213 protein-coding genes, 1 tRNA gene and 7 pseudogenes (2 of these 221 only partly in view) are annotated in these 229,013 nt (G+C 67.6%); 125 read left to right on the plus strand and 96 right to left on the minus strand.

Translation table 11 applies throughout. The annotated features are described in order from the left end of the window. The 12 genes from MWM45_RS07780 to MWM45_RS17735 all read right to left on the minus strand — a co-directional run. Positions 1 to 1,027 carry the beginning of an eCIS core domain-containing protein gene (locus MWM45_RS07780; protein WP_247828958.1) on the minus strand. It extends 2,984 nt beyond the left edge of the window, so the window shows 1,027 of its 4,011 coding nt (coding positions 1-1,027); the start codon lies at positions 1,025 to 1,027; its stop codon lies beyond the left edge, outside the window. After that, positions 1,024 to 1,278 (minus strand): hypothetical protein, encoded by a 255-nt coding sequence (locus MWM45_RS07785; protein ID WP_247828959.1) that lies wholly within the window; start codon positions 1,276 to 1,278, stop codon positions 1,024 to 1,026. Before MWM45_RS07785 ends, MWM45_RS07780 begins: the two co-directional genes overlap by 4 nt. Beyond that, on the minus strand, positions 1,275 to 3,461 hold the full coding sequence (locus MWM45_RS07790; protein ID WP_418909749.1) for an ATP-binding protein: 2,187 nt from the start codon (positions 3,459 to 3,461) through the stop codon (positions 1,275 to 1,277). The genes MWM45_RS07785 and MWM45_RS07790 overlap by 4 nt, the downstream gene beginning before the upstream one ends. Beyond that, complete coding sequence (locus MWM45_RS07795; protein WP_247828961.1) at positions 3,458 to 5,344, minus strand: Pvc16 family protein; 1,887 nt, start codon at positions 5,342 to 5,344, stop codon at positions 3,458 to 3,460. Before MWM45_RS07795 ends, MWM45_RS07790 begins: the two co-directional genes overlap by 4 nt. Further along, positions 5,341 to 5,499, minus strand: a complete 159-nt coding sequence (locus MWM45_RS07800; RefSeq protein WP_247828962.1) for a hypothetical protein — start codon at positions 5,497 to 5,499, stop codon at positions 5,341 to 5,343. The genes MWM45_RS07795 and MWM45_RS07800 overlap by 4 nt, the downstream gene beginning before the upstream one ends. A gap of 1,091 nt (positions 5,500 to 6,590) precedes the next feature. Next, positions 6,591 to 7,484: a T4 family baseplate hub assembly chaperone gene (locus MWM45_RS07805; RefSeq protein ID WP_247828963.1), complete on the minus strand. Its 894-nt coding sequence runs from the start codon at positions 7,482 to 7,484 to the stop codon at positions 6,591 to 6,593. A 9-nt stretch (positions 7,485 to 7,493) separates the two neighbouring features. Next, positions 7,494 to 8,006 (minus strand): phage tail protein, encoded by a 513-nt coding sequence (locus MWM45_RS07810; RefSeq protein ID WP_247828964.1) that lies wholly within the window; start codon positions 8,004 to 8,006, stop codon positions 7,494 to 7,496. A 14-nt stretch (positions 8,007 to 8,020) separates the two neighbouring features. Next, entirely contained in the window at positions 8,021 to 9,592 is a 1,572-nt protein-coding gene (locus MWM45_RS07815) for a phage tail sheath family protein (RefSeq protein WP_247828965.1), read from the minus strand. A 17-nt stretch (positions 9,593 to 9,609) separates the two neighbouring features. Beyond that, positions 9,610 to 10,008, minus strand: a complete 399-nt coding sequence (locus MWM45_RS07820; protein WP_247828966.1) for a hypothetical protein — start codon at positions 10,006 to 10,008, stop codon at positions 9,610 to 9,612. A gap of 218 nt (positions 10,009 to 10,226) precedes the next feature. Further along, complete coding sequence (locus MWM45_RS07825) at positions 10,227 to 11,255, minus strand: hypothetical protein (protein ID WP_247828967.1); 1,029 nt, start codon at positions 11,253 to 11,255, stop codon at positions 10,227 to 10,229. A 1-nt stretch (position 11,256) separates the two neighbouring features. Beyond that, positions 11,257 to 13,551 (minus strand): C1 family peptidase, encoded by a 2,295-nt coding sequence (locus tag MWM45_RS07830; RefSeq protein WP_247828968.1) that lies wholly within the window; start codon positions 13,549 to 13,551, stop codon positions 11,257 to 11,259. Positions 13,552 to 13,620: 69 nt separating this feature from the next. Next, positions 13,621 to 14,103 (minus strand): bacterial transcriptional activator domain-containing protein, encoded by a 483-nt coding sequence (locus MWM45_RS17735; RefSeq protein WP_418909750.1) that lies wholly within the window; start codon positions 14,101 to 14,103, stop codon positions 13,621 to 13,623. 20 nt (positions 14,104 to 14,123) lie between these two features. Between MWM45_RS17735 and MWM45_RS07835 the strand changes: the two are divergent. Next, positions 14,124 to 14,946: pseudogene (locus MWM45_RS07835) on the plus strand (IS481 family transposase); the annotation flags it as partial. Positions 14,947 to 15,820: 874 nt separating this feature from the next. Here the strand turns inward: MWM45_RS07835 and MWM45_RS07840 are convergent. Beyond that, positions 15,821 to 16,612 (minus strand): AfsR/SARP family transcriptional regulator, encoded by a 792-nt coding sequence (locus MWM45_RS07840; protein ID WP_247828969.1) that lies wholly within the window; start codon positions 16,610 to 16,612, stop codon positions 15,821 to 15,823. A gap of 652 nt (positions 16,613 to 17,264) precedes the next feature. Here MWM45_RS07840 and MWM45_RS07845 point away from each other — a divergent pair. The 4 genes from MWM45_RS07845 to MWM45_RS07860 all read left to right on the plus strand — a co-directional run bounded on the left by MWM45_RS07845 (position 17,265) and on the right by MWM45_RS07860 (position 21,245). Then, on the plus strand, positions 17,265 to 18,953 hold the full coding sequence (locus MWM45_RS07845; protein ID WP_247828970.1) for a hypothetical protein: 1,689 nt from the start codon (positions 17,265 to 17,267) through the stop codon (positions 18,951 to 18,953). 250 nt (positions 18,954 to 19,203) lie between these two features. Beyond that, a complete protein-coding gene (locus MWM45_RS07850; protein WP_247828971.1) occupies positions 19,204 to 19,683 on the plus strand; it encodes a hypothetical protein in 480 nt (159 codons plus the stop codon). A gap of 73 nt (positions 19,684 to 19,756) precedes the next feature. Next, positions 19,757 to 20,779: a non-homologous end-joining DNA ligase gene (gene ligD / locus MWM45_RS07855; protein WP_247828972.1), complete on the plus strand. Its 1,023-nt coding sequence runs from the start codon at positions 19,757 to 19,759 to the stop codon at positions 20,777 to 20,779. A gap of 82 nt (positions 20,780 to 20,861) precedes the next feature. Continuing rightward, complete coding sequence (locus tag MWM45_RS07860; RefSeq protein ID WP_336296696.1) at positions 20,862 to 21,245, plus strand: response regulator transcription factor; 384 nt, start codon at positions 20,862 to 20,864, stop codon at positions 21,243 to 21,245. 16 nt (positions 21,246 to 21,261) lie between these two features. Here the strand turns inward: MWM45_RS07860 and MWM45_RS07865 are convergent, their stop codons facing one another. Then, positions 21,262 to 21,753: a hypothetical protein gene (locus MWM45_RS07865; protein WP_247828973.1), complete on the minus strand. Its 492-nt coding sequence runs from the start codon at positions 21,751 to 21,753 to the stop codon at positions 21,262 to 21,264. Between the two features lie 265 nt (positions 21,754 to 22,018). Then, positions 22,019 to 22,507, minus strand: coding sequence for a hotdog fold thioesterase (locus tag MWM45_RS07870; protein WP_247828974.1), 489 nt, complete (start codon positions 22,505 to 22,507; stop codon positions 22,019 to 22,021). Between the two features lie 169 nt (positions 22,508 to 22,676). On the opposite strand from MWM45_RS07870, the gene polA reads away from it, so the two are divergent. From polA to rpsA, 3 genes are all read left to right on the plus strand, one after another. Continuing rightward, positions 22,677 to 25,325, plus strand: a complete 2,649-nt coding sequence (gene polA, locus MWM45_RS07875) for a DNA polymerase I (RefSeq protein WP_247829175.1) — start codon at positions 22,677 to 22,679, stop codon at positions 25,323 to 25,325. A gap of 85 nt (positions 25,326 to 25,410) precedes the next feature. Beyond that, complete coding sequence (locus tag MWM45_RS07880) at positions 25,411 to 26,724, plus strand: GNAT family N-acetyltransferase (protein ID WP_247828975.1); 1,314 nt, start codon at positions 25,411 to 25,413, stop codon at positions 26,722 to 26,724. A gap of 285 nt (positions 26,725 to 27,009) precedes the next feature. Beyond that, positions 27,010 to 28,488: a 30S ribosomal protein S1 gene (rpsA, locus tag MWM45_RS07885; RefSeq protein WP_247828976.1), complete on the plus strand. Its 1,479-nt coding sequence runs from the start codon at positions 27,010 to 27,012 to the stop codon at positions 28,486 to 28,488. A 180-nt stretch (positions 28,489 to 28,668) separates the two neighbouring features. Here rpsA and MWM45_RS07890 read toward each other — a convergent pair whose 3' ends face one another. Next, positions 28,669 to 29,814, minus strand: coding sequence for a class I SAM-dependent methyltransferase (locus MWM45_RS07890; protein WP_247828977.1), 1,146 nt, complete (start codon positions 29,812 to 29,814; stop codon positions 28,669 to 28,671). 130 nt (positions 29,815 to 29,944) lie between these two features. Here MWM45_RS07890 and MWM45_RS07895 point away from each other — a divergent pair, with 130 nt between their 5' ends. After that, positions 29,945 to 30,442 (plus strand): hypothetical protein, encoded by a 498-nt coding sequence (locus MWM45_RS07895; RefSeq protein ID WP_247828978.1) that lies wholly within the window; start codon positions 29,945 to 29,947, stop codon positions 30,440 to 30,442. A 58-nt stretch (positions 30,443 to 30,500) separates the two neighbouring features. Here the strand turns inward: MWM45_RS07895 and MWM45_RS07900 are convergent, their stop codons facing one another. The 5 genes from MWM45_RS07900 to MWM45_RS07920 all read right to left on the minus strand — a co-directional run bounded on the left by MWM45_RS07900 (position 30,501) and on the right by MWM45_RS07920 (position 34,295). Next, a complete protein-coding gene (locus MWM45_RS07900) occupies positions 30,501 to 30,761 on the minus strand; it encodes a hypothetical protein (protein ID WP_247828979.1) in 261 nt (86 codons plus the stop codon). An 849-nt stretch (positions 30,762 to 31,610) separates the two neighbouring features. Further along, positions 31,611 to 32,366, minus strand: coding sequence for a MerR family transcriptional regulator (locus MWM45_RS07905; protein ID WP_247828980.1), 756 nt, complete (start codon positions 32,364 to 32,366; stop codon positions 31,611 to 31,613). 141 nt (positions 32,367 to 32,507) lie between these two features. Next, the gene (locus MWM45_RS07910) at positions 32,508 to 33,032 is read right to left on the minus strand and encodes a small multidrug efflux protein (protein WP_247828981.1); all 525 of its coding nucleotides are present in this window, start codon (positions 33,030 to 33,032) and stop codon (positions 32,508 to 32,510) included. Between the two features lie 534 nt (positions 33,033 to 33,566). Next, a complete protein-coding gene (locus MWM45_RS07915) occupies positions 33,567 to 33,794 on the minus strand; it encodes an alpha/beta-hydrolase N-terminal domain-containing protein (protein WP_247828982.1) in 228 nt (75 codons plus the stop codon). Positions 33,795 to 33,857: 63 nt separating this feature from the next. Beyond that, positions 33,858 to 34,295 (minus strand): hypothetical protein, encoded by a 438-nt coding sequence (locus tag MWM45_RS07920; RefSeq protein ID WP_247828983.1) that lies wholly within the window; start codon positions 34,293 to 34,295, stop codon positions 33,858 to 33,860. Between the two features lie 40 nt (positions 34,296 to 34,335). Between MWM45_RS07920 and coaE the strand changes: the two genes are divergently transcribed. From coaE to MWM45_RS07940, 4 genes are all read left to right on the plus strand, one after another. Further along, a complete protein-coding gene (gene coaE, locus MWM45_RS07925; protein ID WP_247828984.1) occupies positions 34,336 to 35,349 on the plus strand; it encodes a dephospho-CoA kinase in 1,014 nt (337 codons plus the stop codon). A gap of 83 nt (positions 35,350 to 35,432) precedes the next feature. Further along, the gene (gene uvrB / locus MWM45_RS07930; RefSeq protein ID WP_247828985.1) at positions 35,433 to 37,508 is read left to right on the plus strand and encodes an excinuclease ABC subunit UvrB; all 2,076 of its coding nucleotides are present in this window, start codon (positions 35,433 to 35,435) and stop codon (positions 37,506 to 37,508) included. A 246-nt stretch (positions 37,509 to 37,754) separates the two neighbouring features. Continuing rightward, positions 37,755 to 38,831 carry a TerC family protein gene (locus MWM45_RS07935; protein WP_247828986.1) on the plus strand — a complete coding sequence of 359 codons (1,077 nt, stop codon included), beginning with the start codon at positions 37,755 to 37,757 and terminating at the stop codon, positions 38,829 to 38,831. 372 nt (positions 38,832 to 39,203) lie between these two features. Beyond that, entirely contained in the window at positions 39,204 to 40,073 is an 870-nt protein-coding gene (locus tag MWM45_RS07940; protein WP_247828987.1) for a YhjD/YihY/BrkB family envelope integrity protein, read from the plus strand. Between the two features lie 287 nt (positions 40,074 to 40,360). Here MWM45_RS07940 and MWM45_RS07945 read toward each other — a convergent pair whose 3' ends face one another. From MWM45_RS07945 to MWM45_RS07955, 3 genes are all read right to left on the minus strand, one after another. Further along, complete coding sequence (locus MWM45_RS07945) at positions 40,361 to 41,626, minus strand: alpha/beta fold hydrolase (RefSeq protein WP_247829176.1); 1,266 nt, start codon at positions 41,624 to 41,626, stop codon at positions 40,361 to 40,363. 86 nt (positions 41,627 to 41,712) lie between these two features. Beyond that, entirely contained in the window at positions 41,713 to 42,189 is a 477-nt protein-coding gene (locus MWM45_RS07950) for a GNAT family N-acetyltransferase (protein ID WP_043445153.1), read from the minus strand. Between the two features lie 24 nt (positions 42,190 to 42,213). Next, positions 42,214 to 44,757, minus strand: coding sequence for a DEAD/DEAH box helicase (locus tag MWM45_RS07955; RefSeq protein WP_247828988.1), 2,544 nt, complete (start codon positions 44,755 to 44,757; stop codon positions 42,214 to 42,216). Between the two features lie 47 nt (positions 44,758 to 44,804). Here MWM45_RS07955 and MWM45_RS07960 point away from each other — a divergent pair, with 47 nt between their 5' ends. After that, positions 44,805 to 45,578 carry a trans-aconitate 2-methyltransferase gene (locus MWM45_RS07960; RefSeq protein ID WP_247828989.1) on the plus strand — a complete coding sequence of 258 codons (774 nt, stop codon included), beginning with the start codon at positions 44,805 to 44,807 and terminating at the stop codon, positions 45,576 to 45,578. Positions 45,579 to 45,614: 36 nt separating this feature from the next. On the opposite strand, the gene MWM45_RS07965 is transcribed toward MWM45_RS07960, so the two are convergent. Further along, on the minus strand, positions 45,615 to 46,265 hold the full coding sequence (locus MWM45_RS07965; RefSeq protein ID WP_247828990.1) for an MBL fold metallo-hydrolase: 651 nt from the start codon (positions 46,263 to 46,265) through the stop codon (positions 45,615 to 45,617). A 127-nt stretch (positions 46,266 to 46,392) separates the two neighbouring features. Between MWM45_RS07965 and MWM45_RS07970 the strand changes: the two genes are divergently transcribed. From MWM45_RS07970 to secG, 13 genes are all read left to right on the plus strand, one after another. Then, positions 46,393 to 46,770, plus strand: a complete 378-nt coding sequence (locus tag MWM45_RS07970) for a GntR family transcriptional regulator (protein ID WP_247828991.1) — start codon at positions 46,393 to 46,395, stop codon at positions 46,768 to 46,770. Positions 46,771 to 46,855: 85 nt separating this feature from the next. Further along, positions 46,856 to 49,768 carry an excinuclease ABC subunit UvrA gene (gene uvrA, locus MWM45_RS07975; RefSeq protein WP_247828992.1) on the plus strand — a complete coding sequence of 971 codons (2,913 nt, stop codon included), beginning with the start codon at positions 46,856 to 46,858 and terminating at the stop codon, positions 49,766 to 49,768. A 75-nt stretch (positions 49,769 to 49,843) separates the two neighbouring features. Beyond that, on the plus strand, positions 49,844 to 50,518 hold the full coding sequence (locus tag MWM45_RS07980; protein ID WP_247828993.1) for an HAD hydrolase-like protein: 675 nt from the start codon (positions 49,844 to 49,846) through the stop codon (positions 50,516 to 50,518). Continuing rightward, positions 50,505 to 51,173, plus strand: a complete 669-nt coding sequence (locus tag MWM45_RS07985; RefSeq protein ID WP_247828994.1) for a lysophospholipid acyltransferase family protein — start codon at positions 50,505 to 50,507, stop codon at positions 51,171 to 51,173. Before MWM45_RS07980 ends, MWM45_RS07985 begins: the two co-directional genes overlap by 14 nt. Positions 51,174 to 51,272: 99 nt before the next feature. Beyond that, positions 51,273 to 53,315, plus strand: coding sequence for an excinuclease ABC subunit UvrC (gene uvrC / locus MWM45_RS07990; protein WP_247828995.1), 2,043 nt, complete (start codon positions 51,273 to 51,275; stop codon positions 53,313 to 53,315). A gap of 114 nt (positions 53,316 to 53,429) precedes the next feature. Then, the gene (gene rapZ, locus MWM45_RS07995; protein ID WP_247828996.1) at positions 53,430 to 54,329 is read left to right on the plus strand and encodes an RNase adapter RapZ; all 900 of its coding nucleotides are present in this window, start codon (positions 53,430 to 53,432) and stop codon (positions 54,327 to 54,329) included. Beyond that, the gene (locus MWM45_RS08000; protein WP_197060660.1) at positions 54,329 to 55,354 is read left to right on the plus strand and encodes a gluconeogenesis factor YvcK family protein; all 1,026 of its coding nucleotides are present in this window, start codon (positions 54,329 to 54,331) and stop codon (positions 55,352 to 55,354) included. Before rapZ ends, MWM45_RS08000 begins: the two co-directional genes overlap by 1 nt. A gap of 10 nt (positions 55,355 to 55,364) precedes the next feature. After that, positions 55,365 to 56,345 (plus strand): DNA-binding protein WhiA, encoded by a 981-nt coding sequence (gene whiA / locus MWM45_RS08005; protein WP_247828997.1) that lies wholly within the window; start codon positions 55,365 to 55,367, stop codon positions 56,343 to 56,345. A 113-nt stretch (positions 56,346 to 56,458) separates the two neighbouring features. Beyond that, on the plus strand, positions 56,459 to 57,088 hold the full coding sequence (locus MWM45_RS08010) for a superoxide dismutase (protein WP_104120802.1): 630 nt from the start codon (positions 56,459 to 56,461) through the stop codon (positions 57,086 to 57,088). Positions 57,089 to 57,354: 266 nt separating this feature from the next. Then, entirely contained in the window at positions 57,355 to 58,365 is a 1,011-nt protein-coding gene (gene gap / locus MWM45_RS08015) for a type I glyceraldehyde-3-phosphate dehydrogenase (RefSeq protein ID WP_247828998.1), read from the plus strand. A 12-nt stretch (positions 58,366 to 58,377) separates the two neighbouring features. Further along, positions 58,378 to 59,628 carry a phosphoglycerate kinase gene (locus MWM45_RS08020; RefSeq protein WP_247828999.1) on the plus strand — a complete coding sequence of 417 codons (1,251 nt, stop codon included), beginning with the start codon at positions 58,378 to 58,380 and terminating at the stop codon, positions 59,626 to 59,628. 131 nt (positions 59,629 to 59,759) lie between these two features. Next, positions 59,760 to 60,575 (plus strand): triose-phosphate isomerase, encoded by an 816-nt coding sequence (tpiA, locus tag MWM45_RS08025; protein WP_247829000.1) that lies wholly within the window; start codon positions 59,760 to 59,762, stop codon positions 60,573 to 60,575. A gap of 53 nt (positions 60,576 to 60,628) precedes the next feature. Beyond that, the gene (secG, locus tag MWM45_RS08030; RefSeq protein WP_043445180.1) at positions 60,629 to 60,880 is read left to right on the plus strand and encodes a preprotein translocase subunit SecG; all 252 of its coding nucleotides are present in this window, start codon (positions 60,629 to 60,631) and stop codon (positions 60,878 to 60,880) included. 81 nt (positions 60,881 to 60,961) lie between these two features. On the opposite strand, the gene pgl is transcribed toward secG, so the two are convergent. The 6 genes from pgl to tkt form a co-directional block, all read right to left on the minus strand. Then, a complete protein-coding gene (gene pgl, locus MWM45_RS08035) occupies positions 60,962 to 61,780 on the minus strand; it encodes a 6-phosphogluconolactonase (RefSeq protein ID WP_247829001.1) in 819 nt (272 codons plus the stop codon). Continuing rightward, the gene (locus tag MWM45_RS08040; RefSeq protein WP_043445184.1) at positions 61,770 to 62,714 is read right to left on the minus strand and encodes a glucose-6-phosphate dehydrogenase assembly protein OpcA; all 945 of its coding nucleotides are present in this window, start codon (positions 62,712 to 62,714) and stop codon (positions 61,770 to 61,772) included. The genes pgl and MWM45_RS08040 overlap by 11 nt, the downstream gene beginning before the upstream one ends. Further along, positions 62,711 to 64,255, minus strand: a complete 1,545-nt coding sequence (gene zwf / locus MWM45_RS08045; RefSeq protein ID WP_247829002.1) for a glucose-6-phosphate dehydrogenase — start codon at positions 64,253 to 64,255, stop codon at positions 62,711 to 62,713. Before zwf ends, MWM45_RS08040 begins: the two co-directional genes overlap by 4 nt. 2 nt (positions 64,256 to 64,257) lie before the next feature. Further along, entirely contained in the window at positions 64,258 to 65,907 is a 1,650-nt protein-coding gene (locus MWM45_RS08050) for a glucose-6-phosphate isomerase (RefSeq protein ID WP_247829003.1), read from the minus strand. A 5-nt stretch (positions 65,908 to 65,912) separates the two neighbouring features. Next, positions 65,913 to 67,022 (minus strand): transaldolase, encoded by a 1,110-nt coding sequence (gene tal, locus MWM45_RS08055; protein WP_247829004.1) that lies wholly within the window; start codon positions 67,020 to 67,022, stop codon positions 65,913 to 65,915. Between the two features lie 64 nt (positions 67,023 to 67,086). Beyond that, the gene (gene tkt, locus MWM45_RS08060) at positions 67,087 to 69,273 is read right to left on the minus strand and encodes a transketolase (protein ID WP_247829005.1); all 2,187 of its coding nucleotides are present in this window, start codon (positions 69,271 to 69,273) and stop codon (positions 67,087 to 67,089) included. 343 nt (positions 69,274 to 69,616) lie between these two features. On the opposite strand from tkt, the gene MWM45_RS08065 reads away from it, so the two are divergent. Both MWM45_RS08065 and MWM45_RS08070 read left to right on the plus strand, forming a co-directional pair. After that, entirely contained in the window at positions 69,617 to 70,561 is a 945-nt protein-coding gene (locus MWM45_RS08065) for a heme o synthase (protein ID WP_247829006.1), read from the plus strand. 108 nt (positions 70,562 to 70,669) lie between these two features. Further along, positions 70,670 to 71,569, plus strand: a complete 900-nt coding sequence (locus MWM45_RS08070; protein WP_247829007.1) for a dihydrodipicolinate synthase family protein — start codon at positions 70,670 to 70,672, stop codon at positions 71,567 to 71,569. 27 nt (positions 71,570 to 71,596) lie between these two features. On the opposite strand, the gene MWM45_RS08075 is transcribed toward MWM45_RS08070, so the two are convergent. Genes MWM45_RS08075 through MWM45_RS08085 form a run of 3 tightly spaced genes read right to left on the minus strand, consistent with a single transcriptional unit; the run spans position 71,597 to position 74,314 of the window. Continuing rightward, positions 71,597 to 72,568, minus strand: a complete 972-nt coding sequence (locus MWM45_RS08075; RefSeq protein ID WP_247829008.1) for a COX15/CtaA family protein — start codon at positions 72,566 to 72,568, stop codon at positions 71,597 to 71,599. Between the two features lie 4 nt (positions 72,569 to 72,572). Further along, the gene (locus MWM45_RS08080) at positions 72,573 to 73,367 is read right to left on the minus strand and encodes an ABC transporter permease (protein ID WP_247829009.1); all 795 of its coding nucleotides are present in this window, start codon (positions 73,365 to 73,367) and stop codon (positions 72,573 to 72,575) included. Beyond that, positions 73,364 to 74,314 (minus strand): ABC transporter ATP-binding protein, encoded by a 951-nt coding sequence (locus tag MWM45_RS08085; RefSeq protein ID WP_247829010.1) that lies wholly within the window; start codon positions 74,312 to 74,314, stop codon positions 73,364 to 73,366. The genes MWM45_RS08080 and MWM45_RS08085 overlap by 4 nt, the downstream gene beginning before the upstream one ends. A gap of 128 nt (positions 74,315 to 74,442) precedes the next feature. Between MWM45_RS08085 and MWM45_RS08090 the strand changes: the two genes are divergently transcribed. The 9 genes from MWM45_RS08090 (at position 74,443) to MWM45_RS08130 (ending at position 85,020) form a co-directional block, all read left to right on the plus strand. Continuing rightward, entirely contained in the window at positions 74,443 to 75,336 is an 894-nt protein-coding gene (locus MWM45_RS08090; RefSeq protein WP_418909751.1) for a helix-turn-helix transcriptional regulator, read from the plus strand. Then, on the plus strand, positions 75,336 to 76,808 hold the full coding sequence (gene sufB / locus MWM45_RS08095) for a Fe-S cluster assembly protein SufB (RefSeq protein WP_043445197.1): 1,473 nt from the start codon (positions 75,336 to 75,338) through the stop codon (positions 76,806 to 76,808). The genes MWM45_RS08090 and sufB overlap by 1 nt, the downstream gene beginning before the upstream one ends. A 2-nt stretch (positions 76,809 to 76,810) precedes the next feature. Next, a complete protein-coding gene (sufD, locus tag MWM45_RS08100; protein ID WP_418909752.1) occupies positions 76,811 to 78,154 on the plus strand; it encodes a Fe-S cluster assembly protein SufD in 1,344 nt (447 codons plus the stop codon). Beyond that, on the plus strand, positions 78,154 to 78,513 hold the full coding sequence (locus MWM45_RS08105; RefSeq protein ID WP_043445199.1) for a non-heme iron oxygenase ferredoxin subunit: 360 nt from the start codon (positions 78,154 to 78,156) through the stop codon (positions 78,511 to 78,513). The genes sufD and MWM45_RS08105 overlap by 1 nt, the downstream gene beginning before the upstream one ends. A gap of 68 nt (positions 78,514 to 78,581) precedes the next feature. Then, on the plus strand, positions 78,582 to 79,349 hold the full coding sequence (sufC, locus tag MWM45_RS08110) for a Fe-S cluster assembly ATPase SufC (protein WP_247829011.1): 768 nt from the start codon (positions 78,582 to 78,584) through the stop codon (positions 79,347 to 79,349). A gap of 67 nt (positions 79,350 to 79,416) precedes the next feature. Continuing rightward, on the plus strand, positions 79,417 to 79,746 hold the full coding sequence (locus tag MWM45_RS08115; protein WP_104120512.1) for a metal-sulfur cluster assembly factor: 330 nt from the start codon (positions 79,417 to 79,419) through the stop codon (positions 79,744 to 79,746). Positions 79,747 to 79,901: 155 nt separating this feature from the next. Then, positions 79,902 to 80,840 (plus strand): ABC transporter ATP-binding protein, encoded by a 939-nt coding sequence (locus MWM45_RS08120; protein WP_247829012.1) that lies wholly within the window; start codon positions 79,902 to 79,904, stop codon positions 80,838 to 80,840. Beyond that, positions 80,840 to 82,522 (plus strand): ABC transporter permease, encoded by a 1,683-nt coding sequence (locus MWM45_RS08125; protein ID WP_247829013.1) that lies wholly within the window; start codon positions 80,840 to 80,842, stop codon positions 82,520 to 82,522. Before MWM45_RS08120 ends, MWM45_RS08125 begins: the two co-directional genes overlap by 1 nt. Positions 82,523 to 82,563: 41 nt before the next feature. Next, positions 82,564 to 85,020, plus strand: coding sequence for an HAD-IC family P-type ATPase (locus tag MWM45_RS08130; RefSeq protein WP_247829014.1), 2,457 nt, complete (start codon positions 82,564 to 82,566; stop codon positions 85,018 to 85,020). 22 nt (positions 85,021 to 85,042) lie between these two features. Here the strand turns inward: MWM45_RS08130 and MWM45_RS08135 are convergent, their stop codons facing one another. Genes MWM45_RS08135 through MWM45_RS08145 form a run of 3 tightly spaced genes read right to left on the minus strand, consistent with a single transcriptional unit; the run spans position 85,043 to position 87,031 of the window. Beyond that, positions 85,043 to 85,708, minus strand: coding sequence for an energy-coupling factor transporter transmembrane component T family protein (locus MWM45_RS08135; RefSeq protein WP_247829015.1), 666 nt, complete (start codon positions 85,706 to 85,708; stop codon positions 85,043 to 85,045). Next, on the minus strand, positions 85,705 to 86,397 hold the full coding sequence (locus tag MWM45_RS08140) for an energy-coupling factor ABC transporter ATP-binding protein (protein WP_247829016.1): 693 nt from the start codon (positions 86,395 to 86,397) through the stop codon (positions 85,705 to 85,707). Before MWM45_RS08140 ends, MWM45_RS08135 begins: the two co-directional genes overlap by 4 nt. Then, complete coding sequence (locus MWM45_RS08145) at positions 86,390 to 87,031, minus strand: biotin transporter BioY (RefSeq protein ID WP_247829017.1); 642 nt, start codon at positions 87,029 to 87,031, stop codon at positions 86,390 to 86,392. The genes MWM45_RS08140 and MWM45_RS08145 overlap by 8 nt, the downstream gene beginning before the upstream one ends. A 166-nt stretch (positions 87,032 to 87,197) precedes the next feature. Here MWM45_RS08145 and MWM45_RS08150 point away from each other — a divergent pair, with 166 nt between their 5' ends. The 6 genes from MWM45_RS08150 to MWM45_RS08175 all read left to right on the plus strand — a co-directional run bounded on the left by MWM45_RS08150 (position 87,198) and on the right by MWM45_RS08175 (position 96,793). Next, entirely contained in the window at positions 87,198 to 88,796 is a 1,599-nt protein-coding gene (locus MWM45_RS08150; protein ID WP_247829018.1) for an ABC-F family ATP-binding cassette domain-containing protein, read from the plus strand. A 723-nt stretch (positions 88,797 to 89,519) separates the two neighbouring features. Then, positions 89,520 to 90,068 carry a hypothetical protein gene (locus MWM45_RS08155; RefSeq protein WP_247829019.1) on the plus strand — a complete coding sequence of 183 codons (549 nt, stop codon included), beginning with the start codon at positions 89,520 to 89,522 and terminating at the stop codon, positions 90,066 to 90,068. 3 nt (positions 90,069 to 90,071) lie between these two features. Continuing rightward, positions 90,072 to 91,412, plus strand: a complete 1,341-nt coding sequence (locus MWM45_RS08160; RefSeq protein ID WP_247829020.1) for a glycosyltransferase family 2 protein — start codon at positions 90,072 to 90,074, stop codon at positions 91,410 to 91,412. After that, positions 91,402 to 93,258, plus strand: coding sequence for a polysaccharide deacetylase family protein (locus MWM45_RS08165; RefSeq protein ID WP_247829021.1), 1,857 nt, complete (start codon positions 91,402 to 91,404; stop codon positions 93,256 to 93,258). The genes MWM45_RS08160 and MWM45_RS08165 overlap by 11 nt, the downstream gene beginning before the upstream one ends. Positions 93,259 to 93,371: 113 nt before the next feature. After that, positions 93,372 to 95,102, plus strand: coding sequence for a polysaccharide deacetylase family protein (locus MWM45_RS08170; protein WP_247829022.1), 1,731 nt, complete (start codon positions 93,372 to 93,374; stop codon positions 95,100 to 95,102). Beyond that, positions 95,090 to 96,793, plus strand: coding sequence for an endo-1,4-beta-xylanase (locus MWM45_RS08175; protein WP_247829023.1), 1,704 nt, complete (start codon positions 95,090 to 95,092; stop codon positions 96,791 to 96,793). Before MWM45_RS08170 ends, MWM45_RS08175 begins: the two co-directional genes overlap by 13 nt. A gap of 68 nt (positions 96,794 to 96,861) precedes the next feature. On the opposite strand, the gene MWM45_RS08180 is transcribed toward MWM45_RS08175, so the two are convergent. The 4 genes from MWM45_RS08180 to MWM45_RS08195 form a co-directional block, all read right to left on the minus strand. Next, positions 96,862 to 97,872 (minus strand): NAD-dependent epimerase/dehydratase family protein, encoded by a 1,011-nt coding sequence (locus tag MWM45_RS08180; protein WP_247829024.1) that lies wholly within the window; start codon positions 97,870 to 97,872, stop codon positions 96,862 to 96,864. A gap of 320 nt (positions 97,873 to 98,192) precedes the next feature. Next, positions 98,193 to 99,020: an SURF1 family cytochrome oxidase biogenesis protein gene (locus MWM45_RS08185; protein ID WP_247829025.1), complete on the minus strand. Its 828-nt coding sequence runs from the start codon at positions 99,018 to 99,020 to the stop codon at positions 98,193 to 98,195. Then, entirely contained in the window at positions 99,021 to 99,290 is a 270-nt protein-coding gene (locus MWM45_RS08190) for a hypothetical protein (protein ID WP_418909762.1), read from the minus strand. Between the two features lie 22 nt (positions 99,291 to 99,312). Further along, positions 99,313 to 99,738 (minus strand): DUF3099 domain-containing protein, encoded by a 426-nt coding sequence (locus MWM45_RS08195; protein ID WP_247829026.1) that lies wholly within the window; start codon positions 99,736 to 99,738, stop codon positions 99,313 to 99,315. Between the two features lie 207 nt (positions 99,739 to 99,945). Between MWM45_RS08195 and fabG the strand changes: the two genes are divergently transcribed. Both fabG and MWM45_RS08205 read left to right on the plus strand, forming a co-directional pair. Beyond that, on the plus strand, positions 99,946 to 100,683 hold the full coding sequence (fabG, locus tag MWM45_RS08200; protein WP_247829027.1) for a beta-ketoacyl-ACP reductase: 738 nt from the start codon (positions 99,946 to 99,948) through the stop codon (positions 100,681 to 100,683). Between the two features lie 42 nt (positions 100,684 to 100,725). Next, on the plus strand, positions 100,726 to 101,475 hold the full coding sequence (locus MWM45_RS08205) for an SDR family oxidoreductase (protein WP_043445224.1): 750 nt from the start codon (positions 100,726 to 100,728) through the stop codon (positions 101,473 to 101,475). A 37-nt stretch (positions 101,476 to 101,512) separates the two neighbouring features. Here MWM45_RS08205 and serB read toward each other — a convergent pair whose 3' ends face one another. Next, positions 101,513 to 102,397: a phosphoserine phosphatase SerB gene (gene serB / locus MWM45_RS08210; protein ID WP_247829028.1), complete on the minus strand. Its 885-nt coding sequence runs from the start codon at positions 102,395 to 102,397 to the stop codon at positions 101,513 to 101,515. 192 nt (positions 102,398 to 102,589) lie between these two features. Here serB and MWM45_RS08215 point away from each other — a divergent pair, with 192 nt between their 5' ends. The 4 genes from MWM45_RS08215 (at position 102,590) to MWM45_RS08230 (ending at position 105,772) form a co-directional block, all read left to right on the plus strand. Further along, on the plus strand, positions 102,590 to 103,375 hold the full coding sequence (locus tag MWM45_RS08215) for an ABC transporter ATP-binding protein (RefSeq protein ID WP_247829029.1): 786 nt from the start codon (positions 102,590 to 102,592) through the stop codon (positions 103,373 to 103,375). A gap of 43 nt (positions 103,376 to 103,418) precedes the next feature. After that, positions 103,419 to 104,243: a TrmH family RNA methyltransferase gene (locus tag MWM45_RS08220; protein ID WP_247829030.1), complete on the plus strand. Its 825-nt coding sequence runs from the start codon at positions 103,419 to 103,421 to the stop codon at positions 104,241 to 104,243. A gap of 101 nt (positions 104,244 to 104,344) precedes the next feature. Then, a complete protein-coding gene (locus MWM45_RS08225; RefSeq protein ID WP_043445237.1) occupies positions 104,345 to 104,602 on the plus strand; it encodes a type B 50S ribosomal protein L31 in 258 nt (85 codons plus the stop codon). Positions 104,603 to 104,695: 93 nt separating this feature from the next. After that, positions 104,696 to 105,772: a lipoate-protein ligase LplAB gene (locus MWM45_RS08230; protein ID WP_247829031.1), complete on the plus strand. Its 1,077-nt coding sequence runs from the start codon at positions 104,696 to 104,698 to the stop codon at positions 105,770 to 105,772. Here MWM45_RS08230 and pepN read toward each other — a convergent pair. Beyond that, positions 105,757 to 108,369, minus strand: a complete 2,613-nt coding sequence (pepN, locus tag MWM45_RS08235) for an aminopeptidase N (RefSeq protein WP_247829032.1) — start codon at positions 108,367 to 108,369, stop codon at positions 105,757 to 105,759. The genes MWM45_RS08230 and pepN overlap by 16 nt on opposite strands. 154 nt (positions 108,370 to 108,523) lie before the next feature. Then, the gene (glgC, locus tag MWM45_RS08240) at positions 108,524 to 109,768 is read right to left on the minus strand and encodes a glucose-1-phosphate adenylyltransferase (protein ID WP_269076578.1); all 1,245 of its coding nucleotides are present in this window, start codon (positions 109,766 to 109,768) and stop codon (positions 108,524 to 108,526) included. 134 nt (positions 109,769 to 109,902) lie between these two features. Here glgC and glgA point away from each other — a divergent pair, with 134 nt between their 5' ends. Further along, a complete protein-coding gene (gene glgA / locus MWM45_RS08245; RefSeq protein ID WP_247829033.1) occupies positions 109,903 to 111,096 on the plus strand; it encodes a glycogen synthase in 1,194 nt (397 codons plus the stop codon). Positions 111,097 to 111,131: 35 nt separating this feature from the next. Here the strand turns inward: glgA and MWM45_RS08250 are convergent, their stop codons facing one another. The 9 genes from MWM45_RS08250 to MWM45_RS08290 all read right to left on the minus strand — a co-directional run bounded on the left by MWM45_RS08250 (position 111,132) and on the right by MWM45_RS08290 (position 119,681). Then, complete coding sequence (locus MWM45_RS08250; protein ID WP_247829034.1) at positions 111,132 to 111,278, minus strand: hypothetical protein; 147 nt, start codon at positions 111,276 to 111,278, stop codon at positions 111,132 to 111,134. Next, positions 111,275 to 111,430: a hypothetical protein gene (locus MWM45_RS08255; protein WP_247829035.1), complete on the minus strand. Its 156-nt coding sequence runs from the start codon at positions 111,428 to 111,430 to the stop codon at positions 111,275 to 111,277. The genes MWM45_RS08250 and MWM45_RS08255 overlap by 4 nt, the downstream gene beginning before the upstream one ends. Positions 111,431 to 111,510: 80 nt before the next feature. Beyond that, positions 111,511 to 113,361, minus strand: coding sequence for an ABC transporter permease (locus MWM45_RS08260; protein ID WP_247829036.1), 1,851 nt, complete (start codon positions 113,359 to 113,361; stop codon positions 111,511 to 111,513). Then, positions 113,358 to 114,413, minus strand: coding sequence for an ABC transporter ATP-binding protein (locus tag MWM45_RS08265; RefSeq protein WP_247829037.1), 1,056 nt, complete (start codon positions 114,411 to 114,413; stop codon positions 113,358 to 113,360). The genes MWM45_RS08260 and MWM45_RS08265 overlap by 4 nt, the downstream gene beginning before the upstream one ends. 110 nt (positions 114,414 to 114,523) lie before the next feature. Further along, the gene (locus tag MWM45_RS08270) at positions 114,524 to 115,594 is read right to left on the minus strand and encodes an extracellular solute-binding protein (RefSeq protein ID WP_247829038.1); all 1,071 of its coding nucleotides are present in this window, start codon (positions 115,592 to 115,594) and stop codon (positions 114,524 to 114,526) included. A 205-nt stretch (positions 115,595 to 115,799) separates the two neighbouring features. Then, positions 115,800 to 116,564 (minus strand): SDR family NAD(P)-dependent oxidoreductase, encoded by a 765-nt coding sequence (locus MWM45_RS08275; protein ID WP_247829039.1) that lies wholly within the window; start codon positions 116,562 to 116,564, stop codon positions 115,800 to 115,802. Next, a complete protein-coding gene (locus tag MWM45_RS08280) occupies positions 116,548 to 117,282 on the minus strand; it encodes a FadR/GntR family transcriptional regulator (protein WP_247829040.1) in 735 nt (244 codons plus the stop codon). The genes MWM45_RS08275 and MWM45_RS08280 overlap by 17 nt, the downstream gene beginning before the upstream one ends. Beyond that, a complete protein-coding gene (locus tag MWM45_RS08285; protein ID WP_247829181.1) occupies positions 117,260 to 118,210 on the minus strand; it encodes an NAD(P)-dependent oxidoreductase in 951 nt (316 codons plus the stop codon). The genes MWM45_RS08280 and MWM45_RS08285 overlap by 23 nt, the downstream gene beginning before the upstream one ends. Next, positions 118,203 to 119,681, minus strand: a complete 1,479-nt coding sequence (locus MWM45_RS08290) for a four-carbon acid sugar kinase family protein (RefSeq protein WP_247829041.1) — start codon at positions 119,679 to 119,681, stop codon at positions 118,203 to 118,205. Before MWM45_RS08290 ends, MWM45_RS08285 begins: the two co-directional genes overlap by 8 nt. Before the next feature lie 165 nt (positions 119,682 to 119,846). Between MWM45_RS08290 and MWM45_RS08295 the strand changes: the two genes are divergently transcribed. From MWM45_RS08295 to MWM45_RS08310, 4 genes are all read left to right on the plus strand, one after another. Further along, positions 119,847 to 121,334, plus strand: coding sequence for a GntP family permease (locus tag MWM45_RS08295; protein ID WP_418909763.1), 1,488 nt, complete (start codon positions 119,847 to 119,849; stop codon positions 121,332 to 121,334). Positions 121,335 to 121,521: 187 nt separating this feature from the next. Next, positions 121,522 to 121,932: an ArsR/SmtB family transcription factor gene (locus MWM45_RS08300; RefSeq protein WP_247829043.1), complete on the plus strand. Its 411-nt coding sequence runs from the start codon at positions 121,522 to 121,524 to the stop codon at positions 121,930 to 121,932. Then, a complete protein-coding gene (locus MWM45_RS08305) occupies positions 121,929 to 123,626 on the plus strand; it encodes a SulP family inorganic anion transporter (protein ID WP_247829044.1) in 1,698 nt (565 codons plus the stop codon). Before MWM45_RS08300 ends, MWM45_RS08305 begins: the two co-directional genes overlap by 4 nt. Continuing rightward, entirely contained in the window at positions 123,623 to 124,309 is a 687-nt protein-coding gene (locus MWM45_RS08310; RefSeq protein WP_247829045.1) for a class I SAM-dependent methyltransferase, read from the plus strand. Before MWM45_RS08305 ends, MWM45_RS08310 begins: the two co-directional genes overlap by 4 nt. A 251-nt stretch (positions 124,310 to 124,560) precedes the next feature. On the opposite strand, the gene MWM45_RS08315 is transcribed toward MWM45_RS08310, so the two are convergent. After that, positions 124,561 to 125,010: a pyridoxamine 5'-phosphate oxidase family protein gene (locus MWM45_RS08315; RefSeq protein ID WP_247829046.1), complete on the minus strand. Its 450-nt coding sequence runs from the start codon at positions 125,008 to 125,010 to the stop codon at positions 124,561 to 124,563. Between the two features lie 601 nt (positions 125,011 to 125,611). On the opposite strand from MWM45_RS08315, the gene MWM45_RS08320 reads away from it, so the two are divergent. Both MWM45_RS08320 and MWM45_RS08325 read left to right on the plus strand, forming a co-directional pair. After that, the gene (locus MWM45_RS08320) at positions 125,612 to 126,571 is read left to right on the plus strand and encodes a universal stress protein (protein ID WP_247829047.1); all 960 of its coding nucleotides are present in this window, start codon (positions 125,612 to 125,614) and stop codon (positions 126,569 to 126,571) included. A gap of 657 nt (positions 126,572 to 127,228) precedes the next feature. Next, on the plus strand, positions 127,229 to 128,890 hold the full coding sequence (locus MWM45_RS08325) for a GAF domain-containing sensor histidine kinase (protein WP_247829048.1): 1,662 nt from the start codon (positions 127,229 to 127,231) through the stop codon (positions 128,888 to 128,890). Here the strand turns inward: MWM45_RS08325 and MWM45_RS08330 are convergent. Beyond that, positions 128,887 to 129,561, minus strand: a complete 675-nt coding sequence (locus MWM45_RS08330) for a response regulator (RefSeq protein ID WP_247829049.1) — start codon at positions 129,559 to 129,561, stop codon at positions 128,887 to 128,889. The genes MWM45_RS08325 and MWM45_RS08330 overlap by 4 nt on opposite strands. 182 nt (positions 129,562 to 129,743) lie before the next feature. Between MWM45_RS08330 and MWM45_RS08335 the strand changes: the two genes are divergently transcribed. The 6 genes from MWM45_RS08335 to MWM45_RS08360 all read left to right on the plus strand — a co-directional run bounded on the left by MWM45_RS08335 (position 129,744) and on the right by MWM45_RS08360 (position 136,165). Next, positions 129,744 to 130,235 (plus strand): universal stress protein, encoded by a 492-nt coding sequence (locus MWM45_RS08335; protein WP_247829050.1) that lies wholly within the window; start codon positions 129,744 to 129,746, stop codon positions 130,233 to 130,235. Continuing rightward, positions 130,232 to 131,074 carry a universal stress protein gene (locus MWM45_RS08340; RefSeq protein WP_247829051.1) on the plus strand — a complete coding sequence of 281 codons (843 nt, stop codon included), beginning with the start codon at positions 130,232 to 130,234 and terminating at the stop codon, positions 131,072 to 131,074. Before MWM45_RS08335 ends, MWM45_RS08340 begins: the two co-directional genes overlap by 4 nt. A gap of 56 nt (positions 131,075 to 131,130) precedes the next feature. After that, entirely contained in the window at positions 131,131 to 131,463 is a 333-nt protein-coding gene (locus tag MWM45_RS08345; protein ID WP_247829052.1) for a cupin domain-containing protein, read from the plus strand. A gap of 107 nt (positions 131,464 to 131,570) precedes the next feature. Further along, on the plus strand, positions 131,571 to 132,851 hold the full coding sequence (locus MWM45_RS08350) for a globin domain-containing protein (RefSeq protein ID WP_247829053.1): 1,281 nt from the start codon (positions 131,571 to 131,573) through the stop codon (positions 132,849 to 132,851). A gap of 411 nt (positions 132,852 to 133,262) precedes the next feature. Then, positions 133,263 to 133,514 carry a hypothetical protein gene (locus MWM45_RS08355; protein WP_247829054.1) on the plus strand — a complete coding sequence of 84 codons (252 nt, stop codon included), beginning with the start codon at positions 133,263 to 133,265 and terminating at the stop codon, positions 133,512 to 133,514. A gap of 1,190 nt (positions 133,515 to 134,704) precedes the next feature. After that, entirely contained in the window at positions 134,705 to 136,165 is a 1,461-nt protein-coding gene (locus MWM45_RS08360) for an MGDG synthase family glycosyltransferase (RefSeq protein WP_247829055.1), read from the plus strand. 24 nt (positions 136,166 to 136,189) lie between these two features. On the opposite strand, the gene MWM45_RS08365 is transcribed toward MWM45_RS08360, so the two are convergent. Further along, complete coding sequence (locus MWM45_RS08365) at positions 136,190 to 138,451, minus strand: beta-glucosidase family protein (RefSeq protein ID WP_247829056.1); 2,262 nt, start codon at positions 138,449 to 138,451, stop codon at positions 136,190 to 136,192. A 111-nt stretch (positions 138,452 to 138,562) separates the two neighbouring features. Between MWM45_RS08365 and MWM45_RS08370 the strand changes: the two are divergent. The 3 genes and pseudogenes from MWM45_RS08370 to MWM45_RS08380 form a co-directional block, all read left to right on the plus strand. Then, positions 138,563 to 138,817 (plus strand): annotated as a pseudogene (locus MWM45_RS08370) (NADP-dependent isocitrate dehydrogenase); the annotation flags it as partial. Positions 138,818 to 139,023: 206 nt separating this feature from the next. Beyond that, positions 139,024 to 139,542 carry a nucleoside/nucleotide kinase family protein gene (locus tag MWM45_RS08375; RefSeq protein WP_247829057.1) on the plus strand — a complete coding sequence of 173 codons (519 nt, stop codon included), beginning with the start codon at positions 139,024 to 139,026 and terminating at the stop codon, positions 139,540 to 139,542. Between the two features lie 36 nt (positions 139,543 to 139,578). Further along, on the plus strand, positions 139,579 to 140,043 hold the full coding sequence (locus MWM45_RS08380) for a DUF2975 domain-containing protein (protein WP_247829058.1): 465 nt from the start codon (positions 139,579 to 139,581) through the stop codon (positions 140,041 to 140,043). 120 nt (positions 140,044 to 140,163) lie between these two features. Here the strand turns inward: MWM45_RS08380 and MWM45_RS08385 are convergent, their stop codons facing one another. Beyond that, positions 140,164 to 142,287, minus strand: a complete 2,124-nt coding sequence (locus tag MWM45_RS08385; protein WP_247829059.1) for an acyl-CoA dehydrogenase family protein — start codon at positions 142,285 to 142,287, stop codon at positions 140,164 to 140,166. After that, on the minus strand, positions 142,284 to 143,081 hold the full coding sequence (locus tag MWM45_RS08390; protein ID WP_247829060.1) for a TetR/AcrR family transcriptional regulator: 798 nt from the start codon (positions 143,079 to 143,081) through the stop codon (positions 142,284 to 142,286). The genes MWM45_RS08385 and MWM45_RS08390 overlap by 4 nt, the downstream gene beginning before the upstream one ends. Before the next feature lie 64 nt (positions 143,082 to 143,145). On the opposite strand from MWM45_RS08390, the gene MWM45_RS08395 reads away from it, so the two are divergent. The 6 genes from MWM45_RS08395 to MWM45_RS08420 all read left to right on the plus strand — a co-directional run bounded on the left by MWM45_RS08395 (position 143,146) and on the right by MWM45_RS08420 (position 150,015). Then, positions 143,146 to 144,459, plus strand: coding sequence for an acetyl-CoA C-acetyltransferase (locus tag MWM45_RS08395; RefSeq protein ID WP_247829061.1), 1,314 nt, complete (start codon positions 143,146 to 143,148; stop codon positions 144,457 to 144,459). Between the two features lie 2 nt (positions 144,460 to 144,461). Further along, complete coding sequence (locus MWM45_RS08400) at positions 144,462 to 145,838, plus strand: 3-oxoacyl-ACP reductase (RefSeq protein ID WP_247829062.1); 1,377 nt, start codon at positions 144,462 to 144,464, stop codon at positions 145,836 to 145,838. Beyond that, positions 145,835 to 146,743: a MaoC family dehydratase gene (locus MWM45_RS08405; RefSeq protein ID WP_247829063.1), complete on the plus strand. Its 909-nt coding sequence runs from the start codon at positions 145,835 to 145,837 to the stop codon at positions 146,741 to 146,743. The genes MWM45_RS08400 and MWM45_RS08405 overlap by 4 nt, the downstream gene beginning before the upstream one ends. 152 nt (positions 146,744 to 146,895) lie before the next feature. Then, entirely contained in the window at positions 146,896 to 147,855 is a 960-nt protein-coding gene (locus MWM45_RS08410; protein ID WP_247829064.1) for a trypsin-like serine peptidase, read from the plus strand. A gap of 125 nt (positions 147,856 to 147,980) precedes the next feature. Further along, positions 147,981 to 149,261 carry a kynureninase gene (locus MWM45_RS08415; protein ID WP_247829065.1) on the plus strand — a complete coding sequence of 427 codons (1,281 nt, stop codon included), beginning with the start codon at positions 147,981 to 147,983 and terminating at the stop codon, positions 149,259 to 149,261. A 10-nt stretch (positions 149,262 to 149,271) separates the two neighbouring features. After that, positions 149,272 to 150,015: a M50 family metallopeptidase gene (locus tag MWM45_RS08420; RefSeq protein WP_247829066.1), complete on the plus strand. Its 744-nt coding sequence runs from the start codon at positions 149,272 to 149,274 to the stop codon at positions 150,013 to 150,015. Positions 150,016 to 150,017: 2 nt separating this feature from the next. On the opposite strand, the gene MWM45_RS08425 is transcribed toward MWM45_RS08420, so the two are convergent. Then, entirely contained in the window at positions 150,018 to 150,338 is a 321-nt protein-coding gene (locus MWM45_RS08425) for a hypothetical protein (RefSeq protein WP_247829067.1), read from the minus strand. Between the two features lie 258 nt (positions 150,339 to 150,596). Here MWM45_RS08425 and MWM45_RS08430 point away from each other — a divergent pair. Then, positions 150,597 to 150,680 (plus strand) — tRNA-Leu (locus MWM45_RS08430). Between the two features lie 270 nt (positions 150,681 to 150,950). Beyond that, on the plus strand, positions 150,951 to 151,448 hold the full coding sequence (locus MWM45_RS08435) for a hotdog fold thioesterase (RefSeq protein ID WP_247829068.1): 498 nt from the start codon (positions 150,951 to 150,953) through the stop codon (positions 151,446 to 151,448). A 159-nt stretch (positions 151,449 to 151,607) separates the two neighbouring features. Here MWM45_RS08435 and MWM45_RS17740 read toward each other — a convergent pair. From MWM45_RS17740 to MWM45_RS08445, 3 genes and pseudogenes are all read right to left on the minus strand, one after another. Beyond that, positions 151,608 to 151,685, minus strand: a pseudogene (locus MWM45_RS17740) (sugar O-acetyltransferase); the annotation flags it as partial. A gap of 317 nt (positions 151,686 to 152,002) precedes the next feature. Continuing rightward, the gene (locus tag MWM45_RS08440) at positions 152,003 to 152,257 is read right to left on the minus strand and encodes a hypothetical protein (protein ID WP_247829069.1); all 255 of its coding nucleotides are present in this window, start codon (positions 152,255 to 152,257) and stop codon (positions 152,003 to 152,005) included. Between the two features lie 334 nt (positions 152,258 to 152,591). Beyond that, positions 152,592 to 153,647, minus strand: coding sequence for a zinc-dependent alcohol dehydrogenase family protein (locus MWM45_RS08445; protein ID WP_247829070.1), 1,056 nt, complete (start codon positions 153,645 to 153,647; stop codon positions 152,592 to 152,594). A gap of 679 nt (positions 153,648 to 154,326) precedes the next feature. Here MWM45_RS08445 and MWM45_RS08450 point away from each other — a divergent pair. Continuing rightward, a complete protein-coding gene (locus MWM45_RS08450) occupies positions 154,327 to 154,602 on the plus strand; it encodes a hypothetical protein (RefSeq protein WP_247829071.1) in 276 nt (91 codons plus the stop codon). 503 nt (positions 154,603 to 155,105) lie between these two features. Here MWM45_RS08450 and MWM45_RS08455 read toward each other — a convergent pair. Next, positions 155,106 to 155,780, minus strand: a complete 675-nt coding sequence (locus MWM45_RS08455) for a TetR/AcrR family transcriptional regulator (RefSeq protein ID WP_247829072.1) — start codon at positions 155,778 to 155,780, stop codon at positions 155,106 to 155,108. Between the two features lie 163 nt (positions 155,781 to 155,943). On the opposite strand from MWM45_RS08455, the gene MWM45_RS08460 reads away from it, so the two are divergent. From MWM45_RS08460 to MWM45_RS08475, 4 genes are all read left to right on the plus strand, one after another. Next, positions 155,944 to 156,945, plus strand: coding sequence for an NAD(P)-dependent alcohol dehydrogenase (locus tag MWM45_RS08460; protein WP_247829073.1), 1,002 nt, complete (start codon positions 155,944 to 155,946; stop codon positions 156,943 to 156,945). A gap of 96 nt (positions 156,946 to 157,041) precedes the next feature. Continuing rightward, entirely contained in the window at positions 157,042 to 157,530 is a 489-nt protein-coding gene (locus MWM45_RS08465; protein WP_247829074.1) for a DUF6326 family protein, read from the plus strand. Positions 157,531 to 158,437: 907 nt separating this feature from the next. Further along, complete coding sequence (locus tag MWM45_RS08470) at positions 158,438 to 159,166, plus strand: ABC transporter ATP-binding protein (RefSeq protein WP_247829075.1); 729 nt, start codon at positions 158,438 to 158,440, stop codon at positions 159,164 to 159,166. Continuing rightward, positions 159,163 to 159,924 (plus strand): ABC transporter permease, encoded by a 762-nt coding sequence (locus MWM45_RS08475; protein WP_247829076.1) that lies wholly within the window; start codon positions 159,163 to 159,165, stop codon positions 159,922 to 159,924. The genes MWM45_RS08470 and MWM45_RS08475 overlap by 4 nt, the downstream gene beginning before the upstream one ends. Positions 159,925 to 160,709: 785 nt before the next feature. On the opposite strand, the gene MWM45_RS08480 is transcribed toward MWM45_RS08475, so the two are convergent. The 4 genes from MWM45_RS08480 to MWM45_RS08495 all read right to left on the minus strand — a co-directional run bounded on the left by MWM45_RS08480 (position 160,710) and on the right by MWM45_RS08495 (position 164,484). Continuing rightward, the gene (locus tag MWM45_RS08480) at positions 160,710 to 161,669 is read right to left on the minus strand and encodes an alpha/beta fold hydrolase (protein WP_247829077.1); all 960 of its coding nucleotides are present in this window, start codon (positions 161,667 to 161,669) and stop codon (positions 160,710 to 160,712) included. Between the two features lie 349 nt (positions 161,670 to 162,018). After that, entirely contained in the window at positions 162,019 to 162,819 is an 801-nt protein-coding gene (locus MWM45_RS08485; protein ID WP_247829078.1) for an ABC transporter permease subunit, read from the minus strand. Then, the gene (locus tag MWM45_RS08490; RefSeq protein WP_247829079.1) at positions 162,812 to 163,747 is read right to left on the minus strand and encodes an ABC transporter ATP-binding protein; all 936 of its coding nucleotides are present in this window, start codon (positions 163,745 to 163,747) and stop codon (positions 162,812 to 162,814) included. The genes MWM45_RS08485 and MWM45_RS08490 overlap by 8 nt, the downstream gene beginning before the upstream one ends. A 38-nt stretch (positions 163,748 to 163,785) precedes the next feature. Then, positions 163,786 to 164,484, minus strand: coding sequence for a TetR/AcrR family transcriptional regulator (locus MWM45_RS08495; protein ID WP_247829080.1), 699 nt, complete (start codon positions 164,482 to 164,484; stop codon positions 163,786 to 163,788). Between the two features lie 545 nt (positions 164,485 to 165,029). Here MWM45_RS08495 and MWM45_RS08500 point away from each other — a divergent pair. The 3 genes from MWM45_RS08500 to MWM45_RS08510 all read left to right on the plus strand — a co-directional run bounded on the left by MWM45_RS08500 (position 165,030) and on the right by MWM45_RS08510 (position 168,105). After that, positions 165,030 to 166,250, plus strand: a complete 1,221-nt coding sequence (locus MWM45_RS08500; protein ID WP_418909753.1) for a beta-ketoacyl-[acyl-carrier-protein] synthase family protein — start codon at positions 165,030 to 165,032, stop codon at positions 166,248 to 166,250. A gap of 507 nt (positions 166,251 to 166,757) precedes the next feature. After that, entirely contained in the window at positions 166,758 to 167,630 is an 873-nt protein-coding gene (locus MWM45_RS08505; RefSeq protein WP_247829081.1) for a CPBP family intramembrane glutamic endopeptidase, read from the plus strand. Further along, positions 167,620 to 168,105: a hypothetical protein gene (locus MWM45_RS08510; RefSeq protein WP_247829082.1), complete on the plus strand. Its 486-nt coding sequence runs from the start codon at positions 167,620 to 167,622 to the stop codon at positions 168,103 to 168,105. The genes MWM45_RS08505 and MWM45_RS08510 overlap by 11 nt, the downstream gene beginning before the upstream one ends. 109 nt (positions 168,106 to 168,214) lie before the next feature. Here the strand turns inward: MWM45_RS08510 and MWM45_RS08515 are convergent, their stop codons facing one another. The 6 genes from MWM45_RS08515 to MWM45_RS08540 all read right to left on the minus strand — a co-directional run bounded on the left by MWM45_RS08515 (position 168,215) and on the right by MWM45_RS08540 (position 174,069). Next, positions 168,215 to 170,572, minus strand: coding sequence for a M28 family peptidase (locus MWM45_RS08515; protein WP_247829083.1), 2,358 nt, complete (start codon positions 170,570 to 170,572; stop codon positions 168,215 to 168,217). An 11-nt stretch (positions 170,573 to 170,583) separates the two neighbouring features. Further along, positions 170,584 to 170,811 (minus strand): hypothetical protein, encoded by a 228-nt coding sequence (locus tag MWM45_RS08520; protein WP_247829084.1) that lies wholly within the window; start codon positions 170,809 to 170,811, stop codon positions 170,584 to 170,586. Positions 170,812 to 170,904: 93 nt separating this feature from the next. Then, complete coding sequence (locus tag MWM45_RS08525) at positions 170,905 to 173,178, minus strand: helix-turn-helix transcriptional regulator (RefSeq protein WP_247829085.1); 2,274 nt, start codon at positions 173,176 to 173,178, stop codon at positions 170,905 to 170,907. A 260-nt stretch (positions 173,179 to 173,438) separates the two neighbouring features. Continuing rightward, a complete protein-coding gene (locus MWM45_RS08530) occupies positions 173,439 to 173,630 on the minus strand; it encodes a hypothetical protein (protein ID WP_247829086.1) in 192 nt (63 codons plus the stop codon). Between the two features lie 27 nt (positions 173,631 to 173,657). Next, positions 173,658 to 173,774 (minus strand): hypothetical protein, encoded by a 117-nt coding sequence (locus MWM45_RS08535; protein ID WP_336296700.1) that lies wholly within the window; start codon positions 173,772 to 173,774, stop codon positions 173,658 to 173,660. Positions 173,775 to 173,787: 13 nt separating this feature from the next. After that, complete coding sequence (locus MWM45_RS08540; RefSeq protein ID WP_247829087.1) at positions 173,788 to 174,069, minus strand: hypothetical protein; 282 nt, start codon at positions 174,067 to 174,069, stop codon at positions 173,788 to 173,790. Between the two features lie 172 nt (positions 174,070 to 174,241). On the opposite strand from MWM45_RS08540, the gene arr reads away from it, so the two are divergent. The 3 genes and pseudogenes from arr to MWM45_RS08555 form a co-directional block, all read left to right on the plus strand. Beyond that, positions 174,242 to 174,667, plus strand: coding sequence for an NAD(+)--rifampin ADP-ribosyltransferase (arr, locus tag MWM45_RS08545; protein WP_247829088.1), 426 nt, complete (start codon positions 174,242 to 174,244; stop codon positions 174,665 to 174,667). A gap of 419 nt (positions 174,668 to 175,086) precedes the next feature. Beyond that, complete coding sequence (locus MWM45_RS08550) at positions 175,087 to 175,833, plus strand: hypothetical protein (protein ID WP_247829089.1); 747 nt, start codon at positions 175,087 to 175,089, stop codon at positions 175,831 to 175,833. 61 nt (positions 175,834 to 175,894) lie between these two features. Next, positions 175,895 to 176,532, plus strand: a pseudogene (locus MWM45_RS08555) (IS21 family transposase); the annotation flags it as partial. 238 nt (positions 176,533 to 176,770) lie between these two features. Here MWM45_RS08555 and MWM45_RS08560 read toward each other — a convergent pair. Next, positions 176,771 to 177,769, minus strand: a complete 999-nt coding sequence (locus tag MWM45_RS08560) for a phosphotransferase family protein (RefSeq protein ID WP_336296697.1) — start codon at positions 177,767 to 177,769, stop codon at positions 176,771 to 176,773. A 49-nt stretch (positions 177,770 to 177,818) separates the two neighbouring features. After that, on the minus strand, positions 177,819 to 178,376 hold the full coding sequence (locus MWM45_RS08565; RefSeq protein WP_247829091.1) for a GNAT family N-acetyltransferase: 558 nt from the start codon (positions 178,374 to 178,376) through the stop codon (positions 177,819 to 177,821). A 144-nt stretch (positions 178,377 to 178,520) separates the two neighbouring features. On the opposite strand from MWM45_RS08565, the gene MWM45_RS08570 reads away from it, so the two are divergent. Beyond that, positions 178,521 to 179,081 (plus strand): GNAT family N-acetyltransferase, encoded by a 561-nt coding sequence (locus MWM45_RS08570; RefSeq protein ID WP_247829092.1) that lies wholly within the window; start codon positions 178,521 to 178,523, stop codon positions 179,079 to 179,081. An 85-nt stretch (positions 179,082 to 179,166) separates the two neighbouring features. Then, entirely contained in the window at positions 179,167 to 179,772 is a 606-nt protein-coding gene (locus MWM45_RS08575) for a class I SAM-dependent methyltransferase (protein WP_247829093.1), read from the plus strand. 129 nt (positions 179,773 to 179,901) lie between these two features. Here MWM45_RS08575 and MWM45_RS17745 read toward each other — a convergent pair whose 3' ends face one another. Further along, positions 179,902 to 180,183: a TetR family transcriptional regulator C-terminal domain-containing protein gene (locus MWM45_RS17745; RefSeq protein WP_418909754.1), complete on the minus strand. Its 282-nt coding sequence runs from the start codon at positions 180,181 to 180,183 to the stop codon at positions 179,902 to 179,904. Between the two features lie 144 nt (positions 180,184 to 180,327). Beyond that, positions 180,328 to 180,567 (minus strand): annotated as a pseudogene (locus MWM45_RS08580) (ATP-binding protein); the annotation flags it as partial. Between the two features lie 56 nt (positions 180,568 to 180,623). Between MWM45_RS08580 and MWM45_RS08585 the strand changes: the two are divergent. Further along, the gene (locus MWM45_RS08585) at positions 180,624 to 181,496 is read left to right on the plus strand and encodes a GNAT family N-acetyltransferase (protein WP_247829094.1); all 873 of its coding nucleotides are present in this window, start codon (positions 180,624 to 180,626) and stop codon (positions 181,494 to 181,496) included. A 92-nt stretch (positions 181,497 to 181,588) separates the two neighbouring features. Here MWM45_RS08585 and MWM45_RS08590 read toward each other — a convergent pair whose 3' ends face one another. After that, entirely contained in the window at positions 181,589 to 181,999 is a 411-nt protein-coding gene (locus tag MWM45_RS08590; protein WP_247829095.1) for a nucleoside/nucleotide kinase family protein, read from the minus strand. Between the two features lie 14 nt (positions 182,000 to 182,013). After that, positions 182,014 to 182,475 carry an AAA family ATPase gene (locus tag MWM45_RS08595; protein WP_247829096.1) on the minus strand — a complete coding sequence of 154 codons (462 nt, stop codon included), beginning with the start codon at positions 182,473 to 182,475 and terminating at the stop codon, positions 182,014 to 182,016. Positions 182,476 to 182,555: 80 nt separating this feature from the next. Between MWM45_RS08595 and MWM45_RS17750 the strand changes: the two genes are divergently transcribed. The 4 genes from MWM45_RS17750 (at position 182,556) to MWM45_RS08610 (ending at position 185,153) form a co-directional block, all read left to right on the plus strand. Then, positions 182,556 to 182,858, plus strand: a complete 303-nt coding sequence (locus MWM45_RS17750) for an NUDIX hydrolase (RefSeq protein ID WP_418909764.1) — start codon at positions 182,556 to 182,558, stop codon at positions 182,856 to 182,858. A gap of 107 nt (positions 182,859 to 182,965) precedes the next feature. Beyond that, positions 182,966 to 183,397, plus strand: coding sequence for a VOC family protein (locus MWM45_RS08600; RefSeq protein ID WP_247829097.1), 432 nt, complete (start codon positions 182,966 to 182,968; stop codon positions 183,395 to 183,397). 380 nt (positions 183,398 to 183,777) lie between these two features. Next, positions 183,778 to 184,128 carry a MerR family transcriptional regulator gene (locus tag MWM45_RS08605; RefSeq protein ID WP_247829098.1) on the plus strand — a complete coding sequence of 117 codons (351 nt, stop codon included), beginning with the start codon at positions 183,778 to 183,780 and terminating at the stop codon, positions 184,126 to 184,128. 179 nt (positions 184,129 to 184,307) lie between these two features. Next, positions 184,308 to 185,153, plus strand: a complete 846-nt coding sequence (locus MWM45_RS08610) for an alpha/beta fold hydrolase (RefSeq protein WP_269076579.1) — start codon at positions 184,308 to 184,310, stop codon at positions 185,151 to 185,153. Positions 185,154 to 185,309: 156 nt separating this feature from the next. Here MWM45_RS08610 and MWM45_RS08615 read toward each other — a convergent pair whose 3' ends face one another. Then, entirely contained in the window at positions 185,310 to 186,560 is a 1,251-nt protein-coding gene (locus tag MWM45_RS08615; protein WP_247829100.1) for an MFS transporter, read from the minus strand. 74 nt (positions 186,561 to 186,634) lie between these two features. Here MWM45_RS08615 and MWM45_RS08620 point away from each other — a divergent pair, with 74 nt between their 5' ends. Continuing rightward, positions 186,635 to 187,192: an ArsR/SmtB family transcription factor gene (locus MWM45_RS08620; RefSeq protein WP_247826101.1), complete on the plus strand. Its 558-nt coding sequence runs from the start codon at positions 186,635 to 186,637 to the stop codon at positions 187,190 to 187,192. Positions 187,193 to 188,398: 1,206 nt separating this feature from the next. After that, complete coding sequence (locus MWM45_RS08625; RefSeq protein ID WP_247829184.1) at positions 188,399 to 189,319, plus strand: tyrosine-type recombinase/integrase; 921 nt, start codon at positions 188,399 to 188,401, stop codon at positions 189,317 to 189,319. A gap of 115 nt (positions 189,320 to 189,434) precedes the next feature. Here the strand turns inward: MWM45_RS08625 and MWM45_RS17755 are convergent, their stop codons facing one another. Continuing rightward, positions 189,435 to 189,614: an ANTAR domain-containing protein gene (locus tag MWM45_RS17755; protein ID WP_418909765.1), complete on the minus strand. Its 180-nt coding sequence runs from the start codon at positions 189,612 to 189,614 to the stop codon at positions 189,435 to 189,437. A gap of 446 nt (positions 189,615 to 190,060) precedes the next feature. On the opposite strand from MWM45_RS17755, the gene MWM45_RS08630 reads away from it, so the two are divergent. Beyond that, the gene (locus tag MWM45_RS08630; protein WP_247826102.1) at positions 190,061 to 190,324 is read left to right on the plus strand and encodes a YegP family protein; all 264 of its coding nucleotides are present in this window, start codon (positions 190,061 to 190,063) and stop codon (positions 190,322 to 190,324) included. A 334-nt stretch (positions 190,325 to 190,658) separates the two neighbouring features. Here MWM45_RS08630 and MWM45_RS17760 read toward each other — a convergent pair whose 3' ends face one another. Both MWM45_RS17760 and MWM45_RS17650 read right to left on the minus strand, forming a co-directional pair. Beyond that, the gene (locus MWM45_RS17760; RefSeq protein WP_418909670.1) at positions 190,659 to 191,375 is read right to left on the minus strand and encodes a GAF domain-containing protein; all 717 of its coding nucleotides are present in this window, start codon (positions 191,373 to 191,375) and stop codon (positions 190,659 to 190,661) included. Between the two features lie 234 nt (positions 191,376 to 191,609). Beyond that, a complete protein-coding gene (locus MWM45_RS17650; RefSeq protein WP_269076589.1) occupies positions 191,610 to 191,846 on the minus strand; it encodes an ANTAR domain-containing protein in 237 nt (78 codons plus the stop codon). A gap of 225 nt (positions 191,847 to 192,071) precedes the next feature. Between MWM45_RS17650 and MWM45_RS08640 the strand changes: the two genes are divergently transcribed. After that, complete coding sequence (locus MWM45_RS08640) at positions 192,072 to 193,316, plus strand: glutamate--cysteine ligase (protein WP_247826104.1); 1,245 nt, start codon at positions 192,072 to 192,074, stop codon at positions 193,314 to 193,316. Positions 193,317 to 193,336: 20 nt separating this feature from the next. After that, a complete protein-coding gene (locus MWM45_RS08645; protein ID WP_247826105.1) occupies positions 193,337 to 194,725 on the plus strand; it encodes a M20/M25/M40 family metallo-hydrolase in 1,389 nt (462 codons plus the stop codon). A 157-nt stretch (positions 194,726 to 194,882) separates the two neighbouring features. On the opposite strand, the gene MWM45_RS08650 is transcribed toward MWM45_RS08645, so the two are convergent. The 3 genes and pseudogenes from MWM45_RS08650 to MWM45_RS08660 all read right to left on the minus strand — a co-directional run. Next, complete coding sequence (locus MWM45_RS08650) at positions 194,883 to 195,491, minus strand: DNA/RNA non-specific endonuclease (RefSeq protein WP_247826106.1); 609 nt, start codon at positions 195,489 to 195,491, stop codon at positions 194,883 to 194,885. A gap of 12 nt (positions 195,492 to 195,503) precedes the next feature. Beyond that, complete coding sequence (locus MWM45_RS08655; RefSeq protein WP_247826107.1) at positions 195,504 to 195,782, minus strand: hypothetical protein; 279 nt, start codon at positions 195,780 to 195,782, stop codon at positions 195,504 to 195,506. 66 nt (positions 195,783 to 195,848) lie between these two features. After that, a pseudogene (locus MWM45_RS08660) lies at positions 195,849 to 196,073 on the minus strand (integrase core domain-containing protein); the annotation flags it as partial. 286 nt (positions 196,074 to 196,359) lie between these two features. On the opposite strand from MWM45_RS08660, the gene MWM45_RS08665 reads away from it, so the two are divergent. Further along, positions 196,360 to 197,112 carry a DUF72 domain-containing protein gene (locus MWM45_RS08665; RefSeq protein ID WP_247826108.1) on the plus strand — a complete coding sequence of 251 codons (753 nt, stop codon included), beginning with the start codon at positions 196,360 to 196,362 and terminating at the stop codon, positions 197,110 to 197,112. Positions 197,113 to 197,451: 339 nt separating this feature from the next. Here the strand turns inward: MWM45_RS08665 and MWM45_RS08670 are convergent, their stop codons facing one another. Beyond that, positions 197,452 to 198,036, minus strand: a complete 585-nt coding sequence (locus MWM45_RS08670) for a dihydrofolate reductase family protein (protein WP_247826109.1) — start codon at positions 198,034 to 198,036, stop codon at positions 197,452 to 197,454. 488 nt (positions 198,037 to 198,524) lie between these two features. On the opposite strand from MWM45_RS08670, the gene MWM45_RS08675 reads away from it, so the two are divergent. From MWM45_RS08675 to MWM45_RS08690, 4 genes are all read left to right on the plus strand, one after another. Continuing rightward, positions 198,525 to 199,244: a GAF and ANTAR domain-containing protein gene (locus MWM45_RS08675; RefSeq protein ID WP_247826110.1), complete on the plus strand. Its 720-nt coding sequence runs from the start codon at positions 198,525 to 198,527 to the stop codon at positions 199,242 to 199,244. Continuing rightward, the gene (locus MWM45_RS08680) at positions 199,225 to 199,587 is read left to right on the plus strand and encodes a hypothetical protein (RefSeq protein ID WP_247826111.1); all 363 of its coding nucleotides are present in this window, start codon (positions 199,225 to 199,227) and stop codon (positions 199,585 to 199,587) included. The genes MWM45_RS08675 and MWM45_RS08680 overlap by 20 nt, the downstream gene beginning before the upstream one ends. A 376-nt stretch (positions 199,588 to 199,963) precedes the next feature. Next, the gene (locus tag MWM45_RS08685; protein WP_247826112.1) at positions 199,964 to 200,689 is read left to right on the plus strand and encodes an ANTAR domain-containing protein; all 726 of its coding nucleotides are present in this window, start codon (positions 199,964 to 199,966) and stop codon (positions 200,687 to 200,689) included. A 150-nt stretch (positions 200,690 to 200,839) separates the two neighbouring features. Further along, positions 200,840 to 201,202, plus strand: a complete 363-nt coding sequence (locus MWM45_RS08690; protein WP_247826113.1) for a VOC family protein — start codon at positions 200,840 to 200,842, stop codon at positions 201,200 to 201,202. Positions 201,203 to 201,738: 536 nt separating this feature from the next. Here MWM45_RS08690 and MWM45_RS08695 read toward each other — a convergent pair. Beyond that, a complete protein-coding gene (locus tag MWM45_RS08695; protein ID WP_247826114.1) occupies positions 201,739 to 201,927 on the minus strand; it encodes a hypothetical protein in 189 nt (62 codons plus the stop codon). A gap of 108 nt (positions 201,928 to 202,035) precedes the next feature. Between MWM45_RS08695 and MWM45_RS08700 the strand changes: the two genes are divergently transcribed. Then, the gene (locus MWM45_RS08700) at positions 202,036 to 202,428 is read left to right on the plus strand and encodes a hypothetical protein (RefSeq protein ID WP_247826115.1); all 393 of its coding nucleotides are present in this window, start codon (positions 202,036 to 202,038) and stop codon (positions 202,426 to 202,428) included. Positions 202,429 to 202,551: 123 nt separating this feature from the next. Here MWM45_RS08700 and MWM45_RS08705 read toward each other — a convergent pair whose 3' ends face one another. Beyond that, positions 202,552 to 202,767, minus strand: coding sequence for an amphi-Trp domain-containing protein (locus MWM45_RS08705; RefSeq protein ID WP_247826116.1), 216 nt, complete (start codon positions 202,765 to 202,767; stop codon positions 202,552 to 202,554). Between the two features lie 365 nt (positions 202,768 to 203,132). Here MWM45_RS08705 and MWM45_RS08710 point away from each other — a divergent pair, with 365 nt between their 5' ends. Beyond that, positions 203,133 to 203,759, plus strand: coding sequence for a nuclear transport factor 2 family protein (locus MWM45_RS08710; protein ID WP_247826117.1), 627 nt, complete (start codon positions 203,133 to 203,135; stop codon positions 203,757 to 203,759). Then, on the plus strand, positions 203,756 to 203,938 hold the full coding sequence (locus MWM45_RS08715) for a hypothetical protein (protein WP_247826118.1): 183 nt from the start codon (positions 203,756 to 203,758) through the stop codon (positions 203,936 to 203,938). The genes MWM45_RS08710 and MWM45_RS08715 overlap by 4 nt, the downstream gene beginning before the upstream one ends. Positions 203,939 to 203,991: 53 nt before the next feature. On the opposite strand, the gene MWM45_RS08720 is transcribed toward MWM45_RS08715, so the two are convergent. From MWM45_RS08720 to MWM45_RS08730, 3 genes are all read right to left on the minus strand, one after another. Next, a complete protein-coding gene (locus MWM45_RS08720; RefSeq protein WP_247826119.1) occupies positions 203,992 to 204,378 on the minus strand; it encodes a hypothetical protein in 387 nt (128 codons plus the stop codon). Positions 204,379 to 204,769: 391 nt separating this feature from the next. Then, complete coding sequence (locus MWM45_RS08725; protein ID WP_247826120.1) at positions 204,770 to 205,198, minus strand: hypothetical protein; 429 nt, start codon at positions 205,196 to 205,198, stop codon at positions 204,770 to 204,772. Between the two features lie 393 nt (positions 205,199 to 205,591). Further along, positions 205,592 to 206,209 (minus strand): hypothetical protein, encoded by a 618-nt coding sequence (locus MWM45_RS08730; protein WP_247826121.1) that lies wholly within the window; start codon positions 206,207 to 206,209, stop codon positions 205,592 to 205,594. A 245-nt stretch (positions 206,210 to 206,454) separates the two neighbouring features. Here MWM45_RS08730 and MWM45_RS08735 point away from each other — a divergent pair, with 245 nt between their 5' ends. Continuing rightward, the gene (locus MWM45_RS08735) at positions 206,455 to 206,685 is read left to right on the plus strand and encodes a hypothetical protein (RefSeq protein WP_247826122.1); all 231 of its coding nucleotides are present in this window, start codon (positions 206,455 to 206,457) and stop codon (positions 206,683 to 206,685) included. Between the two features lie 60 nt (positions 206,686 to 206,745). On the opposite strand, the gene MWM45_RS08740 is transcribed toward MWM45_RS08735, so the two are convergent. After that, complete coding sequence (locus MWM45_RS08740; protein WP_247826123.1) at positions 206,746 to 207,078, minus strand: YciI family protein; 333 nt, start codon at positions 207,076 to 207,078, stop codon at positions 206,746 to 206,748. A gap of 611 nt (positions 207,079 to 207,689) precedes the next feature. Here MWM45_RS08740 and MWM45_RS08745 point away from each other — a divergent pair. From MWM45_RS08745 to MWM45_RS08780, 9 genes and pseudogenes are all read left to right on the plus strand, one after another. Then, on the plus strand, positions 207,690 to 208,571 hold the full coding sequence (locus tag MWM45_RS08745; RefSeq protein WP_247826124.1) for a DUF427 domain-containing protein: 882 nt from the start codon (positions 207,690 to 207,692) through the stop codon (positions 208,569 to 208,571). Positions 208,572 to 208,889: 318 nt separating this feature from the next. Continuing rightward, complete coding sequence (locus MWM45_RS08750) at positions 208,890 to 209,339, plus strand: recombinase family protein (protein WP_336296658.1); 450 nt, start codon at positions 208,890 to 208,892, stop codon at positions 209,337 to 209,339. A gap of 294 nt (positions 209,340 to 209,633) precedes the next feature. Continuing rightward, on the plus strand, positions 209,634 to 209,768 hold the full coding sequence (locus tag MWM45_RS17655; RefSeq protein ID WP_269076539.1) for a hypothetical protein: 135 nt from the start codon (positions 209,634 to 209,636) through the stop codon (positions 209,766 to 209,768). Positions 209,769 to 209,905: 137 nt separating this feature from the next. Then, entirely contained in the window at positions 209,906 to 210,127 is a 222-nt protein-coding gene (locus tag MWM45_RS08755; protein ID WP_247826126.1) for a hypothetical protein, read from the plus strand. Further along, on the plus strand, positions 210,121 to 211,767 hold the full coding sequence (locus tag MWM45_RS08760) for an MFS transporter (RefSeq protein WP_247826127.1): 1,647 nt from the start codon (positions 210,121 to 210,123) through the stop codon (positions 211,765 to 211,767). Before MWM45_RS08755 ends, MWM45_RS08760 begins: the two co-directional genes overlap by 7 nt. 487 nt (positions 211,768 to 212,254) lie before the next feature. Next, positions 212,255 to 212,936 (plus strand): annotated as a pseudogene (locus MWM45_RS17765) (response regulator). Between the two features lie 745 nt (positions 212,937 to 213,681). Then, complete coding sequence (locus MWM45_RS08770) at positions 213,682 to 214,044, plus strand: cupin domain-containing protein (protein WP_247826128.1); 363 nt, start codon at positions 213,682 to 213,684, stop codon at positions 214,042 to 214,044. A gap of 160 nt (positions 214,045 to 214,204) precedes the next feature. Further along, the gene (locus MWM45_RS08775) at positions 214,205 to 215,506 is read left to right on the plus strand and encodes a M20/M25/M40 family metallo-hydrolase (protein ID WP_247826129.1); all 1,302 of its coding nucleotides are present in this window, start codon (positions 214,205 to 214,207) and stop codon (positions 215,504 to 215,506) included. Positions 215,507 to 215,534: 28 nt separating this feature from the next. After that, positions 215,535 to 216,710 (plus strand): acyl-CoA dehydrogenase family protein, encoded by a 1,176-nt coding sequence (locus MWM45_RS08780; protein WP_247826130.1) that lies wholly within the window; start codon positions 215,535 to 215,537, stop codon positions 216,708 to 216,710. 33 nt (positions 216,711 to 216,743) lie between these two features. On the opposite strand, the gene MWM45_RS08785 is transcribed toward MWM45_RS08780, so the two are convergent. Then, positions 216,744 to 216,977 (minus strand): DUF5703 family protein, encoded by a 234-nt coding sequence (locus tag MWM45_RS08785; RefSeq protein ID WP_247826131.1) that lies wholly within the window; start codon positions 216,975 to 216,977, stop codon positions 216,744 to 216,746. A gap of 40 nt (positions 216,978 to 217,017) precedes the next feature. Here MWM45_RS08785 and MWM45_RS08790 point away from each other — a divergent pair, with 40 nt between their 5' ends. Then, positions 217,018 to 217,296, plus strand: coding sequence for a hypothetical protein (locus MWM45_RS08790; protein WP_247826132.1), 279 nt, complete (start codon positions 217,018 to 217,020; stop codon positions 217,294 to 217,296). A 19-nt stretch (positions 217,297 to 217,315) separates the two neighbouring features. Here the strand turns inward: MWM45_RS08790 and MWM45_RS08795 are convergent, their stop codons facing one another. Further along, the gene (locus tag MWM45_RS08795; RefSeq protein WP_247826133.1) at positions 217,316 to 218,242 is read right to left on the minus strand and encodes an aldo/keto reductase; all 927 of its coding nucleotides are present in this window, start codon (positions 218,240 to 218,242) and stop codon (positions 217,316 to 217,318) included. Positions 218,243 to 218,292: 50 nt separating this feature from the next. Between MWM45_RS08795 and MWM45_RS08800 the strand changes: the two genes are divergently transcribed. Both MWM45_RS08800 and mshC read left to right on the plus strand, forming a co-directional pair. After that, positions 218,293 to 219,117: an undecaprenyl-diphosphate phosphatase gene (locus MWM45_RS08800; protein WP_247826134.1), complete on the plus strand. Its 825-nt coding sequence runs from the start codon at positions 218,293 to 218,295 to the stop codon at positions 219,115 to 219,117. Positions 219,118 to 219,140: 23 nt separating this feature from the next. Continuing rightward, complete coding sequence (gene mshC / locus MWM45_RS08805) at positions 219,141 to 220,424, plus strand: cysteine--1-D-myo-inosityl 2-amino-2-deoxy-alpha-D-glucopyranoside ligase (protein WP_247826135.1); 1,284 nt, start codon at positions 219,141 to 219,143, stop codon at positions 220,422 to 220,424. A gap of 13 nt (positions 220,425 to 220,437) precedes the next feature. Here mshC and MWM45_RS08810 read toward each other — a convergent pair whose 3' ends face one another. Further along, positions 220,438 to 221,328 (minus strand): PAC2 family protein, encoded by an 891-nt coding sequence (locus tag MWM45_RS08810; RefSeq protein ID WP_043445357.1) that lies wholly within the window; start codon positions 221,326 to 221,328, stop codon positions 220,438 to 220,440. A 104-nt stretch (positions 221,329 to 221,432) separates the two neighbouring features. On the opposite strand from MWM45_RS08810, the gene MWM45_RS08815 reads away from it, so the two are divergent. The 7 genes from MWM45_RS08815 to prcB all read left to right on the plus strand — a co-directional run. Further along, positions 221,433 to 222,245: an HAD family hydrolase gene (locus tag MWM45_RS08815; protein WP_269076540.1), complete on the plus strand. Its 813-nt coding sequence runs from the start codon at positions 221,433 to 221,435 to the stop codon at positions 222,243 to 222,245. After that, the gene (locus tag MWM45_RS08820; protein WP_247826136.1) at positions 222,242 to 223,420 is read left to right on the plus strand and encodes a site-2 protease family protein; all 1,179 of its coding nucleotides are present in this window, start codon (positions 222,242 to 222,244) and stop codon (positions 223,418 to 223,420) included. The genes MWM45_RS08815 and MWM45_RS08820 overlap by 4 nt, the downstream gene beginning before the upstream one ends. A 106-nt stretch (positions 223,421 to 223,526) precedes the next feature. After that, on the plus strand, positions 223,527 to 224,597 hold the full coding sequence (locus MWM45_RS08825) for a tRNA (adenine-N1)-methyltransferase (protein ID WP_247826137.1): 1,071 nt from the start codon (positions 223,527 to 223,529) through the stop codon (positions 224,595 to 224,597). Between the two features lie 131 nt (positions 224,598 to 224,728). After that, positions 224,729 to 226,486: a proteasome ATPase gene (gene arc, locus MWM45_RS08830; RefSeq protein WP_043445361.1), complete on the plus strand. Its 1,758-nt coding sequence runs from the start codon at positions 224,729 to 224,731 to the stop codon at positions 226,484 to 226,486. 77 nt (positions 226,487 to 226,563) lie between these two features. Then, a complete protein-coding gene (dop, locus tag MWM45_RS08835; RefSeq protein WP_247829186.1) occupies positions 226,564 to 228,129 on the plus strand; it encodes a depupylase/deamidase Dop in 1,566 nt (521 codons plus the stop codon). Positions 228,130 to 228,175: 46 nt separating this feature from the next. Then, positions 228,176 to 228,382, plus strand: a complete 207-nt coding sequence (locus MWM45_RS08840; RefSeq protein ID WP_247826138.1) for a ubiquitin-like protein Pup — start codon at positions 228,176 to 228,178, stop codon at positions 228,380 to 228,382. A 3-nt stretch (positions 228,383 to 228,385) separates the two neighbouring features. Next, positions 228,386 to 229,013: the 5' portion of a proteasome subunit beta gene (gene prcB / locus MWM45_RS08845; RefSeq protein ID WP_247826139.1), read on the plus strand. 200 nt of this gene lie beyond the right edge of the window; only the first 628 of its 828 coding nucleotides appear in the window; it begins with the start codon at positions 228,386 to 228,388; its stop codon lies off the right edge, out of view.

Genomic DNA, 229,013 nt, shown 5'->3' on the forward strand with positions numbered 1-229,013 from the left:
CCCCGAACATCCTGATTCGCGGCACGATGTCCACCGGAACCCAAGGAGGGGAAGTAAGAACGAGCTTGTTTTCCTCATTCTGTCGTTGGACGGTCGGGACGGCGTCGGCGGATCGTTGAGGTGCTGCTACTGGAGATCCTGCGGCCCTTTCCTGCCGGGCCGGGGCAGCAACTGGAGTGGCACCCTGCTGGATGACGTGGGTCAGCTCGTGCGCGAGCAGGCGGCGGCCCGAGGTGCCCGCGGGAGCGTAGCGTCCGGAGTTGAAGAAGATGTGCCGGCCCTGGGTGAACGCCTCGGCGTTGACGGACGAGGCCACTTGTGCGGCGTCGGCGTCGTCATGGATTCTCACGGTGCCGAAGTCCGCGCCGAACCGCGACTCGAAGTAAGCCCTGGTCGCCGGATCAAGCGGACGCCCGCCGTGCTCCATCCGGGTGATGTCCTCTTCCACCCCGGGCGCGGCTTCGCCGGCGCCCCCCTTCTTCTGCACCGGTTTGTGCACGGCATCATCCTCGTCACCGAGCTGCGGGGCGTTTTTCCGTGTGGTCTGGGCTTTCTTCGCCGGCGCGTCGTCGTCCTTCTTCCACGCCTCCTTCGAGCGTCGCCTCGCATGCTTCGTCTCCTGTGCGGGTTCCTTGGGCTCTTTCGGCTGCTTGGCGGCCGGTTTGGCCGGCGGGACCGCCGGGACGGCAGGCTTCTTCTTTTCGCGAGCCGGTTTCGCCGCCCGCTGGACCAGCGGAGTCACCTGTCCGGCCAGCGGTTTGAACTGGAGCGGGACGGTAGACCCTGAACCGCCCGTTTCCGACTGTGGCTGCGGCATCTGCTCAGCGACTACCCGGCCGGCCAGGCGGTCCGCTTCCTGTTCGTAGGCATCGCCGGGCGCGTTGACGGTCATTTTGGGCTGGACGGTTCGCATGAACTGGTTGCCGAGGGCCTGCGCGGGAGAGAGCGCGGCCTCCTTCGGTGCAGGAACGGGCCGGCTGGTGGACTGGCGGCTGGGCGCGCGCAGCAGCGCGCGTTCGCGGGTCACGGCTGATCGCCTCCTGCTCGGCGGGCGGTACCATCGGCGGCCCGACGGACGACATCGGTCACCAGGTCGCGCAGGGCCTCTTCGGATTCGGGGATGGGCAGGATGCCGGCCTGGGCCCCGAGTTGGCCGAACCGGCCGGCCAGCGCGTTGCGCAGGCGGTCTTCGAGTTCGACGGCGAGAGCGGGCTGCTGGTCGCCGGGAACCCCGGTCAGCCGCAGGTGCTCGACGGTGAGGCGGAATCGCTGGCTCATTGTGTGTACTCCCCGAATTCAGCGTCGCTTTGGAGCTTCTCGATCTTGGTGTATTCGCTCCTCGCGGCCTGCATGAGCAAGTCCATGCCCACCGGTTCCTTCCGGGCTGCGGCCAGGAATGCGGCGTTGAGCGCGATATTGCGGATGTTGCCGCCAGGTATCTCCAGCCGTGCCAGCCGGTCCAGGTCCAGCGGCGAGAGCGGGACGTCCTGTGGAAAGGCGCGCTGCCAGATCCGCCGACGGCTGACCGCGTCGGGGAAAACGAACTCCACCACGAAACGCAGCCGCCGCAGGAAGGCCCGGTCCAGAGCGTTGCTGCGGTTCGTGGCTAGGATGGAGAGCCCGGCGTAGGACTCCATCTGCTGCAGCAGATAGTTGATCTCGATGTTCGCGAACCGGTCGTGGCTGTCCTTGACGTCGGTGCGCTTGCCGAACAGGGCATCCGCCTCGTCGAAGAAGAGCACGGCGCCGCGCCGCCGTGCCGCGTCGAACACGCGGCGCATGTTCTTCTCCGTTTCGCCCACGTACTTGCTGATCAGGCCGGCCAGATCAATCCGGTAGAGGGCCAGTTCCAGCTGGTCCGCGACAACTTCGGCGGCCATCGTCTTACCGGTACCGCTGGGTCCTGCGAACAGCGCCGAGATACCGCGTCCTCGGGGGGTGCCGAGTCCCCACCGGACGTAGACCGTGTGCCGGTTGCGCACCTGGTCCACCATCTCGTCCAGTTGCTGCTGGGCCTGTGGCGGCAACACCAGGTCGTTTCGGTGGAAGCTCGGTTCCACCCGCTGAGCCAGCTCGCCCAGATTCCCGCCGACGGCGTCCCGGCTGCTGGCCCACAGGTGGGCGGCGTGCAGCGGCTGGTGCTCCAGTTCCGCCCGCAGCCGGGCGGCCTGGGCGGTTCGTCGGATGGTGCCGGGGCCGAACTCGTACTGTTCCACCAGCGCCGGCAGCAGTCCGTTCACCGCGGCGGCATCCGACCCTAGTTCCTCTTCCCACCATTCCAGCCGGTCCACCGCTGCGGCGGCCGCGGGCCGCAGGATCAGTGCCGAGGGATCATCAGGCGGAGCTTCTCCGGAGGCGGTGAACACTGGCGCAGCCGGACGGGGCCCGGGGGAGGCGCCGGTATGGTCCGGTTCACAGTAGTACGCAGTCTGGAGCAGCAGCGCTTCGCGCTCCAGCAGCCCGAACTGCCGAGGGTCTGCCGGCCAGTGCGGGGCGTCGAGGGAGTAGAGGCTGATACCCAGTTCGGTGCAGACGGCGTGGGCCATTTCCGCCTGGCCGCTGTCCGGCGGCCCCGGCAGGCTCACCGGTTTCCACTCACCGGTGCGGGCGTGGTGCGCGGCCAGGTGCGCCGCCCCCCGACGTGCCTGCTCCCGTTGTGCCGCGGTCAGCGGACCCGCCGGCACGGGGCGCAGGTATGGTTCCAGCTGCCGGTCCGGCCGGTTGACGCCCAGCAGATAGTCCCGTATCCGTTCGTCCAGGAAGAGCGCAGCCGCGGCGGCCGGCTGTGGGGGCACTGCGTGAACCTGCACCAGTTGGTAGCGGCGCAGCGGTGCGGTTTCGGCCAGCAGACCGGTGACGGCCGGCGGCAGCGCCAGCAGTGCCACGGCTAGATGGGCGGTGGGGAATTGGCGGGACATGTCGTCCTGCAAATAGGCGTACAGCGGGCCGAAGGACGGGTCGATTTCCGGGGCCAGTGCCAGCAGCAACACGTCCCGTCCCGCCTCGCCCAGCCTGAACAGCCTCCGCAGCACCTCCAGCGCCGGCGGTCTGATGCCGGCGTCCGCGGCCACGGCCCCTGCATGCACCGCCTCGCGGCTGGCGGCCTCCGCCTCCGACCGGAGTCGGAGCGCCTCCGGTGCCGTGGCGTAGAAACGGTCCCGGCCTCGAACATCCTCGCCGCGCAACAGCCAGTCCGCGTGGTCTTCGGTGATCACCCGGTCGGAGAATTCGCGCCGCGGATCATGGCTCCACTGCCCGCGCAGCCACACGGCGCGCAGTTCCAGCAGGGCCCGCAGCCGCACCAGGTGTAGCTCCAAATACCGCCTGTTCGCTGCCTGCCACGCCGCCGTGGATCCGGGAACTGAAGCCGGATCAGTCCCGCCGGGGCCTGTCCCGCCGGGGTACGGGGCCGAGGGTGCCGCGCCGGACGCGGCTACGCCGTCCAACCGCGCGGGGGTCATAGCGGCAGCTCCATCCGGTTGACCCCGCCGATCGCCTCGGCGCCATTGACGCGGACCCTGACTGGGTAATGCGCACGCAGGCCCAGCTGGGCGACCGTGGTCTGGTCTCCGCCGGGCACGGCGGTGAAGTCCAGCTGCGCGTCGGTTCCGGTGTCGAAGATGAGCAGCTGTCCGTCCACGGCAGCCACGGACAGTGCCGCGAAATCCGGCCCTGCCACATGCAGGGCCTCCTGAAGCACTCGGGCGGTTCCGGCGGCGGACGGAGGTGGTTCAACAGCCAAGGTGATCACCGCCGTCGTCGGCCCGCGGCTGGCGGACACCGCTCCCGGGTGCGTGCGAAGCCCGCCGGCGATATCGACGGCGCCTGACAGGTAACCCGTCCGCATGCTCCCGGCGTGCAGCCCCAGCAGCGCCGCGTCCGCACCGGCGATGGTGATGGGTCCAAGCAGTCCTCCGGCCAGCAGAACCAGCCGGTCCCCGGCCAGCGCGGCGCGGAGTCCGTGGAAGCCGGGCTTCGGGATGGCCCGGAGGGCGGACTGCAGGGCGGCGGCCAGTTCGGCAAAGCTCGCGGGCACCGCTCTCAGCTGGGCGGTGGCCGCGAGCCCGCCGAGGGTGACGTCGAACTGCGGCAGGTCTGCCGGCGCGGCAAAGACCGGCAGCGGGTCGGTGACATAGGCGTCCGCGGACCGGTGCGGCAGGGAATCCGGCAGGTGGAGCTCAATGCCGGTGCCAGACGCCGTGCCATAGGATGCGGCGGAGAAGAGCACCGGCCCCACGAGCGTTTCACCGCGTAGATCGGGGTCGAAGAGGCGCGTGCCGGAGATGGTCAGCGACGAGGGCGGAGCCGCGGCGATGCCGGTGACGTGAGGGGTCAGCATCAGTACGGCGCGGTTGGATCGTGCCGAAGCATTAGGCAGCTCGGGTGGGGTAATGGTCACCTCGACGGTCTGCACGCCCGGCTGCAGCCGGGCATCCGCGGCGAGGGCAATGGTGTCACCGTCGAATTCGTAGGTTCGGTCCGGAACAAGCAGTTCGATTCGCCGTGCTGAGTCCGGTGCCACGCGGATCTCGGTGCTGCCGATCCGCACCATAACCGCGCCGCCGGCGAAATTCTGGCCCTCGATGATCAGCGTGTCCCCGATTCGCACGTAGGGCGCGTTGCGCGAGCTTGCGGCAGGGTCATCCGGCCGACGCACGCCCAGCGAGGCGATGCTGGGAGCGCTGAGGGGCAGGATCGTAATCCTAGGTCCGGCGTGGACCGGTTCACCCACCAGTTGGGGAAACTGACGCCGCCGCTGGCTTTCCAGCTCCACGGCACTGATGGAGTAGGCAGCGGACGCCCGGAAGGGTATGGTCAAGGCCGTCCAGATCTTGGTCAAGTCCTCCATGGAGAGTGGATCCAGTGCGATTTTCAGCCGCTCCAGATCCCCGCGCAGGCTTGAGTGCAGGATGGTGTGTCCCTCCGGCTCGCGCACCGTCACCAGTGCTTCGGTAATCAGCGGGAAGTCGTGCAGTACGCGCATGGCGCTGCCCAGCATCTGCTGGGCGGTGGACTCGTCCACCGAGTTGCCGTTTTCACCGGCTGCCCCGTAGGCCGTGACGAGATAGTGCAGGTTCAGCCCCAACGGTGGATTGCCGTAGGCGCCGGTGTGGCTTAGTGCGTCCTGGTTCTTCAGGAAGCCGTTTTCGCTCACCTGATACAGGAAGAGGTTGATGCGTGCGAGCTCGTTGACGGCTGCGCCGGCCGCGTTCGCGTCCCCGCGGGGGGTACCGACGGTCACCGCCAGGGATCCGGCCGCGACGCCGGCCGGCGGGTCCATCCGGTCCCGCAGCAAGGTTCTCAGCGTGGCGCTGACTCCGGCCAGGCCCCGGAAGTCGCTCACGGCTCCAATCCTCCGTAGCTGCGCCGCTCGACGTAGGCGGCGAAGTCCGCAGCCGCCCGCACCGGGGCCGTTGCGGGGGCACCGTAGCCGACCTCAAGCGTGCCGATCCGTACCTCGATGTCCGGCACCGCGGGCGCAGGGACAGACTGCAGCACGGACCGCGCCGCCCGACCGGATGGGTTTCCAGACTCGTGCGGCGCCGGGAACAGGTGTTTCGCTGCGGGCAGGTTTCCCTGCGGGTGAACGACGACGGCGGGGGCCGGGCCGGGCGTTCCAGCCGGCCCACCGGGATACTGGCTGGTCTCCACCGGCTGAACAACGGCCGGGGAGACGGGAACCGCAGCACGGCGGAGACCTGCATCTGGCGCCGCGGCACTTTGCGCCACCGCTCCAGGTGTTGCCGAACCAGGTGTAGCTGAACCGTGCGGCAGCAGCCTGGCCGGCGACCGGGGCGGGCCTGATGTGTGCCCGGTATCGCGCTGCTGCGCCCGCCCCGCACCCCGCCCAAGCGGTTGTCCGCCCGACCGCACGGGAGAGCCGAGCTCCTGGAACGCATCCCCATCTCCGCCAACGGTGTTGTCCAGCCCGACGACACCGTTTCCGTCGGCGTGCATGACCTTGGAGTCATCCGGTGCCGGCGGTTGCAGGTGAGGTGGCGACGTCGACAATGCGCCACCCAGCGGCCTGAATGACCCTTCGAAGTCGGCGGCCGATTGTGCGGCAGCCAGGTAGCTTCCGGCCACCCTGGCTGCCGACCGGTGGGGGGTGGCGGCCCGACTGTCCGTATCCTGGCGGACGGCCGGGCCGCTGTCCGCTTCCCTTCCGCCCCCGGTGCCCGGACCGTCCGGCACGCGCTGGTCCCGGCTTGGCGCCGGTTCCGTAGGCGGCGTTGTGCCGGTTCCTCCGGCCAGGGGAGCAACCTGGGCGCCGGACGCAGAGTCCGGGTTCCCACCGGACCGGCCGGAAGGCGCCGCGCCCGCAGAGTAGATCTCCGCCGTCGCGCCCGGAATAGCTCCCGAAGCCGAATCCTCAATGGCTCCTGACGCCGGGTCCGGTGTCAGGGGACGCCTATCACCGGGGCCGTTCCCCATTCCCGGCGAGCTGCCTTGAGCGGGCGTCGTCCCGATGCTGGGCGGCAGAGGTCGGCCGCCCAGCCCGGACAGGGGCAGTTTCGGGACCGGACGCGCGGACACTGGCGGGAGGGTGCCGCCGCGTCCCCGCTGCACCAGCCGCTGCAGATACGTGCTCACAGCGGCACCCCCGCGGTATGGGGCTGATCCAGCAGTTGCAGGTAGCGCGACCGGCGGACATGGGGCAGGTTCAGGATCTCCGCCTCGCTCCAGTGGTATAGCAGGGCCAGCGTGTGCACCTGTGCGAACAGAGAGCCTGCCCGGTCTGCTATCTCGCGCAGCAGATAGTCGGCGGTGTCCAGTACGGTGGAGAAGTCCCGGGCGCAGTCCGGGCAGGTCAACTGCAGCATCAGTTCGGACTGGGGGTCCTGCCGCTGCATGGCCGCGCTGACATCGTGAGCGAGCTCCGGCGGCAGGGTGGCCGGTGCACTGCCGGCACGGTCGACCTCCGGTTCGGTGCCGCCGGGACTGGCCTCCGATTGGTTGTCGGCTCGGCTGACCTCCACTACGCAGCGGCGCAGCAGTTCGGCCTCGCCTTCGTTGTCGTTCAGCCCGGCCGTGGCGAGCTGGTCCGCGCCGGTGGGTAGCCGGAACACCACGCTGTATTTCCCGAGCTCTACGCGGTGGTGCAGCTGCGGGTGGGCATATGGTCTCAGCCGCAGCTGTTCCGTTGTCAACTCCAGGTCCAGTCGCCCCTTGCAGTGCGGGCAGTGGGCGAGGGCATCTATCCGGGTGCCGTAGGTCAGCCCGCGCAGGGCCAGCAGTAGAGCCTCGCGGTCGCCGAGAGTCAGGGCGGCAATTACATGCTCCGGCGGATCCGGCACAGAACCCAACGCGGTAGTGCAGCCGGCCAGCAGCGAATCGATCCGGGCCGCGTACGGTCGACCCTCAAGCGCGGCGGCGGCGAGCTCGTCCCGGCCGGTGAGCGGACGCAGCCAGGCCACTCTCTGGTGCGTGCCGTCCACCCAGACGCCGGAGGGCAGGACCACCCGGGCTGCTGACTCCTGCATGTGCCCCCCCTAGAGTGTCGGCTCAGTTGGTTCCTGAACTGCCTCATCGCGTTCCCAGCCCTCGTTCTCCACCTTGATGGTCTGGATGGCCACCGCGTTGGCGCTGGCGTCGAGCTCGGGGACGGCCTGGAACTCCGAGACCCAGCACCGGTAGAGCCGGTAGGACAGCACGGTCTGGCCGGCCTCGTTGAAGACATCAATGATGATGTCCTTGCGGAAGTCCGCCAGCGAGGATTCCGCGCCGGGGCCGGCCCCGAAGTTCCAGACCTTGTCGGCCCATGCCTCGAAATCCGGATCGTGGGTTACTCCGCGTTCCAGTGTGACGGCCTCGAACTTGCTTTGGCCGGGGGATTTTCTTTTGGAACTCGGGTCCCCGCCCTCGCGGTGCTCCACGATTTCCGTGGTCCGCTTCAGGGCGCTGACCTTGCTGACCCCGGCCACGTAGTGCCCGTCCCACTTCACCTTGAACTTGAAGTTCTTGTAGGGGTCGAAGCGGTTGGTATTCACGCTGAATTGTGCCACGTCAGTGCTCCTGGTTAGCTTTCGTCCTGGCCGGCCAGCTGGGTGATCTTGATAATTACGAATTCCGCCGGCTTCAGCGGGGCAAATCCGACAACAATGTTGACGATGCCGCGGTCAATGTCCCCCTGGGTGGTGGTTTCACCGTCGCACTTGACCAGATAGGCGCTGCGCGGAGTGTTCCCCTGGAAGGCACCCTTGCGGAACAGGTCGTGCATGAAGCTGGTGATGTTGAGCCGCAACTGCGCCCACAGCGGCTCGTCATTGGGCTCGAAAACCGCCCACTGCGTGCCGCGGTACAGACTTTCCTCGATGTACAGCGCCAGTCTGCGCACAGAAATGTACTTCCACTCGGATCCGAACTGGTCCGCGCCGCGAGTGGTCCGGGCGCCCCACGCGACGCGCCCGATCACGTTGAACGTGCGCAGGCAGTTGACGCCCAGCGGGTTCAACCGGCCGTTTTCGCCGTCAGTCATGTTGTAAGCGAGGTCCTGGACGCCCACGAGGGTGGCTTCCGTCCCTGCTGGGGCTTTCCACACGCCGCGCGTCGCGTCTGTGCGGGCGATGACTCCTGCCATCACGCCCGACGGCGCAAAGACCGAGAGCCGGTTCTCTTTGAGCGGGTCGGCCAGTTTGACCCGGGGGAAGTAGATCACGGTGTTCGGATCTTTCTCGAAGGCCCCGCTCTGGGCTCCGGCTTCGGCGTCTTCAACGGTGTCCCAACCGAGCGGCGGATCGATCAGCAGCATGGCCCGGCGTTTGCGGCAATAGACCAGCGCGGCACTTTGGACCGCCTTGATGGAAGCTCCGGAGATGGCATCCTCGTTCTCCGGATCGAACGGTGGAATAGCGAGGAGATTGAACAGGTCGGCCTTGTCCAAGGCATAGAGGCCTTCGCGGGCACTGGCCAGGCCGTCCTTCGTGGCTATCTCTTCGGCCGTCACCGGCAATCCGTCCATCCCGCCCGTGAGCGGTGTGTAGACAAGGTTGCCGTCGTCGTCGGTATCCGAGGCCGGAGGAACGGCTCCCAGCGTGGAAATGTTCAGCAGGCGTGATTCCTGTGCCAGTACGGTGGTGGCGTGGCGTGCGGACAGGGGATCGATGGAGAGGTTGCGGTAGATTTCCGTTCCGACGACCACCGTCGTGCCTGGTCGATCCCCGGGGCCGGTTTCCCGGACGAAGAGGTTGAACTCGTCGCCGTCGGCCTCGTCCGCGGTCTGGTAGTCCACGGCGACTTGAAGCAGGTTCCCCCATTCACCCGGGCTGTCCGCCTCCAATACCATTCCGCCGTCGTCTGTCAGATCGACGATGGCGGCCTGGGCATCACGGGTGACCCGGACGATTACAGCGTCAGCGCCTCCGTTGAGGAAGTACTGCTGGACCGCATAACTGACGGAGCTCTTCTGCCACAATCCACCCATGCGGCGTTCGAAGTCGGCGTAGCTCTGGATACGCACCGGCTCGTTCTCGGGACCGCGTCGGGTGCGCCCGATGAAAGCTGTAATGGAAGTGGCGACTCCCACCAGCGTTCGGACGTTGCTGGGTACTTCCTCGATGTATACACCGGGATACGTCGGTGATACGGGCATGCCGGTACTCCTTCCCGCTATGGCTCGGTCGTGGAATCTCTGGCGGTCAGGATGTCGATGACAACGTCCTGCGCTAGGGTGCTGGTGAATGAGAATTCCGTCAGGCCGCCGCCGGAGAAACGGTCGAGCGCCGGTTTTCCGATCAGGACCAGCGGGGTGTCGAATTCCAGAGGGTCACCCGCGCTGTTGATCTTCAGTGTGATCCTCAGCGTCTGGTCTCCTTGAGACCTATAACTGCTGGCACTGACTAGAAGCAGGGTGGGGATGGGTGCCAGCTTGACTATCACATCAGTGTCTCCCGATGTGAGACGGATTTTCATCCGTTCGTACGCTGACATGGCGTGCAGTCCTGCGACCGAAATATCGTGGTCGCCTGCTATGCGTGCGGTCAGGTTCCAGTGGATCTTGCCTTCCATAAATACCACCCGTTGAAGCTGGAAATGGCTTACACCCGCAGGTGATGGATTCAGTCACCAAGCTACGGACGCAGGCGTTACCGGGGTGTTACTAGCGTGTTACTGGCAGCGATCGGCGAACTGCACCCCACGACCAGCCCTTGCAGGGCCATACCTTGATCCTTTCCGGTTCCGGAACCTTTCCGAAGGCCTCGGGCAGGTGCCCTCCAACGGGTTTGTCACGCGTTGGCGTCGGTGGTGCTCCCGGTTTTGCCACCGATGTCGTCGAGCACGGTTTGCGCCTGACGGTCCACCAGCCCGGTGAAGAGCTGCTGCGCGGCTCCGAAGGTGATAGCCCAGGCGACGATCTGTGCCGGATTGTCGAGGTCGCTCAGGCCGGGTACGAACCCGCCCCGCATCAGCTGCAGGCCGAGCACGGCCGTCAGCGCGCCTGCCGGCAGTTTCAGGATTGCCAACGCCAGCGGCAACCCATACGGCGTGGAGGTGCCCCGCACGTGCCGCAAAGACGCAGCTCCGGAAACCGCTGCCGCGATAAGGCCGAAAGATTCGATGAACAGCACATCCCAGGGCCGGGGAAGGTCTCCGGTGGGGCAGGCTCGTCCCTCGGTCGGATCGAAACACAATTGCATCTCATTGGGCCGGATCCAGCCGGCGACGGCGAGTGCAGCAGCCAGCACGGTCAGTACCAGCGCGGTCATGATCAGGACATTCCGGAAGCTGCGGACGCGCGAGAACTCCTCGCGTGATTCGATGCAGGCCGCACGGAAGGCCGATACCACCGTCAGTCGGGCGGCGTCGTCGAGCGGGGTGGTCGATGCCGCCTTGGCGGCTTTCTCGATGGCCACCCGCTGCGGGTCGGTCCGTGGCAGGTGCAGGCGCACGTGGGCCTGGATGTTGGGGAGTTGCGACTGTACGAAGCCGACCGGCGCCCGCAGGAGGAGTGCTACCTGCGCGGCGTCTAGGTGGCTCAGTACGCGTTCGACCACTGCGCCGTTGTACGAGGTCTGGACGGTAGGCGATTTATGGGCGGCGACGCTGACGGCTTCGTTGAGATGCCAGGTAATGGCATTCTCCAGCACGGCCTTGCCCGCATCGGTTCCGGGATCGGTTCCGGACGGCGGGTCGGTCAGGGCGAGCCACGCCGAAAGGGTGCGCAGCTGCGCCGCAGTGGTGAGGGCCTGTTCCCGCCAGGTCCGGTTGGTCGGCGAACCGAGGGGAAGCGGGTCCGGCAGCTCGGGGGACGCCACCCTAGGCCTTCGGCGCAGAAGCGGTAGCTGCCCGGGGTTCGACCGTCCATCCGTGACGGGCCAGCGCATCCATCACCGGGCTGCTGGTTTCCGGCGCCAGCTGTTCCTCCGGGAGGGGACCCGCGGTGGCGGGAACCTGCACCTCACTGGCCTGCGGCGCGGCCATGACAGTCACAGGGGCCGTCCCCGCTTGTTCGACGTCGGCAACACGGGACGGCACCGGTGCACTTCCGGCGGGTTCGCCGGTGGCCCCGGGCCCAGCATCGAGCAGGGGGGAGTGTGGTTGGAAACGGGTACGTTCAGTTGCTTCGTCGAGCCGAAGGATCCGTACCATGACCGATGTCATCGTCGCTGTATCGTCGTCGAACCCTCCATGGGTGGTGGCACTGGAGCGGCTTGCCGGCGGTCCCTGGCTGGGAGAGAACACCAAATCGGCGGAAGTGGCGTCCAACACTCTGGCTACGGTCGATCCGTCGAACGGGCTGTCGACGAACCGTTCCATCCCCAGCAGCGGGACCTCCCCGCCTCCCCGCGCTTCCGCTCCATGCTCTAGGGCATGCGAGACCAGATAGAGCAGTGACTTTTGGTAGATGTTGAACTCCCCGGTCCCGACGACGTCGTTCAATTCCTGCGGGTCGGAGAGACTGAAGGAGGCGAACTTCTTCACCTGACCCGATCTGAGGTGCGGCAGTACCAACCGTTGGAAGTCGTCGATCCGGATCGCCGGTGCAAGCCAGGCCATCGAGGTGACGGGAACACCTTCATCCTGCAGCCGCGACAGCAGATGCGCGGTGAAAATGGATCCGGCGCTGTGCCCCACGATGTGAACTTCGAGGGATTCCTTACCAAGTGTTTCCGCATAGAGGGCCAGCCGCCGTGCCAGCAGGGACGCACCAGGAAGACTCCCCAAACCATCAGTGCCTGCTCCGTTCCGTGGCCATTCCACTGTTCGGTCGAGGGGCTTCGAGGCCGCCGCCGCATTCTCCTTCATCTCGGCCCACATCCACCGAAGGTTGGCCCGGGCGAATTTTTCGACAAACCGGTCGGCCTGTTCCACCAGATCGAACCCGATGCTGCCGAACGGCAGTTTGCCGCGGATCATGTCGCCGAGGTGATTGATCATCGTTTCCACGGGGCCGCTCTGCCAGGCGAAGCTGATCGGGTACACCTGGTTGTTCAACCACCAGTTCAACTGGGCCTGTGCAACTGACAGCCCGGATTTTTCGTCCACGAGACCACCGTGGGCGTAGAGGACCACGCGGCGGACTGCTTCTTTGGATCCGGCGGAGCTTCCCTGCCAGAAACGGTGATACTCCTCCATCCGCTGGAACATGCGTTCGAGTTGCGCCGGGCTGCTGGTGAAGCGGCCGGTGGTACAGAGCCTTCCCTCATTGCCGAGGTTCACCACATGGCGTGAGAGCCGGACCAGGTCCGGGCCGGGCCCCTCAGCGAGCACGCCCGCCGTCGCATTGACCACCTTTGCACGGTCCCGGGTGCGCACGATGGCGGGAACGCCGGGTCGCGCAACCCAGGCGTCATAGGCGGACGTGAGCCAGTCGTCGTAAGGAAGCGTTGCAAAGCCGCCGGAACCCCAATCCGTGCCCCAGCTGTTCTGCACCAGGAACCCGACATCGTTATAGCCGACGATCGTGAAGGCGTGGCCACCGAGCTGACCCGCGCCCGGGGGCCGCTCGATGACGTGCATGTGGGTGCGGTGTGACTTTACAACCCTGGTCGGCTCGATCCAGCCCGTATGGACGAGCGCGGATGCCACAATGACGTTCAATTCGTTGATCGCGGACTGCATGTCGTCGAGACGGTGGGCATTGACGCGGTAGAAGGCGCCCAACGGACGCAGGAAGGCCTTCTCGGCGAGCGCTGAATCGCCGTCGAGATCGGGATCGTCTGTAAGGGAAGGCCAGTCCTCGGTGGGGAGGGCTCCGTGGTAGAACCATCCTTTCAGGGCTCCGCGGAGCGAGGACCCTTCATCCTCCTCTCCCGCGAATTCGTCGTAGCGGCGCGCCATCCGGTAAAGCATGTAGGGGCTTACCCTCACCGGATTGTTCTCCGAGGAAAGCACGGTATCGATCATCGCCGCCACTGCGTGGCCGGTGCAGGAGTTGCCCTCCTGAGTATGAATGAGTGTGTCGCCGGGACGGCGATCCAGAACCGCCGGCAGCGGCGCAAGCCGGGGACGGTACTCGAGGTCCCGAGTGTCAAAGACGTCAGGCATGACGTTCGCCTGGAAAGTACCCCCTTTGAGTTCGATCACTCCCGGCGGCAGTGTCTTCGGCATGGCAGTCCCCTCCTTTCGTCCGGTGGGTGATTCGTCTCCCCGGTAAGGGTAGGGATATCACCCAGCGCGTTACTGCCGCGTTACTATCCACTCCGCGAACAGCGGACCTATCCGAAGGACGGACGCAAGCTGACACCGAGGTGAGGAACGGGGTTGGGGGCGGCGATTGTTCCTGGGAAACCTGAAGCAGAGGCTCGATAAGTCTGGTGATGGCAACGGATGGGCGGACGCCGCATTCCTGCAGAAGAATTGCTTGATAGCTTCGGTAACAGCGCCTGGCGGACCCATTGTGTTACCGGCCGTCAGGTGGATGCGGAGCAGCATCCGTTGTGCGCTCTCGCGCAGGGGATCCAGTTCGGCCGCTGTCGTGGCCGCATCGAGCGCGGCTTCAAGCGGACCGCTCACCAGAAGGCTTCCGGCCAGGGTTTCCAGCGTCGATATCCGTAGACGGTTGAGGCGTGCCTCGTTGTATTGCACAGGGACGTTGGTTGTTGTGTGATGTCTTGAAATGACGAATACCTCCGGTGGAGGGTGGTGGTGTCTAGGTCCCATTCCTCAACCCGGAGGTCTTCGTGTCTCACGCTAATGCTGCTCTCACCCCGGTTCAACGGCTGCGGATCGGGAGGCTGATCGTCGATGACGGTTGGCCGGTCGCCCACGCGGCGGTGTACTTCCACGTGTCGTGGCCGACCGCGAAACGGTGGCCCCACCGGTACGCGGCCATGGGCCGCGACGGGATGGTCGACCGGTCCTCGCGACCGCACCATAGCCCGACGAAGACCCGCCTGGAGCTCGTGCGGAAGGTCGTGCATCTGCGCTGGAAGAAGCGCCTCGGGCCGGTCGGGATCGGCACCCGCCTGGAGATGCCGGCCTCGACTGTTCACGCGGTGTTGATCCGCTGCCGACTCAACCGGCTGAGCCACGTCGATGTTCGGACGGGAGAACCGGTTCGGCGCTACGAGCACAAGAAACCCGGCGATCTGGTCCATGTCGACGTGAAAAAGATCGGGAACATCCCCGACGGCGGCGGCTGGCGATACGTCGGCAAGCACCAGGGCCACCGGAACCGGGCCGACACCGCGGGGAAATCCGGCAGCGCGCGCCACCATCCGCTGATGGGGACCGCGTTCGTGCACACCGTCATCGACGATCACTCCCGGATCGCCGTACGCCGAGATCCACGACGACGAAACCGCTGCCACCGCGGTCGGTGTCCTGCAACGGGCCGTGTCGTGGTTCGCCGAACGCGGCATCACCGTCGAGGGGGTCCTCTCCGACAACGGGCCGGCCTACACGTCGCACCTTTGGCGTGACACCTGCGCCGAGCACGGCATCAAGGCCAAGAAGACCCGCCCCTACCGGCCGCAGACCAACGGGAAGATCGAGCGCTTCCACCTAGGCAGTTGAATGCTTCCGAGCGGCAGCCGTCCCGCTGAGCAATCCCTTCGTCCTTGTCCCGTCACCTGACTGTGGCCGTTCCTCAAGCGTTGCCGGCCAGGCTCGTCCATGATCTGAGTGCCGCGGAAATCTCGGACCGTGGACCCTGTTGAACTGGGGGTCCACCGAAAGTAGACATCAGCATGACCGCATCTCGCAGACGATTCACGCAGGAGTTCAAGAATGAGCTGTGCCGGGAGGTGATTAACACGTCCAAGTCCAGGAGCTGAAACCTGAGGCGGCGTTCTTCAATAAATCTACGGCTTACTTCGCGCGGGAGCGGCGGTAGTGAGCGAGTATGAGTTCATCGATTCCTAAAAGGCTGAGCCCGGCAACTTGAACTCGGTCGTGAGCATGTGCCGATGATCGGTCGTCTCGAGGTCCGGTTTCGCACCTCAATTATAAGGAGCCAGAAAAGTCTGCGGCAACGACACCACACGACGCGCGCCAGCCTGGGACGACGGCGCCGGAATTCCTGGTACGCCGGCAGTGAAGCAGTAGTAACGACGCTTCGCTGTACTGGGCTGGAGCGAAACCATTAAGCAGGGGTCCGACGTGGATTCGGGAAATATTCTTGGAAGTCCGAGAATGCCTCTACCCGATAGTTTCAGCGCGGAAGTGGAAACAGGTGATTGCTCCCATGACCGCATATCATTAGTTAGGATCAGCTGATGGGCCCGGAGTATCTCCAGAGGTTCCGATCGTGAACACTTTGGTCATCCCCAAATGGCAGGAGTCCTGTCATCCGCACGGCTTCCGGGCAAGGATAAGCTTTCACAAAGCATCTGGACGCGGCGTGAATACGATTACTACCTCTGATCCATCTATAGTGCTACAGGCGGTGCGTGAGTGGCTTTCTGCGCTGCCCGGCGCCATTTATTGGGACTGAAGGCGCTTCCCGTGCGATCAATTGTCCGTCAAGCGCTCGGGATACGAGCAGAGTAAGTGATTCGGAGGGTCGAAGGCCCATATCCTCATCAAGTTGCGTCTGATATCTCTGATAGGCGCGAACAGCGGCGGCGGGGTTGCCATGCTGCAGCTCGGCTGTGATGAGAAGTCGGACGGCCTCCTCATAGAGCGGTTCGATTTCCAAGGCAGCTTCTGCCGCCGCGCCCGCGGTTTCGCAACTGCGCTGGTCTAGATGCGTCTTCGCGATGATGGTGCAAGCGCGGAGGCAATCCTGTTGAAGTCGGTTCTGTTCAAGCATTACCCAGTCGTCGTACCAGCCTGATAGTAGCCGTGCGTCACGGAGATCGCGCAAGAGGTCCGCCGCCTTTACCTCTGGTCTCGGCTGCTCCAGGTCAGCGATCTGGGCTTGAACCCTATGCAGGTCTACGTCCACTTGATCACTCAGGGACAGCATGGGACCGTCATTGACGAGCAGTCCCGGAATCTGTCGAGTGACGACGTGCACGCTGACCCGTAGGCTTTCCAAGGCCCTGGCGTCCGGACACTCCGGCCATAGCAGTCCCGCAAGGTAACTTCGCAGGCATGGGCCCTTGATGGCAAGAGCTGCGATAAGGCGCTGTTGCCGTGTTGCAACATGAACAAGGACGCCGTGGCGGTGAAGCCGCCACGCCCGCAGCAGTTCGAGCCGCAGGACCTTACAATTGGTGTAGTTCATGGGAACCTGATTTCGGTTCATAAGAACAAAGGACCGTGCGGTGATAACCTTCCTCAACCTGACGGTTCATGTCAATAGAAGCGGTTCTATTTCACCCAGCTCTTGTCATCACACTTCTACCACTGTTGCTCGAGAATCACTTTGCAAAAATAGATGATACGACCCGATTCAGGCGTGTCAACAGTAGTCGTGAATGTTTAGGGGATCTTGTCTAAGGGTATTCCTCAGGACATCCTTTTTGGGTATCATTCGCGTCGTCCGTAACCTCGGCCATGAGCGACATCAAACTGCTCATCGAACCCGATCGCACCGGGCGGTAGTGGAGGCGCGACAGTCTGCCGGGCGTCGTCCGATTGATCGATAACGCAGCTGTAACGGCAAGTCGTTAGTCTGCGGGGAGCTGAGGCGTCAAGAGTGGGTATCACTGTACATAGCCACGGAGGTCGTGATGTTGGACGTACGGAAGCTGACTGGAAGGCGGCGACGGGACGCCGACAGCTTCGGGTGGGCCCTTGATCCCACGGATCAAGCACTCGTCGTCAGTCGAAGACGCGCCAATGACCAGGAGTGGTTGCCCGACGCTCTCTGCGGCGAGGTCGGTCGAAGACTCCTCCTCGCCGAACTGCAGTTCAGTCGCTGGATGGTTCGACGCGTGGAGAAGGTCAGTTTCGATCAGGACCGTAATGTCACGCGGCGGCTCACAATCGACTTCAACGTGCCGGACTACGCGCCGCTCTTCGTCGACAAGGTGGGTAACCGGTTCTGGCTCGTACCCCTGTCGCTCATGCGACGGCGCACGCTGGTGAACATGCGGATCACGGACGAGAACGATCATGTCCTGCCGACGCCGGGGATTCGTCTCGCGCAGCAACTCGACGAGTCGATTCTCGTCGCAGCGACCGCCACCGTTGCGCCCGAACCCGCCGAGCCGGACAAGGTCCGCGCCTTCACCCGTGAGCTCGTCGCAGGCTCACGTCGGCAGACGAAGGAGGCAATGGAGCTTTTCGAGGGCACGAAGGAAGGCTCGGAGGGTGAAGTCCCCTTACACCTGGTGCCACTCGTGGAAAGTCCGATCGTCCGAGCTGTCGTTCACCTTATCCGGCGGAACTTCTCCCTGTACGTATTCCTTCCCGCAGGCAAACGTCATCGGCTGATCAACCTCGAGTTCAGCGAACCGACCGGATGGACCCGGATGACGCCGTGCATGACCCCCGACGGCGAGGTGAGGGAGTATGTTCACGACGACCGACCGGCCGCAGGCACAGAGGCCATGCGCGCATGGCGGGTTCAGCAGGCGAGGCGGAAACTGTCGACGGGTCTTCCTGCGGCCCTGGGGCTACTGCCCACAAGAATTCGTGTCCAGGTACCGGGCGCTGAGAACGCGGCGAGCTATCACCTCGAGCTGACCGCTCCTGAAGGAGTGGAGGTCGTCGAGGCGCGCCTGCTGGCGGGTCGACCAAATAGGGGACAACAGAATGATGGTCAGGTGCGCTACACCTCCGACCACGTCGTGGGGCACACGGCCACCGTGGGCCTCCACGGGGTCGAGGTTCCCAACGGTTCACTCTGCCAGGCGCAGGTGGATTTCAGAGTCACGTCGCGAGGTTGGCTCACCAATGCCGTCTTCTCGTGTGGGTTGGTTGCGGTGGTGTTGGCCTCCCTCGTGCTGAAGGTGACATACGGCGGGGCGTCGTGGTCCACCGGCCAGGTCACGAACATCATCGCACTGCTCATCACGACGTCTGCGGCGGTCGGTGCGATGATCGCCCATTCGACCTTCACGGGCGTCGCGGCTCGGATGGTGGCTCGCCTCCGCGGCCTGGCCGCCGTTGCAGTAGCCCAACCCATCGTGGCGGCAGGGGCACTGGCGTTCGCGGAAGAAGTCGATGGTACATCGACGGTCCGGCTTGACGGCGGCACGCGCGCTGTTCTGTGGATGGCCACCTGTGCGGCACTCGTTGTCTTCGGTTTGATTGCCGCGGCCCTCGTCTTGAGCCTGAGATGCGAGCGCCGGGGCCACAAAGCGGCATCACCGTGGGACATGACGGACGACGACAAAGAGGAAGAGACCAAGCCGAAGACCTTCGCGGCTGCACTCGAGAAGTACGAATTCGATAGGTCTGCCATCGGGATTCTCTCCGCGGAGGGGTGGCATGAGAGGTATGAATGGACCGATGACAAACAGGACGCGGTGGTCAAGGCGCTCGAGGACCTGGCGCCGAAGTCACGGTGGGTGACTTCGACACCTGCGTCGGATCGGCAGGATTCGGTGGGCGATGTCGGCGATGCGTGCCACCACAGGGCATTCCCTCGACAGCCAAGCGCCATGAGACGTGGATGATTCGACTCAATTCACTGTTGTACTCCATCAATTCGCCCGATGCGGTAGGAATGCCTATGAATTTCTCGCTGGTAACACGTCAGTAACGCCACCGGTGCTCTGATGATCTCGGTCTCAGACGCCGATGCCGATGGTGCTCGACAGATGTCGCCACTCGCTTCCGACATGTCGGTGCTACTCGCGAGTATTCAGCGGTCGCCCTCCTGCAGCAGGGTGATCGCACGATGGACACCGGATCGGGGAGAAGATCGTGAACGAAGAAGAGGCTCGTCAAAAACTGGTTGAGAACATCAAGCACCGACGGTCATGCATCAAGCTGTTCCTCCGACAGGAACGACCTCGTCGGAACAGGCTGACCATGGCAAGCATCGTCGGTAGCGCACTGGCTGCGACCCTTACAGCGGGCCCAGCCCTCGGCGGGACCGAGTTCGCTACAGGCGTTCAAGGAGCCCTGGCCTTGGAACAGAGCTCCATAGTCTGGCAGGTGCTCTGTCTGGGCGCGATGCTGGCCTCGATCGTAGCTGCGGTATCGACCAATCTGGCCAATTCGCACTCAGTGGCTGACAAGATCAGCGCAGCAGAGGCGTGTTATGTCCAACTCGAGGGACTGCAAACGGCATTGGACCTCGGACGACTGCCCGTTGAGGATGCTATTCAGCTGTACCAGCAGTACACGGCTCAAGTGGCATTCGTCGATGATGTGGAGGACACAGCGAAGTCCACGCGGTGACCTCGAACCCTCCGGCACCGGCCGGAGGGTGGCACCGCGTTGCGGCCACGGGAGCCGGGGGTACATTGAGGCCATGGCTAGCGAAGCGATGATCCTCGACGTCGACGGACCCCACGGCGTGCGGGCCGTGCGGGTGTCGAGCCCCTCCCGTGTCCTCTGGCCCCAGGCCGGGCTCACCAAGCTCGACCTCGCGCGGTACCTCGTGGACGTGGCGCCCGCGTTCCTCCGCGCGAACGGCGACCGGCCGGTGTCCCTGCAGCGCTTCGGCGGCGACGTGGACGGCGACTACTTCTTCAGCAAGAACCCGCCCAAGGGTGCCCCCGACTACGTCCGCAGTGTGGCGGTCACCTATCCCAGCGGACGCTCGCACCCGCAGCTCGTCCTCGACGAGCCCGCGTCCGCGGTCTGGGCCGCCCAGATGAACACCGTCGTCTTCCACCCGTGGGCCTCGCGGGCCGAGGCCCCGGACCTGCCCGACGAACTGCGCATCGACCTCGACCCGCAGCCGGGCACCACCTTCGCCGACGTCGTCGCCGCCGCCCACGCCCTGCGTGCCGTCCTCGGCGAGGCGGGCCTGACCTCCTTCGTGAAGACCTCGGGCAACCGCGGCCTGCACGTCTTCGCGCCGATCGAACCGGTCCACGAGTTCCTCGAGGTGCGTCACGCCGTCATCGCCGCGGGTCGCGAGCTCGAGCGCCGCATGCCGGAGAAGGTGACCACGGCCTGGTGGAAGGAGGAGCGCGGGGCGCGCATCTTCGTGGACTACAACCAGGCGAACCGCGACCGCACCATGGCCGGCGCCTACAGCCCGCGGGCGCTGCCGCACGCCCCGGTGTCCTGCCCGGTGACCTGGGACGAACTGGACGGCATAGACCCGGCGTCCTTCACGATCGCGACGGTACCGGACCGCCTGAGGACGGTCGGCGACCCGTGGGAGGACCTGCACGCCGAGCCGGGCAGCATCGATGCACTCCGCGGCTGGTGGGACCGCGACGTCGGGGACGGCCTCGGCGAGCTCCCGTTCCCGCCCGACTTCCCGAAGATGCCCGGCGAGCCCATGAGGGTGCAGCCGAGCCGCGCGCGCACCCGCGACTGACCACTGCCGTCGCCCGTGTCGAGGCCTAGCCCACGAGGTGCTCATGGGTCGGGCCGGGGCCTCTCCGGAGTAAACTTGGCGCATGACCACCACTGATTCCCCCCGCACCGCCGTGGTCATCGAGGACGACGACGACGTCCGGGATCTTCTGCACACCGTCCTGACGGGATCGGGCTTCCGCGTGCACACCGCGCCCGCAGGACTGGCCGGCGTGGAGATGGTCCGCCGGCTCCGCCCCGACGTCGTCACCCTCGACGTCGGTCTGCCGGACATCGACGGCTTCGAGGTGGCGGGACGGATCCGGCGCTTCTCGACGACGTTCATCGTCATGCTGACCGCGCGCGCCGATCCGTCCGACGAGAAGCGCGGCTACGACGCCGGCGCCGACCGCTACCTGCGCAAACCCTTCCGCCCGGCCGAGTTGCGCCGGCACATCCAGGAAGGCCTCGCCGCGCGAAGCCACTGAGCCCACCGGCGGTCGCTCAGTGGCTTCGCGCCCCCGCCGTGCTCATCAGCTCCGGCGGGTTCAGCGCATCGGAGGCGAGTCCCGTCACGGTGGCGAAGACGGCCTTGTGCAGGTTGTCCACGACCTTCTCGCCGAAGGGCCACAGCGACGGCGCGGCCCCGGCCCCCGTCGCGTTCTCGAGCGTCTGGTCGAAGGCGAGCCGCACCACCGTGTGTGCTGCCGTCGCGGGCGCACCCCGGATGCCCGTGACGGACCAGACGCCGCGCAGCGCGCCCAGTGTGGCGCCGGTCAGCCAGTGCATGGCATGGTTCCAGACCGGGTATTGGGCGGTGTTGCTCGTCGGGCGGCCGCAGAGGATCCGCAGGGTGCGCGCCGGGATATGGGAGTCGGGGCGGCCCGTGACGCGCTGCTCCACGAGTTCACCGGCGGTCATGGCGGCCGTGCCCAGGAGACCGGCGGCCGCGCCGCGGAGGGCGGCCCGGGCGAGGGCGGGTCGGCGGCCGCCCACTAGTCGTCGCCCCCTCGGGCGTCGTCGCCGAGGTCGCAGCCGCCGAGGAAGAGGCTGCCGGCGGCGAGAAGGGCGGCGACGGTCTTCAGCTTCGTGTCGGCCATGGGGCCTCCGTTCAGTCGAGCTGATCATCGGGCGGCTCGTTCGGTCGCCCACGCACCACGGTAGGGAGGGCCCCGAGGCACGGCAATGGACGGGTCGGGTCTGCGTGGGGGTTGCGCACGGCGCGCAGGCCCTGTCCGGGGAGGACGCCGGCAGGCTCCGCTCAGTCGCGGTCGTCGCGGATCATGTTGGTGATGCGGGCCGTGGAGAGCCTCCTGCCCTGCTCGTCGGTCATCACCACGTCGTGCGTCGTCAGGGTCCTCCCGAGGTGGATGGCCGTGGCGGTGCCGGTGACGAGGCCGGACGCCGTGCTGCGGTGGTGGGTCGCGCCGACCTCGATGCCGACGGCGTGGCGGCCCGGGCCGGCATGGAGTCCGGCCGCGAAGGAGCCGAGGGTCTCCGCGAGCACCACATGGGCGCCGCCGTGCAGGATGCCGGCCACCTGCTGGTTGCCCTCCACCGGCATGGTCGCGACCATGCGCTCGGCACTCATCTCGGAGAACACGATGCCCATCTTCACGGTGAGGGCACCCACCCCGTAGCGGCCCAGCCAGCCGTGCATCCCGGCCGGGATCCCGGCGGCGACCAGTTCGGCCAGGCGCTCCTCGGAGAGTGGCTGGAGGGCGTCGGGCCGGGTGCGGTTGTCTGTCATGGGAACTAGGCTGGCACCTGTGAGTGAAACGACCAAACCTGCTGCCACCCTGACCATCGCCCCTCCCGTCGACGACGCCGCGGAGGCCTCCCCGGCGGCCGGCGCGCAGGATGCGGGGCGCCGCAGCGACGGCTCGCGCAACAGGCTCCTCGTCATCGACGGCCACTCCATGGCGTTCCGCGCCTTCTACGCCCTGCCGCCGGAGAACTTCTCGACCGACACCGGCCAGCACACCAACGCGGTGTACGGGTTCACGGCGATGCTCATCAACCTCATCAAGGACCAGCAGCCCAGCCACGTCGCGGTGGCCTTCGACCTCGACACCCCCACGTTCCGGTCCGAGGAGTACACGGAGTACAAGGGCGGCCGCTCGAAGACGCCCGAGGAGTTCCACGGGCAGGTGGACCTGATCATCAAGGTCATGGAGGCCATGCGCATCCCCACCATCTCGATGGACGGCTACGAGGCGGACGACATCCTCGCCACGCTTGCCAGCCAGGCGGCGGCCGCCGACTGGGACGTCCAGGTGGTCAGCGGTGACCGCGACGCCTTCCAGCTCGTCAACGACCGCGTCACCGTGCTGTACCCGAAGCAGGGCGTCACGAACATCCCGCAGATGGACGCGCAGGCCATCGAGGAGAAGTACTTCGTCCCGCCGCACCAGTACTCGGACCTCGCCGCGCTGGTGGGGGAGAGCGCCGACAACCTGCCCGGCGTGCCCGGCGTGGGCCCGAAGACGGCGGCCAAGTGGATCAAGCTGTACGGCGGGCTCGAGGGCATCCTCGAGAACCTTGACAAGATCGGCGGCAAGGTCGGGGACTCGCTGCGGGCCAACATCGAGGAGGTCAAGAGGAACCGGCGCCTGAACCGCCTCCTCACGGACCTCGACCTGCCCGTGGACCTGGCGGCCATGGTCTCGCAGCACCCGGACCGCTCCGCAGTCGAGGACCTCTTCGACTCGCTGCAGTTCAACACGCTGCGCAAGCGCCTGTTCGACCTCTTCGGCGAGGAGGAGAGCGAGGACGAGGCGGACGAGCAGCACGCCCCCGCCCACGAGGTCCTCCAGGACGCCGCCGGCCTGACGCACTGGTTCAACGCCACCAACCAGGCGCAGGCATCCCTCGCGCTGGCGACGGAGACGACGGCAGGCGCCACCGACGTCGTCGGGATCGCCGTCGTCACCAGCCTCCACGCCGCCTTCATCCCGCTCGAACCGCTGGACGCCGACGCGGAGAGGGTGCTCGGGGCCTGGCTGGCGGACCGGGACGCGCCCAAGATCGTCCACGACTTCAAGACCGTGTTCAAGCTGCTCTCCGCCCGCGGCTTCCTGCTGGCCGGGGAGGTCGACGACACCGCGATCTCCGGGTACCTCATCCAGCCGGATCGCCGCAGCTACGACCTCGCGGACCTCGCCCAGTACCACCTGCGCCTGTCCATCACGGCGGCCGCCGCCGACCCGTCAGGGCAGCAGGCCCTCGACCTCGGCGCCGACGACGTCGCGTCGCCTGCCGTGATCGCGGCCTACGCCGCCCTGCAGCTCAGCGAGCACTTCGCCGGGCAGCTCGTCGAACGTGGCGCGAACCAGCTCCTCGGCGGGCTGGAACTGCCGCTCGCCGAAGTGCTGGCCCGCATGGAACTCACAGGCGTCGCCGTCTCGGTCGAGGGCCTGGACCGGTTGTACGACGACTTCTCGACGACGATCGGCGCCGCGGGGGCGGAGGCCTACCGGATCATCGGCAAGGAGATCAACCTCGGCTCGCCCAAGCAGCTGCAGGCAGTCCTGTTCGACGAGCTCGGGCTGCCGAAGACCAAGAAGATCAAGACCGGGTTCTCCACCGACGCCGACGCCCTGACCGATCTCATCACCAAGACCGGCCACCCGTTCCTCGAGCAGCTCCTCGCCTACCGCGACGCCATGAAGCTGCGCCAGACCGTCGAAGGCCTGCGGAAGGCGGTGGGGGATGACGGCCGCATCCACACCACCTACCTGCAGACCATCGCAGCGACCGGCCGGTTGTCCTCGACGAACCCGAACCTGCAGAACATCCCGGTCCGTTCGGACGAGGGGCGCCGCATCCGTGAGGTGTTCGTCGTCGGGCGGGGCCGGGACGGCGAGAAGTACGAGAGCCTGATGACGGCCGACTACTCCCAGATCGAGATGCGCATCATGGCGCACCTCTCCGGCGACGAGGGGCTCATCTCGGCTTTCCAGGAGGGCGAGGACCTGCACCGGTTCGTCGGCTCCTACATCTTCGGCGTCGCGCCGGAGGAGGTCACGAATGCCATGCGCTCGAAGGTCAAGGCCATGTCCTACGGGCTGGTGTACGGGCTGAGCTCGTTCGGGCTCTCCAAGCAGCTCAACATCTCCGTGGACGAGGCGCGCACGCTCATGCGCGACTACTTCGAGCGCTTCGGCGCCGTGCGCGACTACCTGCGGGGGATCGTCGAGCAGGCCCGCAAGGACGGCTTCACCTCCACGATCGAGGGGCGGCGCCGCTACCTGCCGGACCTCTCCAGCGACAACCGGCAGCTGCGGGAGATGGCCGAACGCGCCGCGCTCAACGCTCCCATCCAGGGGTCGGCCGCGGACATCATCAAGAAGGCGATGCTCGGGGTCGACGACGCGCTGACCAAGCGCGGCCTGGCGTCCCGCATGCTGTTGCAGGTGCATGACGAACTCGTCCTGGAGATCGCCGAAGGCGAGCGGGAAGAGGTCGAGGCGCTGGTCCGCCAGGAGATGGGCGCCGCCGCGGACCTCTCCGTCCCGCTCGACGTCTCGGTGGGGACCGGGGCGAGCTGGCACGACGCTGCGCACTGATCACCGGACGCGGGACGGGCGCCCCTCCGGCTCGCCGGGCGTCGTGCTGGTGCAGGCCGGAGGCGTCCGTCTAGGCTGGTGGACTGTGAGCCAGTACACAGCAACCGCCCATCAGCCGGACCTCCGGACCGAGATCTTCACGCCAGGCGCCGACGAGGACGCCTCGACGGACGGCCGTTTCGCGAAGTGGCTCGACGGCGAGAGCATCGGCTTCCACGAGGGGACGCTCGATCCCGAGGACGTCCCGCAGTACCTCGCGGCGTACCAGGCGGACCAGCGCGTGCTGTGGGGTGTGCATGACAGCGCCCAGCCCGCCGAGGCGCTCGGCGCCGGCCATCCGGTCGCCACCTACGGCACCATGGTGCACCCGCTGAACGTCGGCGCCACGCAGCTCGACGCGCACCAGATCACCGCCGTCACGGTCCGTCCCAGCCACCGGCGCAACGGCATCCTCCGCTCCATGATGATGCGCGACCTGCGCGAGGCGAAGGAGCGCGGACTGCCGCTGGCGATCCTGACCGCCTCCGAGGCCACCATCTACGGGCGCTTCGGCTTCGGCTGCGCCACGTTCACGCAGACCGTCGAGGTGGACGTGCGCGAGCGTTTCGAGGTGACGGCGCCGAGGACCGGGACGACGGCGCTCGTCGCCCGGGAACACGCTGTGAACCTCGCCGAGAGGATCTTCGACGACTTCCAGGCGGTGACCTTCGGCTCGGTCGGCCGGCAGTACGCCGTCGCCCGGCGCATCGCCGGCGTGTGGGGTCGTGAGCGGCCCGTCGAGGACCGGGCGGTGCGCATGGCCGTGCACTACGACGCCGCGGGCGAACCCGTGGGGTTCGTGAGCTACCGCTTCGCGGGCTGGGAGACCACGCCGTACACGATGAAGATCGTGGACCTCGTGGCGTCCACGCCGTCGGCCTATCTCGAGCTGTGGCGCTACCTCGGATCGCTCGACCTCGTGGAGCGCATCACCTGGGACGGCGCACGACGCGACGACGCCCTGCCCTGGGCGCTGCGGGACCGGCGCTGCTACCAGGTCAAGGGCACCGACGACGTGCTGTGGGTCCGCCTGCTCGACGTGCCGGTGGCGCTCGGGAAGCGGTCCTACCGGGGCAGCGGCAAGGTGGTGCTGGAGGTGCTGGACGACCACGGGATCGCCGACGGCTCGTACAGGCTGACCGTCGTCGACGGCGTCGGGACGGTCGAGCGGGCCGAGCCTGCCGCCGCCCCGGATGTCACGGTGACCGTCAACGCGCTGGGATCCCTCTACCTCGGCGGGGTACAGGCTTCCACGCTCGCGGCGGCCGGGGGACTGACCGCGCGGACGGACGGCGCCGTGGACGTGCTCGACACCCTGTTCGGGCGCGCCCACGAGCCCTACTGCATCACGTATTTCTAGGGTTCGCCGCACCTCCGCGCACCGCACGGCCCGCGACTCCAGGGGCCCCGCGCTGCTTTGACGGTGTTGGACCCCGAGGCTAGACTAGACAGGCGCGTGGTGCGCTCTGATGGTTCCCGGTGTCGAACCGGCGATCCATGGGCGTGCATCACCATTCCTGAGCCTCACCGAGGTTCTTTCCATTTCGTCCACATCCGGACACAGGAACCCGCAGTCGGCGTAGCCGGCACCGCGGGGGCCGGCGTGACCGGAGCAAGTAATCTTCCACAACGGAGCCCCAACTACATGACCATCACCACCACCGAGAAGCAAGGTGCCCCCGTAGTCGCGATCAACGACATCGGCACCGCTGAGGACTTCCTCGCAGCGATCGACGCGACCATCAAGTACTTCAACGACGGAGATCTCGTCGAGGGTACCGTCGTCAAGGTCGACCGCGACGAGGTCCTGCTCGACATCGGTTACAAGACCGAGGGTGTCATTCCTTCCCGCGAGCTTTCCATCAAGCACGACGTCGATCCCGGGGACGTCGTCTCCGTGGGCGATCAGGTCGAGGCTCTGGTTCTCACCAAGGAAGACAAAGAAGGCCGCCTGATCCTCTCCAAGAAGCGCGCTCAGTACGAGCGTGCCTGGGGCGACATCGAGAAGGTCAAGGAAGAGGACGGCGTCGTCACCGGCACCGTCATCGAGGTCGTCAAGGGTGGCCTCATCCTGGACATCGGCCTGCGTGGCTTCCTGCCCGCCTCCCTCGTCGAGATGCGTCGTGTCCGCGACCTGGCTCCGTACATCGGCCAGCAGATCGAAGCGAAGATCATCGAGCTCGACAAGAACCGCAACAACGTCGTGCTGTCGCGTCGTGCGTGGCTCGAGCAGACCCAGTCCGAGGTGCGCTCCACGTTCCTCAACAAGCTCGAGAAGGGCCAGGTCCGTCCGGGCGTCGTCTCCTCGATCGTCAACTTCGGTGCGTTCGTGGACCTCGGCGGCGTCGACGGTCTCGTGCACGTCTCGGAGCTGTCCTGGAAGCACATCGACCACCCCTCCGAGGTTGTCGAGGTGGGCCAGGAAGTCACAGTGGAGGTCCTCGAGGTCGATCTCGATCGCGAGCGCGTCTCCCTGTCGCTGAAGGCCACGCAGGAAGATCCCTGGCAGACCTTCGCCCGCACGCACGCCCTGGGCCAGGTTGTTCCCGGCAAGGTCACGAAGCTCGTTCCCTTCGGCGCGTTCGTCCGCGTCGAGGACGGCATCGAGGGCCTCGTGCACATCTCGGAGCTCGCGGTCCGCCACGTCGAGCTGGCCGAGCAGGTCGTCTCCGTGGGTGACGAGCTCTTCGTCAAGGTCATCGACATCGACCTGGAGCGCCGTCGCATCTCCCTCAGCCTCAAGCAGGCCAACGAGGGCGTCGACGCCGACAGCACCGAGTTCGATCCCGCGCTCTACGGCATGGCCGCCGAGTACGACGAAGAGGGCAACTACAAGTACCCCGAGGGCTTCGACCCCGAGTCGAACGAATGGCTCGAGGGCTACGAGAACCAGCGCGCTGCCTGGGAAGCCCAGTACGCCGAGGCGCAGTCCCGCTGGGAGTCGCACAAGAAGCAGGTCGTCCAGCACGCCTCGGACGACGCCGCCGCGGCGAACGAGCCCGCCGAGTCGACCTCGACGAGCTACTCGTCCGAGCCCGTCGTCGCCGATGCCGGGTCCGGTTCGGGAACGCTCGCTTCCGACGAGGCGCTTGCCGCTCTCCGCGAGAAGCTGACCGGAGCGTAAGCTCCCGCGTCCACGCAGTACCGTTGAAGGCCCCCGTCCACCGGACGGGGGCCTTCTCCGTGTGGGGTCCCCACGTGGTCGAGCGCGCACGTGGGGTGGGTGCTGGGCGAGAGGACCCACCGGAGCTGCGCACTCGGGGCGGCCTTCGAACTTGATCCACTCGATCCGAGCGCGCGTGGCCTACCGGCGCGTCGAGGCCGTGACGGTGAAGCGGGGTGAGCGGTCGAGCTGCCGCGTGGCGCCGATGATCCGCTCGAGGACCGGCCGATAGCGGAGGTGGCTGTTCCACACCGTGATCAGCTCCCCGCCGGGCGCCAGGACGCGCGCGCAGGCATCGAAGAGCCGGTGGGCCACGCCGGCATGCACCGTGCTGCCGAGATGGAAGGGCGGGTTGAGGATGATGAGTCCCACCGAGGCGTCGGGCAGCGCCGAGAGGGCGTCGTCCCTGCACACGGCGATGCGGTCTGCCACCCCGTTGGCCGCCGCCGTCGCTGCCGCTGACGCGATCGCCGACGCGGACTGGTCCGTGGCGAGGATCCTGAGGTCCGGGTGCGCCAGCGCCACGAACGCGGCGATGGCCCCGTTCCCGCAGCCCAGATCGACGACGTCGGCGGCCCCCGACGCACCCGCCAGGGGCTCCGGGAGGCGTCGCAGGTGGGGGAGCAGCAATCGCGTGCCGGGATCGAGCGCCGGCCCGCCGAACGTGGCCCCGTAGGCGAGGAGCTCGAGCGGACGGGCGAGGCCGACGTCGTGCCGTGCGCTGCGTGGGAAGGAGGACCCGCCCACCGGCAGGGGGCCCGACGCCGTGAGGACGCGCGCCTTCTGCCGCGCGAGTCCTGCCGTGACGTCGCCGAAGTAGCGGCCGAGGATCGCATTCATGGACACGGACATGTGCTTGACCCGTCCCGCCGCCAGGATCACGACGTCCGGCCGCGCATGGGCGGCGATGGTCCAGGCGAGCTCGTCGAGCTCGTCGAGTGAACGCGGCAGGCGCAGGAGGACGATCGACACGCCGTCGAGCAGTTCCGCACCGAGGGGGAGGGGCCGGTAGGCGCTGCGGAGCCCCTGGTCGGCCGCATTCAGCGCGAGTGCCCGCTCATGGACCACGCCGTCCTGGAAGACGCGGATGTCGCTCCGGCCGGAGAGATGCGCGGCACCGAGCGTGAGCGCGCCGTAGGCGTCGTTGATCGTCGCGATGTCACCGGGGCGGCGGAGCCGGTCCGCGGCGGTGTCGAGGAGCAGGCGGTCCGCGGCATCCACGGCCACCAGTTCGGTGGCTTCCAGGTCGGGGCGGCGGCGCAGGCGGTCGAGGCTGAACGGGGTCACCGGATCAATCCTAGGTGCCGGGCGGCCGGGGCCCCGAGCCATGACATCGCGTCTGCACAGTGAAGCCACGTCAGGTCCGAACGGGCGCCGGCCTCTACCGCTTCCGGCCGGACCGTGGGACTCTGCAGCGATGGACCAGTACCTGTGGGTGTTGAAGCGGAATGAACGCGCGCTGATCCGCGAACTGGAACCGGAGCGACTGGCACTACTGGACGAGGACGGGCTCCTGGCGCTGCATAAGCGTGTGCGGAGGGCCCGCAACAAGCACACCACGAGCTATCGGCGTAAAGCAGCGGGGAAAGTGCCGGAGGCCGGTGGACGCGGCGCCGCTGCACGGGCCTCGGACAAGTCCCGCGGCAGAGCCTATGTGTTCGAGGAGGCCCTCTCGATCGTCAGCGCCGAGCTGGCCCGCGTGGCGCACGACGCCGCTGAGGCACTGAAGGACGAGCGGCTCGAGCGCGCGCGTGCGGGACGGTCGACGGGACCGACGCCCGACACTGACGGGTCGATGCTGGAATCGTCCACTGGCCGCACCCGATCCCACACGAAGACCACGGGGGGCGTGAAGCGGGATGCGTCGAGCCGATCCAAGGGCGCCCGCCGACAGGCCACACGCGACAGCAGGTAGCGAGGTCTTCTCCGCGCTGCCGAGCCGGTGACCCTTTCCCGTGCCCGGCGATCGGTGTTCAGTGAGCGCTGGACCGGTCCTTGCTTCGGACCTGGACGGTTCCCTTGCGGAGCCGTTCCACTTTGCGCAGCTCGGTGCGCAGCGGCCATCGCTCGAACAGGAGAAGGTCGATCGGATGCCACAGAGCGATCCAGCCCACGATGATCAAGCCTTCCACAATGAACTGGTTCAACCAGGCAGGGCCGACCACAAGGGCTGCAACGCTACTACTGAGAACCAAGCAGAGAGCCAGGAACAGCAACCCAAAGATGAGTTCCACGCGTCCACGGCGCTCGAGTCGTCGTTTCTCGCGCAGAATGCCGGCTTCTCTTTGTCGGCAGTACCCCGAAACCCCTGCTGATACATCCGCCGCCGACAACCGCTGCGCTTCAGCGCCGGGCAGAACCACCGTGAATCCCGTGAAAACGTCGGTGCGTCGAACCGATATCCGGTCAAGGATCTGGTCGATCCCGGACCGCCTTCCGCACTGTGCTCGGGGCGACCGCAGGCCCGTTGGGAGGCCCCGGGAGAGCATGCCGGATCTACAGTGCGATGACGAGTCGGGGGCGGCATCACCCGAAACTGGTGATTTCCGCCTCTCCACCGTCCGCCCGTGCTCAAGACCTGATGCGAGCCGCGGCTCCCTCCCCAGAGACCAGCAACGACGTCTACGTCGCCTGAACACACATGAGCAGAAATTCAGGTGGGTTTGGGACCAACTGCCGCCGTGTCGTCCCATAGGTAAGGGAAGTCGACGACTGAAGCAATGAGGGACGTGCCTCTGCTTGCGCCAAACGCCCGGTAACTCACCTTTCTCGGGTGATGCGGATCATCAGTCAAGACGGGCCGACTACCGGCAACGGGCATCAAACCTCGACGCGACGCAGCACCATTTCCCTCGAAGGAGCGTGAGCAACAGCATCGTGATCAAGGAACCTCGACGACGAGTAGCGGCCCGCGTCAACTTAGGTTGACACAACGTCGGCTATCGGAGTAATGCTGGAGGCAGGGCAGGAATCGACCCAATCTTCGGGCCCGCATGCACCGGAGCTGCGTCAGTTGGAAGCGTCCATTGTTCTTGTCATGACGCCGATGGCAGCCCGCTAGTTTCTGGGCGCCGCGACCCGCGTCATGGCGTGTTCTCGTCCTTCGTGCCCCGTTCCTTCTTGAGGAGGCCGCCGGCGATGACGCTCGCCCGGGCAAGGACATCGAGCTGTGCCGGGTTGTACAGAGCCGTGAGCGATTCGACGACCGTGTTCTGGGTGACCTCCAGGCTCTTCGACAGGTGCTCTTTCGGGTCCAGGAGCCACGGGTAATCCCTGAGGGCGTGGGCAATGGTGGGTGCGTAGCGTTCTGCGAGGTCGGCGCGTGCGGTCTCGTCGGCGTCAGGGGGCAACTCGTCGAATTCCTTGGTCACATAGTCAGGCTCCGCCCTGACCATGTCCCGCAGATCCTGCATCGCGGCGTCGTCGTACAGCTGGGAGTAGATCAACATCAGCGACTGATCCGGCTTGGACATCTGAGGTGCCACGTCCTCGAATCCTGCCGGGACGCCCGTCACCGAGGACCCCTGGAGGATCGCCTGGATCTCCGCCCTGGCCCGCTGCAACCTCTCGATGCTCACGGCGAGGTCCGCGTCGATCGCCCGTAGCGCCTCGAACGATGAATCGCCGTCGAGGGTCACCTCGTCGATCTGGTCGAGCGGGACGCCGAGATCCCGTAGACGGCGTATCTTCAGGAGACGGACGAGGTGCCTGACCTGGTACTGCTTGTAGCCGTTGGACATCCTGTCCGGCTGCTCGAGAAGTCCGACACGGTGATAATGGCGAACGGTGTTCACCGTCGTCCCGGCCAGCTCGGCGATTCCTTGGGTGCTCCAGGTCATGCTCATCGGTCCTTCGTCATTTCTCGTCACCGGCTCAGTCGTGACGCACCTGCTATGTGTCGGTCGATCCTTCAGAAGGAGACTCCATGGTCCCACCACACGGTCAAGTTGTAGCGGGAACCAGCGATCCGAAAGCCACCGCTACCAGCCGAGAACTCCGACCAGCCCGGTCGCGAGCACCGAGATGACAACGGTCCACACCACGATGGCAATCGCCTGCCAGAACAGGACCCGCTCCGTCCTGACGCCGGACGCCGCGAAGAACAGGGCGGTCAGTTGCGTGGGAAGAGCAAGAGGGGCCAGGAGGCTCGCGCCCGGCACACCGAACCGGGAGAGCCAGCCCTGCAGGCGCCGCTGCCCCTTCGCGCGCCTGGCCGACGGCGCTGCGGCTGCAGAGTTTGCCGACTCACCGCCGCCTCCTCGACCGGCTACGACCTTCTCGCGGACACGTGAACTGATGGTGACGACGGCGAGCACGCTCAGGAAGTTGCCGATCATGGCAGCGACGGCCGCCATGACAGGGTTGATTCCGAGGAGGATACCGATACCGGCGGCACCCTCGCCTTCGATGTAGGGGATCATGCCGGCGACGGCAACGCCTAATGGCTGCACGATCTCGGGTAACTCCTGCACCCACTCCTGCATTCCCTCATAGGGGTTGTTCATTTTGCTCTGTTCTCCTTCGTGGTCCCGGCGGGGAGCGCGGGTTGCTTCACGGTCCTTCATCACGCTTCTGCGGCGGCGCCGGTTGCGCTCTGTCACGGGCGTGATTCCGCGTGCAGGAACCATTCAAGAGCCTGTTCCGAGAACAGAGTCAAGACCTTATGACGAGGCGTTCGTCACACCGGCGGCGGGGATGTTTCCACCACGTCGTCTCGTCTGACCGCACAGCCTCCGACATCAATCCCGCAGTGAGGGCATGGTGGATCCTGCTGCCGGTGCCCAGCGGATCCCTCGAGCAAAGGGTCCCGCACTTGATCAACTCGCTCGAGCGCCGGATGTGGCGTCGGTTGATGCGTCGTCTACACGTACGGGAACGTGCCGGCCGCAGAGCAGCGTGCCCTGCCAGCCGCTGACAACCTCACCGCGGCGCTCGACCAGATGGGCGCGAGCAGTGACGAGTAGGGGCGTTCGTCAACTCAAGTTGACATATGGTCGATTATCGGTGATGCGGGGTGTGATGGGCTTGCCGTCGTGCTGTCACTCCCTGCTGGGGTCGTGCGTATCGATCGTCTCGATGACCGACGGGCCGGACTGAAAGCCGATCATGAACCAGAGACCGGCCAGGAACCCCTGGAACACCGTGGGGCGTGGCACCAGTGAGGGGGTCAACGCCAGTGACGCCAGCCCGAGTGCGCAGACCAGATTGACGAGGTGCGCCTGGAAGTAAGCGGTGCTGCGTCGGAAGATCGCCACGGTCTTCATCATTTCCCGCAATTTGGTTCAGTGGATAGGGATTGCAGGCGGCGGAGCGCGTAGATCGGCTCCCATTCAACCGGCTGAAAGGGGGACAGGAGCGGCCTGGCCGGAAGCGAAGCTGCGGGCGATTTCGATCAGGATCCGTATGCCAGAACCGGTAGCGCCCTTCGATCGCCAGAGGTCGTCGGTGTCCGTGTGCATGGTGCCGGCGATGTCCAGGTGGGCCCAGGGGGTGCTACCCACGAAATCGGCGAGAAAGAGTGCGGCAGTGGTCGCCCCTGCGTACTTCCCGCCAAGGTTTGAAATGTCCGCGATGTCCGAGTCCAGTTGCTTGCGATGCTGGGGCTCCGGCGGCAGTTGCCAGACCTGCTCGTCGGTGAGCGCGGCCGCGGCGCGCACCCTGTCCACCAGAGGTTGGTCGTTGCCGGAGAGGGCGGCGGTCAGTTGCCCGAGGGGCATCAACGAGGCTCCGGTGAGCGTGGCGATGTCGACGATGGCGTCCGAGCCCAAGCCCGGCCCTCCTGGGTGCGGCGCGGACTAGGGTTGGTTCATGCTGCGTATCGGACTCACAGGGGGCATCGCTGCCGGGAAGTCGGTCGTGGCCCGCCGGCTCGCCGAGCGGGGGGCGGTGCTGGTGGACGCCGACGTCCTGGCCCGTGCCGCGGTCGAGCCGGGGTCGGAGGGGCTCGACGCCGTCGTCGCCGCCTTCGGACCGGAGATCCTCGGAGCCGACGGCGGGCTCGACCGGCCCGCGCTCGGGCGCCTCGTCTTCGCCGACGCGACCGCCCGCGAGCGACTCAACGCCATCGTGCATCCGCGCGTCAGGGCCGCGGCTGCGGCGCTCATCGAGGGGTCGCCGGAGGATGCCGTCGTCGTCGAGGACATCCCGCTCCTGGTCGAGACCGGCCAGGCCGCACGGTTCCACCTGGTCGTCGTCGTCGATGCCCCCGACGCTCTGCGGATCGAACGCATGGTGGACCATCGGGGCATGGAGCGCGGCGATGCCGCACGGCGCATCGCCGCGCAGGTCTCCCGTGGGGACCGGCTGCGCGCGGCGGACGCCGTGCTCGTCAACGATCGCGGGGTCGACGAGCTCCTCGCCGCGACGGAGGGCCTGTGGCGGACGCGCATCGTGCCGTTCCGCGACAACCTGGCAGCCGGAAGGCCTGCAGACGAACGGCCGGCGGTCGGAGGCGCCGCGCGTCCGACCGCGGGCCTCGCGGGAACGAGCCGACTCGCGGACCGCATCCGAGGGAAACTGGACGCCGCCCTCCCTCTGGGCTGTTCCGTGGCACCTGACGATGCACCGGACGGCGCGCCCGACGGGGCACCGGACCAGACGCGAACCGGGCTGCCCGCCGACGTCGTGCGTGCGGCCCTCCGCGTCGTCGTCCCGCCTGGCGGGGCCATCGACGCGGCGTCGGACGCCGTGGCGGGGGCGGGATTCCCGAGGGACGAGCGCACCTCGGGTCACGGACGGACACCACCGACGGCGCCCCACCGGGCGGCCGACCCGGCGATTGACGTGACGGTGACGGTCGGCCCGGCGCTCGGTGCCGTCTGAGGTCTCCCGGAGGGCGCGGGTCGGCTTTCAGCCGCCAGCAGATCGGCGGGGGAAGTGTCGGTGGCAGGGACTACCGTTGAGACATGAGTCTTGCGCAGGAAATCAAGCGTGTGGTCGCCCCGTTCGAGGTCATCAGCGAGTACACGCCGGCCGGCGACCAGCCTACGGCCATCAAGGAACTGGCGGAGCGCATCAATGCGGGGGAGAAGGACGTCGTCCTGCTCGGCGCCACCGGTACCGGCAAGAGCGCCACGACCGCCTGGCTGATCGAGCAGGTGCAGCGCCCCACCCTGGTCATGGTGCAGAACAAGACCCTCGCCGCGCAGCTCGCCAACGAGTTCCGGGAGCTGCTGCCCAACAACGCCGTCGAGTACTTCGTCTCGTACTACGACTACTACCAGCCCGAGGCCTACGTCCCGCAGACGGACACCTTCATCGAGAAGGACTCCTCCATCAACGAGGAGGTCGAGCGCCTCCGGCACTCCGCGACCAACGCCCTGCTGACGCGCCGCGACGTCATCGTCGTCGCCACCGTCTCCTGCATCTACGGCCTCGGGACGCCCGAGGAGTACATCAACAAGATGGTCACCCTGCGCCGCGGCGACCAGATGAACCGGGATGCGCTGCTGCGGCAGTTCGTGGGCATGCAGTACACGCGCAACGACATGGACTTCCACCGCGGCACGTTCCGGGTGCGCGGCGACACCGTCGAGATCATCCCCATGTACGAGGAGCACGCCCTGCGGATCGAGTTCTTCGGGGACGAGGTGGAGAACATCTACACCCTCGACCCGCTGACCGGGAACGTGATCCGCGAGGAGGAGGAGATGTACGTCTTCCCCGCCTCGCACTACGTCGCCGGTGAGGACCGCATGACGCGGGCGATCAAGGACATCGAGGACGAACTGCAGCAGCGGCTGGCGGAACTCGAATCGCAGAACAAGCTCGTGGAGGCGCAGCGCCTCCGCATGCGCGTGACGTACGACCTCGAGATGATGCAGCAGATGGGCTTCTGCAACGGCATCGAGAACTACTCGCGGCACATCGACGGCCGCGATCCGGCCTCGGCGCCGCACTGCCTGCTCGACTACTTCCCCGACGACTTCCTGCTGGTCGTCGACGAATCGCACGTGACCATCCCGCAGATCGGCGCCATGTACGAGGGTGACTCCTCGCGGAAGCGGACCCTCGTGGACCACGGATTCCGCTTGCCGTCGGCCATGGACAACCGCCCGCTGAAGTGGGACGAATTCCAGGACCGCATCGGGCAGACGGTCTACCTGTCCGCCACCCCGGGCAAGTACGAACTGGGCAAGGCCGACGGCTTCGTGCAGCAGATCATCCGGCCCACCGGGCTCATCGATCCCGAGGTGGTCGTCAAGCCGACCAAGGGCCAGATCGACGACCTGCTGGACGAGATCCGGAAGCGCGTGGCGATCAACGAGCGCGTCCTGGTCACCACCCTCACCAAGCGCATGGCGGAGGACCTCACCGGCTACCTGCTCGAGCACGGGGTGAAGGTCGAGTACCTCCACTCCGACGTCGACACGCTGCGCCGCGTGGAACTGCTGCGGGAACTGCGGATGGGCACGTTCGACGTCCTGGTGGGCATCAACCTGCTGCGCGAGGGGCTCGACCTGCCCGAGGTGTCGCTCGTCAGCATCCTCGACGCGGACAAGGAGGGCTTCCTCCGGAGCGCGACCTCCCTCATCCAGACGATCGGCCGTGCGGCACGCAACGTGTCCGGTGAGGTGCACATGTACGCGGACCGCATCACGGACTCGATGGAGCGGGCGATCGACGAGACCAACCGGCGCCGGGAGATCCAGGTGGCCCACAACCTGAAGCACGGCATCGACCCCACGCCGCTCAGGAAGCGGATCGCGGACATCACGGACACCATCAACCGGGAGGACGCCGACACCCGCGCCCTGCTCGAGGAAGCCGGCAAGTCCCGGAAGCCGAAGAAGGGGGCCGGGCGGCACGAAGGCCTGGCGTCGGTCCCCGCCGAGGACCTCACCGACCTGATCCAGCAGCTCACGGACCAGATGCACGCGGCCGCCGCGGAGCTGCAGTTCGAGCTGGCCGGGCGCCTGCGCGACGAGGTGGGGGACCTGAAGAAGGAACTGCGCCAGATGCAGTCCGCCGGGCACGCCTGAGCGCGGGCGGGCGACGTCCCGCCGGACGGCACCGTGTCAAGGAGGCCGGCGGACGAACGCCCGAGGGGCGCGTTCGTCGGCCCTCCTGCCCGCCGGGTAGCATTATCCCGACGTGAGGGAGTATCCCTAAGCGCTACGGACGTCAGCACGCGAGGCACAGTTGCCCCGCCGGGCGTAGCGGTCGGTCGGTTCGAAGCCGCGACGGAGAGACTCACGGCGATCCACAGCACCCTCGGAAGGTACTTCATGCCCGCATTACCCGTAGCGTTCGAGGTCGGCACGTTCATCGTGCTCGGCCTGATCCTGCTGTTCGACCTGCTGCTCGTGGTCAAGCGGCCGCACGAACCATCCATGAAGGAAGCGGGACTCTGGGTCGCATTCTATGTGGGCCTGGCGCTGGTGTTCGCGGCCCTGATGTTCGTCTTCACTGGGCCGGAGTACGGCGGCCAGTTCGTGGCCGGCTGGATCACCGAGTACAGCCTCAGCATCGACAACCTCTTCGTGTTCATCATCATCATGGCGCGCTTCTCGGTACCCCGGAAGTACCAGCAGGAAGTGCTCATGGTGGGCATCATCATCGCCCTGGTGCTGCGCGGGATCTTCATCGCCCTCGGTGCCGCCGTGATCGAGAACTTCAGCTGGATCTTCTTCATCTTCGGGGCCTTCCTCCTCTACACCGCCTACAAGCAGGCCACGGACTCCGGCGAGGACGAGGAGCAGGCCGGCGACAACAAGCTCATCGCGAAGCTCCGCTCGGTCCTGCCGATGTCGGACCACTACGACGGCAACAAGATCCGCACGGTGGTCGACGGCAAGAAGGTCTTCACGCCGATGCTCATCGTCTTCGTGACGATCGGCCTGACCGACCTCCTGTTCGCCGTCGACTCCATCCCCGCGATCTTCGGCCTGACGCAGAGCGCCTTCATCGTGTTCACGGCGAACATCTTCGCGCTCATGGGCCTGCGCCAGCTCTACTTCCTGCTCGGCGGCCTGATGACGCGCCTCATCTACCTCAAGCACGCGCTGTCGGTGATCCTCGCGTTCATCGGCATCAAGCTCATCCTGCACGCGATGCACGTCAACGAACTGCCCTTCATCAACGGCGGCGAGCACATCGCGTGGGCGCCCGAGATCCCCACCTTCGTGTCGCTGGCCGTGATCGTGGCCACCATCGTCGTCGCCGTGATCGCCAGCCTGATCCGCTCCCGGGTCACCGGAACGGCCCCGGAGAAGGCCGGGACCGAGACCACCGACGAGCCCGCGGTCGACGACGGACTCGCCCAGGCTGCCGAGGAGGCCGAGGTGCAGGGGCCCCGCCGCTAGGCTCCACAGGCACCCATCGCGCGACGAAGGGACCCCGCACACCGCGTGCGGGGTCCCTTCTGTGTACCGGCCATCCCGCGAGGAAACGGCGGTGGTCCCGCCCGCCCAACGGCCTTTTCACCCTGTTTACGTGATGCGGTGGCCTCCGTAGGGTCGTCCACTGGTGATGATCCCGGAGTTGCTCCGCTCCCGCCGCTCGATGGCGGGACCGGAACCACCCGCCCCACGGACGATGCGGAGGATGATGTGACCTCGAACTACAGGGAGCAGATCGCAGCACCCATGGCCGTCGGCCCATCCGCTCCGCCCCTCGGCGAGCATGACCTGGCCCCCGGGTCCGACGTCGATGACCTCGTGCAGTGAGGCCGGACCGTGCCGATCCAGTTGCAGACGCACCGACTCGTCCGGGCCGGCGTGCGCTCGACGGCGGGGCGCGTCGTGGTGCGTTCCCTCCGCGACCTCCGCGACCTCGAGCTCTTCGATCGGGCGATGACGCTCGCGGCCCAGGCGTTCACGTCCATCCTGCCGATCCTCATCGTGACCGGGTCGCTGCGGGGAAGCGTGAACCCTGAGGCGGATTCGCTCTTCGCCGAGAGTCTCAGCCTCGACCAGGACACGGCAGAACTCGTGCAGCAGTCCATGCCGGACCCTGCCGAGGGAGTCACCTTCACGCAGGTCGCCAGTGTGTTGCTGCTGCTCATCGCCGCAACCGCCTTCACCCGGGCACTCGAGCGTTGCTTCCGCAAGATCTGGAAAACCCCGAAGGTGGGCCTCCGCTTCGCCTGGCGCTGGGTCGCTGCAATCATCGCCATCGTCATCGGGCTCCTGCTGATCATCACCACCCGCAGCGTCGTGCGTGGCACGGGCGCCATCTCGGTGCTCGGGTTCACCCTGGAGGCGGCGATCTGGTGCCTGCTGTGGTGGATCGCCCTATGGCTCGTGGTCAACCGCACCGTCAGCCTGCAGGCACTCCTGCCGGGATCGATCCTCGCCGGACTGGGAATCGCCGGGGCCACGGCAGTGGGCCGCGTCTACCTTCCCCGGATCTTTGCGGCCTCGGCCGACGAGTTCGGTGTCCTCGGCCTGGCCTTCTCGTACATCGGATGGCTGTTCGTGCTGATGGCAGTGCTCCTCGCCTCGCTGACCGTCGGGCGCGTCGTCCACCTCGCCATGATCGGGCGACTGTGGAGCCACTCGGGTGAGGCAGCTGCACCTCCCACGGCAGCGAACGGCCGCCACTGACATGGCTTGCGGTGGAGGGAATCGGCGGGCGAGACTGCGGAGGGGCTCCGCGATCACCACGTCGCCCGGAACGGCGTCTCCGCCGTGACTGATCCCGACCCGCGAGCATTGTCGCCGGCGAAGCCGACACCGAGCCGGAATCCAGGTTCTCCTCGGAGCAGTGCGGCGAGGACAGGAGGGCCGAGCACCCGGTTCGGACCCTGACTCCTAGTCCCTGCCGGACGTCCGCGCGAACGGATCCGGGCGAGCTCGGACGGTGGCCCGAGCGCGGGCGACGAGGTTCCCCGCTAGCTGCGCGCCATACCGAGCAGCCGCTCGAAGATCGCCTCGCCGTCGTCGGCGATGCCGTCGTGGTGGAACTCGTCCGTCTCCCAGATTTCCAGGTTCCGTACCGACGCCGCCGTCGCCAATGACAGGTCCCTGTCGACGTAGATGTCGTGGCGGTACACGGCAGCCGCGGCCGGGACGGTGTTGGTCGCCAGGACGTCCTCGTCGTACAGGGGTCCCCAGTCGTTCTTCTCCGCGAGGACGTCGGCGACCGCCCGCAGCGGACGGAGCGCCGGGTCCTCCTCGAAGTACCACGGATACACCATCTCCCCGGTGAGGAGGACCTCGTCGGCGTCGTCCCTGAACCGGGGGTACTCCTCGAGGATCCGCGCGGCGGACCACGACGAGGCCGGCCCCTGGCAGTAGATCGACTCGTGCAGCAGCGCGTACAGCGGCTGCGCTGCGCGGCTCACGACGGCGTGGACCTGCTCGAGGAACGACGCCGACAGGCGGGGACCGTCCGCCGTCGTCGTGAACGCGTCCTCCAGCAGGTAGTGGAGGCCGTGGACGCGCGTGTTGCCCCCCAGGAAGGAACCGACCATCTGGAACCGCCGCACCGTGAGCCGCTCACCGCTCGGGAGGAACTCCTCCACACGGGCGAGGTGGCGGGCGATGCGCGTGACGCGGTCACGGTCCTCCGGATACCAGGCGAAGTACTCGGCGTTGCGCTCCTCGACGCGCGCGAACGTGGCCCGGTACACCTGGTCGGGCGAGCCGGCCAGGGGCGCGAGCCCGCCGGTGATCAGTGCGCGCTCGATGCCCTGCGGTGCCCGGGAGAGATACGTGAGGGTGCAGAAGCCGCCGTAGCTCTGTCCGAAGACCGTCCAGGGTCCGCTGTCCAGCCGGTGGCGGATGAGTTCGGCGTCGGCGACGATCGAGTCGGCGCGGAAGTGCGCGAGGTAGTCGGCCTGGGCCTGCGGGGACCCCAGGGCGCCGAGTGTGTCGGCGTCGGCCGGCGTCGAGAGCCCGGTGCCGCGCTGGTCGAGCATGAGGATCCGGAAGTCACGGGCCGCGGCCTTCATCCAGCCCGAGAGCCGGGTGGTCCGTACGCCCCGGCCGCCCGGGCCGCCCTGCAGGAACAGGAGCCAGGGGAGCCGTGCCACCTCGTCGTCGCGATGCTCGGTGGAGGAGTACTCGCGGGCGAACACCTCGATGCGGGGAGAGCCGGGGTCGGCGTGGTCGAGCGGGACCCTGAACACGTGGCCGGTGGCGCGCAGGCCGCGCATGACGGCGGTCGTGCCGACGGTGTGCTCGGCAGGATGATCGGAAGCGCTGGGACCGTCGGGGGCGCCCTGCCCGGGAGTCGGCCCGCTCACAGGGCAGCGACGCCGGCGAGCGCGTCGCCCGTCAGCCGGAACGTGCTCCACTCGGACTGCGCCGCCGCACCGAGGCTCTCGTAGAAGCGGATGGACGGCTCGTTCCAGTTCAGTACCGACCACTCCACGCGGGCGTAGCCGCGTTCGGTGGCGATCCGGGCGAGGTTCGCGAGGAGCGCCTTGCCGTGTCCCGCTCCGCGCGCTTCGGGCCGCACGTAGAGGTCCTCGAGGTAGATGCCGTTGACGCCCTCCCAGGTGGAGTAGTTGAGGAACCAGAGCGCGAATCCCTGGACCTCCCCCCGGGCCTCCGCCACGTGGGCGTAGATGGTGGGCCGCTCACCGAACAGGGCCGCCTCGAGCGACGCGGCGGTGTTCCGGACGGCGTCCGGCTCCCGCTCGTAGTGGGCCAGGTCGTGGATGAGCTGGAGGATGACCGGAACGTCCGCCGGCCGTGCTTCCCGAATGGTAGTCATTCCTCCAGCCTAGCCAAGGGTGGGTCAGCCGGCCGCCGGACCGCCGACGCCGAGGATTTTCACCACCGGGCTGCCGGCCTCGTCGGATGCCGCGAGGTCGATCTCGGCGTTGATGCCCCAGTCGTTGTTGCCCTCCGGGTCCTTCAGGATCTGCCGCACCTTCCACGCCGCGGGGGTCTTCGTGATGAGCAGGAGGTTCGGCCCGCGGGCGTCCGGGCCGTCGTCGATGTCCTCGTAGTCACCGAAGTAGCCGTCCAGGGCCTCGGCCCAACGGTCGGCGGTCCAGCCGGACTCGGCGTCGAGGGTCCCGAGCGCGGCGTCCTGCTCGTCGGCGAAGAGCCTGACCCGCTGGAACATCTCGTTGCGCACCATCACGCGGAAGGCGCGTTCGTTGGAGGTGACGGACGGCGGCTCGTCCGGCAGGTCGACGGCGTCCGCCGCAGCGACCGGCGTGAGGCCGGCCGCCAGCTGCGTCCACTCGTCGAGCAGGCTGCTGTCGGTCTGGCGGACCACTTCCCCGAGCCATTCGAGGATGTCGCTGAGGTCCTCGCGCAGCGCCTCGACGGGCACGGTGTGGCGAAGCGCCTTGTAGCAGTCGGCGAGGTAGCGCAGGAGGATGCCCTCGGAGCGTGTGAGGGAGTAGAACGCCACGTACTCGCCGAAGCTCATGGCCCGCTCGTACATGTCCCGCACCACGGATTTCGGGGCCAGCTCGAAGTCGCCCAGCCACGGCGCGGACGCGCGGTAGACGTCGAAGGCCTGCTGCAGCAGTTCCTCGAGGGGTTTCGGGTAGCTGACCTCCTCGAGGCGGGCCATTCGGGCGTCGTAGTCGATGCCCTCGGCCTTCATCGCGGCCACGGCCTCCCCGCGGGCCTTCTTCTCCTGCGCGTTGAGGACCTGGCGGGGCTTCTCGAGTGTGGCCTCGATGACGGAGACGACGTCGAGCGCGTAGCCGGGCGCCTCCGGGTCGAGCAGTTCGAGGCTCGCCATCGCGAAGGGCGAGAGCGGCTGGTTGAGGGCGAAGTTGGCCTGCAGGTGCACCTTGAGCCGCACGCGGCGGCCGTCCGGTTCGGGCTCGGGGAGCTTCTCGACGATGCCGGCGGTGACGAGTTCGCGGTAGATCCCGATGGCCCGGCGCATGAGCCGGAGCTGGGACGCGCGCGTCTCGTGGTTCTCCGTCAGGAGCCGCTTGGTGGCCGTGAAGGGGTCGCCGGGCCGCTCGAGGAGGTTCAGGAGCATGGAGTGGCTGACGGAGAACGACGACGTCAGCGGGTCCGGGATGCTCTCCACGAGCCGGTCGTAGGTGGGTTTGCCCCAGGAGACGAAGCCCTGCTGGGGTTTCTTCCGCACCACCTGGCGCAGCTTCTTCTGGTCGTCGCCGAACTTGGACACCGCCTTGGCCATGGCCTTGGCGTTCTCCACCACGTGCTCGGGCGCCTGGACGACGACGGTGCCCGCGGTGTCGTAGCCCGCGCGGCCGGCGCGGCCCGAGATCTGGTGGAACTCCCGCGCGTTCAGCAGGCGCGTGCGGACACCGTCGTACTTGCTGAGGGCGGTCAGGAGCACGGTGCGGATGGGCACGTTGATGCCCACGCCGAGGGTGTCGGTGCCGCAGATGACCTTGAGCAGGCCGGCCTGGGCGAGCTGCTCGACGAGGCGCCGGTACTTGGGCAGCATCCCGGCGTGGTGGACGCCGATGCCGTGGCGCACCAGCCGGTTGAGGGTCTTCCCGAAGCCGGCGGAGAACCGGAAGGTCGCGATCAGCTCGGCGATGCGGTCCTTCTCCTCGCGCGTGCACACGTTGACGCTCATGAGGTTCTGCGCGCGCTCGATCGCCTCGGCCTGGCTGAAGTGCACCACGTAGACGGGGGCCTGCCGCGTGGCCAGCAGCTCCTCGAGCGACTCCTGGATGGGCGTCTCGACGTAGTAGTAGTGGAGCGGGATGGGCCGCTCCACGGACGTGACGGTCGCCGTCGGGCGGCCGGTGCGCTCCGTGAGGTCCTTCTCGAAGCGCGTGACATCGCCGAGGGTCGCGGACATCAGGAGGAACTGGGCCTGCGGCAGTTCGAGGAGCGGCACCTGCCATGCCCAGCCGCGCTGCGGGTCCGAGTAGAAGTGGAACTCGTCCATGACCACGGTGTCGACGTCCGCCTGGGCGCCCTCCCGCAGTGCGATGTTGGCGAGGATCTCCGCGGTACAGCAGATGATCGGCGCGTCCTGGTTCACGCCGGAGTCGCCCGTGATCATGCCGACGTTCTCCGGTCCGAAGATGTCGCAGAGTGCGAAGAACTTCTCGGACACGAGGGCCTTGATCGGGGCCGTGTAGTAGCTGGTGCGGCCCTCGGCGAAGGACTTCAGGTGGGCGGCGATCGCGACGAGGGACTTCCCGGAGCCGGTGGGCGTCGCCAGGATGACGTTGGCACCGGAGACGAGCTCCATCGCGGCCTCGTCCTGCGCCGGGTACAGGGTCAGGCCGCGGCCCGTCGCCCAGCCGGTGAAGGCCTCGTAGACCGCGTCCGCGGTGAGTCGGCCGTCGTCGTGCCGGGGGAGGTGCTCTTGGATTGTCATGATCCGTTCAGCCTACCGGTGCGGTTCGGCGGAGGTTAGGGTGAGCCATGCGCTGGGATCCTGGACTCTACGCCCGCCACGCGGGACATCGCGGGCGCCCGTTCTTCGACCTCGTCGCACGGGTGGGGCATGACGCCCCACGGACCGTCGTCGATCTCGGGTGCGGGCCGGGCGATCTGACGGAGACGCTCGCCCGCCGCTGGCCCGACGCGCAGGTGGTCGGTGTCGACTCCAGCGGGGAGATGATCGACACCGCGCGGCAGCGGCCGACGCTCCCGAACCTGCGGTTCGAGGTCCGCGACCTGCGCGACCACACCCCGGGGGGCGACGACGTGATCGTCACGAATGCCGCGCTGCAGTGGGTGCCCGGTCACGCGGGCCTCCTCGACCGGTGGGCGCGGGCGCTCCCGGAGCGTGGCTGGCTCGCGGTGCAGGTTCCCGGCAACTTCTCGGCACCGTCGCACGCGCTGATGCGTGTCCACGCGGCGAGCCCGCGGTGGGCCTCCCGGCTCGACGGCGTCCTGCGCCATGACGATGCGGTCGGCGAGCCCTCCGACTACCTCGGGCTCCTGCTCTCCGCGGGACTGCAGGCGGACGTCTGGGAGACGACCTATGAGCAGGTGCTGCCGGGGGAGGACGCCGTCCTCGGCTGGGTGCGCGGCACCGGCCTGCGGCCCATCCTGGACGCGCTGTCCGCGGACGAGGCCGAGGAGTTCGAGGCCGGCTACGGGGACCTGCTGCGCCGCGCATATCCTGCCGGGGAGCACGGGACGGTGTTCGGTTTCCGCCGGATCTTCGCCGTCGGGCACCGGCCCTCCTGAAAGGCGCCACGGCCGGGATGCCGACCGTCCGGCCGGCTACCAGCCGCGCTGCTTCCACTCCGTCAGCGATCCCCGCTCCGCCCCGAGCGTGGTGCCCCTGCCGTGGCCCGGGTGCACCACGGTGTCGTCGGGCAGCTCGTCGAAGATCCGCGTCACGACGTCGTCGTACAGGGACGCGAAGCGGCCGGGGTCGCCCTGGGTGTTGCCGAGGCCGCCGGGGAACAGCGAGTCGCCCGTGAAGAGGTGCGCGGGTCCGTGGGGGTCGCGGTACAGGAGGGCGATGGAACCCGGCGTGTGGCCGCGCAGGTGGATCGCCTCCAGCTCGAAGCCCTCGAAGGAGCCGACGTCGTGGTGCTCCAGCGGGACGTCCGTCGCCACGGCGATGTCCGCGACGTCGTCCGCCCCGGCCGCGGTGCGCGCCATCGTGGCCTCCTTGACCTCGGCCAGGGCACGGACGTGGTCCCAGTGCGAATGGGTGGTGACGATCAGGGCCACGCGCGCCTCGGCGTCGGTGTCCTCCTGCGCGTCGGCGAGGAGCCCGAGGATGGCGGGGGCGTCGTCCGCCGCGTCGATCAGCACCTGGGCGCCGCTCGACTTCGAGGTGAGCAGGTACACGTTGTTGTCCATCTCCGAGACGGAGAGGCTGCGGATCGTCACTTCGCTGAGGTCGTGCAGGGGCTCGGTCATGAGCACAGTGTAGGCAGGGCGCCCGCGCCCCGGCGGAACGGGCCCGGGGTGGGGGCCGCAGCGACGGTAGGGTCTCAGGTGGACGGGCCGGCCAGGGTCCGCGGATCCGTGACGGAAGGGACAGGGCATGGAGCAGGGCATTCCCCGGTGGCTCAGGCTGGACGAGAAGAGCACCGTGCCGCCGTTCGAGCAGATCAAGCAGGCCGTCCTCGGCGCCGCCAATTCCGGCGAAGCAGCCGTCGGCACGCGCCTGCCGCCCGTGCGCGGACTCGCCGCCCACCTCGGTGTCGCCGCGAACACCGTCGCCCGCGCCTACCGCGAACTGGAGCAGGCCAGTGTCGTCGAGACCAGGGGCCGGGCCGGGACCGTCATCGCCGCCGGAGGCGACACGGCCCGGGAGCGCGTGGCCGACGCCGCGGATGCGTTCGCCGCCGTCGTCCACTCCGCCGGGGTCCCGGAAGCGGAAGCGGTCGCCATGCTGAGGGCGGCATTGCGCCGAGGGTGAACGGCACGCGCGGGCGCGCCGCGCCAGCGCGGATCCGGGACTATTCGAATATGCTTTCGAACGGCTTTTCTCCTACAGTTATCTGGTGTCTATAGCAAATTCTCTTGAGCAGCACGCCCACAACCCGGAGCCGGCTCCCCAGGACCTCTCCCGGCTGATCGTCAAGGGTGCACGCGAACACAACCTGCGGAACGTCGATCTCGACCTGCCGCGCGACGCCATGATCGTCTTCACCGGCCTCTCCGGATCGGGCAAGTCCTCGCTCGCGTTCGACACCATCTTCGCGGAGGGGCAGCGGCGCTACGTCGAATCGCTGTCCGCGTACGCACGGCAGTTCCTCGGGCAGGTGGACAAGCCCGACGTCGACTTCATCGAGGGCCTCTCGCCCGCGGTCTCGATCGACCAGAAGTCCACCAGCAAGAACCCCCGCTCCACCGTGGGCACGATCACCGAGATCTACGACTACATGCGCCTGCTCTGGGCGCGCGTGGGACGCCCGCACTGCCCCGTCTGCGGCGAGCCGGTGGCCAAGCAGACCCCCCAGCAGATCGTGGACCAGCTCCTCGAACTCGAGGAGGGGACGCGCTTCCAGGTCCTCGCACCCGTGGTCCGGGCACGCAAGGGGGAGTTCGTCGACCTCTTCCAGGAGCTCACCGCCAAGGGCTACTCGCGGGCCCGGGTGGACGGCAAGCTCATCCAGCTCAGCGAACCGCCCAAGCTGGGCAAGCAGTACAAGCACACCATCGAGGTCATCATCGACCGCCTCGTGGTCAAGAGCGGCATCCGGCAGCGCCTCACCGACTCCGTCGAGACGGCCCTCAAGCTCGCCGACGGCCGCGTCCTCGCCGAGTTCGTCGACCTCCCCGAGGACGACGCCAAGCGCCTGCACGCCTTCTCCGAGCACCTGGCCTGCCCCAACGAGCACCCGCTGGCCATCGACGAGGTGGAGCCGCGGTCCTTCTCCTTCAACAACCCCTTCGGTGCCTGCCCCGCCTGCACGGGGATCGGCACCAAGCTGGAGGTCGACGAGGAACTCGTCGTCCCCAACCCCGACCTCAGCCTCGCCGACGGCGCGATCGCGCCGTGGTCGCTCGGCACGGCGACCCTCGAGTACTGGACACGGCTGCTCCAGGGCCTCGCGTCCGAGCTGAACTTCGACGTCACCACGCCCTGGCGCAAGCTGCCGGACCGCGCCCGCGAGGCCGCGCTGTACGGCAAGGACCACAAGGTGGTGGTGCAGTACAAGAACCGGTTCGGACGGGAACGGAAGTACAGCACGGGCTTCGAGGGCGCCATCCAGTACATCCAGCGCAAGCACACGGAGACGGAATCCGAGGCCTCACGGGACCGGTACGAGGAGTACATGCGGGAGATCCCGTGCCCCACGTGCGGTGGCGCGCGGCTCAACCCGGCCTCGCTCTCGGTGCTGATCAACGGCCGGAACATCGCCGAAGTCTCCGCGATGCCGATGCGCGACTGCGCGGACTTCCTCGACAACCTCGTCCTGACCGGCCGCGAGGCGCAGATCGCCAACCAGGTGCTGAAGGAGATCCAGGCGCGCCTGACGTTCCTCCTCGACGTCGGCCTGGAGTACCTCAACCTGGAGCGCGCCTCGGGCACGCTGTCCGGCGGGGAGGCCCAGCGCATCCGCCTCGCGACGCAGATCGGCTCCGGCCTGGTGGGCGTGCTCTACGTCCTCGACGAGCCGTCCATCGGCCTGCACCAGCGGGACAACCGCCGGCTCATCGAGACCCTCACGCGCCTGCGGAACCTCGGCAACACGCTCATCGTCGTCGAGCACGACGAGGACACCATCGCCGAGGCCGACTGGATCGTGGACATCGGCCCGGGCGCGGGCGAGCACGGCGGCGAAGTGGTGCACTCCGGCCTCCTCGAGGACCTGCTCACCAACGAGAGGTCGCTGACCGGCGACTACCTCTCGGGCCGCCGGAAGATCGAGATCCCGGCGAAGCGCCGGAAGATCGACCGGTCGCGCCAGCTGAAGGTGGTCGGCGCGCGCGAGCACAACCTCGTGAATGTCGACGCCACGATCCCGCTCGGGGTGCTCACCGCCGTCACCGGCGTCAGCGGCTCGGGCAAGTCCACCCTCGTCAACGACATCCTCTACAAGGTGCTCGCCAACAAGCTCAACGGCGCCAAGCAGGTGGCAGGTCGGCACAAGCGGATCGACGGGCTGGAGCACCTCGACAAGGTCATCCACGTGGACCAGAGCCCCATCGGCCGCACCCCGCGTTCCAACCCGGCCACCTACACGGGCGTCTTCGACAACATCCGGAAGCTCTTCGCCGAGACCACCGAGGCGAAGGTCCGCGGCTACCTGCCCGGGCGGTTCTCCTTCAACGTCAAGGGCGGCCGCTGCGAGGCGTGCTCCGGCGACGGCACGCTGAAGATCGAGATGAACTTCCTGCCCGACGTCTACGTCCCGTGCGAGGTGTGCCACGGGGCGCGGTACAACCGCGAGACGCTCGAGGTCCACTACAAGGGCAAGACCATCGCCGACGTCCTGGACATGCCGATCGAGGAGGGGGCCGAGTTCTTCGCGGCGTTCAGCCCGATCGCCCGGCACCTCACCACGCTCGTGGAGGTGGGCCTCGGCTACGTGAGGCTCGGGCAGCCCGCCACCACGCTCTCCGGCGGCGAGGCGCAGCGCGTGAAGCTCGCGAGCGAACTGCAGAAGCGCTCCAACGGGCGCAGCATCTACGTCCTCGACGAGCCGACCACGGGCCTGCACTTCGAGGACATCCGCAAGCTCCTGCTGGTGCTGCAGGGCCTCGTGGACAAGGGCAACACCGTCATCACGATCGAGCACAACCTGGACGTCATCAAGAGCGCGGACTGGGTGATCGACCTCGGGCCGGACGGCGGCTCCGGCGGCGGGCAGATCATCGCGACCGGCACGCCGGAACAGGTCTCGAAGAACGAGCGCAGCTACACGGGCACCTTCCTGAAGGAGGTCTTCGCCAAGGCCGCCGGGTAGCCCTGCCTCGGGCCCGGCATGCCCGGGAGGGCATGGATGACGCCTGCCCTCCCGGTGCTATGGCAAGCTTGGCCGGTGGCAAATACGCGTGCGCTGATCCTTTTCGACCTCGATGGAACGCTCGTCGACCCGGCAGGGACGATCACCGGGGGCATCAGCGCCGCACTCGAGCACCACGGATTCCCGGTCCCGCCCGACGACGCGCTCCAGGCGATGATCGGGCCGTCCCTCGTCCACTCGCTGACCGCGACCGCCGGCGTGCCGGCGTCGCGCGTCCCCGACGTCGTCGCGACCTACCGCGCCGGGTACCTGGCCACAGGGATGTCCCGGAGCCGCCCGTACCCGGGCATGGCCCGGTGCGTGGAAGCACTGCTCGACGGCGGCGCGACCGTCGCGGTCGCCACCCAGAAGCCCGAATGGCTCGCCGAGGAGCTCCTCGCCGTGCAGGGGCTGCGCGACCTCTTCTCCTCCGTCCACGGCTCGCCGCGGGACGAAGCGGCGACGGCCGGCGGCAAGACGCCCATCATCCGCGCCGCCCTCGAACACCACGGGTACGAGGCGGGGCCCGCTGGACGCGCCATCATGGTGGGCGACCGCCGCCACGACGTGGAGGGCGCCGCCGCGAACGGACTGGCCTGCGTCGGCGTCACCTGGGGCTTCGCCGCGCCCGGCGAACTGGAGGACGCGGGGGCGGCCGCCGTCGTCGGGTCCGCCGACGCCCTGCTGGAGGTGCTGCGTGGGCATCTATGACCTGACGCGCAGCGCCACGCGCGGGCTCATCGCCGGCCTGTGCCGCCCCACCGTCGAGGGGCTCCACAACGTGCCCGGGGACGGGCCGTTCATCGTCGCCCCCAACCACCTCTCCTTCCTCGACAGTGTGCTGGTGCAGGCGCTCATGCCCCGACCGGTCGCGTTCTTCGCGAAGGCCGAGTACTTCACGGGGACCGGGGTGAAGGGCGCCCTCATGAAGGGGTTCTTCGAGGGCGTGGGGTCCATCCCCGTGGAACGCGGGCAGCAGGCCGCCAGTGTCCAGGCCCTCAGGACCCTGCTCGACCTCCTCGAGCAGGGCGACGGCGTCGGCATCTACCCGGAGGGCACCCGCTCGCGGGACGGGCGGCTCTACCGGGGGAGGACCGGCGTCGGCTGGCTGGCCCTGACCACCGGAGCGCCCGTGCTGCCGGTGGGACTGATCGGCACCGACGCGCTGCAGCCGGCGGGCGGGAAGGGCATCCGGCCCCAGCACTTCACGCTGCGGATCGGGGAGCCGCTCGTCTTCGCGAAGACCGGGCCGGGGCACCCGCTGCCTGCACGCCGGAGCGCCACCGACGCCATCATGGACGGCATCGCCGCGCTCACGGGCCAGGAGCGCGTGGCCTCCTACAACCAGAGTCCCCCCGCGGAGTAGCGAGGCACCCTCGGGCCGTGCGGCCCGCCCGTGCAGCCGGCAGCGGAACACCGGCCCCCGGGTCGGGCCGTGTCACCGCGCGGCCATAGGATGAAGGACGTGGCGAACCCAGTAACCTACCGGCCGAAGACAGGCGAGATCCCCCTCGACCCGGGCGTGTACCGCTTCCGCGACGAGCACGGCCGGGTCATCTACGTGGGCAAGGCCAAGAACCTCCGCTCGCGCCTGAACTCCTATTTCGCCAGCCCCCAGGGGCTGCTGGCCAAGACGCGCCGCATGGTGTTCACCGCGGCGAGCGTCGAGTGGACCGTCGTCGGCAGCGAGCTCGAGGCGCTGCAGCTCGAGTACACGTGGATCAAGGAGTTCAATCCGCAGTTCAACGTGATGTTCCGCGACGACAAGTCCTACCCCTACCTGGCCGTGACCATGGGGGAGAAGTACCCGCGCGTGCAGGTCATGCGCGGTGACAAGAAGAAGGACACGCGGTACTTCGGGCCGTTCTACCCCGCGAAGGCCATCCGCGAGACCGTGGACACGATGCTCCGCGTCTTCCCCGTCCGCACCTGCAGCACCGGCGTGTTCAAGCGCGCGGAACGCACGGGCAGGCCCTGCCTCCTCGGGTACATCGACAAGTGCTCGGCGCCGTGTGTGGGGCGCATCAGCCCGGAGGACCACAAGGCCCTCGCCGGCGAGTTCTGCGATTTCATGTCCGGGGACTCGAAGAAGTTCATCGCCGGCCTCGAGCGGAAGATGCGCGAGGCGGTCGCCGAACTGGACTACGAGTCCGCGGCCCGCCTGCGCGACGACATCGCCGCCCTGCGCCGGGTCTTCGAACGCAACACCGTCGTCCTCAGCGAGGACACCGACGCCGACATCTTCGCCCTCAAGGAGGACGACCTCGAGGCCGCGGCCCAGGTCTTCCACGTCCGTGGCGGCCGCATCAGGGGCCAGCGCGGCTGGGTGGTGGAGAAGGTCGAGGACATGGACACCGCGGACCTCGTGGAGCACCTCCTGCAGCAGGTGTACGGCGAGGGCAGCAGCAGCAACGAACAGATCCCCCGCGAGGTCCTCGTCCCGGTCCTGCCCAGCAACGAGGACCAGATGCTGGAGTGGCTGCGGGGCCTGCGCGGGTCACGGGTCGAGGTGAGGGTGCCCCAGCGCGGGGACAAGGCCACGCTCATGGGCACCGTCGAGCAGAACGCCGCGGACGCCCTGCGCCTGCACAAGAGCCGCCGGGCCGGTGACATCACCACCCGGTCCGCCGCGCTGCAGGAGCTCCAGGAGGCGCTCGACCTGCCGCAGCCGCTCATGCGCATCGAGTGCTTCGACATCTCGCACGTGCAGGGCACCAACGTGGTGGCATCCATGGTGGTCGTCGAGGACGGCCTGCCGCGGAAGTCCGAGTACCGCAAGTTCTCCATCACCGGGGACGCCGCACGGGACGACACCGCGTCCATGTACGACGTCATCCACCGCCGCTTCCGCAACTACCTCGCGGGCAAGGACGGGGCCCCGCGCGACGCCGCCGCCCCGGACCTCGACCCGGACGTCGACCCGGTGGACGACGACGCGTCGGTCCTCGAACACCCCGACGTGGACGAGCAGGGCACGCCCATCAGGGACACGACGACGGCGATCACACGCAACCGGTTCGCCTACCCGCCGAACCTCGTCGTCGTCGACGGCGGCCCGCCGCAGGTGGCGGCCGCCGCCCGCGCGCTGCAGGACCTCGGGATCGACGACGTCTTCGTGGTGGGTCTCGCGAAGCGCCTCGAGGAGGTCTGGGTCCCGGACAGCGAGTTCCCCGTCATCCTGCCGCGCGCATCGGAGGGGCTGTTCCTGCTGCAGCGCATCCGCGACGAGGCGCACCGCTTCGCCATCACGTTCCACCGCCAGAAGCGCGGGAAGTCCATGACGGCGTCCGCGCTCGACGACGTCGCCGGACTGGGGCCGGCCAAGCGGAAGGCCCTGCTCAAGCATTTCGGGTCGGTCAAGAAGATCCGTGCCGCGACCGTCGACGAACTCGTCGGGGTCCCGGGGGTGGGGCCCGCCCTCGCTGCGACCATCCGTGCGTCGCTCACCACGGACGAGGCAGCCGCGCCCGCCGTGAACATGACCACGGGCGAGATCATCGAAGATTAGCTAGGCTGAGGCACGGCGGCCGGTCGTGCCGCCGGGAACGCACGCACGTGGACATACACCCCAGGGAACGCCGGGCCACCGGGAGCCCCGTCGAGCCGGAACGGATCCATCACGATGACTGAGGCCATGAGCCTGACGCCGGTCAAACCCACCGAATCCGAGCTGCTGGTGGTGACCGGCATGTCGGGCGCCGGGCGCAGCACGGCCGCCAACGCGCTCGAGGACCACGGCTGGTACGTCGTCGAGAACCTCCCGCCCCAGATGCTCACCACGCTGACGGAACTGGTGGCGCGCACACCGCAGTCGATCCCGAAGCTGGCCGTCGTCGTCGACGTGCGCGGCAAGGAGCTCTTCAGCGACATCAAGGCGTCCCTGGAGGCCCTCCGGGCCGCGGGCGTCCACCACCGCGTCCTGTTCCTGGACGCGGACGACAACGTCCTGGTGCGCCGCTTCGAGCAGGGCCGCCGGCCGCACCCCCTGCAGGGCGACGGCCGGATCCTGGACGGCATCGCCGCCGAGCGCGAGGTCCTGAGGGAGCTCAAGGACTCGTCCGACGTCGTGATCGACACGAGCAAGCTGAACGTGCATGCCCTCGCCACCACCGTCACGGAGCTGTTCTCCGATGCCGGGCCCATCGTCCTGCGCCTCAACGTCATGAGCTTCGGGTTCAAGTACGGGCTCCCGGTGGACGCCAACTACGTGGCCGACGTGCGCTTCATCCCGAACCCGCACTGGGTGCCCGCACTGCGCCCGCAGACGGGGCTCGACGCGCCGGTGAGCGAGTACGTGCTCGGGGCGCAGGGCGCGGGGGACTTCATCGACCGCTATGTGGACGCGCTGGTCCCCGTCCTGGACGGATACCGCCGCGAGAACAAGCACTACGCGACCATCGCCGTCGGCTGCACCGGCGGGAAACACCGTTCGGTCGCCGTGACGGAGGAGATGGCGAAGAGGCTGGCGCAGCTGCCCGGCGTGCAGGTCTCGTCCCACCACCGCGACCTCGGGCGTGAGTAGTGGGGGCGATGACCGGATCGCTGCCGCTCGCCCCGGCGGCTCCGCGCCGCTCGGGTGACGGCCAGGGGGCGGGCCCGTCCGTCGTCGCCCTCGGGGGTGGCCACGGGCTGTCGGCGTCGCTGTCGGCGCTGCGGCTCCTGACGCAGGAACTGACCGCGATCGTGACGGTGGCCGACGACGGCGGGTCCTCCGGCCGGCTGCGGCGCGAACTCGGGGTCCTGCCCCCGGGAGACCTCCGCATGGCGCTGGCGGCCCTGTGCGACGACACCGACTGGGGACGCACCTGGCGCGACGTCATGCAGCACCGCTTCTCCTCCCGCAACGGCACGGAGGGCTCCCTCCACGACCACGCCATGGGGAACCTCCTGATCGTCACGCTGTGGGAGCTGCTCGGCGACCCGGTGGCCGGCCTGCAGTGGGCCGGCGCGCTGCTCGGAGCACGCGGGCGGGTGCTGCCCATGGCGAGCGTTCCCCTGACCATCGAGGGGGACGTGCTGAGCGAGTCCGGAGGGTCGCTGCGCGTCACGACGGTGTCCGGGCAGGCGAAGCTCGCGGTCGCCGCGGACACCGGCAACGTGAGCAACGTCCGGCTGGTCCCCGACGACGCCCCGGCGTGCCAGGACGCCCTGGAGGCCGTGGAACTGGCCGACTGGGTGATCCTCGGCCCCGGCTCCTGGTACACCTCCGTGCTGCCGCACCTGCTCCTGCCGGACCTGCGGGACGCGCTGTGCCGCACCTCCGCCCGACGGTGCCTCACCATGAACCTGAGCAACGACACCCGGGAGACCCTGGGCATGAGCGCCATCGACCACCTGAGCGTGATCTCGCGGTACGCGCCGGAGCTGACGGTCGACGTGGTCCTCGTGGACCCCTCGGTGGTGGCGGACCGGAAGGAGTTCGAGCGGGCCGTCGCCGGGATGGGCGGGCGCGCCGTCTTCGGTAGAGTGGGAGTTTCGACCGGCAAACCCGTGCATGATCCGCTGCGGCTGGCGACGTCCTACAACGACATGTTCGGGGAGATCTAGGAGTGTATCTGTGGCACTGACCGCCGACGTCAAAGAGGAGCTCTCGCACCTCGACGTCAAGAAGTCCTCGGTACGCAAGGCCGAGGTGTCCGCGCTGCTGAGATTCGCGGGCGGACTCCACATCATCTCCGGCAGGATCGTCATCGAGGCCGAGGTGGACCTCGCGTCCACGGCCCGCCGGCTGCGCGCCGCCATCGCCGAGGTGTACGGCCACAGCAGCGAGATCATCGTGGTGACGGGCGGCGGCCTCAAGCGCGGCAACCGGTACGTGATCCGCGTGGTCCGCGACGGGGAGTCCCTCGCACGCCAGACCGGGCTGCTCGACAGCCGGGGCCGGCCCGTCCGCGGCCTGCCGTCGGCCGTCGTCAACGGTTCGACGGCGGACGCCGAGGCGGTATGGCGGGGCGCGTTCCTGGCCCACGGCTCCCTGACCGAACCGGGACGGTCCTCGTCCCTGGAGGTCACGTGCCCGGGTCCGGAGTCGGCCCTCGCGCTCGTCGGAGCGGCCCGCCGGCTGGACATCGCGGCGAAGGCGCGCGAGGTGCGCGGCGTGGACCGCGTGGTCATCCGCGACGGTGACACCATCGCCGCCCTCCTCACCCGGATGGGTGCCCACGACGCCCTCATGGTGTGGGAGGAGCGCCGCATGCGCAAGGAGGTCCGCGCCACCGCGAACCGCCTGGCGAACTTCGACGACGCCAACCTGCGCCGCTCGGCCCAGGCCGCCGTCGCGGCCGGTGCCCGGGTGGAGCGCGCCCTCGAGATCCTCGGCGAGGACGTCCCCGAGCACCTGCGCTACGCGGGCGAGTTGCGGGTCGCCCACAAGCAGGCGAGCCTCGACGAGCTCGGTCGGCTCGCGGACCCCCCGATGACCAAGGACGCGATCGCCGGGCGGATCCGGCGGCTGCTCGCGATGGCGGACAAGCGGGCCACGGATATCGGGATCCCGGGCACCGATGCGAATGTGACCGCCGACATGCTCGACGAGTGAGCTGAGTGCATAGGATGGAACAGCAAGCCCGCTTCTGATCAGCGGGACGCCTGCGTCCGGACCCGCGGGTCAGTAGACCGCGCGGGTACCGGGATCACTACATGGAGGACTACGTGAGCGAATACGTACTGCCGGATCTTGACTACGACTACGCCGCCCTGGAACCGCACATCTCGGGCCGGATCATGGAACTGCACCACTCCAAGCACCAGGCCACCTACGTCAAGGGCGCCAACGACGCCCTCGCGCAGCTCGCCGAGGCCCGCGAGAAGGGCGCGTACGGCACCATCCCGAAGCTCTCCAAGGATCTTGCCTTCCACGTCGGCGGTGTCATCAACCACAGCATCTTCTGGAAGAACATGTCCCCCGAGGGAGGCGACAAGCCCGAGGGTGAGCTCGCCGCGGCCCTGGACGACGCGTTCGGCTCCTTCGACGCGTTCCGCGCGCACTTCACCGCCGCGGCCACCTCGCTGCAGGGCTCCGGCTGGGCCGTCCTCGCCTACGAGCCGCTGGGCAGGAACATCGTCATCGAGCAGCTCTACGACCAGCAGGGCAACGTGCCCGTGGGCACCATCCCGCTGCTGATGCTCGACATGTGGGAGCACGCCTTCTACCTGGACTACGTGAACGTGAAGCCCGACTACGTGAAGGCCTGGTGGAACCTGGTGAACTGGGCCGACGTCCAGACGCGCTTCCAGGCAGCACGCACCGGGGCCTCCACGCTCATCACCCCCGGGGCCTGACCGTCCCGTCGTCGCGATCGGGTGGGCACGGCGCCCATCCGGTCGGGCGGCCGGCGTCACGAGTGCGAGCCGACGGCCGCGCTGAGTAGAGTTGGAGCGGTGCAGGGCTTCGGACCCGGCACCGCTCCGGCGCACGCCGCCTCTGCAGGACCAGCAGGACCCGAGAATTTCGGCACGAAGGTGTGCCCGGTACAGATTTATTCGTCGCCGGCATCGCCCGAGAGGGGTCAGCAAGGCGGCACCACCTATGAAGGAGATGGAAACCAGTGACTACTCGCGTTGGAATCAATGGCTTCGGCCGCATCGGCCGCAACTACTTCCGTGCGGCCCTCGAGCAGGGAGCGGACCTCGAGATCGTGGCGGTCAACGACCTCACCAGCCCCGAGGCACTCGCGCACCTGCTGAAGTACGACTCCGTCACCGGCCGGCTGAAGGCCTCCGTCGAGGTCGAGGGCGGCGACCTCGTGGTCGGCGGCAAGCGCGTGAAGGTCCTGGCCGAGCGTGATCCCGCGAACCTGCCCTGGAAGGACCTCGGCGTCGACATCGTCATCGAGTCCACCGGCTTCTTCACCAAGGCCTCCGACGCGCAGAAGCACATCGACGCCGGGGCCAGGAAGGTCCTGATCTCCGCTCCCGCCTCCGACGAGGACCTCACCGTGGTGCTCGGCGTCAACGACGGCGACTACGACCCCGAGAACCACCACATCATCTCGAACGCCTCGTGCACCACGAACTGCCTCGGCCCCCTCGCGAAGGTCCTGAACGACTCCTTCGGGATCGAGCGCGGCCTCATGACGACCATCCACGCGTACACCGCCGACCAGAACCTGCAGGACGGTCCCCACAAGGACCTGCGCCGCGCACGTGCCGCCGCGATCAACATGGTCCCCACCTCCACGGGTGCGGCCAAGGCCATCGGCCTCGTCCTCCCCGAGCTGAAGGGCAAGCTGGACGGCTACGCCATCCGCGTGCCAGTGCCCACCGGCTCCGCGACCGACCTCACGGTCACCGTGGGCCGCGAGGTCACGGCCGAGGAAGTCAACGCCGCCTACAAGGCTGCCGCCGCCGACGGCTCGCTCAAGGGCTATCTCTCCTACACCGAGGACCCCATCGTGTCCTCGGACATCGTGACCGACCCTGCGTCCTGCATCTTCGACTCCGGCCTGACGAAGGTCCTCGGCAACCAGGTGAAGGTCGTCGGCTGGTACGACAACGAGTGGGGCTACTCGAACCGCCTGGTCGACCTGACCGAAATCGTCGCCGCCAAGCTCTCCTAGGCGGTCCCGCACGTGGCTTACGCATCACTCGACGACCTTCTCGCCGACGGAGTCCGGGGACGCCGCGTCCTCGTCCGCTCCGACCTCAACGTGCCCCTGGAGGGCGAGGCCCCGGACCTGTCGGTCACCGACGACGGCCGCGTGCGCGCGTCCCTGCCCGTTCTGCGCAAGCTGAGCGAGGCCGGGGCCGCCGTCATCGTCATGGCCCACCTCGGACGGCCCAAGGGCGCCCCCGAGCAGAAGTACTCGCTCAAGCCGGCCGCCGACGTCCTCCGGGACCTGGCGGACTTCCCCGTCACCCTGGCGCCCGACACCACGGGGGAGGGCGCCCGCCGTGCGGCGGCCGCCCTGTCCGAGGGGGAGGTGCTCCTGCTCGAGAACGTGCGTTTCGATGCCCGGGAGACCAGCAAGGACGACGCCGAGCGCGCTGCCCTGGCCCGCGAGTTCGCCGACCTGGCGGGCCCCGACGGGGCCTACGTGGACGACGCCTTCGGCGCCGTGCACCGCCGCCACGCGAGCGTGTACGACATCGCGGCCCTGCTGCCCTCCTATCAGGGTGATCTCGTCAAGGCCGAACTCGTGGTCCTCGAGAAGCTGACGAAGGACCCCCAGCGGCCCTTCGTCGTCGTGCTCGGCGGGTCCAAGGTGTCCGACAAGCTCGCCGTGATCGAGAACCTGATCGGCACCGCCGACCGCATCCTCGTGGGCGGCGGCATGGTGTTCACGTTCCTCGCTGCCCAGGGCCACCAGGTCGGGGCGAGCCTCCTGGAGGAGGACCAGATCGACGCCGTGCGGGGCTACCTCGAGCGCGGCGCCCGGGACGGCACGCAGTTCGTGCTGCCCACGGACATCGTCGTGGCCGAGACGTTCGCGGCCGACGCGCGGTCCGGCGTGGCCGCCGCGGACGCCATCGAGGCGGGCACCTTCGGAGCCTCCGGGATCGGACTCGACATCGGGCCCGCGACCGGCCAGGACTTCGCTGCGAACATCGCCGAGGCGAAGACGGTGTTCTGGAACGGGCCCATGGGTGTCTTCGAGTTCGATGCCTTCGCGGGCGGCACACGCGCCGTCGCGCAGGCCCTCGTCGACGCTCAGGCGAACGGAGCCCTGACCGTGGTCGGCGGTGGCGATTCCGCTGCAGCCGTGCGCGGGCTCGGCTTCGCCGACGAGCAGTTCGGGCACATCTCCACCGGCGGCGGTGCCAGCCTCGAGTACCTCGAGGGCAAGGAGCTCCCCGGGCTGACCGCCCTCGCCCGCGACTAGCGGGACGATCCGGGTCCGGTCGGCGACGGCAGGACCAGCCGCCCGTCCTCGGGCGTACAGGAATGGCGGGATCCGCACGGCGCCAGCCGAGCGGATCCCGCTGCCATGGAACGAACAGATGGAGTACCACGATGACCACCTCGACCAACGGCGTCTTCGACCGCCGCCCGCTCATCGCGGGCAACTGGAAGATGAACCTCGACCACATGCAGGGCATCACCTTCCTGCAGAAGCTGGCCTGGACCCTGAAGGATGCCGGCCACGACTTCTCGCGCGTCGAGGTGTCCGTGTTCCCGCCGTTCACCGACCTGCGCGGCGTGCAGACCCTGGTGAAGGGCGACAACCTCGACGTCGTGTACGGCGGGCAGGACCTCTCGCCGGAGGACTCCGGCGCCTACACCGGTGACATCTCGGGGCAGTTCCTCGACAAGCTCGACTGCAGCTACGTGCTCGTCGGCCACTCCGAGCGCCGGACCATCCACGAGGAGTCGGACGAGCTTCTCAACCGCAAGGTGCACGCGGCCTACCGCCACGGGCTGGTCCCGGTGCTCTGCGTCGGCGAGGGCCTCGAGATCCGCCAGGCCGGAACGCACGTGGAGCACACCCTCGGGCAGCTCCGCCAGGGCGTGGCAGGACTGTCGGCCGAGCAGGCGGCGACGCTCGTCGTCGCGTACGAGCCCGTATGGGCGATCGGCACGGGGGAAGTGGCCGGACCCGAGGACGCGCAGGAGATGTGCGCGGCCCTCCGCGCCGAACTCGGCTCGCTGTTCGACCCCGACACGGCCGCGAAGACCCGCCTCCTGTACGGAGGATCGGTGAAGGCGGCCAACGTGGCGAGCATCCTGCGGGAGCGCGACGTGGACGGCGTCCTGGTGGGCGGTGCGAGCCTCGATGTATCCGAGTTTGCTAGTATTGTCAGGTTCGAACAGCATCTGGTGACAGACTAAGTTCCGTGCGCCGGCCGCTCCACCGAGCGGCTACCGAGCCTTGAAAGGGCCCCGTGGAAATCCTTCGTATCATCCTGCTCGTCCTGCTCGGGATCACCAGCCTCCTGCTGACCCTGCTGATCCTGCTCCACAAGGGACGCGGCGGTGGCATGTCGGACATGTTCGGTGGCGGCATGACCTCGAGCATGGGATCCTCCGGAGTGGCCGAGCGGAACCTCAACCGCTTCACCGTGGCGCTCGGCCTGGCCTGGGGCGTCGTGATCGTCGCCCTCGGCCTCATCCAGCGGTTCGCCGGCGAGTCCTAGACCGCCCCTCAGCACTCCTGGTTCGACGACGAAGCCCCCGCTTCCAGCTGGAAGCGGGGGCTTCGTCGTCGGGGCGACCCGTCAGTCGGTCGGCTCGTCGTCGTCGTGGTCGATGAGGCGGCCGGGCAGTTTCTGGGCCGCATCCTGGTCGATCAGCCACAGGGTCTTCTTCAGGCCCCGTGCACCGGCGGCGGGGACCTGGACGTGCCCGGCCCCTGCCAGTGCCAGGCCCACCGCGCCTGCCTTGTCGCTGCCGCTGACCGAGAGCCACACCTCCTGCGCCGTGTTGATCGCCTCGAGCGTCAGCGAGATGCGCTGCGGTGGCGGCTTCGGCGCATCGGGGACACCGACCGTCGTCGTGCCCCGCGTGCGGATCCCCGCCATCTCGGGGAAGAGGGACGCCACATGTGCGTCCGGGCCGACGCCCAGCAGGAGCACGTCGAAGCGGGGCAGGCGGGGATCGGGCTGCACGAGGTCCTCGTCAGCGGCGAGCTCCTCCCGCGCGGCGGCCGCCAGCTGCTCGGCATAGTCGACGGCGGCGCCGTCCTCGTCGGTGAACTCGTCCTTCGTGCCGAACTCGTGGATCTTCACGGGATCGACGGCGATGCGGCCCAGCAGGGCCGCCCGCGCCTGGACGGCGTTGCGCTCCGGGTCGTCGGCCCGCAGGAAGCGCTCGTCGCCCCACCAGAAATGGACATTGGCCCAGTCCACCGCGGTGTGCGCGGGGGACTCCACCACGGCCTCGAGGGCCGCGGTGCCGATCGAGCCGCCCGTGAGCACCACGGTCGCGGTGCCCCGCTCGCTCTGCACGTCCACGAGGCGGGTGATCAGCCGCGCGGCCACGGCCGCCGCCAGGGAGCCCTGGGTGGGATGGATGCTGACTTTCGGTTCAGCGCTCACTCGTTCGCACACTCCTCAGATTGGTTCGGGCAAGACCCTCGGTGATGACTTCGCCGAACACCTCGTCGGGGTCGAGGCGCCGCAGCTCCTCGGCCAGGCAGTCCCGCAGGCTGCGGCGCGGCAGGGAGATGCGCTGAACGGGCTGGTGCGGCTGGTACAGCTCGGCGACGTCGTGGTCGGGACGGTGCAGCTCGATGTCGCCGCCGCTCCGGGTCAGGCGCACGCGCTGGAGGCCGGTGCCCGTAGGGCCGGCGACGATCGTCACGGGGGCGTCGAGGGCCTTCGTCAGCCAGGCCGCCAGCAGCACGGTGCTGGGGGAGTCGCACGCTCCCTCGACGGTGACCGCCGTGACGGGCTGGTCGCCCTGCAACTGGTCCATGACCGCGGCGAGCTGGATCCGCCAGTTGGTCAGGCGGGTCCAGGCGAGGTCCGTGTCGCCGGCCGCGTAGGTGCTGCTGATGTTGAACAGCGCCGCCGTCGGGTCCTTCTCGTTCGCCGAGTCGGTGATCCGGCGGTGCGCGATGCTGCCGATCGAGGTCTGCGACGCGGCATCCGGCACGCCGTGGGGCCACCAGGCGACGATCGGCGCGTCGGGCAGGAGGAGGGCGGAGACGAGGGACTCGTTCTCCTCCGAGAGCTCCCCGTAGCCGCGCAGGACGACGACCTCCGACGCCCCGGCGTCGCCGCCCACGCGGATCTGGGCGTCGAGGCGCGTGGGCTCGTCCGGGGACTCCCCGGCCAGGACGATGATGCGGCAGGGATGCTCGCGGCTCGCCTGGTTCGCGGCGCCGATCGCCTCCTCCTCGTATCCGGAGCGGGTGATCACGACCAGCGTCAGCACACGCCCGAGCGCGACGACGCCCCCGCTGTCCCGCAGCGCCATCAGTTCCTTCGACACCTTCGAGGTGGTGGTGTCGGGCAGTTCCACGATCATGGCCTTCTCCAGGTTCGTCCATCGGCTGCGAGCAGCTCGTCGGCGGATGCGGGTCCCCAGCTGCCGGGCACATAGGCCTCGGGCTGCGCGTCGAGCGAGGCCCAGTGCTTCTCGAACGGGTCGAGGATCTTCCAGGACAGCTCCACCTCCTGCTGACGCGGGAAGAGCGGCGGTTCGCCGAGCAGCACGTCGAGGATGAGCCGCTCGTAGGCCTCGGGGCTGGATTCGGTGAAGGAGTGCCCGTAGCCGAAGTCCATGGTCACGTCCCGGACCTCGGTCTGCGTCCCCGGGACCTTCGAGCCGAAGCGGATGGTCACGCCCTCGTCCGGCTGCACACGGATGACGACGGCGTTCTGCCCGAAGTCCTCCTCGTGATGGTCCTGGAACAGGAGGTTCGGTGCCCGCTTGAACACGACGGCGATCTCCGTGACCCTGCGGCCGAGCCGCTTGCCGGCCCGCAGGTAGAACGGGACCCCGGCCCAGCGGCGGGTGTGGATGTCCAGGCGCAGCGCGGCGAAGCTCTCGGTGGTCGAGTCGGCGGGGATGCCGTCCTCCTCGAGGAAACCGTTCACGCGCTCCCCGCCCTGCCAGCCGGCCTCGTACTGACCGCGTGCCGACCGCCCGGAGAGATCTGAGGGCAGGACGACGGCGGCGAGCACCTTCTCCTTCTCGGCGCGCAGGTGGTCCGCGTCGAAGGAGATGGGCTCCTCCATCGCCGTGAGCGCGAGGAGCTGGAGCAGGTGGTTCTGGATGACGTCACGGGCGGCCCCGACGCCGTCGTAGTACCCCGCCCGGCTGCCGATCCCGATGTCCTCGGCCATGGTGATCTGCACGTGGTCGACGTAGTTCGCGTTCCAGAGCGGTTCGAAGAGCTGGTTCGCGAACCGCAGCGCGAGGATGTTCTGGACCGTCTCCTTGCCGAGGTAGTGGTCGATCCTGAACACGGAGTCCGGGGGGAACACCTCCTCGACGATGGCGTTCAGTTCGCGGGCGGACTCGAGGTCGTGCCCGAAGGGCTTCTCGATGACCACGCGGCGCCACTGTCCGTCGTCGGGCTGGGCCAGGCCGTGCTCCGAGAGCTTCTGGCACACCGTCTCGAACGCGTTGGGGGGGATGGACAGGTAGAAGGCGTGGTTGCCGCGCGTCCCCCGGCTCTGCTCCAGCTCCTCGATGGTCTCGCGGAGGTTCTTGAAGGCCTCGTCGTCGTCGAAGTTTCCCTGGACGAAGCGGATGCCCGCCGAGAGCTGCTCCCAGACCGTCTCGTTGAACGGGGTCCGGGCATACTGCGTCACGGACTCCCGGACCTGCTGCACGAACTCCTCGTCAGACCACTCGCGGCGCCCGAAGCCCACCAGTCCGAAGCTCGGCGGCAGGAGTCCCCGGTTGGCGAGGTCGTAGATGGCGGGCATGAGCTTCTTGCGGGCGAGATCGCCCGTCACCCCGAACAGGACGAGGGACGAGGGGCCGGCGATCCGGCTCAGCCGCCGGTCGCGCGGATCCCGCAGGGGGTTGGCGGCTCTCGCCGTGGTGCTGTCAGGCATGCTCACCCGTTCTCGTGGTGACCCTCGCCGGATCCGGCGAGGGTGGCGATGGCGTCGCGGAGCTGCGCGACGCCCGCGGCGCGGTCCGTCAGGTGCAGGCGGAGGACGGGGCGCCCGTGGTCCGCGAGCACCTGGGCGTCCCCGGCCGCCTGCGCCGCGATGAGCTCGCCGAAGCTGAAGGGGCGCTCGGGGATCGTCAGGTCGGTGCTGCTCGCCCCGGTCAGCTGCAGGTACACCCCGATCGGGGATCCGCCCTTGTGGTACTGACCCGTCGAGTGCAGGAAGCGCGGCCCCCAGCCGAAGGTGACCGGCCGGCCGGTGACGGCGGCCAGCGGGGAACGGACGGACTCGAGGTCCGCCTGCCGGTGGCGGTCCAGGTAGGCCTGCACGGAGAGGTAGCCGTTCCCGGGCAGGGTGGCGAGCAGCGCCCGGAGCGCCTCGGCGACCGTCCCCGAGGAACCGAGGAGGCCGGCGTCGCCGCGGACCTCGACCGCTCCGTCGACGAAGGCGGCCTCGGCCGGCTCCGGCTGTGCGTCGAGCAGGCCGCGCGCGGCCGTCTTGGCGGCCTCGACGTCGGGCTGGTCGAACGGGTTGATGCCCAGCAGTCGGCCGGCGACGGCCACCGCGTACTCCCAGACGAACAGCTGGCTGCCGAGGGTGCCGCTGACGGTGACGCGCGTGCCCTCGGCGGGCCCGTCGCCGGGAGCCTCGTCGAGCGGGGCGAGGAACACGGGCAGGACGTCGTCCGCCACGTCCGCGAGCTCCGGGGCGTCGCCGGAGGCGACGACGGGGAGCAGGCCGGTGCCGAGCTTGCCGGTCGATTCGGCGATGAGCTGTTCGGCCCAGTCGGCGAAGCCGGGCAGTCCCGAGCCGGCATCCGCGAACACGATCTTGTCCCGCAGGGGGAGTGTCCCGCCCAGCACGGCGCCGAGCTGCAGGCCCACGTTGTCCTCGACGTCGTCGCCGAGGAACTCGGCGCTGTCCTCCGCATCGGTCAGCAGCGTCTCGATGTCGGCACCGGCGAGGCCGGACGGCACGAGCCCGAACGCGGTGAGGGCCGAGTAGCGGCCGCCGACCTCCGGGTCGGCGTTGAACACCTTCCGGTAGCCGGCCTTCCTCGACGCCTCGTCCAGCGGCGACCCCGGATCGGTCACGATGACGATCCGCGAGGCGGCGTCGATGCCGGCGTCCATGAACGCCTGCTCGAACACCCGGCGCTGCGAATCGGTCTCGACCGTGGAGCCCGACTTCGAGGACACGACGATCGCGGTGCGCTGGAGGTCCTCCTCGAGGGCTGCGCGCACCTGGTCGGGGTCGGTGGCGTCCAGGACCACGAGGGGGACGCCCGCTTCCTTCGTGATGACCTCCGGCGCGAGCGAGGAACCGCCCATGCCGCAGAGCACGATCCGGTCGACCCCCTCGGCCGCGAGGTCGGCGCGGAGCGCCGTGATCTCCGGCAGGAGCGCGCGCGAGCCCTCGAACAGGTCGATCCAGCCGAGGCGGACGGATGCCTCGGACTCGGCGTCGGCGCCCCACAGCGTCGCATCCTTCGCCATCAGGCGGGAAGCGAAGCGGTCCTTCACGAGCGCCGGCACGGCCGAGTCGACCGCCGCGAGGGCGGCGCCGGTGGCGGTGAGTGCGAACGAGCCCATGGGGATCACGCCTCCGCGGCGTCGAGGGCGGCCTGGACCGTCTCGAGGAGCTCGGTCCAGCTGGCCACGAACTTGTCGAGGCCTTCGGTCTCGAGCTGGTCGACGACCTCGGCGTAGGAGATGCCGATGGCGTCGAGCCGGTTCAGGACCTCGTTGGACTCGTCGTAGGTGCCGGTGACCGTGTCACCGTCGATGACGCCGTGGTCCGCCGTGGCCTCGAGGGTCTTCTCGGGCATGGTGTTGACGACGTTCGGCGCGACGAGGCCGGTGACGTAGAGCGTGTCCGGCAGGTTCGGGTCCTTGACGCCCGTCGATGCCCAGAGGGGGCGCTGCGCGTTGGCGCCGGCGGCCTTCAGGACCTGCCAGCGCTCCGAGGAGAACTGCTCCTCGAAGATCTGGTAGGCGAGGCGGGCGTTCGCGAGGCCGGCCTTGCCCTTGAGTGCCGTCGCCTCGTCCGTGCCGATCGCATCGAGGCGGGCGTCGATCTCGGCGTCCACGCGCGAGACGAAGAAGGAGGCGACGGACGTGATCTTGGACAGATCGTGGCCGTTCTCCTTCGCCTGTTCCAGGCCCACCATGAAGGCGTTGATGACGGCGCGGTAGCGCTCGAGGGAGAAGATCAGCGTCACGTTGACGCTGATGCCGGCGCCCAGGGTCGAGGAGATCGCCTCCAGGCCCTCCACGGTCGCGGGGATCTTGATGAGGACGTTGGTGCGCTGCACCTTGGCGTGGAGCCGCTTGGCCTCGGCCACGGTGCCCGCGGTGTCGCGGGACAGCCGGGGGTCCACCTCGATGGAGACGCGGCCGTCGGCACCGTTGGTGCGCTTGGCCTCCGCCGCGAAGATGTCGCAGGCCTGCGCCACGTCGTGGGTGGTGATGTCGAAGACGGCCTGGTCGACGTCGGCGCCGGCTTCCCTGAGGGCGCCCACCTGGGAGGCGTAGGACTCGCCCTTCTTGAGGGCCGCCGCGAAGATGCTCGGGTTGGTGGTGACGCCGACGACGTTCAGGTCCTCGATGAGGTGCTTGAAGGCGCCCGAGTTGATGCGCTCCCGGGAGAGGTCGTCGAGCCAGATGGAGACGCCGGCGGCCGAGAGATCAGCTGTGGGTGTAGTCATGGTGTGTGCTCCTTGTCCGCTGCCGCGGAAGATGTGTGCTGGACGGTTGGAACGGGTGGGGTGGTTACTGCTGGTCGCCGGTCTCCGTGGCGCGGTGGCCCGAGGGCAGGGCCGGGGAGCCGTTGGGTGCCAGGGGATCGGCGGCGACGGCTTCCAGGGAGTCCTTCGCGGCGGCCACGACGGCGTCGGCGGTGATGCCGAACTCGCGGTAGAGGGTCTTGTAGTCGGCCGATGCACCGAAGTGCTCGAGGGACACGATGCGGCCGGCGTCGCCGACGATCCCGTGCCAGCTCTGCGCCACGCCCGCCTCGACGGACACGCGGGCCCGGACGGTGCGGGGCAGGACGCTCTCGCGGTAGCCGGCGTCCTGCGCGTTGAACCATTCGAGGCACGGCATCGAGACCACGCGGGCGGAGATGCCCTGAGCCTCGAGGGCCGTGCGGGCCTCCACGGCGAGCTGCACCTCGGAGCCCGTACCGATGAGGATGACGTCGGGGGAGCCGTTCGTCGCTTCGGCGAGCACGTAGCCGCCCTTCGCGACACCCTCGGCGGAGCCGAACGTCCCGCCCTCGGCGGCGCCCTCGCCCCGCTCGTAGGTGGGGATGTTCTGGCGCGTCAGGACGAGCCCGGCCGGGTTCTCGGTGTTCTCGAGGATGGTGCGCCAGGCGACGGCCACCTCGTTGGCATCGCCCGGCCGGACGACGTCGAGCCCGGGGATGGTGCGCAGCGAGGAGAGCTGCTCCACCGGCTGGTGCGTGGGGCCGTCCTCGCCCAGGCCGATGGAGTCGTGGGTCCAGACGTAGATCGCGGGGACGCCCATGAGGGCCCCGAGGCGTACGGCGGGCCGCTGGTAGTCGCTGAAGATGAGGAAGGTGCCGGAGAAGGCGCGGGTGCTGCTGTGCATCACGATGCCGTTGACGATGGCCGCGGCGGCGTGCTCGCGGATGCCGAAGTGCAGCACGCGGCCGTACTGGTTGCCGGACCAGGACTTGGTCTGGCGGCTCTCGGGGATGAACGACGGCGATCCCTCGATCGTCGTGTTGTTCGACTCCGCGAGGTCGGCGCTGCCGCCCCACAGTTCGGGGAGCGCGGGGCCGATCGCGGTGAGGACCTTGCCGGACGCGGCGCGCGTGGACATGTCCTTGCCCGCCTCGAACGTCGGCAGGCTCTCCTCCCAGCCCTCGGGCAGCGTGCGTGCCTGGATCCGCTCGAGCAGGGCGGCCTCGTCGGCGTGGGCGGCCTTCCAGGCGTCGAAGCCCTCCTGCCACGCGCTGTGCGCCTCGGAACCGCGGCGGACGACGCCGCGGGCGTGCTCGAGGACCTCGGGATCGACGTCGAAGTGCTTCTCCGGGTCGAAGCCGAGGGCTTCCTTCAGGGCTGCGACTTCGTCCGTGCCGAGGGCCGAGCCGTGGATCTTGCCGGTGTTCTGCTTGTTCGGCGCGGGGTAGCCGATGATGGTGCGCAGCGAGACGATGCTCGGACGGGAGGTCTCGTTCTTCGCGGCGACGAGGGCGGAGTACAGCTCGGCGACGTCCTCCACGTACGCGCCGGTCTTCGTCCAGTCCACGCGCTGCGTGTGCCAGCCGTAGGCTTCATAGCGCTTCAGGACGTCCTCGCTGAAGGCGACGTCCGTGTCGTCCTCGATGGAGATGTGGTTCTCGTCGTAGAGCACCACGAGGTTGCCGAGTTCCTGGTGACCGGCGAGCGAGGACGCCTCGGCCGTCACGCCCTCCTGGAGGTCGCCGTCGGAGGCGATGACCCAGATGGTGTGGTCGAAGGGGCTGGTGCCCGCGGGGGCGTCGGCGTCGAACATGCCGCGCTGGCGGCGCTGGCCGTAGGCGAAGCCGACCGACGTCGCGAGACCCTGGCCGAGGGGACCTGTGGTGATCTCCACGCCCTTGGTGTGGCGGTACTCGGGGTGGCCCGGGGTGAGGGAGCCCCAGGTGCGCAGGGCCTTCAGGTCATCGAGCTCGAGGCCGTAGCCCGAGAGGAAGAGCTGGATGTAGAGGGTGAGCGAGGTGTGGCCGGGGGAGAGGACGAAGCGGTCGCGTCCCGTCCACTCGGGGTCCGAGGGATCGTGCCGCATGAGCTTCTGGAAGAGGAGGTAGGCCGCCGGCGCCAGGCTCATGGCCGTTCCCGGGTGTCCGTTGCCCACCTTCTCGACGGCGTCCGCCGCCAGGATGCGAACCGTGTCGACCGCCTTCTGGTCGAGTTCGGTCCAGGTCAGTTCCTGCTCTTGCGTCCGTGGCACGTTTCCGGGCCCCTCTCTGTCCGGAACGGCCAGTGACGGGGACGTGCCTTCAGGCACGCCGTCGGGCTGGCCGTTCACCATTGAATGCTGCGAATTTCGAGCCCGTGGGGGACAGCACTGAGCCGGGACCACTTATTCCGGGCATACTTCCGCAGCGGGCTTTCCAGCCCACACTATCCCGTCCGGCCCGCCGCGGGACGTGGGAGTCGAACAATGTCCTCCATCACAATCCGTGGCGGCGCGGAGCATCGGACGGACGGGATCCCGCCACCGATTTCTACAGGGCGTAAAAGGGTATGATGGGCCTTGTCTTTTACCCCGGAAAAAACGAAAGTGTTGCCTTGTGAACACCCAGCAGGCTCCTGCTCCGGCACGTTCCCCGCAGGCCCGTCAGGGTTTCGGTCGCAAAGCGAAGGCCTATCTGGCGCTGACGAAGCCTCGCGTGATCGAACTTCTGCTGGTGACCACTCTTCCCACCATGATCTTCGCGCAGGGCGGATTCCCGCCCGTCGGCCTGATCCTCGCGACCATGGTCGGCGGTGCCCTCGCGGCAGGGAGCGCCGGTGCGTTCAACTGCTACATCGACCGTGACATCGACAAGCTGATGCACCGCACGGAGAACCGTCCCCTGGTCACCGGCGAGGTCACGCCCCGGGAGGCGCTCGTGTTCTCCTGGATCCTCGGGGTCGTGGCGATCGCCGTGCTCTGGCTCGGGGCCAACCCGCTCGCCGGCATGCTGGGCGTCGCCGCGATCTTCCTGTACGTGGTCGTCTACACGCTCGTCCTCAAGCGGCGCACGTCGCAGAACATCGTCTGGGGCGGCGCCGCGGGCTGCATGCCCGTCCTCATCGCCTGGGCAGCGGTCACCAACGCCGTCGAGTGGCCCGCCGTCGTCCTGTTCCTCATCATCTTCCTCTGGACCCCGCCGCACTACTGGCCGCTGTCCATGAAGTACAGCGACGACTACAACGCCGCTAACGTGCCGATGCTCGGGGCGATCGCCGGGGCCCGCGCGGTCTCCGTCCAGGTGGTCCTGTACGCCTGGGCCATGGCGGCCTGCTCGCTCCTGCTGATCCCGGCCGGTGCCGGCTGGGTCTACACGGTCGCCGCCGTCGCCGGCGGCGCCTGGTTCATCCGCGAGTCCCACCGGCTGCACTCCCTCGCCCACCGTGGAGAGCTGCACCCGAAGGCCGCGATGAAGGTGTTCCACGGATCGATCAGCTACCTCACGGTCCTCTTCCTCGCCCTCGCGATCGATCCCTTCGTCGGACCGGCCGTCCTGGGCTGAGTCGGCACGTCTGACGCGGGACTGCCGTAGCCGGCACTGCCCGGTCCGGTGCTGCCCGATCCCGATGCGCCGGACTCAATCGGCGCCGGCGGCCCTAGGCTTGCACCCATGGACTTCACCGGCCTGATCGCCTACCCCCTCACCCCGTTCCTGCCGGACGGCTCCGTCTCCTTCGCGGACCTCCGTGGCCTCGTGGAGGGTCTGGCCTCCTCCGGCGTCGATGCCGTCACGGTCCTGGGCTCCTCCGGGAGCTTCGCCTACCTCGACCGCGGCGAACGGGCCCGGGTGGCGCGCACGGCCATCGACGCCCTCGACGGCCGGCTCCCGGTGGCCGTGGGCATCAGTTCGGTCGGCACACGGGAGGTCCTCGAGGCCGCGACGGACGCGCAGGCGGCCGGCGCGTCCGGGCTCGTGCTCTCACCGGTCTCCTACGTCCCCCTCACCGACGACGAGGTCCTGGCGCAGGTCCGGGCGGTGGACGAGGCGACGGATCTTCCGATCTGCCTGTACAACAACCCCGGCACCACGCAGTTCGACTACTCGCTGCAGGTGGTCGCCGAACTGTCGTCGCTGCCGGATGTCGTCGCGTTCAAAGACACGGCGGCGGATGCCGTGACCTTCAATGCCCGCTATGCGGAACTGGCCCGGCTGGTCCCGGCACCGTTCAGCCACGGCGTGAGCGGGGATCTCCTGATGATGACCGGCGAGGTGGCGGCCGACGCCTGGCACAGCGGGCCGGCGGCGCTCCTGCCGGCCTACTACTCGCGGCTCCGCGCCGCCGTCGTGGCCGGGGACCGGGCGGAGACCGAGCGTGTCCGGCACGTCCTCGTGCCCCTCGTCGACCACGTCGCCGGGCTGCGCCGGATCAGCGGCCTGCACCTCCTCGCCCGCGCCTGCGGTATCGCCGCCGGGGACCCCCGCCCGCCCCTGCTGCCGAGCCCGGGCTCCGAACTGCGTGACCTCGGGCGGCTCCTCGACCTCCTCGAGGCGGAGTTCGACGACGACTGACGGGCGGAAGGGGAGTGGCTGCCGTCCCTAGGAGACGGCCTGCGGCACCCTGGCCCCGGCCGGCGTTCCCGGCAGGGTCCTCCTCGTGGTCCCGGTGTACTGGGCGTGGACGGCCGCGGCCATGAGCAGTGACGCGCCGAGCATGTGCAGCGCCACGAGCGCGATGGGCAGGTGGAGGAAGTGCTGCACGTACCCGATGATTCCCTGCGCCAGCACGATCGCGGCGAGGAGCACCACCGCCCGGCGCAGTTTCGCATGGACGCCGGCGCGGTAGGCGACCAGGACGGCGAGGGTCACCGTGGCGACCAGCAGGTACACCGGGAGGGCGTGCAGGCGCGTCACGAGGTCGGAGTCGAGGCCGTTGCGGGCGGCGCCGTGGTCGCCGGCGTGCGGGCCGGATCCCGTCACGACGACGCCGAGCAGGATCGTGATCGACGTGAGCACGGTCGAGGTCAGGAGCAGCTGGCGCAGCAGTGGTGGCGCTGCGGGCAGGCGTGGGGTCCGATACTGTTCCGTGTCGATCCGCGCACGGTTGACGAGCACCGTCGCGACCGCGACGAGGATCATGGAGACCACGAAGTGGAGGCCCACGACCCAGGGGTTCAGATCCGTCCACACCGTGATGCCGCCGATGACCGCCTGGGCGGGGATGCCGAGGAAGAGGCCGACCGACAGGCGGAACAGGTCCTTGCGCTGCCGGCGCATGCCGAGCACGGAGACGATCATGGCGACGGCGATGATCACGAGCACGAAGGTCAGGAGCCTGTTGCCGAACTCGATCACGCCGTGGAAGCCCATCTCGGGCGTGGTGATGATCGAGTCGGCCGTGCAGCGCGGCCACTCCGGGCAGCCGAGCCCGGACGCGGTGAGGCGCACGGCGCCGCCGGTCACGACGATGGCGATCTGCGAGACGAGGGAGGCGACGGCCAGCCGCCGCACCACGGGCGTGGTGGTGCGCGGGAGGGCGTCCGTGAGGCGGGAGAGCGCGGGAAGAGTCATGCTGTCAGCTCCATTTGAACCAGCGGATGGCCGCCAGGCTAGCGAGGGCGGCCCAGGCCAGGAGCACGAGGCACGCGATGGGGTCGAACACGCCGTCCGCCAGGGCGCTCCGGAGACCGTCGCCGAGGGCGGCGGAGGGGAGGACCGAGACGAACGGTTCGGCGGCGGCGGGCAGGCTCGCCGCCGGGATGATCACGCCGCCCGCGGCCGCGAGCAGGATCCAGACGAGGTTGGTGACCGCGAGCGTCGCCTCGGGACGGAGCGTCCCGGCCACGAGGAGGCCCAGTGCGGTGAAGGCTGCCGAACCGAGGAGCAGCAGCAGTGCCGCGGGCAGGATCCCCGCAGAATCCGGCGTCCAGCCCATCAGTGCGGCGGCACCTCCGATCACGACGAGCTGGACGGCGAGCACGACGGCGACCGCGACGGCCTTGCCGAGGATCAGCCCCGACCGGCCGAGCGGCGTCGTGGACAGGAAGCGCAGCACGCCGTAGCGGCGGTCGAACCCGGTCGCGATGCCCTGGCCGGTGAAGGCCGTGGACATGGTGCACAGGGCGAGGACGCCGGGAGCGGCGATGTCGATCCGGCTTTCTCCGGAGGAATCCAGCAGCGGCGTGATGACCAGCGCCGTGAGCGCCAGGAGCGGCAGCACGATCGCGAGGACGAGCTGCTCCCCGTTGCGGAGCATGGCCAGGGCCTCGTACGCGCCGTGGCGCAGCACGCGGGCGGGCAGCGACGCGGCCGCCCCGCCGCTCGGCGGGACGGCGGGCGCGCCGGCGGGAACGGGTGCGTCGAGCGTCATCGGATGCTCCGTCCGGAGATGTCGAGGAAGACGTCCTCGAGCGAGCGCGGTGCCATGGAGATGGCCGTGGGCATCACACCGCAGGCGTCCCACCAGCCTGCCAGCCGGGCGACGTCGTCGGCCGTGAGCGGTCCGCGGAGGACGTACTGCCCCGGCTCCGTCTCACGCTGGAGCAGATGGGGCAGGAGATCGGCCGGGAAGGACAGGCCGGGGACGGTCTCGAAGCGCAGCTCGCGCGTGCCGTCGGCCTCGGTGTCCGCCGTGAGCTCGGCGACGGTGCCCTCGGCGACGGTGCGGCCTCCCTCGAGGATGTAGACGTAGTCGGCGAGCTTCTGCGCGTCGTCGAGCAGGTGCGTGGTGAGGATGACGGCCAGGCCGTCGGCGCGGAGCTCCCGGATGAGGTCGAACACGATGGTGCGTGACTGCGGGTCGAGGCCGGCGCTCGGTTCGTCGAGGAAGACCACCTCGGGGCGTCCCACCAGGGCGCAGGCGAGGGCGAGGCGCTGCTTCTGCCCCCCGGAGAGCCGCCGGATCGAGACGGCCCCGAACCCGTCGAGTCCCAGGCGCCCCGCCAGGGCGTCGACGGGCAGGGGATCCGCGTACATGGACGCGACGTGGCGCAGGAGGGCCAGCGGGCGCACCGACGGCGGGAGGCCGCCGTCCTGCAGCATCACGCCGACGCGCGCCCGGAGATGCGGGGTGGCCCGGGAGGGATCCTGGCCGAGCAGGCGGACCCGGCCGCCATCGGCACGCTGCAGCCCCTGCGCGCATTCGAGGGTCGTCGTCTTGCCGGCGCCGTTGGCTCCCAGCAGGACGGTGACGGCGCCGTGCTCGGCCCGCAGGCTAACGCCGTCGAGCACGCGGACCATCCGGCCGTCGAGGGCGCCGACGGGGCCGAAGTCCTTGACGAGACCGTCGATCTCGAGGGCGGGGGAAGATGTCGGCACCCGATTATTCTACGGCAGGTAGTAGGCGGGCCGACGGGACCGATGGGTAGCCTCGCCTAAGTGGTGGCGCGGAATACATTAGGTCATGCTTATGTTGTGTATTTTGTCGCCGACGGAGGGAATGGACCGTGACCGCATCACCCCGCGCCACCGTTCCGGCGGCTGCTGCTCCCGGTGTCCCGACGTCACGCGCCGCGCAGATCGTCTCGCCGGACCCTGACGAGCGCACGCGGGACCGCGTCCTGTCAGCGGTCCTCGAACGCGGGCCGGTCAGTGCCGCCGAGCTCGGCGACTGCCTCGGGTTCACGCCCGCCGCCATGCGGCGGCACCTCGACGCCCTCTCGTCCGAGGGACTCATCGAGGTGAAGCGGGTGCGCGGATCGGCGACCGGCGCGGGCCGCCCGGCCCGGCGCTATGTGCTCAGCCGGCGCGGCCAGTCCACGATGGGCAACGACTACCTCGACATCGCCGTCGCGGCGCTCGCGCAGCTCGGCGAGGCCGCGGGGCCGGAAGCCATCGAGGAATTCGCCCGCACGCGGTTCTCCGGCATGGAGGAGCGCTACCGGCCGATCGTCGAAGCCGCGGGCCCCGACCTCGCCGCCCGGGCCCACGCCCTCGCCGGCGCCCTCACCACCGACGGCTTCGTCGGATCCACCAAGACGGTGGGCCTCCCGCAGGGAGGCGGACCGCGGGCCGTCCCTGCGGCGACCCGCCCGGTCATGCTCAGCGTGCAGCTGTGCCAGGGCCACTGCCCCATCCAGGGACTGGCCTCGGCCTTCCCGGCGTTCTGCGACCAGGAGACCGGCGTCTTCGCCCGCCTGCTCGGCGTCGACGTCCGGCGGCTCTCCACCCTGGCTCGCGGCGGACACGTCTGCACCACCCACATTCCCCTGGGACGGACGACGGCGGCCCCGGCCGCGCCTGTCGGCCCGGACGCACCCGGACCCGCCCAGGCGGACCCGGACACCGTTCCGCCCAGCAATCCAGCAACGTTATCCATCCATCAGCAAGGAAGGCCGTGATGACGGATCAAGTAGACCGTAAGCCAGCTGCATCGGCAGTGCCGGAGTCGGTGATCAGCGACATCCTCGAGAAGAACCCGGAGCTCGAGGGCATCGGGACCTACCAGTACGGATGGGCTGACAAGAACGAGGCGAGCGACAACGCGCGCCGCGGCCTCAGCGAGGAAGTCGTCCGCGACATCTCCGCGAAGAAGAACGAGCCCCAGTGGATGCTCGACCTCCGCCTCAAGGGCCTCAAGTACTTCGACCGCAAGCCCATGCCCGCCTGGGGCGCAGACCTCTCCGGCATCGACTTCGACAACATCAAGTACTTCGTGCGTTCCACCGAGAAGCAGGCGAACACGTGGGAGGACCTCCCCGAGGACATCCGGAACACGTACGAGAAGCTCGGCATCCCCGAGGCCGAGCGTGCGCGCCTGGTCTCCGGTGTCGCCGCCCAGTACGAGTCCGAGGTGGTCTACCACCAGCTGCGCGAGGACCTCGAGCGCCAGGGCGTCCTGTTCCTCGACACCGACACCGCGCTGCGGGAGCACCCCGAGATCTTCAAGGAGTACTTCGGCACGATCATCCCCGTGGGTGACAACAAGTTCGCGTCGCTGAACACGGCAGTGTGGTCCGGCGGCTCGTTCGTGTACGTGCCGAAGGGCGTCCACGTCGAGATCCCCCTGCAGGCCTACTTCCGCATCAACACGGAGAACATGGGCCAGTTCGAGCGGACGCTGATCATCGCGGACGAGGACTCCTACGTGCACTACATCGAGGGCTGCACCGCCCCGATCTACACCTCCGACTCCCTGCACTCGGCCGTCGTCGAGATCGTGGTCAAGAAGGGCGCCCGCGTCCGCTACACCACCATCCAGAACTGGTCGAACAACGTGTACAACCTGGTGACCAAGCGCGCCATCGCCCACGAGGGCGCCACCATGGAGTGGATCGACGGCAACATCGGTTCCAAGGTCACCATGAAGTACCCCGCGGTGTACCTCGTCGGCGAGCACGCCAAGGGGGAGACGCTCTCCATCGCCTTCGCCGGTGAGGGACAGCACCAGGACACCGGGTCGAAGATGGTCCACATCGCGCCCAACACCAAGTCGTCGATCATCTCGAAGTCCGTGGCACGCGGCGGCGGACGTGCCGCCTACCGTGGACTCGTCCAGGTGCGGGAGGGTGCGAAACACTCGGCCAACACGGTCCGCTGTGACGCGCTGCTGGTGGACACCATCTCGCGCTCGGACACCTACCCTTACGTGGACATCCGCGAGGACGACGTCACCATGGGCCACGAGGCCACCGTGTCGCGCGTCAGCGAGGAGCAGCTGTTCTACCTCATGTCCCGCGGGCTCCCCGAGGACGAGGCCATGGCCATGATCGTGCGCGGCTTCATCGAGCCGATCGCGCGGGAGCTGCCCATGGAATACGCGCTCGAGCTGAACCGGCTGATCGAACTGCAGATGGAAGGGGCCGTGGGCTAGCAATGGCTGATACCACCCAGATGGACCACACCGACTACTCACCCGAGAGCTCGACCGGGGGCGGGGACACCGTCCTCGGCGACCTCGCCGAGAAGGCGCGCCTCGGCGCGCCCGCCGGCTCCGGGTCCGCGATCGACGGCTTCACCGAGGAGGGCGAGAGCCTGCCGGGCGGGGACGACGGCACGGAGCAGCACGGCATGAAGAAGCACAGCCACGGCAACGCGCCCGTAATCCCGGAGGCATCCCGTGGCGAGCGCCGCCGGTCCTTCGACCTCGCGGACTTCCCGACGCTGACCGGCTTCGAGGAGGACTGGCGGTTCACGCCGCTCAAGCGCCTGCGCGGGCTGCACACCGACGAGCTGACGGGGGCGGCCCCGTCCGTCGCCGTCACGGGAGCCGGCAACGTCACCGTCGAGACCGTCGACCGGAGCGACGCCCGGCTCGGCTCGGCCGCCACGCCGGAGGACCGCGTCTCGGCCGCCGCTTGGAACGCCTTCACTGAGGCCACGGTCATCACCATCCCGCGGGAGACGGTGGCCGACGGCGAGGTGATGGTCGCCGTCACCGGCACCTCGCCCGTCGCCGCTGCCCAGCACGTCCTCATCCGCGCCGAGGCCTTCTCGAAGGCCGTCGTGGTCCTCGACCACACGGGCGCGGTCACGCTCGCCCAGAACGTCGAGATCATCGTGGGCGACGGCGCGGAACTCACGGTCGTCAGCGTCCAAGAATGGGACGACGACGCCGTGCACGTGTCCTCGCAGCAGGCGAAGGTGGGGCGCGATGCGCGGTTCAAGCACGTCGTCGTCAGCCTCGGCGGCGACCTGGTGCGCCTCACGCCGTCGTCGATCTTCACCGCGCCCGGCGCCGAGGTCGAGATGTACGGCCTGTACTTCGCCGACGCCGGCCAGCACCTCGAGCAGCGGCTCCTGGTGGACCACGCCGTCCCGAACTGCAAGTCCCGCGTGACCTACAAGGGTGCGCTGCAGGGCCAGGACGCGCACACCGTGTGGGTCGGGGACGTCCTCATCCGCAAGGCGGCCGAGGGCACGGACACCTACGAGACCAACCGCAACCTGATCCTCACGGACGGCGCGCGCTCCGACTCGGTGCCCAACCTCGAGATCGAGACGGGCCTCATCGAGGGCGCCGGCCATGCCAGTGCCACGGGCCGGTTCGACGACGAGCACCTCTTCTACCTCATGGCGCGCGGCATCCCGGAGAAGGCGGCCCGCCGCCTCGTGGTGCGCGGCTTCCTCACCGAGGTCATCCAGCAGATCAAGGTCCCCGCGCTCGAGGAGCGGCTCTCGGAGTCGGTCGAGCGCGAGCTCGCGGCGGGCAACCTCTGATGGCCGAGGCCCCCCGCGGTGAACTGATCTGCAGTGTCGACGACATCCAGGTCAAGCAAGCGCTGCGCGTCCTCATCGACGACTACCCCGTCGTCATCGTCCGCGACTCCGACGGCGAGATCCACGCGCTGGGCGACACCTGCTCGCACGCGGACATCTCCCTGTCCGAGGGCGACGTCGAGGGGTGCGCCATCGAGTGCTGGGGCCACGGCTCACAGTTCGACCTCCGCAGCGGTGCCCCGCTGCAGCTCCCGGCGTACGAACCCGTCCCGGTCTTCGCGCTGGAGATCCACGACGGCAACGTCTACGTCGACGTCACGACGGTCACCAACGGAGCGGCCGCACCGCAGTTCGGCTAGCGGTCGCCGCTCAGCCCACCTACTTCCTGCACACCTCCTGCACAGCCAGGCGAAGGAGAAAGAACACGATGTCCACACTTGAAATCAAGGACCTGCACGTCAGCATCGACACCGAGCAGGGCAACATCCCCATCCTCAACGGCGTCACGCTGACCATCAGGACCGGCGAGACCCACGCGATCATGGGCCCCAACGGCTCCGGCAAGTCGACCCTCGCGTCGACCATCGCGGGCCACCCCCGCTACAAGGTCGACAGCGGCACCATCACCCTCGACGGTGAGGACGTCCTGTCGATGAGCGTCGACGAGCGGGCTCGCGCCGGCCTGTTCCTCGCCATGCAGTACCCGGTCGAGGTACCCGGCGTGACGATGACGAACTTCCTGCGGACGGCCAAGACGGCCCTCGACGGCGAAGCGCCGAGCCTGCGCCACTGGACCAAGGACGTCAAGACCGCCATGGCGCAGCTGCGCATCGACGCGGACTTCGCCCAGCGCAACGTCAACGAGGGCTTCTCCGGCGGCGAGAAGAAGCGCGTGGAGATCCTCCAGCTCGAACTCTTCCGCCCCAAGTTCGCGATCCTCGACGAGACCGACTCCGGCCTCGACGTCGACGCCCTCAAGGTGGTCTCGGAAGGCGTCAACCGCGAGCACGCCAAGGGGGAGATGGGCACGCTGCTCATCACCCACTACACGCGGATCCTGCGCTACATCAAGCCGGACTTCGTGCACGTGTTCGTCGCGGGCCGGATCGCCGAACAGGGCGGGCCGGAACTCGCGGACCGCCTCGAGGAAGAGGGCTACGATCGGTTCACGGCCCAGACCGCGGTCGAGGCGTAGGACCTACGCACCACCCGGCGCGTCCTGCGCGCCGACCGCATGACACCAGCTTGAGAGGAAGAGTTCGATGAGTGATGTGCAGCAGGCGCAGACCGCGCTGGATGACATCGAGGAAGCGCTGCGGGACGTGATCGACCCGGAGCTCGGCGTGAACATCGTCGACCTCGGTCTCCTGTACGGCCTGAAGTACGCGGAGGACGGCGCCCTCCTGATCGACATGACGCTCACCACGGCGGCCTGCCCGCTGACCGACGTGCTCGAGGAGCAGGTAGGCCAGGCGCTCGACGGCGTCGTGGACGAGTGGCGCCTGAACTGGGTGTGGATGCCGCCGTGGGGTCCGGAGAAGATCACCGAGGACGGCCGCGACCAGATGCGGGCCCTCGGCTTCAACATCTGAGTGGTCCCCGCCGGCAGGAGCCGGCGGAACGGGAGGGCGGTTCCAGCACTGGCTGGGGCCGCCCTCCCGTCGTCCGTCGGGGGTCCTTCGGCCCTGATCGGCCCACCCGGGTGGTCCTACCGTTGGTCGCAGGCGACCGACCAGGGGGAACACGGATGGCGGCGGTAGAGGTCCGGGATCTCCGGAAGTCCTACGGCGACCTCGTCGTGGTGGACGGCGTGTCCTTCACCGTGGAGGCCGGGGAGGTGTTCGCCCTCCTCGGGCCGAACGGCGCCGGGAAGACGACGACCGTCGAGATCCTGGAAGGACACCGGCGTGCCGATTCCGGGTCGGTCTCGGTGCTCGGCTTCGATCCGGCCGCGCCTGCCCGTGCCTTCCTCGAGCGGATCGGGATCGTGCTGCAGGGCGCCGGCTTCGAGGACGACTTCACCGTCCTGGAACTCGTGAACCTGCACCGCGGGCTCTACCCACGGCGGTTGGCGGCGGACGCCCTGATCGACCAGGTGGGCCTCTCCGCGAAGCGGAAGGCGCGCGTGAAGACCCTTTCGGGCGGCCAGCGTCGCCGCCTCGATCTCGCACTCGGCCTGGTCGGGGACCCGGAGATGCTCTTCCTCGACGAACCCACCACCGGGTTCGACCCCTCCGCGCGGCACCAGGCCTGGGGGCTCGTGGAAGGCCTGCGGAACATGGGGAAGACCGTGCTCCTGACGACGCACTACCTCGACGAGGCCGAACACCTCGCCGATCGCGTGGCCGTGATGGTCGAGGGCCGGATCGTGGCACTCGGGACGCCGGCCGAGCTGACCGCGGGACAGCGCAGCGTCGTGGTCTCCTTCCGCCTGCCGCGCGGTATCTCCGTGACGAGTCTTCCCGGGCTGGGCGGCACACCCGTCCCCGACGGGGCGGGGTGGACGCTGGCCACGACACAGCCTGCCGCGGTGCTGCACTCCCTGTCCGGCTGGGCGCTCGAACGCCGGATCGAACTCCCTGCCCTCGAGGTCCGCCGTCCCTCGCTCGAGGACGCGTACCTGGCGCTCGTCGGCGCGGCGGCGCCCGAGCGTGAGGACGCCGTGGCACCTCCGGGGAGGGCGTGATGGGCGCCGGCGCCGTCCGCGGGAGCGCCGTCCGGGTGCACGCGGTCCCGGTGAGCGTCGCCTCGATGGCCCGCGACCGGTTGGTGCACGCCGTCCGAGCGCTCTGGCGGACCCAGGTGGTGCTGATCTTCACCTTCGTCCTGCCGCTGCTCTGGCTCTTCCTGCTCGGCCTGCTCGCCGGCAACGACGCCGTGGGTCCGGACGGCGTCCGGGTCATGCAGTTCGCCGCACCGGTCGCGATCGCGATGGGCACCTTCTTCGCCACCCTGCCGCCCGTGGCGATCGCGGTGGCGGAGGCCAGGGAGACCGGGGTGCTGAAACGACTCCGCGGCACACCCCTTCCCGCATGGGGCTACTTCTTCGGGCAGGTCGGCGCGGCCCTGCTGTTCGCCCTCGGCTCCCTCGTGGTGACGGTGCTGCTCGGCGTCCTGCTCTACGACGTCCGCCTGCGTACGGAGACGCTCCTTGCCACGGCCGCCACGCTGCTCCTCGGGGCCATCACCTTCTCCGCCGTCGGGCTTGCGATCGGGTCTCTGAGCCGGACCGCCTCCATCGCGGAGGCGGCCTCGATCGGCTCCGCCGTGGTGCTCTCGTTCATCTCGGGGCTCTTCTTCGTGGGAGCCGCGCTGCCGGCCTGGCTCGACACGGTCGCGTCCGTGTTCCCGCTGAAGCCCTATGCCGACTCCCTGCGGGACCAGTTCAACCCCTATCTCCCCGGAAGCGGCTGGAACCCGGCGGACCTCGCGGTGATCGCGGCGTGGCTCGCCGCCGGCACGCTGGTCGGCCTCGGCGCCTTCCGGTGGGAGCGTCACCGGTCCCGCTCCGTCGTCCCCGCACACCGGCCGTCGTCCCGGTCGCCGTCGTCCCTGTCGCTGTCGTCCGGCGTGGCCGTGTCGAAGGAGCTCGTCGCCGTCACGGTCCGCCGGCCCCCGCCCCTCGCACTTCTGGCCGCCCAGTCCGGGGCAGCGCTGCGCGGCGCCGCCCGCCGGCCCGGTGACGTGTTCTTCTCCGTCGTCATGCCGGTCGGCCTCTTCGCCCTCCTGGTGACGGTCCAGCCGGGTGTCACCCTCGCCGACGGCCGGCCTGCAGCGCTGGTCATCGGAGCCAGCATGGTCACCTGGGGTGCGGGCGTCGCCCTCTTCATGAACCTCGCGGAAGGTATCGCCCGGGCGCGTGACACCGGTCTGCTCAAGCGCATGCGGGGAACGCCGTTGCCGGTGGTGGGATATCTCGCCGGGCGGACCGTCGCAGGCTTCACGCTCACCCTGGTCATCCTCGCCGCGATCCTCCTGCTCGGGGCACTCGCCTACGGCCTCAGGATCGGTGCGGCCGGGCTGCTGCTCGGGCTGGTGGTCCTCCTGGCCGGATGCCTCAGCCTGGCGGCCTGCGGGTTCCTGCTGACCACGCTGGTACCGAGTGCGCGGGCGGTCGGCTCCGTGGGGCTGGCCGTCCTCTTCCTCCTCTCCTTCTTCTCGGACGTCTTCCTGAACGAGGGACCGGAGTGGATGGGCACCGTCGGTTCGCTGTTCCCGCTCAAGCACCTGCAGAACGGGCTGGTCGCTGCATGGGATCCTGCCGGGGCACCGGTGCCGTGGCCGGACATCCTCGTCCTGGCAGTGTGGGCCGCCGTCGCCGGCATGCTCGCGGTCGGCCGCTTCCGCCGGCAGCCGGGCACGCCCTGATGCCGTGGCTCACGGCCCGCAGCGCGGCCTCCGCCCGGCGGATGCCTGCTGACCGGACCGGCCGGGCACCGGCGACGGGGGCCGGCCGGGAGAGTGCCCTGCCGACCGTGGGCGCATGGCAGGGGTTGAGCACGGCCGAGGTGCTGGATCGGACGGAACGGGGGCTCGTCAACACGAGCCCCGACTCCACGGGGCGTTCCTTCGCGAGCATCCTGCAGGCCAATGTGCTCACCCTCTTCAATGCGGTCGTCGGCGGGTGCTTCCTGGCGCTGGTGCTGCTCGGAGCGTGGCAGGACGCCCTGTTCGGGTTCTTCATCGTCGCGAACACGCTGATCGGCGTCGTGCAGGAGTTCACGGCCAAGCGCGCCCTGGTCCGTCTGGCCGTCCTCAATGCGCCCCGCGCGTACGTGCGGCGCGACGGCGTCGACGCCGAGTGCGCCGTCGACGCCGTCGTCCTCGACGACCTGCTCGTCCTCCGGCCCGGCGAGCAGGTCCCCGCGGACGCCGAGCTCGTCGAGTGCCGCGCACTGGAGGTCGACGAATCGCTCCTCACCGGCGAGGCGGTCCCCGTGCCCGTGACGGTCGGGCGTGGCCTGATGAGCGGTTCGACGATCGTCGCCGGTGCGGGGCTGGCGCGCGTGACCGGCGTGGGAGCCGAGTCCTATGCTGCGAGGATCACCGCGGAGGCCCGCCAGTTCTCACTCGTCGACAGCGAGCTGCGGCGGTCGATCGGCCGTGTCATCCACTGGATCTCCCTCGGCCTGCTCCCCCTCTCGGTGATCGTCGTCAACGGCCAGATGCAGGCGGCGGGCGGCTGGTCCGCGGCGCTGGCGAGCGGGGCGTGGCGGGACGCGACCATCACCGCCGTGGCGAGCATCAACGCGATGGTGCCGGCCGGCCTGGTGTTCATGACCTCGGTGGCCCTCGCCGTCGGCGCGGCGCGCCTGGCCCGGCGGCGCGTGCTGATCCGCGAACTCGCCGCCGTCGAGGGACTGGCCCGCGTGGACGTCCTGTGCATCGACAAGACCGGGACGCTGACGGAGGGCTCGTTCGCCCTGGACCGGCTCGAAGCGGTGGAGGGCGCGCCCGCCGGGTGGCGGCAGGCGCTGGCCTGGTTCGCGACGGACCCGGCGGCGAATGCGACGGCACTGGCCATCGGATCCGGTGTCCCCGGCGCCTGGGCCGGGAGCGCCCCTCCCGACGCGACGGTGGCGTTCTCCAGCCGCCACCGGTGGAGCGGCGCCCACTTCGCCGAGGACGGCCTGCGCGGGTCCTGGGTCCTCGGCGGCGCGGATGTGGTGCTGGGCGCGGCAGGCCCGGGGAGCAGCATCGTGGCGCAGGCCGCGGCGATCGCCGCCTCCGGGACGAGGACCCTGATCCTCGCGCACTCGTCCCGGCCGCTGCCCCTGACCGGCGGGTCGACGGCCCCGATCCTGCCGGACGGCCTCCGGCCCGTCGCGATGGCGGTACTGCGCGAGCGTGTGCGCCCCGACGCCGCGGACACGCTCCGCTATTTCGGCGAGCAGGGAGTCCGGGTGGTCGTCATCTCCGGCGACGATCCGGGGACCGTGCTCGCGGTCGCCCGGCAGGTGCGTCTGCCCGGGGCCTCGTCGGGCGTGGACGCCCGGACGCTCCCGGAGGACCCGGAGGGCCTCGCCGAGGTCCTCAGGACCGAGAGCGTCTTCGGCCGCGTCTCGCCGGACCGGAAGAAGGCCATGGTGCTCGCGCTGCAGTCACTCGGGCACACCGTGGCGATGACCGGGGACGGCATCAACGACGCCCTGGCCCTCAAGCACGCGGACCTGGGTATCGCCATGGGATCCGGCGCCCCCGCGGCGAGGGCCGTCGCGAACCTCGTGCTGCTCGATGGGGACTTCGCGCGGCTTCCGGGGATCGTGGCGGAGGGCCGGCAGGTGATCGCGAACGTCGAGCGGCTCGCGAAGCTGTTCCTCTCGAAGACCGTGTACGCGGTCCTGCTGGCCCTGGTCTTCGGGGTGCTGCTGTGGCCCTTCCCGTTCCTGCCGCGGCAGCTGGCCGTGGTCGACGGGCTCACCATCGGCCTTCCGGCCCTGGTGCTCGGACTCCTGCCGAACACGCGGCGGTACCGCCCGGGGTTCCTGCGGCGCGTGGGCAGGTGGTGCATACCGTCCGGGATCGTCGTGGCGTTCGCGGTGTTCGGCGCCGTCGCGTACGCGCGGGGTCCCGCCGGTGCGTCCACCGCGGTGATCCAGACCGTCGCGGTCATCACGCTGACGCTCAGCGCGCTCTGGGTGCTCGCCGTGCTCGCCCGGCCGTTCACCCGGACGACGGCGGGCGTCGTCGTCGCCGCCTACGCCGGCCTGCCCCTCATCCTCGCGCTGCCCGCCGCCCGGGCCTTCCTCCAGCTCGAGATCCCTCCGCCGGAGCTGGTGGTCGTCGCCGTCGCCGCGTCCGCTGCCGCCGGCGTGGTGCTCGAGGTCGTGCACCGCAGGATCAGGTCCAGGCCTGGCGCGCTGTGAGGCGGTGGTGCCGATCGGGTGCCTACTGCGTCTCCCGTGCGGGGTCCTCGTCGGCGGGGTCGCCGTCGTCGTGGTCCCCGAGGCCCCGCGCCGCGAGGGCCTCACCCGTCCTGTGCGCGTACGCCACCGCGCCGATCACGAGGGGCGTCACGGCGACCCTCGGGCTGCGGTCGAGGCCGCGTGCCTTCGCTGCCTCGCGGACATCGACGAACAGTCCGGCGAGGTAGGGGATGCTGCGCAGCATCACCGACAGCGCGAGGGCGAAGCGCTCCGGCTGCGCGCCCAGGAACCGGAAGGGGCGGGCCAGCCGGACCACGCCGTCGAGGATGTCCTGCGTGGGGGTCGTGAGCGTCAGGGCCCGCGCTGCGAGCAGGCAGGCGATGATCCCGCCCACCACGGCGAATGCGGCGGGCCACCCCTGCTGCCACCCCTGGTAGAGCGCGAGGACCACGAGGACAGGCGCCGCCGGGAGGAGCATCCTGAGGATCCGCGCGGGGGAGCGGTGCGCGCCGAGCACCAGTGCGCCCACGGTCAGGGCCAGCGCGACGCCGGTGACGGACGGCGAGCGCCAGGCGAGGACGATCCCGGCGCAGGCGAGGGACGCCGCGGCCTTGACGGGGAGCGGCGTGCGGTACAGGACGCCGTGGCCGGGCTCGTAGAGGCCCATCGTGCTGCCGAAACCCCTCATGGGCCGCGCACCGGCCGTCCGGCCAGGGAGCGGTAGTACGCCACGGCGTCGGCGGGTACCCCGTCGAAGACCACGGCGCCGCCGTCGACGACGAGCGTCCGCTCGGCCTCGAGGGCGAAGTCGAGGTTGTGCGTGGTGAAGACGACCTGCTGCTCCAGTCCGGCGATGACGTCCCGCACGCGGGCATCGTTGCGCAGGTCCAGGAGCGTGGTCGGTTCGTCGGCCACGAGGATGTGCGGCTCCACGGCGAGCACGACGGCGAGCGCCAGGATCTGCCGTTCGCCGCCGGAGAGGTCGTAGATGCTGCGGTCGGCCAGGTGGTCCACGCCGAAGCGCCGCAGGACCTCCACGGCCTGTCGGCGACGCTCGGCCGAGGGGAGTTTCCTGGTGCGCAGGGACAGCTCCACGTCCTCGCGGCCCGTCGGCATGACGAGCTGTGAGAGGGGATCGGTGAAGACGAAGCCGACGGCACGGCGGACCGCGCGCCCCGCCGTCCTTGTGTCCCGGCCGAGGACGCTGACCGAACCGCTCGAGGGGACGAGCAGGCCGTTGATGAGGCGCAGCAGGGTGGACTTGCCGGACCCGTTGGCGCCGATCACCGAGACCCGCCGCTCGCGCAGCGTCAGGTTCGCCTCGAGGATGGTCCGTCCGCCGTCCACGCGCACCTGCGCTCCCGCGAACTCAATCACGGGGTGCGCGCCCTGCGAGGAGCCGGGGGAAGGCGCGGTGCACCGATACGGCGATGACCGCGGCCAGGAGGTTCTTGAGCACATCGCCCGGCAGGTAGGCGGCGTCGACGATCACCGCATCGCGCAGGGGCAGCCCCGCGTTGACCATCAGGCCCGCGATGCCGAGGGGGTGGATGGTCACCAGGCTCGCCGCGAGGCACGCCAGGAAGAGGAGGGGCACCCGGAACCGCTGCCGGCGCAGGACCGCGACGGCGAGGAGCCCTGCCACGAGAGCCGCGAGGGGGAAGGACACGAGGTATCCCGCGGACGGTCCGGCCAGCACGCCGAAGCCTCCGCTGAACCCGCTGAAGACCGGCAGCCCGATCAGCCCGGCGACCAGGTAGAGCAGGACGGCGGCCGTTCCGCGTGCCGGTCCGAGGACGATTCCCGCGAGCATGACACCGAGGGTCTGGAGCGTGATGGGCACCCCGAGCGGGCCCACCGGGATACCGGGTAGGATTGCGAGGGCGGCAATGAGGGCGGCGAAGACCGCGACCAGCGAGAGATCGGTGGCATCCCACCGTCGTCGGGACAGTCGTCCGGGTGACGGACGGCGGCGGACCGGCTCGGCGGCGGTCTTCCCGGCTGACTGCATGGCACACGCTCCTTCAGCGGGCCGGAGTTCCACCGGCTGCTCCGGTGATTTGTCGACTTCCTCCAGCCGTAACTGCTTCTGTACCGAGACTAGCGCCGGTCATCCGGGGATCCCTTGTGGGATTCCTACAACAACGCCGTCTCCGGCACCATTGAAAGGCCTCACCGTGATTAGCGTTTCCAAGCTGGAGCTGCGGGCGGGTGCCCGCCTGCTCATGGACGATGTCTCCTTCCGTGTGGACAAGGGCGACAAGATCGGCTTCGTCGGGCGCAACGGCGCAGGCAAGACGACGCTCACGAAGGTCCTGGCCGGCGAGGCACTCCCCGCCGGCGGTACGGTGACCCGGTCCGGCGAGATCGGCTACCTGCCCCAGGACCCGAGGACGCCGAACATGGAGCAGCTCGCCCGCGACCGCATCCTCTCGGCCCGCAACCTCGACGAGGTCGTCAGCGAGCTGCGGCAGGCGCAGGAGGACATGGCCAGCGACAAGACCTCGGTGCGCAACAAGGCGATGGCGCGCTACGACCGCATCGAGTCCGCCTTCCTCTCGGGCGGCGGCTACGCGGCGGAGGCCGAGGCGGCGTCGATCTCGTCGAACCTGTCGCTACCCGAGCGGATCCTCAACCAGCCCCTCAAGACGCTCTCCGGCGGCCAGCGCCGGCGCGTCGAACTCGCCCGCATCCTCTTCTCCGGTGCCGAGACCATGCTCCTCGACGAGCCCACCAACCACCTCGACGCCGACTCCATCACTTGGCTCCGGGAGTTCCTGAAGAACCACCAGGGCGGGCTGATCGTGATCAGCCACGACGTCGAACTGCTTGAGGCGACCGTGAACAAGGTGTTCCAGCTGGACGCCAACCGGGCGACCATCGACATCTACAACATGGGCTGGAAGCGCTACCAGCTCCAGCGCGAGACCGACGAGCGCGCCCGGAAGCGCGAGCGCGCCAACGCCGAGAAGAAGGCGCATGTCCTCATGGACCAGGCCAACAAGATGCGGGCGAAGGCCTCGAAGGCCGTCGCCGCCCAGAACATGGCCAAACGCGCCGAACGGCTGCTCGGAAACCTCGATGCGGTCCGGACCTCGGACCGCGTGGCCGCGCTGCGCTTCCCCGAACCGTCGCCCTGCGGCAAGACGCCGATGACGGCGGAGGGGCTGAGCAAGTCCTACGGTTCGCTCGAGATCTTCACCGACGTGGACCTCGCGATCGACCGCGGGTCCAAGGTGGTGATCCTCGGCCTCAACGGTGCGGGGAAGACGACCCTGCTGCGGATGCTCGCCGGCGTCGACATCCCGGACACGGGCAAGGTCGTCGCGGGCCACGGCCTCAAGGTCGGGTACTACGCGCAGGAACACGAGACGCTCGACACGCAGCGCACCGTGCTCGAGAACATGAAGTCCTCGGCCCCGGACATGCAGGACGCCGAGGTGCGCGGCATCCTCGGGTCCTTCCTCTTCTCCGGCGACGACGTCGACAAGCCCGCCGGTGTGCTCTCGGGTGGCGAGAAGACCCGTCTGGCCCTGGCGACGATCGTGGCGTCGTCCGCGAACGTGCTCCTCCTGGACGAGCCCACGAACAACCTCGATCCCGCCAGCCGTGCCGAGATCCTCGGGGCCCTCAAGAACTACAGCGGCGCCGTGGTCATGGTCAGCCACGACGAGGGCGCTGTCGACGCACTCGATCCCGAGCGGGTCGTCCTGCTGCCCGACGGCGTCGAGGACCTCTGGAACGACGACTACCTGGAGCTCGTCACCCTCGCGTAGCCGTACCGGGCCGGCGACGACGCAGCCCCGCAGGTCCCGGGCGGGGTCCCGGTCGGGCGGGGACGTCCCGCGCCCGTATGCCGGCGTGTCCCGCGGCGCCCTCCGTCGAGCCTCCGTGCCCGGCGTCGACCCTTCGTGCCCAGGCGACCGCCGTCGGACGTGTCCCGGCGCGCCCACCGATCCCGTGCCCGATCCTCGGTCCGGGCTCCATCCCGGACGTCCACGGGCCGCCTCCCGGATGGGCCGGGTCAGGCCCCGGCAGCACCATTCAGCGCTGCTGCCGGGGCCGTGCCGGCTCCCCTGCAGGGACGCTCCGCACACGTCTCGGGCGGCATCCCGAGTCGCCGCCTCCGCCCTCGGGGAGATCGAAGCTACGGCCCGCGCGCGGCATTTCCCATAGGTACTCTCAGAAACCTTTTCGAGTATCAGCTACTCGTGTTTGGCCTCTAGGGGATACGTAACTTAGTCGTACCAACGGGCTGTGCAACAGCTTTTCGAAGGTCAAACGCTGAGGAGACTCTTCATGATCCCCCTCGATCCCAACCAGTCCTCCGGGACGAACCCGGCGGTAGGCGGTGACACCGCCTTTCTGGGCCGTCATCCTGCGGTTCCGGACAACGGAGTGCCGTTCCCGCTCCCCACGCCCCGGACGCAGGGAGCAGTCGCCCCGCACGCCGGCAGGACCGGCGGGCCGGGTCTGCGCGCAGCAGGGGAGGAAGACCGATGACAAGCACCGCCGGCGTATCCGTGGCCGCACCGGGGACTTTCGGCCGGGACGGTGCAATGTTCGAGGGACTGCTCGATTTCGTCGCGCAGCTGAGCCTCGTGCTGTGGACCGTCGTGATCGTGACCGTGATCATCCGGTTCATCGGGATCCGGATCTACCGTCGTCGGTCCCGTCCGGCCGTGGCCGCGACAGTAACGGCGAACTCCGTCGCGACGGATAGCGTCGCATCGCGTCCCACGGACGAGACCGACGTGGTCCGGCCGACCGCCGGGCAGCAGGGCCAGGCCGAACCGGTCGCCCGCGGCCCGCTCACCACCGTCACCGCCACGAAGGACCCAGCGCTCGTCTCGGCGGAGCTCATCGAGAGCGGGCCGGTCGACGTCAGTTCGACCGGGGTGTCCACGGAAACGGTCGAGGTGGTCCTGTTGCCGGACAAGGTGTCGTCCAGGGTCACTCCGTCCGTCCAGATGCCGCTCCATCCTCCCCATGGCCGGCACCCGGAAGCGCGCCCTCCTGCGCTCGCGACCCATTCCGTCGAGGCCTGAGGGATGGACGTCGCGCTCGTTATCTTCTGGCTGTTCGCCGGCGTCAGCATCCTCTACGTGGTGCATTTCGGCCTGTACCTGGTGGGAGCCAATTTCTACGACATCTGGCAGCAGCGGCGGAAGGGCCTCAGCGGCGTCCAACAGCCCGTGGCGTACGAGCCCGAGTGCGCGTCGACCGCCATCTGGCACCGGCGTGCGGCACCCGAGGTGCCGGGGCTGGTCTCCGTCGTCATCGCCGCACACAACGAGGAGGCGGTGATCGTCCGGACGCTCGAGTCCGTCGGACGCAGCACTTATCACTCGCTCGAGGTCATCGTCGCCGATGACGCATCCTCCGACCTCACCGGACGGCTGGTGCGCGACTACCAGGTGCGGCATCCCGAGATGGACCTGCGCCTCATGCGGATGCGCAAGAATGTCGGGAAGGGCGCCGCGCTCAACGCGGCGCTCCGGCGCTACGCTCGCGGCCAGTTCGTCATGACGCTCGACGCCGACTCGATCATCCAGCCCGACGCCATCTCGAACGCACTGTCCTACTTCGACGACCCCTACGTGGCCGGCGTGGCCGCCAATGTCCAGATCCTGGAGGAGACGACCGCCCTCGGCATCCTGCAGCGGTTCGAGCACATGATCGGCTACCGCTCCAAGAAGCTGTATTCACTGCTGAACTGCGAATTCGTGGTGGGTGGGGTCGCCTCGACCTACCGGATGCGTGTCCTGCGCAAGGTCGACTTCTACGACACCGACACTTTGACCGAGGACATCGGCCTGAGTACGAAGATCACCAACCTGGGTAATCGGCGGTTCCGCATGATCTTCGGCGCCGACGTGGTTGCGAAGACGGAGGGAGTGCTGACGCTCCGCGCCCTGGCGAAGCAACGGTTCCGCTGGAAGTACGGGAGCCTCCAGAATCTGATCAAGTACCGGGGGATGATGCTCAATCCCCATCGTCGGTACACCCGCACGCTGACCTACTACCGCATGCCGATGGCACTGCTCAGTGAGTTCACGCTGCTCATCTCGCCGCTGGCCTGGACCTATGCGGTCTATTGGTCGCTGGTCACGCAGACGCCCGCCCTGATCATCGGTGCGTACGCGACCATCACCGCCTACACGCTGCTGACGGTCTGGATGGACGAGAACCTGACGGTGCGCGAGCGGGCCCGCTTGTCCATCTACGCGCCCACGGCGTACTTCCTGTTCTACATCATGGATCTCGTGCAACTGACCGCCGCGGTCCGCTGCATCGCGCGCTCACGCGGCCTCGTCAAGCGTCCGGAGATCAACACCTGGAAGTCCCCGCAGCGGGTCGGGAGCAGGGCGGTGGTCGCTCGTGCCGCATAAGCGCCGGCGGTTCCTCCGCGTACTGCTCAATCCCCTCGTCGTCGTCTCGCTGATCGTGGCGCTGATGACCGCGGGGTGGTTGGTGTACACGGGCGGGCAGAGCATGACCGCCCAGGCGCGGCCCGGGGCGAACCTGCTCCCGCCCCTGAGCCCGTCCGCCGAGGACACCCCCGAGCCGTCCGGGTCGCCGACGGTCACTTCCGCGCCGTCCCCCGACACGCTGTCGGCCCCCGATACGCCGTCATCCGTCGGCGCCGTGGCGGGCTGGAGCGTCGCCCACAGCGCGGACGCCGCGGCCACCTTGAACCTCGTCGACGGGCAGGTGAGCGACCAGGCACTGGAGCTCGACGTCGGACGGTACGCCTCGGGCGACATCACGCTGACGAGCCCCCGGGTGGAGGTCGACCCCGGTCAGACCTACCTCTTCAAGGCGTTCGCCGCCACCGACACGCATTTCACCCTGCTGGCGCGCCGGCATCACACCGACGGCAGCACCACTCTCGAGCAATTGCCGAGCGCACTCGAGCGGCCGGGCAACGCCCCGTTCTCCGTGAGCGACGCGTTCGACAGCGGGGACACGGTGACGGCGGTGGAGTACGTCTTCCGCCTCGCATCCGAGGGCAGCATCAGGGTCGAGGGCGCCTACCTCGAGGCGGCGGACGACGTCTCGCTGCCTCCCGGCACAGCGGCCGCACCCAACCTCGTACCCAACCCCGACCTCGTCAGCCCCACACCGGGGGCACCCACGTCGTGGTCCCCCTACGCATCCGGGCCGTCGACCGTGGAGTCCGGGCGTGGCGACGACGAGAACGGCGCCTTCCTCTGGACCCGCGTCACGAACTACAAGGGCGGCGAGGCGAAATGGCAGTACCAGCCGGTTCCCGTGGTACCCGACCAGCGGTTCGAGTTCGGCGCGACCTACCGGTCCGAGCGTGAGGTGGACGTGCTCGCCGAGTTCGAGCTCGTGGACGGCAGCCGCGAGTTCCGCAATCTGGCGACGGTGCAGCCGGCGGGGGAGTGGACGACCATCGGGGAAGCGTTCCAGGTGCCCGACAAGGCGAAGACGGTCATGGTCACCCTGGTGTCGCACGGCAACGGGACCACCGCGGTGCGCGACCACTCGCTCGTCGACATCACCAAACCAGGACCCCTGCGCTGGGACGAGCCGATGGTCTCGATCACCTTCGATGACGGCTGGGAGTCGGTCTACGACCGCGCCCTCCCGCTGCTGGACAAGCACGGCTTCCGGTCCACCCAGTACGTCAACCCCAGCTCCCTCGAGACCCCGAACTTCATGACAGCTGCCCAGGTGCGTGAACTGGACCAGGCCGGCCATGAGATCGCGGCCCACAGCTACTCGCACGTCGATCTCACCTCGATCAATGCCGAGCGGCTCGAGGAGGAGATGCGACGGAACGAGGAGGCGCTGAACGACGCCGGCCTCGGCACCGACAATCTCGCTCCTCCGTTCGGACGCTCCGACCCCCAGGTCGACTGGTATGCAGGCCAGTACTTCAAGACCGTGCGGGGGACGGACGTGGGTATCAACACCCGGCAGAACATCGATCCCTCCGATCTGAAGGTCTTCTACGTGACCGACGAGACCGCGCCGGAACAGCTGCGCGAAGCGCTCGCCGAAACGGACCGCGTCAACGGTTGGCTCATCCTCGTCTATCACCAGATCGCCACCCCTGAATCGACCGGCACCCAGGACGACGACACCATCGTGGCGGACCAGAGCACCGTCACCAGCGACGTCCTCGCCGCACAACTGCAGCTCGTCGACGACAGCGGCATCGACGTGCAGACGGTCTCTCAGGCGTTCGACCAACTGTACGACCCCTAGTTCCCGCTGGTGGGATCCACCGCCGTCGGCCCGACAGAAGAACGGAGAAGTTCATGACTAGATCCAGATCTGGATTCTGCTTGGCGCGGGGGCGAGCCGGATTACTGACCATCATGGTGGCCCTGGGGGCGATGGCCTCCGCCATGCTGACGCCCGGGGTGGCGAACGCGGTGGTGACCAACGCGGCGCCCTCGGCACTGGTGTCGTTCACTTTCGACGACGGCTTCCGCAGCTCCATCACCCAGGCCGCCCCGACGCTCCAGAAGCATGGCCTCACCGGCACGAACTACGTGGTCACCGACTGCGTGGGCAAGACGACGGTGCCGAACTCCTGCCGCGCGGACGGCAGCGTGCCGTACATGACCTGGGCGCAGATCAAACAGCTGCAGACGCAGTACGGCTGGGAGATCGGGTCGCACGGCAAGGACCATCAGTGCCTGGCCTCGTCGGGCGATGTCTGCCAGGCCAACAAGCTGACCCCGGCCCAGGTCGACGCCCAGATGGCGAGCAGCAGGGCGGCCCTCGCCGCGCAGGGCATCACCGCGACCGCCTTCGCTCCGCCGTACGGCGACTACGACCAGACGGTCCTGGCCAAGGTCGCCAAGTACTACTCGTCGATGCGCGGATTCGCGGACGAGGGTGTGAACCTCTGGCCGCTCAGCGATTACCTCGTCCAGAACGTCGCGGTCGAGGAGGGCCTCGACACCGTGGCGTCGCTCAAGGCGAAGGTCGATCAAGCCATCGCCGGCAAGACCTGGGTGGTCTTCACCTTCCACGACATCGTCCCGAACCCCAGCACCGATCCGGGCGACTACGAGTTCGGTACCGCCGAACTCGATCAGCTCGCTGCCTATGTGAAGACCAAGGTGGCGGCCGGACAGATCAAGAACGTCAACGTGTCCAAGGGCATCGTGACGGGCACCCCCAACAAGATGCCGAACGCCAGCTTCAACGCTGGCATCGGCGAGGGCTGGCGGACCGACGCTCCTACGCGCATCACGGCCGACGCCGGAGGCAACGGCAGCTACCCGGACCCCACCCGGTCGGTCAAACTCGTGTCGGGCACGACCCCGACGCACCTGTTCTCCCCGCAGGTCGCCGTCACACCGGGGACGAACTACCTGTACAAGACCTTCCTGAACGTCTCCGCGCTGACGTCCGGCGAAGTGGCGTTCTACGTCGACGAATACAACGCGGCAGGGGCCTGGGTCTCCGGGCAGTACCGTAAGCGGGAGAACTCCCGATGGGTGGAGGCGCTCAACTTCACCTATACGCCGAGTTCGACGAACGTGGCGAAGGCCAGCCTCCAGGTCATCGTCGCAGGAACCGGCATCACGGCCTACCTGGACAACGTCGAGTTGCTGGAGCTCAGCGGGGCCACCGCTCCGCCGCCCACCTCACTGGTGGCGAACGGGACCTTCGACGCCGGCATCGGCGGCGGGTGGCGGACCGACGCTGCGGCGACCATCGTCGCGGACCGCGCGGGGAACGGCGCTCCGGCGAATCCGGTCAACTCCGTGAAGCTGCAGGGTTCCACGAGCAACGGGCACCTGTTCTCACCCCAGGTCAACGTGACGCCGGGCAACTACAACATCTCCGCCTACCTCAACATCAGGACCCGCACCGCCGGTGAGGTCGGCTGGTACATCGACGAGTACGACGCCAACGGCAACTGGATCTCCGGGCAGTGGAAGCTCGCCAGCACCACGATCGGCGTCTCCAACGTGGACCTGACCTACTCCCCGAGCACGACGAACGTCGCGCGGGCGAGCGTGCAGGTGTACGTGACCAGCAACTCCGGGGTGCTCGCGTACGTGGACGACGTGCGCTGGTGGCGGCCCTGACAATCGGACGCCTGCCAGCACGGACCGTGCTGGCAGGCTGCCTTCTGCTCGCGCTCGCGGGCTGCACACCCGACAACCCGGAACCGGAGCCCAACGTGGTCGTGGACCTGATCGACGAGGACTGGCAGCACACACCGGGCGTGGCGTCCGACAACGGGGGGCTGCAGGTCACGGCCACGGCGCGAAGCATCGTCGAACAGGATGGCGGAGGAGGGCAGCCGAACCCGCCCCTCAACCTGGCCGGCACGCATCTGCTGGCGGACGGAGACTTCTCCCTCAGCGCGTCGTTCAGCGACGTGATCGCCGACGCGTCGTGGACCGTCTTCGACAGTCCGCCGGTGATCGCCGACGAATTCCGGCTGGAGCCGTCGGGTCTGCGGCTCACCCTCCTCGACGACGACCTCGAGATCGCCGTGTTCGACGGGTCCCCCCAGGAGGACGTGACCAGACCCCGGCCGGTGCATGAGGAGCACGTCACGGTCCGGGACCCGGAAGCCGCGCTCGTGGTGCGCCGGTCCGGCGACACGCTCGAGATCGAGAGCGGTGGAGACACCGTCTCGTCCCTGCCCCTCGGAGAGGTGTTCGAATCGGGAAAGCTCTGGCTGGGGCTCTCGAGCGAGGGCGGTTCCTTCCGAGTCGGATCCCTCACCGCCACCGCTCTCGACGGCGGCACCCTCACGACCGCGGAGCCGGCCGTGGTCCAGGCCGAGCAGGCGGCGGACGGTCTGCAGGCCCTGGCCTCGCGGAGCAGGCCGGACTTCAGGATCGGCGCCGCGGTGGCGCTCGGGCCTCTTGCCTCGGACCCGGACTACGCCCGGGAGTTCGTCGGCAACTTCGGCGCCCTCACGCCGGAGAATGCCATGAAGCCGCAGTCCCTCTCCCCGCAGCAGGCCGTGTACACGTTCGAGGAGGCCGACGCCATCCTCGCGATCGCCGAGAGCAAGGGCATGACGGTGCACGGCCACACCATCGCCTTCACCGAGGCGATGCCCCGCTGGATGCAGGAGCTCCCCACGGGCACGGAGGTGGAGCGCCGGGCCAGCGCAGAGGCCCTGCTCGACTACGTCACCACCGTGGTGACCCACTTCAAAGGGCGGCTCGACTCGCTCGACGTCGTCAACGAACCGTTCGACGTGGACCAGGGCACCAGCTTCCAGCAGAACATCTGGTACCGGGTCTTCGGGCCCGGCTACCCGGCGGTCGTCTCGCGGGCGGTCTACGAGGCCGATCCTGACGTCAAGCAGTTCATCAACGAGAACGGGGCCGACGTTCCGGGGTACCGCCAGGACGCCCTGCTGAAGCTCGCACTCGATACCAACGCGCAGGGCGGGCACATCTACGGTGTCGGCCTCCAGGCCCACATCTACGACCTCGAGACCGACGCCATCCCCGCCGAGGACCTCTCGGAGACCCTCGAGCGCTTCGGGGATGCCGGGCTGCGCGTACGGATCTCGGAGAACGACGTCACCGACGGTGAGGGGGTGTACGCCCAGGCGGAGCAGTACGCCTCGGTACTGGAGACCTGCATGCGCTCGCCCGACTGCGTCTCCTACACCACGTGGGGGGTGGACAACCGCTACAACTGGTGGGTCGACGACGACGGCGAGCTGCACCAGGGTCGGGACTTCCTGTTCACGCACGGGGAACCGATCCCCGCGTACGACGCGATGAGGCGCGTCCTGGGCGACTGAGCGTCATGGTGGACCACGCCGGCAATTCCTGCCGACCGGGGTCCTCGGCGGTCACCGGCAGGCGTGTCTCAGTGGACGGCCTCGGCGTGGACCCCATGCGAGGCCCTCTCGGCGTGGACCCCATTGGAGGCGCTGGACAGGATGTCCTTCGCCACCTTGAGGATGATGGTGTCGATGGTCGTGGTCGGCCTGAACCGGATGAGGCGTGACGCGAGGGCGATATCAGGGGATCGGCGTGGGATGTCCTCGTGGCCGGGGCCGTAGACCTCGTCGTACGGGATGAAGCTGATCTCGCTGCGGCTGCCCAGCAGCCTGATCGTCCTCTCGGCCAGCTCGACGATCGACATGTCCCGGGTGCCACCCAGGTTGATCGCGAGCCCGCGGGCGGCCGGCTGTTCGGCGACGCGCACGATCGCCGGGACGACGTCCCCCACATACGAGAAGCAGCGAGTCTGTCGGCCGTCACCGTGGACCGTCAGCGGGTCGCCGCGAAGCGCCTGCTTCACGAGCGTCCGCACCACGCCACCCGAGCGGCTCGTCCGGCGGGGCCCCACCGTATCGAAGAGCCGGACCATGGACACCTTCAGGCCGTGTTCCCGCCAGTAGGCCTGCGCGAACGCTTCTTCCATCGCCTCTGCGGAGACACCCGCCCACCGGGGGTCCAGCGGTGAACCGAGGATGCGATCCGCGTCCTCGGACAATCGACCGGAGGCGTTCTTCCCGTAGATGTCACCACTGGACACCACGATCAGTTCCGCGCCCGCATCGAGGCAGGCATCGAGGACCGTCTCGGTGCCATGGATGGTGGAGCGCAGGCCCAGAAGCGGGCGATCCGGGAACCGACGCGCTCCACCGGCGGTCGCCAGATGGAACACGCGATCCTTCCCGCTGATCGCCCTGCCGACCGCAGTCGGGTCGAGGGTGCTGCCCTCCTGGAACGTGAAGGCCCGATGAGCCCGACACGCCGCGAGATTGTCCAGTCTGCCCAGGGAGAGATCGTCGAGCACGGTGACGTCGTCCCCGGCATCCAGGAGGTATTCGGCGAGGTGGCTGCCGATGAAACCAGCACCACCGATCACGACGGTCCTCATTGCTCGTGCCCCCTGGGTGATTCGGCGAATCCAGCAACGGAGCGGCGGTCGATGGCGCGGATCGTAGGAATCGGACCCCACGCCGCCGTGCCGCACTGCTTCTCGGCATCATCCTATGGAGGCTCGTCCCCCCAGGCACGAGTGCGCTCCACTCGATTCCGGTCCGGTACTCCTGCAGGGACCACCCGCCGTCGTGCGCCGACTACGCGGCTGTGCTCCGAAGGCGCTCGACGACCCTTGTCCGCGCAGCGCCGCGGCGAGGGTTCCTACGCCCCGACCTCTGCGTCGAAGCCTTCCCCCGGGGATCCCTAGCGGATTCCCCGCGCGTCGAGGATGGCGTCCTCCTCCTCCTCCGAGGACGGACGGCGACGCCGGCGGACCGGGCGGTCCGGAGCGGTGCCGTCCCGTTCGGCGTCGCTCCTGCGCTGCTGCCGCGCCGCATAACCGAGGCCCACGAAGGCCAGGACTCCGAAGGCGAACCACTGCAGGGAGTAGGACAGATGCGGTCCCTCGTCGATGGAGGGCTTGGGCGCGGCGACCGGGGTCTCGGCCGCGGCCGGACGCTCCAGCGCCAGCAGACCGTAGGCGGCGTCCTGCACGGGGTAGTCCACTCGCTCCGCGAAGGATGGGAGGTGGATCGACGCGACCTGCCCCTCGGGGGCGCCGCGGTTCACCTCCGGTTCGCCCGGCCTGATCCGCGCGGTGACCTCGACCTCCCCCGCGGGCGGGGCCGGGACCATGTCCGGCCGCCCCGCCTCGGCGTTGCCGATGGGCAGCCAGCCGCGGTCGATGATGACGGCGGTTCCGTCCTCCAGACGCAGGGGAGTGAGCACCTCGTACCCCGGCTGGCCGTTGAGCGGCCGATTGCGCGCGACGACCTGGTGGTCGACGTCGTACGTCCCGGTGAAGGTGACCGGCGTCCATTCGCGGGAGGGATCGAAGGTGTCGAACCCGTTGGCGCCGGGCACGTAGCGCTCCGGCGCCGCATCGTAGTTCGCCTCGATGCGCTGGATGTCCTCCACGACGGCTTCCCGCCGGTCCAGCTGCCATCGTCCGAGTCCCACGCAGCCGGCAGCGATCACCAGGACCATGGCGAGCCAGCCGAGCCAGCGGACGGAGAAGAAATAGCGGAACACCTAGCGGGTCTCCATCGGTCGGTCGGCGGTCAGGGGGAGGGTCTCCTTCCAGAGCCCGCGATCCCGGAGGTACTCCTCGAACCACTCCACGTGGTCCGGGCACGATGCCCAGGCCTTCCGGCGCTCAGGGGTGTGGATGCGCGGGTTGTTCCACAGCAGCTGCCACACGGCGTCGTTCCGGCACCCCTTGCGGGAGCAGACGGGCGGCCCTCCCGCGGCCGGCTGCGGCGCCCCGAACAGACCGAGGCCCGCGGCCGGACGTGCGGCCACGGGCCGGGGGGTGGAGTGCAGGTCAGCCACGGGCGTCGGGCCTGCCGTTGCCTGCATCGTGCGAGCCGTGGCGTGCAGGGTCCGCAGGGTCGTCGATGATCTCGCCACTGAGGACGTCCTCGCCGTCGTCGGGGCCGGCATCGACGACCTTCGCTTCGATCTCACGCACCGGCAACCGGTCGATCAGGGCGTCGCTGTGACGGATGTTGCTGGTGTCGCTGCCGCCGTTCGCGACGATCACGGCGAAGTAGGGCAGGAACACCGCTCCGGCGATCATCACCCACTGCAGCCAGACATAGGGGACCACGAAGACCAGGACGAAGCAGACGAGGCGGATGCTCATCGACACCGAGTAGCGGATCATGCGTGTGCGCATCTCGTCGCTGTGTGCAACCTGTGCGTCGGAGATGCTGTGGACGTCTGTGTTGTGCTTCGTTTGCTTACTCATCACACTCCAAAAAGACTCTTCCTATTGTCGCATTCCGGGCCCCGTTCCCGAAGTCGAGGGATGCGCCGCTAGGATCGTCGGGACAGTCTGACCGATGGCCACGGGGGAGGTCCGAGCGGGCTGGAACGCCCGTCCGGAACCACCCCGCGGTTCTCGGCAGGAAACAACGTGGACCCCTTCCGGCCCGCAGACAGAGGAGTTACCCCCTTGGCACCTGATGCAGACAGCAGTACGACGGCGTCCGGCCGCAGCGTCCTCATTACCGGAGGCAACCGCGGGATCGGTCTTGCCATCGCCAAGGTATTCGTAGCCAACGGCGACAAGGTTGCCATCACCTACCGAAGTGGTGAGATCCCCGAGGGGATGCTCGGCGTGCGGGCCGATGTCACCAGCGAGGAACAGATCGACGCGGCGTTCACGCAGATCGAGGCCGCGCACGGGCCGGTGGAGGTGCTCGTCGCGAACGCCGGCATCACCCGCGACACCCTGCTCATGCGCATGACCGAGAGTGACTTCACGGACGTCATCGACACCAACCTCACCGGCGCGTTCCGGGTGGTCAAGCGGGCGTCGCGCGGCATGATCCGCCTCCGGCGCGGCCGCGTCATCCTGATCTCGAGCGTCACGGGCCTGTACGGGGCGCCGGGCCAGATCAACTACTCCGCCTCCAAGGCCGGACTCATCGGCATCGCCCGCTCCCTGACACGCGAGCTCGGCTCGCGGGGCATCACGGCCAACGTCGTCGCCCCCGGGTTCATCGACACCGACATGACGGCTGAGCTGCCCGAGGACACCCGCAAGAGCTACCTGGCCACCATCCCCGCCGGCCGTTTCGCCTCGCCCGACGAGGTCGCGGGCGTGGTGTCCTTCCTGGCCGGCGACGCCGCGGGCTACATCTCCGGTGCCGTCATCCCCGTCGACGGCGGACTCGGCATGGGCCACTAGGCCCCACCCACACCCACCACCCAGCCCACCAGAAGGAGCACCATGGCCACCCTCGAGGGAACCACAGCAATCGTCACCGGATCGTCCCGCGGGATCGGCGCCGACGTCGCGCAGCAGCTCGCGGCCCAGGGCGCCGCCGTCGTCGTGAACTACCGCCAGAAGGCGCCGCGCGCCAACAAGGTGGTCGCCGGGATCGAGGCGGCCGGCGGCAAGGCCGTCGCCGTCGGGGCGGACCTGACGGCGCCGGAGGGTCCTGCGGCGCTGGTCGACGCCGCGGTCTCGACCTTCGGCGGGCTGAACCTGCTGGTCCTCAACGCCTCCGGCGGCATGGAGACGGGCCTCGGCGAGGACTACGCGCTGAAGCTCAATCGGGACGCGCAGGTCGCCATGCTCGAGGCCGCCACGGAGGTCATGCCCGCGGGGTCACGCGTGGTCTTCATCACGAGCCACCAGGCGCACTTCATCGAGAAGGTCGAGACGATGGACGCCTACGTGCCCGTCGCGCGCAGCAAGCGGGCCGGCGAGGACGCCCTGCGCGCCCGCATCCCGCAGCTCGAGGCGAAGGGGATCTCCCTCGTCGTCGTGTCCGGCGACATGATCGAGGGTACGGTCACGGCGACGCTGCTGGACCGCGCGACCCCCGGAGCCATCGAGGCACGCCGCCAGGAGGCGGGCCGCCTGTACTCCGTCGCCGAGTTCGCGACCGAGATCGTCCGGATGGTCACAGCCGATGTCCCCACGGGCCACACCGAGTACGTGGGCGGCGCCCAGGACTTCCTCGCCAAGAGCTGATCGGCGGCTTCGGACGCGGTGCACGCTCCGGTCCGGGCTACAGCCCCGCGAAGTGGCGGACGACGTCCAGGTCCGGAAGGTCCAGTGCGACGTCCGCCACCGCCCGGACGGCGGGCTTCGCGTTGAACGCGACGCCGAGCCCCGCCGCACCCAGCATGTCGAGGTCGTTCGCCCCGTCGCCGACCGCGATCACCGCCGCGGGCTGGACTCCCGCACGTTCGGCCTCGGTGCGGAGGGTGCGTTCCTTCTCACGGCGGTCGACGACGGTGCCCGCCACCCTCCCGGTCAGCGTGCCGTCGAGGATCTCGAGGTCGTTCGCCTTCGCGAAGGAGAGGCGGAGGCGCTCGGCGAGCGGTGCGAGGACCTGCGAGAAGCCGCCGGAGACGACGCCCACGCGGTGGCCCGCATCGAGGTACGCGGCGACGAGGTCCTCCGCGCCGTCGCTCAGCTCGATGCGCTCCACGACCTCGTCGATCACCGTGGCCGGGAGCCCTTCCAGCGCGCGGACCCGGTGGTGGAGGGACTGGGCGAAGTCGAGCTCGCCCCGCATGGCCGCCTCGGTCACCGCGGCCACCTCCGCCTCGCGGCCCGCATGCGCGGCGAGCAGCTCGATGACCTCCTGCCGGATCAGCGTCGAGTCGACATCCATGATCAGCAGTTTGGGCCCGGGTTCGTAGACGGGTGCGGGCACCAGTGCAGCGCCCGCACCGGAGGCGGCCGTCCACCGGGACAGTCCGGCGCGCACCCGGGACGCCGAAAGGGTGAGTTCGACGTCGAGGGTCAGCGCCGAGTAGGTCGCGGTCCTGGCGGACGAGGTGTCCGTGACGTCGGCGCCGAGCCCGCGCAGGGCGGCGAGCAGGTCCTCCCGGTGTCCGTCGTCGAGCCGTTCTGCGTAGGCGACCACCCGTGCCGTGTCCCGCATGCTCCCGCTCCTGTCCGCGCCGGTGCCGGCGTCCGTCTCTGGTGAGGTCCCGATGGTGGCGGCCCGACCGCTGCCGGAGTCGGCAGGCGGGCCCGGTCGTCCCGCGCCTTGGTCTGCCGACGGAGCACAAGGATCATGGCGCGGCCTGCCGGTTTCGCCACGGGGCCGCTCCTTAGCCTAGTGTCTAGGACCATGAGTGACGTTCTGGAACTGGCGGGAGTAAGCCTCGTCAGGGGTGGCAAGACCCTGCTCGATGAGATCGACTGGCAGGTCAACGAGGGTGAGCGCTGGGTGGTCATGGGCCCCAACGGGGCGGGCAAGACCACCCTGCTGCAGCTTGCCGGGGCGCGGCTCCACCCCACCCGCGGTGTCGTCGGGATCCTGGACGAGGTCATGGGTGCCGTCGACGTCTTCGAGCTGCGGCCCCGCATCGGCCTCGCGTCGGCGGCCCTCGCCTCCCAGGTCCCGGATCACGAGACCGTCCTGAACGTCGTGGTGACCGCCTCCTACGGGGTGACCGGCCGGTGGCGTGAGCAGTACGAGCGCCTCGACGAGCGCCGCGCCTTCCGCCTGCTCGATACGTGGGGCATGTCCCGCTTCATGAACCGGCCCTTCGGCTCCCTCAGCGAGGGGGAGCGCAAACGTGTCCAGATCGCCCGGGCGCTCATGGCGGACCCCGAACTCCTGCTCCTCGACGAGCCGGCGGCGGGCCTGGACCTCGCCGGGCGAGAGGACCTCGTGCGACGGCTGACCGAGTTCGCCCGGGATCCCGAAGCCCCCGCGATGGTGCTGGTGACCCACCACCTCGAGGAGGTCCCGCCGGGCTTCACGCATGCGCTGCTGCTGCGCGACGGCGTCGTGGTGGCGACCGGACCCATCGCGGACGTGCTGACCGAGGAGAACCTGAGCGCGGCGTTCGACGTCGCCCTGAAGGTCAGCGAGGAGAACGGCCGCTACAGCGCCGTCGCGCGGGCGTGAGCAGCGCAGGCCGCCGCGCGTCCCGGCACGCGCCCGTTCCCTGATGCCCGTCATCACGCTCGATGCGGCCGACGACCCCCGTCTCTCCGACTACCGCAACCTCACCGACGTGCAGCTGCGCCTCGCCAAGGAGCCCGCGGAGGGGCTCTACATCGCCGAGAGCTCGAAGGTCCTCCGACGCGCCGTCGACGCCGGGCACGTCCCGCGGTCCTTCCTCCTGACGCCGAAATGGCTCCCCGACCTGGCCGACGTCGTCGCCCGCTTCCCGTCCGTGCCCGCGTTCGTGGCCCCCGAGACGACGCTCGAGGTCCTCACGGGCTTCCACCTCCACCGCGGCGCCCTCGCCGCGATGCACCGCCCGGCACCCGTGCCCCTCGGCGAGCTGCTGGCCTCCGCCCGGCGCGTCGCGATCATCGAGGACATGGTGGACCACACGAACCTCGGGGCCGTCTTCCGGTCCGCGGCAGCGCTCGGTGTCGATGCCGTGCTGCTCAGCCCCCGCAGCGCGGACCCGCTCTACCGCAGGGCCGTGCGCGTCAGCATGGGCAGCGTCTTCCAGGTCCCCTGGGCCAGGCTGGGCTCGTGGCCGGGGGACCTCGCCGCCGTGCGCGCCGCCGGGTTCACCCTCGCCGCCCTCGCCCTGGGCCCGGGGTCCGTCCCGATCGGGGCGTTCCCGGCGCGGGACCATGACCGGCTCGCCCTCCTGCTGGGCACCGAGGGGGACGGGCTGAGCGGGGCCGCACTGGCGGAAGCCGACATCGCACTGACCATCCCCATGCATGGCGGCGTGGATTCGCTGAACGTCGCCGCAGCGGCGGCGGTCGCGTTCTGGGAGTGCCGGTCCGACGACGCGCGCCCCGCGCTTTAGCCCCGCAGGTGCTCCTGCGCTAGTATGAATAGCTGGCGCTGTCGCCATCCTTTCAATTCCCCGTGCCTGGCAAAATCCAGGCAACCAGAGAAGGTAGTCCCGTGAAGTCTGATATCCACCCCAAGTACCAGTCGGTCGTGTTCCGTGACCTGGCCTCCGACAAGGCGTTCCTGACGAAGTCGACGGTCGGCTCGCCCAAGACCATCGAGTGGGAAGACGGCAACACCTACCCCCTCATCGAGGTCGAGATCTCCTCGGAGTCCCACCCGTTCTACACGGGCAAGCAGCGCATCATGGACTCCGCCGGCCGCGTGGAGCGCTTCAACGCCCGCTTCAAGGGCTTCGGCACCAAGAAGTAGTAGCTCCTCCCGAGCACCGGACCCACGGTCCGACGAAGAAGCCACGCCCCTCCGGCGTGGCTTCTTCCGGTTAACGCACCAAGGAAGGCACTGATGGAACAGGCATCGGACGCAGAGCGACTGCACGGCGAGTTCAAGACCCCGGGCGGCAAGCTCACGGCGGTGGACCTCGGCGTGCAGGCCGGGCGCCTCACGGGCGTGTCGGTCAACGGGGACTTCTTCCTCGAACCCGACGAGGCGCTGCTCGACATCAACGCCGCCCTGGAGGGCCTCCCCGCGGACACCGCGCCCGGTGAGCTCGCCGCGGCGATCACCCAGCGCCTCGACCCGTCGGCCGTGCTGTTCGGCTTCTCGCCGGAGGCCATCGCCACCGCGGTCCGCCGCGCCCTGGGGAGGGCCTCGAGCTTCGCGGACCACCAGTGGGAGATCATCCCTCCCACGCCGCTGCCCACGGCCATGCACGTCGCCATGGACGAGGTCCTCACGCACGACGTCGGCGCCGGCTCACGCAACCCGACGCTCCGTTTCTGGGAGTGGCAGGCGCCGTCGGTGGTGATCGGCAGCTTCCAGTCCATGCGCAACGAGGTGGACCCCGGGGGCGCCGACCGGCACGGAGTCACCGTGGTGCGCAGGATCAGCGGCGGCGGTGCCATGTTCATGGAGCACGGCAACGCCATCACCTACTCCATCTACGTGCCGCAGTCGCTCGTGGACGGCATGAGCTTCGCCGACTCGTACCCGTTCCTCGACGCCTGGGTCATGGAAGCCCTGCAGAAGCTCGGCATCCAGGCCTGGTACCAGCCCCTGAACGACATCGCCACGGAGGTCGGCAAGATCGGCGGCGCGGCCCAGAAGCGGCTCGCCAACGGCGGGATGCTGCACCACGTGACCATGAGCTACGACATCGACGCCGACAAGATGCTCGAGGTGCTGCGCATCGGCCGGGAGAAGATGTCCGACAAGGGGACGAAGAGCGCCAAGAAGCGCGTGGACCCCCTGCGCCGCCAGACCGGGCTGGCCCGGGAGGAGATCATCGGCGTCATGATGGACACCTTCCGCGAGCGCTACGGCGCAGTGGAGGGCTCACTCTCCGCGGACGACCTCCGCCGCGCCGAGGACCTGGTGGAGCACAAGTTCGGGACCGAGGAGTGGCTCTACCGCGTCCCCTGAACCTGGGCCCGCAGCGACCGCAGGAGGTGGTCGCGTTCCTCGACGACGATGCGCCGCAGGGCCGCCGGTGCGTCGCGGTTCGCCTCCAGCCAGGCGTCGGTCCGCAGGACCACGGGGTGCTGTTCCGGTTCGCCGTCGAGGTCCTGGTGCCCGGGGTACAGGCCCCTGACGATCCTGGTCGCCATCTCGATGCCGCGGGTCGCCCAGACACCGCGGAGCGCCTCGAAGTAGGGCTCCCGGTACGGGTCCAGGAGCTCGTGCGAGCCGAGCATGAAACCCTCGATCGCCGCGCTGAGCAGCTCGTTGGACAACCGGTCACCGTGCACTGCCTCATCCCACGTGGCCTTCTTGATGGCCGCGTCGGGGATCGCTGCGGAGGCGAGGGTGAAGCCCACCCGGCCCGACGCCGTCGGGTCCGCGGTCCGCTCGGCCTCCAGCTCGCCGGGCAGGACGCGCTGCCGCGCGGCGAGTCCCTGCAGGAGGAACCAGCGGAGTTCGGCGTCGAGGCTCAGGCCGTCGATCCGCTCGTCGCCGTCGAGCACGGCGCGCACGACGTCGGCGGCCCGCCCGGCGCTGCGGGCGGTGGCCGCGAGCGCCCTCGCCCAGGCGAGCTGGCGGTCGGACCCCGGGTCCGCGGCGCGCAGCCCGTCGATCAGGAAGTCGCTCAGCCGGTCGCGGAGCGCCGGGCGCTCCCCGGCCGGGGCGAAGCGCTCGATCGCGGTGCCGGCGTTGGCCAGCAGGACCTGCAGCACGCCCACCCCGCCCTCGACGGGTGCTGCGAGCATCACGGCGGACAGGTAGGAGCCCACCGGCAGACGCGCGTCCCTCGTGGCGGACCACAGGGCGGTGAGGCACGTGGCCCGGGCCAGGGGGTCCTGCACGCGGTGGATCGAAGTCAGGAGCGTGGCGAGGGACCGCTCGTCGAAGGAGAGCAACGCGTAGGTGAGGTCGTCGTCGTTGACCAGCAGGAGGTCCGGCTGGACGGCCCCGGCCAGCGCCGGCACGGCGGTCCGCGCGGCGTCGACCGTCACGGCCTCCACCCGCGTCCGCACGAGCCGGCCCTCGGCGTCGAACGAGTACAGGCCCACCCGGATGCGGTGCGGCCGGGGCTCGTCCAGGCCCGTCACCGGGTCCACGGCGTCCTGGACGATCGTGACCCCGGTGAGGACGCCGTCGTCGACCGCGACCTCGGCGGCGAGGGCGGGGACGCCGGAGGTCTGGAGCCAGGACCGCGACCACGCGGCGAGGTCCTGGCCCGTCGCGGCGGCCAGCACGTCGAGGAGGTCAGCGAGTGTCGTGTTCCCGTACTCGTGCTTCCGGAAGTACTGCCGGGCGGCGGAGATGAAGTCCTCGCGGCCCACGAAGGCCACGAGCTGCTTCAGCACGGAGGCGCCCTTCGCATAGGTGATCCCGTCGAAGTTCTGCTTGGCGGCCTCGAGGTCCGGGATGTCCGCGACGATCGGGTGCGTCGTCGGGAGTTGGTCCTGCACGTACGCCCACGACTTCCGGCGGTTCGCGAAACTGACCCAGGAGGTGCTCCAGCGCGTCGCCTCCGCCACCGCGAGGGCCCCCATGTAGTCGGCGAAGGACTCCTTGAGCCAGAGGTCGTCCCACCAGGACATCGTCACGAGGTCGCCGAACCACATGTGCGCCATCTCGTGCATGATCGTGTTGGCCCGCGCCTCGCGCTGGGCCTCCGTGGCCGCGGATCGGAACACGTAGTTCTCGGTGAACGTCACGAGCCCGGGGTTCTCCATGGCCCCGAGGTTGTACTCCGGGACGAACGCCTGGTCGTACTTGCCGAAGGGGTAGGGGTAGTCGAACAGGTCGTGGAAGAAGTCCAGCCCGCGGCGTGTGGTGTCGAAGATCTCGGCGGCGTCGAGGGACGGGGCCAGGGAGCGGCGGCAGTACAGGGCCAGCGGCACCTCGAGGCCCTCGCCGGCCGTGTCCGCCGGCCCGGTCCAGGAGGCGGTCTCCCGGTGGTAGGGGCCCGCCAGCACGGTGGTGATGTAGGTGGAGATGCGGCGCGTGGGCGCGAAGGTCCAGCGGGCCGTCGCGGCGTCGGCCCTGTCGTCGAGTGGGTAAACGCCGGCCTCGGCGCCGTTGGAGGCGACCGTCCAGTCGGCGGGTGCGAGGACGCTGAACGTGAAGGTGGCCTTCAGGTCCGGCTGCTCGAAGTTCGCGAAGACCCGGCGGGCGTCGGCGGGCTCGTACTGCGTGTAGAGGTAGGTCTCGCCGTCGGCGGGGTCCACGAACCGGTGGAGTCCCTCGCCGCTGGTGCTGTACCGGGCCCGGCCCGTGACCGTCACCGTGTTGTGCTCGGCGAGGTCGTGCAGCAGCACGCGGGCGCCGTCGCCGGCCGTGGCGGGATCGAGCACCTGCCCGTTCACCTCGAGCCCGGTGACCTCCCCGATGAAGTCGAGGAACGTGGACGCCCCCGGCTCACGGCAGGAGAACACCACGGTCGTCGTCGTGGGGTAGGTTTCCTGGCCGGCGTCCCCGGCCTGCGAGAGATCCAGGTGGACGGTGTAGCTCTCGGTCTCCAGCAGCGCCGAGCGGGCACCCGCCTCGTCGCGGGTCAGGTTCTCGTTCTCCATCCGGTCATTCAATCACGCGCCTGCCGTGCTCCCATCCCGGTGAGGTGACACGCCACAGGGGCCGGGGGAGCAGAGGTGGAGGGGGCCCGCCCGGAAAGCGACGAGGCCCCGGCGGGTGCCGGGGCCTCGTCGCGTGCGGGGACGGTCGGGGAGGTCAGCCCGGCGGGATGACCTGGCCCTTGCTGACGATGGTGAGCCCCGAGTCCGTGACGGCGAAGCCGCGGCGGCGGTCCAGCTCGGCGTCGACGCCGATCGTCACGCCGGCCGGGATACGGACGTTCTTGTCGATGATGGCCCGGCGCACTACGGCCCCGGCCCCGACGTTGACCTTGTCGAGCAGTACGCTGCCCGTCACCTCGGCGGCTTCGTCGATGAACACGTCCGTCGCCAGGATGGAGGTGTTCACCGCACCGCCGGAGACGACGACCCCGGCGGAGACGATCGAGTCGTGGGCCGCGCCGGAACGGCCGGAGGCGCTGCGCACGAACTTGGCCGGCGGCGAGACGCTCTGCCGCGTGTAGATGGGCCATTGCAGGTTGTACAGGTTGAACAGCGGCAGGGGCGAGATGAGGTCCATGTTGGCGTCGTAGTACGAGTCCATGGTGCCGACGTCGCGCCAGTACTGCCGGTCACGGTCGGTGGAGCCGGGGATCTCGTTGGTCGTGAAGTCGTAGACCGCGGCGTCGTTGCGTTCCACGAAGTAGGGGATGATGTCCCCGCCCATGTCGTGCTTGGTGTCCAGCCGGGCGGCGTCGTCCTCGAGCGCCTTGAGCAGCGCGTCGGTGGTGAAGACGTAGTTGCCCATGGAGGCGAGGAAGCTGTTGGGATCGTCGGGGAGCCCAGGGGTGCTCTTCGGCTTCTCGACGAACGCCGCGATGCGCCCGGGATCGTCCTGGTCCACTTCGATGACGCCGAACTGGTCCACGAGGTCCATCGGCTGGCGGACGGCCGCAACGCTGACCGAGGCCCCGCTCTTCACATGGGCGTCGACCATCTGCTCGAAGTCCATCCGGTACACGTGGTCGGCGCCGATCACGACGACGATGTCCGGCTGGGCGTCATGGATCAGGTTCAGTGACTGGTAGATGGCGTTCGCGCTGCCGAGGAACCAGCTCTTGCCCCGGCGCTGCTGCGCGGGGACCGAGGCGATGTACTGCTGGAGCTGCGTGGACATCCGCCACGTCTCCGAGATGTGCCGGTCCAGGCTGTGGGACTTGTACTGCGTCAGCACCACGATCTGGAGGTAGCCGGAGTTGACGAGGTTCGACAGGGCGAAGTCGATGAGCCGGTAGCTGCCCGCGAACGGTACGGCCGGCTTGGCCCTGTCCGCCGTGAGCGGCATCAGGCGCTTGCCTTCTCCGCCTGCCAGGACCACGGCAAGTACTTTCTTCGGTGCCACTTCAGACCCCCCGCTCTTCTTTGAGTGTTCTGCCTGCTCGATAGGTGGTCGATCGGCCTTGGTACACACAGCCCGGAACCTTTCCGGTCTCTTCACACTAGAGGACACAGGTCACACTGCACTACGTTGGGTGAGTGCGAGTAGACATTGTGACCAAGGAGTTCCCGCCCGAGATCTACGGTGGAGCGGGGGTGCATGTCGCCGAGCTGAGCAGGGTCCTCGCCCCGCAGGTCGATCTCCGGGTCCACGCGTTCGGGGCGCCCCGCCCGGGGGAGTACCACGGGGCGTCAGTGCTCTCCTACGGCGTGCCGGAAGGCCTCGCCGGCGCGAATCCCGCCGTCCAGACGCTGGGCACGGACCTGCAGATGCTGGACGCGATGGCGGGCGCGGACCTCGTGCACTCCCACACCTGGTACGCCAACATGGCCGGGCACCTGGCCTCGCTCCTGCACGGCATCCCGCACGTCCTCAGTGCGCACAGCCTGGAGCCGCTGCGCCCCTGGAAGGCCGAGCAGCTCGGGGGCGGGTACGCGGTGTCCTCCTGGGTGGAGAAGACGTCCTACGAGGCGGCGGCCGCCGTCATCGCCGTGTCCGCAGGCATGCGGGCGGACATCCTGCGCAGCTACCCCGACGTCGACCCCGGCAAGGTCCATGTGGTCCACAACGGGATCGACGTCGCCCAGTGGGCCCGCGACGAGGACGACGACGCCCTCCGCGCCCACGGCATCGACCCCGGCCGCCCGAGCGTCGTGTTCGTGGGCCGCAACACGCGGCAGAAGGGCGTCCCGTATCTGCTGCGCGCGGCAGCGCACCTGCCGGCGGACGTCCAGCTGGTCCTCTGCCTCGGGGCCGCCGACACGCCCGAGCTGGCCGCCGAGACCGAGGTGCTCATCTCCGAGCTGCGGGAGAAGCGGGGTTCGGTGGTGCTCATCGAGAAGATGCTGCCGCGTCGCGAGGTCGTCCAGATCCTGAGCCACGCCACGGTCTTCGCGTGCCCGTCCATCTACGAGCCGCTCGGGATCGTCAACCTCGAGGCGATGGCCTGCGGTGCTGCCGTCGTCGCGTCGGCGACGGGCGGCATCCCGGAGGTGATCGACGACGGCGTGACCGGCACCCTCGTCCCCCTCGAACAGGTCCAGGACGGCACCGGGACCCCGCTCGATCCCGAGCGGTTCGTCCAGGACTTCGCCGCCGCGCTCAACGCCCTCGTGGGCGATCCCGCGCGGGCGTCGGCGATGGGCGCCGCGGGTCGGCAGCGGGCGGAACGGCACTTCGACTGGGGGTCGATCGCGGAGACGACCCTCGGGGTGTACCGCAGCGTCCTCTGACAGCGCCGGCCGTGCACAGGGATCCGCGCCTGCCCTCACTCCACCGGTGGATAGTGGTCGGCCGTCGGGAGTTCCCGCAGGAGGTCCTTCATCACGACGCGTGAGTACCAGCCGATCTCGACGTCGTAGTCGCTGCCGGGCTCGAAGGACGAAGCAACCTGCTCCCGGTCGTCGAAGGTCACGCGCCGGTGCAGGGCACCCGTCCACCACGGCTCTGCCCGGTGCCGGGCGGAACCGGTGTCGTGACGATGAAGACGGTGAGTGCCGCCCCGAACGCGATGACCAGACCGAGCACCACGAACTGGACGCCCAACGCCGCGATGTGGGCGATCATCTCCAGGCCGGCGAGATCGAGGTGGCCGGTGCTCTCCAGCAGTCCCGCATCGCCGGGCCGCCCTCACCGATGCGGGACTGCTACATGACTCTCGAGGGCGTACCCGGGACGGTTGCGCCTTCCTCGGAAACCGCGGGCCCGGGGAGAGGGGAGGTCTGGTTCCCGGGGATCGAGGTGGGGCTGTCCGGTCCGGTGGGTGCTGTGGGACGGCCCGGCACGCGCTTCGCCCGGCGCTTCCCGGTCCGCCCGTAGACGAGGTACATCGTCAGGCCCATCAGGATCATGAGCAGGACGGTGTAGACGAAGGTGTTCCCGATCGCGTTGACGTCCGCTCCTCCATCGGTGTTGGCCTTGATCTGCAGCCCGAGGGGTTGGTAGAGCGGGTGCGCGAGGAACACCGCCGTGTCGTAGTCGTCCAGCTGGCTGTTGAAGTTGAGGGCCGCGATCGCGGCGGCCGTGGGAAGGACGGCGGGCAGGAGGATTCTGCGGAAGGTGTAGAGCGCGCCCGCGCCCATGACAGTCGCGGCTTCCTCCATGGAGTCGTTCACGGAGGTGAAGGCGGCCTTGAGCATCCGGAGGGTGAAGGGGATCTTCACGACGACGAAAGCGACCAGGAGGATCACCGTCGTGCCGCTGAGGACGGCACCTCCGAGGAGGGGGTTGGGTTCGTCGTAGGTCATGACGAGACCGAGGGCGATCATCGCAGCCGGCAGGATCCACGGAATATGCAGCAGGTACTCGAACGTCGACGTGATCCTCGTGCGGTGTTTCTGGATGATGCGTGCGACGAAGAGCAGCCCTCCCACCGTGATGATCGCGGCGAGGCCGCTGTAGACGATGCTGACGACGAAGGGACGGAGCGCTGATTCCTGGGAGAGCACGCGGGTGTAGTTCTCGAGTGTGAACCTGTCCAGTGACAGCACTCCGGTGCTGATGGCGGTGCTGTCCATGAAGGAGTACAGCAGGATCAGCACGAGCGGCGAGGTGTAGACGAGGAAGAGAAGGTAGGCGAGGACGTGCACGACGACATTCGCCGGGCGGCTCCTGATGCTCTGTTTCTGCAGGGGAGCGGACACCTTGGCCACGGAGTAGTAGGTCCCCCCGCGTTCGAGCCGTGTCATGACGGCGAGCATCGCGATCGTCGCCAGTCCCAGGATCAGCGCGAGCAGTGCTGCGATGTCCCGGGAGGTCGAGGTGTTCGCGAACGTCAGGATCATGGGCGTGATGGTCTGGAACTCTTCGCCCCCGAGGACCTGGGGGGCGCTGAGTGCGCCCAATCCGGTGAGGAACGACAGGATGGTGACCGCGAAGAGCGTCGGTTTCAGGACCGGCAGGACCACCCTGCGAAGTGTCGTCCAATCCGAGGCCCCCATGTTCCGGGCCGCTTCGATCGTCTGGAAGTCGACGTTGCGGATCGCGTTGCCGAGGAAGAGGAGGTGATTGGTGGTGGTGGCGAAGGTCATGACGAAGAGGACGGCGAAGAACCCACCGAACCACTCCCGGTCCATGTCCGGGAAGTAGTTCGCCACCAGTTTGGTGACGATCCCGTCCGCACCGTAGATGAACTTGTAGCCGGCTGCGAGCACGATCCCGCCGAAGAGGAACGTCGTCGCATAGCCGAGCCACAGGGTCCTGGAGCCGCGGATGCGGAAGTACTGGGTGACCAGGACGACGAAGACGCCCACGATGTTCACCGTCACAGCGAGGACCACGGCCAGGAGGAAGCTGTTGGCCAACGACTTCATCGCCCGGTCGGAGGACAGCAGCCGTTCCACGGCGCGGCCGGTGAACTGGCCGTTGGGGAAGAAGGTCTCGGCGAGCAGGTTGAGGTTCGGCCAGAGCAGGAACGCGGCACTGAACCAGGTGAGAATCAGCAGCGTCACGATGACCAGGGGTGACCTCAGCATGCGGGTGCCGGTACCGCGGCTCATGGCGTGCCCTGGTACTGCAGGACATGGTCCGGGTCCACCTGCAGCTGGACGGTGTGGCCGATGTCGAGGGCGGGGGTGCCGGTCTCCTTGACGAGGACCTTGACGTCGGAGTCGTGGCTTCGCACCGTGTATCGGCTGTGCTGGCCGTGGTAGCTGCGCGCCACCACCTGTCCCTCGACGGAGGCCAGGCCGGGGCGCGATCCCGTGCGCCCGCCGTCGCGGTCGGTTTCTCCGCCGATATCGAGGAACGCCTTCTCCACCCGGAGGTAGGAGAGCTGGTGGGGGTGGAGGGGCCTGGTGGACCTCTCACTGAGGCGGGAGACGAACTCCGGGCCCAGCCTCGAGCTGTCGCCGATGAAGTTGCAGACGAACTCGGTGGCGGAGCGTTCGTAGATCTCGTGAGGAGTGCCCACCTGCTCCACCCTGCCCTTGTTGAACACAGCGATTCGGTCGCTCATGGTCAGTGCTTCGTCCTGGTCGTGCGTGACGTAGACGGTGGTGATCCCTGACTGGACCTGGAGTTCCTTGAGTTCCACCCTCAACTGCTGGCGGAGCTTGGCATCGAGGTTCGAGAGAGGCTCGTCCAGCAGGAGGATCTTCGGTTTGAGGACCAGGGCGCGCGCGATGGCGACACGCTGCTGCTGGCCACCGGAGAGCTCCGACACGTTCTTCCCGAGTTGATCGTCGGTGAGATCGACGCGGCGGGCGATGTCACGGACGAGTTCGGAGCGCTCCTCGGCACCGGTCTTCCGCACCTTGAGTCCGAAGGCGATGTTCTCCCAGACACTCATGGAAGGGAACAGGGCGTAGTTCTGGAAGACCATCCCGACGCCGCGCTTGTCGCTGGGGAGCGTGGTGACATCCCGGCCATCGATGTGGATGGTCCCGGAGGAGGGCGTGACGAGACCGGCGAGCGTTCGCAACGCCGTCGTCTTGCCGCAACCGGATGGTCCGAGCAGGGTGAAGAACTCGCCCTGCGACACCTCCAGGTCCAGGGCGCTGATCGCCGTGAAATCGTCGAAGGTGACCTGGATCTGGTCGAAGCGGATCATGGGGTTGTCTTCCTGATGGCGGGAGGAGGGCGACGGTGCGCCCCGAAGGTCTCGGTGGCGCACCGTCGTGGTCTCGACGTGAGCGGGACGGGCGGGTCGCGGCGGAACCGTCAGGGCATGTACTCGAGCTCGATCTTCTCGATCCAGGATCCGAGGTTCTCCTGGACGAAGGTCCAGTCGATGTCCTGGTGCGTGAACTGCTCGTCGAATGCGATCGTCTCGGGCTTTGCGCTGTCGAGCGCGGTTTCGTTCACGGGGAGGGAATTGAACTCTTCAGCCCATTCCCCCTGGACTTCTCCGCTCCCGAACCAGTCGATGAACTCCTTGGCTTCGTCCTGGTTGTCCGAGCCCTTGACGAGGGCTACCTGCTCCACCGCGTAGGGGACGCCCACGTCCGGAGTCACGACGCCGGAGGTCACGTCGTACGCTTCCTCACGTCCCGGGATGGAGGAGGACGGCATCTGGCCGAAGTCCACCTCGCCGTCGGCGAAGCGCGCGAACAGGTCCAGGTCCGTGACGGCAGGAACGCCGTTCTGGAAGTACTGTTCGATCTGCTGCCAGCCCTCATCGCTGACGCCCAGATCGCCGTTCTCATCCTTGTACCGGCTCAGGATGCCGGCCATGACGAGCTGTGTGGTGGCTGCTCCCATGCCGCTGACGCGCTCGTACCTGTCCTTGTACTCGTCCTCGGTCCAGAGGTCGGTCCAGTCCTCCGGTGCGTCGGCTTCGGGGACCGCGTCCGCGTTGTACGCCAGGACGATCGCCTGCTGCACCAGGGGCCAGTACGCCTTCTCCTCCGCGGGATCAGCCAGTGATTCGTCGACTTCGGAGGACCACGCCGGCGTGTAGGGCTCGAGTGCGTCCTCGCTCTTCAGCTGCTCGTAGTAGACGTTGTTCAGCCCGTACACGACATCGGCAACGGGGTTGTTCTTCTCGGCGATGAGCTTGTTGGTGGCATCTGCGCCACCGGCGCCGACGATCTCGATCTCGAACCCTGCCGTCGCCGCCTTCTCCTGCAGCCACTCACCGCGTCCCTCGGAATTCGAATTCGTGTAGACGACCAGGGCTTCGCCGGCGCCGGCCGTGGAACCGGCCCCACTCTCGGTCGAGGCGTCACCGCAGGCGCTCAGCAGAAGGGCCGCCGCAGCGGTGAGTGCGACAACATTCGATCTTTTTGACACGGAGGAACTCGATTCCCTAGTAGCGACACTGCCTGCACAAACTTCGCACAGAAATAGCCAAGAAGCTCGTTTCTCGGCATCAGTGCGACACCCAACAGTGGCCCTGCCCTGTGAACGGACGTTCCCGAGGTATCAAACAGCAGGTTAACTTGCTGGTCGAGGCTTCCGCGGTCTCGTTCGCGCCGACGTGCAGCCCCTCTGGAGGCTAGGAGACCTGCAGACCACCGTTGATGTCGTAGGTGGCGGCGGTGATGTATCCGGCGTCGGGGCCCACCAGGAAGCAGATGAGGGCTGCGATGTCGTCGACGGTACCCACCCGGCCCATCAGGATGTCCCTGGACATGTCCTGCTTGCGTTCCTCGGTGAGGGTGCCGCCCATGATGTCGGTGTCCACCGGTCCGGGAGCGACGGCGTTGACGGTGATGTTGTGTTCGCCCATCTCACGAGCCAGCGCACGGGTGAAGCCGATGATGCCGGCCTTCGACGCGCTGTAGGCCACCTTCGAGTAGGTTCCACCGCCGCGCTGCGCCGAGATGGAGGAGATGCTGACCACGCGACCGAGCCTGCGTTCGATCATGCCGTGCAGGGCACGCTGCGTGACCAGGAAGGTGCCGGTCATGTTGACCGCGAACACCCGGTCCCAGGCTTCCTTGGTCTCCTGCATGAACCCGGTGGGAGAACTGATCCCGGCGAGGTTCACCAGTGCGACGACGGGCGGCACCGAGGCTTCGACGGTGGTCAGCGCTGCATCGACCGACGCCTCGTCGGAGACATCGGCTGCGACGCCGACCGTCGGCACGCCGTGGCGCCGGCCGATGTCGGCCGCGGCCTCCGCGGCTGCGGTGCCGTCGATGTCGAGGATCGCGATGGACCAGCCGTCGCGGGCCAGCCGGTCGGCCGTCGCGCGGCCGATGCCGCGGGCCGAGGCCGCACCGGTGAGGACTGCAGTGCGTTCAATCGGAAAAGTCATGTGAGCTCCTGGTGGTGTTCTTCTGATGGATGAAATGTTCGTAGTCGTCGTACGTCTGGTTGATGTGGTCCTGCATCGCCTTACGGGCCACCTCCGGGTTCCGTGTACGGATCGCCTCCAGCACCAGCGCGTGATGGGCGATGGCGTGCTGCTGCACCTCGCGGAAGGACGACGTCTCCCGCCGCATCGAGTACAGCAACTGGCTGAGCGGTCCGAGGATCACGGGCAGGAACGGATTCGCCGAGGCCCTGAACACCGCCTCGTGGAACGCGATATCCGTCGCGGTGACGGCGTCGAGATCCTTCGCCTCGTGGGCCGCCTGCAACTGGGCATTGGCTGTCTCCATCCGGGCCAGGTCCTCGTCGGTGGCATGCAGCGCGGCCAGCTCGGCGGCACCGGTCTCCACCATCCGCCGGATCTCCAGCAGGCGGAGCGAGACATCGGGGGAATCTGCGGTGGTCGACGCGTACCTGAGGATGGCCTGCACATCGGTCCACTGGGCGGCCGGATTCACGTAGGTCCCCAGGCCCCGCCTGATCTGCACCACGTGCTGCGCCTGGAGCTGCTTGAGCGCCTCGCGGACCGTCAGCCGGCTGACATCCAGGGAAGCCGCCAGGTCCTTCTCCGGGGGGAGTGCCGCGCCGGGTGGGTACGTGCCGTCGATGATCCGTTCGAGGATGTCGTCGAACACCGATTCAGCGAGTGGTTTCCGTGCCATCGGTATCCCCTCCATCGGCGTCCCCTGCGGCGGTGCGCCGCTGTGGCGCGACCACCCTGATCACCGACGAATCGTCGGCGATGCCCAGGCCCTGCGTCTGGCCGAGCAGGAACAGCTGCTCGGCTGCCGCGGCAACCGGCGCGGCAAGTCCTGCCGTGCGGGCTGCCTTCCCGACGATGCCGAGGTCCTTCACGAAGATGTCCAGTCGGCTCAGCACGTCGACGTCGCCGTCGTACCCCTTCACCATGCGCGGTCCGCGGTTGGAGAGCATGAACGACGACGCCGCCCCCGTCTCCAGCGCAGCCAGGGCCCGCAGCTGGTCCAGGCCGAGCGCGTCGGCGAGGGCCAGAGCTTCGGCAGCCGCGGCGATGTGTACGCCGCAGAGCAGCTGGTTCACCGTCTTCATGGCCTGGCCGTCGCCGGCCTTGCTGCCCACGACCATCAGCGTCGAGGCGAGCCGCTCGAGCACGGGGCGGGCGGTGTCCAGGGCTGACGGGTCGGCGCCCACCACGATCAGCAGGTCACCTTCGCCGGCCCGTACTGGGCCGCCGGACAGCGGTGCGTCGACCAGCGCCACATCCAGGTCACCGAGCCGCCCGGTCCAGGAAGCGACGGCGTCCATCCCCACGGTGCTGGTCATCACGACGACGGCGCCCGGCGCGAGGGCGGGGGCGATCCCGTCGTCGCCGAAGAGGACATCCTCCACCTGGGCTGCGTCACGGACCGCGAGCAGTACGATCCCCGCATCGGCGGCCGCGTCCACGGCCGTGGGGGCGCACGTCAGGCCGGTCTTCGAGGCCTTCTCCCGTGAGGCCGGCATCGGGTCGTACCCGGTGACCGTGAACGCGCCGGCCAGCCGGGTCGCCATCGGCAGGCCCATGGCACCGAGGCCGAGGACGGCGACCTTCGTGTGCTCGGAGTCAGACATCATGGGAGGCACCCGTCCTCGCGGCGGAACCCGGTGTGGGGGAGCGGAGGATGTCCACCACGTCGGCAAGGGAATCGTCGGTGCCGACGTTCCCGGCGAAGACCACGAACGGGATGGAGCGCGCCGGGCCGTCGGCCGGCTGCCAGAGGGACACGATGCCCGGCAGCATCGGCCCGCGCACCAGCGCGCGGCGGATGGACAGCCCGTGCGCGGCGACATCGGAGGAGGTGATGCCTCCCTTGGCGATGACGAAGCGCACGGGAGCCGTGGCGATGGTGGACCGGACGACGTCGACCACTGCCCGCGAGATGGTGCGGGCGAACTCGAGGCTCTGCTCCGGATCGCCGGAGCGGATCAGGCGGCGGCTGGTGTGCAGGATGACCTCGCCGCTGGGGAGACCGTCGACGACGTCCCGCACCGCCTCGGCCACCCCTGTATCCCGCCGTGCGGGGTCGAGGACGGCTTCGACGTCGAGCTCCACGAGCCGGGCCTCGGGTCGCCGCGCCACCAGCGCGTCCAGCTGCCGGGTGGTCAGTCCCACGTGGGAGCCCACCACGACCAGCCCACCCGAGGCGGGGGCGTCACGGCCGGCGAAGACCTCCTCGGCCGTCAGCGGCGGATGCTCGCTCTGGCCGATCCGTGCACGGACGAACGGCGGGCCCACCCGGTAGAGCAGCTTCTTGCCGCGACGTTCGGATTCCTCGAGGCCCAGGGCGAGTGCCCGGAGGTCGTCCTCGGTGACGGCGTCGACGACGATGGGGACTCCGTCGGTCGCCTGGGCCAGTGCGTCGGCGATGCCCTCCGCGCCGGAGCGGATGATTGAGAGGTCGAGTCGGAGGACGGCGTCGGCCGAACCGCCGGTTTTCTCGGCAACGTAGTCGCCGAGGTCCGATGACACGTACCCGAAGGTGGCATCCCGGGCGAATTCGGTCTCGGCGACGGGAACGACGACGCCGTCGTCGCTCCGCAGGTAGTGGACGGTGCCGATGGTGATGCGGCCGGCATCGGGAAAGGCCGGAACCATGACGACGCCGTCGGTCCCGGTGCCCGCGAGCGACAGCAGGGTGGCGCCGATGACATCGGTCTCGAGCGGGAAGTGGCCGCGGAGGGTCGAGTCGCTGCGGCTGACGAAGCCGATGGCGACTCCCGCAGCCGTGGCGGCATCGAGGGAATTGGTGACGATCTCACGGTTGCGCGACGCCGCGGTCTCCGGGTCGAGGCTTCGGGTGTTGGTGAGGACGTAGACCGCCGGTGCCGGTGCGCCGTCGATGCGCTGGTCGAAGGCCCACGCGAAATCGCTCGGCTCCCACGAGGTGAGGACCGGCAGGTCGGCGACGGACTGGGTGCCGGTCGGGTCGTCGTCGAGCACCACCAGGATCCGCCCGGAGGCCCTGACGGCGGCGGCGATCACCGCCGGTTCGATGGCCCGGCCCGCGGGGTAGCCGCTGAGCAACTCTTCTTCGAGTATCACTGATCCGCACTTTCGTCATCGGGTCTTCGTTGCAGCTCGCTTGTCAGATGTCTTATGTCCGGTGCTAGTGTGACATGCAGCACAGTGCCCGTCAAAGATCCGACCAGGACGGTGCTACCCACCAGAGCCGGCAACGAGGCTTGCTCAGTGACCGAGGAGCAGTACATGGATATACAACTTCTTTTGGCGCTCGTCCTGGGTATCGCCACGATCATCGTGTTGGTGCTGAGGACCCGCCTCGATGCGTTCGTAGCGCTCCTGATCGCCGCGCTGGTGACCGGCATCGTTGCCGGCCAGGCGCCGCTGGATATCGTTTCGTCGATCACGACGGGCTTCGGCAACACCCTGGCGTCGATCGGCATCGTGATCGGCCTCGGCGTCGGGATCGGGAAGATCCTCGAGGTCTCGGGGGCCGCCAACTCGCTGGCCATGGCCTTCCTCAGACTCTTCGGCAAGGGCCGTGAGCCCTGGGCGCTGGGCAGTGTGGGCGCCCTGGTCTCCATCCCGGTCTTCTGCGACTCTGGGTACGTCATCATGAACCCGTTGGCCCGATCGATTGCCCGGGTCAAGCGCGCCGGGTACATCACCCTCGCGCTCGCCCTCGGTTGCGGCATGACGTTGACCCACCACATGGTGCCGCCGACGCCCGGCCCGCTGGCCGTCGCCGGCATCCTCGGTGCCGATCTCGGAGCACTGATCCTTGCGGGTCTTGTGTTCACCGTTCTGCTGTTGCCCGTCGTGGTCTTCTACGCCAAATGGATGGGGCCGCAGCTCGAGTCCTCCATGTCCGCCTCCATGCGCGAGACCGTGTACGGCACGGTGCACGCCGGCGCCGAACATCGCGGCGGCACTGCCGTGGCCGATCACGACGGCGGTAGTGGCGTTGACGACGCCGCCCCTTCGCTGGACGTCGACAACGACGTGCTGGGCACGCCCCCACCCGGGGCCCGGCCCCACAGGGTCGGCGCCTTCATCGCGTCCCTGCCCCTGATGGTTCCGCTCGTCCTCATCATCCTCAACACGGTCAGCGGTGCGATCGATCAGAGCAACCAGGGAGTCGTCGGTGGCGACGAGTACACGCCGTCGTCCTGGGCTGTCCCGCTGGCGTTCATCGGCAATCCGGTGGTTGCTCTGGTCATCGGTGTGATCCTCGCCGTCTACGTGCTGCTGCCTCGCTGGACTCCTCGTGCGAAGGTGCAGGGCTGGTTCGCCGAGGCGGCTGCCTCCGCCGGCCTGATCCTTCTCATCACCGGTGCGGGTGGGGCTCTCGGTCAGGTGCTGCGTAGCTCGGGCGTGGGTGACGCTCTCGCCGAGGCCATCGCCGGTACGCCGTTGCCGGCGTTCCTGGTGCCGTTCCTCATCGCCACCCTGGTCCGCATCGCCCAGGGCTCGGGCACGGTCGCGATGATCACGGCAGCATCGGTGACGGCACCGCTGGTGGGTTCGCTCGGCATCGACCCGATCGTCGCGGCACTGGCCTGCACGGCCGGCTCGATGGTGTTCAGCTACTTCAACGACTCCTACTTCTGGGTCGTGACCCGCTTCGCCGGTCTTGACGGCATCGCCGCGCTCAAGGGTTGGTCAGGCATCACGACGGCGGTATGGGCCGGTTCGATCCCGCTGCTGTTCATCGCCAACGCAGTACTCGGCTGATCCTGCGAGGTCCATCAACGGTGGCCGGGCGGGCCGGATCCACATCCGAGCCGCCCGGCCACTGCTGTCCGGGCGGGGGACGGGGGTGGTCCCCCGGGCCCGAGGTGCCGTACCGTTCCGGCCTTCCGCATCGACGACACGATTGATATGATAAATCCATCATTCAATCAATCAAGGCGGGTCGAGGATGTCGGATGACGAGCCGGGCGTACAAGATTTCGCTGATTTCCGGGCGCCCCTGTACGAAGTGAAGGCGAATCTCTTCAAAGGGCTGGCGCATCCTGTGCGGATCCGCGTGCTGGAGTTGCTGTCGGCAGCACCGGAGGTCTCGGTATCGGACATGCTGCTGGCGACGGGCCTCGAAGCGTCCCACCTGTCCCAGCATCTGTCGGTGCTGCGCCGGTATCACCTGGTGACGTCGGAGCGCCGCGGACTCCAGCAGTTCTACAGCCTGGCCACCCCGCGGGTGGCGGAGTTGCTGGCTGTCGCGCGGGGACTCCTCGGCGAGGTCCTGCATGCCACGAAGGAGAACCTGGAGTACTCGGCCCTGACCAGCGCTTCGATCATGACGTCGACGGGTGATGACCGCACTCCATGAGGGTGCTCTCGAGGATCCGACCCCTGCTGCCCGGGTCACGCGACTACGCGCAGGCCCCACGCACCTGGAAGGGAGACCTGATTGCTGGTCTCACGGTGGGCATCGTCGCGCTGCCGCTGGCGCTGGCGTTCGGCGTCAGCTCCGGGGCAGGCGCTGCCAGCGGACTGATCACCGCTGTGGTCGCCGGTCTGGTCGCGGCGGTGTTCGGCGGCTCGAATGTCCAGGTGTCCGGGCCTACAGGCGCCATGGTCGTCGTCCTGGGTCCGGTGGTCGCCGTTCACGGCACTGGCGCACTGGCAGTGGCGAGCGTGCTGGCCGGGCTCATGGTGGTGGTCGCCGGCATCCTGAAGCTGGGGCGGGTCGTCGCCTTCCTGCCGTGGCCGGTGATCGAAGGATTCACCCTCGGTATCGCCGTCATCATCTTCCTGCAACAGGTGCCCTCCGCGTTCGGTGTGGATCCCGGGCCCAGCAGTAATGCCGCGGTATCCGCCGCACAGGCCCTCGCTACGACGTCGTTCGGGGCGCTTCTCGCGCCGGTGGCTCTTGTCGCCGTCGTCGCACTGATCATGGTCGCTGCCCCCCGGATCCCCGGCTCGATCATCGCCATCGTCGTGGCGAGCGTCGTGGCCGAGGTCGCCGACCTGCCTGTGGCCAGGATCGGGGCCCTGCCCGATTCCCTGCCGGCCCCGACCGTACCCGGTCTGAACTGGGATCTCATCCTCACCCTTGCGGGCCCGGCCGCGACGATCGCCGCCCTGGCCGCCATCGAATCGCTCCTCTCGGCACGGGTTGCCGCCTCCATCTCCGATACGGGCCCCTACGACCCCGACCGCGAGCTGTTCGGTCAGGGCCTGGCGTCGGTGGCCTCTGGTTTCTTCGGCGGGATGCCCGCCACCGGTGCTATCGCACGCACCGCAGTGAACGTCCGGTCGGGAGACCGGACCCGACTCGCGGCGATCACCCACGCCCTGGTCCTGCTCGCGGTCGTCTACTTCGCCACCGGCCCGGTTTCCCGCATCCCGCTGGCAGCCCTGGCGGGCGTCCTCATGGTCACCGCGGCACGCATGGTGTCCGTCGACACCCTGCGCAGCGTCGTCGGCTCGACCCGCGCCGACACTGTGGTGTTCTTCGTGACGGCGGTGATCACCGTGTCCCTGGACCTGATCCAGGCAGTGGAGATCGGCATCCTGACGGCCGCCTTCTTCGCGCTCCGTGCCCTGGTGAGATCCAGCGGGGTCCACCGGGAAGAGATTCCGGGACCGGCCCAGGACGGAGATGCCCATATAGCCGTCTTCCGCCTCGACGGGGCGCTGTTCTTCGCAGCCGCGGAACGGGTGCTGGAACGGGTCAGCGGGATCCGCGACGTGGACGTCGTGATCATCCGCATGTCCCAGCTGCAGGCGTTGGATGCGACCGGGGCCCGGGTCATCACGGACATCGTCACCGCCCTCGAGCGCCGCGGGATCACCGTCCTGATCAAGGGGATCCAGGACCGCCACCTGCACCTCATCACCAAGGTCGGGGTGCTCGAGTCCCTGCGCCACCACGAGCACCTGTTCGCCGAGCTGGACCCGGCGGTGGAGCACGCCCGCAGCCATGTCGCCCGCAACCGGGCCGCGCGGACCACGGCCCTCCTCGGTCAGGACCCCGCAGCGTTCACCGGCTCGGGACCGCATCCGGGATCGCCTTCATGACCGCAGCCGCGAACAGGCAGCCCGCCTGGAAGAACCCGGAAACACGATGTACGCTCCCCGAGCCCAGCGCCGGGGCCTGCGACCGGTGGTACCGGGAGATCGACGCCGGGTGGGCCCCGGTCAGTCACCGTGTCATCACGGAACTCGAGAAGCTCCCACCCGGACGCGCGCTGGACCTCGGGTGCGGAGACGGTCGGCACGCGGTATGGCTTGCCGGACGAAGCTGGCAGGTGGAGGCACTGGACTTCTCGGAGGAAGCACTCCGCATCGGGCGCGAGCGAGCGTTTGCCGAAGGAGTCAGTGATGGCGTCACTTGGACGAAGGCCGATGCACGCGACATCGCTCCTGCGCCGGAGACCGTCGATCTGATCCTGGCGGCTTTCCTGGACGTTCCTGCGCAATCGATGGAACAGGTCATCGCGCGCACGGTGGCGGGTCTGGTCCCGGGCGGCAGGTTCCTGCTGGTCGGACATGAGACGGGACAGCGTTCCGCCGGCGCAGGGGTGCCCCAGGACGACGAGGCACTGGCCAGCGCCCGGAGCGCCTGCCGGTGGCTGTCCGAGGCCGGGCTCCTGATCGAGTCCTTCGGCACCTACCCCCGGGTCGTGCCGGGCGAGAGCTGGCCGGCGATCGATCACATCGTCGTGGCGCGAGGGGCAGGGCCGCACCAGGAGGGGGGATGACCGGTGACGGACGAGCATTGGTGGCGCCCGCGCAATCGCCGCCCGGGGCATCAGCACCGGGCGGGTCGATGCGCAGGGGATCAGCACGTGTCGGGCCCCGCAGCCGGTGAACCGGGACGCGATGGCCGCGTTTCGCCACCCCCCTCAGGGGCGGGGAGGATGAGCGGAAAGCCGCACCGATCTGAGAGTGGGAACCGGCAACTCCCGGTTGTAAGAGATCAACGTGTTGGTGGGGTTCGTGTCGGCAGGTACTAGTGGGTTGTGCCGAACCGGCGGCCCCGCACGTGCGTCGGAGCCAGTTCGTAGAACAGGTCACGCTGGCCCGGCGCCCAGGGGTGATCGACTGACTTGCCCCAGAGGGTCGTCAGGAGTGCTGAATCCTCCACGCGCGTCGCAGGGCCGTTGAGGAGGATGGTCCAGCCCTGCTGGGCGTCCCTGTCGACGTGGTCGATCTGGAAAGCCGCGTGGTCCAGGTAGCTGGTGGCAATGGTGCCGTCGGCGGAGGTCCGGAAGTACACCCGTTCGTCCATCACGAAATAGGTGACGGGAAGAATGTCCAGAAGACCATCGCGGAAGAAACCGATTCGGCCCGTCTGCTGTGTCGTTGCCAGAGCCCAGCATTCAGACGGTGAGAGCTTGTCCGAGGTGCGCAGGGCCCCGGGAGAATTCCAGTAGGCATCCCGGTGCGGTTCAGTGGTCATGGTGCCGTCCTTTTCCTTGAGTCACGCAGACCCGGTCACGAGCGGCCCGACAGGGCGACCGATGGAGTGGTGCATGTGCACTCTGAACGGCATAAGCGCTCAGCGGTCTCCTTCCCTTTGACGCTACAAAGAAATGATCTTCCTGATCAGGGTCGAAGGGCCCTGATCAGGAAGGTTGTTCTCAGAGACGGTTGAGCCATTGCTCCGCGCCTTGGTGGGCTGGGTACCACTCCACCAAGGCAGAGGGTGCTCGTACTGCAGAGACCAGTCCGAGGAATTCCGTACGTGCGCCTCAATGAAGTCAACGACAAGGGAAACAACGGATGACACCCCGGCACACTGGCACCGACCCGTTAGCACAAGACACCCTAGATCCTGGCTCGGATCCCGGTGTTTCCAGCCCGTCTTCGACGGCGGCCGGGACGACGATAGGGGAGCCGACAGGGGAGTGGAGTGATGCAGACACTGCTCTCCGAGCCGCTTCCGCACGTTCGAAGCCCTCCTGTGTTGCGGTGTCCGCCGACTCGACGAGGCACCGCGTCGGAGCAGGGCTGCGTCAGGCGATAGGGCTGGCGTCCCGCGGCAGGAACCTGCGGTTCCCATGCTGACAGCCACACAACCCCAGGGCCCGGTATCGCCTCATCCCGTCGATCAGCGGCCGATTCTGGTCGCCATCCGAGGTCCTCTGACTCTCAACCCGCCCCTTGAGTGGGCTGCCCGCCGAGCGCGCAGTGCGGATCTTCCGTTGACCCTGGTTCACGCTGTTCCCGCCGCCGATTCGGTGCCGGCGGGCACCCGTTACGCGGATGTGGTCGCCGCCGGCCGCAGGATGCTGCAGGACGAGGCGGCGCGGTGGAGGACCCGGTTCCCGACGTTGCGGGTGGGTACCTACCTTCACTGCGGAGATGTCGTCCATGCCCTCCTCGGATTGTCGGCCGACGCGTCGTTGCTCGTCGTCGGCGAGGACCGGGTGAATACGCTCACCGGTCCATTCCAAGGCTGTGTGGCCCTTCAGATGGTGCTGGGTTCGCTGGCTCCGGTCCTGATCATCCCGATCGGCCATCGGGACGGCGGCGACAAGAACGGTACCGCCCACGGCCACGTAGTGGTCGGTATCGATGGTTCTGCTGAGTCATTTTCGGCGCTGACTCGGGCCGCTGCCGAAGCGCACGGATCGGGTGCGGCGCTGCGGGTCATCGCGGCGGTGAAGCCGGGGCCGAAAGCCTCGGAGTCGCTGACCATCAGCCCTCCGCGGGTCCTGCGGGCGATTCACGCCGCCTACCCGTCCATGGGCGTGAGCTGGATCGTGGATGTGCTTCGACCCCCGGCGCGGGCCCTGGTGCGGCACAGCCGGGACGCGGACCTTCTGGTCATCGGCCGCCATGGTCGCGGTGCTGGGCCAGGGGCGGGCGTCGGCTCGGTTACGCACACACTGCTCTTGCGCCCGCCCTGTTTGACGCTTGTCATCGGCCTGCCCGAGCCTGAGTCTGCATTGGACAGCCAGTGCGGGACTGAGGTTGCTGGGGACGGAGTGCACGGGCCGCCGCTGGTGCTGGGCTGACGGCGCGATCACTGGATTTTCCCTACATGGCTGCATGGATCGATCTTTCGGCGCCCTGCCCTGAGGGAAAGCGCACACCGCACCGGTCGGATGCACCCGGTCCGGAAGTTCCAGCGCGACGGCGATAGCCACGGTATGGCATCTCTCCACGACACTTCGTTTCGCATCCTGGCTCCATGTGTCTCGCTCTTTCTCCCGGATCAATTGCCCGGGTAGAGACAATCGGCTTCTGGAACTGCGCATGCTGTTCCCGCCGAGCAGGTCATATTTCCATCGGAGTTATCCGTACACGAGGCCCGTGGCCGACGGCACAGTCATGCGAAGCCTAAGGCCCCGCCACTAGGCGATCATATGGTCGCTGGGCGAGACGATCGAGGAGAGCGTGGTGGACGAGGGCCCGCCACCCTTGCATCCGAGTACCTCGATCGAGCGGCCCGGATGCAGATTTAGGCGGGGATCGGGGTGTGGGTTTGGCCACGGACGGTGAAGGGGTTCGTCGTTCAGACCGTGCCACTATGAGGATGACGCTAGGGCCGAAGGGCCCTATGACCCGGTTCACGGCGCGTATCGTCCGTGATCTTGCCATCGTCAGCCCAAGGATCGTATCGACGAAAAGCTCCTTGGGACGAGGCACAATCTCATATTCCGGAGCGTCCAGTGGTAGCACTGTCCAAGCATCTGCCCGCCGCCTTCGAGCAAAAGAATCTGGTGACCGGCACCTCCGCGGGAATCAGCAACCTGCTCGGGGCCTTCGCCGCCATGGCGGACGACACGGACCTGAATACGGTCCTCGAACGTGTCATCTCCGCGTCGTGCCAGCTGGTTGATGCACGGTTCGGCGCCCTGGGCGTGATGGGGCCAGATCAAACCCTAGGCAACTTCATCACCATCGGACTCGAGGACGACCAAATCTCGCGGATCCCCTCCTTGCCTCAGGGGCACGGTGTGTTGGGCCTGCTGATCGCCCAACCGCATCCGGTACGACTTCATGACCTCCAGGAGCACGACGTAGCCGTCGGATTCCCAGCCCATCACCCGAAAATGAGTTCCTTCCTCGGTGTTCCTATCCGTATCCAGGGCACGGTGTTCGGAAATCTGTATCTCACCGAGAAGAACGGGGGAGGGGACTTCACCGAGACCGATGAGGAACTGCTCGTCGCCCTGGCAGCCGCGGCCAGCGTCGCCATCGTGAACTCGCGACTGTACGAAGAATCGACGCGGCGGACGCGGTGGCTCGAAGGAGGCCTGAATGCTGTGCGTGAGCTTCTCGAGCGGACCGACTATGTCAGCAGCCCCCTGGAATCGGTCGCACAGCACGCTTTGTACGCATCCCAGAGCGATGTAACCGTCGTTCTTCGTGACTTCGGCCATCAGCATGGTCTCATCTGCGAGGCCGCAGATGGCGTGAACGCCGCGTACCTGACCGGACGCTCAGGGGCCCATAGTGCACTGCTGGATGATCTGACGGCCCTCTCGCCGCCGCTGCTGCTGACGGCGGCGGACATCGATCGGTTGCTGCCTGGAGCGCCACTGGCCACCGTGTCGACCGCCTTGGTGACACAGCTCGCGGGGACCGGGGAGCGGCAGTTCCTGCTCTTCGGACGCCAGACAGGATCTCCGCCGTTCTCCGCAGTGGATAAGGAAATGGTGCGTTCCTTCACGTCCCACGTGTCCTTGGCCGTGGAGCTCCTGCGTGTCCACCGGCAGCGGGAACAGGAAGCGGTCTTCGGCGACCGGGACCGGATCGCCCGCGATCTCCACGACCTCGTCATCCAGCGTCTCTTCGCGGCAGGCTTGAGCATTCAAAGTCTGCGCAAATTCGTGTCTGACCGTGAACCACTCGAACGTATCGCAGCCGTCACCGGCGAACTGGACTCAACGATCAGGGACCTGCGGGACACCATCTACGCCCTGCGATCCGTACCGCAGGGCGCCTCGACGTTCACCTCCAGCATCTTCGCGCTCGTGGCGGCCGCCTTCGAGGGATCTGAGCTTCAACCCGTGCTGCAACTCTCGGGGCCCATCGACGCCGCCATCGACCCGGAGTGCGCCGACCACGTGCGGGCCGTCCTCTCGGAGGGGCTATCCAACGCGCTCCGCCACGCCGACGCGCCCTCCATCACCGTGGCGCTGCAGGCCCTTCCAGACCGCCTCGAGCTGAGAATCAGCGACGACGGGTCCGGGTTCGAGGAAGTCCCATCTCGCAGCGGGCTGGCGAACATGCGTCGTCGAGCCGATCTCTGCGAGGGCACCCTGTCGATCTCGAGTGCGGCCGGCAGGGGCACCGATGTGGTGCTCATCGTGCCACTGCGCATCTAGCGGGGTGAGGGACCCACCAACGTGGAGAGGTAGACCGCGGCCTGGACCCTGCGGTGAAAGCCGAGTTTCGCCAGGATCGAGGACACGTAGTTCTTGATGGTCTTCTCGGACAGGAACAGTTCGCCACCGATTTCCCGGTTCGTCAGCCCCTTCCCGATCAGGGCCAGGACCTTTTTCTCCTGTGACGTCAGGCCGGCAAGACGTGTATCTTCCTCCGGTGCGTCGTGCAGCCCGGCGATGATGCGCTCCTTCATGCCAGGCTCGAACAGGGACTCGCCCGCAGCGGCCCGGCGGGCTTTTCCGACCAGATCGGAGCCGAGGATCTCCTTCAGGATGTACCCCGAGGCCCCGGCGAGTACCGCCCCGCGCACGGCCTGGTCATCGTCATAACTGGTCAGGATGACGCAGGACAAGGAGGGGTCGATGGAGCGCACATTCCGGCACACCTCGATCCCCGTTCCGTCCGGCAGCCTCGCGTCGAGGATCGAGATGTCAGGCGACAGGGACGGAATCCGGCGCGTGGCGTCCTCGGCTGAGCCGGATTCCCCGACAATCACGCATCCCTGGGTTTCCAGCAATTCTCGTAATCCCCGCCGTACCAGTTCGTGGTCGTCGAGGAGGAATACCGTAACGTCCTTCACTCGCTGACCCTGCTTGCCCGCATCCGGCACCTTCGCACGTCATCCAACTATCTCTTCGTGAATCCCTATGACACCAGCTATCAGCATGACCCCTGCCGGTCAGACCTGACAGTGCCGTACGTCCCCTTGCAAGGAGGGGCCGTATGGCCCTACCCAGGTGGCCTGAAATCGGTGAGGGTCGAATAAGACCCCCTCTCAGACAAGGATCCACCATGCACACAATCCCTTCACCGCGCCCGCGGGCCGTCGTTGTCGGGGTCGATGGTTCTCCATCGTCTGTCACCGCGCTGCAACTCGCCGCCCGGCTGATCCCTCTTGCCGGCGACGTCATCCACGCGGTCACCTCCTGGCAGTACCCGCCTCCCTTCGGCGCCTATGGGCCCGTCGACGTGAATCACGAGGAACTGGCAGGGAAGGTCCTGGATCAGGCGCTCAACGAAGCGTTCCCGGGAGGCACCCCCTTGGGGCTCAAGCGAGGACTCATACAGGGGTCACCGGCGGAGGTCCTTCTTGAGGAAAGCACGCACGCCTCCATGGTCGTTGTCGGTTCGCGTGGTCATGGCGGGTTCGCAGGGCTGCTCCTTGGATCCGTCAGCACGGCCGTGACAGAACGCGCAAAGTGCCCGGTCCTTGTCTCCCATGGCGCCCTTCAACCTCTGGAAGGTCAGGGCAGCACCCTGCCGCTCGTCGGTGCGTCAGCGTGAGCCCGGCTGACGCGCCGGTCCGACCCGTCCTGGCCGGCTATGACGGCTCGGACGGCTCCCGCCGCGCCGTCCTCTGGGCGGCCCACCACGCGGCCGTCACCGGACTGCCTCTCGTCATTGTGCACTGCTGGGTCTGGCCGTTCTTCACCCAGGACCTCGGCCCGGTCGCCGACATTAAGGACAGCGGCCTCCAGCGGGCCGCCGAGCGCACGAGTGCCGAAGGCCTCGATCTCGCCCGGCAGGCCGAACCCGACATCGATGTCAGCGTGCGGCTCGTCACCGGTTTCCCCTCCGAAGTGCTCACCCGGCTCTCCGCCGAAGCGTCCCTGCTCGTCACCGGCACGCGCGGGCTCGGCGGGTTCGCCGGCCTGCTCATCGGCTCGGTCAGCCTCCACCTCGCCGCATCCTCCTCCTGCCCCATCGCGGTCATCCGCGATGACCGGCCCGGTGAGGGCGACGTCCTGGTCGCAGTCGACGGGTCGCCCGAGAGTGATCGCGCCGTCACCGAGGCAGCGCTCCTCGCGACGACCCTGCACGCGCCGCTCCGCGTGCTCCACGTCAGGCCCTACACGCGGCACGCCGGGACGCGCCAGCCCGACCCGGAGCACGACCCCGTCATCCAGCAGGCACTGAACCTCCTGCCCGCGGATGCAGACCTCACCGTCATCGAGGACTCCTTCGCCGAACCATCGGCCCCGGGGGTCATCATCCACCAGGCGCACCGGGCCGTCTGCGTCGTCCTCGGCGCGAAGGGCACCAACACGCTCGGCGCCCGCCTCGGGTCCACAGTCCACGCCGTCCTCCACCACGCACAAGGCAACGTCATCGTCGTCCGGTAAAACACGACAGCCCCTGAACACGATCGAAGATCTTCTCGACTCCCTGAGGACAGACGTTGAACACAGCATCACTGACGGCTCTTATGCGCCAAGAGATGGACATAGCCCTGCATGCACTCAGTGGACGCAGCGCCCACACCGTCTACGGCGGGCATGAAAGGACGTTGCAGCAAACCATGATCGCCTTGCGTGCCGGGAGTCGCCTGCACGAGCACGACAACCCGGGAGAAGCGACGGTGTACGTCCTCCAGGGACGCGTGGCACTGACAGCCGGCGACGAGACAGGGCACGGTTTGGCCGGTGACCTGATCGTCGTTCCGAACGCACGGCATGAGCTCGAAGCCATCGAGGATTCTGTTGTCCTCCTCACCATCGCCAAACACCGGTAACGACGCAGCCACCACGCCTTCCACGCCCGCTCAGCATTTCACCGGTCTGGGCACAGCCCTGCGCGTTCCAGCACCACTCACACGACATCAACGGTAAGGACCCCACCATGCTCTCTGATACATCCCGTCCCGTGATCGAGGCGACCCTGCCGGTCGTCGGCGACAACATCGGTGAAATCGCCAAGCGCTTCTACGCGCACATGTTCCAGGAAAAGCCCGAGCTCTTCGACGGTCTGTTCAACCGCGGCAATCAGGCAGACGGACGTCAGCAGCAAGCCCTGGCCGGTTCCGTCGCAGCATTCGCCGGCCTTCTGGTGAACAAGCCGGGTGAGCTTCCCGATCACCTGATGTCGCGGATCTCCCACAAGCATGTTTCTCTTGGCCTACGGGCCGACCAGTACCAGGTCGTCCACGACCATCTGATGTGGGCGATCGTCGATGTCCTCGGGGACGCCGTCACACCGGAGGTCGCCGCGGCATGGGACGAGGTGTACTGGCTGATGGCCAACATGCTCATGAACCAGGAGCGCACCATGTACACGGCGGCAGGTCTCAATCCGGACACCGTCTGGGAGACCTGGCGGGTTACGGAAAAGATCCAGGAGACCAGCGAGGTCGTGACGTTCGTCGTGGCAGCTACCGATGGACGGGTCGCGAGGCCGTCCCTGCCCGGCCAGTACGTGACATTGAAAGCGCTCATGCCCGACGGGGTGCAGCAACCCCGGCAGTACAGCCTCACCCAGGCAGATGATGGGATGCATCGCCGGTTCTCCGTCAAACGACTCCACGGCCTGCCCACCCCCGACGGTGAGGTCTCCAACCTTCTGCACTCGAGCACTCATGTTGGTGACGAGATTGTTCTCTCGGTGCCTTTCGGCGACGTGCTGCTCACACCCGGCACCCGGCCGGTCGTCCTCGCCACGGCCGGCATCGGCATCACGCCCATGGCTGGCATGATCTCTCACCTTGCACGCTCATCGTCCACGCGCAGGGTAACTCTCCTGCACGCTGACGATTCAGCCGACACCTTCGCCCTGCAGGGCCAGGTCCGCACCGACCTCCAGCAACTACCCGGAGCAACACTGACTACCTGGTTCATGCACCCCTCGCAGGAACTCGCAGTGGAAACAGACCTGGGCCCGAACCTGGACACACCACGAGAGCTGACGACCGGCGAGCAGCTCACCGGTTTCATGGACCTCAGCACGCTCGACCTTCCCGTCGACGCCGAGTACTACCTCTGCGGCCCGCTGCCCTTCATGCAAATGGTGCGCAGCGCACTGATTCTGCGAGGAATCCCCGCGCAGGACATCCGATACGAAGTCTTCGGCCCCGACCTCTGGCTCGCCGAATTCGAGCCAGCCGCCCCAGTTCTCACGGCCCTATAGCAGCCAGTCGCCCCTCCAACGGGGGTGTTCCCAGCAGCACATCTCCTCTTATGCACGCGAAACACACTCGCGAGTGCGCATCGCGTGCACGAGAAAGTGCTTCGCCTCCGACCTCTGCGTCTGCACCGGAACCAGCAAGGTCGTAGAACGCCACGGAGCACGACGACGGACTGCCGACCACACTCCGAGCAGGATCACCCCCACCCAGCTCCCCCTCTCATAGCTTCATTTCAGGCCACAAAGATCTGAGATGCGTCAAGCAACCCATCGCCCCGGGCCTGCTCTTGCCCGGCAGGTCGGGACGTTGTGCCCTACCCGCCCACGCCATCACCGGATTCCATGACATAGGACCCAAGGGCCCGCCATTCAGGCGTGGCCAACTCCGGGCCTAGGAATAGAAAGATTCACAATATGACCAGCATCAGTGTTCTGTGGCCCACCCTCGACTCCACCGTGCAGCAGTGGCTCCTGCAGAATCCGGGTGCAACGGTCCTGCCGCGGACCTACGTCAACCGGATCGAAGCTGGCACGGGCGAGTGCCTCTCTCTGAACGAGCATGGAGAGCACTGGCTGTCTGCGGAGGAAATGAGCTTCCTGAAGATGAAGAGAGCCGCCAGCCCGAGCACCGATAGCGCACTTCTGGCATCCCCCGTCCATACCTGAACCGGGCCGGGGTGGGCCCCGGAAGGCATTCCTCACTGAGTGACAAGGTTCTCCGAGCGCGTCGGTGATCCACACGTCTGGAAACTAGATGCGGTACGCGGAGGTCCTTTAGGTCCGCGTACCGCATCTCTCCTGTCAGGGCTGCAGACCACAGGCTCAGTCGTGAAGCAAGGCCTGGTCGCCCTTTGACCCGAGTAACCGAGCACACGTTGTCAGGAGCAACTAACACTTCTTCCTGTGGGGGATGTGATGCAGACGACCAGGCCTTCTTGAGCACAGTGTGCGCATACTGGGTTCACCCCGGACATGTCCTGGCTTCATGTCAGGGCTGATCTGGATACACGACCGGCCTTTGGCAGGATGTGGGACTCTCTTCGGGCTTTCAAGCAGCCGGCGGCCCCGGAGAGAAACCAGGACCGCCAGCAGCTCCCGGATCCGCGGCTCCAAGACACGCACTCGCGACGGCCGGTGCGGTCTCTCCATGATTATGTGGATGCCCCGCCCCCAGAGCTCTCGCGACGGCGTTGCGAGAAAATATCTAACTCCTTCGCGATCTCGCGCTGCGACAGCCTTCACTCAGGTGAAGACGCCAAACCGCAGCCCACTTCCTGCCGTGACCACCCATCGATCGTGCTCGAGTGGCTCGGTTCTCGACCGTCGGTTCTCGACTACTTTTCAGCCGTCGTTGATACCAGAACTCCTGCACGCAGGACAGTCGGCGTAGTCCTCCGGAGAGGATCGTCTCTATCGGGAAGGGACCACGGGGTGCGCCAGACGGTACGCGGAGATGTGAAGAGCGATCTTTCGTTCAGTCTCCCGTCGACGCTCGCCCCGACGTTCTACCAGGGTCTTCATCTCGACGTTCCTGCCCTGACCGGATCCACTACGGCCTGCCACTGTGCGCCGTTCTCGGCCGACGCGAGTCGGTCGCGCAGATGCTGACAGGACATCCCTTAGGTCGCGGGGGCGCATCGGGCTCATGATGAATCCTCTGTTTCGGGGCAACGGAGATCGCAACTTGTCCACCCTGATCGTCCCTGCATGGGCAAGCCGACTGCTAGGGGCCTTCGGCCCCTATGTGGGACAACGGACTCCATGGGCTGATCGTTCACAAGCTGCAAGGACACCGACCGCACAGCCCCTCGCGGGGCCTTCGTCTTCGGGGTGAAGCGGTCCGCTAGCCTGTCTTCATGCGCAGGACATCTGCACGACGGAGCGACCCCGCTGGAGGAGAACGCGTACTGATCCTGTCCGCAGGAGTGGGCGCGGGGCACAACAGCGCCGCTGCGGCCGTGGAGCAGGCGTGCGCCGCACGCGCTGACATTGCTGAAGTGCAGGTGCTGGACGTGCTGCAGGTGAGCAGCCCGCTGTACCGTGCATTAGTTGGGAAGGGATACTTCGTCCTGGTCGAGGGCTTGCCGTGGTTGGTTGAGTGGGGCTACGACATCAGCGACCCGCCGTTCCGGCGCCGCGGACCGATCGACCCGTGGACACGGGCCAACTCCGTTCCAGTCATCGATGCGATCAAGCGATTCCGACCGACCGCGATCGTGTGTACGCACTTCCTGCCGGCCCAGCTGATGGCGTCACTGCTCCTTCGCGGTGTGATCGATGCGAAGACCGCCGTCGTGACGACGGACTACGACTTCCAAGGCCTGTGGCTCACGGGCGCGTTCCACGCGCTGTTCGTGGCCCGGGAGGAAGGGAGGGTGGCGGTGACGGCGCTCGGCCTTCCCCCTGACCGAGTCACGGCCACGGGCATTCCGATCGCCGGACAGCTCGACGGAGCGCCCGCGCGCAACGCCGACGCGCCTCCGATGCTGCTGATCTCGGCGGGCGCTACCGGCGGCGACTATGCGGTGTCGGTGGTACGGCAGACGATGCACATGCGCTCGGCATTTACGGCCACGATCGTGTGCGGCCGGAACGATGCGCTGCGTCGGCGGATCGAAGAGTTGGTGGCGCCTGCCGGTGACCGGTACCGCGTGCTCGGTTTCACGACGGAGATGCCGCAGCTACTGCGCACCGCCGACCTGTTCGTGGGCAAGCCGGGCGGGCTATCGGCGTCGGAGTGCATGGCTGCAGGGCTGCCCATGGTGCTGGTGAACCCCATCCCGGGGCAGGAGGTTCGTAACGGCGACTACCTGATGGAGCAGGGGGCGGCCGTCCGTTGCAACACCGCCGCGACGATCGGTTGGAAGATCGACGAGGTGTTGCGCGAGCCGGGCCGTCTGCAGCGGATGCAGGCGGCAGCGTGGAGAACCGGCCGCCCCGACGCCGCGGCAGACGTGCTGGCCGGCCTGCTTGACGGGCCGTCACGCCCGCTGGTCGTGACCCGCGCGGCGCAGAAGACGATTCTCGCCGCGAGCGAGCAGCGTATCGTCGCAACCGATCTGACAGGACCTGCCTCGCTCGTCCGTCTGGTCGACTCAGCTGCGGGGAGCACGGTCGCGGTGCTGCAGGCCGAGGAGTTGGACGTCCTGCAGAAGCGGTACGCGACGCCGAACGGCGGTCTGGTGCTACGCAGAGGCCGAGCTTCCGTGTCGCTCCGGTGGGAGCCGCTGCGGTTGCTCCGGGCCATGCTGTCGGGAGACGACGCGCTGCCTGTCCGCGTCGAGGAGCTCTCGACACCGCCTCTTTCTCCCGGGTGACTGGCGGGTCGCGACCCATCCACCTCAGGTCGGAGGTCCGTCCGGGACGCCTTCATCGACCGGTCCCTCACGTCCTTCACGGCGTCGCAACCGGGGTGCGGCCGCCCAGCTGACGGGACTGTGTTGGTCGGCAAGCAGTGCCCAGTTGCCCGCCCGGGGGGACCAGCGCCGCGTGGCCGGATCGCGCTGCAGGGTGGGTCCCGCATCCAGTACGACACGGACGGTTGTCTCCGCGCCGGGCTGCAGGGTGACCTTCCGGAAGCCCAGGAGGTGAGCCGCCGGCCTGCGGGTGGACACGTCCGCGGCGTACATCTGGATAACGGTGGAGCCCTCGCGGTCGCCGGTGTTCCTGACGAGCACGTGTGCTTCGCCGCCTGTGTCGTCGAACGTGTGGTCGAGCAGCCGGTGCTCGATCGTCGTGTAGCCCAGGCCGTATCCGAACGGGAACGCCGGTTTGTGTCCGTCGCGGTCCAGTCGACGTTGACCCCACGCGTCGTCGTAGATAGCGGACTTCGCGGTGCGGTCGAACGGTGGCAGATGCGCGGCGTCCGTCGGCAGGACGAACGGCAGCCGTCCGCCGGGCTCCGTCCTGCCGGTCAGCACGTTCGCCAGCGCGCGGCCGCCCTCCATGCCGCCGTACCAGGCGAGGAGGAGCGCCGGCACACGATCCCGCCACGCCTCCGTGAGGATCGCGCTGCCGCCGATCAGCACGACGACGGTCCGGGGGTTCGCGTTGACGACCGCGTGGATGAGACGGACATCGGTCGGGCGCAGGTCGAGGGAGCTGCGGTCGCCGCCTCGGACGAAGCGTGAGGCCAGGTGTGCGACACCGATGAGCAGCCGACGGAGGAATCCCGAGCCGAACGCTCGGCCGAGCACGCTCACGTCGACGCCCCCGGTGACGACGGACTCGCCCTCGTCGTGCTGGTCCAGGCCGACGACGACGATCGCGGTTTCCGCTGCGGCTGCCAGCGCGGCCGCTGCGCGCTCGTTCCGGCCGGAGGCGGTCGTGATCCGCACCCGGGGAAGTGCCTCACGCAACCCCTGCAGCGGAGAGATCGTGGACGGAGGCCGGACGCGGGAGGAGCCATGATCGCCGAGGTTCGCCCGTGCCGCGAGTCGTCCGATCACGGCCAGATGCCCGGCGGCGGGAGTCAGCGGCAGCAGCTGAACGGCGCCGACGGGCTCGTTCTTCAGTAGGACGATCGACTCCTCGGCGGCCTGGCGGGCAAGCGCCCGGTGCGCCGGGGACGCGATGAGGGCGGGGGACGGGCCCGCCGCCTCCCGGGTCGCGGCGTGCAGCACGCACGTGCGCAGGATGCGTTGTGCGGACCGCAGCACAGTTGCACGGGCCAGGTCGCCGCGCCGCAGTGCGGCCGGCAGATCGCGGGCGCGCAGCAGCCGCAACGGCATCTCCACGTCCATCCCCGCCTCCAGGCTGACAGCCGCATCGTGGACGCCGAACACCCAGTCGCTCGTCACGAACCCCGTGAAGCCCCACTCGTACCGCAGCACCTCCGTGAGCAGGGAGCGATTGACGTCCATGTACTCACCCCGGACCCGGTTGTAGGCACTCATCACGGAGTCCGCGCCGGCGTCCACGACGGCTTTGAAGTGCGGCAGGTACACCTCGTGCAGGGCGTGGTCGTCGACCCACACGTCGACCTCGAAGCGCTCGTCCTCCATCGAGTTGAGCGCGAAGTGTTTCACGCACGCCATGGCGTGCACGCGTACGCCTCGGGTGAGGGCCGCCCCCATCCTGCCGGTGAGCACCGGATCCTCCCCGTAACACTCCTGCGCCCGGCCCCACGCGGGATGGCGGAGCAGATTCACGCAGACGGAGGCGGAGTAGTTCGCTCCCCGCGCGCGGGTCTCGAGACCGATCGCGTGACCGACTCGCTCCTCCAGCAGCGGATCCCAGGTCGCGGCTCGTGCCATCGTCACAGGGAAGGCGGTGGATGCGCCGATCACGACGCCGCGGCCGCCGTCGCTGAATCGGATGCCCGGGATGCCGAGCCGCGGGACAGCCCCGGCCACGAAGGGCCGCCGACCGAGCAGCGTCGGGATGAGCGGGAGCAGCAGGCCGGGGGAGTCGCCGTCGAGCAGTCCGAGGATCTCCCCCTCCGTCATCTGACCGATCAGGTGATCGGCCGCCTCGTCCGCGTCGATCTCGCCCTCCCTGACAGCCCGGACCGCCTCACCGTACGCGCTGCCCGACGCCGTCGTCACGTCCGTCGATGCAGGCTCTTCCTCCCGCGCTGCCCGACGCCTTGCAGCCATCTTCATGCCCTTGATTCTGCACCCTCCACGGACGCGGGCGTGGAAGCGCGGTATCGTGACGGTCCACCACAGCGGTGTGGTGGGTTCAATAGCGCCACAGGATGCGGCGCTGTTGCAGGGTCGGCCGTGGAAGCAGAAGCAGCGCACGGCACCCGCCACTACCGCCGGCACCAGCAGGGCGAACCGACCTCCACCAACCCCATCGCGTCGATCTTCGCCCCGACCCGCGGCATCATGCATCGCGGCACACTGGATGACAGCCCCGCCGTCACCGTCTTCGCCGCCACCGTCGAGGACGTCGTCATCAGGACGGTCGAGGCAGGACACATGACCAAGGACCTGGCCCTGCCGGTGGGGCCCGGGCAGGCATAACTCACCACGGAGCAGTTCCTGAGCGCGGTGGCGGACAACCTCGCCGAGCGCCTGCGGTGAGCAGGGTCAGGGTCGAGAAGAAACGTCGGTCGGGTGCCGCTCACGCAGCCCGGCTGGGCGCAGAGCGGATGAGCCGGTACCCACGGTCATATCCCACACCACGTGCCCGACGCTGCTTCGCCTGACGTTCCGGGACCATGAAGTGCATGGGGGAATTCATCCACGCCGATCACTTCCTGAACCCTTCGCCCATCAGGTACGCGAAAGGACGCCATTCGCCGGAGGGGTTCTGGGCGGACACCTATGACTACGCGGCTCTGTGCGAGAAGGTGCTCGGACCGCTCGGCCGGGGCGGGAACGGCTGGTACTCGCCTGCGTGCCACGATTCGGCGGCCGACCGGGCATCGCCGGCCGGATTCCTCCACGCTCCGGCAGACGCACTGGTCCTGGTGGAAGGCATGTGCCTGCACCGCGACGAGTTGATCACCCACGGGGATGCCTCGGTCTTCCTCGACGTCCCGTTCACGGAGACCGCGGTGCGCATGGCCATCCGGAATGGGCGTGACCCTGATCCCGAGCATTCTTCGATGCGCCGCTATGTCGGGGGTCAGCGGCGCTACTTCGAGGCCGTACGACCCTGGGAGCGCGCCACCGTCGTCGTGGACAACCGGGACTTCACCGCACCGCGGATCATCCCCTCCGATGCGGTCTCGGCGCTCCGGTGACAGGAAACTGCGTCCGGGAAGGGCGATGATTGCACGATGACCAGTCAGCACGTTTCACTGAGCCGCATCGTCATCGGCATTCTCGCGCTCGGGGCCCTCCTGGCCCAGTTCGTGGTAGTCCCTCGTATCGCGAATGGATACGCGAATACCTTTCCCGAGGTCGCCTATCTGGCGTCGCCGTATGTCATTGCGGTCGCCGCGGCAATCGGGGGCTTCGAGGTCGCACTGCTGGCGGCGTGGCAATTACTCGCGGCCCACGAGGAGGGGAGCCTGTCCGGGCGCTCGAAGCGCTGGATCAACGGGATGGCAGTGTCCCTTTGCCTCATGGCACTGCTCATCGCCGGGATCTGCATCCACGCCGGATCCGTCGCCGAGGTCGGGGGGCCCGCGATGCTGTTCGGGGTACTCGGTTCCACTGCTCTTGTCGCCGTCGTGGTTGCTGCGAGGAGGAGTGCGCTCGCCTCCATGCGGGAAAGGGGCGGCGCCCCTCTCCCGCGCTAGGTCATGCCGGCGTGGACGATGAGGACCTCCGGGGGAGGCTGGGCTCGTAAGCCTCACCTCGCCCGGAGGTCCTCGTGGTCCATCCGGCCCATTCGCCGAGGGCGTCAGGGAGCGGTACCCCTAGCCCGCGGGAGACGCTGACTTCCTCGCCTTCCTGGCCTTCTTCTCCGAGGCCTTGCGGGCCAGCAGCGTCTTCTCGTCGATCGGTGCATCGCCATTGGCCCGGCGCCGCCGCATGTACTCGGCGGCCTCTTCCTGGCGCTCCTGCTCCACACCGGTGGCAATCGCCGAGCGCAGGTGCTCCTGGCCATAGCCGAACGCCTGCACGAGGTCGAGGGCGTGCGGGCGGATCTTCACCAGGAGGCGGTTGATGTAGCCGTCGAGGGTACGGGCACGCTGCGCGGAGAGGCGGCCGTTCATGAGGAACCACGCCAGGTCCTTCTCGATGAGGCAGAGGCCGAACAGATCACGCAGGCGGGTGAGGACCTGGCGCGTTCCGGGATCGGTGATCCTGTGGAGGCCGCGCGTGAACGCCTCCCACTGCAGCAGCTCCGCGTGGGCATGAGCCACCTCGATGAGCTCGTTCTGGTGCTCGTTGAAGAGCGCGGCGGCCTTCTCCTGCGACATCCCCTTCGCCCCCCGCAGCACGGCGGCGAGATCGACGACGCGGGACTGCACGCGGTCGGTGAGCAGCTCGCGCTGGGTGTCCTCGTCGCGCAGGGCGATGGCCGACTTCTTGCCCGAGCCCGTGTCCGCGAGGGTCTGGGCGACACGGCGCAGGCCCGAACGGTGCAGCGTCCGGCCGGCGGCCTGCGACACCGCGTAGCGGGCCAGGACGCCGAAGTCCACGCCCTGGAACTCCTTGGCGTAATCGGTCAGGAGCCGCTTCGCGACGAGCTGCAGCAGGACGTTGTTGTCACCTTCGAAGGTCACGTACACATCGAGGTCTGCACGCAGCGAGGTGAAACGGTTCTCCACCAGGAAGCCCTGCCCGCCGGTCGCCTCGCGGCACTCCTGCAGCGTATCCAGCGCCAGCCAGGTGCTCAGGGGCTTGAACGCGGCGGCGAGCGTCTCGAGGTCCTGGCGGTCCTCGTCGGTGTCGTGCTCGCCGGAGAAGACGCCGTCGAACTTCTCGAGGAGTTCCTCGTGCGCGAAGGACGCGGCGTAGGTCGCGGCGAGGCGGGGCAGGAGCCTGCGCTGGTGCCGCTGGTAGTCCATCAGCACCTCCTCCTTGAGGTTCGAGGATGCGTTGAACTGGCGGCGCTGCGTCGAGTAGGTGATGGCGGCCGTGAGGGCGAGCTTGCTCGCGGCGACCGCCGCGCCGTCGAGCGAGACGCGGCCCTGCACCAGGGTTCCCAGCATGGTGAAGAAGCGGCGCCCCGGGGACGCGATGGGAGAGGTGTACGTGCCGTCCTCGGCGACGTCGCCGTACCGGTTCAGCAGGTTGGTGCGGGGGATCCGGACGCCGGTGAAGTGCAGGCGGCCGTTGTCGATGCCGTTGAGGCCGCCCTTGATGCCGTCGTCCTCGCCGCCGACGCCCGGCTTGAAGGAACCGTCCTCGTTGCGCAGTTCCACGTAGAAGCCGTGCACGCCGTGGCTGACGCCGTTGGTGACGAGCTGGGCGAACACGACGGCGGCCCGTCCGTCGATGGCGCCGTTGCCGATGTAGTCCTTCCAGGCCGCGCGGAAGGGCGTATCGATCACGAACTCGTCGGTCGCGGGGTCGAACGTGGCGGTGGTGGCGATGCTCGCGACGTCGCTGCCGTGGCCCGTCTCGGTCATGGCGAAGCAGCCGGGGATCCGCATGTCCATGATGCCCGGGAGCCATGCCTCGTGGTGCGTCTCGGTACCGAGGTGCATGACCGCCGAACCGAAGAGACCCCATTGCACGCCGGCCTTGATCTGCAGCGACGGATCCGCGACGACGAGCTCCTCGAAGCCCGCGACATTTCCACCGTGGTCGTCGTTGCCGCCGAGGGTCTTGGGGAACGCACGGTGGACGGCCTGCTGCTCCACGAGGTAGTGGAGCTGGTCGAAGCAGCGCAGCCGGTGATCGGTGTGGGTGAGTCCCTCGATCTTCTGGACCTCGGGGCGGCCCGCAAGGGCACGCGCCGTGCGGCGGATGTGCGCCCACCGGCCGAGGAGCAGCTCCCCGAGCTCGGCGGTGTCCACGGTGGCCTGCTCGTCGTCGGTGATGTCGGCCGTGGCGGGGATCTGCTGCGGCCGGGTGATGGTCTGGGTCATGGCGTGTCCTTCGCGCGTTGGCGGGTTGGGGAATGGGGGGCTGCCGGCAGCGAGAGTGCCTCGTACCGGCTGATGCCGTCGAAGAGCCAGCCGGTGATGTGCCGGGCCATCTGCTCCTCGGTCGGTTTGTCGGAGGTATCGGGGGATGAGAGCCAGTGCTCACCGGCGGCCCGGACCATGCCGATCGCAGCGGCGGGCCAATACTCCGGGGCGGCGTCGTCCGGGCCCGACGGCCGGTCCGGGGAGAGCAGGTAGGCGCGCATGGGACGCGCGACCATGTCGGTGACCGCGGCAAGGAAGTGCGCCAGGGTGTCCTGGCCGCCGTCGGCCACTGAGGACACCGGGGAGCCGGGTGAGGAGGCAGCGGACGTCGAGGACTCGGCGATACCGACGCGCGTGACGAACGCGTAGACGTTGGGCGAGGTCCGGGCCATCTGCAGGTAGGCGAGCACCATCGCGTAGAGGCCCTCCCGAGGAGTGGATGCGGCCTTCGCGGCGTCGAGTACCTTCTGCTGCATCTGGCCGATGACCACCTCCGCCATGGCCCTCTGGAGTCCGGTCTTGTCCCCGAAGTAGCGGTAGTACACGGACTTCGACGTCTCGCCGGCTGCGGCGATGTCCTCCATGGAGGCCCCGGGGCCGAGGGCGTCGACGGCGCGTCTCGCGGTCTTGATCAGCTGGCGGCGCCGCTCGGCCCGGTGCCCTTCCCATCGGCTGGACCGGCCGTCCTGCACGGGGGCTACGCCGCCGGCGGTCTTCGCGGAGGCGCCCTTCAGGGCATGGGCAAGCTTCATGATACCCAGCGTATCAGGTACGCTAGGTATCGGTAATCCACCCTCTCGTACCAGGAGCACTTCCATGGCAGATCAGGCCGGGGCGCGCAACGCCGCCCACTCACCGCGCACGGCAGTCGTCATCGGCGGCAATCGCATCCCCTTCGCCCGCTCCGGCGGCGCCTACGCCTACTCGTCCAACAAGGACATGCTCATCGCCGCACTGGACGGCCTCGTGGCACGCTTCGGCCTGCAGGGTGAGCGCATCGGGGAGGTCGCCGCCGGCGCCGTCCTCAAGCACTCCCGGGACTTCAACCTCACGCGGGAGGCCGTGCTCGGCTCGGCGCTGTCCCCGGAGACCCCCGCCTACGACCTGCAGCAGGCCTGCGCCACGGGCCTCGAGACCGTGGTCGGCCTCTCGAACAAGATCAAGCTCGGGCAGATCGACTCCGGCATCGCCGGCGGCGTCGACTCCGCCTCCGACGCCCCGATCGCCGTCAGCGAGGGTCTCCGCCGCGTGCTGCTCGACCTCGCCCGCGCCAAGACGACACAGCAGAAGATCAAGGCACTCGGCACGCTCCGCCCGAAGGACCTCTCGCCCAACGCACCCACCACGGGCGAGCCCCGCACCGGCCTGTCCATGGGGGAACACCAGGCGCTCACCACCGCTGCCTGGGAGATCACGCGTGAAGCGCAGGACGAACTCGCCTACCGCAGCCACCACAACCTCGCCGCCGCCTACGACCGAGGGTTCTTCTCGGACCTCATGACGCCGTACCGGGGCCTGACGAAGGACGCCAACCTCCGGGCGGACACCTCGCTGGAGAAGCTCGCGACCCTGAAGCCCGTCTTCGGCAAGGGCCTCGACACCCCCGCCACCATGACGGCCGGCAACTCCACGCCGCTCACCGACGGCGCCGCCGTCGTCCTGCTCGGCAGCGAGGACTACGCGAGGGCCAACAACCTCCCGATGCTCGCCACCATCGTCGACGCCGAAGCGGCGGCGGTGGACTTCGTCACCGGTGAGGAGGGCCTGCTGATGGCCCCCGTCCACGCCATGCCCCGCCTGCTGCAGCGCAACGGCCTCACCTTCGACGACTTCGACTTCTTCGAGATCCACGAGGCCTTCGCCGGAACGGTGCTCAGCTCCCTCGCGGCGTGGGAGGACCCGGACTACTGCAAGCGCGTCCTCGGGCTCGACGGCGCCCTCGGCAGCATCGACCGCGCGAAGCTCAACGTCAACGGGTCCTCCCTTGCGGCCGGCCACCCGTTCGCAGCCACGGGCGGACGCATCGTCGCCTCACTGGCCAAGACCCTGTCCGAGAGGGGCGGACGCGGACTCATCTCCGTATGCGCCGCCGGGGGCCAGGGCGTCGTCGCGATCCTGGAGGCGAAGTAGGCATGGCCGACAACTACCTGGACCTCGTGAACACCCCCCTGCCGGGGAAGTTCGCCAAGGCCCTCGGCCTGCCGCGCCCCTCGGTCCTGCGCCGCTACACCCCGGGGGAGCCCATCGCGGCGAAGCCGGTGCTCGTCGCCGGGTCGGGGGCAGGGGCGGAGGCGCTCGCCGACGTCCTGCTGAGCTGGGACGTGGAGGTGCGGCGCCACGTCCTCCCGGGTGAGAAGCTCAGCGCCGCCGTCGTCGTGCTGGACCGGGCGGTCTCACCCGCGGACCTCGCCGCACCCATGCTCGAGCTCGGTCAGGCGGCCAGGGTGCTGGTGCCGGGCGGCCGCGTCGTTGCGGTCTTCCGCTCCTCCGCGGACACCACGGACCCCTCCGTCGCAGCCGCACGCCAGGGCATCGACGGCGCCATCCGGTCCGTCGCCCATGAACTGCGCGGCGGAGCCACGGCCAACGGCATCATCCTGCGAACAGGTGCGACGACGACGGACGCCACCACGCTGGGCACCCTCCGGTTCTTCCTGTCCGGCAGGAGCGCGTACGTGGACGGTCAATTCCTCGAGGTGTCCGGGACACCGGCCGAGAGCGTCGCCGGACTCGCTGCGGCGACGACGGCGGTGGGGGAGGGCGTGCCCGACCAGCCGCTGGCAGGTAAAACCGCCGTCGTCACGGGGGCGGCCCGCGGCATCGGCGCGAAGATCGCCGAGATCCTCGCCCGGGACGGGGCCCGCGTGGTCGCGGTCGACGTCCCTGCGGCGGGCGAGCAGCTCGCGCAGGTCGCGAACCGGGTAGGCGGGACAGCCCTTCAGCTCGACATCACCGCCCCCGACGCGGCGGCCCGGATCCTCGAGCACGTCGGGGGGCGCTTCGGCACCCTCGACATCGTGGTGCACAACGCCGGCATCACGCGGGACAAGCTGCTGGCCAACATGGACGCCTCCCGGTGGGATTCGGTCATCGCCGTCAACATCGCCTCCCAGCTGCGCATGAACGAGCAGTTCCTCGCCTCGCCGGTCCTCTCTACGACGGGACGGATCATCAGCCTCGCCTCGACGAGCGGGATCGCCGGCAACCGCGGGCAGAGCAACTACGCGGCGTCGAAGGCCGGTGTCATCGGTATGGTCCGGGCGCAGGCCGCTTCCTTCGACGGCGCCGGCCGGACCATCAACGCCGTCGCCCCCGGCTTCATCGAGACGGACATGACGGCGAAGATCCCGCCCCTCACCCGCCAGGTGGCCCGCCGGTTGAGCAGCCTCCAGCAGGGCGGGCTGCCCGTGGACGTGGCCGAGGCGATCGCGTTCCTGGCCTCCGACGCGGCGGCGGGCATCAACGGACAGGTCCTCCGGGTGTGCGGGCAGAACCTGGTGGGCGCATGAGCGGGACGCCCCGCCAGGAGGTGACGTTGCCCGGCGTGCCGGCCCTGCCCGGGCTGTACCGCCAGGCCCTCGCGCTGGCCGCACGGCGGAGCATGCGCCGGGCTGCTGCCCCCGTCGACGTGCCCGCCGTACAGCACCGTGTCGACCGCGTCCGGGTGGACCTCGGTGCACTCACCCGGTTCCAGCAGGTGCTCGGGTCCGCAGCACGGGACACGGTGCCCTCCGCCTACGTCCATACGCTCGCGTTCCCGGTGGCCATGAGCGTCCTCGTGCGGCCCGACTTCCCGCTGCCCCTGCTCGGCCTGGTGCACCTCAGCAACGAGGTGCACCAGGCACGCCAGATCGACGCGTCCGAAGTGCTCGACGTCGTGGCCTGGGCGGAGCGCCTGCGCCCGCATGCGGCCGGAACGCAGGTCGACGTCGTCCTCGAGGTGCGCGTGGAAGCAGAACTCGTGTGGACAGGACGATCCGTCTACCTGGCACGCGGGGTCCGGCTCGCCGGCGCCGGATCGGGCGGACGCCTGGACGAGGAGCGGCCGCCCTTCAGCGTCCCTACCCCGACGGGCGTCTGGCGGCTCGACGCGGACGCCGGCCGACGATACGCCGCGGTCTCGGGCGACTGGAACCCCATCCACCTCAGCGCGGTGAGCGCGAGGGCCCTCGGGATGAAGACGGCGATCGCGCATGGCATGTACCTTGCCGCCCGCATGGTGGACCAGGCCGTCCCCGCGCCGTCCGGAGCCCTGCACTGGCGTATCGACTTCGCCACGCCCGTGCTCCTGCCCGGGAGCGTGACGACGTCGTTCACCCGGGCCGGCGACGACGTCGGGCACCGGATGGAGGTCGTCGGGTGGTCCGCGAAGCGCCGACGCCCCCACTTCACGGGGTGGGTGCGCGCAAAATAGTTCCATGCCGGCCGGGCCCTGTCCAGACACACGGTGATTTTCGAGGGCAATCCTTGGAAAATCGGTTACGCGGCTGGGCAGGCCCCGCTCAGCGGGGCAGACTCCGACTACCAGCCCCGACGGCTGACCCACTGTATGGAAGGAGGAGTTCCGTGAACTCTCGAGGTCTCAAAGCAGGGCTGATCGCAGCCTCGGCCCTGATGGCATCCACGCTGATGGCGGCAGGCCCCGTCCACGCAGCACCGACGGCGCCCCCCGCCGAAGCCGCCACCGTGTCCCACGTGCAGAGCGAGGGCCAGGCGGCCCTCGACGCCTACTGGACGGCGGACAGGATGAAGAGCGCCAAGCCCGCCAACACGATCAATTCCGGATGGGCCGCCGAGGGCCGCTCGGTCATGCCGAAGGCAGGGCAGGAATCCGTGGCGAAGGCTCCCAAGGCGCCTGTCGCGGAGACGCGCGCCACTGCGCGGTCCACGGTCCCGCGCATCGGGAAGGTGTTCTTCACCCAGGGCGGACAGAACTACGTCTGCTCCGGCAACTCGGTCCAGAGCGGGAACCAGAGCGTCGTCGCCACCGCAGGGCACTGCACGTACGATCTCTACACCGGCTGGGTCACGAATTTCGTCTTCGTCCCCGCCTACAACAACGGTGCGGCGCCGTACGGGAAGTTCACCGCGCGGTCACTGCACCCCACGAGCGAGTGGGCGGCCCGCAACGACATCAGCTACGACGGCGCCTTCGCCGTCATGAACACGCTCAACGGCAGGACGCTCGCCGCCACCGTCGGCGCGTCGAGCATCGGCTTCAACATGGCGCGTGGCCTCACCTACAGCGCCTACGGCTACCCTGAGGCCTCACCGTTCACCGGTGAGCGACTCTACAGCTGCATTGGGAAGGCCTCGGTGGACCGCATCGGCGGTACCCAGTCGCAGGGCATCCCGTGCAACATGACCGGCGGTTCGTCCGGCGGCCCGTGGTTCGTCGGATCGGGCCCCACCGGAACGCAGAACTCGGTCAACAGCTTCGGTTACACCACCCAGAGCAACGTCATGTACGGACCGTACTTCGGCAGCTCCATCCAGTCCGCCTACGCCACGGCGGCCGGCCAGTAGTCCCTCCGGCAGTCCAGCCGACAGGAGCGCACGGGCGGTTCCCCTCGCGGGGGGCCGCCCGTGCGTCGTCCGTCCGGGGTCGCGGCCTTCAGCCCCTGGTCTCCGCCACCCATAGACTGAGGCGCATGACCGGCTTCGACCTCCTCACCCGCGCGGCGGAGCTCGACGCCGCAGATCCCCTCGGCCCGCACCGCTCGCTGTTCCTCGGCACGGACGACGACGCGGTGCTCTCCTACCTCGACGGCAATTCCCTCGGCCGCCCGCTCGCCGTGACAGCGGACGGCCTGAACGCGTTCGTCCGCGACCAGTGGGGCGGGCGCCTGATCCGCGGCTGGGACGAAGGGTGGCTCGGGCTGGCGGAACGGATCGGCGACCAGCTGGGTCGGGTGGCACTCGGGGCCGCCGCGGGCCAGTGCGTCGTGGCCGATTCCACGAGCGTGATCCTCTACAAGCTCGCACGCGCCGCGGTGGCCGCGCGCCCCGGGCGGACCGAGATCGTCATCGACCGCGACAACTTCCCGACGGACCGGTTCATCGTCGAGGGGATCGCCCGCGAGCGCGGCCTGACCCTCCGCTGGATCGACGTCGCGTACGACGGCGGCGCGACGCCCGCGGATGTCGCCGCCGCCGTCGGCCCCGAGACCGCCCTCGTGCTGCTCAGCCACGTCGCCTACCGCTCCGGGTTCATCGCCGATGTGCCCGCTGTCACGAGGATCGCCCACGACGCCGGCGCCCTCGTCCTCTGGGACCTGAGCCACTCGGTCGGCTCCGTTCCGGCGCACCTCGATGCGTGGGACGTCGACTTCGCGGCCGGCTGCAGCTACAAGTACCTCAACGGCGGACCCGGCGCCCCTGCGTGGGCATATGCCGCGACGCGGCACCTGCCCACCCTCGACCAGCCGATCCTCGGCTGGCTGGGTAGCGCGGACCCGTTCGCCATGGGTTCCGCCTACCAGCCCGCCGCGGGCGTCCGACGGCTCGTCTCCGGCACGCCGCCGATCATCGGGATGCTTCCGATGCGCGACATGCTGGCCCTCATCGAGGAGGTCGGTATGACGGCTGTCCGGGCGAAGTCGGAGGAACTGACCGCCTTCGCCGTCGACGCCGTCGACGCCGTCCTGGCCCCGCACGGCGTGGTCCTCGCCTCCCCGCGTGCCGCGCAGGCCCGTGGCGGACACATCACCATCGACCATCCGGACTTCGCCGGGATGGTCCCGGAACTGTGGCAGGACGGCGTCATCCCCGACTACCGCAATCCGAACGGGATCCGGCTCGGTCTCTCGCCCCTGTCGACGTCGTTCCACGAGGTCGCCGTCGCCGTCGGGGCCATCGCCGCCCGTCTGGAGGGGACGGCGCGCGCGGCCGACGCCGGGCAGCTGGACTCGGCGGCGCGCGGGGCCGAGTAGGAGGACGGCAGTGGAGACCCTGCCCGGGCAGCTCTGGGAACGCATCACGGACGGCTTCCTCAGGGCGGCCCCACCCGTGGTCGGCATCGCAGGACTCGCCGTGATCGTGCTGGTGGCCGTGGTCCTCACGGTGCCCCGGCGCTCCTGGCGGATCTTCGGGCTCTTCGTCACGGTGGTCCACGAACTCGGCCACGCGGCCGCCGCGCTGCTGACCCTGCAGCGCGTCACCGGGATCACGCTCCGCCTCGACCACTCGGGCACCACCACGAGCCTCGGGCGTCGAGGCTGGCGGGCGGCGTTCACGACCTTCTGGGGCTACCCGGTACCCGCCGTCGTCGGCGCCCTGCTCCTCTGGAGCGCAGCGCACGGCTGGGCGCCTGCCGCCCTGTCGATCGGCGCGGTGGTCCTGGCGGCGGCCCTCGTGCTGATCCGCAACGGTCAGGGTGTGCTCATCCTCGGGGGCAGCGCGGCTGCATCGCTCGGCCTCGTCTGGTTCGGGGGAGCGGCGGCGGCCGGCCACGCCTGCCTGGTGCTCGGGATCGCGTTGCTGGTCGGTGCCTGCCGCGACTGGGTGAAGGTGGTCCGGGTCCACCGTCGACGGCGGGAGCTCGCCTCCTCCGACGCCCACCTGCTCCGCCTGGCGACCCGCATCCCATCGCCGGTGTGGCTCGGCATGTTCGCTCTGGTCATCGGCGCAGCGGTGGCGCTGTCCCTCACGCCGCTCGCGCTGATGGTCGGGGGATCGTCGTCCTGACCTCAGGCGTCGCCGCGCCGGAGGTGTCCTGAACTGTAAGGGGCTCCCTGCTGTCGGCAGAGGTCGTCGTAGAGTTCGTTGACGGCCTGCGAAATGCAGTCCCGTTCGTGGGCGGGGAGTTCGATCAGGCCGTGCAGGTACGCGGTGACCTCGTACTCGTCCACGCCTCCACCCATGCTGAAGTAGTGCTCCCAGAGGTCGCCGATGGAGATGTTCGCACGTTCCATGGCGTCGGCGGTCAAGGTGTGCTGCTCCTTGTCGCGCTTCTCGTCCGGCTTCTTGTCGTGTTCCCGGTCGGAAGTGGTGTGGTCGTCGTCGTCCATGCAGCTCCTTCCTTTCACTTGAGGCACCGGAAGGTCCCGGTAGGTCATCCTTCCAGCATAGGCAGGGGAGGCGTCGGGAGGGAGGACTCGGCCCCGGTTGCTAACCTCCCGGGTCGGGTATACCGGCTGTCGACACCCCGATGGCGTCGGAGGAGACCACCACACCCTCGCGAGGCGCCCGCCGATTCAACATCTGGGCACAACCCGTGTTAGAGTATTCCTCGTTGCTTTCACCGGTTTCTACGGTGAAAACCACCCGCGCGGGTGGCGGAATGGCAGACGCGCTAGCTTGAGGTGCTAGTCCTCTTATTGAGGGTGGGGGTTCAAGTCCCCCTCCGCGCACAAAGAAAACCCCGGTTCGCCGGGGTTTTTTTGTGCCCTCGATCATGTGCACGACCCGGCCGCGCGGGAGCCGGAAATCGGCGGGTCGGGGGACCACGCCCCGCATGGCGAACTGATCGATGCACCTTGAGTGTGAAGAGCCCGTACTTCGCGCCGTGGCGGCCCGACAGACCGGCCGCTGGCTCAGGCGATGGCTGGGCGGACATTGACCTCGGTCACCATTTCGGATTACCTGATGAAGAAGCAGCAATCATCACCGAGAGGATCTCAATGACGAACATCGAGCGCGTTTCGGCGGCCACCCATGCACAGGGCAGCAGCGTGCCGGCCCCTCAGGCAGCCCCGGCCCACCCTGCATTCGTGAACGATCGGGCGGCCGAGTGGCTGGGTGTGGACGTTCTACGGGCCGAGTTCGGCAATGTGCTGATCCGCATGCGGTTGCGCGACGAGATGCTCAACGGCTACGGCGTGGCCCAGGGGGGTATGGTGATCGCCTTCGCCGATGTGGCGTTCGCCCTGGCCTGCAACGATCCGAACGGCGACGGGAGCACAGTCACGGTGGCGTCCGGTCTGGATGCCAACTTCCTGAATCCTGGATTCGTCGGACGGACGCTCACCGCCCATGCCACCCTGGTCAGCCAGACCGGCAGGAGTGGACTCTTCGACATTCGAGTCACCCAGGAAACCGCCGACGGCGGGGAGGAAACCCTCGCTGAACTGCGCGGCCGCTCCCGCACCATTCCCAATCCCGCCTACCGCAACGAGTAGCACGGGCGGTCCCGACACCCGGCGCTTCTGCGACCACTGCCGGGGCTTACGCACCGAGGTGGCGAGAGCGGTCAGCAGGGGCGATGTCGTCAAGAACCCTGGCGGGTACACGGACGGCGAGGTAGCTCGGGGGACGTCACGCGTTGCGACGCTGCCGGAACCGATGACGGAGCCCTCACCAATGGTGGTGCCCGGATCGATGGTGACGCCGCCACCCACCCGGACGTTCCCTCCCATCAGCACGGGCCTGGCGGAGCGGGAGCCCACGGCACGCTCCCCAGCCTCGAGCGCGTGGTTCGTCGTGTAGATGGACACCTAGGCCCGAACAACACGACGTCGCCGATGGTGGTGTCCGCTCCGTCCACGAGGACGCAGCCGACGTTCGCATCGGAGTAGGCCGTGCCACGGACACGACCTCGCGACTGAATTCCTCGGATACGGCTTTGCCATGATGGCCAGCTCTTCCAGGACGACAGAATCCTCACAGGCTGGATGGAAACCGAACCATCAGCAGTCCCTAAGGGTGATGGCGTCTGGTGGGTTGCGGACGAGGTTCAGTGCCCGATGCGTGGGGATAGTGTCCGCGTATATCCCAGGACGGGCCCCAATTCGCCCTGGCGCAGCTCCTGCAGGGACTCCACGGGCCGACCCGTACTGGCCTCCAGCACATCGCGGCGTTCGTGGGCGGTGAGTGCACCAGCATTGTGAAGAGCCTGTTGCACCATCAGGATCTGACGCTCACGCAGCCGACTATTGGCGGAGAGGATGGACAGGGCATGCACCGGATGCAGATCGGACGTGGGAGTCATGGACACAACCTAAACCGCTGGCATTGACGTTCGGGCGACCTGAGGTGAATACGCCGTGAAGAGGCTGCGACGACACCTGAAGACCGGCCGGCTGCCAGGCATCGGGCGCTATTGCGCGACCGCCCGATCGACAGGTCGGACGAAGGGAGGGGGGGCGGTGATGACTCCATCGAACAATTGCCCGGTGGCACAACTCCCGGGCTTCCTTGCCAGAGCTGCAGACTGGGTGGCGACCCACAACACCGGCTTACTGGAGTCAAGAGCACGCCGCGCCTCCAGCCTCACTCCCTGCGCAAGAGTGGGGCAGAAGGCTGATCCCGTCCTTGAGAGTTGCTCAGGCGTTGAGCATGACCTTGAGCGCCTTTGTTTCGGCGGCGCGGGAGAACGTGTCGTATGCCCTTTCAATGTCGTGGAGGTCGAAGGAGTGACTCACGAACTGATCAACGGGCAGTTTCCTTTGCGCGACGAGTTTGAGGAGGGTACCGGTGGTGTTGGTGTTCACCAGGCCGGTGGTGATGGTGATGTTCGAGATCCAGAGTTTATCCAGTGGCAGGTCGACTCCTTTACCGTGGACGCCTGCGTTGGCGACGTGACCGGCCGGCCTGACGATATCCAGCACCATGGCGAACGTCTCCGGGATCCCCACTGCTTCAATGGCCACGTCGACTCCGAGACCGTCGGTGAGTGCCAGAACCTGATCCTTCCAGTCGGCATCCGTTGACACGATGCTGTCCGTGGCTCCGAAGAGTTTGGCCTGCTCCACCCGGTTCCGGTCGATGTCGATCGCAATGAGCCGTGCCGGGCCGTAGAGCTGCGCGGTCGTGATCGCGGCGAGTCCGACGGGACCGGTACCGATCACTGCGACGACGTCACCTGGCTTGACGGCTCCGTACTGCACACCGATCTCGTGGCCGGTCGGCAGGATGTCGGAAAGCAGCGTTCCCTCCTGGGCGCTGACGCTGTCCGGAATCCTATAGACGGACGTCTCCGCGTAGGGGACGCGGACGAACTCGGCCTGGGTTCCGTCGATGAGGTGCCCGAGAATCCACCCGATCCCGGAGGTGCCCTCCTCGCCCAGGCAGTGAGAGAAAACGCCCTGTTTGCAGTAGTCGCAATGCCCGCAGGCGGAGATGCACGAGATGATCACGCGATCACCGACCGCGAGGCCAGTCACCGCGGATCCGATCTCGGTGATCGTTCCGACACCCTCGTGTCCGAGGATGCGACCCTGTTCAACAGCTGGAACATCACCTTTGAGGATGTGCAGGTCAGTGCCGCAGATGGTCGTGGTTTCTATTTTCACGATGACGTCGGTGGGCTTCTGGATGGCGGGGTCTGCGACGTCTTCCCACGCCTTCTTCCCGGGACCGTGGTAAACAAGCGCTCTCATCGAGGTTTCCTTTGACCGGCCGAGTCGCTCTCGCGTGAAAGCTGCGTTCGGCGACGTCCCTGTCTCCAGGAGTCGGGCCAAGCGTATACCCCGACAATCGGAGCCACACCGATGGGCAGTGGTCGCTCACGAACCGCAGCGCAGCAGTCCCGAAGCCGTGGCGCGGTGGAGTATTCCCTACGAACCGACAACCCTGATGCGTGCTGCTTCAGGACGGAGGTTCCGGGACGACTGCCGTCCGTTGGCAGCCGGGATTCGGCCGCTCTCACGCACGGTGTGTGCGGTCGGGGCGTCAATGTGCCGACGACGGGCGCTGCCGGTTCCGCTGCTGGAGAAGCTGCCGGGGCGGCTGGAGGCGTGGTCGCAGGGCGGGCACTTCCGCCGGCGTCTCGCGCGCGACGGGATCCATTGTGGGGGCGCTTGGCGCGGTGGCTACCTGGGTGGCTGACGGTTTGGGGGTGCTCGGAGACGCCGAACCCGTCGTGGCAGCAGCCATTCGAGCCGCAGCGGGCTCATCGTCAGGGGCGCTGGCGCAGCCTGCGAGGAGGGCCGTGATCCCGGCGAGGGCTGTGTGCAAACCGTGATTCGCAGTGCCCCAGGCAGTCCCTCACATCGTATTGTGACCCAACCGATACGTGTCGGATGGGGCTCTTCGCATGCCGGACCGGAGACTTGGAGCATGGCGCTTACGGGGATCGAAAAGGTACGGCCGACACAGTGGCTGAAGGACAATCGGACGGCTCTGCCGTCCTTGCTGGCGCTGGTCGCGGTGGCTGTGTTCTGGTTCGTCGGCGCCATTGGTGGCATCGGCTACCTGGCCGGCGCGAGCTCGCCCATGGCGATGCTGACGGGGCTCTACGTGGGCCTGGCCGCGGTCGCCGTGTCGATCATCATCGTGACCCTGGCCGTCACGGATCTGATGCACCGCTACGCGCGACCGCGCACCCGCCGCTGACGGCCTGGCGGGACTCGAGGACGCCCGATCCCGCCGTCGTGTCGGCGGAGCCGGGCCGCAGGTGCTGGACGGCGAGACTGAGGCGTGTGTCCGCGGTCGTGACGATGTAGCGGCACACCCCCAACGAGCAGTACCCATCGCAACGACCCGCTCGTGAGAGCCCGGCGAGCATCCATCAGCGGGCGTCAGGTGGAGCGTGACCGCCGGCGGTTTGTTGGACTTCGTGAGGCTTCCCGATGGTGTCGCGGTTCGGGAGCGTGGGTGGGGTTCGGTGGCGTGTTTCGGCTCCTAGTCCCAGGTAGGTGCCGACTGCCCGCCAGTTGTCTCGTCAGACGATCCTTTGACCGGACGGAGGGCGGTGTCCGGCAGCGTCGCGCGGCGGGCCGGCGATGTGCCTTTCGGCGGTGGATGGGGCGTTTTCACAGCGCTGTTTGGCGTTGATGCAAGACCGCGAGGGATCGGGACTGCGGTGCAGAGGACCGCGCGACGGTCAGTGAGCGTGGCTATGCGGAGGCTCTCATGGGCTCGAGAGCGGCTAGGGCGAGGTCGAGGCCGAAGATGAACTCCTCCGCCGGGTCGTAGTCGGCAGCGACGAGTGCCGCAGCGGACTCGTTGAGGTAAGGGAACTCGTCGGGAGGAAGCTGGGGCAGGTAGACGTCTTCGCCCATGTCTGCGAACTCATCTGCTGTGTCGAACGGCAGGCCGGCTTCCTGCAGGGCGTAACCGTAGACAAGGCTGTCGAGCAACCAGTTGGCGTGCGTCGCCATCAGGACCGAGAAGCCAGCCCTCCGTAGGCAGGCGGTGACCGCTTCATGGTGGCGGAGGTTTGCGGGCCCCGGCGATGTCCGCGACTCCATCAGGCCGATCGCCCACGGGTGGCGTGTGAGAACCTGTCGGGCGGATACCGCCCGCCGGCGTATCGCCGATTGCCAGTCGGCGTCTTCGGGTGGGAGTTCGATCTCCTCGAACACGATGTCGATCATGGCGTCCAGCAACTCCTCCTTGCTCGCCACGTAGTGGTAGAGCGACATTGCGCCTGCGCCGAGCGCGTTAGCCAGCCGGCGCATGCTCAGCCCGTCGACCCCCTCGCGGTCGGCGAGCCGGACCGCCTCGACCACAACCCGCTGCTTGCTCAGCCCCGCGTCTGTCGCGATCTGGCGTTGTTCCCTCGCGGGCATGGGTTTCCTCGCTTCCTCAAAAGGCTTGACAGTAGTACAGCGTACGCTCACACTGGCTCGTACACCGTACGTCGTACGCTGTACGAGCCAGTGAGAGTCGCTGCTCGAATGTTCGGAGGGTTCTGTGGAAAACGAACAGAGATCGAATGACAGAGCACCCCTGGTGCCGGGGGCGAGTCCGGACGAGGCGGCGACGATGCGGGCCGCCGTCCAGCAACGCTACGGCCCGCCCTCAGTACTGGAGTCGTCCAAGGTCGGGCGACCGCTGCCCGGGCGAGGCGATGTGCTCGTCCAGGTAGGCGCGGCCTCGGTGCATCCTGGCGACTACTTCGTCATGACCGGTGAGCCGTACATGGTGCGCCTGGCGTACGGGCTCCGCCGGCCGCGCCACGGCATCCCTGGCAGGGACTTCGCCGGGGTTGTGGCGGCGGTCGGGAGGGATGTCACCGCTCTCCGCCCCGGCGTCGAGGTGTTCGGCTGGAGCACCGCTGGAACGCTCGCGGAGTACGCCTGTGTCCCGGCGGACAACCTCGTGTCCGTGCCTGCGAACCTGTCGGTCGTGGACGCCGCGGCGGTGCCCACGTCGGCCATGACGGCATTGCAGGCACTGCGTGAGATCGCGAACGTTCGACCGGGCCAGACGGTGCTGGTCACGGGCGCGTCAGGCGGCGTGGGCTCTTTCGCCGTGCAGATCGCCAAGGCGTTCGGTGCCGAGGTGACGGGTGTGTGCAGCACGCGCAACGTCGACTTGGTCCGATCACTCGGTGCCGACTACGTCATCGACTACACGAGGACCGACTTCACCCGCACCGAGAAGCGCTACGACCTCATCCTCGACAATGTGGAAGCCCAACCCCTGGCGGCTGTCCGCCGCGCGCTGACGCCCACCGGCACCCTCATCCCCAACAGCGGACGCGGCGGACGCTGGCTCGGCCCCCTCGGTCGGATCGTCAAAGCGCGTGTGCTGTCCGGGTTCACCCGTCAGCAGCTGAAGCCCTTCCTGTCGATCGAAAAGCGCCAGGACCTACTCACCCTGGCCGACCTGCTCACGACCGGGCAGGTCACGCCCATCATCGACCGCACCTACCCCCTCGACGAAGCAGCTGATGCCCTCCGCTACGTCGGGGCCGGCCACACCCGAGGGAAGGTCGTGATCACCGTCTGACGACCGGACCGACGAGAACGACCCATCCCGTGCGTATGCACGCCCAGACCTGCCGCCACTCCGGCGGACGGACCGCTCCTCTCGAAAGAAAGACCGATGACCATCCGAACGAAAACCTCGAACCTGCTCGACAACCCGCCGATCCCCGTGCAGGCCAAGCTCGCGGCAGCCTGGACAAGCTTGATGTTCTTCGTCATCTACATCGACTACTTCCACCTCTACAAGCCCGGCGTCATCGATGACATCCTGGCTGGCGTCGTCTTCGAGTTCGACATCAGCGGGCCATTGTTGACCATTTTCGTCGTGGTCATAGGGATCCCGGCCCTGATGATCCCGCTCTCCATGACGCTGCCCGCCCGGGCGAACCGCATCACGAACCTCATCGTGGCCTCGGCGCAGGTCCCCTTAATGGTGTTCAACGCGGTAGGGGAGTCCTGGGAGTGGGCCTCCTTCTACGCCCTCTCCATCGGAATCGAGGTGCTGCTCCTGGCCTTCATCCTGCGCTCCGCCTGGACGTGGCCTCGAACCCCCGCCGTTCCAGCCGGTCCCGCGACGACCGACTTTCGACAGGACCTTCGACAGTAGGTATCCGTGCACAGTCCTACGGCGAGAAACCCGCCGCCGCGGACACCGGGCCGACCGTGACCAGCTCATCGCCGGCTAGGCCATCGACTCCGCCACCAGCGCGTTCCTCCCCGACGGCCCCACCTCGGTCGGATATCTCGCCTTCGTCGGCGAAATCGTCCCGCTGATCTAGTTGATCGGCGGGGGCGGTCGATCCTGCAGTACCCGCACCGATCCCGCGGATCACGCATCGACGCAGCTGCACCAAGAAGCACAGCGCCGGCGGGGCCCAGAGGCGGTCACCCACGGAACGGTGCAGGCAGCCACCGAACTGCGCGACGCCACCACCCTTTGACGCCCCAACCGACGCGCCCCAGCTTTTCGAACCAGCGAACGAAATTCTGACAACTCGGAAGAGCGCGGTTTGCATGCGTTCGAATGAGCTATCGGCTGACTCTCGGCTGTCTCATCAAATGATCATCTGACCGGACACGCGGGGAGGCCATACGGCGGGTCGGCGAACTTCAGTTGTGATTCGCAGCTCCAACTGGCTGTGTTTTCGTAGTATTCGGTGGCTGTAGGACCCTCTCCGAAACTTCGGCGGTGGGGCTCAGAGGCCACCTGATGAGGACCGGGCAATGGCGGTTGGGCGTGAACCGACATTGGCGGTGTTCGTAGACGTTCGGGGTGCCGTCATCGTCCGCGTCGATCTCCTCCTCCGGTCTTGAGGGGCGTGCAGTTCCCGTCGCGGGTGTGCAGGTTGATCGAGGCCGCGAGGGCAGCCATGAGGGAGGTAGTGAGGATGCCGACCCGGGTGGGGTCGCTGGTGGCCCCGTCGTCGCCAAAGCTGAGATTCGTGAGCCGGCATTTTGGTGTCCTCGGTTGGGCTGTCTATCGCGGACGGATTCGGTCTCCTAGAGTGTGGGGCGTGGACGACGTAGGCGTGTTGCGCGCGGACCTGGTGCGCCGCCAGCTCGGTGACACGGTCGCTCTTGATGGGGTGTCACTCGCCGTCGAGCCTGGGCAGGTGCATGCCCTCGTCGGCCTCAACGGTGCGGGCAAGACAACTCTCCTGCGGGTGCTGCTCGGTATGCTCCGCCCTGACGCGGGGTTTGTCACGCTCGGGGGTGTCGCGCTCTCCAGTCTCGAGCCCGAGGCGTGGTCCGGCGTCGGGCACACTCTCGAAACGCCTTTCGCGTACCCGGAGCTGGATGTGCGGCGGAACCTGGAGATTGCTGCGCGGCTTCGGCTCGTCGAGCCCGGCCGCATCCGTGAGATGGTCGAGTGGTCTTTGTCGGCCCTCGATCTTGGTGCGTATGCCGGGGTGGTCGCGCGACGGCTGTCGCAGGGGAACCGGCAGCGGGTCGGACTGGCGGCGGCGCTGCAACACGCGCCGGACACAGTTGTGCTCGATGAGCCGTCCAATGCGCTCGACCCGGCGGGTGTTCTGCTGTTGCGCGAGATTCTGCTGCGGCTTCGCGATGCTGGCGCCGCGATTCTTGTGTCCAGTCATCACCTCGACGAGGTTGCCCGCATCGCGGACCGCATCACGCTCATGAACCGGGGTCGTGTCATCGGCGGCCTCGATCCCGACACTCTCGACCTCGAACGCTCCTTCTTCGCCGCGGTGCACGCCGACGACGAGGCACGAGAATGAACCATCTCGGCGTTGCGTTCGCCGTTGAGGCGCGGAAGGCTGCGGCTTCTCGGGTCTTCCGCACCATCACGTGGCTGCTCCTGGCCGGCCTCGGCGTGTTGAGTGGCAGCCTCGTGCTCGCCGTGCGGGCCGGCAACGAGCAGGTCGCCGGGCGCCTCGGGCCGCTCGGCGAGCTCGACGGGTGGCCGTTGCTCAGCGGCGCGGTGATGCAGATCGCGGCCGCCGGAGGGCTGCTCGCGTTCGGTGTCGCCGTGAGCTGGATCGTGGCACGTGAGTTTGCTGATGGCACGATCACCGGCCTCTTCGCCGTCCCCATCCGACGGTCGACGATCGCGGTCGCGAAGCTCGCGGTGTTCCTCGTCTGGGCGGTGATGGTCGGGCTCGGGTTGACGTTGACGACAGGACTGCTCGGGGTGTTCCTGGGATACGGGCTTCCCGCTGACGAGGACGGTGTCGCACTGCTCCGGTTGTTTGTGCTGTCGGTGTTCACGGCGCTCTCCGCGGTACCCGCGGGGTGGGCTGCCACGCTCGGCCGCGGGATCCTGCCCGGCATCGCGGCCACGATCGCGATCGTGGTGATCGCACAGGTCGGCGTGTTGTCCGGCCTAGGCGGATGGACGCCGTTCGGCGCCCCGGCCCTCTGGGCGATGACGCCGGAGGCCGTGGCGCCGGTCCAGCTTCTACCGACGCTCCTCATCTCCGCGGCGTTCTGTGCCGCGACGGTCATCGCATGGAAGCGGCTGCAGCTCGATCGATGACGGGAGGGTGAGGGCGGTGGGACGCGCCACCCACCCCGGAAGGATCCTCCTACGTGCTTCCGCTGATGAGAGTCCACGTCGTGCGGTGAGGCAGCACCGCTGACACGCCGCCAACGTTTGGCTACGGTTCCGGCATGCAATCTCCCGGGACGGGGCACTGGTCATGGTTCGACAGGGGATCAGATCCGGCAGTTCGCCTCCGCCGGATTGATCGTCGGCGGTATCACCGCGGGTGCTACCGGTGATGACGGGTCAGCGCAGGACAGCAGCAATCCGCTGACTCCGGTCGACGCTGCCTTCGCCATCTGGTTGCCCATCTACGCGGATGCGCCGGCTACGGCGTGTACCAGGTGCTTCCCGCGCAGGCCCACCGGCCGATCCACCGCCGGGCCGGTCTGCCCCTGACCGTGTGCGTCGGACTGACCGGCACCTCGATCGTCGCCACGGTCGAGATCGCCCGTGCCACGCGGTGGCCGTCGCCGCCCGCACCGCGAGCGGCCGTCCTGCTCACTCTCGGGGCGATCACCACACTCGGTGTCGGATCACGGCGAGCAGCACCGACCCCGCGCACCTACGCTGCTGCCCTCAGTTGGGGCTTGGCTGGTATCAGCGCCACATCCCATCGACAGGATCGAGTCCGTGCCGCTGCCGCCGCCCTGGGAACCGCCATCATCCCTTACACCACAACGCCCAAGATTCCCGCCCTTGAAGGGACCCTTGAAGGACACCCGAGCGGCGTGTGCAACGGCTACCTGTCTTCCCGACCTCGTGGAGGCGCTCCGCCGTCATGTATCGCTTGCTCGTGCGTTACTGTGGGCGCGACCGTCCCGCGGTCCGGAGAGGCGCGCAGTAGCGGCGTCGAGGTGGCTCGTGACCGCGGCCGCCACACTCGGCATGTCAGGGTAGGGGAACGGGTGACCAGCGCCTTCCAACCAAAGGCCGCCGGCGGAAGGAATGGCTGCGGCGAGTCGGTAGCCGTGCTCGATCGGCAGGAACGCATCGGCAGACCCGTGTATCACGAGGGTAGGCACCGTTACGCCGGCCAGCAGTTGGTATCGGGAGCGAGTCACAGCAACAGCAACCTGGTGCTGCAGCACTGCGCGGAGGTTCAGCCCGTTCCGTTCCCGCAGGTCATAGAGGATGATCCTGGTCCACTCCTCCACATCCACAGGTTCATCTCCGCTGCGCGCGACCAGTCCCGCGAGGAATTCCTTCACGAGATTCGTCTCGCCGCCGAGCAGGCGGTACCGCAGGAGCGGCAAGGCGCCTATCGCAGATCGAATCAGCGACCAGGTCCGAGGTCCGGGCATCGAAGCGTCGGTCGGGTCCGCCGAGGTCGACATGAGGGTGAGGGAGCGGACACGTTCGGGGTGCGCGATCGCGACTTCCTGGGCGACGAACCCTCCAAGGGAAAGCCCGATCAGGTGAACGCGGTCGATGCGCAGCTCGTCGAGGATGGCGATCGCATCGCTCGCCATGTCGATCAACGAGTACGGGCGCTTCCGGCTCCAGCCCGTCATCCAGCTGGACGCGCCGGTGCCCCGATGGTCATACCGAACCACGCGATAGCCCGCCGCCGACAAACCGCGCAGGAACGCAGGCGGCCAGAACAACGAGCCCACACCGAGGGAGGAGTTGAGCAATACGACACCCTTCTCCGCAGCGACGGGAGGGATGGACTCGTACCAGATCCGGACCGCGCCGGACTGGGCGTACCCCGATGTGCCGGTGACGACTCCGGTCACGGGGCCAGCTCGGATGCGAGCGATCGTTCTCCCTGTGCCGGGTGGAAGGCGGCGCCCTCGAGACATCAAGAGCACCGCGAGTCCGGCAAGCCCTGACGCCGTCGATGCCAGCACCACCCGCTTCCTCATCGGCTCAGCATAAATGACCTCGGCAGGTATGCGCGCGAACCGGATGGGCGTCTCGCCCCGGGACACCGACGGCCGACCTGGAGCGGATCGATCCGTCCGATTCGTGTTCGGCTTCTACCAGCTACCTCCGGGTACGACCACCGCGAAATCGTCGCCTGCAAAGGGCTGTGTCTCGACAGGGGAGGGCATGGTGGCGCGATACGCCACTATGCCCAGGATCTCATCCGATGACGTCGCGTCGTCGGAGCGCCAGCGTCGCCAGGAGGACCAGAACCGTGCTCACCCCCCATAGGAGCAGAAGCCCTGCCCAGTCGGTGCCATCGGTAAGCGGCTGGTCACGGTACGCCCACGAGTACGGTGAGACCGCGCGGAGCCATTGTGCGCCTGTCGCCTGGTTCGCTATGGCGTTTCCCACGTATGCAAGGATGGCGATGCCGGCGCCGGCCCCTATGGCGAGAATCCGCCGGCCGGTGACGGCGCCGATGAGAAGGGCGAACCCGCCCGACAAGGCTGCGAGTCCGACAAGCGCCGCTGAGGTGCCCACCGCGTTAGGCGGGTCGATGGCCAGTTCGGCTGGTTCGATGAGCATGACCACGATCGCCGCGGCGAGCAGCCCGAGCCAGGCCAGGCGCACGATGACCGACAGTGCCGACTCGAGTGCGACCTGCGTGCGGCTGACCCCGTGCGCGAGGGTGAGCTCGAGCTGGCCCGACTCCTCGGCGCCGGCAATCGCTGACGAACCCCAGGACACCGCGGCAATAACCAGCAGCAGGAATCCGATGAGCCCGTAGAACGTGCTCTGTACGTACCCCGGGCCTGACGCGATCTGCTCGTAGCCGAGAGTTTTCACGAGTTCGGGCGGGAGACTGTCAATGATTTGTTGCATCTCACCGTTGCCGCCGATGCTCGGAAACAGGGGCAGGTACAGCAGTAGCGCGGCGGCGACCCCAAGACTCCACCCGAGGAGTGAACGCCATGAGTCGCCGATCGAACGGCGGAAGACCGGCAGGATCCTAGACATGGGTGGCCTCCTCGACGCCGCCGGAACCATAAAGCTGGAGTACGGACTCCTCGAGGTCCGGTTCTTCAACTGTGAGGTCGACGACCCGGTGTCGGGCCAGCAGCTTCACGAACGGGTCGATGCCGCCGTCGACTTTCGCCGCGAGACGTGCGACGCCGCCTCCGTTACCGGTGACGGTTACGTCGCTGAGTCCGGGCAGCTTCTCGAGGTCCTGACGCAGAAGCGCGAGGGAGGTCCCGTCGACGCCCGCCCGCACATGCCGGATGCTGCTAAGGCGGAGCGAGTCGACGCGACCCTGTGCGACGATGCGGCCACCGCTGAGCACTGCGACCTCGTCGGCGGTCTGCTGGATCTCGCTGAGGACGTGCGAGCTGAGCAGAACCGTCTGGCCGGCGTCGCGCGCCTCGCGCACCATTTCGAGGAAGGTGCGTTGCACGAGGGGGTCGAGCCCGCTCGTCGGCTCGTCGAGCACCAGGAGTTCAGGGTGGTGCATGAACGCCTGGATGAGTCCGAGCTTCTGCTTATTGCCCTTCGAGAGCGTACGGACCTGCCGGCCGAGATCCACGCCAAGCCGGTCGGCGAGGTGATCGATCGTCCCCGGTGGGACTGGACCGCTGATCTCGGCGAGATGCCTGAGGAGTTGCCGGCCCCGGAGGCGTCCCTCGAGCCGCAGTTCCCCGGGAATGTAGCCGATACGCCGCCGCAATGCCGGGCCGCCCTCGCCGGGCGTGGTGCCGAGAATTCTCACGGATCCGGACGTCGGCCGGATGATGTCGAGCAGGATGCGCAGAGTCGTGGTCTTGCCGGCCCCGTTCGGGCCGATCAGGCCGAACACCGCCCCCGGTGCCACGTCGAGGTCGAGTGTATGGAGTGCTTGATGCGCGCCGTAGCGTTTGGTCAGTTCGATGGTCTGGATAACAGGAATCATCGCCCTGTGTTCCTTTCGTGCGGATGAAGTGGATGGAGTCAGGACCGGCGGGGGCGCGGCGGGTCCGGGTCCTGATTCGGGTCGTTCTCCCCTTTATCGGAGCGAGGTCCACTCGTCCTGGTCAGTGCCTCGCGTGCCGCGACGAGCATCCGATCGTCGGAGTAGAGACCGTGCGTGTAGAGATCGAGAATCGGGATCGTCGATCGACGGATGCCTTCTTCGCTCAGTTGGTCGAGGCCAAGACCCCGGGTGACCTGCCGACGCATCACCAGTGGGGCCAAGCCGTGCAGCGTGAGATACAGCGCGAGGATGCTGCGGTCTTCGGGCTCCCGCATGATGCCTGCGGTGATCTGCTCGTCCAGCATCCGGGACGTACCGGTGAGCAGTGCGTCGAAAAGCTCATCCGCGGCAGCTGTTCCCGAGGCCAGCATGCGGGCGAGGTAATCGATCAGCGGATGAAACCGATCAATGTCAGCAAGCCAGCGAGCGATTGCCGAGGTCGCGTCGCGAGTCAGTTCGTCCTTCCGGCCGATGAACTCGTCCACCACGTAGCGGTCGCACGCCTGACGCAGTCCATCCTTCGAGCCGAAATGATGCAGCACGAGCCCAGGGCTGACATCCGCCGCACCGGCAATCGCACGAACAGTTGTTGTGCCGAAACCTTCGCGCCCGAAGAGATCCACCGCCGCGTCGCGTATCCGCGCGCGGGTGGTCAGGTCCTCGGATACTGAACGCATGTTCAATATTCTATACGCTTGTTCAAGATCCTGCTGGACACCCGAGATGAGCATTCGCCGCTCGATTGGCTTGCGCCGCTACGTTCATGGACGATCCCTTGACCAGACCCGTGGCGGGGCTCGGCGAGAGGTTGGGGCTGGGTCAGCAGTTTCCAGCGTTGGCGGGATAGTCCATATCCATGGTGTGTCTCAGCAATGTGTCTCGCGTCGAAGGTTCTCAACAAAGCCGATGAAGGCCTTTGATGAGTGCAAGGAGTGCAGGATCTGAGCGGACCGGGGTGGGTGTGGGTGGGTGCGGAGCATGGGCGAGAAGCTGGGTACAGGAGTGCGGAGACGAGTTGATCGGATGTGCGGGCGGGGATTCCCGGGTGCTCTCTGGGCAGGACTGGGCACGAACTCTTCAGGCCCGATGTGCACCATGAACCTCGATCACGGTTTTCCTGGGTTGGGCTTTTGTGAGGTACTGGAACGAGTCCCGGCCGTTGGCGGGCAGCGTCGCGAGACAACTGGACGCTTTTGTTCTGTAGAAGAAGGATGGGCTTTCTGTGGTTGCGAGTGCGCTTGGGGTGGTGGTGACCGGGATGGGTGCGATGACGCCCGTCGGAGGTACCGTCGTGCAGACATGGGACAGCCTCATCGCGGGTCGGTCGGGAATTGCAGCCCTGGACCAGCCGTGGGCGCAGGAACTGCCGGTGCGAATCGCCGGGCGCGTGACGACCGATCCCGCCGTGTCGCTGACCACGAGGGAGTACCGACGGATGGATCGCTGCGGGCACCTTGCACTGGTCGCATCGCGGGAGGCCTGGGACCAGGCGGGTCGGCCGGCTGTCGAGCCTGACAGGCTAGCTGTCGTCATCGGGTCCGGCTATGGAGGTCTGGGTACAGTGTTGTCTCAGGTACGGACCCTGGATGCCGGAGGCTCCCGCCGGGTTTCTCCTCACACGCTGACGCAGATCATGGTCAATGGTCCTTCGGCGTGGGTTTCGATTGACATCGGCGCGCAAGGAGGCGCCCGAACGCCGGTGAGTGCCTGTGCCTCCGGGGCTGAAGCGATCGCCCAGGGAGTCGAAATGATCAGCTCAGGAGCTGTCGACGTCGTCGTGGCCGGGGGAGTGGATGCCTGCGTTAACGACCTTGCGATCAGCGGTTTCGCTCAGCTCCGGGCCCTGTCAACGAGTCAGGGCGACCCGGCCGCGGCTTCACGGCCTTTCGACCGAGACCGGAATGGGTTCGTGATGGCCGAGGGTGCCGGCATCATCGTTCTCGAGCGGGAGGATTTCGCCCGGGCGCGGGGAGCCGAAATCCTCGGTCGGATCTCCGGGGCTGCCGTCACCTCCGATGCCGGGGACATCGTGGCCGCGGACCCGGTCATCCAGCAGCGGGTGATGCAAAAGGCTCTCATGGCGGCAGGGCTTGCAGGGTCGGACATCGACTTCGTCCACGCCCACGCCACGTCCACCCCCGTCGGTGACCTTCTCGAGGCGGGTGCGATCAGTGCGGTGGTCGGCAATGACGTGCCGATAACTTCCACCAAATCTATGACAGGGCACCTGTTAGGAGGAGCCGGGACGCTCGGTGCCATCGCGACCATCGAGGCTCTCCGGACGGGACTACTGCCTGGCACCCTGAACTTCGAGAACCCCGACCCGGGGATCAGCCTCAACGTCATCGACAGGACGACCAGATGTGCCGGCTCCACAGCTGCCATCACCAACGCCTTCGGATTCGGTGGCCACAGCACTGCCCTCGTCATCACCGCTGCCTAGTAGACCCCTTGTGGATGTGACCAACCTGTCGGTCCAGCAACAAGGACAGCCACCTCGAGGACGCTTGGTGACCAGGCGCCGTACCGGCGCCCGTATCGCTTGCGTCTTCGGCACCGAGCTCACCCCGACAGTCTCTGATCCAACTCGGGCCAGAAGTCTCGCTGTACCCGGAACCTGTCCTGCAACCAATGCTTCTGTCGCGATTTCTCACTCCTGCTTACGAGACGGGGCATCAAGGCACCGGAGAAGCAGTAGCGGTGGGGAGCGCTGGAGTCTCGTTTGAGTGTCTTCCAGCCCAAGAGTTGCGGGACAGGGTGCTACTCGATCAGGGGATGGAGACCGCCAGCTAGGCTCAGCCCCGTGAACAAAACCATCGCCAGGTTCTTGAAGTAGTTGGTGGGCGGATAATTCCAGTCGCCTGATCGCGCGCACTGGTCCGGGTGCCTGATCGCGCGCACACTGGGACGACTCCATGAAGACCGCACCTGCCATCGAACGAAGGCCGTCGTGATCACTCCGACCAACCCTGCCTCGACGACGTCGCCGACGAATCAGCCGAGTGTCGTGCGCGGCCGTGCTTGGGTCCCATTCCTGATCGGGTTCGGTTTGCTGTGGGGCACGCTCGCACTGCTCGGCGAATGGGATGCCACCGGACGGTGGGGCATCCCGATCCTGACGGTCGTCGTGCTCGTTGCTGTAGTGGTGGATCGGGTGGCCCAGCGGACACCGTGGCGCGCGACGATCCGGCACCTCGGTCTGGGACTGCCCGCCTGGCGTGCCGTCACACTCGCCTCGGTGGTGTCCGCGCTGGTGTTGCTCGTCTTTCCGATCACCAGAATCGTCACGGGGGCCGACCTCGAGCTCGTCATCGACTGGCCCTGGATCCTGATCGGACTATTCGCCTTTCACGGCCTCGCGGAAGAACTCGTCTGGCGTGGATACGCTTTTCGCCGATTGCGGCTAGGACGCTCCTTCTCGCGCACCGTTCTCTGGACGATGCCCTTGGTGGCCGCGGCCCACATACCGATACTCCTGCAAAGCGGACCCGCCGTTGGGATCGGGGCACTGCTCGTCGCCGCAGTCACCTCGGTCCCGCTGGCATACCTCTATGAGACGGGAGGCGGCACGATCTGGGCGCCCGCGCTCGTCCATACCGCCATCGACAGTTTCAAACTGGTCGTCTTGCCGGCATCGGCGGTTTTGACGTTCTCGTTGCTTCTCGTCATGGTCAGCCTGGCTATACCCCTTCTCGCCCTGGTGGTCCCGCGGAGAGTCCTCTCATGTCGTTTGGCGCCACCTTCGCTGACTGCTGCTGAGCACCTGCGCCTTCCACGGACCGGCCGCAGAGCCGGGAAAAAAGCGTCTCGCCATGACGGGTGAGCAATGGGTGCTCTCAGCGACCGTCTTCTTGTCCGGGCTCGCGTGCGGCCTCCTGGGGATGCTGTGCACGATCATGCGGCCGATGCTCGCCGAGATGGACGGCCGGGAGTTCCGCAACTTCATGGAAGCGTTCCTCCGATTCGCGGACCACTCGTGGGGAAAGCTGTACAACCTCGGCTGGTCCCTTGGGATGTTCCTCCTGCCGATAGTGGCACTCGTGCTCCTCTGGGAGGACCGCGGTTCCGCGCCGTTCGTACTCACCGCGATCGGCCTGAGCATCGTGTTCGTCGGCGTCATCGTCGTCTCGAACGCCGTGAAAACGCCGCACTATACGTTGATTCTGGCCTGGGACCCCGAGGCGCTGCCGTCAAGTTGGGAGGCCGGGCGGCAGAAGTACTTTACGATCAACTGGATCCAGATGGTGACGACCTGGTCCGCGTCCGCCCTCTACATTGCGGCGCTGATCGCACTCTAGAGAGTGCTTCCGAAGCGATCCGTCAGCCCCCGCTCCACACCGTCAATCGGCTGCGCCGACCGGGCCAACCGATGAGGTAGCCGTACTGCGTCAGTTGTTCGGTGGGCGGTTACAGGGTCATCTCCTGGGTGACGAACACGTACGGTGTGACGAGCACCCTGTCGGCCGGTAGTGCGAGCTCGGGAGCGCCGTGCAGGTCGTCGCTGCGGTCAGCGATTCTGACGGTAACGTCTGTCGAGCGCGGCTCGAGAATCAGTCGGACGATTACGCCGGCTGGTGCGCTGCCTGTGTACTGGAATCCGAAGTCCCAGGAACCCGAGGCTCCCCGGACGGGGAGGTCGCGTCCGGCCACCGTGGCCTCCCGCACTCTGGCGCTGCGGGAGTCGATCCACAGGCCGACCGTCGGCGCCCCTCGTGTGGAGGACAGGCGAAGGGTCAGTTCACGCAGCCCGCCTCGCGTGCGCTCGTCGAGCACCTCCACCGCGGGTCCGGTGAGGCCCGGAGCGGAGGGGGCGGGTCCATATACGAGGTCGGCCCCGTCCGTCCACGGTGCCGCCGTCTCCAGCGCCGCGGGGCCGGCGGGTAGTAGCGCCTGACTCCACTCGGAACGGCGGGGCGCCGATGAGATCCAGTGGCCCTCGCCCGTATCGGCGGCCAGCACGTAGGAGACGGATTCCTGCCGTGAAGGTGTTGCGTCCTCCCGGTTGAGTGCCAGGCCGAGGGCCCCGACGGCGGTCGCGAGCGTCAGTGCCATGCCGGGGACGGCCGTGGCTCGCCAGGACCACCGGCGCGGGCTCCTTCGTACGGGCCGCAGGGCGTCCACCAGCGGCAGTGCGAGCAGCAGCAGCAACCCTAGGAAGACGGCACTCACCGGCCCACCGAGGCCAAGGCCGACGTCGAAGCCGACCCAGATGCCGGGGGCGACCAGGACCGTCGCAGCCATCAGGCCGAGAAGCAGGATGCCGTCGGAAGCGGTAGACCATCGTCGGGGCAGCGCTGCGGCAAGCCCGACGGCAATCGTCACGCACAGCGTGGGGAGCACGATCCCCATCGACATACCCGCCAGTAACAGTGCGAGAAGCAGACCGCTTGCAGCGAGGAGGACGAGGGACCCGAGGGCGAGGGCAGTCCCGCCCAGACGCCTCCGTGCCGGCCCGAGAACGGCGATTGCTACGCCGACCGCAGCTAGCAGCATGGCAGCCTGGTAGGGCACCGGCTGGTAGGGGTCGCCCACGACGGCGGAAGCCTGCGCGGGATCGATGATCAGCGCGATCTGCCACACGGCGAGGCCGGCACCTCCGGCTGCGACCAGACCGACGGCGGCGACGGCGGCGGCCAGGGCGGTCCGCGGAAGTGTCAGTGTTCTCCGCCGTCGCGCCACCAGGACGAGCGCGAGCACCAGTGCGGTGGTGCCGGCTGCCAGCGGCACGTCGAGGGTGGCAGGGTAGTGCAGGAGGCCCCAGGGCAGAGTGGTGACCCGCTCTTCTCCTCCCTCCTGCAGCGACGCGAGGTCGACGTCGATGAGTGTTCGCGCCAGCGCAAGGGTGGTCTGTCCCATCTGTTGCAATGAGGCCGTGGAAAGACGTGACGCGTCGTCCAGGGGTGAGTGGTAGAAGGCTCCACCGGCCACGAGGGCCGTGTCCATGCCGTGCCATCCGGCGTCGCTGAAGTGCCTGAAGTCCGAATCGTTGGGCAGCGCCTCGAAGGTCGCCTCCGTGCTGGAGTCGACGAGCACCCCCGTCAGCGAGGAAAGGGCCTCCAGGAGGTCTTCGTTGGGTGAGGTGATGCGGAACGTTATCGGCGTCCCGCCCACGCCGCGGGCCTCGTGGTTCAACACGACCGTCGGACCCAGCGTTTTCGCGTGTTCCCGGACGAAGGCTTCGGCCCCGAGGAGACCGGCCTCCTCGCCGTCGCTCAGCAGGACGACGACGTCGTTGCGGGTCTGTCCTGGACCCTCACTGAGCGCTCGGGCAGTTTCCAGGACGGCGGCGACGCCCGCCCCGTCGTCCGCGGCGCCGGGTGAGCCCGACACCGTGTCGTAATGCGCCGCGAGGACCACCGTGCCGCTGGGCGCTGACCCGGGGAGGGTAGCGACGACATTGGCGACCTCGGCAAGTCGATGAGTGCCAGTGGTGCCCCAGTCGGTGAAGCCGACGGTGCGCTGGATCCCGACCTGCCAGTCGGAGGACGTGAGGGACCCGACGAGATAGTCCTGGGTCTCGGCGTGTGCCGCCGAGCCGATGGTCCTCGGTGCCCGGCTGATGTGCTGCACATGGGCCATGGCCCGTGCAGCGCTGAACACCGTGGCGGGCGCGTCGCCGGGCGCCGGCGGCTGAGGAGTAATGGCCAGGATGGAGACCAGAGCACTTGCTGCAACCGCAGCGGCGGCAAGGACCACCGCGCGCCCGCGCCGGGGCTGTTGTGGTGGGGTCAGCGGGACACTTTGCCTCTGCGATGTCGCGGTCATGGCGGTCTCCTTCAGCTCTCTTCCGGTGTGATGGCAGTGGACAGCTCGAGAACGGCGACACCGCTCTCCCACAGCAGCTCGAGCAGCGCGCGTAGGGCGGCGTCGTCGAGCGAGTGGAACTCCAGCGCCGTGCGATCGCCCTCAGCCCGTACTTCCGTGGGCTCGAACCGGCCATCGATGTCATGACGAACCCCCGCGGGTAGGTGCCCAGCGATCTCCACGCGTCGGTCGTGCTGCATCGTGCCTCCCTGTGATGTCCAGGACCAGCGTGCTCCGCGATGAGAGCGCGGTCACCACACCTGGCCACGACCACCCGGGGTGGTCCGGGCCGGTCAGATCAGGCCGAGCTCGCGACCGCGAGAGACGGCGTCCGCGCGGGACACCACGTCGAGCTTCCGGTAGAGCGACTTCGTGTATCCCTTGACGGTGTTGATGGACAGGAAGAGCTCACGGCCGATCTCACGTTGGGAGAGGCTGCCCTGCAGGGCGCGGAGTACGGATAGTTCCCGCTCGGTGAGTTCCTCGGCCAAGGCACCGCGTCGGTGGGCCGCCCGGGCAGCACCCCGGCCGATCCGATCCTCGGCCACCAGCAGGCGTCGCCGCGTCGCTGGGAAGACCCATTCGGTCTCGGCGACCTCCCTTGCCTCGGTGAGCGCGGCGCGCGCTGCCGGTCGGTCACCGACCGCCAGTCGCGCGTCGGCAAGGGTCACCAGGACCCGGGTGGTCTGCGACGGGTGCGCGGCGGCCCGGGCCAGCCGTGCGGCGTGCTCCAGGATCGCGCATGCCACCAACGGCTCGCCGTCGTCATGAGCGAGTCGTCCCTCGGCCGTGCGAAGGAGAGCTGTCGCCTCCCCAGCTGCGTCGCCGAGGACAGCTTCCAGGGCGTCGGCGGCCCGGGCTGACGCCTGGACCACGGCCCGAGCATCCTCGGTCCGGCTCCCGTCGAGCAGTGCTGTGGCCAGCAGTCCGGCCGCGATCAGGGAGGTGAAGGCCGGGAGTTCGAGTGAGGAGGCCTGACGCGATGCCTCGTGAAGAACTGGTATCGCGTCGTCGACCTCACCCATCCCGAGCAGCACCAGCCCCAGGGTCAGTCTGGCGATGACGTAGCCCGGCAGGGCGGGGTTGTTCTCGCGGCGCGCTGCCTCCTGTGCCTCGAGGACTGACGCGGCGCCGGCCGTGGACCCGAATGTCACGCGGAGCGCACCGATGGCCCCCTGTGCACTCGACCACCCTCTCGGTGCACGACCATCCACCGCCAGGGCGGCTTCCGCGACGCCCAGCAGGTCGTCCACCCGCTCGAACTGCCCGCTGAAGCCCGCGGCGGCCGCCATCGCAATTGCCAGCCGCGGGTTGGCATCAACGAGTGGGCGCTCAAGCCGGTCCGCCAATGCCAACAGTGCTGTCGACCCGCCGGCGCCGATGAGCTCGTCATCGGCGTCCAGGATGAGCTCGGCAGCTTGCTCCTGGTGGCCAGCATCCAACAGGGCCCGCGCGGCCGCCTCCGGATCGCCGTGGTCCTGCCACCACCGGGCCGCGGCGGCCAGGACCTGCGACGCCCGACCGGGTGCCGTAGCTTCGAGCTCCCGGCGCAGACTCTCCCGGAACAGACGATGGCACCGATACCACTCGCGTCTGTCGTCGAGGGCGGTCAGGAACAGCCCGGACCGCTCCGATTCCTCCAGCAGTTGAGCCGACCCTGTGCAACCCAGCGCGGCATCGCACAGGTCGCCGCCCAGCCGGTCCAGGGGCGAGAGCTCGACCAGGAACCGGCGGTGCTCCTCTTCCAGCCGGCCAAGGACCTCACCGCTCAGGTAGTCGAGGATGTGGCGGTCGTCGCCGCTGATGAGGGCAACCCGCCGGGCAGGATCCGTTGCGCCGCGAAGCGTCAATGCTGCGAGGTGGAGGCCGGCGGCCCAGCCCTCCGTGCGGTCAACCAGCTGCGCCACGTCACCCTCGCTGATCAACGCGTCGCTGACCTCGGTCACGAGCCCAGTGGCCTCGTCGGCCGTGAATGCCAGCTCCGCGGCGCGGATCTCCGTAAGCTGACCGCGGGCACGGAAACGGGCCAACGGGAGCGCCGGGTCAGCGCGCGCGGACAGAACGACATGGATGTTCGCCGGCAGGTAGGCCAGGGCGAATTCCAGACCCTCGTGGATCTCACGGGCGTCGATCACGTGGTAGTCGTCGAGCACCAGGACGTAGTCCCCGCCGTCCGCCATGAGGGCGTTGAGTAGAGCGGGCACTGCCACCTGAACGGGGGGAAGTTGTGGCACCGCCAGCGCCGCCAACGCGGATCTACCAAGCCCCGGCCGACAGCTGTCCAGCGCCATAGCGACGTAGGTCCAGAAGCGCACTGGATCATCGTCACCCTCGTCGAGGGTCACCCACGCAATGGGCCGGTGAACCACCTCGGACGCCCACTGGGCCAGGACGGTGGTCTTGCCCCAGCCAGCCGGCGCAACAACGACGGTCAGCGGTGTCGGTGGAGGGTCGGCCAACTGCTCGAGCAGCCTGACGCGGGTGACGGCACGCGGTCGGGTCCAGGGTGGGGTCAGCTTGCCGGCCAGAACAGGTCTCGGCATGCCCGACGTCTGTTCGCTCGCCATGGACGGCCGCCTCGCCTCAACGTCGCAACTTCAGCGACCCGCTCAGACTACCTATCAGCTGGTTCCGGAGCCAGCCCCGATGGGAGCCAATCGGGGTGGCAGGAATCTGCGACGTAGCCCTCCGTGTCAATGGCCATCCGGCTCCTGGCGATGCAGCGGAGGTACAGTTCCCGCGGCCCGCGGACACTCGACAAGGTGCGCCGGCCCCACGACCCGGGAACCCTCCATGTTCAGGGTGGTTCGGGCGGACCGATTCGATGTCAGCATCGAAGGGGAGGCGCTTTGCGTGGCGGGACGGTGCGCCCAGCCGTTGCCTCGTTCTTGAGGTCGAACTCCAGGTCGAGGCATTCGGGGCTGATGAGTTCCCGCCAGGTCGAGGTGACCTGTGCGGTGGGCAGCGCGACGGCGATGACGTCGCCCGTCGCGGCCAGCGCTCCGCTCAACAAAAACACTGCGATCCTGAAGAAGCTTAGCGGGATCTACACACCTCGGTAGACAGGGTCGACGTCGCTGAAGACGGGTCCGGTGACGACGATCAGGCGTCGGCCGTGGTCCGCGGTGTTCTCCAGCGGGTGCGTGTCCAGGCCCAGCCACAGCTCGAGGCCCTGGTTAAATGTCGCCGCCTGAGGGGCAGCGTTTACCGGAGCGTTCGAGGTCCATCAGCTTCGCCCCGTCGATCCCGAGCGCCGTGACCGCGGCCAGACGCTTGTCGGGGCGCATCCACACCGAGAAATGCGTGGAGGGCAAAAGGACCGTTCCAGCCCCGTCAAGGGCTGGGATGAGTACCCGGCGGCCCAGGAAGTCCTCGTCGGATCCTTCGCGGACTGAGAGGTCCTCGACGGTGGCAACAGCAGTGGTGGTGATGCGTGGTTCGGGCAGGGTGGCGTCCATCGGCCGAAGGTACCAGCGGCATGTGACAGGTGGGCGAACAGGCGCATTGAGGACGGGGCCGTGCGGGTCTACCTCCACCACTTTCAGGATAAGGCGGGCAGGGGGACTTGCGGCAAGACCTTGCTGAGGTGGCATACTCGCGGCTCCGAGTATGCCGACAGGAGGAATTCAGATGTTCAGACCGCTCGAGGAGGGCCCGTTTTTTCACGGCACGGTCGCGGATCTGAAGGTGGGGGATCTACTCACAGCGGGCCACCGATCGAACTACCGCCCCGAGATCGTCATGAACCACGTGTACTTCACAGCTCTTGCCGACGGAGCCGGCCTCGCAGCGGAGATCGCCGCGGACCTCGCAGAGGGTTGCGCTGCCACTCCACGGGTGTATGTGGTCGAACCCACCGGAGTGTTCGAGGACGACCCGAACGTGACCAACAAGAAGTTCCCGGGTAACCCCACCCGGTCGTACCGCAGCAGCGACTCGCTGCGGATTGTCGGCGAGATCACCGAGTGGACGCGACTGACACCCGAGCAGCTGCAGACATGGCGGGAACGGCTGTCAGTGCTTCTCTTGAGCGAGAGAGGCGAGATCATCAACTGAGGGCTCACTGGGGTTAGGTGCGCGCATCGATTCGCTTGCAGGACTTATCGCCCGGCCATGAAGCGCTGCAAGAACCGTGCCCTTCATTAGTGCAACCCACACGGGGGAGTAGTGGTGTCTCGTCCGCGTGTGTTGCAACCCTCGGGTTACGAGACGAAGGCTGCCGCCAGATCTCTCTCGGGCCAGTTAGGCCCGGCCGGTGAGAAGCCGCCTGAAATTTGGCGTTTCCTCGCCACTGCTTCAGGGCGCTCCTGTCATTTCGGGCGATCGCATGAGTCGAGACTGATCTCCGTACAACTCTTCATTGTCACGGGTTCTGTGCTGGAGGAGACTTGAGGCGACGGCATCCCATCTCGTGCCGCCCGCGGGGCCATCCGGCTGCGGGGCCTCACAGGACCCTGTAGCGGCCTGATGGATCGATGAGCTCCATGACACCCCTTGAAAAGGCCGCTCAGCGGTCGCGCCATCTCTTGCTCCTGGTGGCTATCGCACTGATGGGGTGTCTCGGTGGGTGCGAGTCTGCGCCCGACGACGCCTCCCTCCCGTCCGCCAGTTCCCCGACGACGGAAGCTGGCACGGTGCCACCGCTGCCGGACAGCGACGACATCGACGCCGGCACATACCTCGTCACCAGCTACACGGAGCCTTTCGAGATCACCGTCCCGGACGGCTGGTTGAGCGACGGCGGTGACGTCCTGTCCAAGGACGACCCGGATCACCCGGATGAAGGGGCCGTCATCGTGGCTTGGTGGCCCGCGGATTATGTGCCGACGGATTCATGCGCGTGGGTGGGCGCGCTCGTCGAGGTCGGTCCGTCGGCTGAGGCCTTCGTCGACGCCATGACGGCGCAGACGTCGACGGTCAGCACCCCTCCCGTCGAGGTCGTGGTGGGCGATTACTCCGGCTTCGAGTTCGACCACTCCATCGAGGGCGACGTGGACATCACAGCCTGTGACCGCGACAAGTTCTGCCTCCACTCAGGATTCTCGAACGAATGCTCACGCTGGTACTCGACTCAGGATGAACGCGAAACCTACCGGGTGGTCGACCTGAACGGCCAGCGCGCTGTGATCTGGGTGACCCAATTTCACGAATCGATCAATTCGGAGCTGACGAGAGAGGCACGCGCCGTCTTCGACTCGATCGTGTTCACGTCCGACAAGTGACCAGCTAGTGCGATAGGCGATCACGCCCGCGGGCGCCGACTCCTTCTCTGAACCCACCTGGGACACTGTCCGGCCAGCCTTGACTAGCCCGATACCGCCGCCACGAAAAGTGCCGGTTCGCAGTGCACCCCGATTGAACGGGTTCAAGCGGGCGATCGATGCGATGCTCGTTGAGGACACGACGGCGCCACGGAAGCAACGCCATACCGCCCGGAGGATTCTGGCCCGGCTCATCGAGGAGCACGGGGCCAAGGAGTTGTCGTATTCCACGGTGCGCGACTACGTCCGGGTCCCGCGGGCTCAGATCGATGTCGAGGCAGGCCGCCGGGTCGAGGTGTTTGTCCCGCAGCAGCATGCGCCCGGGGCGGAGGCCGATGTGGATTTCGGTGAGCTCTGGGTCGTGCTGAACAGGGTGAAGACGAAGTGCCACATGTTCGTCTACCGGCTCTCCCACTCGGGTAAGGCCGTGCCTCGGGTCTACCTGACCCAGGCCAGAAGGCCTTCCTGGAGGGACATATCGAGGCGTTCACCCTTCTGGGTGGCGTCCCGACCAAGCACATTCGTCACGGCAACCTCACCAGCGCGGTCACCTCAGTGGTATTCGGGCAAGGCCGGCAACGCATCGAGAACGACCGATGGGTACTGTTTCGCTCGCACTACGGTTTCGACCCGTTCTACTGCCAGCTCGGCTTGGCGGGGCTCATGAAAAATACGTGGGGTCCACAGCACGATAGAACAAACCCTTCACCGTGCGCATCACGGCGCTTTCCAACGTCACAACTGGTTCAGCTCGCTTCATGACACCAATCTCCCGCCCAGGCAAGCGATTCAGATCGTTAGTTTTGTACGCCCCGTTGACGATCCTTGATCACGACGCTCAGGAGGAATCCAAGGAGGATCCTTTACCGAGGAGCGGTAACTGGCCGCGGTCTGGCGGTCAGTTGAGTTCAGCGAGGACAGCTCCTAGTTCGGAGTACGTGCTCGCGAGGTGCTGGTCCTCTCCAAGCCGACGGTATTCGAGGCGAGCTTCGGCGATGCTCCTCGCGCGGTAGATCAATGCCCGCAAAGTCGCGGCCGGCGTCGTCTGCGGGGTCCTTCGGTAGCCGCGTCGAAAGGCCTGCTGCACTTCGGGTGGGCGGCTTTGCAGGAGGAACAGCGTCCAGTCCGATTCGGTGTCTCCCCAGGACGTCCGATCGCAGTCGTAGATTCCGACGATACGAGGCGTAGCACTATCGGCCGCCAGCATCACATTGCCGATCCATAGGTCCCCGTGAAGCAGCCGCGGCACCGTGTCCTCATCTATCGAGGATGCGTGTGCCTTTATCACCTGCAGGATCTCGGCGATGTCGGATGCATCGAGGGCCGCATCAGTCATGTCCGCCGCAATGGCCTGAAAGGTCGCCGTGAGGCTCGCACTCCAGCTCTCGTACTGGACACCCCTAATGGGCCCGAAGCGTTCCCCGGTCTGCGCATGGATGGCGGCCAGGATTTCTCCGAGCTGGAACCAGAAGTCGAGTTGCTGTGCGGTCGTGTACTGCTTGAGCGCCTGGGCCGCTGGCACACCGGGGAGGTAGGACTGGATCAGGTAGTCCCGGTCGATGATGGTTCCGGTGAAGTCTGCCCGGATGACGGTGGGCATGAGGTGTCCGACGGCGGCCAGCAGGGGGAGGCTGGCGTACTCGGTGCGCATCAGGCGGTGTTCCAACCGTGACTGCCGGCCGAGCTCGGGTGCGACCCGCAGAATCAGTGACGGCACGTCGTGCCGGTCCAGCCGGTACGTCGTGTTGTACCTACCCCCGAGGAGTTCCTGAGCGGCAATGATTCGGGGTCTGTCCGGGAAAGCCCGATCACAGATGGCCCGCAACTCCTCCTCGGAGAGAGGCTGCTGAAAAGCTGAAGCCTCTCGAGGCACTGACCGTACATCCATACTCCGCATCGTAGAGCGCCTACTCAGCAATCCATGGCCGGGATGAGTCGAGGCTGGGTCACCAGGGTGTGCCGCGAAGGTCGATGTCACCCTGCGGCCACTCACTCGCCTCACGCATCGCCGAGCAAATCAGATTCGGGCCGCCCACGGACACGATGACAGATGTTTGGTCCAAGCGGGACACGCACTGTTCAGTCGCATGAACGTGAGTCCACCCTACCGATTCGTAGAACGGCACGACCTCTTGCCGGCATCCAAGAAAACCGAAGCCGACCCGGGCCTCATCGCGCATCACCTGTTGAGCCTGTCGCATCACCCGACTGCCGAGTCCTGTGCCACGGGACCGCTCATCAACGAGCACGCCCCCCGTGCCGGCCACCGAGACGTCATACCCACCGACCGTGATCACGCGCCGTTGGAACCCGACATGCGCCGCCAATACCGTCCTCCGGAACCCCAGGACGTGGAAATCTGCTGGTGAATATCCGTAGGGCGCATCGGGGTTCCACGGGCCGTAGTCACTCATATATTCGTCGTCGAAGAGCTTCTGAAGCGCGGAAAGTTCGACGCTGCTCAGGTCTGCATGCCGCTTCGCCCTTATCGCTTCATTCATCATGCAAGCGTATGTGCCGGCTCTCGCAGCAGGCGTTTACCCACAACCCGGGCGCCGATCCGGCAGCGGGACCCCGGTGTGAGCCTGTTCGCACCGCATAAAGAGCGGTCGTGGTCTTGGGCATCTGGTTGGTGCAATTATCTGTTCATGGCTTTCCGTGTCCCGTTACCCCGAGAACTGCATCGGGAGGGTGTTCTCCTGCGAGCACTGGATGATGAGGACTGGCGGCTGGAGTATGACTTGAGCCGGGTGCCTGATGTGCCGCAATGGACTTACTACCCGCCGAATTTGGATGAAGTCAGCGCGCGGCGTCGGGTCACTCGAACCAGGGAGAGGCACGAACAAGGTCTCGCTGGCAGATATGCAATCGTCATCGATGGCACCGCCGTGGGAACGGCTGGCATGGCATGGATTGAGGGCGCCAGCCCTGAGGTCTTTTATGTTCTGAAGCCTGCCGGGCGCGGCCGCGGCGTGGCCACCACATCTGTACGCCTTCTGGCGGAATGGCTGATAGCGCAGGGCCACCTCACGGTGGCGCTCGAAACAATCGCCGGGAATGTGGCAAGTGAGAATGTAGCGCAACGTGCCGGCTTCAGATGCGCGGAGGCGTACCCGGGATCCCAACGCGGGGCGCCTGTTCAATTGAACCGCTGGGTTCGAGACGCTCAACCGCCCTCGCTCACCAGCGAAAAATCACTTGGGTCGTAGTAATCGTCGTACCCTTTCGGGCGGACGAGGCCCATAAGCCGATCCATGCCGGGTGTGCATCTGGCTCACACCTAGACTCAATTGCATGATTGATGCGGTCAGTGAGGCGTACTCACGGCGTGCAGCGGAGTATACCGAGCTCTTCGGATCCATGGGCGCCGTGCACCCCTCCGACCGTCAGCTCGTATCTACCTGGGCTGACGGTGTTGACGGTCAGGTCATCGACGCGGGCTGTGGACCAGGGCACTGGACGAACTTCTTGGCCGAGCGTGGGCTCGAAGCACGCGGTATTGACTTGGTGCCCGAGTTCATCGCGAGAGCGCGCTCCGCCTATCCCGGCGTGTCGTTTGAGGTCGGCAGTCTCAACACCCTCGATGTCGAGACAGGAACAGTGGGCGGGGTTCTCTCGTGGTACTCACTCATCCACCACGATCCCAGCACAATCGGGATTCCCCTGCAGGAGTTCAACCGCGTTCTGCGCCCGGGTGGCATGCTGCTCCTCGGCTTCTTCGAAAGCCCTGCCATCGAGGGATTCGCGCATGCCATGGCCGCGGCGTACCGCTGGCCGGTGAGTGACCTCACCGAAGAACTGACTTCGGCTGGCTTCGACGTGATCGAGACGCACACCAGGACGACCACAGATCAGCGGCCCCACGCGGCAATCATCGCTCGACGCGCAAGCGCGGAGTGATCCATCCGGTAGCGGTGGCCCGCTGCCTGCTGTTTTAGGGAGGTGTCCAACGAATTTCAGCACGCATCTCGAGGATAGAGCCTGTTGATTCGGATAAGCCCAGTTGCTCATCAATGGACAGCCAGCAACTCAAGACAAGCTGATCATGGGAGGGTGGCGGCATGAATGCGACGCCGACACTGCATCTGATGGTCGGACTCCCGGGCGTGCTCGAGCCGTTTCGTATGCACCGTCGGTCAACAGCGCCAAGTGTTCTGCGAAACGCCTTGCGCCTACGATCCCGGCCTGTTGGGCAAGGCTGCGAAAGTGCTCAACGACGTCTGATCTGTGGTTGGCCACCCGGAGCCGAACAGGATGCGAAGGATCGGAGAACTCAGAAGCCGTGTTGAGGAACGGACAACCCTCGGACACTGGCGTCGTGACGGCAGTTGCAAGCAGCTCGATCTCGCGCCTGGATGGCTTCGTGCGGCGAATGGTGTTCCGCAGTCGTGGATGTGATCCAAGAGAAGTACTTGGCGTCCCGAACGTCGAGGTGTTGTCGGCGGAGGATCGTCACTACTTTGCCTGTGCCCGGGTGTGTCCGGGGCGGTAGCTGGTGGTGCCGGTTTCGGTGATGGTGCCGTGGAAGGTGAGTCGGTCGACGATCGCGGCGCAGAGGCGGGGATCGGTGAAGGTCTTCGTCCAACCGGGGAAGGATTCGTTCGACGCGATCGTGACGGAGGCCTTCTCCTCACGTTCGGTGAGAACCTGGAACAACAACTCAGCGCCGCGCCGGTCCAGTTCCATGTACGCGATGGTGATGGCGTGGTTGGCTCTGTCGGAATGGGAGGCTAGGGCTCATGGATGTCACCGTGAGAACGCCGGCCGTCGACGAGCTCGATCAGATCCTTCGCGTGCTCACGCAGTGGCAGTGCGACGAGGGACCACTGCATCTGCATCCGGGCGATTTGGGCTGGCACTCGCTCCGTGGAGCCGCTGCCACTGCCGCCGCGACGCGGGTGTGGTCATCTGGTGACACGGCTCTGGCGATCGCGCTCATCGACGGCCCCCAGCTGCTGCGCTTTGCGATGGACCCGGCGCGGCACCAGGACGAGTCTCTCGCCCGTCGCATCGTCGCGGATGTCGGCGAGCCGGCGACGGGTGTCCTTCATGCAGGAAGCGCGACCATCGAGGCGCGCGGCGCGTCGGCACTTGCCGTGCACCTCGCGAAGGAAGGGTGGGTGCCCGACGAGCCATGGACGCCGCTCCACCGTAATCTGACAGCACCCGTGGAGGCTGCGGGCCTTCGAATCGACACCATCGAACCAGATCGCACCGATGAGTGGGTGTCCGTTCACTGGTCGGCCTTCCATGGAACGCCCATGCCGGACGAGCGGCGGCGCAACTTCGTCAAGGGATGGCGGGCAGCCGCGGAAGGACCATTTTTCGACTCCGCGCGCATCCTGGCGCTCTACAACGACGGCGATGCAGTCGCCGTCGCCGCGGTATGGTCTGCCGGCACGGGGCGTCCCGGTCTCATCGAGCCGATGGGAGTGCATCAAGAGCACCGCGGTCGCGGGTACGGCACAATAGCGACGCGCGCAGCCGCGGCGGTGCTTCGCGAGATGGGCTCATCAAGCGCCACAGTCTGCGCAGAGAGCTCTAACGCCGGCGCCGTCTCCACCTACCTGGCAGCAGGATTCTCCGCCCACCCCCAGGTCACCGACTGGCGCCGCGACGCGTGACGCCTCGACTGTGCGCGCCATCTAACACCGGCCATCACAAGCTGCCGGGAACGCCATCCTTCAACGGAGTGGCGAGGCCATGTCGGGCGGAATCATCTTGGGTGAGGTGAAGTCGCGGTTGTCGATGACGAAGGTAGCTCGTTCCCAGGGCTGGGCGACGTCGAAGTAGAGGCGCTCAGCGGATCGTAGGAGGCCGGCGAGTATTGGCCGTCTCCGTTAGGGCCGAGCGGGGCGAGCACGGACTCGCGCAGGGCGGCGTAGTTGTAGGTGTCCCTCCAGAAGCCGTCGGGGGAGTGGCGGCCCTGGGCATGCCGGATGGGCGAAGGGTTCAGGAAGTCATCGACGTGAATGACGATCATGGGCCGGTGCCGGATCTCGGCCGCCAGGCTGGCAGTGAAGGACGTCTTGCCGCTGCCATCGACGCCATCAACGGCCACGAGCCGACCCGTGGGCCCGAGGACGGTGAGAAGGTCATCAGCCAGTGAGCGCATGAACTCCCGCATGGGCCCATCCTCTTTCACGGTCTGCCATCGGGCGGGGCGACGACGAGACGTTCAACCTCATCAGCCAGCTCTGAAACCGGCCGGCGACCATCAAGTTCAAGGCTCGCGTTGCGACGCAGCAGCGGCTCGACGTCGGACACCTGCTGGCGGATCACGAACTGCTCTGACTCTGCCTTGCCGTAGGGGTTGTTCGTTCGTGTCGAGACGCGCTTGATGAGTAGGTCCACCGGCGCAGTGAGGAGCACGATCGCTGCGAATCGGTCGTAGAAACAACCCTGGTTCTCGACAGTCCCCGAGACGACGAGCGTCTGCTCGGACGCGAGAAGTCTCGACATGCGCGCTTCATCCCACGTGCCGTCAGGAAGCACCCAGCCGTCATAGTCCGTGTCGATCGTCCGGTGGCCCCGCCGGGACAGCTCGCCCAGCAGGGTCGTCTTACCTGCTCCTGACATCCCGGTGATCAGAACGTGAGACATGGGAGCCAGCGTAACGACGCATCAGTTGTTCGGACGCCGAGACCCGCCGACACGTCGGTCACGCAGCTACCGGCCGTGAGCTGCGGGAGGAGACGGGTCTGGGTGTAGATCCATGCACGCTGACATTGGTGGGCCGGTTCGTTAAAACCTCAGCGCTCCTCGACTTGTACGTTGCGCGCGTCACGTCTGATGCAGAGCTGACATCGCAGCAGAGTGAGGTCCTGGCAGCCGACTGGGTGACCCCCGAGGAAGTCGACCGGCGGCTGGATGCCGGCGTGATGGCCGATTCGTGGAATGCGCGGCTGAACTCCCTACGGCCTTCGACTACGCGCGCACTGACTATCGCCCCTGAAGGATCGGTTACCGAGATAGCAAGCATCTAGCCTGCAACTCAATAGGCGATGGTTCTGGAATGTGCTTGCCTCTGACACTGGTGTCAGCATGCACGCTGGTTGCTATGACTCTTCCTCAACCGCCCCGCCAGCTTCGCTTGATCATCGAGACCGACGATTTCGATGAAGCCGTTCACTTCTACCGCGATGTTCTCGGCATGCCCGAGCAACCCGCTTTCGCCCCTGACGGCGAAGACCGCGTGTCGATCCTCCATGCCGGTATCGCGACCATTGAACTGGCGACACCGACTCACGTGCGCACCATCGATGCGATCGAGAACGCGCCAACCGTCGAAGGGCCAACGCTTCGGATCGCACTCGAAGTAGCGGACACCGCTCAGGCGGTCGCGGTCTCCAAACCATCGGGTACTGGGATTCTGGCGCCCCCCACCGAGACCCCGTTCCGGACCATCAACGCCAGGGTCCAAGGTCCCGCCGGCTGGCAGGTCACGTTCTTCCAAGAACTCGAAACGCTGGAGCAACGGTCAAGCCGGCAAGGATTTTCCACCGACGACAGGCGTGCACGCTAGAGAATCGAGCTGTGCTTCTCGCCGCCACAGTCGAGGTCACGCGCAACGACAGCCAGGTTGATCGAGGTGACACCATCAGAAGTCGTCATGGAGGCGGCAAGACTGGGCAGCCCTCAGACCCCATCGTGGTGATGGCAATCCGCCTTTCTCCCTGCCAGGCGACCGTGGCCGGTGCTCCCTGGAACCGCTGATCCGGGTAGTTGGTCTTTCTGCGAGAATCTCGAACCCGATCGTCTCGGCCCGTGCTCCGATAGTTGTATGCACGAATGCAGCCGTCAGCAGGAAGGTTCCGGCGATCGGGAAGGCGTCGCGGTTGAGCTTCAAGCTGCCATGGTGAACCCTGACATCAATGTCAGAGGCAAGAGGAACGGACAGCTTGTATGCGGATCGGCGAACTGGCGGAGCGGACGAACGTGAGCGTGCGGTCCTTGCGCTACTACGAGCAGCAGCGCCTGTTGCGCAGCTCCCGCAGCTCATCTGGTCAGCGGATTTTCGAGCCGGCCAGCATCGACCGGGTGATCCAGATTCAAGAGCTCTTCGCCGCGGGAATGTGCAGCACGAAGATCGAGGAGTTGCTGCCGTGCTTCGATGCCGCACCGGGTGAGCGCACCGGGATGTTGGATCAGGAATTGCTCAAGCATCGCCAACGCCTCGAGTACGCCATCCGTGATCTACAGAGGGCCCGGGCAACCCTCAACGACGTTATCGACAACGCCCACGCAGGCCTCTGATCCCGTCTGACTGCCAGGGGCGTGACGATGAGGGTAAGGGACCTGAAGGCATCACGGCATCACGCACGTCGCTGGTCCGGCACAAAGCTCCTGTACGGCACGACGTCATTGGAGGTAGGAGGATTTGCTGTTCAAAGCAGCGGACCGCGTGCCACCCACCAACGTAATCAGGGAGATCAATGAGCAGTGGTCATGCTGCCGACGCGCCCGCCGAGGTAACACTGGAATCCGATCACGGGACACTCACGGCACTCGCTCGAACCGGGCAGGGAACTCCGGTCGTCGTCGTGCATGGAGTGATGGCCGACGCGAATGCATGGAAGCACGTCGTGGAGACCCTCGCCCCGGGGCGCCCGGTGCTGGTGCTCAATCGCCGCGGGCGCGCCGCCAGCGCTCCCCTGAACGAAGGGTACGATGTCGCCACCGAGGTCCGGGATCTTCTGCTCTGGCTGGCGACCCTCGAGAGTCCGGTCGACCTCGTCGGCCACAGCTACGGGGGTCTCATCGCGGTGGAAGTCATTCGGCGAGGCGCCCGGGTGCGCTCCCTCGTCCTGTACGAGCCCGTGGCGCATCCATTCGGCGCCGCAGCGGCGCCCCTGCTGACCGCGGCCGTGACGGCCGGCGACCTCGACGCCGCCGTCGAGATCATCAATGTCGACCTCTCCGGCTACACCCGCGGACACGTCGAGGCGCTCCGGGCAAGCCCGGCATGGCCGAAACTCCTGCACCTCGCGGCGCCAACCGGCGCCGAACTGCGGGCGATCAACACCTTCACGTTCACCGCACCAGGGTCGTGGACGATCCCGACCACGATCATCGCCGGCGAACACAGCAGGAACCGGCCACCCTACGGGCCCAGCGTCGATCTGTTCGCAAAGGCCCTCCAGGTCACAGACGTGACGATCCTGGCCGATCAGGACCACCTCGGCCACGTCACCGCCCCGCACGACCTGGCTCGAGCAATCAACGACGGCATCGGTGAGGAAACCACCCTGCTGGTGCAAGCGCCAACGAACGACCGGTAGACGATCGGTTGAGAGGACGCCGTTGCGTTGAGGGCAGCTTCCGGCTTTGGGTATGAGTGGCGGGTGTCTGGTGCAGACGCCCCTTGGGGGTCGTGATGTTCAGGTGCCGCTTTCGGTCGGTTGCTGGATTCAGCAGGGGGAACGGGCCGGGACGGCCTATGCCTGGATGTCGGCGGCGGTGATTGCCTTGTTTGTGAGGATGGGCATCAATCCCAGTAGTGCCAGGGTCAGCATTCCCATGATGGCGAACATGGCTTGCAGGCCAAGCCATTGGGCCAGCAGGCCGCCGGCTGCAGCTCCGAGCGGCATGGTGCCCCAGGCCAGCAGGCGGTAGGCGCTGTTGACTCTCCCGAGCAGACGGTTGGGCGTGATGCGTTGGCGCAGGGACACGGTGATGACATTCCACAGCACGATCAGCATGCCTCCGACGAAGAAGACTGGTCCAAGGACATAGGGCTTGTCGGTGATGGCGGGCGCACCGACAAATAGGGCGACCCCGAAGATTGCCAGCGTCAGCGACGCCGCCCTGCCGAGCCTGGCTTCCACCCGTTCGGCGATGAACGAGCCGACGACCGCGCCTAGGGCCGAGGTCGTCAAGAGGAGGCCGAAGCCCGTTGCGGACAGCCCCATCTGTGAAGCAGGGCCGACGGCGAACAGCACCAGGACCGCGAAGGCGGCACTGGAGGCGAAGTTGAACACTCCGGTCATCACCGCGAGGGTGCGAAGGATCCTGTGGTCCCGTAGGAACCGCAGCCCTTCGCCGATGTCGAACCGCAGTGTCGTCTTGTGCTCGCGTCCGGTGCGGAAGGATCCCCGAACCAGTAGCAGGCCACCGGCGGCTGCAAGCCACAGTGCCGCCGGCATGGCGAAGCCGGCAACGACGCCGAGAGCCACCAACAGCCCGCCCAGCGGTGGCCCGATGAACTGGTTGGTGATGAGCTCGACCCCGTACAGCCGGCCGTTGGCGCGCGAGAGCTGATCCCTGTGCACCACCTGGGGGATGATCGACTGGGCGGAGGTGTCATAGACCGTTTCGGCCACACCCACCATCAGCGCGACAACGTACAGGGCCCAGAGGGACCCCCCATCGAGCACAATGGCGCCCACCAGCAGGCCAGGCAGTACGGCCCGGCCGAGGTTGGCCCATACCATGAGCCTGCGCCGGTCCAACCGGTCGGCCAGCGCTCCGGCGGTCAGGGCGAACAGAAGCCAGGGAAGTGTCGCCGCGACACTGAGCCCGGCAATCAGGACAGGCGACTGGGTGAGCTGGATGGCCAGCAGCGGCAGCGCGATCTTGAAGACCCCGTCGGCGAGGTTGGACAGCCCCGAGGAGGCCCACAGTTTCCAGTAGGAGGCGCCCAGCGGTGCCCGCTCCGTCTTGTCCGCCTGCGCTGCACGAGGAGTCATGCACGGACCATTCCACAGCGATTGACAAACTTCAAGGTGATCGATTCCTCTACATCGAACTGTAGGATGGGCTCATGACCAACAGAGCACCGTTGGAAGCGGACGGGCAGGCGAACGGGATAGGGAAGCCGGCCGCAACTGCCCGGGAGATCAAGGCGCTGGCCCATCCGCTGCGACTGAGGATCCTGCGCCTGTGCGGACTTCAAGAACTGACCAATAAGCAGCTCGCCGACCGGCTGGGCCAAGATCCGGGAACAATGCTCTATCACGTGCGGCAACTGCTCTCGACCGGGTTCCTCGAACCGGCCGAGGTCCGCACCGGAAGCAGCGGCGCCCTTGAAAAGCCGTACCGATCCACGGGGCGGTCCTGGAATCTGGATACCGCCCTGGGTGACGCCGGTCCGGACGGTCCTCTGGCGCCGGTCGACGCGTTCCGGGAAGAACTGACCGAAGCGGGCCCGGACGCACTGGCGAGCCTCTCGCGCTTTGTTCTGCACCTCTCCGCGGAGGACGCCGAGGACCTCATCACACGTGTCGACGCCGTACTGAGCGAATACACCGACAGCGACAGGCAACGATCCGACCAGCCCGCATACGGTGGGATCTTCGTCCTTCACCGGACGCCGGACTAGGCCGTCGATTCCTTCAATGACAAATCCGCGGAGCTACCACCTCAAGGTGTCGCGGTTAACGATGGCTTTGAGCCTCCGTACCAGGACGCAGTCCCAGTCCTCGCGCAGCTCGCCTCGAAGGTACAACCCTGGCTCCTCGGCCTCGACCATGAAGTCCGCCTCGGCGCGTGATACGCGCAATCCGAGTGGCGCTTCCCTTCTCGCCGATCTAATCGCGCACCTCCAAGGATGCTCTCCCGTGCAGTGTTCCTGCTGCGAAATGACTCTGGCAAGATGGCATTATGGGGAAATTGGTGGTCCCGGTAGCGGCATTTGTCTTGCTACTGGCTTCAAGCGGGTGCTCCAGTCCACCAGTTCCTCGAGAGTGTCCTGCGATCGGTTACTCGACGGTTATCCCTGTCCAGATAAGTGGATCACGCGCCGGTTTAGTTGCTGCAGTGCAAGTCTGCTCGGAGGAACAGGATTGTTCAAAGGGTGTACCTTTTGGCCCGCCACTCGAACCATCCGCACCGCCTGCGCCGCCGGCACCCTCCGCCGACGCCACGTCAGCGCCCTCTGACGACGGATCGGCCAGACTGTTCTCTCACTTCATGACCTCACGCATCGATCAACAGAATTGGCAGATCGAAACCGACATGGTTGCACCGACCGCGGTCACTGCGCAGGCGTTAGACGTTCACGGCGTGGTCCTGGTCCGGGACGAAGCGTCTCTGGAGTGGACAAGGATCAGTGGGTCCGAACAATGTGGGGGAGATTCACGCTCCATGCCCATACTCCTCGATACCGACCAGTAGACGCCCTGGTGGGCAGTTGTGAAGGAGTGCACCCGGCGCAAACCGGTGTCTGGCCACGTCCGCGCGCTTCCCTGGACATCGTGCAGGAACATCAGGACCAACGCAGTCCCGTTGAGGAATCGGCTTTAGAGCACAGCGTTGACCGTGATTGATGGGACACTCGGCCGGTGTGAGAACCAAGTGTCAGCTGTTTCTCTTCCGGTTCTCGCACTCCGGGAAGGCCGTGCATCGGGTTCACCCGTCCTGTGGGCAGGAGGCGTTCCTCGAGCGCCGTATCGAGGCATTCACCGCTGATCGGTGGGAGCGGTTATCCGGACCGGATCGGGTTGAGAGCCGACGGGGCGTACATGGCCCCCTCTTGGGCGTGCGGTGGGACTGCTCCCGTCCACATCATGGCCGTTATCATGTGCTCATGAATCTCGGCACGCTGTCGTCCGGTACTACTGACAACGTGACTCGCCACGGGCACATTCTTGCCGCGTGGGAGCTGTCGCTTCCCGGGTCGGGGCACACGCTCCGCGCGTACCGGCGCACCCTCAGGGAGTTCTGTGGGTGGCTGGACGATCATGGGTTCGATCTGTTCAGTGTTCAGCGGGTGCATGTGGATGGGTGGCGGCAGGAGGTGACGGGGGCATCGGCCAGCGCGGCACAGCGGATCGCAGCCGTCTCGAGTTTCTATCGGTACGCGGTGTCGTACGGGGCGATTGTCACCAACCCTGCCGAGTTGGTGGAGCGTCCCACGATTTCGGCGGATCACTCCGGCACGCAAAGCCTCAGCAGAGACCAAGCGCGCGCCCTGCTCGGGGCGGCACGAGCCAACGGACCGCGATCGCACGCACTGGTGAGCCTGCTCCTGTTCACCGGCCTACGCCTCAGTGAAGCCCTCAATGCGGACACCACGGATTATGGGCACGACGGCGGGCACCGCACCCTGACGGTGCAGCGCAAGGGTGGGGATCTCGCCAAGGTGGCCGTGCCGGCCCCCGCCGTCGAAGCTCTCGATGCCTATCTCGGGACCACCGGGCAGGAGCTCGGGACAGTGACGGGCACCGGCCGGCCGATCTTCACCACGATCACGGGCAAGCGGTGGGCGGCGTCGGAGGCTTTCCGCACGGTGCAGCGGTTGGCCCACGCGGCGGGCATCAAGGGAGAAATCAGCCCCCACAGTCTCCGGCACACGTTTGCGACCATCGCGCTGGAGGCGGGCGCCACCCTGCACGACCTCCAGGACGCACTGGGACAGACCGATCCACGCGCCACGCGGCGCTACGACCGCGCGCGAAACAACCTCACAATATCGGCCGGCTACCACGTGGCACGCGCCCTAAATTGACGGCCATCTCAAACACATCAAGCGCAGATGGCAGTCAACCTTCACCCCGATGGATAGAACAGTACTGACCAGAGCGGGAGGACTGGTTCGATAGGAGATCGCTGACCGCGTCAATTCAGCCTGCGGGGCCGGTCCGTCGTCCGTCGAGGCTGCGGAGCTGCCCGCCTGTCACCAGCGTCGCCCCGACGTGCCCCAGAGGGGAGTGGCTGCGGTTGCTGGCCGTTACAAGCAGTGTGTGAGCTTCCTCCGCCCCGATCACGTACCGCGCCATATAGATGCCTGTAGCCCGCCCGATGGTGGTCCTGCCGGCGCTGCCTCCAAGCCAACAAAGTCTCCCAGTGGGACACGCGTTTCAAGACACAGGGATGGGCGCCTAGGAGACAACGAGCCGGTCGTAGCACCAACACCTGTGATGACGACCGCCATCATGATCTCGCTGGCACCGCGAGACGTGGCGAGGGAAAGGACCGTGACCATCCTCATCTTGCTTCAGCTTCCCGCTCACGCCGACGAGCCCGCATCGATCCCGGGGTGGACTGGTGGCAAGCACGCATCATGGCGTTCAGGTCCTCGCCCGCGGTTACTCGCGAGTACACAAAAAGGTCCCTACCATATACAGCGTGTGGCTGGGGTCACATTTGGGGCTTGTCCTGCTACCGGACCAACTGGTAGAAGCCGAGCGCCCCGGATGAAATGACGAACCCGAGCGGGCCTCTGCTCGGGCGATCACAGGAGGCAGCCATGGCCGGAACGTTCGAGCTTTTTCATGACGGAGGCACTTCCTTCGGGTTCAGATTGACGGCTCCCGATGGGGAAGTTGTAGCTGTATCGGGGCAGTTCTCAAATAAGGCGTCCGCCGTCGAGGGAATCCGTGCCGTCCGCGAGTGCGCCGGGACAGGTCTCATCACGGACCTTTGCCCGCCGATCCCTTATGAAGCAGTGGCGGAGAAGCCTGGCCCATCCCAAGATCTGTCCGTCGGGCACCAAATGGCCCACCGGCGGTAACCCACCAACGATCGAGGCGCAGACCTTTGGTGCTGCCGCCCCGAAAATGTCGATCTGCTCGGATAGCGCTCTGGCTCCGGCCAGGTGGCTTCCAAGGATCGTCGCGACACCCGAGCATTTCCGAAGTTGCGGTGACCTCGAGCAAGACGCAGCAGCGCAAACCAGGCTCGGGCCAACTACTGATAACGAAAAAGGTTCATGAAAAAGTCAGGAGAGCTCCATTTCCGCGAAGTCGAACTTCCCGTGTGCCAGATCAATGACGATGTGGGCACGAACATTCCTACGGACCTCATGGCGGTACGGCGCCATGTGGCGTCGTTGGAGTACGAACGGATCACGCTAGCTCAGACGGTTCAGTACACGCGCCGGAACCTTCAAGCAGAGTCTTACAGCCGGGTCGATGGTCAACGGATGCTCTCGGCCGCCGTACTGGACCTCGACAGAGTCGACCGATCACTCCTGCGGGCGCGCCGGGCTCAGGCAACGCTCGAAAAGCCTGCGGCAGCTCACGGGATGGACGGCTGCAACGCTCCAACCCGTGCGCCGCATGAGACCGGCGTGAGGTGAACGTGTTGGGCGCTGTGGAGTACAGATTCAGTCCGCACTCCGCGTCACCATCGAGGGGGATCGGCATTCCGAGGATGGAGGACATCGCGTGGCGGGTCACGTCGGCCACGTACTCCGGCCACCGCTGATCGGTCCTCGTGTCATCGACATGGACGGGCTGGTCGGTGCGGGCTGCGGTCAGGCACGGTCCGTAGGAGTACTGCAGCTCATCGAGCCGCCGGGACTCGGGGCTGCTGCTGGCGATCGTCACAGTGTTCCGTGGTCGAAGGAGAATTGCTCCGCAGAACACGTCCTGCCCGTGCCCGGCGAGATGTTCGGTTGCGTTCACGCTCCGCGAGTACGGGACGATCAGCTGCGGACGGCACCCCGGGGGAGGCCGCGAGTGGGGCCGTGCCTGAAGGAACGAAAAGGTTGTTGTCGTTGATGATGCTTCCTCGGAGGACGTCGACGATGTGCCTGCGCCAAGAAAGTCCGGGCGGGCCACCGGTAACGCACCGCTTACTGCTCAACGACTTTCCTACGCTACCGCCGGTCGCCGTCGTCGGTGGCGGACTGTCCGGGCGACGCAACTCACTGACTTCCGCCAGCACGTCGTGGCAGCCGGGTAGGAATCAGTGACGGGTTCATGGTGCATTAGCCGCACCATGAACAGGGGCGCGACGCGGTCACTCCCCGCACTCCTGGCGACCTCACGACCGGTGGCCTGACCCGAGAACTCTCAGTGTGTGGTGTCCCTGTCGGGGAGTTCGCCGCTGTTGATGAGGTAGTCGGCGACGCTCCAGAGTTTCAGGTGGGTGTGCTGGCTGGCTATGGACAGCACGATGAACGCCTGGGGTCCGGTGATCCTGTGGCGTTCCATGAGGATGCCCTTGGCCTGGCCGATGGCGTCCCTGGAATCGATGGCCTCGTGGAGCTGCCTGGGCTCGTCTGTCGGGGGAGAAGTCGATAACGACAGGACGCCTCAGCCCCGTGTAGCCGTAGTGCGATTCAGTGGCGCCAGCCAGGCGCAAAACACCGTCCTTGAATGAGCGATAGGTTCTGCCGTCAAGGAACAGTGTTGTGGCGGGTAGACCTAAATTGTCCTTTCGGCGGCCCACTGCCGTGCGTACTCTGAGGAAATCGGAGGCCTGGTTCCAGCAGGCTGGTGGTTGTGGGTTCGTGTAGGAAGCCTGTTCATACTTTGACGGCGGCCAGTCCGCGCATCTTTGCGTCGGTGGCCTTTCCCAGAGGAACTGCCTTGAATTCATCAACGAGTAGGCCGGGCGGCCGTCCCGTTGGCAGTGGTCGAAGGACCTTCGGTGTCGAGGAGGAATTCCTGCTGGTCGACCCCAGGACGGGACGGCCGGCACCTGTGGCAGAGCAGTCACTTCAATTCAGGCCTTACCGCCAAGGGCTCGGCGCCGGCCCGATCCTGACCCCGGAGGTCCAGCAGGAGCAGCTTGAAGTTGTCAGCCCTGTCTGCACCACGCTGCGGGAGGTGGCCGCAGCGATCAGAAACGGCCGGGCCCTGGCTGATGAGGCCGCACGGGCGGTGGGCGCCAGGGCGGTCGCGCTGGCTACCAGCCCGGTCGCGGTCACTCCCACCCCGGTCCCGCAGCCCCGCTTCCTGAAGATGGCTGCCCGGTTCGGGCTGACTTTCCAGGAACAGCTCACCTGCGGCTTCCACGTGCACGTCGGCGTTGACTCCGGGGAGGAAGGCGTAGCGGTGCTGGACCGGATCCGTATTTGGCTGCCAGTCCTGCTGGCCCTGAGCGTGAACTCCCCGTTCTGGCAGGGACGCGACAGCGGGTACGCGAGTTACCGCTATCAGGCGTGGAGCCGGTGGCCGACGGCGGGACCCTCCCAGCTGTTCGGATCCGAACGGGCGTACCGAAGCCATGTCCAGTCATTGCTCGCTGCCGACGTACTCGTTGACGAGGGCATGGTGTACTTCGACGCCCGCCTCTCCCGCCATCATCCGACCATCGAGGTGCGTATCGCGGACGTCTGCCTGGAACCCGAACACGCCACAACAATCGCCGCCATCGTGCGGGCACTCACGGAACAAGCCGCCCGGGAATGGCGGGCCGGAACACCGGCACCCCGCCGATCGGACGCGCAACTGCGCCTCGCGGCATGGCAAGCCAGCCGATCCGGGGTGGAAGGCGACCTCCTGCACCCTGTCCTGAACTCCCCGTGTCCGGCTCCCGAAGCGGTCCAGGCCCTCCTGACTCACGTCCGCCCCGTCCTGGCAGGAACCGGCGACGACGAGCAGGTGGCCCTGGGGGTCTCGCGGATCCTCACCGCCGGCACGGGCTCGCGCACGCAACTCGAAACGATGGCGACCAGCCAGAGCCTGGCCGCGGTGGTGGCGGACGCCGTCGAACGCACCCACGGCACCGCCACAACCACGCAGCGGCGGTCCCATCGGCTGCACAACACCTGACTGATTCGATCGGAGCAACGATGAATGCTGACGATAGCGTTCGACACTACATCGACGCCCATACGCCGCTGCTCGTGGACCGGCTCGCAGAGTGGGTCCGCATCCCGTCGGTGGCGGGCGTCCCGGAGCGCAGACACCACCTCACCAGGTCCGCCAACTGGCTCGCCGGGGAACTGCGGGGCGTGGGTTTCCCGACCACGGAAATCTGGGCGGGGGCAGAGGGTCCCGCGGTCTTCGCTGAATGGTCCGGCAGCCCGGATGCCCAGACCATCCTCATCTACGGCCACCACGACGTGCGCGCGGTCAAGGAAGAGAACTGGGACCAGACCACTCCGTTCGAGCCGGTACTTCGTGACGGCAGGCTCTACGGCCGAGGAACGTCGGATGCCAAAGGACAGATCATGGCTCATGTCTGGGGACTCCGGGCCCACCTGAGTGCCACGGGACGCTCAGCGCCGGCAGTGAACCTCAAACTGATCGTCGAAGGGGAGGAGGAGGCCGGCTCTCCTGGCCTGGCAGGTATTCTTCAGGACCACCGTGGCAGCCTTGATGCGGACGCAGTGGTCTTTTCCGACACCCTGCTGTGGCATGCAGACCATCCTGCTATCTGCACCAGCATCCGCGGCATGCTCGGCGTGCACATCGAGGTCTACGGCCCGCTCAGGGACGTCCACAGCGGCGCCGTGTCCGGGCCGGCCCCCAACCCGGCCCTTGAACTGAGCAGGCTGCTCGGGCAGCTGCACGACGACAAGGGAAGAATTACCTTCCCGGGGTTCTACGACGACGTCGAGGACATCTCCCGGCACCGCCGGGCTGAACTGGCTGCACTGCCTTTCGACCCGCAGGACTGGCTGACGCGCTCACACACACGCAGCATCCTGGGCGAGGACGGATACTCGGTCCTCGAACGGCTGTGGGAGCGCCCGTCGTTGGAAGTCATTGCACTGGCCGCCGGGGACCCCATCGGCGTCCAACGGGCGGCCATCCCGTCCATGGCGTCCGCGGACTTGAGCATCCGCACTGTCGCCGGGCAGACCATCAACGACGTGGCAGAGCAGGTGGGGCGCTGGGTAGAGGAGACCATCGGCGCCGGCTACGCGTATGAGCTGACACTTGACATCGACAATGCGCAGGAGCCGTACCGGACTCCGGACTGCCTGGTGCTGGACAATCTCTCCAAGGCGATGGCCCAAGGCTTCCAGACACCGGAGGTGGGGCGGATGGGAAACGCCGGCGGCGGACCTGCGGAGATGCTCTCCTCCGCACTCGGTGCACCCGTGGTGTTCTTCGGTACGGGACTCGTGGAAGACCACTGGCACTCGAACGACGAGAGCGTCCGCATCGACATCCTCAAAGCCGGCGCCGCGACACTGGCCTTCCTCTGGGATGAACTCGGTCGACAGGACTGAACGTGTTGCCAGAGCCGGCGTAGCGATACAGACACCGGGCCCGGCGGCGGGCCCCACCCATATGCTGCTTTCCGAACGGTCAAGACAGGGTGCACGAGGATGACCCAACGGAAAAGCACTCTGGGCTTGCTGACTTCTTCGCCACACACGAGCGCCCTTAGTTCTGGAGATCGAAGTCCAGGTCAAGGCATTCGGGGCTGGTGAGTTCTCGCCAGGTCGAGGTGACCTGTGCCGTGGGGAGTGCGGCAGCGATGGGCATGCGGTCCACGACGCTGAGCTGTGCGAGGTCGAGTCCGGTCAGCACCGCGTGGTCGCGGATCGGGACCTGGAAGGTGCGGAACGGCCCGAGCGGGGGAGCCTCATCCTGGGTCGCGCCCGGATGAGGCACATCGGGGAGGTCCTTCAGCTGTGGCGTCTGGTCCACGACATAGCCCGTCGCGGCGAGGGAGTCGCCTTCGAGGAACACGGCGACCTCGAAGTACAGCAAAGGGATCTCCACGTCCCGGTACACGGGATCGACGTCGCTGAAGATCGGCCCGGTGAACACGATCAGGCGCCGGCCGTGGCCGGCGGCGTTGCGCAGCAGGTATGTTTCCAGGCCCAGCCACAGCTCGAGACCCTGGTCGAACTTCGACGCCTGGGGGGCAGCGTTGGTGTAGTGGAAGGTGTCCTCGTTCGCCGTTGCGGCCTCCACCCGGGTGTCACCCCAGACGGCGGAGGCCCGACGCACGAGGTGACCGCAGTCGATGTCGTTGCGGGCGTACACGCGTTCCCCGGTCTACTGGTCCTCCGGTAGGCGGGAGTCAGGTTGCCAGGCGATGTCGGAGCGGTCGAGGTCCATCAGCTTTCCCCCGTCGATCCCGAGCGCGGTGACCGCGGCGAGGCGCTTATCCGGGCGCATGAGGACGGAGAAATGGGTGTAGGGCAGCAGCACCGTTTCGGTGCCGTCGAGTGTCGGTACGGGGACGCGGTGTCCGGGGAATTGCTCGTCGAATCCGATCCGGTCGGACAGATCCTCGAGCCGGGCGGGGCGCAGTTCGGGCAGCAGTTCGTTCATGATCGGAACCTAATAGCGCTGGATGGCAGCTCCAGCAAGAGATTCCGATGGGTGATTCCTTGACCGCTAGGTGTACTGCCCGGGGAGGTTGGTTATCTGGGTGATGGGTGGTTTGCCTCCGATGGCCGTGTGGGGTCGGTGGTGGTTGTCTTCGTGGAGCCATCCGGGCAGGGCTGCTCGGCGGGCTGATTCGCTGGTGTAGTGGCGGCTGAAGGCCCACCCGTCGGCGAGGGTGCGGTGGAAGCGCTCGATCTTCCCGTTGGTCTGCGGCCGGTGCGGTCTGCCCGATCTCCAAGCCGGTGAGTACTGAAGATCCCTGCAGTGTGATGTGTCCACCTGCGGACCTTTTCGGTTTCCGTCGACAGCGTCTTTTCCCTCTGCCTTCGGTCGGGCTCGTCGACGTGGCCGCATCGTCGAGAACCGGTGGGCGGGTCGTTTGGCAAGCAGGGAATTCCGACCCGTAAGGGGCGAGCTGGACGCGGTTCGCTGGTCGTGCTCCCACCGCTCCGTCCCGCCGCTACTGAAGCTACGTCGCGATGGTGGTGGGAGCGAAGGGCGTATCAGTAGTGTGGCAAAGGTGAGCGAAATCCGCATTGGTACTTCCGGATGGAGTTACGACCACTGGAACGGCGTCTGCTATCCGCAGGGAACCACGCCGGCGAAGCGACTGGACCATTACGCGGCACGCTTCGACACAGTGGAGCTGAACGCCAGTTTCTATCGCTGGCCGCGCGATACGACCTTCGCCGGGTGGCAGCGTCGCCTTCCCCCCGGGTTCGCGCTGTCCGTGAAGGCGCCCCGCGGTCTGACGCACGGTAAGAAGTTGTACGCGCCGGAAGTCTGGATCGAGCGGATCGCCCGCTGTTGGCATGAGCTGGGCGACCGACGAGCCGTCCTGCTCGTCCAACTCCCGCCGGCGATGGAGCGCGACGACGCCCGCCTCGACTACTTCCTGTCCCGCGTGCCGGAGTGGATCCGTGTAGCGGTTGAGTTCCGCCATCCGAGCTGGAACGACGACGCCGTCTACGATCTGCTCGGGCGACACCAGGCCGCCTACTGCGTGATGAGCGGCGCCGGGCTGCCGTGCATCCTGAAGGCGACGGCGCCGTTCGTGTATGTGCGGCTGCACGGACCGGACCATGAGCATCTCTACGCGGGCTCATACTCGGACGCGGACCTGCGCTGGTGGGCGGACCGCATTCTTGAATGGCACGGCGCCGGCCGGGACGCGTATGTGTACTTCAACAACGACGGCGGCGGCAACGCGGTGCGGAACGCGCAGACGCTCCAGGCACTGGTCCGAGCAGGCTACCTGCCTACCGGCAGCTGACACACTCATCCAATCGCTTCCCCACGCCACTCCTACGCAAGGATGACCTCAGGTACTGTCTCGCAAGCGTCCTCGCCGTCGCGCAATGGCACTCTCCCTTCGGAGACAGGGCAGCAGGACATGAAGAGGAGCAGTAGCACTGGGGAAGGGGAAGTGTCCCTCCTACCGTGGCGCATCCCGACATCCACTGTGTCCCAGTTGTTGTACCTTCACCGGGCATTTTCCCGGACGGGTCTTACGGAGAAGGGCCGGCTTATGGCGCAGGTTCTCACTGGGTGTGATTGCTGAGTTTGCAGGGAGGGTGAGGATGCTGAATAGCCATACAGCCCGCTCGACCCGTCAGGACAAATCACCTCTCGCCATTGCTGGCGTGGGCCGGTATCGCAGGGCTACTGCCCCCGACCGGAACTCATGGCTATTCACGAGCTCAAGCTGGACGCGCTTGCGCAAACCGGCGAGCAACGTCGGCCCGTGTCCGGCGAGGACCGGGTGCACAAGGAACTCGTACTCGTCGATCAGTCCCAGATCTGCCAACGCCAGGGGGAGCGTCACGCCACCCACCCACAGGTTCTCGCCTGACTCCTGCTTGAGCCGCTGAACCGCTGGCCCCAAGTCGCCTTGCACCAGCTCCGCGTTCCAGTCGACCCCCCTCAGTGTGCTCGACACGACGTGCTTTTTCGCCCCGTTGATGGCCTCGGCGAACGGGATCTGCCACTCAGCCATCCACTCAGGCCACGCGCCCGCGATTGGCTGCCGCCACGCAGACTCCATCATCTCGTAGGTCACCCGGCCGAATAGCAAAGCATCGGCTCGCTCCATTTCAGCGGTCCAGTAACGCATCGACTCCTCGTCGGGAGGGAGCCCCGCCTCGTGATGACAGCAGCCGTCGAGCGTGACGTTGATTGAGTATCGAAGTTGGCTCATCCCATTGCCCTCACCTGATACGCGCAGCGCTTTTCCACCGGACAGTACTCAAACAACATTCGGCGATCAACTGTCGCGCTGGGTGATTCCCTTTGGGCCCTGGTATCACGCAGGGTGCCACTGTCCCGTGTGCGGTGATCTCGCCGGGTGAAGCCCACGAAACCGAGCCGCCCATTAGGCAGGAACTACCCACCACACTCTGACCTATGGACATGATCCTGCTGGGAGGGCACTCCGAGTAGGCAGCACAGGAAGCAGGCAGCGCGGAAAGCAGGCTCCGCGGAAAACTTCTCCCGGTGGTGTGGGTGCGGCTGTACAGTTCGTAGCAGATGGTGCGTGAGCGGAATCTATCCGTGAGCGGACCTATCGGGTTGAGCAGCCAGCCCACTCCCCGCAGGGGTGAGACCCTTGTGCAGGACAGTTGAAGGCCCACCGTGAATACCACCCCACCCTCCTCCTCATCGGCGTCCCCTCTCCCGCCTGAACTGTTGGCGATTTTCGGGCGAACCAACGGTCACCTCCTCACGGAGCAGACCGCCCACGACGCCGTCGATGGCCTGGCCGAGATCGCCCGCGACATCATCGGCGCCGCCGAGGGCGCCGGCGTGAGCCTCATCAACACGGACGGCACCCGGATGAGCGTGGGCGCGACCAACCCGCGCGTGCTCGAAGCCGATGACCAGCAGTACGAGCTCGGCCAAGGACCCTGCATGAGCGCCTGGCAGTCGGGTGAGCCTGTCTACATCGCCGACACCCACACCGATCAGCGGTGGCAGAAGTGGACGACCGCCGTGGCGCCGCTCGGTGTCCGCTCCTGCCTCAGCGTGCCCCTGCTGGACAAACCGACAGGACTCGGAGCGATGAAGGTCTACTCGAACACCGTCGACGCGTTCTCGAACAAGGACCGGCGACTGCTGATCAACCTCGCCCGCTCCGCCGCGACCCTCCTCGACCACATCCAGGCCAGCGACACTCCCCAGCGGATCAGCAACGACGTCAAAGCGTCCCTGGCCGAACGGGACACCATCGGAGTCGCCCGCGGCATCCTGATGGAACGCCTTGATGTGGACCGGCAGGCAGCCATGAACCACCTGATCGACCTCGCCACCGACGCAAACACCACCATCGGCTCCATGGCCGCCCTCATCACTGATCGCCAGGACGACACCGACCCCACCCCTGATCCTGATGTCCAAGCACACCCCTGAGGAACAACGACAACGCACACTGCACGCCATCCACAGCAGTGGGCTCGGGTTGCAGGACGTCTGGGTACGCTATTTCTCGTTCACCGGGGACGTCGACGAGTTCGAGGTCAACGCCTACCTCAACGGGCTGATCACCCTGACCCCCCTGGATCGGGACCTCGTGTCCCTTGCCGTCAACGAACTCATCGCCGAAACACCCCCACCAACTGCCCCCTACAGCAACGACTCTGAGGATCCGGGCCAACCGGATGTATTGGTTGCCCTGGATGTCCTCGATCACCGGGATGACGGGATTGATCTGAACGAGGGCGGCGGAGAACAGGACGCACCGGACAATACCTAGCCCACCACGCAGAGGGCGACGAGAGGAATCGTCGCGCCTCGCGCTGTGGCTACACGGTGCCTTCGGTGTTCTGCCGTTGTTGACTTCTCACCGATAAACAACCACGCTGGAGTTCTCGCCCCGGACCCTGGCAGAGAACCGCTATTTGCCGTTCCACCAGGGGATTCCATGCCATACACACTTGATCACACCACGCTGGGTGTTCCTCGCCGGCTGCCGGACATGTCTCTCGATGTGGCATCGCCGCTGCGGACAGTTCACGGACGCCTCCGCGCGACGACGAGTTTTGGAGCCAGCACAGCGCCGCCCCTGCACATCACGGTCTCGACGCTGAAAGGCGTGAATGATGACCGATGAGTCCAGGGTGAAGCGGGGTATGCCCTCATCACAGCACGGCGGCAATCTGCGGGAACGTGATCTCGCCACGGAACTGGCGGAGCTGGCCCGCGGGTTACAGCAGGAACCGGACACTGACGCGATCCTGAGCGGGTTCGTCCACGCGGCCCTCGAACTGATCCCGGGGGTCGACGAGGGTTCCGTCAGTGTTGTCCTGGGACGCAAGGAAATCGGTTCCCGTGCCCCGTCCGGGAATCTGCCCGTGCGCATCGACGCGCTGCAGATGGAGACCGGTCAGGGCCCGTGCATGGAAGCCGCGTACGAGCACCGGACGGTGCGGGTCCCGGACATGGCGCACGAGCAGCGGTGGCCGCTGTTCGCCCGGCGCGCCACCGAGGCCGGCGCCCGGGGGATGCTCTCCATCCAGCTGTGGGTGCAGGGCGACGACCTCGGAGCCCTGAACCTCTACTCGTACAAGGCCGACGCCTTCACGGACGAGTCGGAGAACGTGGGCCTGCTGGTCGCCTCCCATGCCGCGGTGGCGTTCGCCGAGGCCGAGAAGACCCGGCAACTCCATGAGGCCGTGAACTCCCGGGACGCCATCGGCCAGGCCAAGGGCATCCTCATGGAACGCCACAAGATCACCGGAGCTCAAGCCTTTCTCGTGCTGTCCATGGCTAGCCAACGCACCCACCAGAAGCTCCGGGATGTCGCCGATCACCTCATCAACAGCGGCGAGCTCCCCGACAAGTACACGACGCATTGAGGAACGCGACACACGTTCCTCCGGCAGTGGGCGAGGGAGGATGCCAGCCGCATCGATCACACCGCCTCAGTAGGCTGGTCGAACACAGCATTGTGAGGATCGTTGCGCCACGCAGCCCGTTACAAGGAGCCAGGCATGCACCGAAGTCGCTTGTCCACCCTGCTGATCGACGCCCCGTCGGGTGAGGCCGGAGCCAGTGCGGTCTTCTGGGCCGGCGCACTTGGCGTACCGGTCGAGAGTCCGCTTGGTGAGCCGCAATTCCACACGCTGCTGAATTGCGTTCCGGACCTCGTTGTCGCCGTCCAATCCATCGACGACACCGCCCGGTACCACGTCGACATCGAAACCGATGATGTGTCGGCGGAGGTCGCCCGCCTGACCGCGCTCGGCGCCGTCGAAGTGGCCGACTGGCAGGGCTGCCGCACCCTACGCGTCCCCGGCGGCCATCTGCTGTGCGTCATTCCCGTTCACAGTAGCGAGGCGACGTTCAAGACCCTCGCACACATGTGGTGACTGGGATCCTCGCAGCATCGCCGGCTTCCACGTCATGCCTGCAGACGAATTTACCGATACCGGTTGCGGAAGATTGCCCTGATCCTGTCGCCCGTAGACACCCTCCAGTAGGAGATCGGCTGGCGCGCCTTCTTGCAGCCGGTGCCCGGACGAGAATGTCCTCGCCGTGGGTCGGCCGCGAAGCACGTGGCAGCGAAAGAACCGGCGACCCGACCGACTCCAGGACCTGAATCGGACACTGCCCGGTTGGTGCTCAGCCAGCGACACTCTCGGGGTGCACTAAGCCAAGCATGTGCCGCCGACCAGCTACTAGGGCCAGCCGCCAGGGCTGAGTATGATCTGGATCACATTTCGGCGGAGGTTTTGTTTTCAGGCTCCTGTCATCCATGCAGGCGTGGACGGGGTGCGGGCACTGTGCGGGGCTCCGGTGGGGTGCGAGCAGGGTCCCGTGCCGCCCGTGATGGTGGGTGGTGTGTTTCCCTCGCGTGGTCGGCCCCTGTTTCTGTGAGGTCGCAGTCCGGTATAACAGGTGCTCGTTATGTCGAGGCGGCAAATGAGCCGAAGAACGCCTGCATTCGATTCAGATCCCCCGCGATGCTCAGTTGGCCCGAATCCATCAGTTTCGCCAGGATCGAACCGTCGAAAGTGAGATCCCACAGTGGCAGCACTGAACCGCTGACGGTGAAGTCGACATCAGTGGCGTCGCGCGTGCGTTCGATGCGCAAACCCTCTCGTGAGGCGTCAACCGGAACGGGCCGTCGTCGATCGTCATCAGTCCGGTAATCGGCAGCGTGGGTGTTCGGGCCGGGGTATAGAGAGCCCGCAGAAGCAGCATGAACGCATCCCGCGCTGCTGTCCATCGCCGAACCGCCGCAGGATCGGCGCTGACCATCATTGAACTGCGCCAGCTTGGTGGAGCCTTCGCCATGACCAATCCTCGGGGAGGAGTTGTCAACTCCCTCCCCGGCGCGTATGCGTCGCTCAGCGTCGGCATCGTGGCCGGCCCGGGCGCCGCAGGGGAGGTTGGCGCCCAGCTGGCCGCCGTCCGCGAGGCGATGAAACCGTGGGACACCGGCCTGACCGTCCCCACCTTCGTCGAACAGTTCGACGCCCCGCAGAAGTCATTCGACGCGTCGGTCACGGCGGATATGCAGGCGGTCCGGCGTCGAGTAGACCCAGGCGGCCTTTTCAGCCGGGACGTCACCGCTCAAACCCGTCCCGCCTGACGCTGCCCGCACGCTGGGTTCGAGCAGGTCGCGGCAGACGACGACCCACTTGGCTCGATGCCCGCTCTGCGCCACAACTCGTGTGACCGCATGGCGTTTCGCAGCGGAATTGTGGACCCGGGTCTACCAGGACAGTTTGATCTCAAACTCCCGTTCGTCGTCCTCGATCTCAACCTCGACCTTCATGGTGACCTCGTCAGGAACTTTGACGGTAAATCGCAGGCCGTCCTGCTCCATGACGATCTCGTTGCCCGACGCCAGCTCGTCCGCGATGTCGCGGAGCTGCTGAGCGGCCTCTTCCCTGCGCAGGGTCTGCTTCTTCTCCAGCTCGATGTCCACCTAGGACTCCTCTCGTCGCGGTCAGTGCTTGCCAGCATGGCAGCGCCGCACTGGATCGGCAACGACCTCACCCAACAACGCTGCGTATCAATGGCCGCGTCGGCGAAGGCAGGGGGACATGATCGACACGCAGCATCAGTGGTGGAGGAGTGACGGCGTCTCGACCGAGTGTGTTGCAACCCACTGGTAGCGAGATATGGGCCGTGGTGCAATCGACGCACCCCTCCGTGCGTTCTCACCGTACGGGCCAACCGTGCTCCTACCTCTCGGGCAGCCGATATGTGGCGGCTGTAAGCGCTATCAGAAGCAATGAGCGACCGGCTTACGGACGGATCCAATGCCAGTTCTCCAGATACGATCTGAGGATGGTGAGCCTCCTCAACGAACCCGAGTGGCACAACACTCCAATCTCACCGGTATCGATCACCAGGGCCACAGCGCAAAAGTGGCTCGATGCATACGTGACAGCCTGGAAGACGTATGACGAACGAGCAATTGCGGACCTTTGGTCGGAGACGGCTGAGTGGCACTATCCCTTCCAGATGCGAACATCAGGACGCGAGAAGATAGTCGCTGAGTGGATGAGTGAGCGCGACGCCTTCGTAGGTGAATCCTTTGACGCCAAGTACCATCCGGTCGCCGTTGAGGGCGACCGAGTCGTCGCCCATGGCCGAACTGTCTTCTACGAACCGGATATTGACCACGTGGTCACGGCATACGACAACATTTGGTTTCTACGGTTTGACGACTCGGGCCGGTGTTCCGAGTTCCATGAGTGGTACGCGGGCCGCCCTGAGGATGAACCAGATCGAGCAGTTCCTGAGCACCAGCTCAGCGAGTATGCACAAACCAACCCTTGGCAAGCCCGCCCGCAGCAGGATCCTGCTCTGGACGCTGTGACGGCTACTGACTCCCGAGCAGTGCACCCTGTGCCGCCCTATCTCATCCAAGTAGATGGCACCTGCAATCTCACCAACGAAGGAGCGCCATGAGGAGGATCATCATTGGAGATGTCATCAGCTGGGTTCTGTTGAACCTAGCTGTGCTGGTCCTGGTGCAAGAACGCTTCAACTGGATGCTGTTTCCTCTGGCATCAGCACTGACTATCGCCACTATCTCCGTCGTCGGTTGGGTGTGGCGTCGACGGCGGAGCCGCGTCGTGGTTGCCTAGCAGACGGTGGTCAACTCGAGGGCGAGATCGCTTCAGATGCGCGAACGCGCACCCTATTCGGGAGCAGAAGCAGGAGCCCGGTGTCGTTTTCCGGCATCTTCGATCACGGCAGCGATACCGAGCATCAGGGCCGAGCCGAGGGTGGTTCCGACAGCTACGAGCACGGCGCCCACTGCCCATAGACCGGTCATATCCGTGGCTGCCGCCGTGCTGATCCACGCAGCTGTGAACGCCGCTGGAAGGACCAGCAGCGCGACGACGAAATGCAGGAGCCGGTAAGCGAGTCCGACCACCACGAAGCTGCACAGAAACGCTCCGATGCCCTGCCAGATGGCGTAGGGGCCGGCCATTTCGCCAGCCGTGGTGTCGTAGTAGTACTCGGTGTCCCAGGCGAACCAGCCGTACCAGAGCGCTGCGGACAGGACTGCGATCAGGGCCACTAATGCCCACTGTTGAGCGGACGGCCGATGACGGTTCCGGGTGAGGCGCATGCTTCACACTATGCTGGCCGCGCCAACACGCTGGGATGCCCTGAGGGGACCTTCACCGCGAGTCCGCTGAGGTGCAGGGTCGAGGCACGTCGACGAATTACTGCGCATCGACGCTTACTGCGGCGAGGCGCAGCCCGTTCGCCCTTCGCCGACCCGTGCGTTAGGGGTCGAGCGGGTCGGGCGAGGGCACCGCTGATGATGATCAGGAAGAGGGCAACCACTGCGCGTCCTGACCCCCACAAAAAACGCTTCTCCTGAGGCTGCATGCACCCATCCCGCCATTCCCCTCGGCACGACCTGCGGCGCCCGGAGACCGATGGTCTGACGCGCATCATCGTCGTCATTCCACCAGTCGGTAGCTTCGGATCGACCCGATCTCGTCGAGGAGTTCGATCATGACGACGCGGGAGAACCAGCCGGTCTCGATGTCGTACTCGGCGCCGACCTCGAACGACGCTGCGATCTCGTCGCGCGTATCGCGCGTCACCCCCTGTGACAGCTCGAGCGATCCGCAGTTCGATGTCTCGATCAGCACCCCGGCCGTGGACGCCGAACCCCGTGATCCGCCCGAACTCGTTCCCGGCTCAGCGGACACCACCTCACACCGCTGGGTCACGATCCCCATGGAGTTCCACAGCGGAATACCCAGCAAGAATCCGCCAAGCACGAGGATCAGGACACCTGCCAGGTTCACCAGCTTGCCCTTCACCGAGGGACGGGTCCTTCGGTGCACAGGATGACCGCCTGCCGGCGTGTTCTTGTCGTCCACTTTCACCGCCTACCTGCTGTCGGGGAGGGCGGCAGCACCGTTGGTGCGCCGATGGTGGGCGGTCCTGTCCGGTCGCCCCGGAACAGGTGCGGCGGGAATGCCGTGTCCGCAGACTCGCGGTGGACGGTCATGGGCCGGTTCGCGGTGGTGCCGGTGCTGTCGGCTCCGTGTCCGGTGAGGTGAAGGCTCTGGTGAGGGCGCCCGCCGCGCCGGCAAGGAACACCCACGCCGCGGCGATTACTACCCGGTAGGTGAGGGAATCACCCAGCCACTCCGACAGCAGGGTGCGGCCGGCGAAGATGAGTACCGTCAGGACGACGCACACCCCGGCCACGATGAACCACAGATAGCTCCGCCTGCGCACAACAACCCCCATTCGTTGACCCGCCCAGCCTATGTGCTCCTTGCGCCGAGCAACCGGGCGACCACGACGGTCTCGCCGATCCACCCGGCTTTTCTTCCGGTCTCATCCGTGAGCTTGAGTGCCGCTGTGAGGGCCTGGTCGTAGCTCTGGTGCCCGGAGGGTGAAGGGGTCGGTTCGTCATGGTGCATCGGCCGTCCCTGCTCGCCCCGCTCGGACAGGGTGGAGCCAAAAACACAATAGGGAGTGGGATAAGGCGTGGGGCCAGAGGGCCGGTACAGCGGCATCCTGGTCTCCGGCCAACCCGCGATAAGCCTGCCCCGATGAATGACGGCGAGCTTCTCCCAGAGGTCCTGAGTCGCACGGGCCGGAGGAATCCCGCTGCAATAGGCCTCAACATCTGCGTCGCTATCGGCCGTATCGGCTTCATCATTGGGATCCATCGACCCGATCCATGCTCGACTGGAACGGGCTCCTCCATTGAGCGCGCCAACGATTGTGAAAAGATGTTGCGTCGCCGGCTCGTCGACGTCGAAGGGATTGAGGTTGCCCTTGGGGCAGTCATAGGTGATGAACGATGGATTTGGGACGAAAGAATGCGCAGAAGTCTCAGCCTCTGGCTGGTGGCCTTCCCGTGATACCTCGCTCATGGACTATTCCGGTCGTCATAAGTGCCTTGGTGCTTATGGTCCTGCTCTGCCCGGTTCTCGTCAGTTCCGTGAGAGAACATGAGGAAACATCTCCTTGGAATCTTCACCGTCCCATAGAAGGATCCCTTGGAGCGCACTCTGCCGCAGCACGGCGTCAGCGAGAACGAACGTCAGTGTCTACTCACAGACGCCGGGGCTCAATGAGACCGTTGCGCGCTTCCCGTCACCGACGTAGCGTCTACCAGATGAACGGTGGTGGACAACCGAGGTCGGAGTCGAACAGCCGAGCCAAAGACGGTGGCAAAGCGTTCCTGCCGATCGGCATCGTCTTCCTTGTTCTTGCCATTGCGATGATGCTTTCGGGGTCAACGTCCTGGATTGCGTTCTTCACTGTAGGCATCACGTTCCTCATCCTGGGGACGCAGAAGTCTTCAGACAAGGATGAACGCCCACCTGGCAAGACCTTGCGGGACTGATTCCGACCGGCGCGGCCGATATCCGATCGGCTTGCAGGACCGATGAACCCGTGTGGGGTGTCAGGTTGCGGTTTGCAGGGGCCACACTTCGACGAGGCCGTGAGCTACTGCGCAGGGCGTCTGAGAAACAAGATGGGTAGCCTCTTCGATGCTGTCCGCTTCGACGATGGCGAATCCAGCAACCGGACGATCGGACCGTAGAAAGGGTCCCTTCTGTGTCACGACTTCAACGCCGTCGTGGTTGCGGACTTGAGTTGGTTCGCCGGCGATTCCCATCATGACTCCGCGTTCTCGCATTGCAGCGTCGTGCTCGTGCGCCGCATTCCGGATGGCGGGATCCGTCTTCTCGTATCCGATGCGTTCCCCGTAGCCAATGGTGATGAACGTAGCCATTATGTCCCTCGGTTCAGGTGCTCTGTGTTTCATATTGGCACTGGTGCCCCGTGAGAGCCAGTGTTCACGACTCAGCACGGCTGGGGCTGTGGTTGATGGTTCCCCGTCATGCCCGACGCGTTCGAACCGCCAGCTCTGCATCGAGGGGCACGAGCTGAGCGGCAATCGATCAGCTTGCGGGCGGCCCACGCCTGCCGAAACGCCGCGAGCCCGTCTCCGAACAACTCCGGGCCGGCCATGATGGGGCCTTCGTAGGTGGTGGCCACACCGTGAAGTTGCCAGTGCGATCAAGCGAAGCGGCCAGCGGCGCAGCACCCCGACCATCTATCTCATGGCGCAGAGAACACATGGCGACCCTTTCTTCAGCGTCACCCTACCGTCAGCCCCAGTTCGTTTGTCGATCTCTAGACGGCGCCCTGTTGTACAGCGTGGGGCGACGCGTCAGGACATTCGGTGTGCAACATCGAGCTGTCCCTCTGCGAGACAGCAGACCCGCCAGGGCACAGGCCCTAGGATGCTGTACGCCACGAAGGTACCTCGCGTGATGCGGTGACGACTGCTCGGCCATCCGCCCCTATCCTGACGCGGCGGCGCGGGTCTACCGTAAATTCATGTCAAGCGCTTCAGATCACCCATGGGACCACGAGGCCGATGCGACCGGCGTGCGCATGCGGGATGTGATGGGGCAGCTGCTTCAAAAGCTGAGATACGAGCCAACGGTAAAGCGCATTCGCGCCACGCTCGGCGGGCAGACCGTCGTCGACACTACGCGAGCGATGCTCGTGTGGGAACCGCGTCGGGTCGTGCCGGGATACGCCGTCCCCGACGAGGACATTCGCGCTGAAATCTCGCTTCGCAGCTCACCGCCGTTCGAGAATGGCTCAGTCGGGTTCATGCTTCCCGACCTGTCGAAGATTCCCGTGTTAGACCCGCGTATCCCGTTTGACGTGCGCACGACGCCGGGCGAGCCGGTCGAGGTGCGCGTCGCGGGAACGGACGCCACCGCAGCTGGATTCCGTGCCCGCGACCCCGGTCTCGCCGGCTACGTGATCCTCGCATTCGCCGACTTCGGCAGCTGGTTCGAAGAAGACGACGAGATCATCAGCCATCCGCACGACCCGTACGGTCGCATCGATATTCGAGGCACCTCCCGGCATGTGCAGCTGATCCTCGACGGGCACATTCTGGCCGACACCACCCGAGCGCGGATGCTGTTCGAGACGAACCTCCCTGCCCGGTACTACCTTCCGATCGAGGATGTCGTGGCGCCGCTCGAGCCCAGCTCGACAAGGTCGATGTGCTCGTACAAAGGTTCTGCGACCTGGTACTCCGCGATCATCGGGGACAGGAGATTGGACGACATTGCGTGGCAGTACGAGCACCCGCTGAGTGACGCGGCCGACGTGCAGGATTACGTCGCGTTCCTCGACGAGCGACTCGACCTCGTCATCGACGGAGAGCAGCAGAAGCGCTCGGTCACTCCATGGTCGTGACGTCGGTGGTCGTGCCACTGCCGATTGTCGACGTCGGCTCTTCGCGTCGGCGGCAGACGGGTACGACCGAGGTTGACTCCCTGGGTCCTGTTCGGGTCGACATAGCCACGCGGCTGGCGTCGACCGTGATACCGGAACCAGCGGCAGCCTGCAGACCCTTCGGACCGAGGACCTCGATCTGGTCCGCTACACACAGGACTTCCTGTTGCGGACCTGTGTTGTCGACAACGGGTACTCCGAGCTCAGCCGGTACGTCCCGACTACCGTCGACCCCCTCACTCAGGAGCAGTTCAACACGACGGCATCGAACGGTAGAGCATGGCCAACCGTCCCGAGTTGGACAAGCTCCTCGAGCACCTTCGGAAGGGCCATGAGGTGGTGTGGAAGCTGGATCGATTGGGACGCAGCGCCCGGAACCTGCTGGCCCTGATTGATGATCTGGAGCATGGTGGCGTGCATTTCCGCAGCGTCGCGACAGGTATCAGCACCACCGGTCCCATGAGTCGGGCGATGCTTGCTGTCATGTCTGCGTTCGCGCAGCTCGAGTGCGACCCGTTGGCCGAGCGGAGCAGGGCGGGTATCGCCATGGGCGCCGAACATGGGCGGAAGGACGTCCGGCGGGAGATTACTGCCGATCACGCAAGTCTCCGGCGTGCACGGGAGCTGGAGGTCCAGGGGCTTGCACCGGCGGACATCGGGAAGATCACCGGTGCGAGCCGGGCCGCGATGTACCGCTACCTCAGCATGGGTGTCGACGATGCACCGTGACACCCGGGTCCCCGTCGACTGAGTGCAAGTTATGGAGGCCAAATCGGGTTGACGGGATCTTGAGTACGTCCAGTTGTCCTCGGGTATGTTGCAGTGGACCGTCGGTGAGTCCTGCGGCCAGGACAACATCGCGGCCGCCCGCGACGAACTGCCGAGACGGGTTTCCCAGCCCTATCCCGGAGTGGGGTCACCCCGGGTGGGTGACGCGCCGGCTACGACCGGCACACAGGATGAGACGGCGGCGACCCGTCGCCGCAACCCGGTCAGTCGAGGGAATGAAACGAGGAGTCTGACATGCCACTGGCAGCACGACGCAGGCGCAGGACTGCCGCCGCCGTCGGCGAGGCGATCGTCGTCGCCCACGGGAGCAACCGTCGCGGAGACCGCCGGGAGGACCGTCGGGACGACCGCGAGGATCGTCACTCGTGATACCACTCGGGTGCCCTCCACCGGTGGTCATGACCCCGGGGTCAGGGGCACCAGCACCCAACGCGCAGTAGACCCGGACACCAACCTCCGAGTGACGAATGGCTGTTGCCAGGCTAGCTTTCGCAAAGGAGCCTCCGATGTCGAGACCACGCCCGATCCTTGCCGGATCTATCGCAGCGAGTCAGGACGTCTCGGAGGACCGGGTGGATCCTGTGCGGACGGCCACGGACGAGCTAGTCTCAGCCGTCGAGGCTGTTCCCGACGATGCCACGCTCAGCCAGGCGGTCGCATCCCTACGGGATGAAGCCGCCAACGTCCAGGCCTCGGTCAGCGACCTGCAGACGGAGGCCACGTGTTGAGTGTCCAGGATTCGCGTACTGGCTCCGGGCTTGTTCTGAGCGTGCTGGCATCCGGCCAGTTCCTGATGACCCTCGACAGTTCGGTGATGAACGTATCGATGGCCACGGTGGCCGAGGACCTCGGGACGACGATCACCGGCATCCAGACAGCTATCACCCTGTACACCCTCGTGATGGCCTCGTTGATGATCACCGGTGGCAAGGTAGGGACCATCATGGGCCGCCGGCGGGCGTTCGCGCTGGGCCTGATCATCTATGCCGCAGGTTCGCTGACGACGGCGCTTGCGCCGAACCTGGCGGTTCTGCTTTTCGGCTGGTCCCTTCTGGAGGGCATCGGTGCGGCCCTGATCATGCCCGCGATCGTGTCGCTCGTCGCGGCCAATTTCCCGCAGGAACGCCGAGCCGGGGCTTACGGACTGGTGGCCGCAGCAGGAGCCATGGCGGTCGCCGCGGGTCCTCTCATCGGTGGCGCTGTGACCACGTTCGCATCGTGGCGCTACGTCTTCGTCGGAGAGGTGATCATCGTCCTGGCAATCCTGCTCGTTCTGCGCAAGGTTGCGGACGTCCCTGCTGCCAAGGTCCGGCTCGATTTCGTAGGATCCGCATTGTCGATCGTGGGACTGGCCATGGTCGTCTATGCGGTGCTGCGTTCGGGTGAGTGGGGATGGGTGCAGGCCAAGCCCGGCGCCCCAACGGTTCTGGGTCTGTCTCCGGTGGTGTGGCTGCTGATCGGGGGGATGCTCGTCCTCTATCTGTTCCTGCGCAGGACCTCGCATCTTGCCGCAGTGAGCGGCGAGCCGCTGATCGACCCAGGACTGTTCCAGAACCAGCGTCTCACCGGCGGGCTCAGCATATTCTTCGCTCAGTTCCTGGTGCAGGCCGGCGTGTTCTTCACCATTCCGCTGTTCCTGTCCGTGGTGTTGGAATTGAGCGCGCTGGAGACCGGGATCCGGATCCTCCCGCTGTCCGTAGCGTTGATTCTGGCCGCCGCAGGAATCCCGAAGGTTCTGCCTCATGCAAACCCGCGCCGTGTCATCCGGCTTGGTCTGATGCTGATGATCGTCGGCATTCTCATCCTCGTGGGGGGCATGGACCCGGGGGCGGATGCAGGCATCGTTGCAATCCCGATGCTGCTGATGGGCTTTGGGCTGGGAGCGCTGTCGTCGCAGTTGGGCGCCATTACGGTTTCGGCGGTCCCGGACTCGCAGAGCGCGGAGGTCGGCGGGCTGCAGAACACGGCCACCAACCTCGGGGCCTCCCTGGGTACCGCGCTGATCGGGTCGGTACTCATCGCGACCCTGGGTACGTCGTTCATGGCCGGCATTCAGGATAATCCCGCTGTTCCGAGCTCGGTGCAGGAGGAAGCCTCGGTCCAGCTGGCCAGCGGTATCCCGTTCATCTCCGATACGCAGCTCCAGGAAGCGCTGAACAACGCCGACATTGACCAGGAAACCGCTGATGCCATCATGGCAGTCAACTCGGACTCCCGGCTGGAAGCACTGCGGATGGCGCTGGCTCTGGCCGCGCTGCTCGCGACCGCCGCCCTGTTCCTTACCGGACGCCTCCCGGAAGAGGCCGTCGGAGCGTCAGACGAGGCCCCCCACCGTGCGGAGCCTACTGAACCCGCCGAGCCCCTCTAGGGTTCGATGCCCCGACGGCGAGCAATGCGCCGACGTCCTGCGCTCTGCTGATTCCAATGCTGCCCGTACCGTGCGCCGATGCATCCTATGACGGGTAGTCCATCCGTGAATCGATAGACCTCCACCCGGGGGTCGGTACAGGTGTTCGGTCCCACCGGAGGATCCTTTCGTCGGCGAGCCGAAGAACAGTCCCTTACTGATCCACCAGGTCTTCACGAATTCGAGCTGGCGGTCGATACGAGCCATCGCTGCAACGAAGACGAGGCCGCGCTCTGCTCCGTCGTCCTCGAGTATGCCCATCGGACGCATGGGCCCATGGTTCTGCCGTCATCAGTTCAACGGTGAAGCCGTCGTAGGTGGCGATCATCGTTAGAACTTGCCTTCCCTTCCGAGGACCTATGGCCCTAGCAGGAGCGGCTGGCGGGGGTCAGGCTGGCGATTGGTGTCGTAACGGATTCGTAACTTATCAGTCGGATGACGTGGAAGGGTGCCGGATGCAGGCAATCAGGACCAGCAGGTGAAGGACGTTACGGTATTCCTCCTTGATGACCACGAACTGGTACGGCGGGGACTACGAGAACTGTTGGGAACTCAGGGATGCGTGGTTGTCGGGGAAACCGGGTCCGCCGAGGAAGCCACCCGCCGGATCCCGGCCCTGTCACCTGACCTCTCGATCCTCGATCCTCGATGTGAGGCTGCCGGACGGAACAGGGATCGAGGTGTGCCGGAATGTGCGCTCTATCAACCCCTCTCTATCCTGCGTCATCCTGACCAGTTACGACGATGACCAGGCAGTGCGCGGTGCAGTACTGGCCGGGGCCTCGGGGTACATCCTGAAGGAGATCCTCGGCTCCGATCTGGTCGGAAAGGTCCTCCGGGCCGCTGCGGGCGAGTCCCTGTTCGAGCCCGGCATGAAGGAGCGCATCATCGCCGGGCTGCACGACCCACCGGAGGAAGATACACGCCTCGTCCGCCTGACGAGACAGGAGAAGAAGGTCCTGGCCCTGATCGGGGAAGGAATGTCGAATCGGGAGATCGCCGGCGAACTGTTCCTGGCCGAGAAGACCATCAAGAACCATGTGTCCTCGATACTGGCGAAACTCGGCTTTCAGCGGAGGGTCCAGGCTGCCGTCTACATCTCCACGTCGGTCGATCCCTCGCCCTGTTAGCTGCGCAGTTGCACCTCGAGCACGACCTCGGTCCCCTGACCGGGCGCACTCCAGATCACCAGGGTGCTAGCTCCGCTCGGCGATGCACGATCAGGACCGGGCGGTGGGCAGTGCTGCGGCGATGGGCATGCGGTCACGGCCATCAGCTGTGCCGGGTTCAGTCCGGCCCGCACGGCGATGTCCTGGACCGGGACCTGGAACGTGCGGAACGGGCCCGGCGCAGGAGCGTCACCACCATCCACGGCGCCCGGCCGCGGCACGTTGGAACGAGTCCGACAGGACGAGTGCCGGAATGAGCCCGCATCGGGCCGCGACTCCCGTCCGCGAAGAAGCCGGCATCGTTCTCCGCAAACTCCGCCTCACAGCTCGACAACGGCGGTTCCGAACCACACCCGAGGGTCGGCAACGACCTGCTCTTCGATCTGCAGGCGTCCTCTGCGCAGGCCGCTCACCCGTCGTCAGGTTCGCCCGAATCTACGTCCGATGTGCTCTTGACCCCCCGGTACGGCAGGTCCATTCTGGTCTCACAAAATAGCCGGAATCAGCTGGACGGCCCGGCCCAGAGCCGTATACAGGGGCATTTCCTGCGCTTCAGGGACCTCACCGCCCGATAGGACGACGCTCATTTCTTTCCGGAGTAGTTGCACGTCTTCGCCACGGCGTAAGCGCCGGATGAACATTCTCCGACAGCAGCCGCCGGAGGCTCACCACAACGAACGATCAGTAGGATCCGCAGGAGGTCACAATGATAGGTCTGGTTAGGAAGAGCCTGGATGAACCCGAGGAGACGCGTCCGTTCGAGGGCGACACGGGCCAGCTTCAACTTGTCGATTCGGAACTGGGCCCGGTAGGCCGCGCCACGTTCCATCCCGGATGGCGCTGGTCCGAGCATGTCAAGCCGATTGCCAAGACCGACAGCTGTCAGGCCGCCCACGTGGGCTACTTCGTGTCCGGCCGGATGAGGGTCGTCATGAACGACGGGGAGGAAATGGAGTACGGGCCGGGTGACTTCGCGGCCATGGCCCCCGGACACGACGCCTGGGTCGTGGGAGACGCACCCTGCGTCTTCATCGACTGGCAGGGATTCGCCGACTACGCCAAGCCCTGAACCGCGGGACCGGGCACGCCGCAAGGACACGTGCTTCGCTCCGATCAGCCCTGGCCGGAGATTTCCGGTTGGGGCCTTTCGGTGTCCGCGTGCAGGTCGACCGGATCCGGGCACGAGCGATCGGTAGGCTGGAGGCGCAACCGCTACCGAGGAGGACCACGTGGGCATCACACCCGAAGATGAAGTCGTCAGGATCTGCCAGGAACTGATCCGCATCGATACCTCGAACTTCGGGGACAACGCAGGCCCGGGGGAGCGGAAGGCCGCCGAGTACACGGCCGGGCTGATCGAGGAGGTGGGACTGTCGACCCAGCTGTTCGAGGCCGCTCCCGGCCGCACGTCCGTCCTCGCCCGCATGGAGGGCTCGGATTCCTCCCTGCCCGCCCTCGTGGTGCACGGTCACCTCGACGTCGTCCCCGCGCAGAAGGAGGACTGGACGGTCGACCCCTTCGGTGGCGAGGAGAAGGACGGCCTCATCTGGGGCCGCGGCGCAGTGGACATGAAGGACATGGACGCCATGATCCTGTCCGTCCTGCGGTCCATGCAGCGCGACGGCATCAAGCCCAGGCGGGACCTCATTTTCGGCTTCTTCGCCGACGAGGAAGCAGGCGGCGCCTATGGCGCGTCCTGGCTCGTGGACAACAAGCCGGAGGTCTTCGAGGGAGCAACCGAGGCGATCTCCGAAGTGGGCGGGTTCTCCGCGACGATCGGAGGCCAGCGGACCTACCTCCTGCAGACGGCGGAGAAAGGCATCTCCTGGCTGCGCCTGGTGGCCCACGGTCGCGCAGGGCACGGTTCCCAGATCAACACCGACAACGCCGTGACCGCCCTGGCGCGGGCCGTCACGCGCATCGGTGACCATGCCTGGCCCATCGAACTCACGCCCACCACGCGCCAGTTCCTGGACGGCGTCACCGAGCTGACCGGCGTCGAGTTCGACCCCGACAACCCGGACGTGCTCCTCAAGGAGCTCGGGACCGTAGCGCGTTTCGTCGGCGCGACGCTGCAGAACACCGCCAACCCGACGGTGCTCAAGAGCGGCTACAAGCACAACGTGATCCCCGGGACCGCCGAGGCGCTCATCGACGTCCGCACGCTGCCCGGCCAGCAGGACCAGGTGCTGGAGATCATCCGCGGGCTCGCGGGCGACGGCGTCGAGGTGAGCTACGAGCACAAGGACACCTCGCTCGAGGTGCCGTTCTCCGGCAACCTCGTGGACTCGATGATCGACGCCCTGCATGCGGAGGACCCCGGTGCGAAGGTCCTCCCCTACACGCTCTCCGGCGGCACCGACAACAAGTCGCTGAGCCGCCTCGGCATCACCGGCTACGGCTTCGCACCCCTGCAACTGCCCGACGAGCTCGACTTCACCGGCATGTTCCACGGCGTCGACGAACGCGTCCCCGCGGACTCGCTGCGCTTCGGGGCGAAAGTGCTCGCCCGGCTGCTGACCACCTACTGAGCAGGATCCGACCACCGCAGGAGGCGCCATGACCATCACGACGATCGCGGACGGCGTGGGGCACCTCCTCCCGGACAACCTGCTCGAGCGGTTCCGGAACCGGGCCGGGGGTTATGACGCCACGAACACCTTCTTCGCGGAGGATTTCGAGGAACTGACCGGTATCGGGTACCTGCGCCTCCTGGCGGATACCCCGCCCGGCGACGCGGGCGGGATGGCGCGGGCCGCCGCGGCCCAGCGGCGACTGGCCGCAGCCGCCCCCGCCACGGCGCTCGGCATCAACATGCATCTGGTCTGGACGGCCGTCGCCGGCCTCCTCGCGGACCGCGGCGACTCCTCGCTGCGGTTCGTCCTGGACGAGGCCGCGCAGGGCGAGGTCTTCGCTTTCGGCGTGTCCGAGCCCGGCAACGACGCCGTCCTGTTCGACTCGCTGACACGGGTGGAACGCCTCACCGACGGCGGCTTCGCGTACACCGGTACGAAGGTGTTCACGAGCCTCTCACCCGTGTGGACCCGCCTCGGGATCTTCGGGAAGCTCGAGGGCGCGGGCGGTGGGAACGATGCAATCCTCCACGCCTTCGTCCCGCGCGGCACGCCCGGGGTGGAGACCCTCGAGGACTGGGATCCGCTGGGGATGCGCGCCACCCAGTCCCATACGACCCGCCTGCTGGACGTGCGCGTGCCGGCGGACGCGGTCTTCCGCACACTCCCGGTGGGGCCCAACGCCGACCCGCTGGTCTTCGGGATCTTCGCGGCGTTCGAGACCCTCATCGCGTCCGTCTACCTCGGCATCGCGGACCGCGCGCTCGACCTCGCGGTGGACGCGGTGACGAACCGCCGGAGCCACGTGGGGGACCGCGCACTGTCCGACGACCCCGTGCTGCGGAACCTGCTCGCCGGGCCTGCCATGCGGCGGACCGGAGCGGACGCCGAACTCCGGCAGGTCACCCTGGACCTGGACGCACGCTCGGGCGAGGCGGCCCAGTGGTTCGCGCGTCTCGTGACGCTGAAGACCCATGCGGTGGAGGCCGCAGTGGCCGCCACCACGGCGGCGCTCCATGTGGGCGGGGGATCGGGCTTCTCGGCGTCGTCGGAGGTGTCCCGCCTTCACCGTGACGCCCTGGCCGGTCAGTTCCATCCCTCGACGGAGGAGTCCGCGCGGGCCACGGTCGCGACCGCGCTGCTGGGTCCGATGTCGGGCTGACGGTCTTGCCCGGCCTGCTCGGAGCAGCCGGGCTCAGGCGGTGCGCTCGACGCGGAGGACCTTCCGCCGCAGCCAGTACCGCCGGCCACCGCCCATGTAGATGCAGCTGCGCTCGAGCTCCCACTTGCCGTACTCCGCGTGCTCGGTGACGAGTTTGCGCGCCGCGGGCAGTGGTTCGCCGGCGTTCATCGTGAGGACCAGGTACTCGTACTGCCGCCCGTAATCGCGTTCCCGGACGGCTGTCGCATTCAGAAAATGTTCTCGCATATCCCTCCAATTCCGTCCACTTTACCGATAACGTCGAGCCATGAGCATAGATCCGCGTGTCGCGCTCCAGTCCCTCGTGACAGCCCTCGAGGAGCACCTTGCGGCCTCGGCGTCACGACGGCGCGAGGACGACCCTGCGGTGGAAGCGGCGTATATCGGTATCGCCGACGCGTTCGAGGTCTACGAGGAGGCGCTCTACGACGCCTTCGGCGAGATCACCCCGCTCGAGATCTATGAGGAAGCGGACGAGGACGACGAAGATGACGACGAGGACGCCGAGTATGCGTCCGACCTCGTGGAGGCCGAAGTAGAGAACTGACCCTCCAGGCGGGACTGTCTCAGGCGGAGACCTCGTCGAGGACCGCAGCGATGGGTTCGGCCACGGGCGCGCCGCTGGTCTGCAGGATCTCCTTGAGCTGCTGCGGCGTCCGGGCGCCCACGATCGCGGAGGCCACGCCGGGCCGGTGAAGGAGCCAGCGCAGCGCGAGTTCGTGGGGCTGCAGATCCAGGCCCCGCGCCGCCGTGCACAGCGCCTCCGTGATGCGCTGGGGCTTCCCTGCCAGGTAGGGCTCGACGTACGGCGCCCACACGTCGGAGGCCCCGCGTGATTCGGTGGGGATCCGGCCGCGGTACTTGCCGGTCAGGACGCCCCTACCCAGCGGCCCCCAGGCGAACACCGCGGCGCCGAACGCCTCCGCGGCGGGGAGCACCTCCCGCTCGGCGCCGCGATTCACGAGCGAGTACTCGACGTCGTTGACGAGGAGCGGGAAGGACGCCGTCGCGGCCGCCCGGGCGAACTCCCAGCCCGCGTAGTCGGAGACGCCGACGTAGCGCGCGCGACCGGTCACGTAGGCGGCTTCCAGCGCACTCAGCGTCTCCTGCAGCGGGACGGCGGAGTCGGGGGAGGGCGCGAGCCAGACGTCGACGTGGTCCGTGCCGAGCAGCGACAGGGAGGCATCGAGCGAATCGAGCAGACCCCGGCGCGATGCGTCGAGGCGCCGGCTGCCGCTGCGGGTGGTGCCGCCCTGCACCACGAGGACGAGTTCCGACCGGGCCACGGTGTCGCCGATGAAGCCGCCCAGTATCGCTTCCGCCTGGCCCTCACCGTAGCGGGCCGCGGTCTCGACGAGCGTGCCACCGGCATCGGTGAAGAGACGGAGCTGCTCCCGGGCAGCCTCCTCGGACACTTCCTGGCCCCAGTTCATGGTGCCCAACCCGAGGGCGGACACGGTCAGGCCGCTCATCCCCACATTTCGCCGTTGCATGAGGCCAAGCCTAAAGCCTGTCACCGGCCGGATGGCTTAGGGTCGTAAGGGTGAATTGGATAGAAGCGATCATCCTGGGGTTCGTCCAGGGCCTTACCGAATTCCTACCCATTTCATCGAGCGCACACCTGCGCATCGTGGGCGAGTTCCTCCCGAACGCGCAGGATCCGGGTGCGGCGTTCACCGCCATCACCCAGCTGGGCACCGAGACCGCCGTCGTCGTGTTCTTCTGGAAGGACATCGTCCGGATCGTCAAGGCCTGGTTCGGCGCATTGAGGGGTAAGGTCCCGCGGAACGACCCCGACGCGCGCATGGGCTGGCTGGTCATCATCGGCAGCGTGCCGATCGTCGTGCTCGGTCTGCTCTTCCAGGACCAGATCGAGGGCTCGTTCCGCAGCATGTGGATCGTCGCGACCATGCTGATCGTCTTCGGGCTCATCCTGGCGGTCGCGGACGCCGTGGGGCGGCAGACCCGTGATCTCCAAAGCCTCACCTACCGGCACGGCATCCTGTACGGGCTGGCGCAGGCACTTGCCCTGATCCCCGGGGTGTCGCGCTCCGGCGGCACCATCACCGCCGGGCTGCTCATGGGCTACACGCGTGAGGCCGCGGCGCGCTACTCGTTCCTGCTGGCCATCCCCGCCGTGTTCGGCAGCGGTGTGTTCCAGCTCGTGAAGAGCTACGACGAGACCGGCCCGTACGGGCTCGCGGAGACCGCCCTGGCCACCGTCGTCGCCTTCGTGGTCGGGTTCGCGATCATCGGCTGGTTCCTGAGGTACGTCACCACCCGCGGCTACGGGCTCTTCGTCTGGTACCGCATCCTGCTCGGCCTCGCCCTGTACGTACTTCTCGGCTTCGGCGTCATCAGCGCCTGACCGCGGCCCGTAAGGTTGACCGTGTGATTGCGTGGAGTTCGACCCCTGTCCCAGTACTCGACGGTACCCAGGCGGGTATCAGCCTGTTCGACACGGCACTCCAGGGGCCGGCCCCCCTGGGGAACCGTCCCGAGCAGAGCCTCTACGTCTGCGGTATCACCCCCTACGACGCCACGCACCTCGGCCACGCGTCCACCTACGTGGCCTTCGACCTCCTCAACCGGACCTGGCGCGACGCGGGATCCACGGTACGTTACGTGCAGAACGTCACCGACGTCGACGATCCCCTCCTCGAACGGGCCACCGCCACCGGCGTGGACTGGCAGGACCTCGCCGCGGACCAGATCGCCCTGTTCCGTGAGGACATGGAGGCCCTGAACGTCCTCCCTCCGGACCATTACATCGGAGCCGTCGAGTCGATCGACTGGATCGTCCCGATCGTCGAGAAGCTCGTGGGACGCGACCTCGCCTACACGGTGCCGGGCGAGGGCGGGGAGCCCGACGGCGACGTCTACTTCTCCCTCGACGCTGCGGCAACGCTGGACCAGGGCGACCCCGCGCGCTGGTTCCTCGGGCAGGTCTCGCACCTCGACCTCGGGACGATGCTCACGCTGTCGGCCGAGCGCGGCGGCGACCCCCAGCGGCCCCACAAGCGCAACGCACTCGATCCCCTCCTCTGGCGCGCGGCGAGGCCCGGCGAGCCGAGCTGGCCCGCCGGGTCGCTCGGCGACGGACGGCCGGGCTGGCACATCGAGTGTGCGGTGATCGCCCAGCAGTTCCTGCCGTCCCCGTTCACCGTGCAGGGCGGCGGCTCGGATCTCGTCTTCCCGCACCACGAGATGAGCGCCTCCCATGCCTGGGCCGCCGGCGGGACACCCCTGGCCCAGCACTACGCCCACGCCGGGATGGTGGGCTACGACGGCGAGAAGATGAGCAAGTCGCGCGGGAACCTCGTCCTCGTGTCGAGGCTGCGCCAGGCGGGCGTCGATCCCGCGGCGATCCGCCTCGCGATCCTCGCCCACCACTACCGCACGGACTGGTCGTGGACGGAGGGCGTCCTCGACACGGCGATCCGCCGTCTCGCCACGTGGCGCGAGGCCGCACGGTCGGCGACCCCCGACGACGTCGTCGTGCTCCGTGAACAGGTGAGGGCGCACCTGGCGAACGACCTCGATGCGCCGTCCGCGCTGGCCGCGATCGATGCGTGGGCGGCGGCACGACCCGCCCTGGCCGACGGCGGGACCGGCGGGCGGGCGCTGGGGGACGTCGTCGACGCCCTGCTCGGCGTCCGGCTCCAGGCGAACTGAGCCTGCAGCCGGCCTACTGTTCGCGCCGGCGCTTCTTCAGGTACCGCTCGAATTCCCGGGCGATCGACTCGCCGCTGGCCTCCGGGAGGTCCACGGTGTCCTTGGCCTCCTCGAGCTGGCGCACGTAGGCGGCGACCTCCGGGTCCTCGGTGGCGAGTTCGTCGACCCCGCGCTCCCAGGCCTCCGACTCCTCCGTGAGCACGTGCGTGTCCACGGCGATCTGCAGGATCTCCTCGAGCTTGTTCAGGAGCGCGAGCTGCGCCTTCGGCGAAGGTGACTGGCCCACATAGTGCGGTACGGCGGCCCACAGGGACATGGTGGGGATGTCCGCGAGGAGGCCCATCTCAGCGAGGACCCCGACGATCCCGATAGGGCCCTCGTACGTGGACGGTTCCACGTCGAGGCTCTGCCGGACGAGGTCGTCGTCGGACGTGACCGTCACCGGGATGGGACGCGAGTGGGGGACATCGGCCAGGAGCGCGCCGACCAGGACGATGCAGTCGACGCTGAGCTCCTTCGCGAGCGCGACCAGTTCGGCGGTGTAGGCACGCCACTTGTAGGAGGGCTCGACGCCGTTGACGAGGATGAGGTCGACGTTCGAATGGGGCACCACGGTCTTGCTGATGCGCGTGTTGGGCCACTTGATGCGGCGCTGGCCCGATGCGTTCCGCTTGATCATGGGACGTGTGAACTGGAAGTCGTAGAACTCGTCGGCGTCGATGGTGGAGATGCGCTCACTGCCGAAGAAGCGTCCCATGTACTTCAGTGCGTCGCTGGCCGCCTCACCGGCGTCGTTCCATCCCTCGAAGGCCGCGAGCATGATCGTGATCCTGCGTTCGGGTTCGGCGGCGTCCTGGAACAGGTCCTGGACTCCGGTCGGCTGGTTCTCTTCGAAGCTATCCACGCTCTCACCCTAGACCCCGGTGCGCGGCCATGTCAGGCGGGCTCCCGGTGCAGCGGAGGGCCCGGCGGGCGGGTCTGCCGGGCCGCCACCGTAGACTTGGGGGCATGGCAACCCACCCCACCGGCAGCATGCACATCCTTGCCCCCGACGAGACCGACGACGAGCGGGCGGCCGCCACCGGGAACTCCGGTGGCCTGCGGGGCGTGCTCTGGGACATGGACGGAACCATCGTCGACACCGAGCCCTACTGGATCCGGGCCGAGAAGGACCTCGTCGAAGCGTACGGCGGCACCTGGACGGACGAGCAGGCCACCACGCTCGTCGGCCAGGCCCTCGAATTCTCCGCGGGGCAGCTTCAGCAGGCCGGGGTGGACCTCGGCATCCGCGACATCATCGACCACCTCATCGGGCGCGTCGCGACCGACGTCAGCAACACCGTTCCCTGGCGTCCGGGAGCGCGGGAACTGCTCGCCGCGCTGCACGCCGAGGGCATCCCCTGCGCGATGGTCACCATGTCCGAGACCCTCCTCGCGAGCGCGGTCGCCGCGCACCTGCCCGAGGGGACGTTCTCCCACCTCGTCACCGGGGACCGCGTGAGTGCGGGCAAGCCCGACCCGGAGGCCTACCAGCTGGGCTTCGACCTGCTGGCGGCCGACCACCCGGGACTCGGCAAGGACGCCGTGGTCGCGATCGAGGATTCCCTGCCCGGCGTGACCGCCGCCCTCGCCGCCGGGCTCACCACCCTCGCCGTCCCGCACTTCGTGCCGCTGCCGCCCGACGCGCGCCGTACCGACTGGGACACCCTCGCCGGGCGCACGCCCGCGGATCTCGCGGCCCTGCTGCCCGCGACCAATGTCCAGGACGGGTCCGACGACGAGTCGGACGATGATTTAGACGATGACGAGAACGTCGCGTGAGCGCACCCCAGGACGCTCCGCAGGACGCTCCGCGGCAGGAGAGGACCCCCGGTCTGCCGCTCGGCCGGATCGCCGGTGTCCCCGTGGTCGTCGCCTGGTCCTGGTTCGTGATCACCGCGTTCATCGTGCTGGTCTTCGGGCCCCGCGTGGGCCAGGTCATCCCCGGGATCGGCGTCGGTGCGTACGCCGTCGCCCTCGGCTACGCCCTGCTCCTCGCGGCGTCCGTGCTCCTCCACGAGCTGGCGCACGCGCTCACCGCCCGGGCCTTCGGCTGGCCCACCACCAGGATCGTGCTCAACCTGTGGGGCGGGCACACCCAGTTCGCGAGCTTCAACGCTTCCCCGGGGCGGTCCCTCCTCGTCGCCCTCGCGGGGCCCGCAGCGAACTTCGTGCTCGCCGGCCTCGGCTGGGCGATCCTCCAGGCGGTGGAACCGGGCAGTGTCACCTACCTCCTGACGACCATCCTCGTGTGGGCGAACCTGCTCATCGCGGTCTTCAACGTGCTCCCGGGGCTGCCCCTGGACGGCGGGCGCCTCGTCGAGAGCGCGGTCTGGCGGGTCACCGGGAGCCAGGAGCAGGGCACCGTGGCGGCGGGCTGGGCCGGACGCATCCTCGTGGTCCTGCTGATGGGCGTCGTGGTGGGCGTCCCGCTGGTCGTGGGCCGCGGCCCCGACCTCACGTTCATCCTCATCGCCGTGGTCATGGGCGCCTTCCTGTGGATGGGGGCGACCGCCGCCATCACGAACGCCAAAATGCGCCTGCGCCTCCCCGCGATCAGTGCGGGAAGGCTCCAGAGACCCGCGGTCGGTGTCGCGGCGGGCACGAGCGTGCTCGCCGTCCGCCGCATCCTGCGGGAGAACCCGGGGGTCGCCGTCGTCCTGACCGGGCCCTCCGGCGTCCCCGAGGCCGTGGTCGACGACGCCGCGCTGCTGGCCGTCCCCGAGGAGACCGCGGCAGGCACGGCGGTCAATGCCGCCGCACGGCGCCTCGGCGCCGGTGCGTACGTCCCGGAGTGGGCGGAGGGGCAGGAGCTCGTGCAGTTCCTCGCGCGGCTGGAAGGCAGCGAGTACGCCGTCGTGAACCGTGCGGGCGCCGTCACCGGCCTGCTCCACCAGCGGACGGTGGTGCAGGCCATCACCGGCAAGGGCACCACGGGGATCTCGCCCGGCGCCTGACCGACGGCCGCCCGGCCCCATCCGGGCCTGCCCCCACCGCTTCCCACCTCCCGATCCATCCGCCTCATTCATGCCGGCCCCGCCGGCCCACGCCGAAGGACCACCCATGAGCACCACCCCCACACCCGCACAATCCGCCGGACCGCACGGCGCGGCAGCCCGCCGCGGTCCGTTCCGCGCCGGCGAGCGCGTGCAGCTCACCGACGAGAAGGGCCGGATGAACACCATCACCCTCACGCCCGGCGGCGCGTTCCACACCCACAAGGGCTTCCTCCAGCACGACGCGCTCATCGGCGCCGTCGAGGGCACCATCCTCGAGAACACCACCGGTCAGCTGTACCAGGCCCTGCGGCCCCTCCTGTCGGACTTCGTGCTGTCCATGCCGCGCGGCGCGGCTGTCGTCTACCCGAAGGACGCCGGGCAGATCGTCACGATGGCCGACATCTATCCGGGCGCGCGCGTCGTGGAGGCCGGCGTGGGTTCCGGAGCGCTGTCCATCTCGCTGCTGCGGGCCGTGGGCGACAGCGGCTACCTCCACTCCTTCGAGCGCCGCGAGGAGTTCGCGGACATCGCCCGCGGCAACGTCGAGACGATCTTCGGCGGGCCCCATCCGGCCTGGCAGATCACCCTGGGCGACTTCCAGGAGCAGGTCCTCGCCCAGGAGTCGCCCGGATCCGTGGACCGCGTGGTCCTGGACATGCTGGCACCCTGGGAGTGCCTTGACGCCGTCGCCACCGTCCTGGCGCCCGGCGGCGTGTGGATCAGCTACGTGGCCACGGTCACCCAGCTCTCCCGGACCGCCGAGGCCATCCGCGCGGACGGCCGCTTCACCGAGCCCGAGGCTTGGGAGTCCATGGTGCGCGGCTGGCACCTCGAGGGCCTCGCCGTGCGCCCCGACCACCGCATGGTCGCCCACACCGGTTTCCTGCTCACCACCCGCCGCCTGGCCGAGGGTGCCATCGGCTTCACCCCGAAGCGCCGACCCTCCAAGACCGGGTTCAGCGAAGAGGACCTCAACGCCTGGACGCCGCAGGCCGTGGGGGAGCGGGACGTCTCCGACAAGCGGCTGCGCCGCGTCGCCCGTGATGCGGCGTCCACCATCCAGCGCGGCGCCCTGCCCGCCGAGGAGGCCCAGGCCCGCCGCGACGCGATCGCCGACGGCGGCACCGTCGAGTAGGCCTCCCGCGACAGGAAGAGGTTGACGGCCGTCATGCGTTAACTCGTCGCAGCAACAGTGCGCATAGCGGACAGAGCTCTGCGCTAAGGTCGAAAGACAGCCGAAGGTCGAACCGAAGGTGGCGAACCGAAATGCCGGAATCCGATGACCACGCTCCAGCCGCCGGATCGCACGAGCCGGCTTCCCCGCTCGTCGACAACTCCGCCGCGCAACGCCAGCTGAACGTGCTGCGGGACAAGCTGCGCCACATCGACCGCCAGCTGGGGTCGGCCACCCAGAACAACGGGAAGCTCGTCGCCGCCCTCGAAGCGGCGCGCACCGAGATCGTCCGGCTGAAGGCCGCCCTCGAGAAGGAGGGCGCGGCCCCCTTCAGCTTCGCCACCGTGATGCAGGTGAACCCGAAGCGCCCGTCCGAGCCGGGCACGACCACCGAGGCCACGGTGCAGGACACAGCGGACATCCTGCAGTCGGGCCGCAAACTGCGGGTCACCGTCAGCCCGCTCATCAACGTGCGCCAGCTCGCTCCCGGCCAGGAAGTGCTGCTCAACGAGTCCCTGACCATCGTCGCGGCGCTCGGCTTCGAACGCGCCGGGGAGATCGTCACGGTCAAGGAGCTCATGGGCACCGACCGCGCACTCGTGGTGGGGCGCACGGACGACGAACGCGTCATCAAGCTCAGTGGGCCCCTGCGGGCCGAGAGGATCCGCGTGGGCGACGCCCTCGCCGTCGACACGAAGTCCGGCTACGGACTGGAGAAGGTACCGCGCAGCGAGGTGGAGAACCTCGTGCTCGAGGAGGTCCCCGACATCGCGTACGGCGACATCGGCGGGCTGGGCCCGCAGATCGAACAGATCCGCGACGCCGTCGAGCTTCCCTTCCTGCACCCCGACCTGTATCGCGAGCACGGGCTCAAGCCACCCAAGGGCATCCTCCTGTACGGGCCGCCGGGCTGCGGCAAGACCCTGATCGCGAAGGCGGTCGCCAACTCGCTGGCCGCCCGCGCCGCCGAACGCGCCGGCGTCGAGCAGATCCGCAGCTACTTCCTGAACATCAAGGGCCCCGAGCTGCTGGACAAGTACGTGGGCGAGACCGAGCGCCACATCCGGCTCATTTTCGCCCGCGCACGGGAGAAGGCCTCGGACGGCAGCCCCGTCGTCGTGTTCTTCGACGAGATGGACTCCCTGTTCCGCACCCGCGGAACCGGGGTGTCCTCCGACGTCGAGACGACGATCGTGCCGCAGCTGCTCAGTGAGATCGACGGTGTCGAGAAGCTCGAGAACGTGATCGTCATCGGCGCCTCCAACCGCGAGGACATGATCGACCCCGCCATCCTGCGGCCGGGGCGGCTGGATGTGAAGATCAAGATCCAGAGGCCCGACGCCGAGGGCGCCGCCGAGATCTTCGCGAAGTACATCACGGCGGACCTGCCGCTGCACGCGGACGACCTCGCCGAGAACGGCGACGACCCGCAGACCACCATCGCCGAGATGATCCGGCGGACGGTCGAACAGATGTACTCGACGGACAAGTCCAACGAGTACCTCGAGGTGACCTACGCCAACGGCGACACCGAGATGCTGTACTTCAAGGACTTCAACTCCGGCGCGGTCATCCAGAACGTCGTGGACCGTGCGAAGAAGTACGCCATCAAGGACCTCCTCCTCGACGGGAGCAAGGGCCTGCGCATCGAGCACCTGATGCGCGCCGTGGTGGACGAGTTCCGCGAGCACGAGGACATGCCCAACACCACGAACCCCGACGACTGGGCTCGCATCTCCGGTAAGAAGGGCGAGCGCATCACGTACATCCGCACCATCGTGCAGGGCAAGGCCGGCCAGGAACCGGGCAAGTCGATCGAGACGACGGCGAACACGGGCCAGTATCTGTGATCGTCACGGGTGGACGGCGGACGACGCGGCCGGGGGACCTGCCGGCCATCGGTGACGGGATCTCCGTCCACCGTGTCATGGGGACGGAGACCGAGTACGGCATCATCGCTCCCGCCCTGCCGTCGGCGAATCCCACCCTGCTGTCCTCGCAGGTGGTCAACGCCTACGCCGCTACCCTGCGCGACGGGCTCGGCAACCTCGCGGGCACCCGCTGGGACTACACGGACGAGACTCCGCTGACCGACGCGCGCGGTTTCAGGATGGACCGCGGCAGCGCCCATCCGAGCCAGCTGACGGACGAGCCCGTGGAGCTCACCGCCGAGCAGATCGCGCTCGAGCGCGGGGAGCCCGCGGAGGCCGCCGTGCTCATGAACCTCGTGCTTAACAACGGCGCCCGGCTCTACGTGGACCACGCCCATCCGGAGTACTCCTCGCCCGAGGTCACCAACCCCCTCGACGCCGTGCTCTGGGACCGCGCCGGGGATCACGTGGCCGTCGCGGCGATGGACCGCATCAGGACCACGCCGGGCTTCTCGCCCGTGATCCTCTACAAGAACAACACGGACAACAAGAGCGTCTCCTACGGCTCCCACGAGAACTACCTCGTCCCCCGGAGCGTGCCCTTCTCCAAGCTGGCTGAGGCACTCATCCCGTTCTTCGTCTCGCGCCAGGTCATCTGCGGCGCCGGGCGCGTGGGCCTCGGCCCCCTGAACCAGGAGCCCGGCTTCCAGATCAGTCAACGGGCCGACTTCTTCGAGAACGAGATCGGCCTCGAGACGACCGTGCGGCGCCCCATCATCAACACGCGGGACGAGCCCCATGCCGTCGCGGAGAAGTACCGGCGGCTGCACGTCATCATCGGTGACGCCAACCTGAGCGAGGTGTCGAACTACCTGAAGCTGGGCACCACCGCCCTCGTCCTCTCCCTCATCGAGCAGGGCCTGGCGCCGGTGCCCGAGCTCGAGGATCCGGTCGAGGCGCTGCGTGCCATCAGCCACGACCCCTCGCTGACGGTGGAGGTCGGGCTGAAGGACGGGCGGAGCCTGACCGGGCTCCAGCTGCAGGAACTCTACTGCGCCGCGGTCCTGGCCGCGCTCCCGGCGGACGCAGACCGGCAGACGCTCGACGTCGTCGAGCGCTGGCAGTCGCTGCTGGTGACCCTGCGGCGCGATCCGATGGAGGCCGCCCGCGAGGTCGACTGGGTCGCGAAGCTGAAGGTCCTGGAGGCGTACCGGACACGGGACGGCCTGGCGTGGACGGATTCCCGGCTCGCGCTCATCGACCTGCAATACGCCGACCTGCGGCCCGAGAAGGGCATCTACCAGCGGCTGGCCCGCAGGGGCGACGTCGAGCTGCTCGTCGATCCCGCCGACGTCGCGCGGGCGGCCGTCGAGCCGCCCCGGGACACGCGCGCCTACTTCCGTGGGCGGTGCATCGCCGAGTATCCCGCCGAGGTGGTGGGCGCGAGCTGGGACTCGCTGATCTTCGAACTCCCGGGGCAGCGGAGGCTGCAACGTGTCCAGACCCGCGAACCGCTGCGGGGCACGGAGGCGCTCACCGGGGCGTTGTTCGATGCAGCCACGGACGCCGAGGATTTCCTCGCCCGATTGTTGAGCGGCCCGGATCGACGCGTGGCACCATAGGAGCCTGACCTCCGAATTGATCACGACGACGGAAAGGGTGGATACCGTGGCGACACAGGACCGCAGGAACACGGGCGGCTCGTCCTCAGCGGAGGAGGAGGAACTCCCGGATCCCGCCCCCGCGACCCCCGCGGCCGCGCAGGACTCCGGCCAGACCCAGGGCGTCGACGACCTGCTCGACGAGATCGACGGCGTCCTCGAGTCCAATGCGGAGGAATTCGTCCGCGGCTTCGTGCAGAAGGGCGGCCAGTAGCGGATGCTTCCGGATGATGCCGCGGCAGCGGTCCCACGGGCCGCCTCGACGTCCTTTGCCGACTACCTGGGCGCGCACCATCCGGGAATGCTGCCGTCGAACCGGACGCTCGGTCCGGTCACGGCGACCTCCGACGCCTCCCATCTCGCACCGCACGCGACGACGATCGTGTCGCTCACGTTCCCGGGCGGGGTGCTCATGGCCGGGGATCGCCGGGCCACGATGGGCAATGTGATCGCCAGCCGCCACATCGAGAAGGTGTTCCCCGCGGACCACTCGTCGGTGCTCGGGATCGCCGGCAGCGCCGGCATCGGCGTGGATCTGGCGCGGCTCTTCCAGGTGGAGCTGGAGCACTACGAGAAGATCGAAGCGACCATGATGAGCCTGGACGGCAAGGCCAACCGCCTCGCCGCGATGGTCCGGCAGAACCTGCCGATGGCCATGCAGGGCCTCGCCGTCGTGCCGCTCTTCGCCGGCTTCGACACGGACCGGCATCTCGGGCGCCTCTTCTCGTTCGACGTCACGGGAGGCCGCTACGAGGAGCACGAACACCACTCCGTCGGATCCGGCTCGGTCTTCGCCCGTGGAGCCCTGAAGAAACTGTGGAATCCGCGCCTCGACGAGGCGTCCG

The organism is Arthrobacter antioxidans, assembly GCF_023100725.1.
Taxonomy (GTDB): Bacteria; Actinomycetota; Actinomycetes; order Actinomycetales; family Micrococcaceae; genus Arthrobacter_D; species Arthrobacter_D antioxidans.

Bases quoted from the DNA above. Each gene is read 5' to 3' on its own strand.
- MWM45_RS07785 (WP_247828959.1), bottom strand. From the start codon at position 1,278: ATGAGCCAGCGATTCCGCCTCACCGTCGAGCACCTGCGGCTGACCGGG.
- MWM45_RS07790 (WP_418909749.1), bottom strand. From the start codon at position 3,461: ATGACCCCCGCGCGGTTGGACGGCGTAGCCGCGTCCGGCGCGGCACCC.
- MWM45_RS07805 (WP_247828963.1), bottom strand. From the start codon at position 7,484: ATGCAGGAGTCAGCAGCCCGGGTGGTCCTGCCCTCCGGCGTCTGGGTG.
- MWM45_RS07815 (WP_247828965.1), bottom strand. From the start codon at position 9,592: ATGCCCGTATCACCGACGTATCCCGGTGTATACATCGAGGAAGTACCC.
- MWM45_RS07820 (WP_247828966.1), bottom strand. From the start codon at position 10,008: ATGGAAGGCAAGATCCACTGGAACCTGACCGCACGCATAGCAGGCGAC.
- MWM45_RS07830 (WP_247828968.1), bottom strand. From the start codon at position 13,551: ATGCCGAAGACACTGCCGCCGGGAGTGATCGAACTCAAAGGGGGTACT.
- MWM45_RS17735 (WP_418909750.1), bottom strand. From the start codon at position 14,103: ATGGGACCTAGACACCACCACCCTCCACCGGAGGTATTCGTCATTTCA.
- MWM45_RS07840 (WP_247828969.1), bottom strand. From the start codon at position 16,612: ATGAACTACACCAATTGTAAGGTCCTGCGGCTCGAACTGCTGCGGGCG.
- ligD (WP_247828972.1), top strand. From the start codon at position 19,757: ATGGCTAGCGAAGCGATGATCCTCGACGTCGACGGACCCCACGGCGTG.
- MWM45_RS07860 (WP_336296696.1), top strand. From the start codon at position 20,862: ATGACCACCACTGATTCCCCCCGCACCGCCGTGGTCATCGAGGACGAC.
- MWM45_RS07870 (WP_247828974.1), bottom strand. From the start codon at position 22,507: ATGACAGACAACCGCACCCGGCCCGACGCCCTCCAGCCACTCTCCGAG.
- polA (WP_247829175.1), top strand. From the start codon at position 22,677: ATGGCGTTCCGCGCCTTCTACGCCCTGCCGCCGGAGAACTTCTCGACC.
- rpsA (WP_247828976.1), top strand. From the start codon at position 27,010: ATGACCATCACCACCACCGAGAAGCAAGGTGCCCCCGTAGTCGCGATC.
- MWM45_RS07895 (WP_247828978.1), top strand. From the start codon at position 29,945: ATGGACCAGTACCTGTGGGTGTTGAAGCGGAATGAACGCGCGCTGATC.
- MWM45_RS07905 (WP_247828980.1), bottom strand. From the start codon at position 32,366: ATGACCTGGAGCACCCAAGGAATCGCCGAGCTGGCCGGGACGACGGTG.
- MWM45_RS07910 (WP_247828981.1), bottom strand. From the start codon at position 33,032: ATGAACAACCCCTATGAGGGAATGCAGGAGTGGGTGCAGGAGTTACCC.
- MWM45_RS07915 (WP_247828982.1), bottom strand. From the start codon at position 33,794: ATGATGAAGACCGTGGCGATCTTCCGACGCAGCACCGCTTACTTCCAG.
- coaE (WP_247828984.1), top strand. From the start codon at position 34,336: ATGCTGCGTATCGGACTCACAGGGGGCATCGCTGCCGGGAAGTCGGTC.
- uvrB (WP_247828985.1), top strand. From the start codon at position 35,433: ATGAGTCTTGCGCAGGAAATCAAGCGTGTGGTCGCCCCGTTCGAGGTC.
- MWM45_RS07935 (WP_247828986.1), top strand. From the start codon at position 37,755: ATGCCCGCATTACCCGTAGCGTTCGAGGTCGGCACGTTCATCGTGCTC.
- MWM45_RS07945 (WP_247829176.1), bottom strand. From the start codon at position 41,626: ATGCGCGGCCTGCGCGCCACCGGCCACGTGTTCAGGGTCCCGCTCGAC.
- MWM45_RS07950 (WP_043445153.1), bottom strand. From the start codon at position 42,189: ATGACTACCATTCGGGAAGCACGGCCGGCGGACGTTCCGGTCATCCTC.
- MWM45_RS07955 (WP_247828988.1), bottom strand. From the start codon at position 44,757: ATGACAATCCAAGAGCACCTCCCCCGGCACGACGACGGCCGACTCACC.
- MWM45_RS07960 (WP_247828989.1), top strand. From the start codon at position 44,805: ATGCGCTGGGATCCTGGACTCTACGCCCGCCACGCGGGACATCGCGGG.
- MWM45_RS07965 (WP_247828990.1), bottom strand. From the start codon at position 46,265: ATGACCGAGCCCCTGCACGACCTCAGCGAAGTGACGATCCGCAGCCTC.
- MWM45_RS07970 (WP_247828991.1), top strand. From the start codon at position 46,393: ATGGAGCAGGGCATTCCCCGGTGGCTCAGGCTGGACGAGAAGAGCACC.
- rapZ (WP_247828996.1), top strand. From the start codon at position 53,430: ATGACTGAGGCCATGAGCCTGACGCCGGTCAAACCCACCGAATCCGAG.
- tpiA (WP_247829000.1), top strand. From the start codon at position 59,760: ATGACCACCTCGACCAACGGCGTCTTCGACCGCCGCCCGCTCATCGCG.
- MWM45_RS08040 (WP_043445184.1), bottom strand. From the start codon at position 62,714: ATGATCGTGGAACTGCCCGACACCACCACCTCGAAGGTGTCGAAGGAA.
- zwf (WP_247829002.1), bottom strand. From the start codon at position 64,255: ATGCCTGACAGCACCACGGCGAGAGCCGCCAACCCCCTGCGGGATCCG.
- MWM45_RS08050 (WP_247829003.1), bottom strand. From the start codon at position 65,907: ATGGGCTCGTTCGCACTCACCGCCACCGGCGCCGCCCTCGCGGCGGTC.
- tal (WP_247829004.1), bottom strand. From the start codon at position 67,022: ATGACTACACCCACAGCTGATCTCTCGGCCGCCGGCGTCTCCATCTGG.
- MWM45_RS08070 (WP_247829007.1), top strand. From the start codon at position 70,670: ATGGACTTCACCGGCCTGATCGCCTACCCCCTCACCCCGTTCCTGCCG.
- MWM45_RS08075 (WP_247829008.1), bottom strand. From the start codon at position 72,568: ATGACTCTTCCCGCGCTCTCCCGCCTCACGGACGCCCTCCCGCGCACC.
- MWM45_RS08080 (WP_247829009.1), bottom strand. From the start codon at position 73,367: ATGACGCTCGACGCACCCGTTCCCGCCGGCGCGCCCGCCGTCCCGCCG.
- sufB (WP_043445197.1), top strand. From the start codon at position 75,336: ATGACGGATCAAGTAGACCGTAAGCCAGCTGCATCGGCAGTGCCGGAG.
- sufD (WP_418909752.1), top strand. From the start codon at position 76,811: ATGGCTGATACCACCCAGATGGACCACACCGACTACTCACCCGAGAGC.
- MWM45_RS08105 (WP_043445199.1), top strand. From the start codon at position 78,154: ATGGCCGAGGCCCCCCGCGGTGAACTGATCTGCAGTGTCGACGACATC.
- sufC (WP_247829011.1), top strand. From the start codon at position 78,582: ATGTCCACACTTGAAATCAAGGACCTGCACGTCAGCATCGACACCGAG.
- MWM45_RS08115 (WP_104120512.1), top strand. From the start codon at position 79,417: ATGAGTGATGTGCAGCAGGCGCAGACCGCGCTGGATGACATCGAGGAA.
- MWM45_RS08120 (WP_247829012.1), top strand. From the start codon at position 79,902: ATGGCGGCGGTAGAGGTCCGGGATCTCCGGAAGTCCTACGGCGACCTC.
- MWM45_RS08125 (WP_247829013.1), top strand. From the start codon at position 80,840: ATGGGCGCCGGCGCCGTCCGCGGGAGCGCCGTCCGGGTGCACGCGGTC.
- MWM45_RS08130 (WP_247829014.1), top strand. From the start codon at position 82,564: ATGCCTGCTGACCGGACCGGCCGGGCACCGGCGACGGGGGCCGGCCGG.
- MWM45_RS08135 (WP_247829015.1), bottom strand. From the start codon at position 85,708: ATGAGGGGTTTCGGCAGCACGATGGGCCTCTACGAGCCCGGCCACGGC.
- MWM45_RS08145 (WP_247829017.1), bottom strand. From the start codon at position 87,031: ATGCAGTCAGCCGGGAAGACCGCCGCCGAGCCGGTCCGCCGCCGTCCG.
- MWM45_RS08155 (WP_247829019.1), top strand. From the start codon at position 89,520: ATGACAAGCACCGCCGGCGTATCCGTGGCCGCACCGGGGACTTTCGGC.
- MWM45_RS08160 (WP_247829020.1), top strand. From the start codon at position 90,072: ATGGACGTCGCGCTCGTTATCTTCTGGCTGTTCGCCGGCGTCAGCATC.
- MWM45_RS08170 (WP_247829022.1), top strand. From the start codon at position 93,372: ATGGTGGCCCTGGGGGCGATGGCCTCCGCCATGCTGACGCCCGGGGTG.
- MWM45_RS08195 (WP_247829026.1), bottom strand. From the start codon at position 99,738: ATGAGTAAGCAAACGAAGCACAACACAGACGTCCACAGCATCTCCGAC.
- MWM45_RS08205 (WP_043445224.1), top strand. From the start codon at position 100,726: ATGGCCACCCTCGAGGGAACCACAGCAATCGTCACCGGATCGTCCCGC.
- serB (WP_247829028.1), bottom strand. From the start codon at position 102,397: ATGCGGGACACGGCACGGGTGGTCGCCTACGCAGAACGGCTCGACGAC.
- MWM45_RS08215 (WP_247829029.1), top strand. From the start codon at position 102,590: ATGAGTGACGTTCTGGAACTGGCGGGAGTAAGCCTCGTCAGGGGTGGC.
- MWM45_RS08220 (WP_247829030.1), top strand. From the start codon at position 103,419: ATGCCCGTCATCACGCTCGATGCGGCCGACGACCCCCGTCTCTCCGAC.
- MWM45_RS08230 (WP_247829031.1), top strand. From the start codon at position 104,696: ATGGAACAGGCATCGGACGCAGAGCGACTGCACGGCGAGTTCAAGACC.
- pepN (WP_247829032.1), bottom strand. From the start codon at position 108,369: ATGGAGAACGAGAACCTGACCCGCGACGAGGCGGGTGCCCGCTCGGCG.
- MWM45_RS08255 (WP_247829035.1), bottom strand. From the start codon at position 111,430: ATGATCGCCCACATCGCGGCGTTGGGCGTCCAGTTCGTGGTGCTCGGT.
- MWM45_RS08260 (WP_247829036.1), bottom strand. From the start codon at position 113,361: ATGAGCCGCGGTACCGGCACCCGCATGCTGAGGTCACCCCTGGTCATC.
- MWM45_RS08265 (WP_247829037.1), bottom strand. From the start codon at position 114,413: ATGATCCGCTTCGACCAGATCCAGGTCACCTTCGACGATTTCACGGCG.
- MWM45_RS08275 (WP_247829039.1), bottom strand. From the start codon at position 116,564: ATGACTTTTCCGATTGAACGCACTGCAGTCCTCACCGGTGCGGCCTCG.
- MWM45_RS08280 (WP_247829040.1), bottom strand. From the start codon at position 117,282: ATGGCACGGAAACCACTCGCTGAATCGGTGTTCGACGACATCCTCGAA.
- MWM45_RS08285 (WP_247829181.1), bottom strand. From the start codon at position 118,210: ATGTCTGACTCCGAGCACACGAAGGTCGCCGTCCTCGGCCTCGGTGCC.
- MWM45_RS08295 (WP_418909763.1), top strand. From the start codon at position 119,847: ATGGATATACAACTTCTTTTGGCGCTCGTCCTGGGTATCGCCACGATC.
- MWM45_RS08300 (WP_247829043.1), top strand. From the start codon at position 121,522: ATGTCGGATGACGAGCCGGGCGTACAAGATTTCGCTGATTTCCGGGCG.
- MWM45_RS08305 (WP_247829044.1), top strand. From the start codon at position 121,929: ATGAGGGTGCTCTCGAGGATCCGACCCCTGCTGCCCGGGTCACGCGAC.
- MWM45_RS08310 (WP_247829045.1), top strand. From the start codon at position 123,623: ATGACCGCAGCCGCGAACAGGCAGCCCGCCTGGAAGAACCCGGAAACA.
- MWM45_RS08315 (WP_247829046.1), bottom strand. From the start codon at position 125,010: ATGACCACTGAACCGCACCGGGATGCCTACTGGAATTCTCCCGGGGCC.
- MWM45_RS08320 (WP_247829047.1), top strand. From the start codon at position 125,612: ATGCTGACAGCCACACAACCCCAGGGCCCGGTATCGCCTCATCCCGTC.
- MWM45_RS08335 (WP_247829050.1), top strand. From the start codon at position 129,744: ATGCACACAATCCCTTCACCGCGCCCGCGGGCCGTCGTTGTCGGGGTC.
- MWM45_RS08350 (WP_247829053.1), top strand. From the start codon at position 131,571: ATGCTCTCTGATACATCCCGTCCCGTGATCGAGGCGACCCTGCCGGTC.
- MWM45_RS08355 (WP_247829054.1), top strand. From the start codon at position 133,263: ATGACCAGCATCAGTGTTCTGTGGCCCACCCTCGACTCCACCGTGCAG.
- MWM45_RS08360 (WP_247829055.1), top strand. From the start codon at position 134,705: ATGCGCAGGACATCTGCACGACGGAGCGACCCCGCTGGAGGAGAACGC.
- MWM45_RS08365 (WP_247829056.1), bottom strand. From the start codon at position 138,451: ATGAAGATGGCTGCAAGGCGTCGGGCAGCGCGGGAGGAAGAGCCTGCA.
- MWM45_RS08375 (WP_247829057.1), top strand. From the start codon at position 139,024: ATGGGGGAATTCATCCACGCCGATCACTTCCTGAACCCTTCGCCCATC.
- MWM45_RS08380 (WP_247829058.1), top strand. From the start codon at position 139,579: ATGACCAGTCAGCACGTTTCACTGAGCCGCATCGTCATCGGCATTCTC.
- MWM45_RS08385 (WP_247829059.1), bottom strand. From the start codon at position 142,287: ATGACCCAGACCATCACCCGGCCGCAGCAGATCCCCGCCACGGCCGAC.
- MWM45_RS08390 (WP_247829060.1), bottom strand. From the start codon at position 143,081: ATGAAGCTTGCCCATGCCCTGAAGGGCGCCTCCGCGAAGACCGCCGGC.
- MWM45_RS08395 (WP_247829061.1), top strand. From the start codon at position 143,146: ATGGCAGATCAGGCCGGGGCGCGCAACGCCGCCCACTCACCGCGCACG.
- MWM45_RS08400 (WP_247829062.1), top strand. From the start codon at position 144,462: ATGGCCGACAACTACCTGGACCTCGTGAACACCCCCCTGCCGGGGAAG.
- MWM45_RS08405 (WP_247829063.1), top strand. From the start codon at position 145,835: ATGAGCGGGACGCCCCGCCAGGAGGTGACGTTGCCCGGCGTGCCGGCC.
- MWM45_RS08415 (WP_247829065.1), top strand. From the start codon at position 147,981: ATGACCGGCTTCGACCTCCTCACCCGCGCGGCGGAGCTCGACGCCGCA.
- MWM45_RS08425 (WP_247829067.1), bottom strand. From the start codon at position 150,338: ATGGACGACGACGACCACACCACTTCCGACCGGGAACACGACAAGAAG.
- MWM45_RS08435 (WP_247829068.1), top strand. From the start codon at position 150,951: ATGACGAACATCGAGCGCGTTTCGGCGGCCACCCATGCACAGGGCAGC.
- MWM45_RS08440 (WP_247829069.1), bottom strand. From the start codon at position 152,257: ATGACTCCCACGTCCGATCTGCATCCGGTGCATGCCCTGTCCATCCTC.
- MWM45_RS08445 (WP_247829070.1), bottom strand. From the start codon at position 153,647: ATGAGAGCGCTTGTTTACCACGGTCCCGGGAAGAAGGCGTGGGAAGAC.
- MWM45_RS08450 (WP_247829071.1), top strand. From the start codon at position 154,327: ATGGCGCTTACGGGGATCGAAAAGGTACGGCCGACACAGTGGCTGAAG.
- MWM45_RS08455 (WP_247829072.1), bottom strand. From the start codon at position 155,780: ATGCCCGCGAGGGAACAACGCCAGATCGCGACAGACGCGGGGCTGAGC.
- MWM45_RS08465 (WP_247829074.1), top strand. From the start codon at position 157,042: ATGACCATCCGAACGAAAACCTCGAACCTGCTCGACAACCCGCCGATC.
- MWM45_RS08475 (WP_247829076.1), top strand. From the start codon at position 159,163: ATGAACCATCTCGGCGTTGCGTTCGCCGTTGAGGCGCGGAAGGCTGCG.
- MWM45_RS08485 (WP_247829078.1), bottom strand. From the start codon at position 162,819: ATGTCTAGGATCCTGCCGGTCTTCCGCCGTTCGATCGGCGACTCATGG.
- MWM45_RS08490 (WP_247829079.1), bottom strand. From the start codon at position 163,747: ATGATTCCTGTTATCCAGACCATCGAACTGACCAAACGCTACGGCGCG.
- MWM45_RS08495 (WP_247829080.1), bottom strand. From the start codon at position 164,484: ATGCGTTCAGTATCCGAGGACCTGACCACCCGCGCGCGGATACGCGAC.
- MWM45_RS08510 (WP_247829082.1), top strand. From the start codon at position 167,620: ATGACGGGTGAGCAATGGGTGCTCTCAGCGACCGTCTTCTTGTCCGGG.
- MWM45_RS08515 (WP_247829083.1), bottom strand. From the start codon at position 170,572: ATGACCGCGACATCGCAGAGGCAAAGTGTCCCGCTGACCCCACCACAA.
- MWM45_RS08520 (WP_247829084.1), bottom strand. From the start codon at position 170,811: ATGCAGCACGACCGACGCGTGGAGATCGCTGGGCACCTACCCGCGGGG.
- MWM45_RS08525 (WP_247829085.1), bottom strand. From the start codon at position 173,178: ATGGCGAGCGAACAGACGTCGGGCATGCCGAGACCTGTTCTGGCCGGC.
- MWM45_RS08540 (WP_247829087.1), bottom strand. From the start codon at position 174,069: ATGGACGCCACCCTGCCCGAACCACGCATCACCACCACTGCTGTTGCC.
- arr (WP_247829088.1), top strand. From the start codon at position 174,242: ATGTTCAGACCGCTCGAGGAGGGCCCGTTTTTTCACGGCACGGTCGCG.
- MWM45_RS08550 (WP_247829089.1), top strand. From the start codon at position 175,087: ATGAGCTCCATGACACCCCTTGAAAAGGCCGCTCAGCGGTCGCGCCAT.
- MWM45_RS08560 (WP_336296697.1), bottom strand. From the start codon at position 177,769: ATGCGGAGTATGGATGTACGGTCAGTGCCTCGAGAGGCTTCAGCTTTT.
- MWM45_RS08565 (WP_247829091.1), bottom strand. From the start codon at position 178,376: ATGATGAATGAAGCGATAAGGGCGAAGCGGCATGCAGACCTGAGCAGC.
- MWM45_RS08570 (WP_247829092.1), top strand. From the start codon at position 178,521: ATGGCTTTCCGTGTCCCGTTACCCCGAGAACTGCATCGGGAGGGTGTT.
- MWM45_RS08575 (WP_247829093.1), top strand. From the start codon at position 179,167: ATGATTGATGCGGTCAGTGAGGCGTACTCACGGCGTGCAGCGGAGTAT.
- MWM45_RS08590 (WP_247829095.1), bottom strand. From the start codon at position 181,999: ATGCGGGAGTTCATGCGCTCACTGGCTGATGACCTTCTCACCGTCCTC.
- MWM45_RS08595 (WP_247829096.1), bottom strand. From the start codon at position 182,475: ATGTCTCACGTTCTGATCACCGGGATGTCAGGAGCAGGTAAGACGACC.
- MWM45_RS08605 (WP_247829098.1), top strand. From the start codon at position 183,778: ATGCGGATCGGCGAACTGGCGGAGCGGACGAACGTGAGCGTGCGGTCC.
- MWM45_RS08610 (WP_269076579.1), top strand. From the start codon at position 184,308: ATGAGCAGTGGTCATGCTGCCGACGCGCCCGCCGAGGTAACACTGGAA.
- MWM45_RS08615 (WP_247829100.1), bottom strand. From the start codon at position 186,560: ATGACTCCTCGTGCAGCGCAGGCGGACAAGACGGAGCGGGCACCGCTG.
- MWM45_RS08620 (WP_247826101.1), top strand. From the start codon at position 186,635: ATGACCAACAGAGCACCGTTGGAAGCGGACGGGCAGGCGAACGGGATA.
- MWM45_RS08625 (WP_247829184.1), top strand. From the start codon at position 188,399: ATGAATCTCGGCACGCTGTCGTCCGGTACTACTGACAACGTGACTCGC.
- MWM45_RS08630 (WP_247826102.1), top strand. From the start codon at position 190,061: ATGGCCGGAACGTTCGAGCTTTTTCATGACGGAGGCACTTCCTTCGGG.
- MWM45_RS08645 (WP_247826105.1), top strand. From the start codon at position 193,337: ATGAATGCTGACGATAGCGTTCGACACTACATCGACGCCCATACGCCG.
- MWM45_RS08655 (WP_247826107.1), bottom strand. From the start codon at position 195,782: ATGAACGAACTGCTGCCCGAACTGCGCCCCGCCCGGCTCGAGGATCTG.
- MWM45_RS08670 (WP_247826109.1), bottom strand. From the start codon at position 198,036: ATGAGCCAACTTCGATACTCAATCAACGTCACGCTCGACGGCTGCTGT.
- MWM45_RS08680 (WP_247826111.1), top strand. From the start codon at position 199,225: ATGTCCAAGCACACCCCTGAGGAACAACGACAACGCACACTGCACGCC.
- MWM45_RS08685 (WP_247826112.1), top strand. From the start codon at position 199,964: ATGCCCTCATCACAGCACGGCGGCAATCTGCGGGAACGTGATCTCGCC.
- MWM45_RS08700 (WP_247826115.1), top strand. From the start codon at position 202,036: ATGAACGCATCCCGCGCTGCTGTCCATCGCCGAACCGCCGCAGGATCG.
- MWM45_RS08710 (WP_247826117.1), top strand. From the start codon at position 203,133: ATGGTGAGCCTCCTCAACGAACCCGAGTGGCACAACACTCCAATCTCA.
- MWM45_RS08715 (WP_247826118.1), top strand. From the start codon at position 203,756: ATGAGGAGGATCATCATTGGAGATGTCATCAGCTGGGTTCTGTTGAAC.
- MWM45_RS08730 (WP_247826121.1), bottom strand. From the start codon at position 206,209: ATGAGCGAGGTATCACGGGAAGGCCACCAGCCAGAGGCTGAGACTTCT.
- MWM45_RS08735 (WP_247826122.1), top strand. From the start codon at position 206,455: ATGAACGGTGGTGGACAACCGAGGTCGGAGTCGAACAGCCGAGCCAAA.
- MWM45_RS08740 (WP_247826123.1), bottom strand. From the start codon at position 207,078: ATGGCTACGTTCATCACCATTGGCTACGGGGAACGCATCGGATACGAG.
- MWM45_RS08745 (WP_247826124.1), top strand. From the start codon at position 207,690: ATGTCAAGCGCTTCAGATCACCCATGGGACCACGAGGCCGATGCGACC.
- MWM45_RS08750 (WP_336296658.1), top strand. From the start codon at position 208,890: ATGGCCAACCGTCCCGAGTTGGACAAGCTCCTCGAGCACCTTCGGAAG.
- MWM45_RS17655 (WP_269076539.1), top strand. From the start codon at position 209,634: ATGCCACTGGCAGCACGACGCAGGCGCAGGACTGCCGCCGCCGTCGGC.
- MWM45_RS08755 (WP_247826126.1), top strand. From the start codon at position 209,906: ATGTCGAGACCACGCCCGATCCTTGCCGGATCTATCGCAGCGAGTCAG.
- MWM45_RS08770 (WP_247826128.1), top strand. From the start codon at position 213,682: ATGATAGGTCTGGTTAGGAAGAGCCTGGATGAACCCGAGGAGACGCGT.
- MWM45_RS08780 (WP_247826130.1), top strand. From the start codon at position 215,535: ATGACCATCACGACGATCGCGGACGGCGTGGGGCACCTCCTCCCGGAC.
- MWM45_RS08785 (WP_247826131.1), bottom strand. From the start codon at position 216,977: ATGCGAGAACATTTTCTGAATGCGACAGCCGTCCGGGAACGCGATTAC.
- MWM45_RS08790 (WP_247826132.1), top strand. From the start codon at position 217,018: ATGAGCATAGATCCGCGTGTCGCGCTCCAGTCCCTCGTGACAGCCCTC.
- MWM45_RS08795 (WP_247826133.1), bottom strand. From the start codon at position 218,242: ATGCAACGGCGAAATGTGGGGATGAGCGGCCTGACCGTGTCCGCCCTC.
- MWM45_RS08815 (WP_269076540.1), top strand. From the start codon at position 221,433: ATGGCAACCCACCCCACCGGCAGCATGCACATCCTTGCCCCCGACGAG.
- MWM45_RS08825 (WP_247826137.1), top strand. From the start codon at position 223,527: ATGAGCACCACCCCCACACCCGCACAATCCGCCGGACCGCACGGCGCG.
- arc (WP_043445361.1), top strand. From the start codon at position 224,729: ATGCCGGAATCCGATGACCACGCTCCAGCCGCCGGATCGCACGAGCCG.
- dop (WP_247829186.1), top strand. From the start codon at position 226,564: ATGGGGACGGAGACCGAGTACGGCATCATCGCTCCCGCCCTGCCGTCG.